The 229,083-nt window shown below is 62.6% G+C and carries 219 protein-coding genes and 4 tRNA genes (2 of these 223 running past the window's edge); 82 read left to right on the top strand and 141 right to left on the bottom strand.

Annotation, left to right across the window (positions count from 1 at the left end; all coding sequences use genetic code 11):
* Positions 1-520 carry the 5' portion of a hypothetical protein gene (locus tag J7347_RS03415; protein ID WP_209160823.1) on the bottom strand. The gene continues 116 nt to the left of window position 1, outside the view, so only the first 520 of its 636 coding nucleotides appear in the window; its start codon is at positions 518-520; its stop codon lies beyond the left edge, outside the window.
* A gap of 114 nt (positions 521-634) precedes the next feature.
* Here J7347_RS03415 and J7347_RS03410 point away from each other — a divergent pair, with 114 nt between their 5' ends.
* Genes J7347_RS03410 through J7347_RS03400 form a run of 3 tightly spaced genes read left to right on the top strand, consistent with a single transcriptional unit; the run spans position 635 to position 3,851 of the window.
* Positions 635-2,551 carry a VWA domain-containing protein gene (locus J7347_RS03410; protein WP_209160822.1) on the top strand — a complete coding sequence of 639 codons (1,917 nt, stop codon included), beginning with the start codon at positions 635-637 and terminating at the stop codon, positions 2,549-2,551.
* Positions 2,551-3,153, top strand: coding sequence for a TadE/TadG family type IV pilus assembly protein (locus tag J7347_RS03405; protein ID WP_280635673.1), 603 nt, complete (start codon positions 2,551-2,553; stop codon positions 3,151-3,153). The genes J7347_RS03410 and J7347_RS03405 overlap by 1 nt, the downstream gene beginning before the upstream one ends.
* On the top strand, positions 3,144-3,851 hold the full coding sequence (locus tag J7347_RS03400; RefSeq protein ID WP_067684499.1) for a TadE/TadG family type IV pilus assembly protein: 708 nt from the start codon (positions 3,144-3,146) through the stop codon (positions 3,849-3,851). The genes J7347_RS03405 and J7347_RS03400 overlap by 10 nt, the downstream gene beginning before the upstream one ends.
* Before the next feature lie 13 nt (positions 3,852-3,864).
* Here the strand turns inward: J7347_RS03400 and J7347_RS03395 are convergent, their stop codons facing one another.
* From J7347_RS03395 to J7347_RS03385, 3 genes are all read right to left on the bottom strand, one after another.
* Positions 3,865-5,256, bottom strand: coding sequence for a pyruvate dehydrogenase complex E1 component subunit beta (locus J7347_RS03395; protein WP_067684497.1), 1,392 nt, complete (start codon positions 5,254-5,256; stop codon positions 3,865-3,867).
* A gap of 3 nt (positions 5,257-5,259) precedes the next feature.
* On the bottom strand, positions 5,260-6,363 hold the full coding sequence (gene pdhA, locus J7347_RS03390; RefSeq protein ID WP_209161227.1) for a pyruvate dehydrogenase (acetyl-transferring) E1 component subunit alpha: 1,104 nt from the start codon (positions 6,361-6,363) through the stop codon (positions 5,260-5,262).
* A gap of 145 nt (positions 6,364-6,508) precedes the next feature.
* Positions 6,509-6,754, bottom strand: coding sequence for a septum formation initiator family protein (locus J7347_RS03385; protein WP_082851531.1), 246 nt, complete (start codon positions 6,752-6,754; stop codon positions 6,509-6,511).
* A gap of 237 nt (positions 6,755-6,991) precedes the next feature.
* On the opposite strand from J7347_RS03385, the gene hppD reads away from it, so the two are divergent.
* The 3 genes from hppD to J7347_RS03370 all read left to right on the top strand — a co-directional run bounded on the left by hppD (position 6,992) and on the right by J7347_RS03370 (position 9,715).
* Positions 6,992-8,113 carry a 4-hydroxyphenylpyruvate dioxygenase gene (gene hppD, locus J7347_RS03380; RefSeq protein ID WP_209160820.1) on the top strand — a complete coding sequence of 374 codons (1,122 nt, stop codon included), beginning with the start codon at positions 6,992-6,994 and terminating at the stop codon, positions 8,111-8,113.
* A complete protein-coding gene (locus J7347_RS03375) occupies positions 8,110-8,700 on the top strand; it encodes a VOC family protein (RefSeq protein ID WP_209160819.1) in 591 nt (196 codons plus the stop codon). The genes hppD and J7347_RS03375 overlap by 4 nt, the downstream gene beginning before the upstream one ends.
* A gap of 184 nt (positions 8,701-8,884) precedes the next feature.
* Positions 8,885-9,715 (top strand): mechanosensitive ion channel family protein, encoded by an 831-nt coding sequence (locus tag J7347_RS03370; RefSeq protein ID WP_245173843.1) that lies wholly within the window; start codon positions 8,885-8,887, stop codon positions 9,713-9,715.
* A 148-nt stretch (positions 9,716-9,863) separates the two neighbouring features.
* On the opposite strand, the gene J7347_RS03365 is transcribed toward J7347_RS03370, so the two are convergent.
* The 8 genes from J7347_RS03365 to J7347_RS03330 form a co-directional block, all read right to left on the bottom strand.
* Positions 9,864-11,468 carry a hypothetical protein gene (locus J7347_RS03365; RefSeq protein WP_209160817.1) on the bottom strand — a complete coding sequence of 535 codons (1,605 nt, stop codon included), beginning with the start codon at positions 11,466-11,468 and terminating at the stop codon, positions 9,864-9,866.
* A 78-nt stretch (positions 11,469-11,546) separates the two neighbouring features.
* Positions 11,547-11,771, bottom strand: a complete 225-nt coding sequence (locus tag J7347_RS03360) for a hypothetical protein (protein WP_209160816.1) — start codon at positions 11,769-11,771, stop codon at positions 11,547-11,549.
* Positions 11,768-12,421 carry a hypothetical protein gene (locus tag J7347_RS03355; RefSeq protein WP_209160815.1) on the bottom strand — a complete coding sequence of 218 codons (654 nt, stop codon included), beginning with the start codon at positions 12,419-12,421 and terminating at the stop codon, positions 11,768-11,770. The genes J7347_RS03360 and J7347_RS03355 overlap by 4 nt, the downstream gene beginning before the upstream one ends.
* Before the next feature lie 401 nt (positions 12,422-12,822).
* A complete protein-coding gene (locus tag J7347_RS03350) occupies positions 12,823-14,502 on the bottom strand; it encodes an EAL domain-containing protein (protein ID WP_245173778.1) in 1,680 nt (559 codons plus the stop codon).
* 477 nt (positions 14,503-14,979) lie between these two features.
* Complete coding sequence (locus J7347_RS03345) at positions 14,980-15,492, bottom strand: hypothetical protein (RefSeq protein WP_209160813.1); 513 nt, start codon at positions 15,490-15,492, stop codon at positions 14,980-14,982.
* Between the two features lie 341 nt (positions 15,493-15,833).
* Positions 15,834-16,481 (bottom strand): hypothetical protein, encoded by a 648-nt coding sequence (locus J7347_RS03340; protein ID WP_209160812.1) that lies wholly within the window; start codon positions 16,479-16,481, stop codon positions 15,834-15,836.
* On the bottom strand, positions 16,481-16,915 hold the full coding sequence (locus tag J7347_RS03335) for a hypothetical protein (RefSeq protein WP_209160811.1): 435 nt from the start codon (positions 16,913-16,915) through the stop codon (positions 16,481-16,483). The genes J7347_RS03340 and J7347_RS03335 overlap by 1 nt, the downstream gene beginning before the upstream one ends.
* 341 nt (positions 16,916-17,256) lie before the next feature.
* Entirely contained in the window at positions 17,257-19,284 is a 2,028-nt protein-coding gene (locus J7347_RS03330; protein WP_209160810.1) for a MobA/MobL family protein, read from the bottom strand.
* A gap of 661 nt (positions 19,285-19,945) precedes the next feature.
* On the opposite strand from J7347_RS03330, the gene J7347_RS03325 reads away from it, so the two are divergent.
* The gene (locus J7347_RS03325) at positions 19,946-20,608 is read left to right on the top strand and encodes a hypothetical protein (RefSeq protein WP_209160809.1); all 663 of its coding nucleotides are present in this window, start codon (positions 19,946-19,948) and stop codon (positions 20,606-20,608) included.
* The gene (locus J7347_RS03320) at positions 20,605-22,503 is read left to right on the top strand and encodes a caspase family protein (RefSeq protein WP_209160808.1); all 1,899 of its coding nucleotides are present in this window, start codon (positions 20,605-20,607) and stop codon (positions 22,501-22,503) included. The genes J7347_RS03325 and J7347_RS03320 overlap by 4 nt, the downstream gene beginning before the upstream one ends.
* Before the next feature lie 106 nt (positions 22,504-22,609).
* Here J7347_RS03320 and J7347_RS03315 read toward each other — a convergent pair whose 3' ends face one another.
* Both J7347_RS03315 and J7347_RS03310 read right to left on the bottom strand, forming a co-directional pair.
* Complete coding sequence (locus J7347_RS03315) at positions 22,610-23,587, bottom strand: calcium/sodium antiporter (protein ID WP_209160807.1); 978 nt, start codon at positions 23,585-23,587, stop codon at positions 22,610-22,612.
* Positions 23,584-23,835, bottom strand: a complete 252-nt coding sequence (locus J7347_RS03310) for a hypothetical protein (RefSeq protein WP_209160806.1) — start codon at positions 23,833-23,835, stop codon at positions 23,584-23,586. The genes J7347_RS03315 and J7347_RS03310 overlap by 4 nt, the downstream gene beginning before the upstream one ends.
* A 261-nt stretch (positions 23,836-24,096) precedes the next feature.
* Here J7347_RS03310 and J7347_RS03305 point away from each other — a divergent pair, with 261 nt between their 5' ends.
* From J7347_RS03305 to J7347_RS03295, 3 genes are all read left to right on the top strand, one after another.
* Entirely contained in the window at positions 24,097-24,918 is an 822-nt protein-coding gene (locus J7347_RS03305) for a mechanosensitive ion channel family protein (protein ID WP_209160805.1), read from the top strand.
* Between the two features lie 387 nt (positions 24,919-25,305).
* On the top strand, positions 25,306-25,518 hold the full coding sequence (locus J7347_RS03300; protein WP_209160804.1) for a hypothetical protein: 213 nt from the start codon (positions 25,306-25,308) through the stop codon (positions 25,516-25,518).
* A 164-nt stretch (positions 25,519-25,682) separates the two neighbouring features.
* Entirely contained in the window at positions 25,683-25,919 is a 237-nt protein-coding gene (locus J7347_RS03295) for a hypothetical protein (protein WP_209160803.1), read from the top strand.
* 469 nt (positions 25,920-26,388) lie between these two features.
* On the opposite strand, the gene J7347_RS03290 is transcribed toward J7347_RS03295, so the two are convergent.
* From J7347_RS03290 to grxC, 9 genes are all read right to left on the bottom strand, one after another.
* Positions 26,389-26,589, bottom strand: coding sequence for a hypothetical protein (locus J7347_RS03290; RefSeq protein WP_209160802.1), 201 nt, complete (start codon positions 26,587-26,589; stop codon positions 26,389-26,391).
* Positions 26,590-26,638: 49 nt separating this feature from the next.
* Entirely contained in the window at positions 26,639-26,818 is a 180-nt protein-coding gene (locus J7347_RS03285; RefSeq protein ID WP_209160801.1) for a hypothetical protein, read from the bottom strand.
* A gap of 158 nt (positions 26,819-26,976) precedes the next feature.
* On the bottom strand, positions 26,977-27,177 hold the full coding sequence (locus tag J7347_RS03280) for a hypothetical protein (RefSeq protein ID WP_245173777.1): 201 nt from the start codon (positions 27,175-27,177) through the stop codon (positions 26,977-26,979).
* Positions 27,178-27,242: 65 nt separating this feature from the next.
* The gene (locus tag J7347_RS03275) at positions 27,243-27,497 is read right to left on the bottom strand and encodes a cold-shock protein (protein ID WP_209160800.1); all 255 of its coding nucleotides are present in this window, start codon (positions 27,495-27,497) and stop codon (positions 27,243-27,245) included.
* Between the two features lie 1,005 nt (positions 27,498-28,502).
* Positions 28,503-28,832 (bottom strand): hypothetical protein, encoded by a 330-nt coding sequence (locus J7347_RS03265; protein ID WP_209161279.1) that lies wholly within the window; start codon positions 28,830-28,832, stop codon positions 28,503-28,505.
* Positions 28,833-29,747: 915 nt separating this feature from the next.
* Positions 29,748-29,824, bottom strand: a tRNA-Arg gene (locus J7347_RS03255).
* A gap of 48 nt (positions 29,825-29,872) precedes the next feature.
* Complete coding sequence (locus J7347_RS03250) at positions 29,873-30,379, bottom strand: DUF1178 family protein (protein WP_067678343.1); 507 nt, start codon at positions 30,377-30,379, stop codon at positions 29,873-29,875.
* Entirely contained in the window at positions 30,376-31,194 is an 819-nt protein-coding gene (locus J7347_RS03245; RefSeq protein ID WP_209160798.1) for a carbon-nitrogen hydrolase family protein, read from the bottom strand. The genes J7347_RS03250 and J7347_RS03245 overlap by 4 nt, the downstream gene beginning before the upstream one ends.
* Before the next feature lie 7 nt (positions 31,195-31,201).
* The gene (grxC, locus tag J7347_RS03240) at positions 31,202-31,465 is read right to left on the bottom strand and encodes a glutaredoxin 3 (protein WP_067678366.1); all 264 of its coding nucleotides are present in this window, start codon (positions 31,463-31,465) and stop codon (positions 31,202-31,204) included.
* A gap of 213 nt (positions 31,466-31,678) precedes the next feature.
* Here grxC and J7347_RS03235 point away from each other — a divergent pair, with 213 nt between their 5' ends.
* Entirely contained in the window at positions 31,679-32,170 is a 492-nt protein-coding gene (locus tag J7347_RS03235) for an Hsp20 family protein (protein WP_067683324.1), read from the top strand.
* Between the two features lie 404 nt (positions 32,171-32,574).
* Here J7347_RS03235 and J7347_RS03230 read toward each other — a convergent pair whose 3' ends face one another.
* From J7347_RS03230 to tpiA, 3 genes are all read right to left on the bottom strand, one after another.
* Complete coding sequence (locus J7347_RS03230) at positions 32,575-34,209, bottom strand: CTP synthase (RefSeq protein WP_209160797.1); 1,635 nt, start codon at positions 34,207-34,209, stop codon at positions 32,575-32,577.
* Positions 34,210-34,313: 104 nt separating this feature from the next.
* Positions 34,314-34,688 carry a preprotein translocase subunit SecG gene (gene secG / locus J7347_RS03225; protein ID WP_209160796.1) on the bottom strand — a complete coding sequence of 125 codons (375 nt, stop codon included), beginning with the start codon at positions 34,686-34,688 and terminating at the stop codon, positions 34,314-34,316.
* Positions 34,689-34,763: 75 nt separating this feature from the next.
* Positions 34,764-35,525: a triose-phosphate isomerase gene (gene tpiA, locus J7347_RS03220; protein ID WP_209160795.1), complete on the bottom strand. Its 762-nt coding sequence runs from the start codon at positions 35,523-35,525 to the stop codon at positions 34,764-34,766.
* A gap of 193 nt (positions 35,526-35,718) precedes the next feature.
* On the opposite strand from tpiA, the gene J7347_RS03215 reads away from it, so the two are divergent.
* The 11 genes from J7347_RS03215 (at position 35,719) to J7347_RS03165 (ending at position 46,224) form a co-directional block, all read left to right on the top strand.
* On the top strand, positions 35,719-37,656 hold the full coding sequence (locus J7347_RS03215; RefSeq protein WP_209160794.1) for a SurA N-terminal domain-containing protein: 1,938 nt from the start codon (positions 35,719-35,721) through the stop codon (positions 37,654-37,656).
* A gap of 31 nt (positions 37,657-37,687) precedes the next feature.
* Positions 37,688-39,202: an anthranilate synthase component I gene (gene trpE / locus J7347_RS03210; protein ID WP_209160793.1), complete on the top strand. Its 1,515-nt coding sequence runs from the start codon at positions 37,688-37,690 to the stop codon at positions 39,200-39,202.
* The gene (locus tag J7347_RS03205; RefSeq protein ID WP_348521549.1) at positions 39,199-40,044 is read left to right on the top strand and encodes a phosphodiester glycosidase family protein; all 846 of its coding nucleotides are present in this window, start codon (positions 39,199-39,201) and stop codon (positions 40,042-40,044) included. Before trpE ends, J7347_RS03205 begins: the two co-directional genes overlap by 4 nt.
* Positions 40,037-41,026, top strand: a complete 990-nt coding sequence (pip, locus tag J7347_RS03200; protein WP_209160792.1) for a prolyl aminopeptidase — start codon at positions 40,037-40,039, stop codon at positions 41,024-41,026. Before J7347_RS03205 ends, pip begins: the two co-directional genes overlap by 8 nt.
* Positions 41,023-41,622 (top strand): aminodeoxychorismate/anthranilate synthase component II, encoded by a 600-nt coding sequence (locus J7347_RS03195; RefSeq protein ID WP_209160791.1) that lies wholly within the window; start codon positions 41,023-41,025, stop codon positions 41,620-41,622. The genes pip and J7347_RS03195 overlap by 4 nt, the downstream gene beginning before the upstream one ends.
* Positions 41,619-42,611, top strand: coding sequence for an anthranilate phosphoribosyltransferase (gene trpD / locus J7347_RS03190; RefSeq protein ID WP_209160790.1), 993 nt, complete (start codon positions 41,619-41,621; stop codon positions 42,609-42,611). The genes J7347_RS03195 and trpD overlap by 4 nt, the downstream gene beginning before the upstream one ends.
* 2 nt (positions 42,612-42,613) lie before the next feature.
* Positions 42,614-43,399: an indole-3-glycerol phosphate synthase TrpC gene (gene trpC / locus J7347_RS03185; protein WP_209160789.1), complete on the top strand. Its 786-nt coding sequence runs from the start codon at positions 42,614-42,616 to the stop codon at positions 43,397-43,399.
* Positions 43,396-43,869, top strand: coding sequence for a cyclic pyranopterin monophosphate synthase MoaC (gene moaC / locus J7347_RS03180; RefSeq protein ID WP_209160788.1), 474 nt, complete (start codon positions 43,396-43,398; stop codon positions 43,867-43,869). The genes trpC and moaC overlap by 4 nt, the downstream gene beginning before the upstream one ends.
* The gene (locus J7347_RS03175) at positions 43,851-45,044 is read left to right on the top strand and encodes a molybdopterin molybdotransferase MoeA (RefSeq protein ID WP_209160787.1); all 1,194 of its coding nucleotides are present in this window, start codon (positions 43,851-43,853) and stop codon (positions 45,042-45,044) included. Before moaC ends, J7347_RS03175 begins: the two co-directional genes overlap by 19 nt.
* Before the next feature lie 90 nt (positions 45,045-45,134).
* On the top strand, positions 45,135-45,842 hold the full coding sequence (gene lexA, locus J7347_RS03170) for a transcriptional repressor LexA (RefSeq protein WP_209160786.1): 708 nt from the start codon (positions 45,135-45,137) through the stop codon (positions 45,840-45,842).
* Positions 45,843-45,864: 22 nt separating this feature from the next.
* Positions 45,865-46,224 (top strand): VOC family protein, encoded by a 360-nt coding sequence (locus J7347_RS03165; protein WP_348521548.1) that lies wholly within the window; start codon positions 45,865-45,867, stop codon positions 46,222-46,224.
* A gap of 134 nt (positions 46,225-46,358) precedes the next feature.
* Here the strand turns inward: J7347_RS03165 and J7347_RS03160 are convergent, their stop codons facing one another.
* Positions 46,359-48,563: a ComEC/Rec2 family competence protein gene (locus tag J7347_RS03160; protein WP_209160785.1), complete on the bottom strand. Its 2,205-nt coding sequence runs from the start codon at positions 48,561-48,563 to the stop codon at positions 46,359-46,361.
* A 28-nt stretch (positions 48,564-48,591) separates the two neighbouring features.
* Between J7347_RS03160 and gltX the strand changes: the two genes are divergently transcribed.
* Complete coding sequence (gene gltX, locus J7347_RS03155) at positions 48,592-50,037, top strand: glutamate--tRNA ligase (RefSeq protein ID WP_209160784.1); 1,446 nt, start codon at positions 48,592-48,594, stop codon at positions 50,035-50,037.
* 15 nt (positions 50,038-50,052) lie between these two features.
* Entirely contained in the window at positions 50,053-51,339 is a 1,287-nt protein-coding gene (locus tag J7347_RS03150; RefSeq protein ID WP_067683297.1) for a citrate synthase, read from the top strand.
* Positions 51,340-51,434: 95 nt separating this feature from the next.
* On the opposite strand, the gene J7347_RS03145 is transcribed toward J7347_RS03150, so the two are convergent.
* From J7347_RS03145 to J7347_RS03130, 4 genes are all read right to left on the bottom strand, one after another.
* Positions 51,435-52,859 (bottom strand): HAMP domain-containing sensor histidine kinase, encoded by a 1,425-nt coding sequence (locus tag J7347_RS03145; protein ID WP_209160783.1) that lies wholly within the window; start codon positions 52,857-52,859, stop codon positions 51,435-51,437.
* A 2-nt stretch (positions 52,860-52,861) separates the two neighbouring features.
* Entirely contained in the window at positions 52,862-53,773 is a 912-nt protein-coding gene (locus tag J7347_RS03140; RefSeq protein WP_209160782.1) for a hypothetical protein, read from the bottom strand.
* Between the two features lie 99 nt (positions 53,774-53,872).
* A complete protein-coding gene (locus J7347_RS03135; protein WP_209160781.1) occupies positions 53,873-55,051 on the bottom strand; it encodes a hypothetical protein in 1,179 nt (392 codons plus the stop codon).
* Positions 55,052-55,154: 103 nt separating this feature from the next.
* Positions 55,155-55,466 carry an Hpt domain-containing protein gene (locus tag J7347_RS03130; RefSeq protein ID WP_209160780.1) on the bottom strand — a complete coding sequence of 104 codons (312 nt, stop codon included), beginning with the start codon at positions 55,464-55,466 and terminating at the stop codon, positions 55,155-55,157.
* A gap of 68 nt (positions 55,467-55,534) precedes the next feature.
* Here J7347_RS03130 and J7347_RS03125 point away from each other — a divergent pair, with 68 nt between their 5' ends.
* Positions 55,535-58,159: an ATPase gene (locus J7347_RS03125; RefSeq protein ID WP_209160779.1), complete on the top strand. Its 2,625-nt coding sequence runs from the start codon at positions 55,535-55,537 to the stop codon at positions 58,157-58,159.
* Positions 58,160-58,183: 24 nt separating this feature from the next.
* Here the strand turns inward: J7347_RS03125 and J7347_RS03120 are convergent, their stop codons facing one another.
* From J7347_RS03120 to J7347_RS03005, 24 genes are all read right to left on the bottom strand, one after another.
* Positions 58,184-58,459 carry a DUF1467 family protein gene (locus J7347_RS03120; protein WP_209160778.1) on the bottom strand — a complete coding sequence of 92 codons (276 nt, stop codon included), beginning with the start codon at positions 58,457-58,459 and terminating at the stop codon, positions 58,184-58,186.
* A 10-nt stretch (positions 58,460-58,469) separates the two neighbouring features.
* A complete protein-coding gene (locus J7347_RS03115; RefSeq protein WP_348521547.1) occupies positions 58,470-60,122 on the bottom strand; it encodes a ribonuclease J in 1,653 nt (550 codons plus the stop codon).
* Positions 60,123-60,133: 11 nt separating this feature from the next.
* Positions 60,134-60,919: a type III pantothenate kinase gene (locus tag J7347_RS03110; RefSeq protein WP_067683281.1), complete on the bottom strand. Its 786-nt coding sequence runs from the start codon at positions 60,917-60,919 to the stop codon at positions 60,134-60,136.
* 10 nt (positions 60,920-60,929) lie between these two features.
* Entirely contained in the window at positions 60,930-61,640 is a 711-nt protein-coding gene (locus J7347_RS03105; RefSeq protein WP_209160777.1) for a biotin--[acetyl-CoA-carboxylase] ligase, read from the bottom strand.
* Complete coding sequence (nuoN, locus tag J7347_RS03100; protein ID WP_209160776.1) at positions 61,637-63,115, bottom strand: NADH-quinone oxidoreductase subunit NuoN; 1,479 nt, start codon at positions 63,113-63,115, stop codon at positions 61,637-61,639. Before nuoN ends, J7347_RS03105 begins: the two co-directional genes overlap by 4 nt.
* Positions 63,115-64,674, bottom strand: coding sequence for an NADH-quinone oxidoreductase subunit M (locus tag J7347_RS03095; protein WP_209160775.1), 1,560 nt, complete (start codon positions 64,672-64,674; stop codon positions 63,115-63,117). The genes nuoN and J7347_RS03095 overlap by 1 nt, the downstream gene beginning before the upstream one ends.
* 15 nt (positions 64,675-64,689) lie before the next feature.
* Positions 64,690-66,753 (bottom strand): NADH-quinone oxidoreductase subunit L, encoded by a 2,064-nt coding sequence (nuoL, locus tag J7347_RS03090; RefSeq protein WP_067684565.1) that lies wholly within the window; start codon positions 66,751-66,753, stop codon positions 64,690-64,692.
* Between the two features lie 7 nt (positions 66,754-66,760).
* Complete coding sequence (nuoK, locus tag J7347_RS03085) at positions 66,761-67,066, bottom strand: NADH-quinone oxidoreductase subunit NuoK (RefSeq protein WP_067684563.1); 306 nt, start codon at positions 67,064-67,066, stop codon at positions 66,761-66,763.
* Positions 67,063-67,686: an NADH-quinone oxidoreductase subunit J gene (locus J7347_RS03080; protein ID WP_209160774.1), complete on the bottom strand. Its 624-nt coding sequence runs from the start codon at positions 67,684-67,686 to the stop codon at positions 67,063-67,065. The genes nuoK and J7347_RS03080 overlap by 4 nt, the downstream gene beginning before the upstream one ends.
* A 27-nt stretch (positions 67,687-67,713) precedes the next feature.
* Complete coding sequence (gene nuoI, locus J7347_RS03075; RefSeq protein ID WP_067684559.1) at positions 67,714-68,199, bottom strand: NADH-quinone oxidoreductase subunit NuoI; 486 nt, start codon at positions 68,197-68,199, stop codon at positions 67,714-67,716.
* Positions 68,196-69,248 (bottom strand): NADH-quinone oxidoreductase subunit NuoH, encoded by a 1,053-nt coding sequence (gene nuoH / locus J7347_RS03070; protein WP_067684557.1) that lies wholly within the window; start codon positions 69,246-69,248, stop codon positions 68,196-68,198. Before nuoH ends, nuoI begins: the two co-directional genes overlap by 4 nt.
* On the bottom strand, positions 69,245-69,430 hold the full coding sequence (locus J7347_RS03065) for a hypothetical protein (RefSeq protein WP_209160773.1): 186 nt from the start codon (positions 69,428-69,430) through the stop codon (positions 69,245-69,247). The genes nuoH and J7347_RS03065 overlap by 4 nt, the downstream gene beginning before the upstream one ends.
* Positions 69,430-71,415 carry an NADH-quinone oxidoreductase subunit NuoG gene (gene nuoG / locus J7347_RS03060; RefSeq protein ID WP_209160772.1) on the bottom strand — a complete coding sequence of 662 codons (1,986 nt, stop codon included), beginning with the start codon at positions 71,413-71,415 and terminating at the stop codon, positions 69,430-69,432. The genes J7347_RS03065 and nuoG overlap by 1 nt, the downstream gene beginning before the upstream one ends.
* Positions 71,408-72,163, bottom strand: coding sequence for a hypothetical protein (locus tag J7347_RS03055; RefSeq protein WP_067684551.1), 756 nt, complete (start codon positions 72,161-72,163; stop codon positions 71,408-71,410). The genes nuoG and J7347_RS03055 overlap by 8 nt, the downstream gene beginning before the upstream one ends.
* Positions 72,160-73,464, bottom strand: coding sequence for an NADH-quinone oxidoreductase subunit NuoF (gene nuoF / locus J7347_RS03050; RefSeq protein WP_209160771.1), 1,305 nt, complete (start codon positions 73,462-73,464; stop codon positions 72,160-72,162). The genes J7347_RS03055 and nuoF overlap by 4 nt, the downstream gene beginning before the upstream one ends.
* Positions 73,464-73,604 (bottom strand): hypothetical protein, encoded by a 141-nt coding sequence (locus J7347_RS03045; RefSeq protein ID WP_197465625.1) that lies wholly within the window; start codon positions 73,602-73,604, stop codon positions 73,464-73,466. The genes nuoF and J7347_RS03045 overlap by 1 nt, the downstream gene beginning before the upstream one ends.
* A complete protein-coding gene (locus tag J7347_RS03040; RefSeq protein WP_156502158.1) occupies positions 73,604-73,777 on the bottom strand; it encodes a hypothetical protein in 174 nt (57 codons plus the stop codon). Before J7347_RS03040 ends, J7347_RS03045 begins: the two co-directional genes overlap by 1 nt.
* Complete coding sequence (gene nuoE / locus J7347_RS03035) at positions 73,774-74,442, bottom strand: NADH-quinone oxidoreductase subunit NuoE (protein WP_067684547.1); 669 nt, start codon at positions 74,440-74,442, stop codon at positions 73,774-73,776. Before nuoE ends, J7347_RS03040 begins: the two co-directional genes overlap by 4 nt.
* A 252-nt stretch (positions 74,443-74,694) precedes the next feature.
* Positions 74,695-75,906, bottom strand: a complete 1,212-nt coding sequence (locus tag J7347_RS03030) for an NADH-quinone oxidoreductase subunit D (protein WP_067684545.1) — start codon at positions 75,904-75,906, stop codon at positions 74,695-74,697.
* Positions 75,903-76,442 (bottom strand): hypothetical protein, encoded by a 540-nt coding sequence (locus J7347_RS03025; RefSeq protein ID WP_209160770.1) that lies wholly within the window; start codon positions 76,440-76,442, stop codon positions 75,903-75,905. The genes J7347_RS03030 and J7347_RS03025 overlap by 4 nt, the downstream gene beginning before the upstream one ends.
* Complete coding sequence (locus tag J7347_RS03020; protein WP_209160769.1) at positions 76,435-77,289, bottom strand: NADH-quinone oxidoreductase subunit C; 855 nt, start codon at positions 77,287-77,289, stop codon at positions 76,435-76,437. The genes J7347_RS03025 and J7347_RS03020 overlap by 8 nt, the downstream gene beginning before the upstream one ends.
* Before the next feature lie 9 nt (positions 77,290-77,298).
* Positions 77,299-77,877 carry an NADH-quinone oxidoreductase subunit B gene (locus J7347_RS03015; protein ID WP_245173776.1) on the bottom strand — a complete coding sequence of 193 codons (579 nt, stop codon included), beginning with the start codon at positions 77,875-77,877 and terminating at the stop codon, positions 77,299-77,301.
* On the bottom strand, positions 77,877-78,251 hold the full coding sequence (gene ndhC, locus J7347_RS03010; RefSeq protein ID WP_067684539.1) for an NADH-quinone oxidoreductase subunit A: 375 nt from the start codon (positions 78,249-78,251) through the stop codon (positions 77,877-77,879). The genes J7347_RS03015 and ndhC overlap by 1 nt, the downstream gene beginning before the upstream one ends.
* 162 nt (positions 78,252-78,413) lie before the next feature.
* The gene (locus tag J7347_RS03005; RefSeq protein ID WP_209160768.1) at positions 78,414-79,844 is read right to left on the bottom strand and encodes a coniferyl aldehyde dehydrogenase; all 1,431 of its coding nucleotides are present in this window, start codon (positions 79,842-79,844) and stop codon (positions 78,414-78,416) included.
* 118 nt (positions 79,845-79,962) lie between these two features.
* Here J7347_RS03005 and J7347_RS03000 point away from each other — a divergent pair, with 118 nt between their 5' ends.
* Both J7347_RS03000 and J7347_RS02995 read left to right on the top strand, forming a co-directional pair.
* Positions 79,963-81,159 carry an acetyl-CoA C-acyltransferase gene (locus J7347_RS03000; RefSeq protein WP_209160767.1) on the top strand — a complete coding sequence of 399 codons (1,197 nt, stop codon included), beginning with the start codon at positions 79,963-79,965 and terminating at the stop codon, positions 81,157-81,159.
* Positions 81,160-81,184: 25 nt separating this feature from the next.
* Positions 81,185-81,601 (top strand): hypothetical protein, encoded by a 417-nt coding sequence (locus J7347_RS02995; RefSeq protein WP_209160766.1) that lies wholly within the window; start codon positions 81,185-81,187, stop codon positions 81,599-81,601.
* A 38-nt stretch (positions 81,602-81,639) separates the two neighbouring features.
* On the opposite strand, the gene J7347_RS02990 is transcribed toward J7347_RS02995, so the two are convergent.
* Positions 81,640-82,122, bottom strand: coding sequence for an SH3 domain-containing protein (locus J7347_RS02990; RefSeq protein ID WP_245173775.1), 483 nt, complete (start codon positions 82,120-82,122; stop codon positions 81,640-81,642).
* Positions 82,123-82,211: 89 nt separating this feature from the next.
* On the opposite strand from J7347_RS02990, the gene J7347_RS02985 reads away from it, so the two are divergent.
* Positions 82,212-83,240, top strand: coding sequence for a D-glycerate dehydrogenase (locus J7347_RS02985; protein WP_209160765.1), 1,029 nt, complete (start codon positions 82,212-82,214; stop codon positions 83,238-83,240).
* 13 nt (positions 83,241-83,253) lie between these two features.
* The gene (locus J7347_RS02980; RefSeq protein ID WP_209160764.1) at positions 83,254-83,682 is read left to right on the top strand and encodes a nuclear transport factor 2 family protein; all 429 of its coding nucleotides are present in this window, start codon (positions 83,254-83,256) and stop codon (positions 83,680-83,682) included.
* Positions 83,683-83,691: 9 nt separating this feature from the next.
* Here the strand turns inward: J7347_RS02980 and J7347_RS02975 are convergent, their stop codons facing one another.
* The 5 genes from J7347_RS02975 to J7347_RS02955 form a co-directional block, all read right to left on the bottom strand.
* The gene (locus J7347_RS02975; RefSeq protein ID WP_209160763.1) at positions 83,692-85,098 is read right to left on the bottom strand and encodes a nitronate monooxygenase; all 1,407 of its coding nucleotides are present in this window, start codon (positions 85,096-85,098) and stop codon (positions 83,692-83,694) included.
* Positions 85,099-85,122: 24 nt separating this feature from the next.
* Entirely contained in the window at positions 85,123-85,869 is a 747-nt protein-coding gene (locus tag J7347_RS02970; protein WP_209161212.1) for a class I SAM-dependent methyltransferase, read from the bottom strand.
* A complete protein-coding gene (gene prfB / locus J7347_RS02965) occupies positions 85,869-86,996 on the bottom strand; it encodes a peptide chain release factor 2 (protein ID WP_209160762.1) in 1,128 nt (375 codons plus the stop codon). The genes J7347_RS02970 and prfB overlap by 1 nt, the downstream gene beginning before the upstream one ends.
* Positions 86,997-87,107: 111 nt before the next feature.
* On the bottom strand, positions 87,108-89,621 hold the full coding sequence (locus tag J7347_RS02960) for a transglycosylase domain-containing protein (protein WP_209160761.1): 2,514 nt from the start codon (positions 89,619-89,621) through the stop codon (positions 87,108-87,110).
* A gap of 81 nt (positions 89,622-89,702) precedes the next feature.
* A complete protein-coding gene (locus J7347_RS02955; protein ID WP_209160760.1) occupies positions 89,703-90,677 on the bottom strand; it encodes an N-acetylmuramoyl-L-alanine amidase in 975 nt (324 codons plus the stop codon).
* Positions 90,678-91,107: 430 nt separating this feature from the next.
* On the opposite strand from J7347_RS02955, the gene J7347_RS02950 reads away from it, so the two are divergent.
* Positions 91,108-93,906 (top strand): Rne/Rng family ribonuclease, encoded by a 2,799-nt coding sequence (locus J7347_RS02950; RefSeq protein WP_209160759.1) that lies wholly within the window; start codon positions 91,108-91,110, stop codon positions 93,904-93,906.
* A gap of 60 nt (positions 93,907-93,966) precedes the next feature.
* Here the strand turns inward: J7347_RS02950 and J7347_RS02945 are convergent, their stop codons facing one another.
* Entirely contained in the window at positions 93,967-94,728 is a 762-nt protein-coding gene (locus tag J7347_RS02945; RefSeq protein ID WP_348521546.1) for a nucleotidyltransferase family protein, read from the bottom strand.
* On the bottom strand, positions 94,725-96,059 hold the full coding sequence (locus tag J7347_RS02940) for a lipopolysaccharide biosynthesis protein (protein ID WP_209160758.1): 1,335 nt from the start codon (positions 96,057-96,059) through the stop codon (positions 94,725-94,727). Before J7347_RS02940 ends, J7347_RS02945 begins: the two co-directional genes overlap by 4 nt.
* A gap of 84 nt (positions 96,060-96,143) precedes the next feature.
* Here J7347_RS02940 and J7347_RS02935 point away from each other — a divergent pair, with 84 nt between their 5' ends.
* The gene (locus J7347_RS02935) at positions 96,144-97,316 is read left to right on the top strand and encodes a hypothetical protein (protein ID WP_209160757.1); all 1,173 of its coding nucleotides are present in this window, start codon (positions 96,144-96,146) and stop codon (positions 97,314-97,316) included.
* Here the strand turns inward: J7347_RS02935 and J7347_RS02930 are convergent.
* Both J7347_RS02930 and J7347_RS02925 read right to left on the bottom strand, forming a co-directional pair.
* A complete protein-coding gene (locus J7347_RS02930) occupies positions 97,294-97,935 on the bottom strand; it encodes a haloacid dehalogenase-like hydrolase (protein ID WP_209160756.1) in 642 nt (213 codons plus the stop codon). The genes J7347_RS02935 and J7347_RS02930 overlap by 23 nt on opposite strands.
* Before the next feature lie 61 nt (positions 97,936-97,996).
* The gene (locus tag J7347_RS02925; protein WP_209160755.1) at positions 97,997-98,725 is read right to left on the bottom strand and encodes an SDR family NAD(P)-dependent oxidoreductase; all 729 of its coding nucleotides are present in this window, start codon (positions 98,723-98,725) and stop codon (positions 97,997-97,999) included.
* Positions 98,726-98,827: 102 nt separating this feature from the next.
* Here J7347_RS02925 and J7347_RS02920 point away from each other — a divergent pair, with 102 nt between their 5' ends.
* The 4 genes from J7347_RS02920 to J7347_RS02905 all read left to right on the top strand — a co-directional run bounded on the left by J7347_RS02920 (position 98,828) and on the right by J7347_RS02905 (position 101,990).
* Entirely contained in the window at positions 98,828-99,610 is a 783-nt protein-coding gene (locus tag J7347_RS02920) for a succinate dehydrogenase iron-sulfur subunit (protein ID WP_067679369.1), read from the top strand.
* A 4-nt stretch (positions 99,611-99,614) separates the two neighbouring features.
* A complete protein-coding gene (locus tag J7347_RS02915; protein ID WP_209161211.1) occupies positions 99,615-100,091 on the top strand; it encodes a PaaI family thioesterase in 477 nt (158 codons plus the stop codon).
* Positions 100,088-101,206, top strand: coding sequence for a cell division protein ZapE (gene zapE, locus J7347_RS02910; protein ID WP_209160754.1), 1,119 nt, complete (start codon positions 100,088-100,090; stop codon positions 101,204-101,206). Before J7347_RS02915 ends, zapE begins: the two co-directional genes overlap by 4 nt.
* Before the next feature lie 85 nt (positions 101,207-101,291).
* On the top strand, positions 101,292-101,990 hold the full coding sequence (locus J7347_RS02905; protein WP_209160753.1) for a pirin family protein: 699 nt from the start codon (positions 101,292-101,294) through the stop codon (positions 101,988-101,990).
* A gap of 25 nt (positions 101,991-102,015) precedes the next feature.
* On the opposite strand, the gene J7347_RS02900 is transcribed toward J7347_RS02905, so the two are convergent.
* From J7347_RS02900 to J7347_RS02845, 12 genes are all read right to left on the bottom strand, one after another.
* Positions 102,016-103,911, bottom strand: coding sequence for an XrtA/PEP-CTERM system amidotransferase (locus J7347_RS02900; RefSeq protein WP_209160752.1), 1,896 nt, complete (start codon positions 103,909-103,911; stop codon positions 102,016-102,018).
* 9 nt (positions 103,912-103,920) lie between these two features.
* Positions 103,921-104,895: an exosortase A gene (xrtA, locus tag J7347_RS02895; RefSeq protein WP_209160751.1), complete on the bottom strand. Its 975-nt coding sequence runs from the start codon at positions 104,893-104,895 to the stop codon at positions 103,921-103,923.
* Between the two features lie 28 nt (positions 104,896-104,923).
* Positions 104,924-106,144, bottom strand: coding sequence for a TIGR03087 family PEP-CTERM/XrtA system glycosyltransferase (locus J7347_RS02890; RefSeq protein WP_209160750.1), 1,221 nt, complete (start codon positions 106,142-106,144; stop codon positions 104,924-104,926).
* Between the two features lie 6 nt (positions 106,145-106,150).
* Positions 106,151-107,227, bottom strand: coding sequence for a FemAB family XrtA/PEP-CTERM system-associated protein (locus J7347_RS02885; protein WP_209160749.1), 1,077 nt, complete (start codon positions 107,225-107,227; stop codon positions 106,151-106,153).
* Positions 107,224-108,081, bottom strand: coding sequence for an XrtA system polysaccharide deacetylase (locus tag J7347_RS02880; protein ID WP_348521572.1), 858 nt, complete (start codon positions 108,079-108,081; stop codon positions 107,224-107,226). The genes J7347_RS02885 and J7347_RS02880 overlap by 4 nt, the downstream gene beginning before the upstream one ends.
* 46 nt (positions 108,082-108,127) lie before the next feature.
* Positions 108,128-109,336, bottom strand: a complete 1,209-nt coding sequence (locus J7347_RS02875; protein WP_209160747.1) for an XrtA/PEP-CTERM system-associated ATPase — start codon at positions 109,334-109,336, stop codon at positions 108,128-108,130.
* A 13-nt stretch (positions 109,337-109,349) separates the two neighbouring features.
* Positions 109,350-111,044 (bottom strand): preprotein translocase subunit YajC, encoded by a 1,695-nt coding sequence (locus tag J7347_RS02870; protein WP_209160746.1) that lies wholly within the window; start codon positions 111,042-111,044, stop codon positions 109,350-109,352.
* A 4-nt stretch (positions 111,045-111,048) separates the two neighbouring features.
* Positions 111,049-112,125: an AAA family ATPase gene (locus tag J7347_RS02865; RefSeq protein ID WP_348521544.1), complete on the bottom strand. Its 1,077-nt coding sequence runs from the start codon at positions 112,123-112,125 to the stop codon at positions 111,049-111,051.
* Positions 112,126-112,135: 10 nt separating this feature from the next.
* Positions 112,136-113,656 carry an XrtA system polysaccharide chain length determinant gene (locus J7347_RS02860; RefSeq protein ID WP_209160745.1) on the bottom strand — a complete coding sequence of 507 codons (1,521 nt, stop codon included), beginning with the start codon at positions 113,654-113,656 and terminating at the stop codon, positions 112,136-112,138.
* Positions 113,657-113,669: 13 nt separating this feature from the next.
* A complete protein-coding gene (locus J7347_RS02855) occupies positions 113,670-114,317 on the bottom strand; it encodes an XrtA/PEP-CTERM system exopolysaccharide export protein (protein ID WP_209160744.1) in 648 nt (215 codons plus the stop codon).
* A gap of 176 nt (positions 114,318-114,493) precedes the next feature.
* Complete coding sequence (locus J7347_RS02850) at positions 114,494-115,732, bottom strand: pyridoxal-dependent decarboxylase, exosortase A system-associated (protein ID WP_209160743.1); 1,239 nt, start codon at positions 115,730-115,732, stop codon at positions 114,494-114,496.
* Entirely contained in the window at positions 115,729-117,255 is a 1,527-nt protein-coding gene (locus J7347_RS02845) for an acyl-CoA ligase (AMP-forming), exosortase A system-associated (RefSeq protein ID WP_209160742.1), read from the bottom strand. Before J7347_RS02845 ends, J7347_RS02850 begins: the two co-directional genes overlap by 4 nt.
* 119 nt (positions 117,256-117,374) lie before the next feature.
* On the opposite strand from J7347_RS02845, the gene J7347_RS13240 reads away from it, so the two are divergent.
* From J7347_RS13240 to J7347_RS02825, 4 genes are read left to right on the top strand one after another with little or no spacing between them, the layout of a single operon-like run.
* Positions 117,375-118,370, top strand: coding sequence for a GNAT family N-acetyltransferase (locus tag J7347_RS13240; RefSeq protein ID WP_348521543.1), 996 nt, complete (start codon positions 117,375-117,377; stop codon positions 118,368-118,370).
* A gap of 36 nt (positions 118,371-118,406) precedes the next feature.
* Positions 118,407-118,733: a phosphopantetheine-binding protein gene (locus J7347_RS02835; protein WP_082851350.1), complete on the top strand. Its 327-nt coding sequence runs from the start codon at positions 118,407-118,409 to the stop codon at positions 118,731-118,733.
* A gap of 11 nt (positions 118,734-118,744) precedes the next feature.
* Positions 118,745-119,422 (top strand): hypothetical protein, encoded by a 678-nt coding sequence (locus J7347_RS02830; protein WP_348521542.1) that lies wholly within the window; start codon positions 118,745-118,747, stop codon positions 119,420-119,422.
* Entirely contained in the window at positions 119,419-120,216 is a 798-nt protein-coding gene (locus J7347_RS02825) for a hydrolase 1, exosortase A system-associated (protein WP_209160741.1), read from the top strand. Before J7347_RS02830 ends, J7347_RS02825 begins: the two co-directional genes overlap by 4 nt.
* 58 nt (positions 120,217-120,274) lie before the next feature.
* Here the strand turns inward: J7347_RS02825 and J7347_RS02820 are convergent, their stop codons facing one another.
* The 7 genes from J7347_RS02820 to J7347_RS02790 form a co-directional block, all read right to left on the bottom strand.
* Positions 120,275-121,468: a class I SAM-dependent RNA methyltransferase gene (locus J7347_RS02820; RefSeq protein ID WP_348521541.1), complete on the bottom strand. Its 1,194-nt coding sequence runs from the start codon at positions 121,466-121,468 to the stop codon at positions 120,275-120,277.
* Positions 121,465-122,856 (bottom strand): NAD(P)H-hydrate dehydratase, encoded by a 1,392-nt coding sequence (locus J7347_RS02815; protein WP_209160740.1) that lies wholly within the window; start codon positions 122,854-122,856, stop codon positions 121,465-121,467. Before J7347_RS02815 ends, J7347_RS02820 begins: the two co-directional genes overlap by 4 nt.
* Complete coding sequence (locus J7347_RS02810) at positions 122,846-123,169, bottom strand: hypothetical protein (protein ID WP_209160739.1); 324 nt, start codon at positions 123,167-123,169, stop codon at positions 122,846-122,848. Before J7347_RS02810 ends, J7347_RS02815 begins: the two co-directional genes overlap by 11 nt.
* The gene (ilvD, locus tag J7347_RS02805; RefSeq protein WP_209160738.1) at positions 123,156-124,889 is read right to left on the bottom strand and encodes a dihydroxy-acid dehydratase; all 1,734 of its coding nucleotides are present in this window, start codon (positions 124,887-124,889) and stop codon (positions 123,156-123,158) included. Before ilvD ends, J7347_RS02810 begins: the two co-directional genes overlap by 14 nt.
* A gap of 87 nt (positions 124,890-124,976) precedes the next feature.
* Entirely contained in the window at positions 124,977-125,708 is a 732-nt protein-coding gene (locus tag J7347_RS02800) for an N-formylglutamate amidohydrolase (RefSeq protein ID WP_209161202.1), read from the bottom strand.
* A 4-nt stretch (positions 125,709-125,712) separates the two neighbouring features.
* On the bottom strand, positions 125,713-126,525 hold the full coding sequence (locus J7347_RS02795; RefSeq protein ID WP_209160737.1) for a 4-(cytidine 5'-diphospho)-2-C-methyl-D-erythritol kinase: 813 nt from the start codon (positions 126,523-126,525) through the stop codon (positions 125,713-125,715).
* A gap of 35 nt (positions 126,526-126,560) precedes the next feature.
* Entirely contained in the window at positions 126,561-128,207 is a 1,647-nt protein-coding gene (locus J7347_RS02790; protein ID WP_067680623.1) for an electron transfer flavoprotein-ubiquinone oxidoreductase, read from the bottom strand.
* Between the two features lie 80 nt (positions 128,208-128,287).
* Between J7347_RS02790 and J7347_RS02785 the strand changes: the two genes are divergently transcribed.
* The 4 genes from J7347_RS02785 (at position 128,288) to J7347_RS02770 (ending at position 132,452) form a co-directional block, all read left to right on the top strand.
* The gene (locus J7347_RS02785) at positions 128,288-129,061 is read left to right on the top strand and encodes a hypothetical protein (protein WP_209160736.1); all 774 of its coding nucleotides are present in this window, start codon (positions 128,288-128,290) and stop codon (positions 129,059-129,061) included.
* Positions 129,058-130,773 carry a lytic transglycosylase domain-containing protein gene (locus J7347_RS02780; protein ID WP_209160735.1) on the top strand — a complete coding sequence of 572 codons (1,716 nt, stop codon included), beginning with the start codon at positions 129,058-129,060 and terminating at the stop codon, positions 130,771-130,773. The genes J7347_RS02785 and J7347_RS02780 overlap by 4 nt, the downstream gene beginning before the upstream one ends.
* 1 nt (position 130,774) lies before the next feature.
* On the top strand, positions 130,775-131,302 hold the full coding sequence (gene moaB / locus J7347_RS02775; protein ID WP_209160734.1) for a molybdenum cofactor biosynthesis protein B: 528 nt from the start codon (positions 130,775-130,777) through the stop codon (positions 131,300-131,302).
* A 64-nt stretch (positions 131,303-131,366) separates the two neighbouring features.
* Positions 131,367-132,452: a PA0069 family radical SAM protein gene (locus J7347_RS02770; RefSeq protein ID WP_209160733.1), complete on the top strand. Its 1,086-nt coding sequence runs from the start codon at positions 131,367-131,369 to the stop codon at positions 132,450-132,452.
* 4 nt (positions 132,453-132,456) lie between these two features.
* On the opposite strand, the gene J7347_RS02765 is transcribed toward J7347_RS02770, so the two are convergent.
* The 3 genes from J7347_RS02765 to dnaE are packed head-to-tail and all read right to left on the bottom strand — an operon-like array spanning position 132,457 to position 138,106.
* Positions 132,457-132,888, bottom strand: a complete 432-nt coding sequence (locus J7347_RS02765; RefSeq protein WP_209160732.1) for a DUF1330 domain-containing protein — start codon at positions 132,886-132,888, stop codon at positions 132,457-132,459.
* A gap of 12 nt (positions 132,889-132,900) precedes the next feature.
* The gene (locus J7347_RS02760) at positions 132,901-134,514 is read right to left on the bottom strand and encodes a long-chain fatty acid--CoA ligase (protein ID WP_245173774.1); all 1,614 of its coding nucleotides are present in this window, start codon (positions 134,512-134,514) and stop codon (positions 132,901-132,903) included.
* A 22-nt stretch (positions 134,515-134,536) separates the two neighbouring features.
* Complete coding sequence (gene dnaE / locus J7347_RS02755; RefSeq protein WP_209161199.1) at positions 134,537-138,106, bottom strand: DNA polymerase III subunit alpha; 3,570 nt, start codon at positions 138,104-138,106, stop codon at positions 134,537-134,539.
* Between the two features lie 138 nt (positions 138,107-138,244).
* Between dnaE and ychF the strand changes: the two genes are divergently transcribed.
* Positions 138,245-139,345, top strand: coding sequence for a redox-regulated ATPase YchF (gene ychF / locus J7347_RS02750; RefSeq protein WP_209160731.1), 1,101 nt, complete (start codon positions 138,245-138,247; stop codon positions 139,343-139,345).
* Between the two features lie 70 nt (positions 139,346-139,415).
* Positions 139,416-140,234: a DUF1206 domain-containing protein gene (locus tag J7347_RS02745; RefSeq protein ID WP_209160730.1), complete on the top strand. Its 819-nt coding sequence runs from the start codon at positions 139,416-139,418 to the stop codon at positions 140,232-140,234.
* Here J7347_RS02745 and J7347_RS02740 read toward each other — a convergent pair.
* The 5 genes from J7347_RS02740 to J7347_RS02720 form a co-directional block, all read right to left on the bottom strand.
* Entirely contained in the window at positions 140,224-140,562 is a 339-nt protein-coding gene (locus J7347_RS02740) for a hypothetical protein (RefSeq protein ID WP_209160729.1), read from the bottom strand. The genes J7347_RS02745 and J7347_RS02740 overlap by 11 nt on opposite strands.
* A 61-nt stretch (positions 140,563-140,623) precedes the next feature.
* Positions 140,624-141,103: a glutathione peroxidase gene (locus J7347_RS02735; protein ID WP_209160728.1), complete on the bottom strand. Its 480-nt coding sequence runs from the start codon at positions 141,101-141,103 to the stop codon at positions 140,624-140,626.
* Between the two features lie 7 nt (positions 141,104-141,110).
* The gene (locus J7347_RS02730) at positions 141,111-141,392 is read right to left on the bottom strand and encodes a hypothetical protein (RefSeq protein ID WP_209160727.1); all 282 of its coding nucleotides are present in this window, start codon (positions 141,390-141,392) and stop codon (positions 141,111-141,113) included.
* A gap of 26 nt (positions 141,393-141,418) precedes the next feature.
* A complete protein-coding gene (locus J7347_RS02725; protein ID WP_209160726.1) occupies positions 141,419-142,120 on the bottom strand; it encodes an ABC transporter ATP-binding protein in 702 nt (233 codons plus the stop codon).
* A complete protein-coding gene (locus J7347_RS02720) occupies positions 142,113-143,354 on the bottom strand; it encodes a lipoprotein-releasing ABC transporter permease subunit (RefSeq protein WP_209160725.1) in 1,242 nt (413 codons plus the stop codon). The genes J7347_RS02725 and J7347_RS02720 overlap by 8 nt, the downstream gene beginning before the upstream one ends.
* A 197-nt stretch (positions 143,355-143,551) precedes the next feature.
* Between J7347_RS02720 and purF the strand changes: the two genes are divergently transcribed.
* The 3 genes from purF (at position 143,552) to J7347_RS02705 (ending at position 146,176) form a co-directional block, all read left to right on the top strand.
* Positions 143,552-145,039, top strand: coding sequence for an amidophosphoribosyltransferase (purF, locus tag J7347_RS02715; protein ID WP_209160724.1), 1,488 nt, complete (start codon positions 143,552-143,554; stop codon positions 145,037-145,039).
* A complete protein-coding gene (locus J7347_RS02710; protein WP_209160723.1) occupies positions 145,039-145,770 on the top strand; it encodes an SDR family NAD(P)-dependent oxidoreductase in 732 nt (243 codons plus the stop codon). Before purF ends, J7347_RS02710 begins: the two co-directional genes overlap by 1 nt.
* 73 nt (positions 145,771-145,843) lie before the next feature.
* Positions 145,844-146,176 carry a PilZ domain-containing protein gene (locus J7347_RS02705; RefSeq protein ID WP_209160722.1) on the top strand — a complete coding sequence of 111 codons (333 nt, stop codon included), beginning with the start codon at positions 145,844-145,846 and terminating at the stop codon, positions 146,174-146,176.
* On the opposite strand, the gene J7347_RS02700 is transcribed toward J7347_RS02705, so the two are convergent.
* From J7347_RS02700 to J7347_RS02685, 4 genes are read right to left on the bottom strand one after another with little or no spacing between them, the layout of a single operon-like run.
* The gene (locus tag J7347_RS02700; protein ID WP_245173773.1) at positions 146,158-147,351 is read right to left on the bottom strand and encodes a serine hydrolase domain-containing protein; all 1,194 of its coding nucleotides are present in this window, start codon (positions 147,349-147,351) and stop codon (positions 146,158-146,160) included. The genes J7347_RS02705 and J7347_RS02700 overlap by 19 nt on opposite strands.
* Complete coding sequence (locus tag J7347_RS02695) at positions 147,348-148,592, bottom strand: cyclopropane-fatty-acyl-phospholipid synthase family protein (RefSeq protein WP_209160721.1); 1,245 nt, start codon at positions 148,590-148,592, stop codon at positions 147,348-147,350. Before J7347_RS02695 ends, J7347_RS02700 begins: the two co-directional genes overlap by 4 nt.
* Before the next feature lie 40 nt (positions 148,593-148,632).
* Entirely contained in the window at positions 148,633-150,027 is a 1,395-nt protein-coding gene (locus J7347_RS02690) for a deoxyribodipyrimidine photo-lyase (protein WP_209161197.1), read from the bottom strand.
* 45 nt (positions 150,028-150,072) lie between these two features.
* Positions 150,073-151,062, bottom strand: a complete 990-nt coding sequence (locus tag J7347_RS02685; protein WP_348521540.1) for a metal-dependent hydrolase — start codon at positions 151,060-151,062, stop codon at positions 150,073-150,075.
* Here J7347_RS02685 and J7347_RS02680 point away from each other — a divergent pair.
* Complete coding sequence (locus J7347_RS02680) at positions 151,061-151,780, top strand: phosphatase PAP2 family protein (RefSeq protein WP_067678876.1); 720 nt, start codon at positions 151,061-151,063, stop codon at positions 151,778-151,780. The two genes, J7347_RS02685 and J7347_RS02680, sit on opposite strands and share 2 nt — an antisense overlap.
* Before the next feature lie 64 nt (positions 151,781-151,844).
* On the opposite strand, the gene J7347_RS02675 is transcribed toward J7347_RS02680, so the two are convergent.
* The 3 genes from J7347_RS02675 to J7347_RS02665 form a co-directional block, all read right to left on the bottom strand.
* Positions 151,845-152,513 carry a hypothetical protein gene (locus J7347_RS02675; RefSeq protein WP_245173771.1) on the bottom strand — a complete coding sequence of 223 codons (669 nt, stop codon included), beginning with the start codon at positions 152,511-152,513 and terminating at the stop codon, positions 151,845-151,847.
* Between the two features lie 111 nt (positions 152,514-152,624).
* A complete protein-coding gene (locus J7347_RS02670) occupies positions 152,625-153,659 on the bottom strand; it encodes a 2-oxoacid:ferredoxin oxidoreductase subunit beta (protein WP_209160719.1) in 1,035 nt (344 codons plus the stop codon).
* On the bottom strand, positions 153,656-155,686 hold the full coding sequence (locus tag J7347_RS02665) for a 2-oxoacid:acceptor oxidoreductase subunit alpha (RefSeq protein WP_209160718.1): 2,031 nt from the start codon (positions 155,684-155,686) through the stop codon (positions 153,656-153,658). Before J7347_RS02665 ends, J7347_RS02670 begins: the two co-directional genes overlap by 4 nt.
* Positions 155,687-155,917: 231 nt before the next feature.
* On the opposite strand from J7347_RS02665, the gene J7347_RS02660 reads away from it, so the two are divergent.
* Both J7347_RS02660 and J7347_RS02655 read left to right on the top strand, forming a co-directional pair.
* Positions 155,918-156,871, top strand: coding sequence for an alpha/beta hydrolase (locus J7347_RS02660; RefSeq protein ID WP_209160717.1), 954 nt, complete (start codon positions 155,918-155,920; stop codon positions 156,869-156,871).
* Entirely contained in the window at positions 156,868-157,350 is a 483-nt protein-coding gene (locus tag J7347_RS02655; protein WP_067678893.1) for an RNA pyrophosphohydrolase, read from the top strand. The genes J7347_RS02660 and J7347_RS02655 overlap by 4 nt, the downstream gene beginning before the upstream one ends.
* 69 nt (positions 157,351-157,419) lie before the next feature.
* On the opposite strand, the gene J7347_RS02650 is transcribed toward J7347_RS02655, so the two are convergent.
* From J7347_RS02650 to J7347_RS02635, 4 genes are all read right to left on the bottom strand, one after another.
* Positions 157,420-157,926 (bottom strand): tetratricopeptide repeat protein, encoded by a 507-nt coding sequence (locus J7347_RS02650; RefSeq protein WP_156501937.1) that lies wholly within the window; start codon positions 157,924-157,926, stop codon positions 157,420-157,422.
* An 81-nt stretch (positions 157,927-158,007) separates the two neighbouring features.
* A complete protein-coding gene (locus J7347_RS02645; protein ID WP_209160716.1) occupies positions 158,008-159,180 on the bottom strand; it encodes an RsmB/NOP family class I SAM-dependent RNA methyltransferase in 1,173 nt (390 codons plus the stop codon).
* 3 nt (positions 159,181-159,183) lie between these two features.
* On the bottom strand, positions 159,184-160,647 hold the full coding sequence (gene guaB, locus J7347_RS02640) for an IMP dehydrogenase (protein WP_067678902.1): 1,464 nt from the start codon (positions 160,645-160,647) through the stop codon (positions 159,184-159,186).
* 96 nt (positions 160,648-160,743) lie between these two features.
* Positions 160,744-161,511 carry a 3-hydroxybutyrate dehydrogenase gene (locus tag J7347_RS02635; RefSeq protein ID WP_209160715.1) on the bottom strand — a complete coding sequence of 256 codons (768 nt, stop codon included), beginning with the start codon at positions 161,509-161,511 and terminating at the stop codon, positions 160,744-160,746.
* 79 nt (positions 161,512-161,590) lie between these two features.
* On the opposite strand from J7347_RS02635, the gene J7347_RS02630 reads away from it, so the two are divergent.
* Positions 161,591-162,448 carry a neutral zinc metallopeptidase gene (locus tag J7347_RS02630; RefSeq protein WP_209161195.1) on the top strand — a complete coding sequence of 286 codons (858 nt, stop codon included), beginning with the start codon at positions 161,591-161,593 and terminating at the stop codon, positions 162,446-162,448.
* 28 nt (positions 162,449-162,476) lie between these two features.
* Here J7347_RS02630 and J7347_RS02625 read toward each other — a convergent pair whose 3' ends face one another.
* Both J7347_RS02625 and J7347_RS02620 read right to left on the bottom strand, forming a co-directional pair.
* Entirely contained in the window at positions 162,477-164,102 is a 1,626-nt protein-coding gene (locus J7347_RS02625) for a M56 family metallopeptidase (protein WP_209160714.1), read from the bottom strand.
* Positions 164,099-164,488: a BlaI/MecI/CopY family transcriptional regulator gene (locus J7347_RS02620; protein WP_067678911.1), complete on the bottom strand. Its 390-nt coding sequence runs from the start codon at positions 164,486-164,488 to the stop codon at positions 164,099-164,101. Before J7347_RS02620 ends, J7347_RS02625 begins: the two co-directional genes overlap by 4 nt.
* Positions 164,489-164,614: 126 nt before the next feature.
* Between J7347_RS02620 and J7347_RS02615 the strand changes: the two genes are divergently transcribed.
* Entirely contained in the window at positions 164,615-165,178 is a 564-nt protein-coding gene (locus J7347_RS02615; RefSeq protein WP_209160713.1) for an ATP-dependent Clp protease proteolytic subunit, read from the top strand.
* A gap of 24 nt (positions 165,179-165,202) precedes the next feature.
* Here the strand turns inward: J7347_RS02615 and J7347_RS02610 are convergent, their stop codons facing one another.
* On the bottom strand, positions 165,203-166,078 hold the full coding sequence (locus tag J7347_RS02610) for a glycoside hydrolase (protein ID WP_245173770.1): 876 nt from the start codon (positions 166,076-166,078) through the stop codon (positions 165,203-165,205).
* A gap of 25 nt (positions 166,079-166,103) precedes the next feature.
* Between J7347_RS02610 and J7347_RS02605 the strand changes: the two genes are divergently transcribed.
* Positions 166,104-166,346 (top strand): type II toxin-antitoxin system ParD family antitoxin, encoded by a 243-nt coding sequence (locus J7347_RS02605; RefSeq protein ID WP_067679049.1) that lies wholly within the window; start codon positions 166,104-166,106, stop codon positions 166,344-166,346.
* Positions 166,339-166,641, top strand: coding sequence for a type II toxin-antitoxin system RelE/ParE family toxin (locus J7347_RS02600; RefSeq protein ID WP_067678917.1), 303 nt, complete (start codon positions 166,339-166,341; stop codon positions 166,639-166,641). The genes J7347_RS02605 and J7347_RS02600 overlap by 8 nt, the downstream gene beginning before the upstream one ends.
* Positions 166,642-166,697: 56 nt before the next feature.
* On the opposite strand, the gene sdhA is transcribed toward J7347_RS02600, so the two are convergent.
* Genes sdhA through sdhC form a run of 3 tightly spaced genes read right to left on the bottom strand, consistent with a single transcriptional unit; the run spans position 166,698 to position 169,413 of the window.
* Positions 166,698-168,611, bottom strand: a complete 1,914-nt coding sequence (gene sdhA, locus J7347_RS02595; protein WP_209160712.1) for a succinate dehydrogenase flavoprotein subunit — start codon at positions 168,609-168,611, stop codon at positions 166,698-166,700.
* Complete coding sequence (gene sdhD, locus J7347_RS02590) at positions 168,611-169,024, bottom strand: succinate dehydrogenase, hydrophobic membrane anchor protein (RefSeq protein ID WP_067678920.1); 414 nt, start codon at positions 169,022-169,024, stop codon at positions 168,611-168,613. The genes sdhA and sdhD overlap by 1 nt, the downstream gene beginning before the upstream one ends.
* Positions 169,025-169,032: 8 nt before the next feature.
* Positions 169,033-169,413: a succinate dehydrogenase, cytochrome b556 subunit gene (sdhC, locus tag J7347_RS02585; protein WP_209160711.1), complete on the bottom strand. Its 381-nt coding sequence runs from the start codon at positions 169,411-169,413 to the stop codon at positions 169,033-169,035.
* Positions 169,414-169,526: 113 nt separating this feature from the next.
* Here sdhC and J7347_RS02580 point away from each other — a divergent pair, with 113 nt between their 5' ends.
* The 3 genes from J7347_RS02580 to J7347_RS02570 are packed head-to-tail and all read left to right on the top strand — an operon-like array spanning position 169,527 to position 171,815.
* Positions 169,527-170,237, top strand: a complete 711-nt coding sequence (locus tag J7347_RS02580) for an SDR family oxidoreductase (protein ID WP_209160710.1) — start codon at positions 169,527-169,529, stop codon at positions 170,235-170,237.
* The gene (locus J7347_RS02575) at positions 170,227-171,132 is read left to right on the top strand and encodes a 50S ribosomal protein L11 methyltransferase (protein ID WP_209160709.1); all 906 of its coding nucleotides are present in this window, start codon (positions 170,227-170,229) and stop codon (positions 171,130-171,132) included. The genes J7347_RS02580 and J7347_RS02575 overlap by 11 nt, the downstream gene beginning before the upstream one ends.
* On the top strand, positions 171,105-171,815 hold the full coding sequence (locus tag J7347_RS02570; RefSeq protein WP_209160708.1) for a DUF2459 domain-containing protein: 711 nt from the start codon (positions 171,105-171,107) through the stop codon (positions 171,813-171,815). The genes J7347_RS02575 and J7347_RS02570 overlap by 28 nt, the downstream gene beginning before the upstream one ends.
* Here the strand turns inward: J7347_RS02570 and bla are convergent, their stop codons facing one another.
* The 5 genes from bla to proB all read right to left on the bottom strand — a co-directional run bounded on the left by bla (position 171,816) and on the right by proB (position 178,919).
* Complete coding sequence (gene bla, locus J7347_RS02565; protein ID WP_209160707.1) at positions 171,816-172,934, bottom strand: class A beta-lactamase; 1,119 nt, start codon at positions 172,932-172,934, stop codon at positions 171,816-171,818. It lies immediately after the preceding gene.
* A gap of 40 nt (positions 172,935-172,974) precedes the next feature.
* Positions 172,975-175,041 carry an NAD-dependent DNA ligase LigA gene (gene ligA, locus J7347_RS02560; RefSeq protein WP_348521539.1) on the bottom strand — a complete coding sequence of 689 codons (2,067 nt, stop codon included), beginning with the start codon at positions 175,039-175,041 and terminating at the stop codon, positions 172,975-172,977.
* Positions 175,038-176,702, bottom strand: a complete 1,665-nt coding sequence (gene recN / locus J7347_RS02555; protein ID WP_209160706.1) for a DNA repair protein RecN — start codon at positions 176,700-176,702, stop codon at positions 175,038-175,040. The genes ligA and recN overlap by 4 nt, the downstream gene beginning before the upstream one ends.
* An 86-nt stretch (positions 176,703-176,788) precedes the next feature.
* Entirely contained in the window at positions 176,789-177,607 is an 819-nt protein-coding gene (locus tag J7347_RS02550) for an outer membrane protein assembly factor BamD (protein ID WP_209160705.1), read from the bottom strand.
* Positions 177,608-177,698: 91 nt separating this feature from the next.
* Entirely contained in the window at positions 177,699-178,919 is a 1,221-nt protein-coding gene (proB, locus tag J7347_RS02545; protein ID WP_082851276.1) for a glutamate 5-kinase, read from the bottom strand.
* A gap of 184 nt (positions 178,920-179,103) precedes the next feature.
* Here proB and J7347_RS13460 point away from each other — a divergent pair, with 184 nt between their 5' ends.
* From J7347_RS13460 to J7347_RS02520, 5 genes are all read left to right on the top strand, one after another.
* Positions 179,104-179,907, top strand: coding sequence for a pyrroline-5-carboxylate reductase (locus J7347_RS13460; RefSeq protein WP_348521571.1), 804 nt, complete (start codon positions 179,104-179,106; stop codon positions 179,905-179,907).
* A gap of 61 nt (positions 179,908-179,968) precedes the next feature.
* Complete coding sequence (locus tag J7347_RS02535; protein ID WP_209160704.1) at positions 179,969-181,234, top strand: glutamate-5-semialdehyde dehydrogenase; 1,266 nt, start codon at positions 179,969-179,971, stop codon at positions 181,232-181,234.
* Between the two features lie 221 nt (positions 181,235-181,455).
* Entirely contained in the window at positions 181,456-182,259 is an 804-nt protein-coding gene (locus tag J7347_RS13235; RefSeq protein WP_245173769.1) for a hypothetical protein, read from the top strand.
* Positions 182,260-182,520: 261 nt separating this feature from the next.
* A complete protein-coding gene (locus tag J7347_RS02525) occupies positions 182,521-183,750 on the top strand; it encodes a hypothetical protein (protein ID WP_209160703.1) in 1,230 nt (409 codons plus the stop codon).
* 9 nt (positions 183,751-183,759) lie between these two features.
* Positions 183,760-184,875: a hypothetical protein gene (locus tag J7347_RS02520; RefSeq protein ID WP_209160702.1), complete on the top strand. Its 1,116-nt coding sequence runs from the start codon at positions 183,760-183,762 to the stop codon at positions 184,873-184,875.
* Here J7347_RS02520 and lepA read toward each other — a convergent pair.
* Both lepA and J7347_RS02510 read right to left on the bottom strand, forming a co-directional pair.
* On the bottom strand, positions 184,844-186,679 hold the full coding sequence (gene lepA / locus J7347_RS02515; RefSeq protein ID WP_209160701.1) for a translation elongation factor 4: 1,836 nt from the start codon (positions 186,677-186,679) through the stop codon (positions 184,844-184,846). The two genes, J7347_RS02520 and lepA, sit on opposite strands and share 32 nt — an antisense overlap.
* 71 nt (positions 186,680-186,750) lie before the next feature.
* Positions 186,751-188,952, bottom strand: coding sequence for an EAL domain-containing protein (locus tag J7347_RS02510; RefSeq protein ID WP_209160700.1), 2,202 nt, complete (start codon positions 188,950-188,952; stop codon positions 186,751-186,753).
* A 168-nt stretch (positions 188,953-189,120) separates the two neighbouring features.
* On the opposite strand from J7347_RS02510, the gene J7347_RS02505 reads away from it, so the two are divergent.
* The 4 genes from J7347_RS02505 (at position 189,121) to J7347_RS02490 (ending at position 194,137) form a co-directional block, all read left to right on the top strand.
* On the top strand, positions 189,121-190,437 hold the full coding sequence (locus J7347_RS02505) for an FAD-dependent oxidoreductase (RefSeq protein ID WP_209160699.1): 1,317 nt from the start codon (positions 189,121-189,123) through the stop codon (positions 190,435-190,437).
* A 72-nt stretch (positions 190,438-190,509) separates the two neighbouring features.
* Positions 190,510-192,204 carry an alpha/beta fold hydrolase gene (locus tag J7347_RS02500; protein ID WP_209160698.1) on the top strand — a complete coding sequence of 565 codons (1,695 nt, stop codon included), beginning with the start codon at positions 190,510-190,512 and terminating at the stop codon, positions 192,202-192,204.
* A 19-nt stretch (positions 192,205-192,223) separates the two neighbouring features.
* On the top strand, positions 192,224-193,084 hold the full coding sequence (locus tag J7347_RS02495; RefSeq protein ID WP_245173768.1) for an alpha/beta fold hydrolase: 861 nt from the start codon (positions 192,224-192,226) through the stop codon (positions 193,082-193,084).
* 42 nt (positions 193,085-193,126) lie between these two features.
* Positions 193,127-194,137, top strand: coding sequence for an NAD(P)-dependent alcohol dehydrogenase (locus J7347_RS02490; RefSeq protein ID WP_209160697.1), 1,011 nt, complete (start codon positions 193,127-193,129; stop codon positions 194,135-194,137).
* Between the two features lie 34 nt (positions 194,138-194,171).
* On the opposite strand, the gene dnaN is transcribed toward J7347_RS02490, so the two are convergent.
* The 4 genes from dnaN to J7347_RS02470 form a co-directional block, all read right to left on the bottom strand.
* Positions 194,172-195,299, bottom strand: a complete 1,128-nt coding sequence (dnaN, locus tag J7347_RS02485) for a DNA polymerase III subunit beta (RefSeq protein ID WP_209160696.1) — start codon at positions 195,297-195,299, stop codon at positions 194,172-194,174.
* A 181-nt stretch (positions 195,300-195,480) separates the two neighbouring features.
* Entirely contained in the window at positions 195,481-196,233 is a 753-nt protein-coding gene (gene fabG, locus J7347_RS02480; RefSeq protein WP_067679068.1) for a 3-oxoacyl-[acyl-carrier-protein] reductase, read from the bottom strand.
* Positions 196,233-197,171, bottom strand: coding sequence for an ACP S-malonyltransferase (gene fabD / locus J7347_RS02475; protein ID WP_209160695.1), 939 nt, complete (start codon positions 197,169-197,171; stop codon positions 196,233-196,235). Before fabD ends, fabG begins: the two co-directional genes overlap by 1 nt.
* A gap of 28 nt (positions 197,172-197,199) precedes the next feature.
* The gene (locus tag J7347_RS02470; protein ID WP_209160694.1) at positions 197,200-198,045 is read right to left on the bottom strand and encodes an LD-carboxypeptidase; all 846 of its coding nucleotides are present in this window, start codon (positions 198,043-198,045) and stop codon (positions 197,200-197,202) included.
* 56 nt (positions 198,046-198,101) lie between these two features.
* Between J7347_RS02470 and J7347_RS02465 the strand changes: the two genes are divergently transcribed.
* The gene (locus J7347_RS02465) at positions 198,102-199,526 is read left to right on the top strand and encodes a Mur ligase family protein (protein WP_209160693.1); all 1,425 of its coding nucleotides are present in this window, start codon (positions 198,102-198,104) and stop codon (positions 199,524-199,526) included.
* A 6-nt stretch (positions 199,527-199,532) separates the two neighbouring features.
* Here J7347_RS02465 and J7347_RS02460 read toward each other — a convergent pair whose 3' ends face one another.
* Positions 199,533-201,185, bottom strand: coding sequence for a diguanylate cyclase (locus J7347_RS02460; protein WP_209160692.1), 1,653 nt, complete (start codon positions 201,183-201,185; stop codon positions 199,533-199,535).
* A gap of 245 nt (positions 201,186-201,430) precedes the next feature.
* A complete protein-coding gene (locus J7347_RS02455) occupies positions 201,431-202,378 on the bottom strand; it encodes a DUF808 domain-containing protein (protein WP_209160691.1) in 948 nt (315 codons plus the stop codon).
* A gap of 206 nt (positions 202,379-202,584) precedes the next feature.
* Here J7347_RS02455 and rpsF point away from each other — a divergent pair, with 206 nt between their 5' ends.
* The 4 genes from rpsF (at position 202,585) to J7347_RS02435 (ending at position 205,423) form a co-directional block, all read left to right on the top strand.
* Positions 202,585-202,956 (top strand): 30S ribosomal protein S6, encoded by a 372-nt coding sequence (rpsF, locus tag J7347_RS02450; protein ID WP_067678990.1) that lies wholly within the window; start codon positions 202,585-202,587, stop codon positions 202,954-202,956.
* Positions 202,956-203,180 carry a 30S ribosomal protein S18 gene (gene rpsR / locus J7347_RS02445; protein WP_067678994.1) on the top strand — a complete coding sequence of 75 codons (225 nt, stop codon included), beginning with the start codon at positions 202,956-202,958 and terminating at the stop codon, positions 203,178-203,180. The genes rpsF and rpsR overlap by 1 nt, the downstream gene beginning before the upstream one ends.
* 13 nt (positions 203,181-203,193) lie before the next feature.
* Complete coding sequence (gene rplI / locus J7347_RS02440) at positions 203,194-203,835, top strand: 50S ribosomal protein L9 (RefSeq protein ID WP_067678997.1); 642 nt, start codon at positions 203,194-203,196, stop codon at positions 203,833-203,835.
* A 94-nt stretch (positions 203,836-203,929) separates the two neighbouring features.
* Positions 203,930-205,423 carry an AMP nucleosidase gene (locus tag J7347_RS02435; RefSeq protein ID WP_209160690.1) on the top strand — a complete coding sequence of 498 codons (1,494 nt, stop codon included), beginning with the start codon at positions 203,930-203,932 and terminating at the stop codon, positions 205,421-205,423.
* Positions 205,424-205,432: 9 nt separating this feature from the next.
* On the opposite strand, the gene rimK is transcribed toward J7347_RS02435, so the two are convergent.
* The 9 genes from rimK to trmD all read right to left on the bottom strand — a co-directional run bounded on the left by rimK (position 205,433) and on the right by trmD (position 213,887).
* Positions 205,433-206,338 (bottom strand): 30S ribosomal protein S6--L-glutamate ligase, encoded by a 906-nt coding sequence (gene rimK, locus J7347_RS02430; RefSeq protein ID WP_067679003.1) that lies wholly within the window; start codon positions 206,336-206,338, stop codon positions 205,433-205,435.
* Positions 206,339-206,363: 25 nt separating this feature from the next.
* A complete protein-coding gene (locus J7347_RS02425; protein WP_209160689.1) occupies positions 206,364-206,822 on the bottom strand; it encodes a RimK/LysX family protein in 459 nt (152 codons plus the stop codon).
* Complete coding sequence (locus J7347_RS02420) at positions 206,819-207,850, bottom strand: YncE family protein (RefSeq protein ID WP_245173766.1); 1,032 nt, start codon at positions 207,848-207,850, stop codon at positions 206,819-206,821. Before J7347_RS02420 ends, J7347_RS02425 begins: the two co-directional genes overlap by 4 nt.
* A 52-nt stretch (positions 207,851-207,902) precedes the next feature.
* Entirely contained in the window at positions 207,903-208,667 is a 765-nt protein-coding gene (locus tag J7347_RS02415) for an alpha/beta fold hydrolase (protein WP_209160688.1), read from the bottom strand.
* A gap of 1 nt (position 208,668) precedes the next feature.
* Positions 208,669-209,250 (bottom strand): hypothetical protein, encoded by a 582-nt coding sequence (locus J7347_RS02410; RefSeq protein ID WP_209160687.1) that lies wholly within the window; start codon positions 209,248-209,250, stop codon positions 208,669-208,671.
* Positions 209,247-210,272 (bottom strand): aspartate-semialdehyde dehydrogenase, encoded by a 1,026-nt coding sequence (locus J7347_RS02405; protein ID WP_067679018.1) that lies wholly within the window; start codon positions 210,270-210,272, stop codon positions 209,247-209,249. The genes J7347_RS02410 and J7347_RS02405 overlap by 4 nt, the downstream gene beginning before the upstream one ends.
* 118 nt (positions 210,273-210,390) lie before the next feature.
* Entirely contained in the window at positions 210,391-212,631 is a 2,241-nt protein-coding gene (locus tag J7347_RS02400) for a S9 family peptidase (protein ID WP_209160686.1), read from the bottom strand.
* Between the two features lie 150 nt (positions 212,632-212,781).
* A complete protein-coding gene (gene rplS / locus J7347_RS02395; protein WP_067679024.1) occupies positions 212,782-213,150 on the bottom strand; it encodes a 50S ribosomal protein L19 in 369 nt (122 codons plus the stop codon).
* 11 nt (positions 213,151-213,161) lie between these two features.
* Positions 213,162-213,887, bottom strand: a complete 726-nt coding sequence (gene trmD, locus J7347_RS02390) for a tRNA (guanosine(37)-N1)-methyltransferase TrmD (RefSeq protein ID WP_209160685.1) — start codon at positions 213,885-213,887, stop codon at positions 213,162-213,164.
* A 56-nt stretch (positions 213,888-213,943) separates the two neighbouring features.
* Here trmD and J7347_RS02385 point away from each other — a divergent pair, with 56 nt between their 5' ends.
* The gene (locus tag J7347_RS02385; RefSeq protein WP_209160684.1) at positions 213,944-214,864 is read left to right on the top strand and encodes an NAD(P)/FAD-dependent oxidoreductase; all 921 of its coding nucleotides are present in this window, start codon (positions 213,944-213,946) and stop codon (positions 214,862-214,864) included.
* Positions 214,865-214,873: 9 nt separating this feature from the next.
* Here J7347_RS02385 and J7347_RS02380 read toward each other — a convergent pair whose 3' ends face one another.
* From J7347_RS02380 to J7347_RS02355, 6 genes are all read right to left on the bottom strand, one after another.
* The gene (locus J7347_RS02380) at positions 214,874-215,584 is read right to left on the bottom strand and encodes a DUF5818 domain-containing protein (protein WP_209160683.1); all 711 of its coding nucleotides are present in this window, start codon (positions 215,582-215,584) and stop codon (positions 214,874-214,876) included.
* 34 nt (positions 215,585-215,618) lie between these two features.
* On the bottom strand, positions 215,619-216,104 hold the full coding sequence (gene rimM, locus J7347_RS02375) for a ribosome maturation factor RimM (protein ID WP_209160682.1): 486 nt from the start codon (positions 216,102-216,104) through the stop codon (positions 215,619-215,621).
* Between the two features lie 74 nt (positions 216,105-216,178).
* Positions 216,179-216,652, bottom strand: coding sequence for a 30S ribosomal protein S16 (gene rpsP / locus J7347_RS02370; protein ID WP_209160681.1), 474 nt, complete (start codon positions 216,650-216,652; stop codon positions 216,179-216,181).
* 33 nt (positions 216,653-216,685) lie between these two features.
* The gene (ffh, locus tag J7347_RS02365; protein WP_209160680.1) at positions 216,686-218,170 is read right to left on the bottom strand and encodes a signal recognition particle protein; all 1,485 of its coding nucleotides are present in this window, start codon (positions 218,168-218,170) and stop codon (positions 216,686-216,688) included.
* Positions 218,171-218,310: 140 nt separating this feature from the next.
* Positions 218,311-218,386: transfer RNA gene (locus tag J7347_RS02360), tRNA-Ala, on the bottom strand.
* A 218-nt stretch (positions 218,387-218,604) separates the two neighbouring features.
* Positions 218,605-218,928: a TIGR02300 family protein gene (locus tag J7347_RS02355; RefSeq protein WP_067678430.1), complete on the bottom strand. Its 324-nt coding sequence runs from the start codon at positions 218,926-218,928 to the stop codon at positions 218,605-218,607.
* Positions 218,929-219,126: 198 nt separating this feature from the next.
* Between J7347_RS02355 and aroA the strand changes: the two genes are divergently transcribed.
* Genes aroA through J7347_RS02340 form a run of 3 tightly spaced genes read left to right on the top strand, consistent with a single transcriptional unit; the run spans position 219,127 to position 221,308 of the window.
* Entirely contained in the window at positions 219,127-220,413 is a 1,287-nt protein-coding gene (aroA, locus tag J7347_RS02350) for a 3-phosphoshikimate 1-carboxyvinyltransferase (RefSeq protein WP_209160679.1), read from the top strand.
* A complete protein-coding gene (locus tag J7347_RS02345; RefSeq protein ID WP_209160678.1) occupies positions 220,410-220,670 on the top strand; it encodes a permease in 261 nt (86 codons plus the stop codon). Before aroA ends, J7347_RS02345 begins: the two co-directional genes overlap by 4 nt.
* The gene (locus J7347_RS02340) at positions 220,667-221,308 is read left to right on the top strand and encodes a (d)CMP kinase (protein WP_209160677.1); all 642 of its coding nucleotides are present in this window, start codon (positions 220,667-220,669) and stop codon (positions 221,306-221,308) included. The genes J7347_RS02345 and J7347_RS02340 overlap by 4 nt, the downstream gene beginning before the upstream one ends.
* Here the strand turns inward: J7347_RS02340 and J7347_RS02335 are convergent.
* A complete protein-coding gene (locus J7347_RS02335) occupies positions 221,305-222,612 on the bottom strand; it encodes an HD-GYP domain-containing protein (RefSeq protein ID WP_067678391.1) in 1,308 nt (435 codons plus the stop codon). The genes J7347_RS02340 and J7347_RS02335 overlap by 4 nt on opposite strands.
* Positions 222,613-222,932: 320 nt before the next feature.
* Positions 222,933-223,397: an Lrp/AsnC family transcriptional regulator gene (locus J7347_RS02330; protein WP_067678394.1), complete on the bottom strand. Its 465-nt coding sequence runs from the start codon at positions 223,395-223,397 to the stop codon at positions 222,933-222,935.
* 241 nt (positions 223,398-223,638) lie between these two features.
* On the opposite strand from J7347_RS02330, the gene J7347_RS02325 reads away from it, so the two are divergent.
* The 5 genes from J7347_RS02325 to J7347_RS02305 all read left to right on the top strand — a co-directional run bounded on the left by J7347_RS02325 (position 223,639) and on the right by J7347_RS02305 (position 228,108).
* Positions 223,639-225,453 carry a histidine kinase dimerization/phospho-acceptor domain-containing protein gene (locus J7347_RS02325; RefSeq protein ID WP_209160676.1) on the top strand — a complete coding sequence of 605 codons (1,815 nt, stop codon included), beginning with the start codon at positions 223,639-223,641 and terminating at the stop codon, positions 225,451-225,453.
* A 97-nt stretch (positions 225,454-225,550) separates the two neighbouring features.
* The gene (locus J7347_RS02320) at positions 225,551-226,561 is read left to right on the top strand and encodes a polysaccharide deacetylase family protein (protein WP_209160675.1); all 1,011 of its coding nucleotides are present in this window, start codon (positions 225,551-225,553) and stop codon (positions 226,559-226,561) included.
* A 79-nt stretch (positions 226,562-226,640) separates the two neighbouring features.
* Positions 226,641-226,713, top strand: a tRNA-Ile gene (locus tag J7347_RS02315).
* A gap of 56 nt (positions 226,714-226,769) precedes the next feature.
* Positions 226,770-226,846 (top strand) — tRNA-Pro (locus J7347_RS02310).
* A gap of 260 nt (positions 226,847-227,106) precedes the next feature.
* On the top strand, positions 227,107-228,108 hold the full coding sequence (locus J7347_RS02305; protein WP_209160674.1) for a hypothetical protein: 1,002 nt from the start codon (positions 227,107-227,109) through the stop codon (positions 228,106-228,108).
* Between the two features lie 294 nt (positions 228,109-228,402).
* Here the strand turns inward: J7347_RS02305 and J7347_RS02300 are convergent, their stop codons facing one another.
* Positions 228,403-228,753: a hypothetical protein gene (locus J7347_RS02300; protein ID WP_209160673.1), complete on the bottom strand. Its 351-nt coding sequence runs from the start codon at positions 228,751-228,753 to the stop codon at positions 228,403-228,405.
* A gap of 255 nt (positions 228,754-229,008) precedes the next feature.
* Positions 229,009-229,083, bottom strand: partial view of a TetR/AcrR family transcriptional regulator gene (locus tag J7347_RS02295; protein ID WP_209160672.1) — the 3' portion only. It continues 513 nt past the right edge of the window; only the last 75 of its 588 coding nucleotides appear in the window; the start codon falls outside the window, past its right edge; the stop codon is at positions 229,009-229,011.

The raw sequence follows: 229,083 nt of genomic DNA, 5'->3' as shown, positions 1-229,083 counted from the left end.
GTAGAGCGCGCGGCAGGCGTGGTGGCTTGGCGAGCTTCCGCCCCTCCCGCAACGCCAAGTCCCGCGCTTCAGGATCGCCGAGGCTCGCCGCCGCATCCGCCATGCTCCAACGCTCGCTCGCCTGCGCGATAGCGGCTTCGTCGAAGCCGAGGCCAAGGTGGCGGGCGAGAACCTGCCATCCGGCCCCCCGCCCCCGTCGATAGGCTTCGAAGTCCGAAGCGTTCGGCGGCAAATTTGCCAATAGAGCCTCCCAGCCATCGACCACCTTACCAAGCTCCGATGTGTCCGTATTCCATTCGGCAAGCTGCGCCAGCAACGGATTGCCGACCGGCCATTCCTCGCGCAGCTGGGCAAAGCGATCGCGCCACCATGCCAGCCTCATCTGCGCCAGAATGGGTTCGCTCGCCGTGAACACGAATTTGGCGAACTGCGCCTCCAGGGAGAGCAGAGTGGCGATCGCCGGGCGGGCATAGGCCGGCGCATAGCTCGTCGCGATTCGATGAATGAGACTGCGGTCCACTTGTCCTCCGGTGAAAGATCGCGGTTTACACAACGTTAGGCATAAAGCCGTACCCAAGCTTAACCGCAATCGCCGCATAGGGCCCGTCATGGGCCATTTCGCTGAGACCAATCCATGACGGCACGTTCGAGTGACAGGTTTTCCCTGAGAGCGTTGCGCGCCCATACCGGCGGTAACGTGCTCGCGATAGCAGCCGCCAGCATATTCCCGATCCTCGCCATCGTCGGCGGGACGGTGGATATGAGCCGCGCCTACATGGCGCAGGCTCAGCTTCAATCGGCTTGCGATGCCGGCGTCCTGGCAGGCCGCCGCGCATCGGGCCGATCGGGCACGTACGGCGCGACGGAAAAGGCGAAAGCGAACAAGATGTTCAACGCCAATTTCGAGCCAGCCAAGCTTTCGGTCACGACTTCGAACTTCACCAGCAAGCAGGAGACGAACAAAAATATTTCTGGCGTTGCCACCGCAGTTTTGCCCACGATGATCATGGGCGTCTTCGCATATGACGATTTCGATCTGAAGGTCGACTGCACCGCCGAATTGCAGATCACCAACACCGATGTGATGTTCGTGCTCGACACGACCGGATCGATGGCCGGAGCTCCTCTCGAGGGACTGAAGAATGCTGTGCGCGATTTTCATGTCTCTATGGGGTCGGCATCCATCTCGCCCGACACGCGTGTCCGGTATGGTTTTGTGCCTTATTCCAGCACGGTCAACGCAAAGTATTTGATCCAGCAGAACCAGCTACCCGCAAGTTATTTCGGAACCTCGGCGACATTCACGACACGCGAATCGGAATTCAATACGCCGCGCGATATTGTTCAAAACGGGACGAAAACCTACGGAGCTATCGAAACCTATCCTTCCAATGTGGAAAGCAGCCAGTGCGACGGAGTAGGAAACGAATGGAGCAATGACTGGAATAACAAATCTACGACAGGTACTTCACCAAATTATGTAACGCATTCGTACGAATTTGTTTCTTACGCGCATCAGTCTTACGGCAAAGGTCTCGAGAAAAACATCTCTTATGGCATCTGCAAAAGACGAATGGTTTCCCAACCTTTTTCTGTAAAACGGGTTTATGAATTTACTCGATTCCTTTATCATGAGACGCCGATTAGCACGACGGGGCTATCCAGCTTCGGGAACGTAACCCTAGGAGTTCATGGTCCCTCGGCATGGGTATCGACCGCCGGAACATTCGACATGCGCGAACTGGCTGCGATGAATTCCACCAATTCATCGGGCATCAGCACCATTAACTCGTCGTGGAACGGTTGCGTCATGGAACGCGCCACCGTGCAGACGGCCAATTTCAACCCGGTCCCGGCTGGGGCGCGCGATCTCGATGTCGTGTCCGCCCCGCAAAATGGCGTCGCGGACTCGTACTGGGCACCGAATTGGACGGGCGTGATGTTCTTTCGGAACACGTACGGGCCGGAATACACTACCGCCGTAAACAACCAGCCTTCGGGCGGCTTTATCGCCTGTCCGCAAAGCATGAGAGCGTTCACCACTGCGGACGTTTCGAGCACAACGGTGCCGGCCTGGGTGGAAACCTATCTGTCGGGCCTGAACGCCGAAGGGGCCACCTATCACGACATTGGAATGATCTGGGGCGCGCGGATGGCGAGCAAGCGCGGTATCATGGCCGCGAACGTCAACGACCAGCCTTATCGCTCATCTTCCAGGCACCTCATCTTCATGACCGACGGCGCTCTTCAGCCAAACAGGTTCGTGGCCGGTAATTACGGGATCGAGGTATTTGCAAACCGAGTGGCCCCGCAAACTACGAGCGATCTCGATCTCATTCCGTATCATTCGGCGCGGTTCCGGGCAGCCTGCGATGCGGCCAAGAACGAAGACCTCGTCATATGGATGGTCGCCTTCGGCACGGCGATTACCGACGACATGCGATATTGCGCGACTGGGGACAGAGTTTACTTCGCCTCCGACACCACGCAATTGCGGGCGCAATTCCGGTCGATCGCCTCGCAGATTGCCAACTTGAGGCTCGGCCAGTGATGCGTGTGCGAACCAATTCCCCGGCTCGCGTCTTCGGCGACCAGCGCGGAACGACCATCATCGAATTCGCCGTGGTGGCGCCTGTTTTGCTGATGATCATCATCGGCGGCATGGAGATCGGCCATCTCGGATACGTGAAAGGCATCACGAGGGCCGCGCTCCAGGTGGCGGCACGGGATTCCGGCTTGGAATCCAACAGTTCGAGCCAAAACGCCGTCGATGCAGCGCTGCGCGATCGTATCAAAACCGTGATACCGAACGCCTCGATCTCTATCCAACGCCGCAGCTACACCGACTTTACCGACGTGAACACGCCGGAAGATTTCAACGACAGCAACGGAAACGGACTCTACGATCCGAACGAATGCTTCACCGACATGAACGGCAATGCGCGCTGGGATGCGGACCGCGGTCGTTCGAACAGCCAAGGCGGGGCTGACGATGTCGTTCTCTACACCGTAAGCGTTTCCTACAATAAGATTTTCCCGCTTTGGAAACTGATCGGGCAGCCTTCGACAAACGTGATCAGCGCCGAGACGACACTTCGGAATCAGCCTTTCGGTGTCCAGTCGCAGCAGATCGGGATGCGGATATGCCCGTAGGTTTTTTCAAGCGCATGCGGACCCGTCGGCTCTCCGCTTTCCGCTCCGACCAGAAGGGGCTTGCCCTTGTCGAATTCGCCTATGTCGCGCCGATCCTTCTCGTGCTCGGCATGGGAGGCGCCGAGTTGACGAATTATGCGCTGACACAGATGCGCATCAGCCAGCTTGCCATTTCGCTTGCCGACAACGCCTCCAGAGCTCGGCAATTCGTATCGGGAGCAGCCCCTCGATTTCGCGAACACGATGTTCGCCAGGTTTTTCAAGGGGCTCAATTGCAATCCGGTGGCCTCGACATCAAGGCCAATGGACGCATCGTGCTGTCGAGCCTTGAGCGAAATATCACCGGCGGCCAGTGGATTCACTGGCAACGCTGCTTTGGAGAGAAGACCAATTACGAGCCCCAGTATGGGCGGCAGGGGACCGGGGCGGTAGGAAACACTTATCCGGGGATGGGACCGAGCAGCAATCGGGTGACTGCCGAACAGAATTTCGCCGTGATGTATGTCGAAGTCGCCTACGAATACGAACCGCTGGTTTTCACGACGATCGTGCCTTCGCAGACCATACGCAAAAACGCCGCTATGTTCGTACGCGACGAACGCGACCTGACCGGCGATCTGCTGCGCGATCCGCGCTACGGCAATGTGTTCAATCCCTCACCCGCCGTTCCGGACGCAGACATCGACCTTTGCGCTTGAGCCGCCTATCGGCTCAATCCCGGTAGCACACCTTCTTTGCCGCCTCGACGATGCGCGGCGCATCGATGAGCGCGAGCTTTTCGAGATTGGCGGCATAGGGCAGCGGCACGTCTTCGTTGCAGACCCTGAGGACCGGCGCATCGAGATGGTCGAAGCCTTCCTCCATGCAGATCGCCGTCACTTCCGAGGCGATCGAGCACGTCGGCCAGCCCTCTTCCGCAATGACCAGGCGATTGGTCTTCGCCAGGCTATCGAGGATCGTCTGCTTGTCGAGCGGGCGCAGGGTGCGAAGGTCGATGACTTCCGCCTCGATCCCTTCTTCCGCCAGCTTTTCCGCCGCTTCGAGCGAGAAGCCGACCCCGATCGAATAGCTGACGATGGTGACGTCCGATCCCTCGCGGACGATGCGCGCCTTGCCGATCGGCAGGACATGGTCGTCCAGCTGCGGTAATTCGAAACTGCGACCGTAGACCAGCTCGTTTTCAAGGAAGACCACCGGGTCCTCGCTGCGGATGGCGGCCTTCATCAAACCCTTCGCATCCGAGCTGTCATACGGTGCGATAACGATCAGGCCGGGGACGCTGGCATACCAGGGGCCGTAATTCTGGCTGTGCTGCGCGCCGACGCGACTGGCCGCGCCATTAGGCCCGCGGAAAACAACCGGGCAGCGCATCTGGCCGCCCGACATGTAATTGGTCTTGGCCGCCGAATTGATGATGTGGTCGATCGCCTGCATGGCGAAATTGAAGGTCATGAATTCGACGATCGGCCGCAAACCGCCCATCGCGGCGCCGGTGCCGATACCGGCAAAGCCGTATTCGGTGATCGGCGTGTCGATCACGCGCTTGGGCCCGAATTCGTCGAGGAGCCCCTGCGTGACCTTGTATGCGCCCTGATATTCGGCGACTTCCTCGCCCATCACGAAGACGCGCTCGTCGCGACGCATTTCCTCGGCCATACCGTCGCGCAAGGCTTCGCGCACGCTGATGGTGAGCATGTTCGTGCCGGCGGGAATTTCAGGATCGGACTTGGGCTCCGATTTCGGTTTTTCCGGCGTGATCGATCCGTCGGCATCATCCTGGCCGACATCCTTGCCCTCGCCAGGCTTATCCTCGACCTTCGTGTCGTCGGGCGACGGCGCTTCGATGTCGGACGCGTCCTCGCCCTCGCCTGCGAGCATCGCGATCACTTCGCCGACCTTCACGCCCTCGGTCCCTTCGGCGACCATGATCTTGCCGAGCGTGCCTTCATCGACCGCTTCGAATTCCATCGTCGCCTTGTCGGTTTCGATCTCGGCGATGATGTCGCCGATCTCGATCGCGTCACCTTCCTGCTTCAGCCATTTGGCGAGCGTGCCTTCCTCCATCGTGGGGGAGAGGGCGGGCATCTTCAGTTCGATCGCCATGGCTCAATACTCCTCCACCAGGACATCGGTGAAGAGTTCGGCCGGATCTGGCTCGGGCGAATTCTCGGCGAAATCGGCGGCTTCGCTCACGATCTTGCGGATATCCTTGTCGATGGTCTTCAGCTCGTCCTCGCTCTTGCCCTGTTCGATCAGAAGCTTCTTGATCGCTTCGATCGGATCCTTGTGGTCGCGATAATCCTGCACTTCCTCGCGCGTCCGGTATTTCGCCGGATCGGACATGGAGTGGCCGCGATAGCGATAGGTGTTGCACTCCATCAGTACCGGGCCATTGCCGTCGCGCACATGCTTGAAGGCGATTTCGGCGGCCTGACGCACTTCGAGTACGTCCATTCCATTCACGTCCATGCCGGGGATGCGAAAGGCAGTGCCGCGGCGATAGAATTCGGTCTCGGCCGAGCTGCGCTTGACCGCAGTGCCCATCGCGTACTGGTTGTTTTCGACCACGAACACGATCGGGAGGTTCCACAGGCTCGCCATGTTCATGGTTTCGTAGACCTGGCCCTGATTTGCCGCCCCGTCGCCGAAATAGGCGAGGCACAGCCCGCCATCCTCATTATACTGATGCGCAAGCGCCAGCCCGCCGCCCAGCGCAACCTGAGCGCCGACGATGCCGTGCCCGCCGTAAAATTTATGCTCGGTGCTGAACATATGCATCGAGCCGCCCTTCCCCTTGGAAATGCCGGCCTGACGCCCGGTCAGCTCGGCCATGATGACCTTCGGATCGATCCCGTAGGCGAGCATGTGGCCGTGGTCGCGATAGCCGGTGATGACGCTGTCGCGATCGTTGTCGAGAGCGCTCTGGAGGCCGATGGCGACCGCTTCCTGGCCGATATAAAGGTGGCAGAAGCCGCCGATCAGGCCGAGGCCGTAAAGCTGGCCGGCACGCTCTTCGAAGCGGCGGATCAGAAGCATCTGCTCGTAGAAGTGAAGCATCTGCTCGTCGGACGCGGCGAAGCGTTTCTGCTTCTCCAGCTCCTGCTGCAGGCTGCGGAGCGCAAAATCTTCCGTGTCGGAATTCGCCTGCGCCGCGGGAGCGGACGTCTTTGCTTTACGGGGGGCCTTGGCCAAGGTGCTGTTCCCTCTCATCATCGTTCGAGGCGCCTGTCTGGCGCTTGTCCGCGTATAGGCACAGCCGCGCGGAGGGCGCAACGGCGCGAACGCGCTTTGCATACGAAAACGTTACGGAACCGCCGCGCTTCGACCGCCCGATTACGGTTCAAGCGACCGGGATCTAGCGGCGGGGCTCTTCCAGCTTGATCATCACTTCGTCCGGATGGACGACATTGAGTTGGCTGCGCAGCAACTCACCGACCATGTCGGGATCGGCGCTTTCCGGGTCGAGCAGTTCGACCTTGTTGCGCAGCATGTCCCGCTCTGCCGTCAATTCGGCAAGCTGTGTTTCGCGCTGGTCCAGCAGGCGCAGATTTTCGCTCCAGGCGAGCAGCCCGGAAGGACCGGCGATGGCGAAGCCGCCCATCAACAGCAAGGCCAAAAGCGCAAAGGATTGCACCCCACCCTGGCGAGTCCGCCCAAAAAGTCCGCGTTTGCGTTTCACGATGACGACAGAATCACGTTTACCATCTCCACGCAAGCCTCTTGTGCATTGAAACGTCTGCGGAACTTGCTGGCGGGACAGTCCGTTGCAACCTTGACACGCCCATGCCGCTTCGGTATTTAGTTTCCATTGAAACTAATAGCAGACAGAGGATCCCCAATGCCCGATCTTTTCGAAAACCCCATCGGCCTCGACGGCTTCGAATTCGTCGAATTCTGCGCCCCGGAAAAGGGCGTGGTGGAACCGGTCTTCGAAGCGATGGGGTTCAGCCATATCGCAAATCACCGTTCGAAGGACGTGCAATTGTGGCGCCAGGGCCGGATTAACCTGATCCTTAATTACGAACCGAAGAGCGCGGCTTGGTTCTTCGCGCGTGAACACGGCCCTTCCGCCTGCGGCATGGGCTTTCGCGTCAAGAACGCGGCCGAGGCCTATGACGAGCTGCTGGCGCGCGGCGCGGAGCCTGTGTCGGTCGAAACCGGGCCGATGGAACTACGCATCCCGGCGATCCGCGGGATCGGCGGCGCGATCGTCTATCTGATCGACCGCTACGAAAACGAAGAGGGCAACGGGCTCTCGATCTACGATATCGACTTCGAATATCGCGACGGTGTGGACCGTCATCCCGAAGGCGCCGGCTTCGACGTGATCGATCACCTGACGCACAATGTCTATAACGGGCGTATGAAATATTGGGCGGATTACTACGAGACCCTGTTCAATTTCCGCGAGATCCGCTTCTTCGACATCAAGGGCGAATATACCGGCCTGACGTCCAAGGCGCTGACTGCACCGGACGGCAAGATTCGCATCCCGCTTAACGAAGAGGGCGAAGGCGGCAAGGGCCAGATCGAGGAGTTCCTGAAGGAATTCAACGGCGAAGGCATTCAGCACATCGCACTGATCTGCGACGATCTCGTGAGGGCCTGGGACAGGCTCAAGGAATTCGGCGTGCCCTTCATGACCGCGCCGCCCGAAACCTATTACGAGATGCTGCCCGAACGCCTCCCCGATCATGGCGAGCCGGTGGATGAACTTAAGGCGCGCGGCATTCTGCTCGACGGGACGACCGAGGGCGGCCAACCGCGCCTGCTTCTCCAGATTTTCGCCGAGGCGCAGGTCGGCCCGGTGTTCTTCGAATTCATCCAGCGCAAGGGCGACGAAGGCTTCGGCGAAGGCAACTTCAAAGCCCTGTTCGAAAGCATGGAGCGCGACCAGATCAAGCGCGGCACGCTCAGCGTCGAAGAAGCTAAAACCGTCGAGACGGAGCCTGCGGAATGACCGATCAAGCCCCCCAATCCGGCAAACATGCTTTCTCGCTCGGCGGCGTCCACCACGTGGCCTATCGCTGCAAGGACGCCAAAGAGACCGTGGAATGGTATGGGAAAGTCCTCGGAATGGACTACACCACCGCTTTCGCGGAGGATCACGTACCGTCCACCGGCGAATACGATCCCTACATGCATGTATTCCTCGACGCAGGTAACGGCAACATTCTGGCCTTTTTCGAACTGCCCAATCAGAAGGATATGGGCCGCGACGAGAATACGCCGCAATGGGTCCAGCACCTCGCCTTCAAGGTCGATAGCGAGGACGATCTGCTGGCCGCGAAGGATCACGCCGAAAGCCTCGGCATCGATGTGCTCGGCCCCACGCATCACGGCATCTTCAAGTCGATCTATTTCTTCGATCCGAACGGCCACCGCGTCGAACTGGCGACCGATATCGGCACGGACGAGCAATATGCCGAGCTGAAGCGCGTTGCCCCCGTCATGCTCGAAGAGTGGAGCGAGACCAAGACGGCACCCAAGCATGCCGACTGGCTGCACGAGATCGCCCACAAGGAAAACGCGTCCAAGTCGAACTGAGCTTCCTGACGCTTCCCTTTTCGTTTTCGGAACCGAGGCGGGCTTCGGCCCGTTATCGGCCCTAAACGAGGGAAAATTCATGCAGGCCAGCCAGACGGCGTCCCAAGCGGTGGACGCCACAGCGAATTCCACGACCAATACGAGCGTCGACACAGTCGCCACTTTGCAGGACCAGCTGGTCGGCATGGGCGAAGGCTTCGTGCGCGCCCTTCCGGGGATCGCTATCGCGCTCGTCGTCCTGCTAGTCACCTGGATCGTGGCGCGCTTCGCGGCACGGATTGCCGATTTGCTGATCGGCAAGACCGACGTTCGCCCCAGCCTCAAGAACCTGATCGATACGCTTGTCCGGCTGGTGATCTGGATAATCGGCATCATGATCGCCGCTATCGTGGTCATGCCCGGCCTGACACCGGCCAGCCTGTTCGCCGGCCTCGGCATCGGGGCAGTGGCGATCGGTTTCGCCTTTCAGGATATCTTCGAGAATTTCATGGCCGGTGTGCTGATCATGCTGCGCGAAAAAATGCGGATCGGCGATATCATCGAATGCGATGGCATCGTGGGCAAGGTGGAGCATATCACGCTACGCGAAACGCATGTGCGCAAGCTCTCCGGCGAGGTGACGCTCGTTCCGAATTCCATGCTGTTCAAGAACCCGGTCGAAATCCTCACGGACGAAGTGAAGCGGCGGCATGAAGTGGTCGTCGGCGTGAGTTACGATACAAATCTCGATCACGCCGCCGATGTGATCCGCCGCGCGGTCCAGAGCGTCGATGAGGTCGAGAAGGACAAGACGCTCGACATTTTCGCGCAGGAATTCAATTCCAGCTCGGTCGATTTCCTCGTCCGTTGGTGGTCCGGCTCCACCCCGCGTGCAGGCTGGGAAAGCAAGGACAAGGTCGTGCGCGCGATCAAGGCCGCACTGGACGATGCGGGTATCGAGATCCCGTTCCCCTACGTTACTCACACGTTCAAGGAAAAGGTGCCGCTGGGTAAGAATCCCGGCGAAGAGGTCTGATCGTTCGGTTTTCAAATGCGCAGTCAGATGCGCTTTTGACCGGGAAATGGTGCACCCGACACGAATATGGTGGGCACTGTAAACAATGGGAAATTCTTGTCGATCGACGGAATATGGGGTTCAAATGAGCCGGACGAGCATAGTGGTGTCAGTATGCCAGCCGATGCTCGGGGATCACGTCGAGTAAGTAGTAAGCGCGCCCCGCATCGTCGAGCGACCCCTTATCCGCGCCCATTTCTCTCTGCCCCCATTCCTTCAAAACTTCGGCCGCTTTCTTGATAGGGGGCCTGCCTTCTCGATCGCTACGCTCCCACACGCTTTTTTCCTTCGCTGTGAAGTCCTTGTCGTGGAGAATGCTCTGCCTCAACATGAACAGAAGGTCTTGTGCCTCTCTTATGGTATTTGGCGCCTTGGTGCTGAGGTCGTAAGCTGGCATCGCAGTATGCTCACGAAGCGGCCGCACTGAACGAGGGTCACGCTCATCAACAAGCAGTTCAATCGTTTTTTCCGCTTGGAGATAACGTAGAATGGCTACTGAGACCGTTTGGGTAGCGCTCAATCTGGAAAACCAAAGCGCGTTGAAGCTTGTCGCCATTCCGTTTCTGCTGACCGGTTGGCCGACAATATCAAGGAATGTCTGACTTTTTGACAATGTGTTATTTCGCATGAACCTAACCAAATCGTCGACTTGCAATCGGTGACTGAGCAGGTCAGTGCCTCTGGTCTTCGCCTCGTATCTCACTTGGTTGGCCAAAAACTGAACCGATTCCCCGTCCGGAATTTCTTCGGGCGGTGGCTTTCCGCCAAGTTCTTCGCTCAAGGTTGTATACTGTGCCAAAAGTGAGTTCAGCGTGGCCGCTTGTCTCCGAGACTGGTTTGCCATGTTTTCGGGCTTCAGTTGGACCATCGTAGAGCTAGCGAGGCTTTCGAAAGGGTTAGCTTCCGCTGCGCGCGCTCTCGCTGCGATCAACTGCAGATCATGCAGGCAATAGATCAGCCCATGCTCCGCAATGACGGCGCGGACACGATGTGGTTTCAGCACTAATTGTGGCGTTTTTCGGCTTAGAAGGTTCAGCGCAGTTTTGTGTCGACCACATAAAATGGCCTCAAAAAGCTTTGGATGATCTGCTTCGATTTGCGCCAGTGCGCGGGCATGAGAATCAAGGTGCCTCGACGCATTCTGCTTCGCGGTGACCTGCACCTTGCGAAAAGCTGCCCGGTCCACCGAACACGTTTCCCAACCAGCCACGGCGTAGGCGATGTAGCTTTCGTCCCCCGATACGGAGATCATCCGCTGGCAATGGCGCAAAATTTCGGAAAATCTGGAAGGCAGCAATGCTCGAGGAAGCATACATTCCTTTTCGGTCAGCAGACCGATCGGCAAATCGGTGATCGTCTTCAGGGTGGGCGAGAAGATTGCTGACGCCTTGTCGCAGTCACTCACGCCAAACTTTTCGGATTGGACGAGCGTCTCGATATATTCGTTTAGGCCTGTCGGAAGCGAGATACTTCCTCCGAGCAAACTTAAATCCGTCCGCAGGATCGCAGATCTCGTTTTTGATTCCCGATTCTTTCTATTTTTGAGTTCTCTCGCAGTCTCCTTTCTAACCTTGTTCTGTCTTGGATCTTCGGTCGAGAAATCCTTGTGCATCCCGTGCTGGCGCTTGTGGTAATCTGCCTCCCTGGCGATCTCAGACGGAGACTTGTTTATTCTCTTCTCGCCCACGATGCTCTCCTTAGGAAGGAAGTTCATTCCGCACCAAACGCCGACCTGACTGGTTGGCGGCGCATACTCTTTGACTCTACGTTTTATTGGCCATCACAATCCGCCTTACTCGAGAAACGACGCGAGCTGCGTTTGAAGATGATCCGAAAGGAACTCTGCTATCTGCGCAAGTTCCGCTGCGATCTCGTTAAGCGTTTCGAGCTCAGATACTCCGGTCTGTCCATCTGCTAGAGCGGCCTCGACTGCGACCGACGCGTCCAGGAACTGCCGTTCCTTTTGGCTCAGAACAGCGGCTGCTTCGCCGATCGGATGGGAGATTTGATTGATCATGATCTCAACAGAGGCATGGGAGCAGGTCGCGCTAAAAACCTTGGATTACCGCCGCGCTCGCGAAGCCAATCGAAAGCTGGGCCTTTTCGTGTGAGCGTTGGATTTTCGATGCTATCGAGCTTGCAGATTTCACCGATCAAGTAATTTTGGGCGGCTGTGATCGGATCACGCCGCCATCTTGCTTTCGGTCCACATTTTTCGGACGAAATGAACGCATTGACCTCGGCCTCATACAGTAGGCGCATCCGACTCCACGCTAGGTGTTGGCCCCACTCTGCACATCTGGCAGCCCGTTCCTTATCATCTAAGATCAAACGGATGATGCTTGCCAAAGTCCCCGCTCCTGTCGATGCGCGTGCTTCGATTGCCCACAGAAGCAAATGGTCGGGATGCGCCAGCAATCTATAAAGCGCATGATAATCTAATGTATGGAGGTCCAAAGCGAACATAAGGCCGCCGAGCGTATATCGTTGTTCGTCTCGCGAGCGTCGTTTTGCTGCTGCGGCAGCCTGTCTCTTCAGCTCTACAAGCCTCCCGGACTCACGAGGCAGCACGAGTTGCCCTAGCGCGTCGATGGCAGTCAGCTTCTCCAGCAGTTTACGGAAAGGATCATTTTGCACATTGCCGATATCGGCATTGCGAAAAGGCAAATGTGCATCCTACCCCCAAAAAGTCTCGAAAGCTTCGAAATCGAACGATTGCGAGGCCCGATAGCTCAATCGAATGAGGAGCGAACCTTCTACGGGTAAGGCCATCGTGGCCAAGGAACTATGCTTGTCCCTAATCGCGGAGCAGTCATTTCTGAAGCCGAATTCACGCTTCCTACGGAACCAAGACACCGTCTAGTTCGCAGCGCAACTTCCGAAAATGGGCCAATTTCAGAACGTTGGCTTTCCGGCAGGTGGGAGGCAATAGCTGGCCGTAGGATTCAAAGCATGCAATCAATTGTGGGTGGGAGTAGCTGCCTACCGTCGTCAACCAGCATAAGCCAATGGCTGACCAATAGATGCTAGAACGTTGCCAACAGCGACGATATTGATATGACGCCGGATTAACGAGCAGCGGCCACGGTAGATTTTGACTGAGCCGATAGTTGCCAAAGCATATCAGCCGCAGACTCTGCACATATCGGCTTTGAAAAATAATAGCCTTGCAGGCGGTCGCAACCCATGGCTTCCAAAAGGGCTATTTGCTCGTCTGTTTCGACTCCTTCGGCCGTTACCGATTTACCGAGCTTATGAGCCAGCGTAATCAAGCTATGGACGATATTCTGATCACGTGTATCGCTGGTTAGATTGGTGATGAAGCTTTGATCAATCTTGATGCGATTGATCGGCAACTCCTTCAGATGTGTTAGCGATGCAAACCCTGTGCCAAAGTCGTCAAATGCGATTTCGACACCAGTATCGTTGAGCGCGCGCAATTCCCGTCGAATATTATCTGACTTATGTCCCAGAAACATGCCTTCAGTCACTTCGACGCCAATCCGCTCTACGCCGATTCCATATTCATCAAGCATCTTGAGCAATCGGTCAGCAAAGCCAGGCGCTTCGAAATCTGAAGCTGTGGTGTTCAACTTGATCTTCTCGAATGGCACAGCCGCTTCGATCCATGACCGAGCCTGCCGGATTGCCGCGTGCTGGACAAACTGGCCAATCGTTACAGACAGCCTGTGGGATTCGAACACGTCGAGGAACTGCCCCGGTGCAATCAAACCATGGATCGGATGATGCCAGCGTAACAATGCTTCGCATGAGGCAGCTTCATCGGAGCCTAATGATACAATCGGTTGATAATATAGTTCAAACTCACCCCTTTCCAGCCCGGCAAAGGCCTGTTCTTGGCGCAAAACGCGATTGCGGGTGCGCTTAAGCATTTCAGGATTAAACCGGACGCATCGGTTCTTCCCCGAGTGCTTTGCGGCGTAAAGCGCGATATCCGCCGAGTTGATTAACTCCGCTGCGGTGCAACCGTCGGCCGGGTATAGTGCAAGGCCTATGCTGGCCGTTGCTAGCAGGCTAGTCTGATGAATATCTATAGTATTGCTTAACGCATGCTGTAGCCGAGCAATTAATTGTTCTACAGCTTCCAAATTTGCGCGGGGAACCACGATCGCGATTTCGTCTCCGCCAAGTCTGGCAATCAAATCATCGCATTCAAGTATTTGGGAAAGCCTATTCGTGACAATCTTTAGAAAGAGGTCACCTGACTCATGACCGTTGACGTCGTTTATATCTTTGAAGTTGTCCATGTCGAGCATGAGCAATGCGAGATTTTCACCAAGGGTGCGAGCCTGATGCAACATATGATCAAACCGCAACCGAAAGCCGTGTCTGTTCTGAAGGCCGGTCAGGGCGTCCGTTACCGCCATCTCCCGCATTTGCTGCTCAGCATGTTTTTGCTCGGTTATATCAAATCGGCAGGAGACAAATCGACAAACCGCGCCGTTTTCATCCAGCTCCGGGATGATCGTGGTCGATACCCAGTATAGAGAACCGTCTTTAGCGCGGTTGCAAATCTCGCCGCGCCACGTTTGCCCATCGCAAATGGTGCGGAACATCTCTTTGAAGAATCCACGATCATGATGACCGCTGTTCAATATGCGATGGTTGGCTCCGACAAGTTCGTCGTGGGAATAGCCACTTATCTGGCAAAAGCGCTGATTGGCATATAAAATCCGGCCGGCGCGATCGGTTACGGCGACAATCAATACGTCATCGACCGCTTTCATCCAGAATGGCCCGGCTCTTTGGCCATGGTCTTGCAAACTGGCAATTGCGGACTTGTCCATGCACGTCAGACCCAAATTTTCTGCACCAAGACGACTTACAGTTAATAAGCTAAAAATTTGTGAAGAACCATCATCATTGTCAACTTAGTTTCGTTTCTGCGATATTATTTTTTTACCAATTCAGCCATCTGACGAACAGCGCATGAGGAGCCGTCTTAACTTGGTATCTAGCACCTGCTTAAGAAAGCTTGCAAAGTTCCAAACCCGGTCCTTGCGAACCCGTGATCGGTATCCGCAAACTTCCGATATAAGAAACGACGATCAGGCAATTGAACGGTGGGCAAGAAGCGCATTACCGACGCCATCCGTATCGTGAATGAGTGTCCGCTCTTGGGTTCGCCGGATGAGGGCCGCAATGACCGATTATGGGGCGCAATGCAGCCATAATGGTTTCAAGGGGTTGAGAGGCCGCCGCCGCTAGACTGTCGCGGCCCCGCCCCTCGTAGTCTCGCGATCGCCTAGCTGGCCCTTCGAGGTGTGGTCGACGCTGCGTAGCAGCGTCTGCAACCTCTCATCCGCTCGCTTTATCCCTTGATCTCTGTCCGAAGGCATTCGCCGCAAATGCACGATTTCATTATCTTTTACCCGGAAACTCCCTTTTTTCCCGATCGGCGGAAGGATCAATGCGCGACCATTCCTCTCACCGATATAGAGGCGGCAGCCTGAGAAGATGTGAGTTGCGCCGTCACGAGGCGCATAAAGTGTCAGTTCGACGAACCGATACTCGCCATCGATCCTTTCAAACCCGAGATGAACGATGTCTTCGTCGCTGTCTTTTGCAGCGATTGCCACCTGCAGTGGATTGTCCGGAGTGCGTCGATCTCCCGCGACCAGCGAAAGTCCTGGCTTCAGCGCTTTGCCTTTCAGCAACATCTGGTGAATGGCGTCGAGATAGCGCACCAAGATCTGGTTTTCGGTTTCGAGATTCATCCTCTTTTTCCTTGAATTTTCATCCCCCGATCCGGGGACATTTCCGCCTCCAAAATCTTTCTGCCGCACAGACGATATCCCGCAGGGCGAATGTCCTGCGGGATAATTGATCAGTCGGGCCAACCGCTGCGTCATCTGGTGTAAAAAATTACTGATGTCTCATGCGACAAGCTGCGAACGGACGTCGTCACATTCTCTCTTCAGAATCTGCGCCCTATCTCTGCCGCCCCTATTAGGAGTTTCGAGCTCTACGCACGCCGAGGTCCAGCGCTGATTTTCGAAGCATTTCTGGTCCGTGCAGATTGCGTCCAAGCAAGTCTACCTTGGCCAATCGGGGCACCTCACGTGCAGTTTTCAATGTGATCCTTCCACAGTTCGCGAAGGATATCCTGGCCTCCGTCGTGGAGCAGCTCCTGGTCATATGCACTGTGGGCGAGACCAAGTCCCGTGAGCACTTTCGGCACGATACAAAGATGAGCATGCAGCGGATACGGGGCGCCGATCGCTCCAGGGCTGTGTAGAATGACCACCGAAGCGACTTTGCGAGAGCTGGCTAACGATACGGCGTAAGATCGCGCTCGCTCCCAAGCCGTATGGAGGCGATCCATATCTCCCAAAGGCAAGGTTACGTATGTCAGGAGACCTGCTTCGGTGGGTGACACGAATTGATCGGCTTGCCGAAGGAGGACATCCGGATCACTCAGCAGATCGTCCGCTTTGGCCGGAAGAACGACCTCTACCTTCTCGACGTTGGGAGACCATACTGAACGATCATCGACAGTGATATGGGCACCCACATGGCATTTTCGCCAGCCAAACTCATGCGCGGAGTTCTCTCGCCCTCGAAATGTTTTGCGCAGAACACCGAAGGTGAAACCATCCGAAGACCCTTGTGGATTCGTATACAGCCAGGTCAAAGGGTTTTGCTCACTGACCTTTTGACGCGGTTTAACCGCTTTCGCTTGCGGGCTGCGTTTCTTGGCGGCCATCAGAACGACACCCCTTTGAGGAAGCGAGCGATTTCGGCATCCGCGCGCTGACATCCCTTCAAAAGCTCGGCTTCCGATGTCGGGGCTTGCCAATGAACCTCAAGGCCGTTCTCTCCGACGGACACATAATGACCACCCCGTTGCGGAACGAGCCAGAGGGATTGATCGAACCGGCATGGAAGCATGTGCGTCATGAGCATCGGCTCTACGGGAGACGAGAGCACGATGTCAGCTTCGCAGGGGCGGTCGCCAGCCAACAACCTAAGCAGCAGGACGTCGCGGTCCTGATCGACCGCTGTCTTCAGCATGGCGAGATCCCTTCGTTCAGCGTCTGCAGTGCCGGACATTACGAGACGGCATTCGGGCACATCGAGCGTGCCGTTTGGAAGGCCGGGTAGATTCCACGTGGCCACTGTGGAGGCGGTCAGTTCCATCAAGGGAATTGCGAGCAGCCGTTCGCATGGCGGTAATGGCCGTGAGGTTTGTTCAGACATGTAGTATTAGCTTTCACTGGAGGGTCACCGGCCATTGTTGACCAGATCAGGCTGACTCCGATTTTCATCTTCAAGCCAGCTTCGTATTCTCCAATTCAGCTATCCCGACCGCGAATATTGCGGTCGCCGTTCGCACCTTTCTTTTGTCTCGTCATTTTGGGCCTACGACGCCGCAAACCGTTTGATAACAGGCCCTGACGGCGAGCGATTAGCCGAGCCTCTTCTAACGATACTAGATCAGCGCTCCCGCACCGGTGCCAGAAAGCGATCGCTTCCAAACACTAGCGTTCGTGCCCTTTTTTAGAGATTTGCCAATCCTCCTCTGACGGCACGACTGGTCTTTTGCCGAAAACCTTCTCCGGCGGAGCGCCTTTCGCGACAGGTGCGGCCTTAGCCTCCCTGTGCGAAATTTCAGCCGGCTCAATGGCGCGCCTTCGATCAGGCAACCCGTTGCCGGATGCAGTCTCAGCGCTGACCAGCCCCTTCGGTTCGCCACTCGTTTGCAAAGCTCGCGTTGGCTGAGCGATGGCCTTATCTGGAGTTGTGGCTAATGCCGAACCGGATTTATTCGCCTCCTTCGGCGACCGATCGTCTCCAGGTTGGGCAATTTGTTTCTTGTTATCGTCTGAGACTGCGGCCCCCCGTTTTGCGATAGCTTGCCGCGCAAATTCGACGGCCAAGCTATTTTTCCGGCCCGCGCCAGCACGAGTTTCCGACTTTTGGCGCAGAATTTCAGGCAGCTGCTCTCTCGTCACCGGTTTTGCTGAGATCGTCTCGTATTCGTCATGCCGTGAAGGTGATTTGGCATCGCATGTTGTTTTCGCTTTCGTAGTGAATGAGGGCTCGTCTTTCCCGACGTTTGCGTCGGGGACCTTTCGTTGGTCATGCGACGATGCGTCATCTTTGAGGACACTGGTCCTCGGAAGGCCGGATCCTTCTCCAGCTAGGACCGACCGCTTTTCTTTCCCGGCTGCCACGGTGACGGTCGCAGCCTTTGATGCTGACCGCAAAACATCCTGCTCGGACAAGACATCATCACTTTTACGAACGAGAGCTTCCTGCCCTGGAGCGAAGCTCGCTGGCGGATGGCGTTCTGGCGTCCGGTCTCCTCCTTGAACGGATACCGAGCGAAGTCCCTCGTCTGTTTTTTCTGGTTGAGCACGAAAGTCCACCGCTTGATCACGGTTCGTCGGCTCGGTTCTGGGCTCCGTATTTTCGCTCTGGATATCTCGGGAAGCCACTGGCTGGGCGGTTGCCGGAATAGCCTCGGTAAAAGGCAATGGCGGCCTCTGCGTAGCTTTGGGAGAGACGTTGCTAACAATGCGCGCGTTCGTGGATTCCGAATTGCGCGGGATTTCGGCGATGGGAGCGACCGGCATCGTTTCCGCAAACAGTTCTTCGAAGGCGGCGGAAACCCGCGCTCTGTCCTCCCGCATTTGAAGGGCCTGTTTGGCTTGATCGACTTTCACGGCTATTTCGGACAGAACTGTTGCGCGCTGACCTTCGCGTTCGACGATCTCACGCGCTTTCCTGTGGAGTTCGGTAACGACGCGCAGCTTGGCTTTTTCCACTGCCTGTTGAACCCGTTCAACGCTCGCACGAAGGTCCGCCGCGATTGCGAGCAAACGGTGGATTTCATCGACCTTCTGTTCGGCAGCGAGCAGGCGCCGGTTCGCCCAAGTTTTCTTCTGGCCGACCTTCGTTTGCATCGAAGGCTCAAGCCCACGTGCACCATTCGACAAGGCGGTATAGCGCTTGCCTAGATGCGCGGCGTGCAAAGTCGCATTGATGTCGCGAACAACACAGCGCCGCCGCTCTCTTATGCCGTCCTTGGTGTTTATGTTCCCGAGCTTGCTGATCCCGAATTCCCAGTCGTAAGCAGCGAGCCGTTCGGATGGGCGCAGACTATACATCAGATGCAGGTGAAAGTTGCGCTGGTCACCGCCTCGGTCGGGCTTGTGGATCGCAGCAACGTAAGCCAGGCCCTTACTCTCGAGGCGCGCACCGATCCGCTTCACTATCTGACTACGAAGGCGCGGGGATGCCTCGCATGGAAGTTCAATGACCTCGGTGATATAGACATTGGCGTTGGCGCGATCATGCCTCTCTACGGCTTCGAGCACACGCCAAAAGTTCCGAAGCTCGCTGCGATCATCTGCGACGTTGCTGTGCCATCCGAGCTCGCCATCCTCCAAGCTCTCATGGGCTGTCATATACAGGCTCGCGCGCTCTGCTTCACCGGCCCGCCAAGAGCGACCCTTCTTCGACGCAAAGCCGCGTGGCACGAACTCAAAATGGATCGAGGACATTCCGTCGGCGCCGCGTCGAGAGCTGTTCCCCCAGCTCCCCGCATAGACCTCTTTGATACTCCTGTTAGTCAGTTTACGCGGCGTGCGGTTCAACCCGCGAGATCGATCTTCTGGAGCGGCACGCACTCGCACCCGTCGGCGCATGAAGGCCTCCGCCTCGCGATCCGAAATGCGCTTACGTCGCCGGCGGGCGCTTTCAGCGATACTCTCTTCACGTTCGTTTGCTTTTCGCGTCTTCAGGTTCTGAGCGCTACGAGCAGCCGCAGCTGCGGCCCGCAACTCGGGCGATCCACTCCTAATTTGATGCACCGACAATTGCACAGCGAGGCTCGGCTTCCTGATCCTTTTTTGGAGGGGGGTGGGCGCATTTGGGTTTCTCGACAGAAAAACCCTTTGTTGCGCACCACCCCCCTCTTCCTTCCTTTATTTAGGACCGCCTTACTCAGGGTGGTGCATCCTACCCCCGCGACGCTTGAGGTATCTCGTAGTGTTCGGACGATTATCTACGGCGGTGGGGCAGCCTTTATTCGGCTGTGACACCGTCAGCTTTGCGCCTAAATTTCAGACGTAGAGCGTGCGATCAGTGATTCCTGGGAGCGGACTTAGCGCGGTCGACGGGTGATAATTATTGGCCAATCTGCGACGCGTGCTAAAGTGTCGTATGGCCAACGCCAACCAACAGCCCCAGTTAAAACCAGACGATGCGGATCCCCGCATCCGTTGCTTCGAACGCCTCGTGGACGATGAAGCTTTTGACAGATCGCTAACCGCGCTAATGGGCAGGCTCCAGGAAAAGACACGCCAAACGTTCGTCAGCGAGCACAACGTGCTACGAATGAACCACGGAAGCAATTGGGTGCATTCGGCACGCGATCCGGAACCCGATACGACGATGCACTCCATTTCGGCTGAATGGACGATACCGTTTAAGGACATCGCCGACAACGACCTCAGTCTGATCGGTCGAACGATCTTCCCCATCAGCGAAGAGATGGACAGGCAGTTCGCGCAAAACATGTATGGTGTAGTGGGGGCGGCAGCGCAAAAGGTCGGCAACGTCGTCGATGCAAAGACCGCCGGATCGTTTGCCCAGTCAATGCTGGAGATGTTTCGCAAGCTCGAACTCGGGGTTGATCGCGATGGAAACGTCAGCATGCCCCAGATACACGTCGGTCCCGAACTCTACGCCCGGTTGTCCGAGGAGATGAGCAAGGTGCCACCCGAGCTGAGCGCCGAGATCGAGCGCGTGAAGGCCGAGAAAATCAAGGAAGCGCTGGACCGCGAAGCCGAGCGCAAGGGGAAGTTCAAGCGGGCTGTCGGATGAGTGGACGTGCCCTGCTAGCGATTGGATGCAACGCCTATGACCATCTCAATAGCCTGAGCTGCGCGGAAGCAGATGCCGACGCCCTTTTCGGACTTCTGATCGAACCGAGCATCGGCGACTACGATGGAGCGCGGTCGCGCCTGCTCCTGTCGCCGACGCTTCAAGACGTTCGTGCTGCACTTGCGACCATGCTTTTCGAAGGCGAGGCGTTGGACACGCTGACCATCACCTTCGCAGGCCATGGCGCGGCAAGCAGCGGCAGCTTCTACATGGCGTTGCGGGATGCGCGGCTGAATGCCCTTTCCGCCACCGCGCTATCACTCGCCGACCTGTTCCGGATGATTGCGGAAGCGGCTCCGAAGCAGACGTATCTGGTCATCGATGCATGCCAATCCGGCGGTCTCATCTCGGACCTCAACGTGATCCTCAAATCGGAGGTGATGGGCGAGTTCGGCACACCCGGCGTCACCTTACTGGCAACCGCGGCATCCAACGAGACCGCGATCGAGACCGGCGGCCATGGAATCGGCACCGCGGCGCTGCTCGATTGCATCCGAGGCGACGTGTTCCTGCAGGACGGCAACCCTGCACTCGACCTCGTCGAGATAGGACGCGCGGTGTCGGAACGCGTCGGGGCCACCGGCGCACAGATGCCCGTGGTCTGGGGCCTCAACCTCTATGGCCCGTCCAGCTTCTGCAAGAATCCGCATGCCGGCACGGGTGACGCCCCCTTGCGCAGCGTGTTGGCCGGGTGGCCGGACGCCGAGACCGCAGCCGCGATCCGCGAGGGGTTGCCGCGACTGTGGGAACCCTATGTCTCGGTCACGACGCGGTGGGATCCGCGCGAATTCCTCGATCGCCTCGCACCGATGAATGATGCGCTCAAGGACGAACCTGCCGTCCTGCTCAACCTCATCCAACGCGTATCAGAGACATTCGCCGCGCGCGCTCGGGCATCGCAGGACCGATTCCGCGAGATCGAAGTCAGAGCGGCGTGCGCCGTAGCACTCCTGCCGTTCTGCGACGAGAACACAGTCATTCGGACCCTCTCAGCCCAGTGTATCGAGATAGCCGAACTGGTTGAGTTGGCCATCAGCGATGTCGTCGATGCCGTGGACGCCTATCGATACGCGCTCGTCACCGGCGGCCTTGGCGATCTCTACCATCTGCCGATCAGGCTGTCGAAGCTGATCGGATGGGCGGGATTCGCGGTTCACACGGCTCGCGCCATGAGTCGGGACACGAATCTGGCAGCAGGCAAGCTCGCTGCGCTCTTCGATCGCATCTTTGACAACTATTCGCTCTCGCTTGTGGCGATGAGTGACTGCCAGGCACCCTACGTCATATCAGCGATGACGGCGTGCGCGGCGGCGGGGATGACCGATGCCGCCGAACGGGTTCTGGGACACATGTTCGCATCGACGGTCGCCTGCGCAGGACGGGTCGCGCGGTGCGATTTCGATGGCTCAAAGACACTGGCCTATCTGGTCGCGCGGGGAAACCAGCCGAAGCAGCTGACCGCCGAGATGGCCGCGCAACCGACCGAACTAGTCCTCGCGTTGCTGCGCCTCTCCAGCCTGTTCGATCTGGCCGAAGAGTTCGACGCCTCACTCAGTGATCTCGACCACCTCCCGCTGAACGCCTATCTCGCTCAAGACTACCGGCAGTTCGGCCAGGATCACATCATGGGCGGCACGAACGCAGTGTTCGTGATCGGCCACGACTTTTGGACGATCACCAAACTGGACTCGGCGTGGCCGAGCCTTCCGGGTCCCGATCAACCGGCGGTAGCGATGACGGCCCTGCTGGCAAGCCTGTTGCTCCCCGACAGATCGCCCTGGTTCCTTCTGTCAGCGCCGTCGCGGATCGAGGCTCAGACCCGCCAGGCTATCTGAACTCCGGGCCGCCGCCGCTCGACCCCTTGGGCGCCGCGTCATAGCTTTCGAATCGGTCTTCGTGGGGGAAAGCAGACATTTGTCGAATTGCAGCTGACGCGGTCGATCATATCAGGCCGGCAGTGACTGCGGTGTAACCTGCATAACCCACCACCAGCAACGCACCCTCGACACGCGACAGACGACCACCGGTATAGGCGAACGCCATCACAAGGGCGGAAACGCCAAGCAGCACCCACAGGTCAACCTGGAGAATACTCGCAGGGATCTGTGTGGGAGCCACAATTCCGGTTACCCCCCCGATGAAGAGAACGTTGTAAATGTTCGAGCCGAGGACGTTGCCTAGCGCGATTTCTCCCTGCCGCTTGATCGCCGCGATCGCAGACGTCACCAGTTCTGGCAGTGAAGTCCCAACGGCCACTACTGTCAATCCGATTACCTCATCTGAAACGCCAAGATTGGCGGAGATCGTAATGGCCGCATCGACGAGCAAGCTGCCTCCCGAAACGATGAGAACTATCCCTGCAAGTAAGGACACGGCCGCCAAGGTCATCGATCCATGGGGCTTGGCAGAAGGAACGAGAGTTGGATCGATCTCCTCGAGTGCCAAAGCCTTGTGGTAAGCTGCAGCATGGCCTGCCGTGGCCTTTTCTTGCCGAAACGCAAGATATACGTAGGCAAACATCCCTATAACCAGGAGGATACCGACACCACGGGTGAGGCCGAGCGTATAACCCGCCGCGATCAACACCGCTGCGCAAACCAGTCCTACCCCGCCATCGCGCCAAAGAACCCCGCGAGGAACCGCGAAGGGAGAGAGCGCAACTGCGAGACCGAGAATTAAGAGCAGGTTCGCAATGTTCGAGCCCACGATATTTCCAAGAGCGATACCCGGCGAACCGGCAAGGGCAGCTTGAACGCTCGCCGCGAGCTCTGGCATGGATGTGCCCATCCCGACGATGGTCAGGCCGATGAGCATCGGTGAAAGACCGAGATGTTCGGCAATACGAACAGCGCCCCGCACGAGGAGTTCGCCACCGGCGATCAGAAGAACGAGGCCAAGAACGAGCAGCAGGTATGTCATGGCAGAAGGTCCAATGCGATGCGAAGTCCGCCGAGCAGGGCAGCAATCGCTGTTGCCACTGCGGCGCGAGCATTCAAAATGCGAGCGCGATTGAGCGCGGTGACCAGGCGGTTCAGATCCGCATGGTTGAAATCCTCGAATTTGCTAACCCTACGCTGGGGCTTGCCCGCAGCTTGAAGCCAGAACCAAGCCGACATCACGGCTGCTACGACAATGGTCACGTCCAGCACGTAAAGCGCTAGTTCCATAGGACCGCTCCGAGGCAACCGGTTGTAGCATCACTGGTTATATTCGTATAATTCATTCCGAGCATCGTCCGATCAAATGATCCTGAAAAATCACTTGTTCCGACATCGCGATGCAATGAGAGAGCTATCGCCAGAGGGGCCCGGTAACCCGCGATAGATACGAAAGCCACCGAGGTTTACAAGCACCGGTGCGTCGACCAATTCACATTTTTCGAAAAGCCACGCGCAGGCGCGCGGCGACGCCGCCCCGATGGAGAGCAGATGAGTTTCGAGATTCCTCCAGCACTCTACACTTCCGACGTGTTTGCATCGGTTTCCCTTATCCTTGCCCTATTTCTCGCGAGGCTGATCGCAGGCCGAGCCCTGCGGCGCAGGGTCGATCTGACGCAGCAGGTCGCGCATCGCTGGACGGCGAATTTCCGCAATTTGCTGATCCTCGTCGCGGCGATTGGTCTGATCATGATTTGGGCGCCGCAGCTGCGGACCTTCGCTCTGTCGCTTACGGCGGTCGCAGTCGCCATCGTCGTGGCAACGAAGGAGTTGATCCTTTGTCTTTCAGGGGCGGCACTGCGCACCTTCACACGCGCGTTCTCGGTAGGAGACGTTATCGAGGTAGGCTCGACGAAAGGTGAGGTTCTCGATCTCAACCTGCTTGCGACCCGTGTCAGGGAATTCGAGAGCAGGGACGGGTCAATTGCGCCGACAGGCCGCATGATCACACTGCCCTACAGTCTGCTGTTCACTTTGCCTGCAAAAGTCCTGCCTCACGCGAACGGGACTATCGAGCACGCATTCGCGATGACCTTCGAGCCTGACGCCGACATTTTCGCGATGCACGACGATCTGCTGGAAGCTGCCGAAAGTGCGCTTTCTGAACTCGTCGGCGCCACGGGATTCGCACCGCCAATGGATGACGGCATGGGCCGTTGCCGGATCAATTTCGGGACGAGTGAAATCGGCAAATATCGTCTCGAAATCATTTTGACCGGTCGTCTCCCCGATCCGCAAGGCGCGGAGAATGCGGTCGCTCGCGCAATCGGCTCCTTGGTGCATTCGCTGCAACGAGTTACCGTGGGGGTCTAGTTTTCAATGCGTCCCCGACGGGATCGTAAGTCGAATGTCGGCTTTTTGCGCTGCCGCAGCAAAAACCGGACCGTCCGCTAACGGCCCAGTTTCGGAAGTTTCGCTAAGCGCCCTCATTTCAGTCATCGGGCTAGTTACGCGTCGCTCCCGAAAGCGGTCGTGGCCGATATGCTCTTTTGCTGTCGCCTTCAAACTTTTCGGTCAGGCCATGAATGTCCAAAGTGGGGTAGGAAGCCGCCCTGGAGCGTGATTTCATGACGAGGTTACTCTAGAGGCTTGTAACGGAGAAGGTTCGGCACCATCTAGAACCCATCGCAGTGGCTTCGTTTTCCGTGAGCGCCCGCGGCTGAGAGACTCTGGGCTCCCGCTTACAGCTGGGAGCATCTCATGCCTCAACCCACTATCAATAGCGCGACAGTCGCCCAGGATGACTCGGAAAGTGAAGGTGGCAGTCTGCCCACCAACGAACTGGCCGAGCGGCTCGGCGTCACTCGCCATATGACTGAGAGCTACTCCGTCGGCGGCTTTCGCTACACCAGTCTGACCGACGCGATCGCTCAGGCGCGCCGGATGGCCAAGATCGGGCACGAACTAAAATGAACGCGCACCTCAACCTAAAGCGGAAAAATCGAAGACTAACGCTTCGCAGCCCAGTCAGAAGCTAGGCGCCGTCGGCGGGTTAGAGACCATCCGCAACCCTTAAGTCTAGCGATACGAGCCAAAGTTCGGAAATACGAATGCCTATAAGGACGACCCGAACCCAAGTGACCTTTAAGGCGCCGTTCTCGCTTCCCGAACTCGACGGATTGCGGCCTGCGGGAACATATGACGTCGATATTGATGAAGAGTGCATCGAGGGCAACCGGCACACGGTTTACCTGCGCGTGGCGACGATTCTCCACGTTCATTCGCTCGGCTCTAAGCGCTTCGTGACAATCGACCCAGCAGGTCTCGAAGCGGCGTTGGAGCGTGACGCTGCAACCGTTCACCTTGGGCACTAAGCCCGCCCCTCGCCGGAGATCGCCTCATGCCGAACGTTAAAATTGTGCAAGGCAGCGCAGAGCAGTTTTCGATCATCTACAATGCAGATTGGCCTACGATCCCGCGGATCGGAGAATTTATCACATACCCAGGTGCCGGTGATGCGTTGGTCGAGTGGGAAGTGACTCGCGTTTCGTTTGTCGCCGACCGGGGGCAAAATCTCGCGGGGGCGTTGGTCTGGGTCGAACCATCAGTTGTGCGTCCGCCGCGACAGACCTTCCAAGCGATGGGGTTCGACATATCGTGAGGTCGATGGCACCAACAGTCTAGGGACTTCCTCGGACGCCTCCCGGAAACATCAACGATTTGCCGCAATCGTGTCGTCAACTGCCCGTCCACTCGTGGCTCATCGCTAGCACGGTGAAAGCGCCTTCGGATGAATGGCTATTGCCGAACGTCGGCTTCGGTCCAGCAGACCCAATTTGACGCTCACATTCCCCGAACAGGATATATCTCGCCAGAATTTGCGCGATCGCTCTTTGCCAAATGAAGTCCGGCTTCGGCTCCGCTTAAGTCATCATACTCAAGGATCACCATGCTTCTGCCGCAGTCGCGGATGCCGTCCGCCCTTAGTCGATCCCAAAGCCTCTTTGCCGTCATTTCCGGCATATGAATTTCGAATTGACGCATCGTTGCTATGCCTTCGGAAAGACTTGTTTAAAACCATTAGGTATTCGAGCTATTTTTTTGGCAGTGTTGCAAGATAAAATCCCTCGCGTTCGATCGAGGCGATAATCTCCGCTGGCTCAGCATTAAACCTCTGCCTTCTACCAATGACGACTTCAGTTAAGCCGTCAGCCTTCCATACCGAACCGATGTCGGGAAGTATTGCCCCGGAACGGTCATCGGTGATAGCCACAGCAGGTCCGTCCGATTGGTGAAACCGATAATACGGCATAACTCCTTTATCTCTTTAGAAGATGCGCTTGGAAGATCGGACTAGAGCGATCTGTCCCCTTTTTTGTATTCGTTTGCCTTAGTCTGAAGTCAGGCGCTGCGGCGATAAAAGTTAAAACCTTAACCGGCCTCGTCTGGCGGAAGACGTTCGTCATGAGGCCATCCCAGATCTGAAAGGCCATTCGCTTTTCGCCATTTCGAAATCCGATTTGCGCGCACTCCCATCGCTTCGAAAGCTTCCTTGCGCTCTTCAGCGGACCCAGAGCGGTCTACTTTCATGGCAGCAAGCTGGTGATCGACGAGAAATTGATTCATCGGCATCGCGGGATTCCTGGTAAGGCAGGGAGGAAGAGCCGGGGAGTTGATCCCCGGCTCTGCTGTCGGCGTTAGCCCTGTTGGGCGCTGGCCTGTTCCTTGTGGCTCTGGCCATCACCCTGCTGATGCTGGAGGTTCACGGCGCTTTTCTTGCCGCCGTCGACCTCGCTGGTGTCGTAGCTGAAACGCTGATCGACTTTCGGCATCTGACCTTCCTGCTGGAGGTCTGCCTTCTTGAAACGAAGCGCGTCGCCACCCTTCTCGGGGGTGATCGAGCCAGTGCCCACGCTGCTGTCGTAGCTCTTGATTTTGCCATAATGCGTCATGTGTCATTCCTTCGAACGAGTGTGCAGCGCGCCAGAATTGACACGGCTGCGACTAGGAGGCGAACTGAAGGAAAGAGCTTCCGGTTGTGGAAGCGGTGACCGTCGATTGCGACTGGTAGCTGAGTTATAGATGGCTACGATGACCCAAAATACAACCGCACTGGGTAGTAATTTGTCGCGTTAGACGAATGTCGACAACCGGTGCGTTGGCGGAATGTCGGCTTTGCCATGTCCCCGCGCTGAAAGCGGACTGTCAACAACCGGCCCAGCTTCTGCCACCCTTCAGAACCTGAATGATAGACCAGTGTCAGGATGCTGAGAAGTTACCGAAGACGTAAGCTGCTGGGTAATCTCGTATTCTTCCTGCGCACGGGATACTGGTTGGGCCCATCCCAATCGAAGGCGGCGGCTTTCGTATAGCCATTTGGGGGTAGAATGCACTTCGTCTTTCGTCGCCATCCTAACTCGGGTGTATGGCGGCACGACCAGAGAAAAACGAAACTTACACGCCGGGGCCGAATACGTCCCCGCGCGTAGTCGTTCGTTGGCTCCCGCCGCATATTCCGATAATTGAGAACGAGGTCCGCTTTCTCGATAATCTGATAGGATCGGAATTGGCGGCTCTGTTCGACGAGGAACTCTGACGATGGCTCATTACTCCCCCATACGCGTTTGCATTTATACGCGCGTGTCGACCTCGCGCCAGGCGGACAACGAGCTGTCGCTTACCGATCAGTTCGAACGAGCACAGCAGTGGTGTGATCAGAACGGCGCGGTGGTGGTCGATCAGTTTGTCGAACCGGGCGCGAGCGCGATGGACGACGACCGTCCGCAGTTCCAGCAAATGATGCACCGCGCGACGAGCGACCCTATGGCGTCATTCTGGTTCATTCCCTCTCACGGCTCTTCCGGAACGCTGAACATTTCATGGTCTACCGGGCCCGCCTCAAGCTCGCAAAAGTTAAAATCGTCAGCATCACGCAGCCGTTCGGAGATGATCCCGCATCAGAACTCGCAGTCGGAATTCTCGCGCTTTTCGACGAATATAATTCGAAAGAGACCGCCAAACACGTGCGTCGCACGATGATCAAGAATGCGGCCTTGGGGTTTTGGAACGGTCAAACTCCACCTCTGGGTTACAATACCTACGAAGCCGATCGCATCGGAGGCAAGAGCAAGAAGAAGCTGGAGATCAAGGATGAAGAAGCGCCGGTCGTGCGCAAGATCTTTGATCTCTACCTCGTCGGTCCGAAAGGAGGAACGCCGCTCGGAATTACCCGCGTTGCTGCCTGGCTGAACGAAAACGGCTTCAAATATCGCGGTCGTAAGTTCCACGTCTCCAACGTTCAAGCCGTGCTGCGGAACACCGCTTATGTCGGCGTGGCAATGTATAATAAGCGGGACTCCAAGAGCCGCGAACTGCGCCCGGAGTGCGAGTGGGTGCCCATTCCCGTGCCAGCTATCATCAACGAGGATGATTTCGCCGCGGCACAGATGAAGCTGAGCGCGAGTCGCGTGGTGAATACACCCGCGCGGGTGACGACCACCAACAACCTGCTCATCGGCGTCGCCGTATGTGGGTGCGGTGGAGACGGCTGCGGCGGCGGCATGGTTGCCGCAACCGGCAAGTCAGGAGCGTATCGGTATTACGCATGCTCCAACAGGATGCGCGCTGGGCGGACCGCCTGCACCGGACGCCGTATTCCGCGCGAACAATTAGACGATGTCGTCATGAAAGCACTCAGGAAGCGTTTGCTTACGTCAAGCCGGCTGGAGAACCTGCTGAACGATTGGCTCGACATGTCGGAAAAGGCAGTTACGAACCGGCGCGAAGAGTTGCGCCAACTACGCGCACGTAAGACGGACCTGGAGGCGGGTATCGACCGACTGCTCGATCTCGTCATTCATGGTCAGATGTCCCAGAGCGACGAACTTTTTTCGAAGAAGCTTCATCAACAGAAGCAGCAGTTGGTTCAGGTGAAAGCCGACATCGCCATGACCGAGCGTCAACTCGCCGGTAGCATTCGCAAGATTACGCCCAAAGTCATCGAGCGGTTCACCCTTCTTATGAGGGAGCGCCTAAGCGACGCAGACCCGGCGATGCGGCGCTTCTACGTCAACGCATTGGTGGGACGGGTCGAAGTCGGAAGCCAAGAGATACGGATATCAAGTAATGTTCGCGCTCTAGAGAACGCCGTCGCCGCGAATTTCGGCGCCCCCATATCCAAAGTTCGCAGCATCGAACGGAAATGGTGCGCCCGACAGGATTCGAACCTGTGGCCCCCAGATTAGGAATCTGATGCTCTATCCGACTGAGCTACGGGCGCCCGGCTCTCGTTTAGCAGCCTCGGCGCGAGGCGCAATCGGAGCCGGTGTCAATTCAGCTCGTCGGGTGGAGTGACCGGAACGAGAAGAGGCTGCACCGCGATGCCTTCTTCCATCAGATCGCGCGCCTGTTTCGCGCTCGTCTTGCCGTGGATCGGTTTCTCGTCCTTTTCGCCGTAATGCATGGAGCGTGCTTCGTCGGCGAATTTGTCGCCGACCCAGGCGCTTTGCTTCAACATCTCCGCCTGCACTTTCGCGATCTTGGCGAAGGCTTCGACAAGTTTCGGCGGAAGGGCTTGGTTCGCCACACTGTCGCCCTGTGACTGTGTTTGGGCTGACCTATTCTCCTGCTCGGCCTTCGCAGGTGCCACGTCTCGCGCCGCGCCGTCACCCTTTTTACCGATAGCGGGCGCCATGGGGGCCTTGATGACCTCCTGCGTTCCGCAGCTGGGACAGGCGAGCAGACCGCGCGCCTGCTGGTCCGCGAAATCGCGCGACGATCCGAACCAGCCTTCGAAGCGATGGCCGTTCTCGCAATCGAGGTCGAAAACGATCATGCCGGGATAGCCCGACGGTTTGCGAGGCTGGGTACTTGAGCGCGCACCTCCTCGATCCGCGCCGGATCGATATCCGCAAAACCGACGCCCGAACGCTCCCCGCCCATATCGAGCAGGACCTCGCCCCAGGGGTCCACCACCAGGCTGTGCCCATAGGTACGGCGGCCATCCTCATGCTCGCCCACCTGCGCGGCGGCGATCACGAACGCGCTCGCTTCGATCGCGCGGGCGCGCTGGAGGATGTGCCAATGCGCAGTACCGGTGGGAACGGTGAAGGCCGCCGGGATGGCGATCGCATCGCACTGCGCCCGTCCTAGCGCGTCGAACAGCGCCGGAAAGCGAATATCGTAACAGATGGAAAGGCCGAGGCGGCCAAGGGGAGTGTCATCCACCACACCGGGCTTGTCGCCTGCGCGATAGACATTTGATTCGCGCCAGCTTTCGCCGCTTGCCAGATCGACGTCGAACATATGCATCTTGTCGTAAGATGCGCGGATGTTACCCGCCGGGTCGATGACGAGCGCACGATTGGCGCGCGTCTCGTCGGGATTCACGAAGGCGAACGAACCGAGCGAGAGCCACAGACCGGTTCGCTTTGCTGCTTCGCGCATTTTCGCGAGCGTCTCGTCGTGTTGCTCGCTCCGCAGCATCTGACCGGAGCGCTCCCTGTCGCGATCGAGCAGATTGCTCATCTCGGGCGTGAACAGCATCGCCGCCCCGCCCTCTGCCGCTTCGTCCACAGCTCGGACCAGTGCATCGGCGTTGGCCACGGGATCGACGCCTGTGTTCGCCTGAAAAAGCGCGATGCGTGTCATCCGATCGTCACCCGGCGAGCAGCGGCTCGAGCTTGCCCTGCTTTTCCAGCGCCGCCAGATCGTCCGATCCGCCCACATGCGTGTCGCCGATGAAGATCTGCGGCACGGTGCGTGCCTCCGGCGCCCGCTCAAGCATCTCGGCGCGCTTCGGGCCGCCCATGGTGATATCGTGCTCGGTGTATTCCACGCCCTTTTCGTCGAGTAGGCGCTTCGCCCGGCTGCAGAAACCGCAACCGAATTTCGTGTAGATCGTGACTTCGGGCTTACTCATCGAAAAATGATCCTTCGTGTTTCGCCGGTGCGTCGCAGGCCTGTCCGGCAGCAACCCCATACCGCGCGATCGGGTTCTTGAACGTCATGCCGGTGCGCTTATCTTGGTGTCGTCCGAAGCGGCCACAAGGCGCGTCGGGCGCATCGTTGGGGGCGGCGCCGAATGCGGGCCGCATCCCTATCATGAAAATCGCTCAGAAGAGGATTTGTTTCGATGAACCGTACCGATTTTTCCCCTTATCGCCGCACCACGGTCGGGTTCGACCGTCTGTTCGACCTGCTGGAAAGCCAGGTCCGCAACAATGCGGGCGACAATTACCCCCCATTCAATATCGAGCGGCGCGACGAAGACAGCTATCGCATAACTCTGGCAGTGGCCGGTTTCCGCGAGCGCGATCTCGATATCACGGCGCAGCAGAACCTGCTGACCATTCAGGGCAAGAAGCGCGACGACAGCGTGGAGGGCGAGATGCTGCATGTCGGCATCGCCAATCGCGGTTTCGAACGCCGGTTCGAACTGGCCGATTTCGTCCGGGTCGCCAACGCTGATCTCGCCGATGGCCTCCTGACCATCGATCTCGTGCGCGAAGTGCCCGATGCGATGAAGCCCAAGAAGGTTATGATCGGCGGAGCCCGCAAGCTCGAAGTGGTCGAAGGCGACAAGGCCGAAGACGACGAGAGCGGCAAGGATCGCGACGTCGCCTGATCTTCGATCGAGGCAGTGTAACGAGGGGCGGAGCCGTAAGGCTTCGCCCTTCTCGTTTGCGTGGTGACGAAGGACCGCTGTCCAGGCCGGAACGGAAGGGGGCAATGCCGCAAAGCATTGCCCCCGCGACGCAGAGCGCCGCCTAGCCTCGGAATAAGCCGTCCGGGTCGCAGAAGACGACGAGTTTCGAGGCAAGCCTTTCAACTTGTTGCGCGAAAAAGGGCTGAAGCGTTCTAAAACCACCCCAAACCATCGCCCGCAGGCATGGTTTGCCTCACACCGGTTAAAAAATAAAGGCCTCGCGCTCACTAAGCATGCGGGCGCACAACCGCATTCAGCATGCAGTTCGGGCGTCGTCTCGCCGATTCAATCGCTTAGGATGTCTGCTGCACGCGCAAAAAAAATTACATCAAGCGCGCCTGCTCGAGCGCTGCCCCGATAAATCCTGCGAACAGCGGGTGGGGATCGAACGGGCGCGACTTCAATTCCGGGTGGAACTGAACGCCGATGAACCAGGGATGGTCCGGCCGTTCGACGATCTCGGGGAGCAAACCATCGGGCGACATGCCGGAGAATACGAGGCCTTCTTTTTCGAGCGTGTCGATATAGTGGCTATTGACCTCGTAACGATGGCGGTGGCGTTCCGAAATTTCGGTGACGCCGCCATAGACCCGCGAGACCTGACTGTCCGCAGCAAGCTTGGCGTCATAGGCGCCCAGACGCATCGTGCCGCCCAGATCTCCGCCCGCTTCGCGCTCCTGCAGGCCATCTTCGCTCATCCACTCGGTGATGATGCCGACGACCGGTTCTTCCGTATCGCCGAATTCCGTCGACGAAGCCGCGGCGACGCCTGCGGAGCGTGCACCTTCGATGCAAGCCATCTGCATCCCAAGGCAAATGCCGAGGAACGGCACCTTGTGTTCGCGAGCGAAGCGGACTGCAGCGATCTTGCCTTCCGACCCGCGCTCTCCAAAACCGCCGGGCACCAGAATGGCGTGCATGGGTTCGAGCTGAGCGGAGATGGCGTCGTCATCCTGCTCGAACACTTCGGCGTCGAGCCATTTGATCTTGACGCGCACGCGATGGGCCATGCCGCCATGGACGAGCGCCTCGTTGAGCGATTTGTACGCGTCCTGCAGTCCGACATATTTGCCGATCACGCCGATCACTACCTCGCCTTCGGGGTTCGAATGGCGATCGACCACGTCGTACCAGCGGGACAGGTCGGGTTCCGGCGCGTCGGTGATGCCGAAGGCGCGCAGCACTTCGCTGTCGAGCCCTTCGCCATGATATTGCAGCGGGACCGAATAGATCGACGGCGCATCGAGCGCGGGAATCACCGATTCCGCGCGGACGTTGCAGAATTGCGCGATCTTGCGCCGCTCGCTTTCGGGGATCGGATGTTCCGCGCGGCAGAGCAGCAGGTCGGGCTTGATCCCGAGGCTGGCGAGCTCGCGCACGCTGTGCTGGGTCGGCTTGGTCTTCAGCTCGCCCGCCGCCGCGATATAGGGAACCAGCGTGACATGGACGCTCAGCGTCCGATCGACGGGCAGTTCATTCCGGAGCTGGCGGATCGCCTCCATGAAGGGCAGGCCTTCGATATCGCCGACCGTTCCGCCGATTTCGCACAGGATGAAATCGTGATCGTCCTGATCGGCTAGCGCGAACTGCTTGATCGCGTCGGTCACATGGGGGACCACCTGGACCGTCGCGCCCAGATAATCGCCGCGCCTCTCCTTGGCGATGATCTGCTGGTAGATACGGCCCGAAGTGACATTGTCCGCCTGATGCGCGGAAACGCCCGTGAAACGTTCGTAATGTCCGAGATCGAGATCGGTCTCGGCCCCATCGTCGGTCACGAACACCTCGCCGTGCTGATACGGGCTCATCGTGCCCGGATCGACATTCAGATAGGGGTCGAATTTGCGAATGCGGACCTTGTAGCCGCGCGCCTGCAGCAGCGCTGCGAGCGATGCCGCCATAAGACCTTTGCCGAGCGAGGAGACCACGCCGCCGGTGATGAAAATGTACCGCGCCATGGGAGCCGGGCCTTAAGCCCCGGTCGTGATTCGGGGCAAGCGTAAACCGGACGAAGCGAGCGATCCTTCGCTCGCCCGTCCACAGATATGTCGATCGAAGGCGCTTACTGCGCGAGCGGATCGCCGTTGGCGGGCGTGGCCGGGTTCGGGGCCGGAGCAGCCTCGCCACCTGTCACCGGCGTGCCGCCGAGCGGATCCTGCTGTTCGATCGGCGTGACGTTGCGATCCAGAGTCGTCTCGAGCGAGGCGCCCTGCGTCGTTTCCACTGCCAACGCTGCCAGAGCGATCGACAGAACGACGAAGACCACCGCCAGCCACTTGGTCGACCGAGTGAGGAAATCCGCCGCACCGCGTGCGCTCAACATGCCCGACGGACTTCCGCCGATGCCCAGCCCGCCCCCTTCGGAACGCTGCATGAGGATGACACCCACAAGGGCAGCGGCCACGATGGCTTGGACGACAGTGAGGAAGAAGAACATCGGATATCCGTTCTGGATGGAAGTGATTTGAAACTAGGTCCGGTTGGCGGCGCGCACAAGGGCGCGCCTCAAACCTCAGCCCTCGTCCGCTTCGGACGCTGCGACCACGATACCGAGGAAGCTTTCCGCCGACAGGCTCGCCCCGCCGACCAGCGCACCACCCACATGGGGAAGCGAGAGGATCTCGCGCGCATTGTCCGGCTTGACCGAGCCTCCGTAAAGAATGCGAACGCCCGATGCTTGCTCCTCGCCATAGGTTTCGACCAAAAGATCGTGAATGGCGCGATGCATGGCGGCGATATCGTCGGCCTCGGCGGTGCGGCCCGTCCCGATCGCCCAGATCGGCTCGTAGGCGACGGTAACGCGATCCGCCGCGTCATCCAGTTTCGGCAGGCCCGCGCGCAGTTGATCGAGCACGAACTGTTCGGCCTCACCCGCGTCGCGCGTCGCTTCGCTCTCGCCGCAACACAGGATGATCCGCAGCCCGGCTTCGAGCGCGGCCGAAACCTTCGCCGCGATCAGCGCGTCGCTTTCGCCGTGATCGCCGCGCCGTTCGCTATGGCCCAGAACGACGAACTTCGCGCCCGAATCAGCGGCCATCGTAGCGCTGACATCTCCGGTATGCGCTCCATCCGGCTCCGCATGGCAATCCTGCGCGCCGACGCCGATCTGCTCGGCTTCGCGATGGACGGCGTGAATCAGAGTGAAGGGAGGCGCCAGGGCGACCTCGACCTTCATATAACGCTGCGCCGCACGGTCGATTGCGCGTGCTTCGGAAAGCATGGCGCGCGTGCCGTTCATCTTCCAGTTTCCAACGATGTAGGGCCGTTCGGCCATGATAAGGTCCTGTAGATTTGCGATGGGTTGCCGCCATATGGGCAGGCCGGGGCTGGTCCGCTAGCCGACAGCGGCCCCCGGGTCAAAACCTTCGACACCTGTTGCGGCAAGGTCGCAGCATGGATAAAGCGCGGCACTCCTCCCGGTCGCGCTGTGCCCGGACACCATTTCCGACAGGACGCTTTTCGCAGCCATGCTCACCTTCTTCCGCAGCTTCTTCAAGTCCAAGATCGGCCTCGGGCTCACCTTCGCCTTTCTGGGATTGATCGCCTTCGCCTTCGCCAGCGCCGACGTGTCGAGCACGGGCATGTTCGGCGGGGTTGCCGGGGGCAATCGCGTTGCGGTGGTGGGCGACGAGCGGATCGACAGCGCCGAACTCAGCCGCTCGACCTCGAACGCGTTGGACCGAGTGCGTCAGGAAGATCCGACGATTTCGATGCCCGAATTCATCGCGCAGGGTGGTTTCGACGAAGTGCTGAGCCAGCTGATCGATCGTTACGTGATCTCCGCCTTCGCCCGGGACAATGGCCTCAGAGCAGGAGACAACCTCATCAACAGCGAGATCCGGACTATCGGGGCCTTCCGCGGGGCGGACGGAAATTTCAGCGAAACAGCCTACCGTCAGGCGCTGGCCGCGCAGGGTCTTACCGATGCGCAGGTGCGCAACGACATCCGTTCGGGCCTTCTGGCTCAGCAGATTGCCGGGCCGTCCGCCTTCGGGGCAGTGATGCCGCAGGCCTTGGCGCGGCGCTATGCCGGCCTGTTCCGCGAGCGGCGCGAAGGCGCGATCGGCTTTCTTCCCTCTGCGGCCTTCGCGCCCGAAGGCGTGCCTAGCAGCGAGCAATTGCAAGCCTTTTACGAGGCTAACCGCGCCGATTTCATCCGGCCCGAACGCCGTATCGTGCGCTACGCCACATTCGATAACGACGCGATCGCCGACGAGATCGAGCCGACCGAGAACGAGATCGCCGCGCGCTATCAGCAGGACCGCGCGCAATACGCGGCGAGCGAAACGCGCAGCTACACCCAGCTGATCGTGCCGACCCAGCAGGCCGCCAATGCGCTGCGCGAGCGCGTTCAGGGCGGCGCTTCGCTGGATGCTGTGGCACGGGAAGCCGGTTTCAGCACAGTGCAGCAGGAAGCCGTGACGCGTGCCGAAGTCGCTTCCGACGCCTCTTCGGCGGTTGCCGACGCGATCTTCAGTGCGGCACGCGGGTCCATCGCGGTTCCGGCGCGCAGCGCGCTTGGCTGGCATGTCGTGCGGGTCGATGCCGTCAACAGCACGCCAGCCCGCCCACTCGCGCAGGTCCGCGGCGAGATCGCCGATACGGTGCGCGAAGAAAAGCGCACGCGCGCGCTCGCCAATGTCGCCGCCGAGATCGAAGAACGGATCGACGAAGGCGCCACACTGGCCGATGTCGCGCGCGAGCGCGGGATCGCGGTCGAAACGACGCAACCGCTGACTGCAAACGGCCAAGTTTACGGCACCGACGAGACGGCACCTGAAATTCTCGGCCCGGCGCTCGCGACCGCATTTCAAATGGAAGAGAGCGAACCGCAGGTCGCGGAGATCGAGCGAGGCGAGACCTATCTCGTCTTCGAAGTCACGCGCATCACCGGAGCCGCCACGCCCCCGCTCGCGGAAATCCGCGATCAGGTCACGGCCGCATGGCGCCTGACGCAAGGTTCGCAGGCGGCGCGCGCCGCCGCCGATCGCGTTATCAAGCGCCTGCGCGAAGGGACGAGCCTGGCAGCCGCCTTGCAGGCAGAGGATGTCGCTCTACCCGCAGTGGAAAACATCAACCTGACCCGTGAGGACCTGGCGCGCCAGCAGGACCGGCGCATTCCCCCACCCCTGGCTTTGATGTTCAGCATGGCACAGGGCACGGCGAAGAAGCTGGCCGCAGCGCGCGATCTCGGTTGGTTCGTGGTCGACCTCGAAGAGATTTCGGTGGGAACCATGGAAGCCGACGATCCGCTGATCGGTCAGGCGCGTGAACAACTCGCCTCGACTCTGGGGCAGGAATACACCGAACAGCTCGTCGCGGCGATGCGTGGCGAAGTCGGGATCGAGCGCAACGAGGACGCAATCGATGCGGTGCGCCGACAGTTGGTCGGGGAACGGCAGTAAGAGTTGGAAGGGATTAGGCAGGACCGACCGAATGCGCGGTGAAGAGCAGGCCTTGACGGCCTTGGCGGCGGGCGGCCCGGCCCTGGTCTGGCGCACGATCGTCGCCGATACCGAGACGCCGGTCGGCGCGGCGCTGAAACTCATGGAGCCGCAGCGCGGCGATTTTCTGCTCGAATCCGTCGAAGGGGGTGCGGTTCGGGGGCGCTACAGCCTGTTGGGTCTCGATCCGGATCTCGTCTTCCGCGCCGAACGGGGCGAAGCGTCGATCAACCGCCAGTGGCGCTCGGATCGCGCAGCGTTCGAGACCTATTCGGACAATCCCGTAACGGCCCTGCGCGCTCTGTCCGAGGAATGCCGCATCACCGTCCCCGAGGGCCTTCCGCCCGCTTTGGCGTGTCTGGTCGGCTATTTCGCCTATGAGACGATCGGTATGGTCGAGGCGGTTCCGCGCGCGGCGGAGCCGGGGCTGGGGCTACCCGACATGGTATTCGTGCGCCCGACCCTCCTTTTCGTCTTCGACAGCTTGGGCGACGAATTGCACTGCATCGCCCCGATCTGGCCGGATTCCGAAAGCGATCCGTCGAGCCAGATGGAAGCGGCGCGAAACCGCATTGCAACGGCCCTGCAACGGCTCGAAGGTGCTCGCACGCCTGCTCAATCCGCTCCGACCGGGGAGCTGCCGGAAGCGCGGCTCGATCCGGTCATGTCAGCTCACGATTACACCGCCATGGTGGAACGGGCGAAGGACTACATCGTGGCGGGCGACATCTTTCAGGTTGTCCTGTCGCAGCGGTATACCTGTCCCTTCCCCTTGCCGCCGGTCGAACTCTATCGCGCCTTGCGGCGGGTCAATCCGTCGCCCTTTCTCTATTTCCTCGACCTGCCCGATTTCGCGGTGGTCGGGTCGAGCCCGGAAATCCTCGTCCGCGTCCGACCCGATCGGGACGGCGCCAGCGAAGTGTCCGTGCGCCCCATCGCCGGAACCCGCCCGCGTGGGGCCGATGATCAGGCCGATCGGGCCGCCGAGGAATCCCTGCTATCCGACGCGAAAGAGCGCGCCGAGCACTTGATGTTGCTCGATCTCGGGCGCAACGATGTCGGCCGCGTCGCCGAGAGCGGCAGCGTCGAAGTCACGGACAGTTTCACAATCGAACGTTACAGCCATGTCATGCATATCGTGAGCAATGTCGTCGGGCGGCTCGATCCGAAGTTCGACGCCGTCGACGCGCTGTTCGCCGGATTTCCGGCGGGCACGGTCAGCGGCGCGCCCAAGCTGCGCGCCTGCCAAATCATCGCCGAGCTGGAGCGCGATGCGCGCGGGCCCTATGCCGGCGGCGTCGGCTATTTCGCGCCCGATGGGTCGCTCGACAGCTGCATCGTTCTGCGCACCGCCGTGGTGAAGGATGGGACGATGCACGTCCAGGCGGGGGCCGGCATCGTGGCCGACAGCGATCCCGAATACGAACGGCGCGAATGCGAAGCCAAGGCGGGCGCTCTGCGAGCGGCAGCGGCCGAAGCGTTCCGTCAGGCGGAGCAGCGCGCATGATGCGTTTCGTTGCCCCTCTCGCGCTCGCCGCGCTCGCTCTGGCAGGCTGCGATGCGCAGCCCGAAGGCAAGCCGGTGGCCCGCGCCAAGATCGACGGTAGCGTGGGCGCCCCCGCCCCGACGCCGAGCGAGGATGCCACCATTGCGAGCCAGGTCGAATCCGCCTGCCGCTCGGTCATCTTCGAGAACACCTCGCTGACCCATTGTCTCGCCATCCCCTCGCGCCATCGCATCACGACCGCGCTGGCGAACGGATCGGGCGAGAATTATCGCAGCCTTTCGAAGCTGTCCGAAGCGATGGACGGCGACAGAGTCGCCTTTGCCATGAATGCGGGCATGTATGACGACGATGGCGATCCGATCGGCTATTTTGTCGAGGATTCCGAACGCCTCAAAACGCTCAACACCGCCGATGGCGAAGGCAATTTCCACCTGAACCCCAATGGCGTGTTCTACGGATCGGGCGAGACATGGGAAATCCGCACAACGCAGGATTTCCTCGCCAACGTGTCCGACAGGCCCGAATTCGGAACGCAGTCGGGTCCGATGCTGCTGATCGACGGCAAGGTCCATCCCGAGATCACCGCAGACGGCCCTTCGCGCCTGATTCGCAACGCGGTAGGCGTGGACGAGAAGGGGCGCGCGCATTTCGTGATTGCGAACGCCCCGCTTTCGTTCGGAAAACTCGCCAGTTTCTTCCGTGACGAGCTGAAGACGCCCAACGCGCTCTATCTCGACGGGAGCGTGTCGGCGCTGTGGAACCCCGCCACCGGTCGCACCGATGGCGGGGCGGCGATCGGCCCGATGCTGGTCGTAATGAAGAAGGAAGCGCCCGATGAATGACGCGCCCACCAATCCAAACGGGGACCGCCGCACGCTCTATCCCGAAATCGAACCGTACGAGAGCGGTATGTTCGACGTCGGCGAAGGGCATTCGCTCTATTACGAGCGGGTCGGCACGCCCGGCGCAAAGCCTGCCGTGTTCCTGCATGGCGGGCCCGGCGGCGGGATGAGCCCAAACCATCGGCGCCAGTGGAATCCGGACCATTACGACGTCCTCCTTTTCGACCAGCGCGGCTGCGGCAAATCGACGCCGTTCGCGGAAATCGACAAAAACGACACCTGGCGCATCGTCGAGGATATCGAGCGGCTTCGCGAAATGTGCGGGCACGAGAAATGGCAGGCCTTCGGCGGCAGCTGGGGCTCGACCCTCGCGCTCGCCTATGCCCAGACCTATCCCGATCGCGTCAGCGAACTGGTCCTGCGCGGCGTGTTCCTCGCCCGGCAAAAGGAAAAAGACTGGCTCTACCGCTATGGCGCGAGCGAGATCATGGCCGAACAATGGGACGATTTCGCCGGTCTCATCCCCGAAGGCGAGCGCGACAATCTGGTCCAGGCCTATTACGATCGACTGACGAGCGAGGATGAGGAGACCCGCCTCGCCGCCGCGCGCGAATGGTCGCTCTGGGAAGGTAGCGTCGCTACGCTACTCCCCGACGAGGCGCTGATGGACAGTTTCGGCGATCCTTCCAAGGCAATCCCCTTCGCCCGCATCTGTGCGCGCTTCTTCCTCGAGGATTTCTTCCTCGAAGAAGCGCAGCTGCTCAAGAATCTGGACACGATGCGGCACATTCCCGGCATCATTGTCCAGGGCCGCCACGATATCTGCACGCCGCCGACCTCCGCGTGGGAGCTGAAGAAGGCCTGGCCCGAAGCCGAGCTCTGGATCGTGAACGATGCGGGCCACAGCGCGGGGGAGAAGGGCATCATCGACGGCCTCGTCCGCGCGACCGACAAATTGGCGGGCATCGACAGCGCCCCATGATTCTCGTCATCGACAATTACGACAGCTTCACGTTCAACCTCGTCCATTATCTGATGGAACTGGGCGCAGAGGTGCGGGTGGAGCGCAACGATGCGCTGAGCGCGTCGGAAGCGCTTGCCAGCGGAGCCAAGGGCATCCTGATTTCGCCCGGCCCCTGCACGCCCAACGAGGCGGGGATCAGCCTCGATTGCGTCGCAGCCTGCGCCGATGCGGGCCTGCCGCTGCTCGGCGTGTGTCTCGGACATCAGGCGATCGGCCAGCATTTCGGCGGGCGCGTGGTGCGCGGCGGCCTGATGCACGGCAAGACATCTCCGGTCGATCATGACGGCAGCGGCGTGTTCGCCGGTCTGCCCTCGCCCTTCACCGCCACGCGCTATCACTCGCTGGTGGTGGAGGAGATTCCGAACGTCCTCCACGTCAATGCGACGAGCGAGACGCCGGGCCTCGACGGGACGAGCGTGATGGGCTTTCGCCATCGCGAGCTGCCGATCCACGGCGTTCAGTTCCACCCCGAAAGCATCGCGACCGAGCATGGCCATGCCCTGCTCGCCAATTTCCTCGAAATCTGCGGTATGGAAGCGAAAATCCCGGCATGAAGCATCTGCCCCTCGCCGTCCCCCACATGACCGAGACCGAGGCCGAGGAAGTCTTCGGCTGGATCCTCGATGGCGAGGCGAGCGAGGAAGAGATCGCCCGCTTCCTCCTCGCCATGACCGAGCGGAGCGAGACGGCGGAAGAGATCGCCGGTGCGGCGCGCGCCTTGCGAGCGCGGCTGATCCCGGTCGCGGCACCCGAAGGCGCGGTCGATTGCTGCGGCACCGGCGGCGACGGGCACCACACGCTCAATGTCTCGACTGCGGTCAGCCTGGTGGTCGCGGCCTGCGGCGTGCCGGTGGCCAAGCACGGCAATCGCGCGGCGAGCAGCAAGTCGGGCGCGGCGGACACGCTGGAGGCGCTCGGCCTCGACATGGAAGCCGCGGGGCGCACGGCGGAAAAGACCTTGGCCGAACTCGGGATCTGTTTCCTCTTCGCCAAGAACCATCATCCGGCGATGGGCCGCATCCAGCCCATCCGCCAGAAACTGGGCCGCCGCACGATCTTCAACCTGATGGGCCCGCTCTCCAATCCCGCCGGGGTTGAGCGCCAGCTGATCGGGATCGCCCGACCCGCCTATGTGCCGATCTATGCCGAAGCCAAGGCGAGCCTCGGTACGAAACGCACCTTCATCGTGTCGGGCGACGAAGGGCTGGACGAATTGAGCCTTGCAGGTGGGAATGAACTGGCCGACGTCGCCGGATCGGACTTTGCGATGCAGCGCGTCGATGCGGATGCGGCAGGCCTACCCCACGCGCCGATCGAAGCGATCAGGGGCGGCGATGCAGCGCATAACGCAAAGGCTCTCGAAGCCCTGCTCCGCGGCACGCCCGGCCCCTATCGCGACGCAGTACTGCTGAATGCCGCCGCGACTCTGATCGTCGCAGGCCGGACCGAGGACTGGCGCGAAGGCGCGGCAATGGCGGCGGAAGCGCTCGACAGCGGCAAGGCGAGCGATCTGCTGGCGCGCTGGATAGACATGGCGAAGTGACGATGAACAAGCTCGACGAAATCTGCGCCACCAAGCGCGAGGAAGTGGCCGATCGCCGCACGCGCTCCACCATCGGCGATCTCGATGCCGCAGCGATGATGCAATCCGAACCGCGTGGCTTCGAAGCGGCGTTGCGAAAGGCGAGCCGCGACGGTTTCGGCCTGATCGCGGAAATCAAGAAGGCCTCTCCCTCGAAGGGGCTGATCCGCGCCGATTTCGATCCCGCCGATCACGCCCGCGCTTATGAGGACGGTGGCGCGACCTGCCTCTCCGTGCTGACCGATGCGCCGTATTTCCAGGGACACGAGGATTATCTGATGCAGGCCCGCGCTGCCTGCGCGCTGCCCGTCCTGCGCAAGGATTTCATGGTCGATCCCTGGCAGGTCGCCGAAGCGCGCGCGATCGGGGCGGATGCGATTCTGATCATCGTGGCCGCGTTGGACGACGGGGCCATGGCCGAAATCGAGGCCGCCGCGATCGAGCGCCGGATGGATGTGCTGGTCGAGGTTCACGACGAAGCCGAAATGGCGCGCGCGGCGAAGCTGAAATCGCGCCTGATCGGTGTCAACAATCGCGATCTGAAGACGTTCACCACCGATCTCGCCACGACCGAACGGCTCGCGGAATTGGCGCCCAAAGACGCGCTGCTGGTGGGCGAAAGCGGGATCGCCACGCACGAGGATTGCCAACGCCTCGCCCAATCGGGCGTGCGCAATTTCCTCGTCGGAGAGAGCCTGATGCGCCAGGCCGATGTCGGGGCGGCCACACGCGCACTGCTCGGCGCATGAGCGGCCTCACCCATCTCGACGAACACGGCGCGGCGCGCATGGTCGATGTCGGCGCGAAGCCGGAAAGCCAGCGCAGGGCCGTCGCCGAAGGGCGCATCCGCATGTCAGGCCAAGCGCTGGCCGCTTTGTGGGACGGCACCGGGCCGAAAGGCGATGCGCTCGCCACCGCGCGAATTGCGGGCATCATGGCGGCGAAGAAGACCGGCGAGCTGATTCCGCTCTGCCACCCCCTGGCGCTCGACGCCGTGACGGTCGCCTTCGAGCGCGAGAGCGACGCGATCCGCGTCACGGCCACGACGTCCTGCACGGGCCGCACCGGGGTTGAGATGGAGGCGATGACCGCGGCCAGCGTGGCGCTGCTGACGCTTTACGACATGGGTAAGGCGGTCGACCGCGCAATGACGATCGAAGGCGTGCGCCTGATCGAAAAGCTGGGTGGAAAGTCCGGCCATTGGCGCGCCGAGCCGTGATTACGCTCGAAGACGCGTGGGATCGCCTGCTCGGATCGATCGACGCTCTCGATGCGGAGCAAATTGCAGTCGATAAAGCGGGCGGCCGTTATCTGCGCGAACCGCTGATCGCCCGCAGGACGCAGCCCTATGCCGATCTGTCGGCCATGGATGGCTTTGCCGCTTGCGGTGAAGGGCCTTGGGATATGGTCGGGGAGGCTCGCGCGGGCCATGCCTTCGATGGGGCGCTTCGAACCGCTCAGGCGGTCGCGATATCGACCGGGGCCGCTCTTCCCGAAGGCGCGGACCGCATCGTGGTGAAAGAGGACGCGAGCGTCGCGCAAGGGCGTCTGAGTGCGGATCCTGCGCCGAAGCCGGGCCGCCATATTCGCCGCCGGGGCCTCGATTTTCGCGACGGCGACGCTCTGATCGCCGCAGGGGATCGCATGACAGCGTCGCATATCGCCCTCGCCCGGACCGCCGGCGTCGCCACCCTCAGCGTCGCGCGCGGCGCCGAAGTGGCTATCCTCGAATGCGGGGACGAGCTGCATGCCGATCCCACCAAATGTCCGCCGGATGGCCTGCCCGCCTCCAACGGCGCGATGATGGCCGAGATGGTGCAATCGGTGGGCGCACGGGTTTCACATCGCGCACTCGTGCCCGATAGCCTGGACGCTATGGTCGAGGCTCTCGACGCCGCACGCGGAGCCGATCTGCTGCTTACATCGGGGGGCGCGTCTGTGGGCGAACACGACCTGATCAAGCCTGCGCTCGAAAAGGCGGGTTTCTCGCTCGATTTCTGGCGCGTCGCCATCCGGCCCGGCAAGCCCATGATCGTGGCGCGGCGAGGGAGACAGCTCATGCTCGGGCTGCCCGGCAATCCGGTCTCCACCTTCGTGACCGCGCTTCTGTTCGCGCTTCCTGCGCTGCGCCGCATGGCTGGCGCTCGCGAGCAACTGCCGCGCTCTGTGCGCCTCCCTCTAGACGGCCAACTGCCCGCGGGCGGCGCCCGACGCGAATTTCTGCGCGCGAGCCTTGGCCCTGAAGGGGTGGTCCCGATCGAGGAGCGGGACAGCAGCGCACTGGCCGCTCTTTCCCGGGCCGACGTATTGATTGACCGACCAATCGATGCGCCTGACGAAACAAAAGGCGCCCTTGTCCCGTGCTACCTGCTCCAGAATGGCGCAATCGCTTGACTTGAAGGAAATGGTTGCCTAATTGTTCCGTATTCGTTCACGGCCTGCTTCGAAAATCGGGTCGGAATAGAGTTTTAGGAGCCAAGCACCATGCTGACTGCCAAGCAGCACGAACTGATCCGCTTCATCCAGACCCGGCTTGAAGAAACCGGTATCTCCCCCTCTTTCGAGGAGATGAAGGAAGCGCTCGATCTGAAGAGCAAGTCGGGCGTGCATCGTTTGATCTCCGCCTTGGAAGAGCGCGGCTTCATTCGCCGCCTGCCCAATCGTGCGCGTGCGCTCGAAGTGCTCAAGACGCCCGAAGAAGCCGTTTCGAGCCCGCGAGCGCGAACCGCTGCGGCAGCGAATGCGCCCAGCGCCGCGAACGACATGGTCGACGCAGCCGCCGCTGCCCGGGCGCCCGAACCGGCCAACGATGTTCTGGAAATTCCGCTGCACGGACGCATCGCCGCCGGCGCCCCGATCGAGGCGATCGAAGGGCAGTCTAGCCTTCCGGTGCCTGCCGCGCTGCTCGGCCCCGGCGATCATTATGCGCTGGAAGTATCGGGCGATTCGATGATCGAAGCAGGCATCTTTGACGGTGACTTCGCGCTGATCCGCCGCACCGATACGGCGCGCGACGGCGAAATCGTGGTCGCGCTCGTCGATAACGAGGAAGCGACGCTCAAATTCCTGCGCCGGGAAGGCGGCCGCGTGCGGCTCGATCCGGCGAACGCGTCCTACGAAGCGCAGATCTACAACCCCGCGCAGGTTCAGGTCCAGGGCAAGCTGGCTGGCCTCTTGCGGCGCTATCACTGATCGCGGCGGCGGCTCAGGCGCAGTGATCGAGGCGCTCGACCACGTTCAACTTGCCATGCCTTCCGGCGGCGAAGACCAGGCGCGTGCCTTTTACTCGGACCTGCTCGGTATTCCGGAAGTGCCCAAGCCGCCCCATCTCGCCAAGCGAGGCGGATGCTGGTTCGAGCGCGGTCCGCTCAAGGTGCATCTCGGCGTGGAAATGGACTTCCGTCCCGCACGGACGGCGCATCCGGCCTTCCGCGTGGCAGATCTCGCGTTTCTGACGAAGCGCCTGGCCGAGGCGGGTTTTTCAGTCACCGAGGACGAACCGCTCGCGGGATATGAGCGCTGTTATGTCGACGATCCGTTCGGGAACCGTATCGAACTGATGGAAGCGTTGTAGCATTACGCGCCTCGGCGAGTGCGACAAAGCCAAAGGCCGACGTGCAAGAGCGCTGGATACGCTAGTGCCGGTCGATTGGCGAATCCCGGACCTTTCTTCAGCGTGCTTCCCATCCTTGCCCGATCGCCCGCGGGTTAGCGCCTCGAACCACCCTTCCACCAGCCATGCTCGCCCTGCGATTGTGCCACTGTCCTTATCCGCTCCTCGGCCAGATAGACCGCCGTTCCACCCTCGCGCGTCAGAAAGCGGCGATCCGCCTTCAGCCAACGGGGCTGACATGAGCGCGGCAGGAAGCGGTCGGCGATGACGATATCGGCACGTTCGCAGGCGGCGGCGAGGGCGCGTTCCTCGACCATCTCGCGGCTGCGGGCCATCAGCAAGTGCCAATCGCGGTCCCCTCGCTCCAGCGTAAGTACACAGAAATCGGGGCTACAGCGCGCCCCCGGCCAGCGCTCGAACGGCAGGACCTCTCCCTCCGCACCCGCCAGTTCCATCAGATTGTCGCTTGCGAAGCTTGACCGGCTTTCGCGCAGCACGAGCAGGCGATCGCTTTCGCCGGTCACGCCGACATGGCGCCCGTCGCGCGTTATCAGGATGTCGGGAATCGGCGTCAGCGCGAAGACGAGTACCCCGCCTGCGACCGGCAATAACCCGCAGAGCCGCGCCCTTCCCTTCCAGAGAGCCAGCCAAAGCAGGCCGCCTACGATCGTCAGAACTGTGACGAGGTCCATTTGCGGCATCAGCTTCACCGCACCCGGCTGAGTGGCCGTGAAATGCGCCAGACCGAGCAGCGCATCGAGCGAAAGCTGCGCCGCCCACCACACCGGTGCGCCCGCACCCACCACATCCAGCAGCAGTGCCAGAGCGAGGAGCGGCATTGTCACGAACGTCACCAGTGGGATCGCGACGACATTGGCGAAAGCGCCGTAAACGCCCGCCCGATGGAAGTGGAACAGCACGATCGGCATTAGCGCGAATTCGATCAACAAGCCGGTCGCAAACAGCATGGCGACACGCCGCGCGGTTCGCGCAAATGCGCTTTCCTCACGCGGGGCCAGGAAGCGTTTGACCCACTCCGCGTTGTGCAGCGACACAATCGCGATCACGGCAGCGAAGCTCATCTGGAAACTTGGCCCCACCAGCGATTCCGGCCAGAGAGCCAGAACGACGATCGCGGCAACCGCCACCATCCGCAGCGACAGGGGTTCGCGGCCGAGCGCCAGCGCGATCAGGACCAGCACTGCGCCCACGCAGCTGCGGACTGTAGGAACCTCCGCTCCGGTCAGCAGCGTGTATCCGATCCCCGCCAGCGCGCCCACCATCGCAGCCGCCAGCGGCAGCCGCATGCGTAGCGCCAGCCACGGCCATAGCGCCAACAGCTTGATCGCCAGAAAATAGGCCGCTGCGATCACCGCGCTGACATGCAGGCCGCTGATCGAGAGCAAATGCGTGAGCCCGGAATCGCGCATCGCCGCTTCGTCGGCCTCGCTGATCGCGCCGCGATCGCCGCTCGCCAGCGCCGCCGCGATGCTGGCCGCCGATCCGTCCATATGCGCGCGGACATGGGCGGACAGAGTGCGCTGCGCGTCGGCGAGAGGGGCACTGCGATCTGCGGCATGGACCACATCGATCGCGCCCACCAGCGATCCCGTCGCCGCCAGTCCGTCGAACCAGGCGGTGCGCGCGAAATCGTAGGCGCCGGGCAGGATCGGCGGCGAAGGGGGCATAAGCCGGGCTTTCAGGCGCAGGCGCGCGCCCTCTTCCATCGCCGTCGTCGCGCGATCCAGCGGCACGTTGATCCGGACTTTCATCGCCCGGCGATGGTCCGGATCGCGCACGGCCAGCGTCAGTCGCACACGCTCTTCGGCGGGCTGATCCTCGCGTTCGAGCACGCGCCCGTCGAGCGAGAGGACGCGCGGATAGGCAATCGGTTCGGCGCCGACCATGGCAGAGCGCGCCCAGATCACGCTCGTCCCCAATGCCAGCACGCTCGCCAGGGCCATGGACGCGATCATCAGCTGCGTCCTGTCCTCCTTCCCCTTCCACACCGCCAGCGCACCGAGACCGCCAAGAGCGCACGCGGCTAGGAATGTCGCCCACTCCCATGGCGCATCGAACAGGAACCACGCCCCGATGCCGCTCGCGAAACCCACTGCGAGCCAAGGGCCGCGATCGAATCCGGCACGGTCGAGAAAGCGCTCCGCACGGTCGGCCAGAGCCGCCGGGACACTGGACAAGCGGCGGCGCTTGCGCCATTGGCGCTGCGCTGCACCATCATGTGGGGTATCGCCCCCGTGAAACGGCACGTCAGCCACCGGAGGCGCCGATCGCGTCGCCATCACGATATCAGAAGGGAAAGCGGGTATAATGGCAAGCGATAGCGACGCGGCACACGGAAAGGTCGTAACGCGCTTCGCCCCTTCGCCCACCGGTTTTCTGCATATCGGCGGCGCGCGTACCGCGCTTTTCAACTGGCTCTTCGCCCGGCACCACGGCGGCAAGGCGCTGCTTCGGATCGAGGATACCGATCGCAAGCGCTCCACCCAGGACGCGATCGACAAGATCATCGAAGGTCTCGACTGGCTCGGCCTCGATTACGACGATGCACCCGTGTTCCAGTCGGACCGAGCCGAGCGCCATGCCGAAGTCGCCCACCAGCTGCTCGATGCCGGCCATGCCTATAAATGCTACGCGACGCCGGAAGAACTCGAGGCGATGCGCGCCGAACAGCGCGCGAACAAGCTTCCGATGCGCTACGATGGCCGGTGGCGCGATCGCGATGCCTCGGAAGCCCCCGAGGGCGCGCCTTTCACGATCCGGTTGAAGACGCCGCAGGACGGCGAAACGGTGATCGAGGATGCGGTGCAGGGCCGCGTGACCGTCCGCAACGAAGAAATCGACGATTACATCCTGCTGCGCGCCGACGGAACGCCGACCTATATGCTGGCCGTGGTGGTCGACGACCATGACATGGGTGTCACCCACATCATTCGCGGCGACGATCATCTCAACAACGCCTTCCGCCAATTGCCGATCATCAAGGCGATGAATGAGATCGGGGGGGGCTGGCCCGAGCCGATCTACGCCCACATCCCGCTGATCCACGGGACGGACGGTGCAAAGCTCTCCAAACGCCACGGCGCGGTGGGTGTCGAAGCCTATCGCGACGAAGAAGGCGTACTGCCCGAAGCGCTGTTCAATTATCTTCTGCGCCTTGGCTGGGGCCATGGCGACCGCGAAGAGATTACGCGCGAGGAAGCGGTCGAACTGTTCGATCTGAAGGGCGTCGGCAAAAGCGCTTCGCGTTTCGATCTGAAGAAGCTTCAGAATCTCAACGGCCACTATATTCGCGAGGCGGACGACACGCGCCTCGCCGCGCTGGTTGCCAAGCGGATCGGTCCGGATGCCGATGAGAAGCTGCTCGCCGAAGCGATGCCGGTACTCAAGACGCGCGCCCGTTCGCTGAACGAGCTGGCCGAAGGCGCTGCCTTCCTGTTCGCTACCCGCCCCCTTGTCCTGACCGAGAAAGCGGCCGGTCTGCTCGACGATCAGGCGCGCATATATCTCGCCGAAGTTTCGACCGCGCTAGCAGCGGAAAACGACTGGACAACCGAGACGCTGGAAGCCACTACCAAAGCGCTCGCCGAACGGCTCGAACTGGGCCTCGGCAAGCTCGCGCAGCCGATGCGCGCGGCACTGACGGGGACGACGACGTCCCCTGGAATTTTCGACGTTCTGGTCCTGTTGGGACGGGAAGAGGCGCTCGCACGGATCGACGCGCAAGCCCTCCCGGCAGGCTCGGAAGACCAATAGCTTAAGGAGCAGATTATGGCCGACAAGCAGGCGAAACTGGACTTCGGCGACAGCTCGGTGGATTTCCCCGTGCTCGAAGGGACGTGCGGTCCCGACGTGGTCGACATCCGCAAGCTGTACGGATCGACGGGCAAGTTCACTTACGATCCCGGTTACAAGTCCACGGCGAGCTGCGAAAGCGCGCTCACCTTCATCGACGGTGAAGAAGGCGTCCTGCTCCACCGCGGCTACCCGATCGGGCAGCTTGCCGAACATTCCAATTTCATGGAAGTCTCGCACCTGCTGCTGAACGGCGAGTTGCCGACGCAGGACGAGCTGGACGATTTCACCTACACGATCACGCGCCACACCATGGTGCATGATCAGCTGCGCCAGTTCTATCAGGGTTTCCGCCGCGATGCGCACCCGATGGCGATCATGTGCGGCGTGGTCGGCGCGCTGTCGGCCTTCTATCACGACAGCACCGACATTTCGGACCCCGAGCACCGCAAGATTTCCAGCCACCGGCTGATCGCCAAGATGCCGACCATCGCGGCGATGGCGTATAAATATTCGATCGGCCAACCCTTCATGTCGCCGCAGAATTCGCTGAGCTATACGGGCAATTTCCTGCGCATGACGTTCGGCGTTCCGGCCGAGGAATATGAGATCCACCCTGCGATCGAGCGGGCGATGGACCGGATCTTCATCCTCCACGCCGATCACGAACAGAATGCTTCGACCTCGACCGTCCGGCTCGCCGGTTCGTCGGGCGCGAACCCGTTCGCCTGCATCGCGGCCGGCATCGCCTGTCTATGGGGCCCGGCGCATGGCGGAGCGAACGAGGCGGCGCTGAACATGCTTCAGGAAATCGGTACGCCCGACAAGATCCCGCATTATATCGAGCGGGCCAAGGACAAGAACGATCCGTTCCGCCTGATGGGCTTCGGCCACCGGGTCTATAAGAACTATGATCCGCGCGCGACCGTGATGCAGAAGACGGTTCGCGAAGTGTTCGATGCGCTGAACGTCAGCAACCCGGTGTTCGAGACCGCGTTGCAGCTCGAGGAAATGGCACTTAACGACGATTACTTCATCGAGAAGAAGCTGTTCCCGAACGTCGATTTCTATTCCGGCGCGATCCTTTCGGCGATCGGCTTCCCGACCACGATGTTCACCGCCCTGTTCGCGCTAGCGCGTACGGTCGGCTGGGTGGCGCAGTGGAACGAAATGATCTCCGATCCCGGCCAGGTCATCGGTCGCCCGCGCCAGCTCTACACCGGCCCGACGCATCGCGATTACGTGCCGATCGACAAGCGCTGAGCGCAAAATCGAATGTGAATTTAGGAAAAAGGGGGTGCTGCGGCGCCCCCTTTTTTCATATCGAAGCGTCGGAAATTCGCACTGGATGCGCGACCTTATTTTCCGAGATTTGGACCGTCGCGTGGTTCGCTGCGCAGATCTTCTGCGGCCGGAACCGACAGCGTGAAGCGAGCCCCCTGCCCTCTTGCGCTTTCGACCGTCAGATCGCCGTCCATCGCGCGCGCTATGCGGCGGGAGATGTAGAGCCCCAGGCCCGATCCCCCGTCCCCGCTCCGCCCGAGACGCTCGAACTTTTCGAATATCTTGGCCTGCTGATCCTCGTCGATGCCATGGCCCTGATCCGCCACGGTCACCATCGCCCTTTGGCCGATCCGATCGAGGCGGACCCAGACCTGGCTGCCCTCCGGCGAATAGCGGATGGCGTTGTTGATCAGATTGATGAGAACCTGCAGCACGCGCCGGAACTCGGCGATCGCGAGCTGGCTTTCTCCGTTCGGCGGTGCGCTCAGCTCGATACCCTTTTCGCGCGCACGCACACCCAGAATTCCGCATGCCTGCCGCGCGACATTGCCGAGATCGATGCGGTCGGGTGCGGTAACGAAATCATCCGATTCCACGATTTCGAGGTCGGACAGGTCGTCGATCAGCGCGAGCAGGTGCTGGCCTGCCGCCGCGATATCGGCGGCGTAATTGCTGTATTCTTCACCCAAGGGGCCAGCGAGCTTGGTGCGAATCGTTTCGGCATTGGCGATGATGCGATTGATCGGCTGCCGCAGCACGGGAGAAAGATCGCGCCCGAGCGAGGGCGGTTCGGATCCGGGCTCGCTCGGCTCGTCCAGAGCGCCTGCACCCAACGGTCGATCGGCGAGAAGATGCAGGACGAACCCCGCACTGCCGGGTTCGGGTTGCCCGAGCGGTTCGAGATGCGCGGTCCAGCGCCGCTTCGATCCCTCGATCAGACACTCGGCTCCGTCGAGCAGGCGCCAGTGCAGTAGCTGTTGGTGCAAATTTCCGGGAAAAGTGACGAAGTCGGTCCAAGGCCTGCCGATCCCGCCTTCCATCGCGATCTGGAGCCGCGTCAGATCGGGCGCTTCGACCGCCACTGAAAGCACGCGCTGCGAAGGATCGAGCCGCGCGGTCAGGTCCGAAAGATTGCGGCTCAGTTCGGCGCGTCGGCGCGCAGCCTCCAATTCGTCTTCCGGCGGCAATTCCTCGGCATGCCAGGATACCAATCCGAGCTCGGACCCTTGGGCCGAACCGTCGGAGCCGCTCTGAGGCTCGATCTCGATCCAGGCCGTTATCCGATCGCGCCCGTCGATTGCACGGAACTGGCGTGCGAGACGCAGGCCGAACCGCTGGGCCTTGTCCACCAGAGCGCGCAATTCGGGAATGGCGACCGGCCCGCCGATCTTTCCCCCGCACTCGGTCTGAAGGCTGGCGAGCGGTTCTTCCGCTTCGACAAGCATTCCGTCCGCATCGACGAAGGCGCGCGCGATGAATTTCGTTCCGATCGTCGCCATAGTCAATTTCCAGGCCAGCCCGCGCTGCGCGCAAGCAGATTGAGCGCTTCGCGCGTACCGATATCGGCAAGGCCGCTGGGCGGATCGCGGTCAGGGTGGAGGCGAAGGATCTGCGCTTCGACATCCTGCGGCTTCAGCCCCGCCGCTCTCAGTCCCAAGGCAAGGCGGGCGACCTGGCTTTCATGAGTCGATACGGCAACGATGTCGCGCGGCTGCCCGGTGCGCAGCGCCAGTGCGGATAAAAACAGGCCGATGCCCGCCTGATCGAAGATGAGAGCATTCGTCGCATCCTTGCCGACCAGCGTCGCAACCCGCTCCAGCAGCGACAGCCGCCCCGCAGCCTCGTCGTACTCTGCGCGCAAACGCCCCTCGGCCCGAACCAGGGCGTCGGAGAGATCGTCACCGTTATAGGCGCGCCAGGCGAGCAGGAGAGCGTGGAACAGATCTCCGGGCAGTTCGCTCAGCGGCAAGCTCATTCGTCGCTGGGTCTGTGCGTACCGCGCCTGCGCGGCAAGCGACGCCATGGCACCACTGGCAATACCGGCATCTTCGTGTCCGATGAGCGATTGGAGCAGGGGCGAAATGACGGGATCGAGGCCGAATTCCCCTTCCATCCGTGCCGACAATTGCCATTCCAAAGCCAGCGCGTGGCAATGGGCCACCAGCGGCAGCGAAGCGAAGAGCGTTTCGGACAGGGACTCGCCATGTTCGGCAGCGAACTCCTCGCGCCCTTTCACTCCTGTCGCCTCGGCCTGTACGCGCAGCACCTGCCAGGCCAGATGCGTCAGCATGCTGCGGATGCGTGCGACCAGCTCGTCGCTAAAAAGCGACTGGTCACGCGTCGACAGGAGATGACCGAGAATGGGGCCGATCCGCCCAAGCGCCTTGTCGCCCTGCGCCAGCGCCCTGCGCAACCCTTCGCCTTCCGGCCAGTGAGGATCGGCGCGTGGAGACGCGGTTGGAATTGGCCCGGATTTCGGCTCGATCATGAGGTCTCGCGTAGCATCGCGTGGTTAAGGCAGCGTTAGCCTATCGGACCGGATCGCACGCGATAGTGCGGCCAGTACGAATACCGCCAGCAATGCCATAACAGGCTGGAGAACGCCCAAATATCCGGCCGGAACCAGCACGGCAAGCAGGGCGATCCGATCGGACAGAACCGGGCGAATGGCAATGGGAGCCATTTTCGATCCGATCCGCAACAGGCCGAGCAGGACGACGGGAAAAAACAGATCGATCCAGGTGCCCGTCCCCCGACTCGCAAAAGCGAGAAGACTGATAAGCAGAACATCACCTGCTCCGCCGAGCAAAATGGCTGCGTCCCACACCTTGACCTCTTCACCCGGCGGCCGAGCCAGCTTGAGAACAATGTCCGCGATCGGAAGCGCGAACGCCATGACGCTGGACATCAGCAGCCCGGTCAGCGGTTTGCCGAACAGGGCCAGAACGGCTGCGAGGATCCCTGCCGCTACTGCCACGAGGAGAGGCATACGCTCGAACCGCGAACCAACCACATCCCGCGCCAGCCTGATACCGATCCTTTCGGCCAGCGCCCGCCCCGGCGCGGCGAAGGACACCGGTTGCGCCCGGCGAGCGATCCAGCGCCCCTCCCGCGCCTCGAGGCTCCCCTCGTCCTCGGACGGGCTCCAGGAGATATCTTCGATCAGCGCCGGATCGAGAGCTTCGGCGCGCACGCCCGATTGAAGCGCGATCCTGAGAAGCGATGATGCTGCATCCGCATCGGACGGCAGATCCGCCAATCGCTCGATCGCCTCGCCTCGGATCGAAAGAAGGCCCGCCCACGCCCGGTCGGCATCGATCCGCTCGAACCCGAGCGGTACGGCCAGTTCTGCTGGGAACGTCGCGACACCAGGCCTTTCGCCGATTGCTGCGCGTGCGGTTTCGATGTCCAGAGCAAGACCATCGGCAATCACGATCACCCGATCGCCGGCGCTGATGGCGCCCGAAAGACTGCGCAGATCCTCGATCGCGCGGAACCGCATACCCGATTTTTCGGCCCGATGCTGGCCCACGATTGCATCCGGCCCGAGGCCGCGGATCATGCACAACACGATGTCGCAATCGAGAGCCTTGGCGCAGTCGATTTGGTGCGACAGCACGCTACGCCCCACGAAAGTGCGGAACGCGGCCTTCTGCCCAGCCCTTGCGGGATCTTCGGCCAAAGCTGTCAACAGGGCGATACGCAAAAAAGCCGGTCCTCGAATGGCAATCGGTCTGTCCCACGCCTAGCGATGCGCGCTCCAATTGCCAAAACTTGTGGGCCAGAATTTGGCCCTAACGGGATCCGGCGCCGCGAATGACATCCAGCTGGTCCGAGATTTCGCGTATGGCATGCGGATCGCCCGGCACACCCATCGCCGCTTGATCCGCCAATCGCATGATCTCTTCGGCGTGAAAGCCGGCCGCAACCGCGTGGAGATGCTGGGCCGCCATGCGCCAATTCGCATCGCAGCGCGCCCGCCGCATCAGATCGATCTGGCGTTCCACGCTTTCCACGAAGCCGGTGCGCAATTGCGCTTCGAGCGCTCTGTCATTTCCGGCGGCGGCCGCAACTGCATGATCGAAGGGGCCGGGGTGGAATGCCATCGGGTCGGCCTAGCGAGGCAAAGTTAATCCGGGGTTTAAGGAAACGGGATTCGTGATACGTTCGGGTGATGAACAGGGATCACATCCGCGCCGTCGAACGCGAGGACAATTCGCCGGAAAATCTCACGACCGCGGACGATGGCGCTCCGATCGACCAGTCTGCTGATTCGATCGATGAGGAAGACGACGTCGAATGGATCGAGGAACCGCAGCGAGGCCGGGCCACGGCGTGGGCGATCCCTTCCCTCTTCGTTCTCGCCATCCTTGGCTGGACCGGGTTCTTCGGGTGGAGCTTTAAAGATTCGATCATCTCGGGAGGAACGCCCGAACAGTGGATCGACTGGATTGTCGCCTGGGCGATCCCCGTGCTCCTGATCCTAGCAATCTGGCTGCTTACGATGCGCCTCTCGACACGCGAGGCAGGCCGCTTCGGCGATGCCGCGCGGCTTCTCGCACTCGAGTCGGAGCGCTTGGAAGAGAGATTGCTGGCCATCAATCGCGAGCTGAGCCTGGCACGCGAATTTCTCGCCGAGCAGAATCGCGATCTCGACTATCTTGGCCGGACGGCGACCGAGCGCCTGTCGACCCATGCCGATCGCTTGCAGGAGCTCGTCCGCGAGAACGGCGATCAGGTGGATGCGATTGCCGGCGTCAGTGCCACCGCGCTCGACAATATGGAGAAATTGCGCGGCGACCTGCCCGTGATCGCCAATTCCGCGCGCGACGTTACCAATCGTATCGGTAGCGCAGGCCAGACCGCCCAGGAACAGCTCGAAGGATTGGTCGTAGGCTTCGAGAGGTTGAATACGTTCGGCGAGGCGAGCGAACGCCAGGTTACGTCGCTCAGCGAGCGCCTCGATAGTCTGCTCGGCGACATGGGCGAACGCCTCGATCAGATCGAGGGCTCTGCGGCTGCGCGTTTCGCGGCCATTCGCGACAACAGCGATAGCCTTCGCGAGACTCTCGATACGCAGGAAGTAACCGCCTTGGCGGCCATCCACAGCCGAGCCGATGCCCTCAAGGCTGAACTCGCCCGTATTGCCGAACTTCGCAACGAAGAGGACGAGGCAATTTTCACGGTGCTGTTGGACCGGATCGCGGTCCTGCGCGATGAAGCCGCCGTGACTTCGCAAAACGTCCGCGAGGCCGAGCAGGCCGCTTTGACCGCATGGTCCGGTCAGGTCGAAGCGCTACGCACTCGATTGCTGACGATCATCGAAGAAGTCACGCAGATCGACGCGCAATCCCTGGCCAATTCGCAAGCCAAGCTTCAGGCGCTGGTGGAAGAAGCCGAAACCGTCGATCGCCTGATTGGCGAGCGTCATCAGACCTTCGATGACGAAGTGGCGCGTCGCCGCACGCGGATTGCCGAGAGCGAGAACGAGGCGCTGAACGCGCTGGCGGAAAGGATGGCCACGTTCGACGATCGCCTGACTGAGCAGCGTGACGGCCAGATCGACCACCTGACCGCTTTGAGCGCGCGTGCCGAAGACGCGGAAGGATGGATCGATGCGCTCGGTCGGCTCATCGCATCCGCCGCCGAACAGGGCGAGGATACGGAGCGCTCCCTCGCGGCAGCTGTCGAGCGGCTGTCCGATAAGCTCGCCGATAGCCGCACTTCGCTGGATGGTACCCATGAGCAGATCGAGGAGCTGACGGTAAGGGCCGTGCGTCTGCTCGAGCTGATCAAGGCCAGCGCATCGCATAGCGAGGATGATTTGCCCCGCTCTATCGAAGCGTTCAACGCGACGCTTTCCGATCTGGAAAGCCGCACAGAGTCCCTGCGGGGCGCGCTCGCCGATGCCGATCGCAGCGGCACCGAACTGGGCGAGACGGTTTCCAACGCGGAACATCGCAGCCGCGAGGCGACCGCAGCGCTTGACTCCTTCAGCGAGGGGCTTTCCGGCACAATCGAAGAGCAGGCCGCCGCTCTCGACACTCTCACCGAGAAATTGGAGCGGATCGAGGCCGAGAACGCACGGGTTGCCGGGCAGGCGCGCGAGGAATTGAACGCTGCGATCGCTGCCCTGCGCGGAGAGGCCGCTCAAGCGCTCGCCTCCATAGAGGAAAATCAGGCGGACAGGATTCTCGCGCTCGCGGACCGCATTGGCGAGGCCAGTGCGAAAGCCATCGACGAAGCGTTGGAAGAGCGCACGGAAGCGGCAATCGGCTCGCTCGACGAAGCCAGCGCGCGTGCCAGCGCGTCGAGCCGGGAAGCGGCCCTGGAACTGCGCGATCAGCTCGCCAAGGTCAACGAGCTGGTCGGCAATATCGAATCCCGAGTGTCCCAGGCCCGCGCCCGAGCCGAAGAGCAGGTCGATAACGATTTTTCGCGCCGCGTCGCTCTCATCACCGAAAGCCTCAATTCCAATGCGATGGATATCGGAAAGGCGCTATCGACCGAAGTCACCGACACGGCCTGGACATCGTATCTGCGCGGCGATCGCGGGATTTTCACGCGCCGCGCTGTCAGACTGCTCGACAACACGCAAGCGCGCGAGATCGCGGAGCTGTTCGACCAGGACATGGACTTTCGCGAACATGTCAGCCGCTATATCCACGATTTCGAAGCGATGCTGCGCATGCTGCTCTCTACCCGCGACGGGCACGCGCTGGGCGTTACCGTGCTAAGCTCGGACATCGGCAAGCTCTACGTCACGCTCGCTCAGGCGATCGAACGATTGCGCGAATAGCGCAACCGGATCATTGGATGCGGTTCAGTAGGATGGGGCGCGGTTGAACAGGTCGAGCTGTTCGTATCCCACCCACCCATAAACATAATTGAGCACGTAAAGCGCCGTCAGCACGGCCGCGAGCAAGGTCGCGCGCACGAGCAACCGTTTGGGGCGAAAATTACCCGGCGCGCTGTCAGCCTGTCCCGGTATCTTTTCGAGCCCCATCTCGTCATGCGTCCGCACGCCGAACGGGAGGAGCACGAATGCGCTCATCACCCAGAACAAAACGTAGATCGCGATGATCGAGGTCCAGTGCATCGGGAAAACCCTATCCTTTGGAGGGCAGCATGACGCGCACTTGCGGGCGCTTGCCGGACCAGCGTTGCGCCGCACGGCGCGCGGCGAGGCGGGCGGCTTCGTGGATCGAGGCGGGGTCACGCCCATCCTTCCCCTTCAGTCGCGATATCGCTTTCGTCACGTCGGCGCTGGCTTCCGCGATAAACTCGTCCTGATCCTCGTCCAATGGCAGGCCGAGTGTTTCGATACGCGGTGCGAATTTGTCGTCCAGCACCACGAACACCACGCCGTCGCGCGACAGGCGGCGACGCATCACCACCGCGTCTCCATCGGCGGGCGAAATGATGTCCCCGTCGAGCACAAGGCGACCGGTATGCACCTCGCCGATCTTGCCGGGTTTTCCCGGCGCGAGGCGGATGATGTCGCCCGATTTCTGGACCACATTGTGCGGGATGCCGCATTCCTCGCCGAGCCGCGCCTGTTCGAACAGATGCCGAGTCTCGCCATGGACGGGCACGAGGATTTCCGGCTCCAGCCAGGAATAGAGCGCCTCGAGCTCCGGGCGCCCGGGATGGCCGGACACGTGGATGAGGTTCTGCTTGTCGGTGACCATCACGATCCCGCGTTCGGCAAGACGGTTCTGGATCGCCCCAATGGCGATTTCGTTGCCGGGGATCTGGCGGCTTGAGAAGAGGACGACATCGCCCTGCGTCAGTTCGAGCGGGTGATTTTCCTCCGAAATGCGCGACAGGGCGGCGCGCGGCTCGCCCTGCCCGCCGGTCGCGACGATGAGCAGTTCGCCGCGCGGCAGACCCATCGCGGTGTCGAAATCCACCGGCTCTGGAAAATCGAGCAGATAGCCATTGTCCTGCGCCACCGCGATGATGCGGTCGAGCGAGCGCCCGGCAACGCAGATCTGGCGCCCCGTCTCGCGCGCGACTTCGCCCAGCGTGTGCAAGCGCGCCACATTGCTGGCGAAGGTCGTCACGAGCACGCGCTTGCCCTTGTGACGCGAAATCTCATCCATCAAACCGCGATGGACGGCCCCCTCCGATCCGCTCGGATTGGGATTGAAGACGTTGGTGCTGTCGCAAACGAGAGCGAGGACGCCCTCTTCGCCAATGGCGCGCAAGTCTTCTTCGCTGGTCGGTTCGCCGATGATGGGGTCTTCGTCCAGCTTCCAGTCGCCGGTGTGGAAGACGCGGCCCTGCGGCGTCTCGATCAGGAGAGCGTTACCCTCGGCGATCGAATGGGAGAGAGGGATATAGGTAATGTCGAACGGGCCGACGGAAAATTCGCCGTGATCGTCCTCGATCACATTCACCTCGACTTCACCGGCGATGCCCGCTTCCTGCAATTTGCGGCGCACGAGTTCGGCAGTGAAGGGTGTGGCATAGATAGGGACGCCCAAATCGGCTGCGAAATAGGGGATCGCACCGATATGATCCTCGTGCCCGTGAGTAATCACCAAAGCTTCGAGGCTGTCCAACCGGTCCTCGATGAATTCAAGATCGGCGAAGACGAGATCGACGCCGGGATATTGCTCACCCGAAAAGGTCATGCCGAGATCGACCATGAGCCACCGCCCCTGGCAGCCATAGAGATTGACGTTCATCCCGATCTCGCCGGACCCGCCAAGCGAGAGAAACAACAATTCGTCTTCGGGCGTGTAATTCTTTTTCACAATGCCTCTTTTCAAGTCGCGCCGGTGAGAGCGCGTTCGGCCAGGATCGCCAGGCCTTCCAAAGTCAAATCGCTGTCCACGGCGTCGAACAGGTCGGTGTGTTCATCGAACAGCAGGGCGAGCCCGCCAGTCGCAACCGTTTTCGCGGGGCGGCCGATCTCGCTTTTGATACGAGCGACAAGCCCTTCCATCAGTGAGACATAGCCCCAGAAGACGCCGATCAGCATCTGGTCTTCGGTGTTGCGGCCGATCACACTGTCCGTGCGCGGCTTCTCGATTGCAATGCGCGGCAGCTTCGCCGTGTTCCCGACCAAAGCATCGAGCGACAGGTTTATACCTGGCGCGATGATGCCGCCTTTGTAGGCGCCGTTGAAATCGACCGCGTCGAAGGTGGTCGCGGTACCGAAATCGATAACGATCAGATCGCCGCCATATTTTGCATGGGCGGCAATCGTGTTGAGCGCGCGGTCCGCGCCAAGCGAACTTGGCTGTTCGATATCGGCATGGAAACCGTATTCCGCGCTGCCCTGCCCAGCGATCAACGGTTCGACGCCGAAATACTTCTGCGACAGCACCGTCAGATTGTGGATAGCGCGCGGGACCACCGATCCGATAATTATCGCCGAAACGTCCTGCTTCCCATATCCTTCGATCGTGAGCAGCTGAAGCAGCCAGACGGCATATTCGTCGCCCGTGCGGCGTGCGTCGGTGGCGATACGCCAGCGAGTCTTGATTTCCGTGCCTTCGAACAGGGCGAAGACGATATTGGTGTTCCCGACATCGACGGCGAGCAGCATCGGTCTCTCCTCAGGCGAGCATCACGTCGCCGGCGTGAATGGCACGGCAGGTCCCATCCGCCAAGCGCAGTAACAAGGAACCGTCCTCGGCAAGGCCGGCGAAGGCTCCTTCAATCCGGGTTCCGCCGGGCTCGTGGACGGAGAGCGGCGTTCCTTCAGGCGTTGCCAGATCGCTCCATCGGCGCAGGATCGGTTCGAGGCCGTAGATGCGCCAGCGCGCAAGGATTTCCGCGAAATTGTCGGCCAAATCGCGTGCGAAGATATCGCGGTCGGGCGCGGGGCCGAATGCAGTCAAGGCAATCGTAGCGCGGTCGGCGATAGCGGGCGCTTGCTTCAGATTGACGCCGATCCCGATCACGACAGCAGGGCCTGTGGATTCGAGCAGAATGCCCGACAATTTCGTTCCGCCGACCAGGAGATCGTTGGGCCATTTGAGAACCGGCATCCGTTCGGCCGGACAGAGCGGACGCACCGTTTCGCAAAGCGCGACGCCTGCGACCAGCGAGAGCGTGTGCGCGGGCGGATCGCCTGAGCCGGGCCGGACAATGGTCGAGCCCATCAAATTGCCACGCCCGTCAAACCAACCCCGCCCCTGGCGGCCCCTCCCCGCGGTCTGACGGTCGGCGATCAGCCAATCGCCTTCGGCTATAGGATCGCCCGCACGCAGGCTCTCCAGCAGATCGGCATTGGTCGAGCCGGTTTCGGCGACGGTCCGTATCAAACGACGGTGAAGAGCACGCTGGCGGCGCGGTCCGCCACGCCCTCAAGCCACGGCGTCGCGAGATAGCCGAGCGGCGACATCAGCAGGGCGCTGAGGCCGAGCACCACCCAATGGCCGGTCGGACTGTCGGCAATCACCGCCTCGCCTTCGGGCGCTGTGCTGAGCGGCTCGTCGAAGAACATCACCTTGACGAATTTCAGGTAATAGAACGCGCCGATCACGCTGGCGGCGATACCGATGGCGGCGAGCGCGATCAGATCGGCCTCGACCGCGGCCTGGAAGACCACGAATTTGCCCCAGAAGCCGAACAGCGGCGGAATTCCGGCAAGGCTGAACATCAGGATCAGCAGACACCAGGCGAGAGCCGGCTTGGTGGTCGAGAGGCCCGAGATGCCTGCAAAGGTCTCGATCTGCTCACCGGAACTGTCGCGTAGCATCAGCAGGGCGGCGAAAGAGCCGATGGTCATCGCCGCGTAGATCGCGAGATAGACCAACACCGAACTTGCCCCCTGCGGCGTCGCGGCGGCGAGACCGATCAGGATGAAGCCGACATTGTTGATCGAGCTGTAAGCCAGCAGGCGCTTAAGATTCTGCTGACCGATAGCGCCGAGCGCACCGACCACGATCGAGGCAAGGGCCGCGAAGATCACGATCTGGCGCCACGCATCGGTCTGCGCTCCGAACGCGTCGAGCGCGATGCGAGTGAGCATGACGACCGCTGCCACCTTCGGCGCACTGGCGAAGAAGGCGGTGACCGGCGTCGGCGCGCCTTCGTAGACGTCCGGCGTCCACATGTGGAACGGCACTGCCGCGATCTTGAACGCGAGGCCTGCGAGCACGAAGACGACGCCGAACAGCGCGCCGGTCGAGAAACCATCCGCAAAGGCTATGCTGATTCCGGAATAGGAGGTCGTGCCGGCGAAACCGTAAACGAGGCTCATCCCGTAAAGGATAATGCCCGAGGCAAGCGCGCCAAGGATGAAATATTTGAGGCCCGCTTCGTTCGAGCGCGCGTCATTGCGCAGGAAAGCGGCCAGCACGTAGCTCGCCAGGCTCGACAGTTCGAGGCCGACATACAGCGTCACCAGATCGACGGCGGAGACCATCATGCCCATGCCGACGGCTGCAAACAGCATCAGCACCGGATATTCGGGGCGATAGGCGCCACGCGCATCGAAGAAGCGCGGCGTAACCACGAGACAGGCGATCGTCGCGAGATAGATCACGATCTTCGCAAAGCTGCCGAAGCCGTCCGCGCTGTAAAGGCCGCCGAACGCTTCCCCGCTCATCGCGTAGGCGGGATCGAACAGGAGATGGACAGTCCAGGCGGTCGCGCCGAAAAGGACGGCGGCAGCCACGATCGTGACGGCGCGCGAGGCTTTCGGCATCCAGGCGGACACGAGGAGCAGGATCAACGCGGCGACCGAAAGCATTACTTCCGGTGCGGCGAGGTAGAAAGAGGCAGCGTAGGTCATCAGTGCGAACCCTCCGCCGCAGCCGATCCTTCGGCATGGTCGCCAGCGACGTAATTTGCAGCGTGCTCGCGCGGTTCACCCACGGCAAGCGCGCTGTCTCCCGCAGGCGCGGCGCGCGCGAGGCGCACTTCCAGCGCGGCAATGTCGGCGCGCATCGGAGCGAGGAAGCTCTCGGGATAGACACCCATCCACAAGACCGCCGCCGCGATCGGGCCTAGCATGGCCCATTCGCGCAGGGAGAGGTCGGGCATCGCAGCCGCATCTGCGTTCTTCTGAATGCCGAACACGACGCGGCGGTAGAGATAAAGCATGTAGGCAGCGCCCAGAATGATACCGGTGGTGAGGATGAGCGTGGCCCAGGTCGAGACTTCGTAGACCCCGGCCAGCGCCAGAAATTCGCCGACGAAATTGCTCGTACCGGGAAGGCCGATGCTCGCCATGGTGAACAGGAGGAAGAAGAAGGCATAGCGCGGCATGTTGATGGCGAGGCCGCCATACCGTCCGATCTCGCGTGTGTGCAGTCGATCGTAGATCACGCCGACGCACAGGAACAACGCACCCGAAACCAGCCCGTGGCCGAGCATGATCATCATCGCGCCCTCGATCCCCTGCACGTTGAAAGCGAACAGGCCCGCCGTCACGATCGCCATGTGGGCGACCGAGCTGTAGGCGATCAGTTTCTTCATGTCGTGCTGCACCAGCGCGACGAGCGATGTGTAGATCACCGCCACCATCGACAGGCCGAACACCAGCCAAAGGAATTGCGAACTCGCTTCGGGGAACATCGGCAGGCTGAAGCGGATGAAGCCATAACCGCCCAGCTTCAGGAGAACGCCTGCGAGGATGACCGAGCCCGCCGTCGGCGCCTGGACGTGCGCGTCGGGAAGCCAGGTGTGGACCGGCCACATCGGCATCTTCACTGCGAAGCTGGCGAAGAAGGCCAGCCACAACCAGGTCTGTGCACCGGGGGTGAAATCATACTGCATCAGCGTTGGGATGTCGCTGGTGCCCGCCTGGTTCACCATCCACATCATCGCGATCAGCATCACCACCGATCCGAGCAGGGTATACAGGAAGAATTTGTAGCTCGCGTAGATGCGATTGTCCCCGCCCCACACGCCGATGATCAGATACATCGGGATCAGGCCGGCTTCGAAGAAGATATAGAACAGGAACATGTCCTGCGCCGCGAACACGCCGATCATGAGCGTTTCCATGATCAGGAAAGCGGCCATATATTCGCCGACGCGCTTCTGAATCCCGTCCCAACTGGCGAGGATGCAGATCGGCATCAGGAAGACGCTGAGCATGATCAGCATCAGCGCGATCCCGTCGATCCCCAGCGCATAGTCGAACACCGCGAAGAGGTCCGCGCGTTCGGTGAATTGCCACTGGGCGCCGCCGATATCGTAATTCAGCCAGAGCGCGATGCCGAGCGCCAGATTGACCAGCGTGGCGACCAGCGCGGTCAGTCGTGCGGTTGCCGCAGGAAGAAACAGGCAGGCAATCCCCGCCGCCAGCGGCACGATCAGCATCGTCGAGAGGATGGGGAATTCCATCAGAACAGGACCGCCTTAAACCAGAACATATGTGACTGCGGCGACCAGGCCGAGAAGCATCACCAGCGCGTAGCTGTAGACGTACCCGCTCTGCACCCGCTTCGCGAGCATGCTGCCGCGCTCGACGACCCAGGCCGCACCATTGGGACCGAAGCGATCGATCGTTCCGACATCGCCAAGCTTCCAGAACTGTCGGCCGAGCCACAGCGAAGGCCGGATGAACACGCGCTCGTACAATTCGTCGAAATACCACTTGTTGTAGAAGAAGCGGTAGACCGGGCCGAGCTGCTCCGCCCCCTTCGCCGGCAGCGAGGTGTCGCGGATATAGGCCATCCACGCCGCGAGCAGGCCGAGCAGCATCACGATCGCAGCGGCATACTTCACCAGATAGGGCGTCGCATGCATCGCGTGGATCAGCGGCTCGTTGTAGAAGATGGAGCCGTTCCAGAACGCCGCGCTGTCGAGGAAGGTCGGCGCGAACAGCTGGCCTGCCAGCACCGCGCCGATCGACAGGATGCCAAGCGGGATGAGCATGGAGATCGGGCTTTCGTGCGGGTGATAGCCCGCCGTGCCCGCCTGATAATTCGGCGAAGGGACGTGATGCGTCGTGTCGTGCCCGGCATCTTCCTGAACCGGCGGATTGTGCTCTTCCGGCTCGTCATGCCCGGCATGGACGGCGTGCTGGATATGCTCGCTATCGGCCCAGCGTGGCTTGCCCCAGAAGGTGAGGAACATCAGGCGCCAGCTGTAGAAGCTGGTCAGCAACGCGGCGAAGGTGCCCATCCAGAAGGCGAACTGCCCCAGCTCGGTCCCGCGCGCATAGGCGACTTCGAGGATCGCATCCTTCGACCAGAAACCCGCGAAGCCGACGCCGAGATGATAAACCCCAACCCCGGTGATCGCCAGCGTGCCTGCCAGCATGGCGTAGAAGGTGAACGGGATCTCCTTACGCAGCGCCCCGTAATAGCGCATGTCCTGTTCGTGATGCATCGCATGGATGACCGAGCCTGCGCCCAGGAACAGCAGCGCCTTGAAGAAGGCGTGGGTGAAGAGGTGGAACATCGCCGCACCGTATGCACCGACGCCCGCGGCGAAGAACATGTAGCCGAGCTGCGAACAGGTCGAATAGGCGATGACGCGCTTGATGTCCCACTGCGTCGTGCCGACCGTGGCGGCGAAGATGCAGGTCGCCGCACCGATGAATGTGACGAGGCCGAGCGCGAACGGCGCAGCTTCGAACATCGGCGACAGGCGGCAGACCATGAACACGCCCGCGGTCACCATGGTGGCAGCGTGGATCAGCGCGGAAACGGGCGTCGGCCCCTCCATCGCGTCGGGCAACCAGGTATGGAGGCCGAGCTGTGCCGATTTGCCCATCGCACCGATGAACAGCAGCACGCACAGAACGTCCATCGTATTGGCGCGATAGCCCAGGAAACCGATGCTAGCTCCCGACATGCCCGGCGCGGCGGCCAAGATTTCGGGAATCGAGACGGTACCGAACACAAGGAACGTTCCGAAAATCCCGAGCATGAAGCCTAGATCGCCTACGCGATTGACCACAAACGCCTTCATCGCGGCGGCATTGGCGCTCGGCTTCTTGAACCAGAAGCCGATGAGAAGATAGCTGGCGAGCCCCACCCCTTCCCATCCGAAGAACATCTGGACGAGATTGTCGGCCGTCACCAGCATCAGCATGGCGAAGGTGAAAAGCGAGAGATAGGCGAAGAAGCGCGGCTGATCCGGATCCTCCTCCATATAGCCCCAGCTATAGAGGTGGACGAGGGCGGACACGGTCGTCACCACCACCAGCATCACGGCCGTCAGCGTATCGACGCGCAGCGCCCAGTCGAAGGTCAGATCGCCGGACTGCATCCATTGCAGCACCGGCACCACCGTCGCACTCGCATCGCCGGACACGAAGCTGAGGAAGATCGGCCAGCTCAGCGCGCAGGCGATGAACAGCGCGCCGGTCGTCACCGCCTTGGTGACGACGCTCGGCATCGTCTTGTTGACGATTCCGCCGATGATCGCGGCGAACAGCGGGAGGAAAACGATCAGGATGATGGAGGTCTGCACCGGGCGGTTATCCCTTCATCCGATTGACGTCGTCGACCGCGATCGTGCCGCGGCCACGGAAATAGATCACCAGGATCGCCAGCCCGATCGCCGCTTCCGACGCCGCGACGGCGAGAATGAACATGGCGAAGATCTGCCCCGTAAGATCGTTCAGGAAGGCGCTGAAGGCGACCATGTTGATATTTACCGCCAACAGGATCAGCTCGATCGCCATCAGGATCACGATGATGTTCTTGCGGTTCAGAAAAATGCCCAGGACGCCGAGCACGAACAGGATCGCGCTCACGACGATATAATGTTCGATGCCGATCACAGCTCGACCCCCTCACCCACGGTAGGACGCTTCATTACGGTCGCCTCGTTCGGATTGCGGCGGTTCTGCTTGGCGATATCCTGCTGACCGCGATGGTCGCCCGCGTTCTTGCGATGCGTCAGCACGATCGCGCCGATCATCGCAACGAGCAGCACCAAGCCGGTCGCTTCGAACAGGAAGATGTAATCGGAATAGAGCAGAGCGCCGAGCGCTTCGGTGTTGCTGACGCCAACGATCGGCGCAGCCATTCCGTCGGGCGTCCCGAGCGCGATTGCGCCAGCGCGATAGGCACCGATGCCCAGCACCAGTTCCGCCAGCAGCACCAGCGCGATCGCGATCCCGAGGGGAAAGTTCTTGATGAACCCGGCGCGCAGCTCCGCGAAATCGATGTCCAGCATCATAACGACGAACAGGAATAGCACCGCGACTGCGCCGACATAGACGATGACCAGCAGCATCGCGATGAATTCCGCGCCGACCAGTACCATGAGTCCCGCGGCGTTGAAGAAGGCGAGGATCAGCCACAGCACCGAATGGACCGGATTGCGCGACATGATGACCATGACCGCGGACGCAATCACCAGCACGGCGAACAGGTAGAAGGCGATAGTCTGAATCATGGGGCCCCAGTCTGGTTCGCGCGCCGGTTAGCGGTAGGGCGCGTCGGCTTCAAGGTTCGCGGCAATCGCCCGCTCCCACTTGTCCCCGTTCGCGAGCAGTTTCGCCTTGTCGTAGAGCAGCTCCTCGCGCGTTTCGGTCGAATATTCGAAATTCGGTCCCTCGACCACGGCATCCACCGGGCAGGCTTCCTGGCAGAAACCGCAATAGATGCACTTGGTCATGTCGATGTCGTAGCGCGTTGTGCGGCGCGAACCGTCGTCGCGCGGCTCGCTCTCGATCGTGATCGCCTGCGCCGGGCAAACCGCCTCGCAGAGCTTGCAGGCGATGCAGCGCTCTTCCCCGTTCGGATAGCGGCGCAGCGCGTGCTCGCCGCGGAAACGGGGCGACAGCGGGTTTTTCTCGAAAGGATAGTTGATCGTCACCTTGGGCTTGAAGAAATACTTCAGCGTGAGGGCGTGCGCCTTCACGAATTCCCACAGGGTGAACGATTTGACGAGTTGGGCGACGCTCATGCCGCACCTCCATAACGGGTTATCATCAGCCAGCCCGAGATCGCGACCACGAAGAGCAGGCTCATCGGCAGGAACACTTTCCAGCCCAGGCGCATCAGCTGGTCGTAGCGATAGCGCGGAACGGTCGCCATGACCCAGCTGAACATGAAGAAGAAGAAGAACGTCTTGAGCAGGAACCAGATGATCCCCGGCACGAAATACAGCGGCGCCCAGTCGATCGGCGGCAACCACCCGCCGAAGAAGAGCAGCGTGTTGAGGCTGCACATCAGCAGGATGTTGGCATATTCGCCGAGCCAGAACAGCGCGAAGCTCATGCTGGAATATTCGGTCTGGTAGCCTGCGACGAGCTCGCTCTCCGCTTCGGTCAGGTCGAAGGGAACGCGCTGGGTTTCGGCAAGACAGGAGATGAAAAACACCACCCAGATCGGGAACAGCAGCAGGTTGAAATAATAGCCGTTGACGATCCCGAAGCCGTGGCCGCGCTGCGAATTGACGATCTCGGTCAGGTTGAAGCTGCCCGCATAAAGCACCACGCAAACGAGGATGAAGCCGATCGAGACTTCGTAGCTGATCATTTGCGCAGCGGCGCGCATGGCGGAGAAGAACGGATATTTCGAGTTACTCGCCCACCCGCTCATCACTACGCCGTAAACCGACAGCGAACTGATAGCGAGGATGTAGAGCAGGCCGACATTGATATCCGCCAGCACCACGCCCGCATCGAAGGGGATTACCGCCCAAGCGGCCAGCGCCACGGTGAAAGTAACGATCGGGGCGAGGATGAAGATACCCTTGTTCGCCGCGCTGGGGATGATGGTTTCCTGCAGGAACACCTTCAACCCGTCGGCGAAGCTCTGCAACAGGCCGAACGGGCCGACCACATTGGGCCCGCGCCGCAGATTGATCGCGGCCCAGACCTTGCGATCGACATAGATGATCATGGCGACCGCCAGCATCAGCGGCAGCGCGATCAGCAGCACGCCCGCCACGGTCGCGACGCCCCACGCCCATTCGTAGGTCATGCCCAGCGATTGGAAGAATTCGGTCACTTGTCACCCTTCCCGGTCGGCGTCTTGCGGCCCCGGTTCTTCTCGGCGTCTTTGGCGGCAAAGGCCTCGTTGCGCCAGCCATTCTTGGCATTCGATTTGTGCGGACGGTTCTCCGAAAAAGCACGGTAAACCGCGTAGGCGCCCGCGCCCACCAGAGCCAGGGGGATGATCGGGACCGCCATTATTCCGCCGCCTCCGCGAGATCCGGGCCGAGCAATTCGGCCGAACATTGCTGCATCACCGCGCTCGCCCGGGCGATCGCATTGGTAAGGTAGAAATCCTTGACCGGATAGGCCGCGACTGCCCCTTCCGCCTTCGCCGCCTTATCCGGCTCGGGCAGCGCGCCGTAATCGGCCAGCCCTTCTTCGCCAAGAGCAGGCACATCGGCAATCATCGCGCCCTGCAATTCGGCAAAGCTGTCGAAGCCGACCTTCAGGTCCAGCGCATCGGCGAGCGCGCGCAGGATCGTCCAGTCCTCGCGCGCGTCTCCGGGCGCGAACACGGCTTTTTCAGCGAACTGCACGCGGCCTTCGGTGTTGACGTAGGTTCCGTCCTTTTCGGCATAGCTCGCGCCGGGCAGGACGATATCGGCATGATGCGCGCCCTTGTCGCCGTGATGGCCGATATAGACCTTCAGGCTCCCATCGAATGCGGCATAGTCCATCTCGTCCGCACCCAGCGAAAGCAGAACCTTTGGCTTCGCCTTCGCGATATCCGCAATCCCGCCCTTCTGCGCATAGCCGAGCATCAGCCCGCCCATCCGGCTGGCCGCCATATGCAGCACGTTGAACGCCGCGCCCCAGCCCGAGGCCAGCGCCAGCGCCTTCGCATGCGCACCCTTGAGGCCCGCGCCGCCGACGATCACTGCCGGGCGCTCCGCCGCATCGAACGCATCGCCGACATGGCCGGGCAGATCGTTGAGGACGCCGAGATCGTTGCCGAGGAATTCGCCGCCGAACGTGGTATCCCAGCGCGCACCGACCAAGAAGATCTTCGCGCCGCGCTTCGCCGCCTTCCGCAGGCGGACATTCACCAGAGGCGCTTCCCAGCGGACATGGCTGCCCACGATCAGGATCGCATCAGCGTTCTCGATGCCCGCCAGTGTCGAATTGAAATTCACCGCCGCGAGATTGGATACGTCGTAATCCATTCCCGTCTGGCGGCCTTCCATAAGGCTCGATCCGCTGGCCTTCAGAAGCGCCTTGGCCGCGAACATCGTCTCGCAATCGACGAGATCGCCGGCAATCGCCGCAATGCTCTTACCGGGCTTGGCCGCTGCAATCATCGCGAAGGCTTCGTTCCAGCTGGCCGCCTGCAGCTTGCCGTCGCGGCGCAAAAACACCTTGTCGAGCCTGCGGCGCATCAGGCCATCGACCTGATAGCGGGCCTTGTCGGAAATCCATTCCTCGTTGACGTCGTCATTGATGCGCGGAAGCGCGCGCATGACTTCGCGCCCGCGACTGTCGAGCCGGATGTTCGCGCCGACCGCATCGCTGACGTCGATCGAGAGCGTCTTCTTCAGCTCCCACGGACGGGCCTCGAACGCATAGGGACGCGATGTCAGTGCGCCGACCGGGCACAGGTCGATCACATTGGCCGAAAGCTCGTGTTCCGCGGCCTGTTCGAGATAGGTCGTGATCTGCATGTCCTCGCCGCGCCCGACCGCGCCGATCTCGTCCACGCCCGCGATTTCCTCGCTGAAGCGCACGCAGCGGGTGCAGTGGATGCAGCGGGTCATGATCGTCTTGATCAGCGGCCCCATATATTTCTCGGTCACCGCGCGCTTGTTCTCGTGATAGCGCGTGGCGCCGCGACCATAGGTCATCGACTGATCCTGAAGGTCGCATTCGCCGCCCTGGTCGCAGATCGGGCAATCGAGCGGATGGTTGATGAGCAGGAACTCCATCACCCCTTCGCGCGCGGTCTTGACCATCTGCGTGTCGGTGCGGATTTCCTGGCCTTCGGTGGCCGGAAGCGCGCACGACGCCTGCGGCTTCGGCGGTCCGGGCTTCACTTCGACCAGACACATGCGGCAATTGCCCGCGATGCTCAGCCGCTCGTGATAACAGAAGCGCGGGATTTCCTTACCCGCAAGCTCGCAGGCCTGGAGCACGGTGGCGCCGTCCGGAACCTCGATTTCCTGGCCGTCTACGGTGACTTTAGGCATCTTCTGATCCTGCTTGTTCGGCATTCTGCGGCTTCGACACCGCGTAATAGGTTACTTCGGCCAATTGATTGCGAAGCGTCGGTGCGCTCAGTTTGAGAACTTGGCCTTCCATGACGCATTCGCTGAAGCTTGGAGCCATTTCGACGATCGCCGATTTCTCTTCTGCACTGCCCGGCACGGTCTGGAAAAGCGCTTCCATCTTGTCCGGATTGAGTCCCATGACACAGCCCGCGAACCCCAAGGCGAACATGCGGCTCATTTCGTCCGACCTTGCCCCATGGAATCGCTCTGCCACATACATTCCATCATCGCCCAGAGAAAGCGCGGCGGGATCGATGGACACATCTTCTTCGCGCAGCATGCTCTCTGCCAACGCGCCACGCAGAGCGGAATGATCGAACCGCATGGTCATGACCCCACGCGCACTGCGCAGATTGCCGACCGAGGACATGTCCATGTCGGGCATGCAACGATCGAGCTTCTTCGCGAACACCGCGTAGGCTTCTTCCTCCATGGCTGAAGCCGGCACGGTTTCGAGATAAGCCCGGACCTGATCCGCCCGATCATCCGCGAGACATACGGCGGTGCGCATCATCGTGAGTTCAGGCGCCGCATTTGCCGTCGCGGCACGCGGATCCGACGGCTGCCTCTTGAGCTTGAAGCCCATCGGACTCGAATAAGGCTGCGCAAGCGCAGGCACGCCTGAACACACCAATCCCAGCGCGCCGAGAAGAACGGCAAGCTTCACTCCGCGGCCTCCAGAGCGCCGGGCGCAAACTGCGCATTATGCTCCTCGATCCGCCGTTCCAGCTCGGGACGGAAATGACGGATAAGGCCTTGGATCGGCCACGCCGCCGCGTCGCCAAGCGCGCAGATGGTGTGGCCTTCGACCTGTTTCGTCACCTGCTGGAGCATGTCGATCTCGTCGATCGCGGCGTCGCCCGTACGCAGGCGTTCCATCATGCGCCACATCCAGCCCGTGCCTTCGCGGCAGGGCGTGCACTGGCCGCAGCTTTCGTGCTTGTAGAAATAGCTGAGGCGGCTGATCGCGCGAACGATGTCGGTGGACTTGTCCATCACGATCACGCCTGCCGTGCCGAGGCCGGAGCCCAGTTCCTTGAGCCCGTCGAAATCCATCGGCGCGTCCCAGATCTGCTCGGCCGGGACCAGCGGGACCGACGATCCGCCGGGGATCACGGCGAGCAGATTGTCCTTGCCGCCGCGGATGCCGCCGCAATGCTTCTCGATCAGCTCGCTGAACGGGATCGAGAGCGCTTCTTCGACGACGCAGGGCTGGTTCACATGCCCGCTGATCTGGAAGAGCTTGGTGCCCTTGTTGTTCTCGCGACCGAAGCTCGCGAACCAGGATCCGCCACGCCGCAGGATCGTCGGCACAACTGCGATCGACTCGACATTGTTTACCGTCGTCGGGCAACCATAAAGGCCCGCGCCTGCCGGGAAAGGCGGCTTCAGACGGGGCTGGCCCTTCTTGCCTTCCAGGCTCTCGATCATCGCGGTTTCCTCGCCGCAGATATAGGCGCCCGCGCCCCGGTGCAGGAAGACATCGAAATCGTAGCCCGAGCCGCTGGCATTCTTGCCGATCAGCTTGGCGTCATAAGCCTCGTCGATCGCGGCCTGAAGCACTTCGGCTTCGCGGATATATTCGCCGCGAATGTAGATATAGGCCGCCCGCGCCCGCATCGCGAAACCCGCCACCAGCGCGCCTTCGACCAGCTTGTGCGGATCGTGACGGATGATCTCGCGGTCCTTGCAGGAACCGGGCTCGGATTCGTCGGCATTGATAACCAGAAAGCTCGGGCGGCCATCCTTCGATTCCTTCGGCATGAAGGACCATTTGAGGCCCGTCGGGAAGCCTGCGCCGCCACGCCCGCGCAGCCCGCTTGCCTTGATTTCCTCGATGATCGAATCTTGGCCGCGCGCGATCAGCGCCTTGGTATCGTCCCAATCGCCGCGCTTTTGCGCCGCCTTGAGGCCCCAATCCTGGAAGCCGTAGAGATTGGTGAAGATGCGGTCCTTGTCGGCGAGCATCAGAAAGCATTCCCTTGCGAAATAAACCAGATCGCCGCGACCGCGATGAGAGCGATCGCACCGAATTTGATGACGCCCATCAGCACCTTCCAGGCGATGAAAGCGAGCACCAAGGCCACGATGATGGTGACGATATCCATTATTTGCGCCGCAGACTTTGGTCGGACTTGGGCGAACGCCGTCCGGCGACGAGCGCGAGGATTGCGCCCGCGATGAGGATCGTCGTCCCGAAGATATCCTGATCGGTGAAGATGTCGATCGACACCCCCACGACGAACAGGATGATCCCGAGCCAGACGAGTGCGCGTCTCACCAAGCGTCTCTATAATCGTGATTGGCGTCGACCATTTCCTTGAGCGTGGTCGGACCCTCCGACGGCTCGCTCGTATGGCGCCCGGGTTCCTGCGTGCCGGGCTTGGGGCTCTCGCCCGCCGCCAGCGCATCGAGCACGGCGTCGAGGCGTTCGGAGGTCAGATCCTCGTAATTGTCGTCGTTGATCTGGACCATCGGCGCCGTGGCGCAATTGCCCATGCATTCGACTTCGGTGAGGGTCCAGAGGCCGTCTTCCGAGACATGGCCTTTCTTCATCCCCCGCTTCTTGCAGGTTTCGAACAAGGCGTCCGACCCGCGCAGCATGCAGGGCGTCGTTCCGCAGACCTGTACGTGGAATTTACCCACCGGCTTCATGTTGTACATGAAATAGAACGTCGCGACTTCGAGCACGCGGATCACCGGCATGTCGAGATAGTCGGCGACATATTCGATCACCGGCAGCGGCAACCAACCTTGGGTATCGGTTTCTTCGCCGACCTGCCGCTGGGCGAGGTCGAGAAGCGGCATCACTGCCGATTTCTGTCGACCCTCGGGATAGCGCGCAATCGCCTTGTCCGCCTTGGCGCGGTAGGCGTCGGTAAACTCGAAACCGCCCCAGCGCTCGCGCAGCTCGGGAGTGTCGGGTGCGGGGGAACGATCAGCCATTATATGCTAACCCACTAATGACTTTGTCATATTGAAAAGCTCGGCTTTCGGTTTTCAATCGGTGGAGACGGACGAGATATGCCAATCCCGCGAAACTCAAGACCGCGGGCACGCCACCCGCAACGACCGTAAGAGCAACTTCACCGTCAAAATTGCCCCACGCTTGGATAGCAAGACCACCGACCATAAGCGCTGCGGCGATGCCCAGTATCGAAAGCGCCCGTTCGGGCCATTTGGGAAATACGATTGGCCTCACCGGTCACACTCCCCGAACACCACGTCGATCGCACCCAGAATGGCAGTCGCGTCGGGCAGCATGTGGCCCTTGCACATGAAATCCATCGCCTGGAGGTGCGAAAACGCCGTCGGGCGGATCTTGCAGCGATAGGGTTTGTTCGACCCGTCGCTCACCAGATAGACGCCGAATTCCCCTTTGGGGCTCTCGGTCGCCACGTAGACTTCGCCCGCAGGCACGTGGAAGCCTTCCGTGTAGAGCTTGAAGTGATGGATCAGCGCTTCCATCGACTGCTTCATTTCGCCGCGCTTGGGCGGTGCGACCTTCCGGTCGTCGCTGGCGATCGGGCCTGACGGCATCTGCGCCAGGCACTGCTTGATGATCTTGGCGCTCTCGTAAACTTCCTTCACCCGGACGACGAAACGGTCGTAACAGTCCGAATTGGTGCCGACGGGAATGTCGAATTCCATCCGGTCGTAGACGTCGTAGGGCTGCGACTTGCGCAGATCCCACGGAATGCCCGCAGCGCGGATCATGGGGCCGGAAAAGCCCCAGGCGATCGCATCGTCGCGGCTGACATGCGCGATGTCGACATTGCGCTGCTTGAAGATGCGGTTGTCGAGCACCAGGCTCATCGCGTCGCCGAACAGTTCGGGCAAGCGCGTGTCGAGCCATTCGCCGATATCGACGAGAAGTTTTTCCGGCGCATCCTGATGCACGCCGCCGGGCCGGAAATAGGCGCTGTGCATGCGCGCGCCGCTAACCCGTTCGAAGAAGTTCATGCAGTCTTCGCGCAGTTCGAACACCCACAGGTTCGGCGTCATCGCGCCGACATCCATGACGTGTGCGCCGATGTTCAAGAAGTGATTGCAGATGCGCGTCAGCTCCGCGAACAGCACGCGCAGATATTGCGCCCGTTCCGGCACTTCGACATTCAAGAGCTTCTCGATCGCCAGCACGTAGCTATGCTCCATGCACAGCGGCGAACAGTAATCGAGCCGGTCGAAATAGGGCAGCGCCTGCAAATACGTCTTGTGCTCGATCAGTTTTTCGGTGCCGCGATGCAGCAGTCCGACATGCGGATCGACGCGTTCGATGATCTCGCCATCCAGCTCCATCACCATGCGCAGCACGCCGTGCGCCGCCGGGTGCTGAGGCCCGAAATTGATCGTGTAGTTGGAAATGACCTCGTCGCCGGTCGTCGGCGATTGTTCGAGTTGCATGCTCATGAGCAGACCCACCTTCCGTTGAAGGACTTCTGGCGTCCCTGGACGTCGGTTATCGTCATCTGGCCGGTGTCGCGACCGGTCGGCTGGACGAGGACGGAGAAGCCCTCCCCATTGAACGTCGTTCCCGCCTTGACCTGATCGTAACCGCCCGGAGGCGCATCGAGCAGGATCAGCTTGCCCCCGGCCCGCACGGTCGCCTTGCCGGGCAGAGCACGATCGTTCGGCCCCGCGGCGACGAGCATTTCCTGCCCATCGGCGCTGAACGTGCAGCCGCCCGCGCGCGGCCCCAGATCAACTCCGCCGATATTGCCGAGCCGCTCGAGCTGGGTCACGTCGGTGTTGGGCGGCGGGGCGATGCGCGCCGCAGTGGTTTCGACCGTCTGCGGCGCAGCCACGACTGCGGTTCCACCGGTAGTGCTGGTGCCCGGCGCGCCGACGCGGCTGGCGAAATCCTCCGCGCTGTCGGCAGGAGCGGGCTCCTGGCTGCTGCACGCCGCAATTGCGAGCGGCAGTAGAAGAAGAGCGAGCTTACGCATCCTTGCCATCCTTCGGCTCGGTCGCTTCTGCGGTGTCCGTGGTCTTGCCGTCACGAGCGGGGCGGCCTTCGCGATCTTCCGTCGGCTCTGGCGGAGGGGGAGCATCCTTGCCCGTCTCCTCTTCCGCAGGAGCGCCCGCGCTGACCTTTTCCGCCGCTTCCTTGTCCGCCTTGGCACCCGCGCCGGTATCGGACGGCTTTTCGGTAACCTTGGGATCGTCGACCGGAGGCGTGTCCGCTTTCTCGTCCCCCGGCAGCACGTAGTCCGCGCCTTCCCAGGGGCTCATGAAATCGAACTGGCGCAGATCCTGCGCGAGCTCGACCGGCTCGTACACCACGCGCTTTTCGTCTTCGGAATAGCGCAGCTCGGTATAGCCGGTAAGCGGGAAGTCCTTGCGGAAAGGGTGCCCTTCGAAACCGTAATCGGTGAGGATGCGGCGCAGATCGGTGTTCCCGTCGAACAGGACGCCGTAGAGGTCGAACACCTCACGTTCGAGCCAGCCCGCATTCGGCCACAGCGTGGTCACGGTCGGGACCGGCGTATCTTCGCTCGCCGTGCACTTGACCATGATGCGGCTGTTCTTCGTGAGGCTCAAAAGCATGTAGACCACCTCGAACCGCTCCTCGCGGCTGGGATAGTCGACCCCGGCGATCTCCATCAGCTGCTGATAGCCGTGCTCGTCGCGAAGGATGCGCAGGACGTCCTCAATCGCGTCGCGGCGCACGGTGAACAACAGCTCGCCATGCTCGTCATGCGCATCGAGGAGATGGCCACCAAGCGCGGTCGAGAGCGTTTCTTTCAACCCGTCGATCAAAGTGAAGCGCGGTGCGGAATGCAAAGTCGCCATAAAGCCGCCCTATCGCTCGATCGTGCCGCTGCGGCGGATTTTGCGCTGCAACTGCATCACGCCGTAAAGCAGCGCCTCCGCCGTGGGAGGACAGCCAGGCACATAGATATCGACCGGCACGATCCGGTCGCACCCACGCACCACACTATAGCTGTAATGATAATAGCCGCCGCCATTGGCGCAGCTACCCATGCTGATGACGTATTTCGGGTCCGACATCTGGTCGTAGACCTTGCGCAGAGCCGGTGCCATCTTGTTGCAGAGCGTTCCCGCCACGATCATCACGTCGGACTGGCGCGGGCTGGCACGCGGGGCGACGCCGAAGCGCTCCATGTCGTAACGCGGCATGTTAACGTGGATCATCTCGACCGCGCAGCAGGCGAGGCCGAAAGTCATCCACCACAGCGATCCCGTACGCGCCCACTGGAACAGGTCTTCGGTGCTGGCGACGAGGAAGCCCTTGTCGTTCACCTCGTTCTGGAGTGCGTTGAAATAGTCCTGGTCCGGCTGGCGGATCTCGCCGGGCTGGGCCGTCGGCTGGATATGCGGATCGCGGCCGTGGGGAGATATCGTTCGTTGAGCGCTCATTACTGCCAGTCCAATGCCCCCATCTTCCATTCGTATGCGAGGCCGATTGCAAGGATTCCGAGGAAAACCATCATTCCGATCCAGCCCGTCCACTGCGTGAATTCAAGGCTGACCGCCCACGGGAACAGGAAGGCCGCTTCGAGATCGAACAGCAGGAAGCTGATCGCGACGAGATAGAATTTCACGTCGAACTGGCTGCGCGGTTCCTCGAACGCGGGAAAGCCGCATTCATACTCGCTCAACTTCTCAGCATTGGGATTGTGCGAGCCGGTCAGCCGCGACACGCCCATGGGCAGGAAGACGAACGCCGACGACAGCGCGACGGCGATGAAGAGGAAGATGAGGATCGGCAGATATTGCCCGAGATCGACCACGTGTGTTTCCTATCGACTTTGGCACCGATACCGGCGCGCACGTTCGGTCCCGGCCCTAGGCCTCTCGCGCCTTACGCGCAAGGGCGGCTTCGGCGGATTTCCCGCATCACGGCTTGCGCAAAACGCGCAGGAGGATGACACCTCTCGCAGTTTAGGGCGGCTCTATTTCGTCAAGGCTCGCAAGGCCTTGCGAGTCGCTTCGCCATAAGGCGGCTTCAGGCCGGCCAGCTTGGCAACGTCGATCCTGCTCTGCGAAAAGACGCTGCGCGCATGGCTGAATTCGCGGAAACCTTCGATCCCGTGATAGCTGCCCATACCACTCGGGCCGATGCCTCCGAACGGCAGGTCTTCCATCGAAACGTGGAACACGACATCGTTGACAGTGACACCGCCCGAAATCGTACGCTCGAGCACGCGCCGCTCCTCGTCGCCATCGCTGCCGAAATAATAGAGGCCCAGCGGCCGGTCGTTCCGGTTCACGTAATCCACCGCCTCGTCGATCGAGCGATAGGTCTTGACCGGCAGGACGGGGCCGAAGATCTCCTCCTGCATCGCCTGCATGTCCTCGGTCACATTGCGCAGGATCGTGAGCGGCATCTTGCGGGCGTTGGTGTTGGAGAAATCCTCGTCGCCGGGATTGACCTCGATCACTTCGGCGCCCTTATCGCGCGCATCCTTCACCATATCCTGCAGGCGATCGAAATGCCGATCGGTCACGACGCTGGCGTAATCCTCGTTGTCGAGCAGCGTCGGATACATCTGAGCAGTGGCCTGCCACACGCCGTAGAGCGCTTCGTCGGCCTTGTCTTCGGGAACGTAGAGATAGTCGGGCGCGAGACAGATCTGGCCCGCATTCATCATTTTGCCCAATGCAACGCGCTCGCCAGCTTTGGCGAAATCCGTGCTTTCGCCCATGATCACCGGCGACTTTCCGCCGAGTTCCAGCGTAACGGGCACGAGGTTCTTGGCAGCCGCTTCCATCACCTTGCGGCCCGTGCCGGTCGACCCGGTGAAGACGAGATGGTCGAAAGGAAGCTCGCTGAACGCGGCGGCAACTTCGGGCCCGCCCGCGAACACCGCGCATTCCTCGGGAGCGAAATAGCGCTCGACGAGTTCGGCGGACAATTCGCTGGTGCGTTCGGTAAACTCGCTCGGCTTGATCATCGCCCGATTGCCCGCCGCGAACACCTGCATCAGCGGGCCGAAGCTCAGATTGACGGGGAAGTTCCAGGGGCTGAGAATGCCGATAACGCCCTTGGGTTCGTAGCGGACTTCCGCCTTTGCGCCCAACAGGCCAAGCGGAAATTGCATGTGGCGCTTGTTGGGCCGCGCCCATTTTTCGGCGTGCTTGAGGCAGTATTTGCCGAAATTGATCGTGCTGGCGATATCGGTCAGCATCGACTGACTGTAAGACCGATTGCCGAAATCGGCGCTCATCGCCGCACACAGCGCTTCCGAATTCTCCTTCAGAAGCGCGATCGCGCGTTGCACCCGATCCTTGCGCGCATTCATCGGCTCAGGCCGATCGGCCTCGTGAGCGGCGCGTTGCCGTTTCAGCACATCTTCCATCGCCTTCGTCCGATCGCCAGCCATCGTTCTCTCCGTTTGATTTCGCCGCCTGCCGGTCCTAGCTTGAGGGCGTAAGCAAGTCTCGTCTTGCAACCGATATTGCATATCCCGTCGAATTTAAAAACCGAAAGGCCATTTCCGCATGACCCAGTTCGCCGCCAACGATCCCGTCGTCATCCTCTCTTACGCCCGCACGCCGATGGGCGGCATGCAGGGCGCCCTTGCCGATGTGTCCGCGACCGATCTGGGCGCGACCGCGGTCAAGGCGGCGGTGGAACGCTCGGGCGTCGCTCCGGAAAGCTTCGACCGCACCTATATGGGCTGCGTCCTTCCCGCCGGGCTTGGCCAAGCGCCTGCGCGCCAAGCCAGCATCAAGGCGGGCCTGCCCAAATCCGTTCAGGCGACCACGGTCAACAAGGTGTGCGGATCGGGCATGCAGACCGTGATCATGGGCGCCGAAGCGCTCGCAAGCGGATCGGTGAATTATGTCGTCGCGGGCGGGATGGAGAGCATGACCAACGCGCCATATCTTTTGAAAAAGCACCGCAGCGGCGCGCGGCTGGGCCACGATACGGCTTACGATCACATGTTCCTAGACGGCCTTGAAGACGCATACGAGGAAGGCCGTGCTATGGGTACGTTCGCGCAGGAAACGGCGAACGATTACCAGCTCACGCGCGAGCAGATGGACGATTATTCGATCGAGAGCCTGCGCCGCGCCAATGCCGCGATCGAAAGCGGCGCGTTTTCGGGTGAGGTCGTTCCGGTGACCTTCACCACCCGTGCGGGCGAGCAGACCGTCGACACCGACGAAGCGCCCGGCAAGGGCAAGCCCGACAAGATCCCGCAGCTGCGCCCGGCGTTCGCCAAGGACGGCACGATCACCGCCGCGACGTCGAGCTCGATTTCGGACGGTGCCGCTGCCGTGGTGCTGTCGCGCGAGAGCGTGGCGAAAGGAAACGGTCAGGAGCCGGTCGCAAAGATCGTCGCCCTCGCCGCCCACGCCCAGGAGCCGAGCGAGTTCACCGTCGCCCCGGTCGGCGCGATCGAGAAGGTGCTCAAGAGCGCCGGATGGAGCGCGGACGAAGTCGATCTGTGGGAAGTCAATGAGGCCTTCGCCTGCGTCGCCATGTTCGCGATGCGCGACATCGGCATCCCCCACGACAAGATCAACGTGAACGGCGGTGGGACCGCGCTCGGCCATCCGATCGGCGCGAGCGGGACGCGCATCATCGTGACACTTCTCAACGCGCTCAAGCAGCAGGGCAAGAAGCGCGGCGTCGCCTCGCTCTGCATCGGCGGCGGTGAAGCCACCGCCGTCGCGGTCGAAATGGTCTAACGAAGCCGTCGAGGAGATTACCGCGATGAAGATCCATTCCGCCCTTGCCGCCTGCCTCCTTCTCGCTGCCTGCGGTTCGAACGAGGCGGAGGACACTGTGCCCGCTCCGGCAAACGTCGCTGCGCCCTCACCCACGACCGACACGGTTACGCCTGTCGCAATGGCCGGGACTTACGAAGTGACCTTGCCCGATGGGACGGTGACGATGCAGACCCTGTCCGCCGACGGAACCTATGTCGATCGGATGGACGGCGAAGTGACGGAACGCGGAACCTGGCGCCAGCAGGGCAATCAGCTCTGCTATGCGCCCGAAGGCGATACGGCGACCGAGCAATGCTTCGCTGGCGGCGACCCCGGCCCCGACGGCGCTTTCGAAATGCGCGACGACGCGGGCGATGTCACTGCGACGGTAAGAAAGGTGGACGCGCAGCCCACCGCCTGACGGAGAGAATCTACAGATAAATCGGGCGTCGGCGGGGATCAGTCCTCGTCGTCGCCCCACAGGCGATCCGCTTCGACCCATCCTTGCCGGTCGTCGAGCCGCAGTTCGCACCATCCCGAACTGCATTCGCCGAGCGTGCCGGTAACGCCCGCTTCGAGCCGCCATTTGAGTTCCGCGGAAGCGCTGGGCGCCGCGCGCATCGGGGCGGGTTCGCCTTCGGAGACGATGACAGTGCGATCCGGGCTCAGGAGCCGGGCCACAACCCAGCCTTTCTCGCCGTCGGGATCTTCGATCAGGCGCCACCCCTCCATCACGCGCACGACCCGCACGGGCAGACCCGCGCGCCTATAAACCCAGGCAATCTTGTAATCTGCGCTCGGCCCCACGCGCATATTGAGCTCGGTCGCACGAATGCTCGCCCAATAGGGCACTTCGCGATCCTGCGCGGTGGCTGGAGACGCGAGAGCCGACAAAACGGCGGAAAAGGCGAGTAAAGCGAGACGCATATCAGGCGGCGTCATACCCGACGCCCTACAGCCCTTCAAGCGGTCGCGAGATTGCGCTCGCTCGCCGCTTGACCGGAATCGTGCCGAGCGCCTAGCCCGAGAAGATGCCCGACACCGTACCTCCTTCTTCTCCGGCCCCGTCCCGCCGCCTCGATCATCCGCCGCGCGTCGTAGTGACGCGGCATCTTATGCCGACTGTCGAGGCGCGGCTGGGCGAATTGTTCGACGCGCGCTGCAATTCCGGCGACGAACCTATGTCGCGAGACGAGCTCGTTGCCGCCATGCGCGAGTGCGACGTGCTTGTCCCCACCGTCACCGACCGGATCGATGCGGAAATGCTCGCCGAAGCGGGGGATCGCCTCGGCCTCATCGCCAATTTCGGAGCGGGGACCGATCATATCGACCTCAAGGCGGCGGCCAAGCGCCGGATTCTGGTCACGAATACGCCCGGCGTCTTCACCGAGGATACCGCCGACCTGACGATGGCGGGAATCATCGGCGTCCCGCGCCGGGTGCGCGAAGGTGTGGAACTGATCCGCTCGGGCCAGTGGACCGGCTGGACGCCGACGGCGCTTCTCGGCCGCAAGCTGGCGGGCAAGGTGCTCGGCATCGTCGGCATGGGCCGCATCGGCCAGGCAGTGGCGCATCGCGCCCGCGCCTTCGGCCTGGAAATCGCCTATCACAATCGCAAACCCCTGCCCGAAGCGGTCGAGCGGATGTTCGGTGCGCGCTATGTCGAAACGCTCGACGGTCTCGTGCAGGAAGCGGACATTCTGACGCTCCATTGTCCGGCCAGCGAGAGCACGCGCGGGATGATCGATGCGCGGCGCATCGGGATGATGAAGGAGGGCGCGAGCCTCATCAACACGGCCCGCGGCGATCTCGTGGATCAGGAAGCTTTGATCGACGCGCTCGAGAGCGGGCACCTGGCCGGTGCGGGGCTCGACGTCTATCCGGACGAGCCGCATGTCGACGAGCGCCTGATCCGCCATCCCAATGTGATGACCCTGCCCCACATCGGCAGCGCCACGCGCGAAGGACGCGAGGAATCCGGCCATCGCGTCATCGCCAATATCCGCGTGTGGGCCGACGGCCATCGCCCACCCGATCAGGTCCTTACCGGACTGGCTTGAGGACATTCGAGACATGGACGATTTCGCCGCTCGCATCGAAGCGCTCGAACATCAGTGGATGCGCAGCTGGATGCAGCGCGACCGCAACGCGATGAAGAAGCTCGCCACGCGGGACTTCATCTTCCTGCTGGGCTCCAAGCGCGCCGCGCTGCTCGACCGGGCGAGCTGGCTGGAAGCGGCAACGACGCGCTTCAAATGCAACGGATACCGCTTCGGTGAAGTCTATGTCCGCCGCCACGGCTCGGTCGCGGTCTTCGCGACGCAGATGAACCTTGAAGCGCGCATGGGCGATCACGAATGGTCGGGCGAGACCTGGATGATGGACCTCTGGCAGAAGACCAGGGTCCGCCGCCAGTGGCGGATCGTCGAACGCACCCTGTCCCGCCCCGACGAGGACGCGACGATGAGCGATGCGGTCAGGGCGATGCAGTTGTGGCGCTGACCCGCTCGCTCAATCCCCCGCCAGAATCCGGTCTACCAGCTGCTTCACCGTGGGGGTGAAATTGTTCGAATAAAACGGGTCCTGCTTGAAGCGGTACGCCGCGTGGCCCGCGAACATCAAATTGTCGTCCACCGGCTCGCCATGGGCGATGTCCTGCAGGGTCTTCTGGATACAGAAGCTGCGCGGATCGGCAAGGCGGCCGGTCGTGTAGTCGTCGTGATCCTTCCAGCTGGAAAACTGGCAATGGCTGAGGCAGCCCATGCAGTCCTTCTGGTCCTTGCGGATCGTGTCGCGGCTTTCGGGCGTGACGAACACGATCGTATCGTCCGGCGTCTTGAGCGCTTCGGTCTGCCCTTCGGCGAACCAGGCCCGCGCGCGGTCGTAATCGTTCGGCGCGACCCAGAAGTTCTTGCCGCGCACGCCGATGTCGAGCTGCTTGGTGTGTTCGCCTGCCTCGACCTTGCTGTAAGGAATCTGGCGTTCCGAGCGGTGAATGAGATCCCACAGGAAATCGTTCTTCACCGCGCTCGAATAAAAGCCCGTCGGCGAGAATTTGTGCAGCAGCACGTCGCCTTCGTCGAGCGTGCGAAGACGGTTCTTCCATTCCTGAGGGATCGGACTTTCCTGCGTCAGCAGGGGCCGCGTGCCGAACTGGAACATGATCCGGCCGAGTTCGGGATTGTCGATCCAGTCGTTCCATTCGCGCAGGAACCACACCCCGCCCGCCATGACGATGGCGGTATCTTCCGACACGCCTTCGTTGCGCATCGTCTCGCGCAGCGCCTTGACGCGGGGATAGGGATCTTCCGGCTTGGTCGGATCCTCGGCGTTGGAAAGGCCGTTATGCCCGCCCGCCAGCCACGGATCTTCATAAACCACCGCGGCCATCAGGTCCGGAACCTTGGAATAGCTGCGCTTCCACAAAGCGCGGAAAGCGCGCGCGGAGCTGACGATGGGGAGATAGCTGACATTGTAACGCGCGGCGATCTCGGCCAGCTTGTAGGGCATGCCCGCCCCGCAGGTCACACCCGCGACGAGGCCCTTGGTGTTTTCCAGCACCGCTTCCAGGATCTGCTGCGCGCCGCCCATTTCCCAAAGCACGTTGATGTTGATCGCGCCCTTGCCGCCCGCGATGTCGTGGGCGCGCTTCACCTGCTCCGTGGCGCCGTCGATCGCATAGCGCATCAGCTGTTCGTGGCGCTCCTTGCGCGTCAGCTGGTCGTAGACCTGCGGAACGATCTTGCCTTCGGCGTCGTAGCTGTCGGCATTGACCGCGCTGACCGTGCCGATGCCGCCTGCCGCTGCCCAGGCGCCGGAACTCAGGTGATTGGTCGCCGAAACGCCCTTGCCGCCTTCGACCAGCGGCCACACTTCGCGGCCGCCATACTGAATGGGTTCGAGACCCTTGAATGCCATGATACGTCTTTCGTTCGCGTCTTGTCAGGTGGCCGCTTGCTTGATCGCAGCCCTTTTGCCGACCGCGTCTCCGCGGCACGGTTCGATACTCTCCGGTGCGGGTCTGTTAGCCGACCGTTCGAATTGTGCATAGTACCCGGCCAATTCCGGCGCATCCTTGAAAGCGACCAATTTGTAACCGACCCGCTCGAATTCGCAGGCGAGCAGCATCGGCGCAATGCCGTGCCGGTCGGTAGGGCGGTCCACATCGACTACGACGACCTGCCCCCCTTCGCGCAGGGAAGGCCATAGACGCCATAGCAGAGCATAGGGTTCGCCGATTTCGTGATACATGTGAACCATGAAGATCCGGTCGAAGCTCTTTTCCGGCAGATGCGGATCGTCGAGCGCGCCCGGCTGGATCGAGACATTGTCGATCCGCTGGCGCTCCACGCGCCGCCCCAGCCTTTCAAGCGCGCTGCGGTCGATATCCTGGGCGAGCACCCGCCCCTCTTCGCCGACCCGTTCGGCAAGGCGGACGGTGTAATACCCATTGCCGGCGCCGATGTCGGCAACCGTCATGCCAGGTTCGACACCGGCCAGCTCCATCACCGTCTCCGCCTCGCCGCGATTGTCGCGAGCGGTTTCTGTCGAGAACTGGTTCGATCCAAGGCCCGACACAGGGCGGTCGGGCCGAGGAAATTCAAGCGCGGATTCGGGCCGGTCGCCGGATGCCTGACCGCAGGCGGCAAGCACCACCAGAAGGCCCGAAGCGACGGCCCGCCGAAAGATCACTCGACATCCTCGATCTCGACCGTCTCACCCGTTACGCGCTGTGCCAAGGCGGCAGAAATGAACGGATCGAGCGCGCCGTCCAGTACGTCGTCCGGCGTCGGCGACGTGACGCCGGTGCGCAGATCCTTGACCATCTGATAGGGCTGGAGAACGTAGCTCCTGATCTGGTGGCCCCAACCGATATCGGTCTTGCTTTCGTATTCGGTGCCCGCTGCCGCCTCGCGCTCCGCCATCTCGCGTTCGTAGAGCCGGGCCTTCAGCATGTTCATCGCGGTGGCGCGGTTCTTGTGCTGGCTGCGGTCGTTCTGGCTGGCGACGACGATCCCGGTCGGCTGGTGCGTGATGCGGACGGCGGAATCGGTGGTGTTGACGTGCTGCCCGCCCGCACCGGACGCGCGATAGGTGTCGATTTTCAAGTCGCTTTCGTTGATCTCGATCTCGAAATCGTCGTCGATCACCGGATAGACCCAGACCGAGCTGAAGCTGGTATGGCGGCGCGCAGAGCTGTCATAGGGGCTGATCCGCACCAGACGATGCACGCCGCTTTCGGTTTTCGAGTACCCATAGGCGTTGTCGCCCTTGATCAGCAGCGTGGCAGACTTGATTCCAGCCTGATCGCCAGCCTGATATTCCACCGTTTCGACCTTGAAGCCGCGCTTTTCCGCCCAGCGGGCATACATGCGCAGCAGCATTTCGGCCCAGTCTTGGCTTTCAGTACCGCCTGCGCCAGCATGGATTTCCAGGTAGGTGTCGTTGCCGTCGGCCTCGCCCGACAGGAGCGCCTGCACCTTGTCGGCATCGGCACGCGCGGCGAGGCGTTCTAGACTGGTCAGGCCTTCCTTCACCACATCGTCATCGCCTTCGGCCTCGCCCAGTTCGACGAATTCGATCGCATCCGCCATTTCGGACGAGATTTCGTTGACCGTCCCGATCGCGGTTTCGAGCTGCTTCTGTTCGCGATTGATCGCCTGGGCTTCCTTGGGATTGTCCCACAGGCTCGGGTCCTGAACACGCGCGTTCAGCTCGTCGAGACGGCGCAGGGCGCGTTCCCAGTCGAGCGACTGGCGGACCAGCGCCAGCGCAGCTTCGATACGGTCGATATAGGCCTGCCCTTCGGCACGCATGCGATCAATTCCTTACAGCGAAGAATGGTCTGTCCGCCCGCGCTTAGCGGGCAGGCGCGGTTTGTAAAGTTCAGCGGACTGCCGGAACGAGTGGAACAGCGTGGAGCAGGGTCAATAGATCCCGCCCTGCTCCTCCACGAAATCGGTCTGCGGCTCGACGCGCGGCGCCGACCGGGCGACCGTGCGCTGCTGCGCCGCGCGCCCGCGCCGGATCTGTTCGAGGATCTCGTTGCGCTTGGCCGCGATCTGGTCCTGCCGGGTCGAACGGGGTGGTTCGGTGTCGGGCTTGAATGCCTCCCAAATCACCGCCGCCTTGGGATCGTCGGAGGGTGTGCCATCGAAGACGCGCTTACCGCTCCGGCGGTCCACGCGCACCATGCGGACTCCGGCGGGCGCGATGAACTCGTCACCCTCCCAGCGATCTTTCGACGCCTCGACGAAGCGCTTGAAGATCGGCGCCGCGGTGTTGCCGCCCTGAACCCAGCCACCCAGATTGCGCGGCTGGTCGAAGCCGACATACATACCCGCAACGATCTGCGGACTGCCGCCGACAAACCAGGCATTGGTCGGGCCGGTGGTGGTGCCGGTCTTGCCGAACAGCGGCATGTCGAGACTACGCAGGCGCACTGCCGTGCCGCGTGTCACCACGCCTTCGAGCATGTGGACGGTCTGGTAGGCTGTGCGCGGATCCATCGCCTGACGGCCCTTAGCGCCGAAGCGCGGCATCGGCTGGCCATCCCACTCTGCCATGTTGCAGCCGGTGCAATCGCGATTGTCCGCGCGCCAGATCACCTTGCCACGGCGATCCTGCACGTAATCGATGACGCTGGGCTGGTTGATGCGGCCCCAATTCACCAGCGCCGAATAAGCGTTGACCATCTTCTCGACAGTCGTGTCGCCCGCGCCCAGCGCGAAGGCGGGATAGGGTTCGTAGCTGCCGATATTCATGTTTTCGAACGTCTTGATGACGTTGGGCATGCCTGCATCCATGGCGATATGGACGGTCATAAGATTGCGGCTCTGTTCGAGGCCCCAGCGCATCGTATGTACACCGCCCCCGCCGCCACCGAAATTGCGGAAGCATTTTTCACCGAGGTTCGCGCCCTGATAGAAGCAATAGGTCTGGTCGGGTATCTCGCTGGCAGGCGTCAGTCCGTGGTCGAGTCCCGTTGCATAGACGAAGGGCTTGATGGTCGATCCCGGCTGACGCAGCGCCTGGGTGGCGCGGTTGAAGCTGCCGAGGCGGCTATCGAACCCGCCCTGCATGGCAAGGATGCGGCCGGTTTGCGGGTTCTGAGCTAGGAAAGCACCTGAAACTTCAGGCACGGCGCGAAGGCGATACCCGCCCGACGCCTCGACCGCCGCAACCACATCGCCAGAATTCAGAGAATTCGGCGCGCCGAGCAGCGAATGGGTCTCGCCATCGGTGAATGCGATCATGGGCGACGATCCGCCTTCCATCACCACGCCGACCCGCCAATCCTCGTAATTGACCGAAATATTGGAGGATCGCAGCTGACCGATCAGATCGCCATTGTCGGGATTGAGCGTCGCCACGGGACCAGAAAACCCGCGATTGCCCTGGTAACTCAACAACTGGGCCCGCAACGCATCGCGCGCCGCGTCCTGTAATTCCGTGTCGAGCGATGTGCGCACCCACAATCCGCCGGCATAGACGCTGTTCGCGCCGTCCTCCGCCGTCTCGCCGAATTTCTCGATCAACTGGCGGCGGACTTCCTCGAGGAAATAGCCGGCATCGGCCGAACGCTCGACACGCTGCTCGACGAGGCCGAGATCCTTTGCCTTGGCCGCGCTTGCCGCCGATGCGGTGATGAAATCGTTGGCCACCATCTGGTCGAGCACGAAATTGCGCCGTTCGATCGCCATGTCGCGAAACCGCTCACGCCCGTAGCGCTCGGGGGCTTTGGGGAGAATGGCGAGGAACGCCATCTCATTGAGATCGAGATCGCCCACATCCTTGTCGAAATAGGCACGCGCTGCCGCCTGCACGCCGAAGCTGCGACGGCCGAGAGGGATTTCGTTGAGATAGAGTTCGAGAATCTCGCGCTTGGTCAGCGCATCCTCGATCCGGCGGGCGAGGATCATTTCCTTCAGCTTGCGCGTGACCGAATATTCGTCGCTCAGCAACAGGTTTTTGGCGACCTGCTGGGTGATGGTCGATCCGCCGACCGCTCGCTCGCCCGACCCCATCTTGCTGGCGTAATCGAACACGGCGTTGGCCGTGCCGGTCAGATCGACGCCGCCGTGGCTGAAGAAGGTCCGGTCCTCGGCGGCCAGGTAGGCTTCGACCAGCTGGACCGGGAAATCGGCATATTGGAGCTGGACGCGGCGTTCGCGGGCATAGGAGTGCACGATCTCGCCATCGCCGCCGCGCACCACCGTGGGTAGCGGCGTTTCGTATTCGAGCAGGGTTTCGACATCCGGCAGGTCGCGCGCCAGCAGCGCCCACGCCGCGATGAGCCCGGCAAGCCCCAGGCCGACAAGGATGGTGCCGTATTTGAACCAGCGATGCTCACGCCAATTGGCGCCGAACCACGCGAGCGTTCCGCTCGTGTCACGGCGTATGCGGTAGCGGAAATAGTCTAGCGTAGAATGTTCGGCCATCTGGGTCCCATCGTCCGGTGTCGGCCCTCTAGCATGGCGATCCTGTCTCGCGCCATAACGAACCGGCGGAGCCGTCGCAGCTTATGGTGTAGACGTCTCGTCCTTGGCTTCGGCGGGCTCGTCCGGAGGGGTATCGGCTGCCGTATCTTCTCCCAATTGCGCCGGACGCTCTTCCAGCAGGTCTTCACGCTGGCGGACGAAATAGATGCGGATCGCGCGCGCCAGCGTCTCGGCGAAGCGGCGGCGGCCTTCGGGCGAGGCGAGGCGCGCGGCTTCTTCCTCATTCGTGATGAAGCCGCTTTCGAAGAGGACGCTGGGCACGTCGGGCGCACGCAAAACCTTCAGAGCGGCAGAGCGGCGCGGCTGCGGGTGGAACCGGATCCTGTCCTCGCCCTCGCGCTGGATCAGATCGGCGAATTCGCGCGATTCCTCCTGCGTCCGTCGCTGCGACAATTCGACCAATATGGTGTTCACCACATCGCTCTGTCCGGAAATCTCCTGTCCATTGATCCGGTCGGCGCGATTCTCCCTTTCGGCAAAGCGCGCCGCCGCCTCGCTGCTCGCCCTGGTCGAGAGCGTATAGATGCTGGCGCCTTCGACCTCGCTGGCCTCGCCCGCGGAATCGGCGTGGATCGACACGAATAGGTCCGCGCCGAGCCGCCGGGCGATCTCGTAGCGTTCGGCGTGAAGCAGATAGCGATCATCGCTCCGGGTCAGCGCCACGCGCACATCGCCCTGTTCAAGCAATGCATCCCGCAGGGCCAGAGCGAGGTCGAGGACGAGGTTTTTCTCCACTACATCGACGCCCGAGGCCCCCGGATCGTGCCCTCCATGGCCGGGATCGATCACCACCAGCGGTCGCTCGTCGCTGTCGTCGCCCTGAATTTCGGGCAGTTCGATTCCACCCCGATCATCAAGCGCGATCCGCTTGACGTAATCGCGGCCGAATTGCGGTGCAGGCAAGTTTTGGCCACTCGCTGCCGCTACGCCCATCACCAGCGCAAACAGCGCCACCGGCAAGGCCAGGATGAAATAGGGGGAGGGATTGCGCAGCATCGCGGCGTGAGCATTACGGGCTTAACGCACCACCGCGCAATATCCTGTTCACGCAATATGGTTGCCGCGGGATAGTCACAATGCTAGCGCTGATTTTGCAAGAGTCCGAAACCAATCGGACCCGGCGCGGGATCGCCTCTTACTTTCGCGATCCCTCGAAACAGGTTGATGCGACACATGATCAAGCCCTCCCCGCTCTTCCGCCCGCAGGCCGATGCCCGCGGCGTGGCCGATGCGGGCATGGTATCGCGCACTTTGCGCGGGCTCGGTGTGGCAGACACGCATTTCCGGAGCGGGCGCTGTTCGCGTTCCGTCCGGTTCCTATCGACCGCCCTCGCCCACCCAATGGTCGGCAGCGGCGGTTTTCATCAATATTCGCGCAAGGGCGAGGCCGGGTCGCACCCGCCCCCCTGCGCTTGGAGACATATCAATGGCAACGCGCATGCTAATCGATGCGCGCCACCAGGAAGAAACCCGGGTGGCGGTCCTCAAAGGCAATCGGATTGAGGAGTTCGACTTCGAATCTGCCGATCACAAGCAGATCAAAGGTAATATCTATCTAGCCAAGGTAACGCGCGTCGAACCGTCGCTGCAGGCGGCATTCGTCGATTTCGGCGGCAATCGCCACGGTTTCCTCGCTTTCGGCGAAATCCATCCCGACTATTACCAAATTCCCAAGGAAGATCGCGACGCCCTGCTCGCCGCCGAAGCCGAAGTGGCCGAGGAAGAGGCGCGGCTTCGCGACGATGAGGAAGAGCGCGGCCAGATGCCGGGCGAGGAATACGACGCCGAGGAGGAAAGCTCCGAAGCGCTGGCGGAAGAATTCGCCGAAGACGGCCTCGAAGAGGTCGATACTTCCGACAAGGACGACGTCGCGACGATCGAGGAAGGCCAGGTTGCCGGCGATTCCGACGAAGACGATGATGGCGAAGACAGCGACGACGACGATAACGGTCGCTCGCGCGGTCGCCGCCGCCAACGCGGCCGCAACGGCAAGGGTGGCAAGCAACGCACGCGCGCCAAGGAAGTCGACGATGCGCGTGCGCGCCGCATGGCGCTGCGTCGCAAATACAAAATCCAGGACGTCATTCAGCGCCGGCAGGTGCTGCTGGTCCAGGTCGTGAAGGAAGAGCGCGGCAACAAAGGCGCCGCGCTGACCACCTATCTCAGCCTCGCCGGGCGTTACACCGTGCTGATGCCCAACAGCAGCCACGGCGGCGGCATCAGCCGCAAGATCAATTCGGCGAGCGACCGCAAGCGTCTGAAGCAGATCGTCGGCGATCTCAGCCTGCCGCGTTCGATGGGCCTGATCGTCCGCACCGCCGGGCTCTCGCGCACCAAGACCGAGATCAAGCGCGACTTCGACTATCTCGCCCGGTTGTGGGACGAGATCCGCGAGAACACGCTGTCCTCCAGCGCACCAGCGCTGATCCATTCGGACAGCGACCTGATCAAGCGCGCCATCCGCGATATCTACAATCGCGAGATCGAAGAGGTCGTGGTCGAGGGCGAGCAGGGTTACAAATCGGCCAAGGCTTTCATGAAGCTGCTGATGCCCAGCCACGCCCGGCGGGTTAAGGCCTATTCCGATCCCGTCCCGTTGTTCCAGCGGTATGGCGCCGAAGATCAACTCAAGGCGATGTACGATCCGATGGTGCAGCTGAAATCCGGCGGCTATCTGATCATCAATCCGACCGAGGCGCTGGTTTCGATCGACATCAACTCGGGCCGTTCCACCAAGGAGCACGGGATCGAGCAGACCGCGCTTCACACCAATCTCGAAGCCGCCCGCGAAATCGCCCGCCAGCTTCGCCTGCGCGACATGGCGGGCCTCGTCGTGATTGACTTCATCGACATGGAGCAGCATTCGAACACCCGTAAGGTGGAGCGCGCGATGAAGGACGCGCTCAAGACCGACCGGGCGCGGATCCAGGTCGGGCGCATCTCCAGCTTCGGCCTGATGGAAATGAGCCGTCAGCGTCTGCGCACCGGCGTGCTCGAAGCGACCACGCGCGAATGTCCGCATTGCGACGGCACCGGCCTGGTTCGCACTGCGAGCTCCGCAGGCCTTTCCGCCCTGCGCCTGATCGAGGACGAAGCGGCGAAGGGCAAAGGCACCATCATCCGCCTTGCCGCCAGCACCGAAGCGGCGATCTATCTCCTCAACGAAAAGCGTTCGGACCTGATGGAGATCGAAGAGCGCTACGGCGTGACGGTCGAAGTCGTTCCGGAAGGCGAGGACGAAGGCGCCAAGATGGACGTCTCCAGCCACGGGCCCAAGCCCAAGGATGCGCCGAAGTTCGAACCGATCGCTTTCGACGAAGACGACGATTCGGACATCGAAGACGACAGCGATCTCGACGAGGACGACGAGCCCCGCCGTGATCGCACTTCGGATCGCGACGACGATAACGGCGATGGCAAGCGCAAGCGTCGCCGGGGCGGACGCAACCGCAATCGCAAGCGCGACCGTTCGGACGACCGAAACGACGACGAGCGTTCGAACGACGATGGCCAGTCGAATTCCGACGATAGCGACAATGATAACGGCGACCGCGGCAGCGAGCATGGCGAGGACGATGATCGTCCCAAGCGCAAGCGTCGCCGTGGCGGACGCGGCCGTCGCGGCGGTCGCAATCGGTCGCGTCAGGACGATGTGAACGAAAGCGGCGCAGAGAACCTCGAAGAGGTTTCCGAGCATGTCGTTGGCGATATGGCGGTCGTCGCCGGGCCCGACGATGCTCCGGAAACCGCCGAAGCCATGGCGGACGAAAGCGCCAAGGACGAAAAGCCGAAGCGCAAGCGTGCCCCTCGCAAGAAGGCTGCGCAAAGCGACGCAACTTCCGAGGCGACGGATACCGGCTCGAAAGAGGCCGAGCCGAGCGAAAAGCCGAAGCGCAAGCGCGCGCCGCGCAAGAAAGCGGTGACCGAGGACGCACCGGCCAGCGAAGCCCCGGTCGAGGCGGCCGAGGAAGAAAAGCCGAAGCCCAAGCGCGCCTCGCGCAGCAAGAAGGCAGCGACGGACTCCGACACCGCCGAAACGCCTAGCGAAGATGCGCCCAAGCCCGCGGCCAAGCGCACGCGCAAGCCGAAGGTCAAAGCGGAAGACGCGCCTGCACCCGAAGAGACGCCCGCAAACGAGGCTCCTTCGTCGAGCGAAGAGAGTGCCGGTACTGTGGAAACCGCGAAACCCAAGCGTGGCTGGTGGCAGCGCACTTTCGGCGACTGATCGCCAGTTATAGGTAGCATGATTGCGGGGGCGGGTCTTCGGATCCGCCCCCGTTTTCGTTCAGCGTCGCTCGCCGTCTTGGTCGAGCAGGCGTCGCACGTCATCGAGATCGCGCATCTTGTCGACATCGATCGCAGCGCGCCCATCGCTCGCCGCGACAAGACGCGCTTCGAGGCCGATCCGACGGCCGAGGCGCGCGAGTGCGTCGGCCAGAGTCAGCCTTCCAATGGCGTAGGAGAATAGATTGCGCAGGCCGAGACGCGCGACGAGCTTCCACGGTCGTTTGCGGTCGGCCTCGACGGCGCGCCAGGTCGCCAGCGCAGCCTCGGCGCGAGGACTTGCTAAGTAGAACAGATTGCAACCCGACCACTCGCCATCTGCAAAGCGCAGGTAAGTGCGTTGCGTTTCGGGCAGAGCACGCTCGATATCCGAGCGGCGCGCCATCATCACCGAAAGATCGGCATCGGACGGCGTTTTGGCGACCAGTTCGGAAACCCATCGGGCTTCGAGCAAAGCATGGTCGGCTGTCGTGACGATGAGGGGTGCGCCCGTGCGTTCGAAGGCTTCTGCAACGCTTTCGCTCGGTCCGGAGGCTGGCGGGCAAATTTCCGCGCCGTTTTGTCGGGCCAGATCGATCACCGCCGGTTCGTTCGCCGAAACGAGCACCCGCTCGATTCCAGCTTCACGCAAAGCGCGCACTACCCGAACCAAAATCGGCTGGCCGTCGATCTCGATCAGCGCCTTGTGCGCCACACCCAATTCGCGCGCGAGCGGATCGCCTTCCGGCCTGGTCCCCGCCAAAACGAGCGCGCTCGCGATCACGATGGTCCGCCCTGATGCCGCATGCGCCGCAGGATGATCCAGGCCGAAAGGCTCATGCCGAGATAGAACACGCCCATTGCCAGCGCCACCGCCCAGCCGATCTCCACCGGGCTACCGTCCGAATGCAGGGCCAGCACCGCTATGACGAGAGTTACGACCGCAGCTGCCCGCATCTGCAGGGCCCGGCCCGCATTGCCCGTCGAATACAGAAGCGGTTCGTAAGACACGCTCGCCAGTTCGAAGGCTGCGGCGAAAGCAAGCGGAATCAGGACGATTGCGGCGCGCGCGTAATCGTCACCACCGATCAGGACCAGCACCTCTTCGCCGAACAACACGGCGATCAGCAACACGACGATCCCCGCCAGCGCAGCAATCCGCGTGACGCTGCGGACAAGGCCGGCGAAGCGCGTCGCTTCGTCCGCGATACTCGATACGGCGAATTCGGGCAGGACCGCGCGCGCCACCAGAACCGCGAATTGCTTGACGCCCTGTGCCAATTGATCGGCGAGGCGATACAGACCTGCGGAACTCGTCGAGAAGAAATAGCCGACTGCCAGCAACGGCCCCTGCTTCACGACCGCGTCCAGCGTGGTCGCGCCGTAAGTGACGCCGAAGAAGCCCTTGATGCCCGGATTTTCGCGCAGCATCTGCCGCCAGCCGCCCGCATGGCGCAGCTGGAACGCATCGCTCGCCAGCCGGCGCGCCATGATCCAGTAGACCGCCGCCGCGATCAGATCGAACAGCGCCCAGGCGAACACGAATTTCGCCACGCTCGGCCCGGTCGCAAGGATGATGCCGCTGGCGATCAGGCGTCCGGTCGGCACGATCGCTTCCACATACGTGCCGACATCGAACCGATCGAGAACGCGCACGATACCGCTCGGCGTGGTCAGGCGCGCCCAAATCAGAGCGCAGGCGAACAGGAAGCCGAGGTCGATATATTGCGGGTTCAACTCGAGCAGCGAGCCGAAGCCGTAATAGACCAGCGCCGCGATGGCGCAGCCGGTAATCGCACCGCCGACATCGGCAAAAGTGCAAAACCAGATCAGCCGCCCGAACGCCGCCTCGTCCCCGTCCAGCCGATGCCGCGCGCCAAAGCGGACCAGAGTTTGCCAGGTCTGAAAGCCCGCGATCGCGACCAAAGCCTGCGCGGTGCCGAACAAAAGCGAGAAATGGCCGAAATCGCGCAGGCCCAGCGATCGTGCCAGCACGGCCAGATAGACCAGGCTGCAGATCGCGCCGAAAGTCTTGCCGCCGAGGATCCATGCGAGATTGCGCACGATGTTCAGAAGCCCGTTGCGTGCGGGCACAGGCGTGCTCTGACCATCCATCTTGATCGCCCTTTGAACGAAGCGCGGGCGGCTTGCAAATCCATGCTTTGCGGCAGTGGTCCGGATTGCCTAAAGCGTCGCGCGATGCGGGTGGTGTTCCTCTTCAATCACGATGCGGCCCATCAGGTCGCGCACCTTGCGGGGATTGCCGCCGCGATGACGCGCACGCATCCCGAGGTGGAAACCGTGATCGCCTATGCAGGCCCCATGATCAGGACGCGCATCGAAGGCCTGATCGATGAGAAATCGGCGGGCGCGATCCGCTGGCATGAGTTGACGCTCGGCCCGATCGCTCGCACCGCTGCCGGTGTTCTGGATAAAGTACTGCCCGCCAGCCGCCTGATGCGGCTCCGCAGCCATGTCCCCTTGTTCGCAAGCGCCGACATGATCGTTTCGACCGAGCGGACATGCCTGCGCCTGAAGAAGCGCATTCCCGCTGACGCCATGCCGCTATTCGCCAAGGTGCCCCATGGCGCCGGCGATCGCAGCGTCAGCTACCATCCCGATTACCGCCGCTTCGATCGCAGCTTCGTGGCCGGTCGCAAGGTCGTCGACCAATTGGTCGCGCACGGTGTCGAGCCGGAGAAGCTGGTGGTCATCGGCTATCCCAAATTCGAGAACATCGATCTGGCGGCGCGGCCCGACCTGTTCGACACCAAGCGTCCGACCGTCGTCTACAATCCCCATTTCGATCCGAATCTGTCGAGCTGGTACGATCACGGGCCGGACATCCTGCGCTGGTTCGCGAGCGAGGCGGGGCAATGCTTCAATCTGATCTTCGCACCCCATGTCATGCTGTTCCGCAAGGAGCTGCATGTCTCGCCAGAATACGGGATCGCGCGGCGGCGCTCGGACATTCCCGAAGAAGCGCGGACGGCAGCCAATATCCTGATCGATACCGACAGCCCGCGCCTGTTCGACATGACCTACACCCTCGCCGCCGACGCCTATCTCGGCGATGCGTCGAGCCAGATCTACGAATTCCTGGTGCGCCCCCGCCCCGCCTTCTTCTTCGATGCCCGCCGCGACGTGAAGGCCGAGGATGACGAATGGCATCTGTTCTGGGAATGCGGCCCGGTCGTTCGCCGCGTGGACGAACTGACAGGCCTGCTTCCCGAAATGCAGGCGATCGGCGAACGCTATCGCGCGCGCCAGGAGGAGCTGTTCGCCTACACGATCGACCTCGGGGATCGCCCGGCGAGCGAGCGGGCCGCCGATGCTATCGTGGCAGCGATCAAGGATCGCGCGGATCGATAACGCGCCAATTGCGCGCTGCGGCCTTCCTGGCCTTGCGGCGCGTGGTGGTTGCGAAAATCGGATCGCTGACCGCGTCGAGAAGCGGCGCATCGGCGAAGCTGTCGCTGACGAAGCGGGTGTGGGCCTGACCCAGCGCGGGCAGATGCTCCGAAACGCTGGCGAGCTTGGTATCGGCATAGCAATTGTCTGGCACGCGATCAAAGCCCTGCCACCGGGTGGCGACCACATCGTCGAAACCCAGTAGATCGGCGAAGCGAGCGGCGTAGATATCGAAGGCCGCCGTGGCGAGGACGAGGCGGGCACCGTCCGCGCGGTCCTCTTCCAGCAAGCGGATGGTCGCAGGCATCAGGCCCCTTCCCTCGATCACGCCTGCGGCGAATTGCGCTCCGAGTGTCTCAAGATCGCTGCGCGAACGACGACCGACGAGCAAGCGCATTCCGAACAGTTTCAACCGCGCGCGCGACATGGTGCCCATGCGATAGGCCAGCATGGCCAGTATCCAGACTGGCGCGAAAAGCAGCCGCCACGGCGCTGCTTTGCGCGCAGCGAACAGCAGGAAGGGCGTGAAGGTCGCCCGTCGGGTCAGCGTCCGGTCGAGGTCGTAAATCGCAATGCGCATCGCCGCCCCCGTTGGCATTGCCGTCGCGACCTGTCACCTCCCCCTTAAGGGAGCGGAAGGGTCAGGCCGGAATCGTCTCGCCCTGCCAGTCGAAGTGGCCGCCGCTGTCGGAGGGTGAGAGCCCGTCGATGACGGCAAGCAGATTCTGTGCCGCCTCCATCGGTTCGGTCAATTGCTGGTCGGGGACATTGCCCTGAAACGGCTCTGACAGAGCGGTGTCGACTGTGCCCGGATGGAGCGCGGCCACGACCGCTTCTTTGTGCGTCCGGCCCAGTTCGATGGCGAAATTGCGCACCAGCATATTCAGCGCCGCCTTGCTGGAGCGATAGCTGTGCCATCCGCCGAGGCGATTGTCCGAGATCGATCCGACGCGAGCGGACAGCGCTGCGAACACGCAACGTTTCTGGCGCGGCAACAGGGGCAGCATATGCTTCGCGATCAGCGCCGGGCCGATCGTGTTGAGCGCGAAGACCTCGCCCATCGCCGCGCCGTCCAGAGCCTTGTAGCTGCGCTCCGGCCCGGTCCCGTCCGCAAGGGTAAGAACGCCTGTCGCGACAAGCACGAGATCGGGAGGATCGTCCCGCATCGTTTCGGCCGCTGCGGCGATACTGGTTTCGTCGGTGAGATCGAAACGAAACCCTTGCGCCCCTTCGACGTGGGCGCCGCCCGAGCGGCTTCCCGCATGGACCTTTGCGCCCCTTTCCATAAGAGCGCTGCACAGGGCTTTACCGATCCCTCCGCTCGCTCCGAAGATGGCGGCATTGGTGAATTGCGGTGTCTGATGTTCCATATCTTGCAAGACTTGCGGCAGACATTGCGGGTTCCCGACCCTTGCGCCGCGCGCTCGAACCGCTAAACGAGTTTCACAAAGCAACAGGACGTATTTTCCGCCATGGCGACCTTCACTCTTCCGAAAAATTCGAAGATCAGCGGCAAGGGCCGCGCGCACAGCGCCGACGGTGCCGGCCGGGTGAAAAAGTTCAAGATCTATCGTTACGATCCCGATAGCGGCGAAAACCCACGCTACGACACGTTCGAGATCGATCTCGACGAATGCGGGCCGATGGTTCTCGACGCCCTGTTCAAGATCAAGAACGAAGTCGATCCCACGCTGACCTTCCGCCGTTCCTGCCGCGAAGGGATCTGCGGATCGTGCTCGATGAACATGAACGGCAAGAACGGCCTCGCCTGCACCACCGCGATCGAGGACATGAAGGGCGAGATTCGCATCACGCCGCTGCCGCACATGGAAGTCATCAAGGACCTCGTCCCCGATTTCACGCATTTCTACGCGCAATATGCCAGCATCCGGCCCTGGTTGCAGACCGTCTCCACCACGCCCAGCGGCAAGGAACGCCTGCAATCGCCCGATCAGCGCGAAAAGCTGGACGGTCTGTACGAGTGTATCCTGTGCGCCTGCTGCTCGACCGCCTGCCCGAGCTATTGGTGGAACAGCGACAAGTTCCTCGGCCCGGCGATCCTGCTTCAGGCCTATCGCTGGCTGGCCGACAGCCGTGACGAAATGACCGGCGAACGGCTCGACCAGCTCGAAGATCCGTTCCGGCTCTATCGCTGCCACACGATCATGAATTGCGCGAATGTCTGCCCCAAAGGCTTGAGCCCGGCCAAGGCTATCGCCGAAACCAAGAAGATGATCGCCGAGCGCGCAATCTAAGGTGCTGGCACAGGACCTTTTCGAGCACGGACCGGATCCGGACAATCCCGGCTGGAACCACTGGAACCTCAAGGACGAAACGCTGTTCAACGGCGCGGTGATGGGCAAGCTCATCACGCGCGTCGACGATGACGGGAAAGCGCGGCTGCGCATGTTTCCCGAGCGGCGGCACGAGAACCTTCAGGGCATCATCCATGGCGCGGTCACGCTCTCGCTGATCGACATTGCGCTGTTCACGACCATGCACACGCTCGGTAGCGGCAATGCCGGGCCCTCGGTCACGCTCGAGCTTTCGACTCAGTTCGTGGGCGGAGGCAAGGCGCGTACACCTCTCGATGCGGTCACAGAGATCGTGAAGGAAACCGGTAAACTGGTCTTCGTGCGCGGTCTGGTCGAACAGGGCGAACACCGCGTCGCGTCCTTCTCCGGCATCGTCCGCAAGATGCGCCCCAGTTCCGGCACCGGTCCCAACGCTTCGTGAGCGGATTGCTCTCGCGTTACGAAGACCTGATCGCGGCGGGGGAATTGCAGCCCGACCCCGATCAGCGCCGCGCCGCGGAACGGCTCGATCGGCTTCAGAAGGAGCTGGAAGCAGAGCGGCCCGGCGGCGGGCTCCTGTCGCGCCTGTTCGGTTCGAAAGACGAAGCGCCGCCGCAGGGTGTCTACATGTGGGGCGGTGTCGGCCGCGGCAAATCCATGCTGATGGATCTGTTCATCCAGACGCTCGGCATCCGCGAAAAGCGTCGCGCGCATTTCCACGAATTCATGCTCGAAGTCGATCGCCGGATGAAGGCGGCGCGCGATACCGGCCAGGGGCAACCCGTGCGCCACGTCGCGAAAGCCATCGCCGAGGACGTCCGCTGTCTTGCCTTCGACGAGATGGTGGTCACCAACACCGCCGACGCGGCCATCATGGGGCGACTGTTTACGGCGCTGATCTGCGATGAGGGCGTCAGCATCGTCACCACCAGCAATCGCCCGCCGAGCGATCTCTACAAGGACGGGCTCAATCGCTCGCTCTTCCTGCCCTTCATCGATCTGGTCGAGGCCGAACTCGACGTCGTGCCGCTGAACGGGCCGACCGATTACCGGCTCGACCGGCTGGGCGATATCGCCACCTGGCATACCCCGCTCGGCGAGGATGCGACCGCACAGGTGCGCGAAGCGTTCTTCCGGCTCACCGATTACGCGCCCGAGGATGCCGATCACGTTCCATCGGGCGATCTCGACCTTGGCGGAGGCCGCACGCTGCATGTGCCCAAAAGCTTCAAGGGTGTGGGCGTGTTCAGCTTCAAGCGCTTGTGCGGCGAAAATCGCGGCGCAGCGGATTATCTCGCAATCGCCCACGCCTTCCACACTGTGATCGTGGTCGGCATTCCGCGCCTGTCGCCGGACAATCGCAACGAGGCGATGCGCTTCACCAAGCTGGTCGATGCTCTCTACGAGAACGGCGTGAAGCTCTTCGCGACTGCCGCCGCCGAACCCGAAGACCTTTACACCTCGGGCGACGGCGCCTTCGAGTTCGAGCGCACGGTCAGCCGCCTCATGGAAATGCAAAGCGCGGACTATATGGCGCGCGGGCACGGAGCGGCCTGACCCGGTCTTGCAGACCGGGGAAAGCCACCCCAGCTAATCGTCATTGCCGGCGGCCAACCAATCCCGCCGATGTGGATTGTCAAAAATGATCGATATCCGACCCTTCGACACGCTCGGCCACGCGAACCACGGATGGCTCGACGCGCGGCATCATTTCTCCTTTGCCAGCTATCACGATCCCGACCGCATGGGCTGGGGCAATATCCGCGTCTGGAACGACGACACGATCGCGGCGCAGAGCGGTTTTCCGCCCCATCCGCATAATGACATGGAGATCGTCACCTTCGTGCGCAGCGGTGCGATCACGCATCAGGATTCGCTCGGCAACAAGGGCCGTACGGCGGCGGGCGACGTTCAGGTGATGAGCGCCGGGACCGGGATCACTCACGCCGAATATAATGTCGAGGACGAGGCGACGACGCTGTTCCAGATCTGGATCATTCCCGATCGGCGCGGCGAAGCGCCCGGCTGGGGCCAGCGCGAATTTCCCAAGGCCGGGCGCGAAGGCGGTTTCGCGATCCTCGCCAGCGGTACGCCGGAGGAGGACGATGCGCTTCCGATCCGCACCGACGCCAAGGTAGTGGCCGCGACGCTGAAGGCGGGTCAGAGCGCGACCTGGACCAGCGACGGATCGCGCCACCAATATCTCGTCGCTCCGACCGGGCGCATCCGCGTAAACGGCCAGGAAGCGCAGCCGCGCGATGGCGTCGCGATTACGGGCGAGACCGAGATCGTGGTCGAAGCGCTGGACGACGCGGAAATCGTGATGGTGGACGCGCGCTGAGCTACCCGCTCGTCCGGCTCAGGGATCAGCCGATCCCGAGCCGGGCGAGCGATTTTTCCAGCATGACGAGCTGATACAGCACACGCCCATTGTCGGACGCGCCGGAGATATGGCGCTCTGCAAGACGCGATAGCGCGGCGCGATCGAACCAGCCCGTGCCCACCAGCACTTCGCTCCGCGCCACGCCGCGCGCCATTCCGGCCAGCGGACCACGGAACCATGCGGCCAGCGGAGTCACGAAACCCTGTTTCGGGCGATAGAGGATCTCGTCCGGAAGATAGCGCTCCATCGCGTGCTTCATCAGCCACTTGCCCTGCCGCCCACGGATACGGCGGCTTTCCGGCAGAGTGGCGGCATATTCGATCAGGCGATGATCGAGCAGCGGTTCGCGCGCCTCGAGACCCACGGCCATGCTGGTCCGGTCCACCTTGGTCAGGATATCGCCAGGTAGCCAGGAGGTGAGATCGGCATATTGCGCCGCGTCCAATCCGCTGCGGGCAGGCGCGCGGTCCATCGTCTCGATGAGCCGATCCTCGGCGCGATACTCGCCGCGCTCGCGAAGCAGCGTGTCGCCATAAAGGTGCGCCCTCGCATCCGCGTCGAGGATCGCGAGCGCGCGCGCATAGCCCGCCGCGCCGTCTTCGGCGAGCGAGAGGAACGTCGTCTTCGCGCGCAAGGGGCGCGGTGCCCAATCGGCCTTGGGCCAGATTTTGCCGAGCGTGCCGAACACCGGGCCGCGCAGGGCTTGCGGGAGCACGGCCCTCGCCTGCTCTTCGCGGTGGTGGAAAACCTGGCGGCGATAGCCGGCCAGTGCCTCGTCCGCCCCATCGCCCGAAAGCGCCACCGTCACGCTCTCGCGCGCCAGCTCGCACACGCGCAGCGTCGGCAGTGCCGAAGCATCGGCGAAGGGTTCGTCGAAAATTCCGGCGATACGGTCCAGATCAGCGACGTCACCCGGCGAGACGATCCGTTCGCGATGGTCGGTCCCGAACCGTTCGGCGACGAGCCGGGCATGGCTGGTCTCGTCCACTTCCGCGACATCGAAGCCGATCGAGCAGCTCGTCACCGGATCGCGGCTCGCCTCCGACATCAGCGCGACCACGCTGGAACTGTCCACGCCGCCCGACAGAAACGCGCCCAACGGCACGTCCGCGACCATGCGGCTCGAGACACCTTCGCGCAAATGGTGAAGCAGTTCCGCCGACTGGTCGGCGACCGATCCCTTCGCGCGGGTTTCGAACGAGACATCCCACCACCGCCGCGGCGGTGCGGGCGGGCGATCGTGATCGAGCAGGCGGAAATGGCCTGCCGGGAGCTTTTCTACGCCCTTCAGGATCGATCGATGATCGGGCACATAGCCCCAGGTCATGTAATCCTCGATCGCGAGCGGATCGACTTGCGAGCGCATGAGAGGATGCGCCAGCAACCCCTTGAGCTCGGATGCGAAGATCAGGCTTCCATCGCTCAGCGTCGCGGTGAAGAGCGGCTTCACACCCAACCGGTCCCGCGCGAGGAAAAGCTGCCGCCGGTCGCAATCGTACAGCGCGAAGGCGAACATGCCTTCGAGGCGGCTCAGGCAATCCGGACCCCAGCGCTGCCATGCGGCGAGGATCGTTTCGCTATCGCCATCGGTACGAAACTTTGCGCCCTGCCCTTCAAGTTCGCGGCGCAACGCTCTGAAATTGTATATTTCTCCGTTGAAAACGAGCACCGCGCGCCCGTCCACCGAATGCATCGGCTGGGGCGATCCGGCGAGGTCGATGATCGAGAGGCGCCGATGGCCGAGCCCGACGCCGGGGCCCGTCCACACGCCCGCCCCGTCGGGTCCGCGATGGGCGATCGCGTCGCACATCCGGCCGACGCGATGGGGTTCGACCGGCTTGGGCGTGCCGCAATGAAAGATACCGGCGATCCCGCACATGGTTCGCGCCTAGCCGTTCGCGGGCGCAAGGCCAATCGCCAACGCGGCGGCGATGGCGCACGCTCCGAGCGCAAGACCGATGACGAGGGGCAGGCGCGCGTCGAAAGCTTCCAGACGCGCCAGTATCCGGCTCCGCTCCAGTTCGGCGAGCGACCATCCCGCTTCCTCCGGGGTCCGCTCGAACCAGCGCCAGGCGAGACCGAGCACGATGGCGACGACGACGGCGAAAAACACCCAGCCATAGATCAGATGATCGACCCCACCGGCGCGTTCGGGGCCGATATATTGAGCGAGATAGATCGTGCCCCAGGCCCGGACCGCATTGGCAAGGATAGGGACAACCACGCAAGCCAGCAGAAAAACGGCACGGCGCGACCAGCTGGAAAACCCGGTGAAGGCGGCGAGTACGCCGAGCGCGATCATCGCGATCAGGAACTTCACGCCCGAGCACGCCTCGGCGACGATGAAGAGGCCGACCGGCGTCGTGATATAGATCGTCTCGAGGGCCGCTTCCACCCCGCTCAAATGCGTAAGGGCGATGACGAGATGCGCGGTAAGGCGCTGCATCGGCCACACGATTTCCTCGCCGAAGGGAACGAGAAAGACCATGAAGCCGAGCGGAAGCGCCAGCAATGCAGCGGCGCGAGGGCCGAGTAGACTCGGCACGCTCGCCGAAAGGGCGGCAACGGCGCCCGCATGGGCGATCAGATTGATCCCGCTCGCGCGACCGGCGAGGCAAAAAGCCAACGCCGTGCCGAGCATCACAAGGCCGGGCCACCATGGCTTCGGGCGTATTGCCGCCAACTCGTCACGCCGCATCCAGGCAAGCCAGGCGATAATCGGCGGGATGAGCAGGATGTGGGCGTAGCTGTCGCTGTTCCACCACTGCCACGCCATTTCGCCCCATTCGCGCAGCGTCAGCGCAAACAGCGCCGCCCAGACGAAAGCGAGGCCCGCCAAAGCCTGCCGCCATGACGGAGACATAGCCGTAGGGACCGTACCGAAAGCGGGATCAGGCTGCATGATGGCAGGAGACATCGGACCGCCCTACTATCCGCGCAAGTCCCGCTTCGACCGCTGCCCAACTCATTTCCTCGATCACGAAGCTGCGGGCGGCCCGCCCCATCTCCTTGGCGCGATCCGGCTGGCCTGCCAATTCCAAAACTCGCTCTCTGAAAGCCTCGTCATCACGGCAGATATACCAATTCTCACCGTCGCTGGCATCGATGCCCGTGGCCGCTTCATCGCTGACGAGAACCGGGCGCGCCATCGCCATGGCCTCCAGCACCTTGTTCTGCACGCCGCGCGCCAACATCAGCGGAGCCACCACGGCCGTCGCGCCGCGCAGAAAGGGGCGAACGTCCGGAACCTCGCCCCAGACCGTCACGCCGTCCAACCGGCCGAGTTTCGAAACATCGGCGGTCGGCGCACGGCCGACGATGTGGAAATCCGCCGCAACACTCTCGCGGATACGAGGCAGGATCCGCTCCGCAAAGCGTTCGACCGCTGCAATATTGGGCGGATAATCCATCTGGCCGGTAAAAACCAATTGCGGCGTATCGCGCCTTAGCGCCGGATGCGGTTCGGTCGAGGCGGGATCGAAGAAGCCGGTATCGACTCCGTTCCCCAGCGCGCGGATATCGGCCCCCTGCGTGCCTTGGCGAGCGCGCAGAATATCCGCCTCCTTCTCCGTAATCAGCAGCGTGGTGTCCGCCGACTTGGCCAGGCGTATTTCTTCGCGACACAGCAACTCGGCCTCGCGCGCGTAGAGAAAAGAGCGCGGAAATCCGCTTTCCTGTGCGTAGGTTTCGAATTTCGCGCTGTCGACGTCGCAGAGATCGATGATCACTCGCCCGGCAAAATCCGCTGGCACATATTGACCCATCTGGCCCGAAAACACGAAAATCGCGTCGATCGGGTGCGAAGCGAGCGTCGCGGCGACCCAATCGGACAGGGTCTTGTCATGGAAGGCCGTCTGGCTGACCGCTCGCCGCTGGACCATCGCTTCGATCCCTGCCAGCGCCAGCGGCTTGGAACGCGTAGGCATGCAGTGGCTGGCAGCGATTTCGGCAAGGCTCGCCTCCTGCGCCCGGTCCTGTTCGGTTTCGGCAAAGGTACCGACATGCACGCGGCCGAGTTTCGCCAATCCCTTGAGCAGATGATGCGAACGGATCTTGTCGCCGCGATCGGGCGGAAAGGGCACCCGATGCGCGAGGAAGAGGATATCTCCCACCCTCGCCTATCCCAGTCCGCGCGCGATATGCGGGCCGATGGCGTTGGCGAGCCGGAGGGGCAGCCGTTTCCAGAGCGCGATCTTGCGCGCATAGCTTTCATCGGTCGGATCGATATTGCGCGCCGCGACGCCCGGAGCGCTCCATCTCGAATATGTCAGGGGTTCCGGTTCGAAGCCCCAGTTCTTCTTGAAGAAATACGGTCCGCTCTCGGTCTTGGAACGTCCGAAATCGAAGCGCGTGCATCCGCGTTTGCGGGCATGTAGCATCAATTCGTAATACATCCGCTCGTTCGCACGCAGCCCACGCGCCGCATAGGTACCGCCACCCCAATAGGGCATGACGGTGGGGCCCTTCCCGTCGTCATGATAAAGCGACAGCACGCTTGCGACCGGCGTGCCGTCGTGATGCACGGTCAGGATATCGGCCTCCGCACCGAACGCGTCGAGCACGGCGTCGAACAGGCGCCGCGGGAAGACCGGCGTGCCGAGATTATGAACGCTTTCGGCGTAGACGGCATAATGCGCCACGCGGTCCGCCTCGTCCGACCCGATGGTGATTTCGAAATCGGTCTTCAGACCCTTGCGCACTTCGGCGCGTGCCTTGCGCGGAATGGCGAGCAATTGCGCCTCGTCATCCTCGGCCAGATCGTTCACGAAATTACAATGGCTTGTCGTCGTAACCTGCCAGTCTGCGGGAGCATCCCCGCCACGTAATTCGACAGAGACGGCCTGATGGCGGAGCGCCAGTTCCTCAGCCGCACGGCACAAGGTTTCGGCATCGTGACGCCGTTGCGCAAGCACGCCACCGCCGACTCCGAAGCCGCTGGAAACGAGCGCCCGTCCGAATAGCGGGGAATGCACCAGAGTGAGCGGCAACCACCCGGTAAGCTGGCCCGCCTGCTCCAACACGAGCCCCATCGCCTGCTGGCCGGTCCCCCGTTCGATCGCACGCAGCCAAAGCGGGCGATGGAACACCGATCCGCCCTGCTGCGTGACGAAGCGTTCGATCCGCGCGGCTTCGTCGGGATCGGTCAGATGGGCCAGCGACACACTCGGCACGGCAAGGCGCGTCGGCGCGTTCACGATACGAAGGGCACGCAGCGTTGCGCTTCGATCCGGGCGATTTCGTCCATCCGGCCCCAGCTGAAATCGCCTGCCAATCGCCGCAGCTTGTCGGCCATGGTCGAAAGGTTGGTGTAATGACGCAACCGCGAACGCAGCGGAGCGTCCTTCATGCGCGGTTGATCGGGATCGATCTCCCACGGGTGGAAATAAAAGATGGCGGGCCGTTCATCGCGATCGTTTACGCGCGCGATTGCCCAGCGGGAGAACGCATAGGGCAGGACGCGGAAAAAACCGCCCCCACCTGCCGCCAGGCGCCGCTCGCCGATCTGCGCGGTCGTTACCGGAATCTCGACGAGCTCGCTGCCCTCCACTGGGCGGAAAGCGAAGCGCGGCGCATCGCGCCATCCGTAATGGTCGTGCACGATCGGAGCGACGCTGGAACTGTAGCGATAGCCCTGTTCCGCGAGGACCTCGTGCGCCCAGGGAGTGCGCGCATCGATGGAAAAGCTGGGCGCGCGATAGCCGGTGATGGCCGCGCCGCCCGCATCTTCCAGAATGGTGCGCGTCTTGGCCAGATCGGCGGCGAATTGTTCAGGCGTCAGGGTGAAGACACGGGCGTGATCGTAACCGTGGCTGGCCAATTCATGCCCCCGCTCCACGATGGATCGGATCGCGGCGGGTTCGCGTTCCGCCACCCATCCAAGCGTGAAGAAGGTCGCCTTGACCTCGCACGCATCGAACAGGTCGAGCACGAATTTGACGTTGTCCGCCACGCGCAGGGCCAAGCCGTCCCAATCGACGCGATCGATAGTGTTTTCGAACGCGCCGACCTGAAACCAATCCTCCACATCGACCGACAAGCCATTGAGAATTCGAGAGGATGCTATCCTGCGCTGTTCCAAGCCAAACCTCCTCGCCTCAGGCGGCCGCTCGCCGTCCATCGGATTCGAAGTGCTCGATCAGCAGTTCGAGAACGTGGCGGATCGATGCTTCCTGTTCGGCAAGGCGCGCTTCCATGGTTGCGAGACGCTCCTCGATGGCTTCGGAAACGCCTGCGTTCGATGCCTGATCCGCCTGCTGCAATTCGGAAACGTCGCGGCGCAATTTTGCGATCTGGTTCTCGTGCCCGCCGAAAGCGGCTTCGATCGCCGCGATCTGCGCTTCGGCGAGGCCCTGTTCGACACCGCGATCTTCCGCCGGAGCGGTGGATGCACGCGCACGATCCGATTCCTCGCGCTTCGCCTCGGCGACGGCCTGAGCCGCCTTTTTGCTGGGGTCGGGCCGGATGCGATCGTCGACCGGGGAATCTTCGGCGGAAGAATCGCCCGCCATTTCCTCGATCACCGCTTCCAGCATGGCGAGATCGATAGTCGACTGTTCTTCGACTGCCCCCAGAAGCAGCAACCGCGTCATGACCTGATTGATTTTGCGCGGAATGCCGCCGGTCGCCTTATGCATCCGAGTGAACAACCCTTGCTCGAAAGCTGGCTCGCCATCCCATCCGACATGGTTCAGCCGGTGGCGGACATAGGGTTCGATCTCGCCCGGTTGCATCGCGTCAAGATGATGCGCGGCGATAACGCGCTGGCGCAATTGTTCTAGTTCGTCGGAACCTGCGAGCAGGCGCTTGAATTCCGGCTGGCCAAGCAACAGCGTCTGCAACAGCGGATGCGCGCCGAGCTGGAAGTTCGAAAGCATGCGCAGCTCTTCCAGTGCGCCGATCGAGAGGTTCTGCGATTCATCGACGATCAGCAGGCAGCGTTTGCCGTTGCGTGCCTCTTCGTGAAGGAAGTGCTCGATCGCGGCCAGGGCAGCTGCCTTGTCGCGTCCTTCGACATCGAGCCCGAAGCTGCGCGCGGCGACGTGGATCATTTCCTCGCCGTCGAGCGCGCTGGTTACGACTTCGCCCACGCTCATCCGGTCGTCGAGCTTCTCCTTGAGGTGGGCGACCAGAGTGGACTTGCCCGAGCCGACCTCGCCGGTGATGACCACAAAGCCTTCGCCCTGGTTCAGGCCATAGCCGAGATAGGACAGCGCCTTCTTGTGCGTGATACTTTCGAAGAAATAGGCCGGATCGGGCGTAAGCTGGAAGGGCCGCTCGGAAAAACCGTAGAACTGTTCGTACATGTGAGGGGTCCTATCAGAAACCGTAGCGCAAGCCGACCAGGGCCGAAGCGGTCTTGAGATCTTCGGTCGTGAAATCGCTGTCGAGATAATTCAGCGCCACCGCCGCGCGGCCCGACAGGCTTTGCGTGAACGCATGCGAGTAGGAGGCGGACGAGCCGAGCCCGAACAGATCGTTCGCGCCGAACCCGCCTTCGAACCAGTTGGCGTAAGTCGCCACGGTAAAGGTACCGCGGCGGCCGATCTCGCCGCCGACCGTGCCGGAGACATAGTAATTTTCGTCCATCACGCCATTGGCAGCCGCCAGCACCGTGCCCGGGGCGCCGATGAATTCCCGCTGTTCGTAGCCTGCGCTGATCGCCGCGGTGTAGCGGCCGACGCGGCGGGAGTAATTGCCCGCAGCTCCGCGCGAGCGGAAGACGGAGGAGCGGATCGAGCCGAGCAGTCCGTCGAGGCAACTCCCCCCCGTGACCGCATTGACGCAGCCGACCACCGCCCCGGTGATCGGATCGCGCACGACGTCGAAATCGGTCGGCAGCGCGGACAGCGAATTGGTCAGGCGTCCGCCAAAGCCGCGGATGCCGTCGAAAGCGCCGATCGAAAGGTTGGTGTCGGGATTGGGCGAGAAGCTGAAGCTGCCGTAGAACGTGTCGCTGTCGTAGCGGCGTCCATATCCGGCCTGGAGCGAGGTCCGGCGGCTCGGGCGCCACAGCACGCCGACATCCCAGATCAGGCCGGTGGCTTCAAAAGCGATGGTGCGGGGGCTGCCTTCGTCGGTGACGAGGCGACCGCCGGGGCCGAGGATCGGATTGCCATTCGCATCGCGCACCGCATCGCGGCTGGACACTTCGACATCCTCATACCCCACTCCGCCGACCACGGCGAGCGTGGGCGTGATCGGAACGGTCACATCGGCGCGGACATTGGCGTCGATCACCCGCTGGTCGAGCGTGTTGACATCCTCGCGGTAATATCCCGCGCCCACGCCCACTCCGACGGGGAGATAGGTGCCGGGCGCGAACCCCGCGCGGGCCTGCGCCTGCTGGGACACGCTTTCATCGAACACATCGACAGGATCGCCATTCGCCGTGATGACATCCGGCGATTCCACTTTCGTGTACCCGATCAGATATTGTCCGGTGACTTCGACATCGTCCACGCGGGTCTGGACGCGCGGGCCGGCATAGACCGAATAGGTCTGCGTCGTGAAATCGGCATTGTTTTGGCCGGTGAAGACGTTGGCTCCGCTGCCGTCGATCGACGTCCGCGCGGCGAGCGCTCCGGCCTCCAGCGTTACCGTGCGAGGCACCACCTCTAGCGAGCCGCGCGCCACGCCGGTGATCGTGTCGCTGTCCGCCGCATCGCCCCAACCGAAATTGCGCTCGTAGCGCAGGGACACCGTGCCCGCGCTGCGGCGTCCGTTGAGCGAGGCGTCCACGCCTGCCGCAAGCTGGGTATAGGTGACGACATCGTTGCCGGGCGAAAGCTGCGCGGTAAGGATTTGCGAGGCCTCGATATAGGGTTCGACCGCGAGACGGCGACCGCCCCGGCGTTCGCCCACAGCTTCCTCGCCGTCGCCCTGTCCGGCGCCCTGCCCGGAAGCATTGGCGCCGCCGCCACCGTCGCGGCCCGGATAGGTTTGTGCGTGCGCTGGCAGGCCGCCCATCAGGGTCGCACCGGCAAGCAACACCGATAAAGTGCGTAATGACATGGGCTTACTCCCCATACCCATAATAGGATCCGAACTTGCGTCCGCTCGGGCTGAACGTCGCGTCGTTCAGGATAAGGCGAATATCGGGACAGGCGGAAAGAAGATCGACTGCGTCTTCCAGCGCCGCTCTTGCAGTCGCATCGGCGCGCGCTACCAGCAATGACTGGCCGACATGCTTGGCGAGTTCTGCCGCGGGCGATGCCGCCAGCGCGGGCGGGCTGTCGAAGATGAGAATGCGGTTTTTCGCGCCGCGAGTCAGGCGGTCCAGCACCTCGGCGGTGCGATCGCTTGCGAGATATTCGGCGTCCGATCCCGTCCGCTCTCCCGCCGGCATAAGGAACAGGCCTTCGACGTCGGTGGCCACGACCAATTCTTCGGGCCGGATGGAATCGTCCTTCAACGCATTCATGAAGCCCCGCTTGGCCTCCCCCACGTTACCGAGACCGAAGGTCGACATGATGGAAGGCTTTGCGAAATCGGCATCGATCAGCACGACTTCGATATCGCGCTCGCTCGCCATGGAGAGGGCGAGATTGACCGCGCAAAACGTTTTGCCCTCGCCGGTATGGGGCGAACAGATAAGAACGCGGCGCGATAGCGGGGAGCCATCGGCTTGCGCGGTGGCGAGCACCTGGCGCTTCACGATGCGAAATTCCTCGCGCAGGGCGCTGGCCCCGGCATCAGGATTGACGAAGCCCTGTTTACGCAGGTTTTTCCGGTCGATCGGCCTGGGATCGCGCGGCAGGCGCGCGGCAGGCACGTCGTCGTCGATCGGTTTTGCCGACACGGGCGCGGACGGAGCCGCAGCCGCCGCCGCCGGGGCGGTCGCTTGTACCGGATCTGTGGGAGCGGCTGCAGGCGGGCCCGCACTTTTCACGGGCTTGGGCATCCGCACCGATTTGCCTTCGGGCAGCTTAGCAGGCACGCGGGCCGGCATCAGCCGGTCCAAGCCGAAGGCGCCGCTCGCGCGCTCCAGCAGCGAACCGCGCTCGGGCTTGGCGGGCTTGGCGGGCTTGGCGGCCTTTTCGAGCTCCCGCTCATCACTCCCGTCGAGCGGCACGATCTTGGTTGGCTTGTTCACCACGCGCTCCTCACGCCACCGATCCGACCTGGATGAATTCGACGGCAAGCAGGATCACACAGACCCCGACCAGCCCCGCCAAACCTCCGGCGAATTGCTTGAATTGCTTGCGCTGCTGCGCCTGGCGCATTTCGGTCATCGAACGCGATATCGTCCCGACGACAGGAAGATCGAGCACGCGTTCCAGCTTCTCGGCCGTCGTGAAGCTCGCCTGCAACTGACTCATCACGAACGCAGTGCCTGCCCCGGCAGCAAGGCCGGCGAACAGCACGCCGAGCAGCAGGATTGGCCGGTTGGGCGCTGCGGGATTGCGCGGGACGGCGGGCGGATCGACCACCTGAAACTGCAGCGAGCTGCGCTCGGTCTGGACCTGGCCGCGCAGGCGCATTTCCTCTCGATCCTGCAAAAGCTCGTCGTATTTCGTTTTCAGAACCTCGTAATCGCGGCTGATGCGATTGGCCTCCGCCGCCACTTCGGGCTCCTGCGCCTGCGCGGCGATCAGCGAGGAGATATCCGACTGAAGCGCCGCCTTGCGAGCTTGCAGGGCCTGGAGATTGGCTTGACGCTCGACCCGGATGGCGACGAGCGACGAATAGGCGGGATTGGGTGCGCCCACCGATCCATCGCCTTCGCGCGACGCCTGACGGCGCAGCAGCTGGATCTGGCGTTCGGTCGCCTGAATGTCGGGATGGCTGTCGGTTAGGCCGCGCGAGCGCATCCCGGCAAGCTGGGCTTCGGCCTGCGCCAGCGCCGCACTCGCCCCGCCGCCCATGCCTGGCATGCTGATGGTACGCGGCGTGCCCGAAAGCTGGCCGCTGATTCCGGCAAGCGCGGATTGCGCAGCGGCAATATCCGCATCCACGCCGCGCATTTCGGTCTGCAGAGTCTGCAACCGGTTGCCGACCGATCCGCTTCCGCCGATCAGCTCGGGATATTGCGCTTCGAAGGCCAGACGGCGCTGTTCGGCAGCTTCCAGCTCGACCTTGCGATCTTCGAGCTGCTGGTCGAGGAACACGATCGTATCGGCCACTTCGCCGCGATTGCCTGCGATGTTTTCTTCGCGGAAGATGTCGATCAGGCTCTGGACGACTTCCTGCGAGAGCTTGGCGTTTTCCGCATCGCTAAGATCGCTCTTGCCGATGGTCGCGGCGATCTCGACCAGATTGTCCTGCTCGCTCTTGATCGTCACGGCCTTGGTCAGATCGTCGATCGCGCCCTGCATTTCGCCGTCGGTCGCGATATCCTCGCCAAGGCGCGTTCCACGAATGACCTTTTCGAGATTGACCTTGCTCGCCAGCGTCTGGCGCACACGGGTCATCTCCTGCCTGCCGTCGCCCGAGATATCGAGCTGTTCGGACAGCACATCGTCGAGCTGCACGTAAAGCCGCGCTTGGCTCATATAGCTGTTGGGAATCATCGCGACCACGAACCAGCCGAGGACGCAGACGCCCCAGGCCACCGCCAGCGCCAGCCAGCGGCGGTTCCACACCTGATGCAGCGCTGCGCGCAATTCCTCGAAGACTTCGTTCATCGCGGACGGATCCTCAGAAGACCGATTCGGGGATGATGATCACATCGCCCGGATTCAGCATGACGTTCGCGTCGCTATCGCCGCGCCGCAGCAGATCGGTCAGGCGCAGATCGTATTCGCGCTGGCGGCCCGACTGCTTGTCGAACCGGATCAGCTTTGCGCGATTGCCCGCCGCATATTCGTTGAGCCCGCCCACCGCGATCATCGCGTCGAGCACGGTCATATTCGCGCGATAGGGAAGCGAGGCAGGCTTTTCCGTGGCGCCGACGATGCGGACCTGCTGGCTGAACGTGCCCGCAAATTCGTTGACGATCACGCTGACCAGCGGATCCTCGATATACTGGCTGAGCTGGAGGCGGATGTCCTCTTCCAGCATGGACGGCGTCTTGCCGACGGCGGGCATATCCTTGACCAGCGGGATGGTGATGCGCCCGTCGGGCCGCACCTGGATCTTCTCCGCGCCCAGTTCCGGATTGCGCCAGACGTGAATGGTGAGATTGTCGAGCGGGCCGATCACGTAATCCTCGCCCGGCCCCTCCTGCAAGGCGACGAAAGTGGCAGGCGGAAGCTCGCCGCCCGCGCTCGACGAAGCGCAGCCCGATAGGCTCAGTATCGCCGCACAGCATGTCGCGATCACGGCAGACAAGCGATTGAAACGCATAAGGGTAAGTCCTGACAATAGCGTGAGCGGTGGCACGCGCGCTCAGAACGCGCCGCCACCCCTGTCGATTTCACCGCGCTTAATGCAGTAGAAAGGTGAACAGACGGTTATCCACACGCCAGAATGCCCGAGATTGCGGCGGTTGTGAAGCCATCGTCCCAGATCGGGACAATGATCTAGACCATGATTTCGGCAGCCGGTCCCTGCCCCAGAAACGCGCTCGGCGAAGCGCTGGCACCATAGGCTCCGGCGCAGAACACTGCGACGATATCGCCGACTTCGGCATGCGGCAGGTGGGCCTTGTCCGCCAACCGGTCGAGCGGCGTGCACAGGCAGCCGACGACATTGGCGATTTCGGCCTTCTCCTCGGCGAAGCGCGTGGCGATCGCGACCGGGTAATTGCGCCGCACGACGGTGCCGAAATTGCCCGAGGCGGCGAGCTGGTGATGGAGGCCGCCATCGGTCACCAGATAGGTCTCCCCATGGCTCGTCTTGCGATCGACGATCCGGGTCAGATAGACCCCGGCCTCTCCGACCAGATAGCGCCCGAGTTCGATGAAGAAGTCCGTATCGGCCATCGCATCGGGCAGAGCTGCGAAGCGCTCCTCCAGCGCGGCGCCGATACGGGCCGTATCGATCGGCGCATCGCCTGGGAAATAGGGGATCCCTAAACCTCCACCCATGTTGAGTTTGGGTAGGGAAACACCAGCTTTTTCAACGATCCGATGCGCCAGATCGAGGACATTGGCCTGCGCGTCCACGACCGCTTCGGCGTCGAGCGCCTGGCTGCCGGTGAAGATATGCAGGCCCCTCCATTCAGCCCCTGCGTCGAAGATATGGCGCGCAAGCGCAGGCACGCGTTCGGCATCGACACCGAACGGCTTGGCCCCGCCGCCCATCTTCATGCCCGATCCCTTGAGCTCGAAATCGGGATTGACCCGGACTGCGAGGCGCGGCGTCTTGCCCGTCCGCTCGGCAATGGCGAGAGCGCGCTCCGCCTCGCCTTCGCTTTCCAGATTGAGCGTCGCGCCATGCAGGATGGCGTTTTCCAACTCGCTGTCGCGCTTGCCGGGTCCGGCGAAGCTGACGCGCGCGCAGTCAATCCCGGCCGCCCGCACCATGTCCAGCTCGCCGCCCGACGCGATGTCGAGCCCGTCGACCAGACCGGCCATATGCGCCAACACGGGCGCGAAGCTGTTGGCCTTGATGGCGTAATTGATTTTCAGCCGCTCGGGCATGGCCGCGCGCAGATCGGCGACGCGGCGCGACATCATCGCGCTCGAATAGACGAAGAGCGGCGTTCGCCCCGCCCGCTCGACCAGTTGCGAGGCCGTTTCACCGTCCACGGCCAATTCGCCATCGCGCGTCTCGTACCCCGCCGGGATGGGTCCGACCGGTTTTCCCGTCTCGCTCATGCGCGGATCTCCGCCATTATCTGTTGTGAAATTAAAGTTCTATCGAGCTTTCCGTTCGGGTTCACCGGCAGCGTCTCGCGCCAGTGGATCCTCTGCGGTTGCATGAAATTCGGAAGCTCCTTCGCCAGCGCCGCTTTGAGGTCGGCGTCGCGCCCCGCATCGCCCCGCACCACCAGATGGACCGCCTGACCCAGCCGTTCGTCGGGCACGCCCAGAGCCACCGCTTCGCTAACGAGATCGGTGGCGCGCGCGGCGTCTTCCAGCTCCTGCGGGCTGATGCGATTGCCCGCGCTCTTGATCATCGCGTCGCGCCGTCCGACGAAATACAGCAATCCGTCCGCATCCCGGCGCACACGGTCGCCCGAATAGACCGCCATGCCGCCATATTCGCTGTCCTTCGGTGCCGGTCTGAAGCGCTCGGAAGTGCGCGCCTCGTCCTGCCAATAGCCTTGCGCCACCAGCGGCCCGCAATGGACGAGCTCGCCCTCCTCCTGCGGCGCGGCCAGCGCGCCTTCGTCGGTCACGACGAGAATTTCGGCAAAGGGAATCGCGCTGCCCATCGACGTGGGGTGGCTGTCCACGAGATTCGGATCGAGATAGGTCGAACGGAACGCTTCGGTCAGCCCGTACATGGGGAACAGCCGCGCCTGCGGGAACCGCGCTCTGAGATCGCCGACCAGTTCGCGGGTCAGCGCCCCGCCGCTATTGGTCAATCGCCGCAGCGTGTCCGCCGATCCGTCCGGCCATTCGATCTCGGTCAATTGAACCCATAATGGCGGCACGGCAGCCAGCGTCGTGACGCCGTGCCGGGCGCAGGCTTTCGCGACATCGCGCGGGAACAGGTAATCGAGCGGCACTACGGCTGCGCCGACAATCCAACTGGAAAACAATTGGTTCTGACCGTAATCGAAACTCAGTGGTAAGACCGCGAGCGTGACATCGTCCGCTTCCATGCCGAGATAATTGGCCACGCTGACCGCGCCCAGCCACATATTCGCATGGCTCAGCATCACGCCTTTGGGCTTGCCGGTCGAACCGCTGGTATAGAGGATCGCGGCCAGATCGAGCGGATCGCGCGAGGATGGGCCGAGATCGGCGCTCAGCGCATCGGCCTCGTGCCAGCATTCCTCCTCGTCCAGCAAGCGGCAGTCGCCCGGCGCATCACCCGGCTCCAGCGTGGCAAGCCGCGCGCGGGTTCCGATCAGCATTCCGGCACCGCTATCGGCCAGGATATGCGCGACCTGTGCCCGCTTCAGCAGCGGATTGATCGGCACATGCACCAACCCGGCGCGCGCCGCCGCCAGCGGAAGCAGGCAGGTGGTTTCTCCCTTTGCCGCCCAGCTCGCCACCCGAGCGCCTTGCGGCAATTGCTCCGTCAGCCACCCGGCAAGGCATGCTATACGCGCTCTTAACTCTCGATAGCTAAACCGCCGGTCACGCAGTATGAGCGCCGGTGCTTCGTCTTCGCCGCGCTCGACCAGATGGTCGAGCGGATACGGAACCGGGTCTGGCGCGATCGGCATGAGTGCTCCTGGAGGACGGTTTGACGGCAATGCATTCTTCAGTGGCGTCATGGGAAGAAACCGCCTCGGCGGCGCCCCATGCCAGCGTCTGCTATCACGAGAGTGTTAGCAAACTGCAAGTGCCCCACCTTCAAGCCCTGGATCAATTCGCGGTAAGCCCGTTCGATCGGACCGACTGGTATCGCCTGCTCGAAGACTATGGCGCCGCCCCCCTCTTCGCGATCGCGGCAGGGGATCTCGGCATGGCCGCTTTGCCGCTGACCTGGACAGGACGCAGGCTCGAAAGCCTGCATCATTTCTTCGCCTTCACCTGGCGTCCCCTCGCGCCCATGGGCCCCCTGGGTGACGCTTTGCTGACCAATATCGCCCGCGATCTCAAGACCCGCACGCATTGGGTGGCGCTGGAATGTCTGCCGGGCGAAGATGGCAGCGCCGATCGGCTCGCGCGCGCTTTTAGAAAAGCCGGTTGGATCGCACATCTTTCGGTCTGCGACACCAATCATGTGCTCGATGTGAAGGGGCGCAGCTTCACCGATTATTGGGCAGATCGGTCGGGCCAAATGCGCTCGACTCTGAAGCGCAAGGCCGGGAAAGTCGAAGTCTCGATCGCAACCGAATTCGTACCCGAAGACTGGGAAGCCTATCGCGCCATCTATGCGCGCAGCTGGAAGAGCGAGGAACGGGACGCCGCGCTTCTGGAAGCGTTCGCGCGGGCCGAAGGGGCGGCGGGCCGGCTCAGGATGGGGATTGCGCGCCATCAGGGCGAGCCGGTGGCCGCGCAATTCTGGAGCGTGGAGGGCGGCACCGCCTATATTCACAAGCTCGCCTACGATTCCGAGCGTAGACACCTGTCCGCCGGAACCACGCTGAGCGCGGCCCTGTTCGAACATGTCATCGATCGCGATGGCGTCGATCTGGTCGATTTCGGCACGGGCAGCGATAGTTACAAACGCGACTGGATGGATACCGAACGCCCGCGTTACGCCCTCACCTGCATCGACTGGCGTCAGCCGCGCGGGGCCGCACTTCTTGCCGCCAAGGCGGTGGAGAAGGGTTGGGGCCTGCTGACCAACACACTTGCGGGTCGGCTTGCTTCGCGCCGAACGCACGGTTAAGCGCGATGCCGCGTATTACCAGGGGATGATTTCGCCATGACCGCAAGCCGGACCCAAGCTGTCCAGACCGACGCGCTGCAGACCGATGCGACCGGTCCGAGCCGCAGCGAAGTGGATGCCACCCTGCGCGCAATCCTGCGCGACGTGCTCGGCCTCGACCAGGACCGGGTGGAGCGCTTCGATGCCGAAACGGGCCTGTTCGGCCACTTGCCCGAACTCGATTCCATGGCGGTTGCGGGTCTTCTCACCGAAATGGAAGATCGCCTCGACATCGTGATCGAGGACGACGACGTCGACGGGGAAATGCTCGAAACCTATGGCGGCCTCCTCGCCTTCGCCGAGGCGAAAGCCATCGAGAGCTGAGCCCGGCGCGCGTGTACGCCAGCTGGAACGCGCCGGATGGCGCAGGCGAGCACAGCCGGGAAATGGCGCTGAGCTTCGACATGGGGCGCACGGCGCGCCTGCTGATCCTGCCCCCGCTGTTCGACGAACATAACAAGCTGCGGCGACAGATCGTCGAGGTGATGCGACGGCTCTATCGGACGGGGATCGACAGCGTGCTGCCCGATCTGCCCGGCTGCAACGAAAGCCCGGCGCCACTCGAAAACCAATCGCTGACAGACTGGCGGGCCGCTGCCGCCGAAGCGGCGGATCGCTTCCAGGCGACGCATATCCTCGCCATTCGCGGCGGTGCGCTGATGGTGCCACCCGCATTGCCGGGCTTTCTCTACGCGCCGCCGAAAGGCCGCCAGATCCTGCGCGCGCTGTTGCGAGCGCGCACGATAGCCGCACGCGAAGCGGGCCGCGAGGAAAAGGTCGAAACCTTGCTGGAAACGGGGCGCAGCGAAGGGCTGGAGCTTGCCGGATGGCATTTGTCGCCCGCCATGATCTCGGAGCTCGAACAGGCCGAGATACCTGCCGATCCGCGCCTGCAAACCATCGACCAGGCCGCTTTGGGCGGGTCGCCTCTGTGGCTGCGCGCCGAACCCAGTGAAGACAGCGATCAGGCGGACGCTCTGGCTGCGATGCTCGCGAAGGAGCTGGCAGCATGACGCGCCGCCACCTCACGTTCCTGTGCGAAGGCGACCGGCTGGCCGCCACGCTCGACGAGGGCGCGAACGCAACCGGCCTCCTGCTCGTAACGGGCGGCAACGAGATCCGCAGCGGGGCGTTTTCGGGCCAGGCCGCGCTCGCGGCGTCGCTTGCCGGGCAAGGATATCCGGTCTTCCGGTTTGATCGCCGCGGGATCGGCGATAGCGAAGGTACGAACCGCAGTTTTCGTGACGAGGGGGCGGATATCGCCGCCGCCCTCACCGCGTTTCGCGACGCGGCACCGAACGTCGAGCGCGTGGTCGGTTTCGGCAATTGCGACGCGGCGAGCGCGCTGATGCTGGCAGGCGGCGGGGGCTGCGATGCGCTGGTCCTGTCCAACCCTTGGACGATCAAGGACGCGGAAGAAGATGGCGAATCCGACGCGACTCCGCCCGCCAGCGCGATCCGCGCGCGCTATCTCGCCAAACTCAAGAACCCGCGCGAAATCGCTCGCCTGCTGTCCGGCGGGGTCGATTACCGCAAGCTTTTGCGCGGTATCGCACGGGCCGCCGGGCCGAAAGCGGCACCCAGCACGCTCGCCGGGGAAATGCGCAGCGGTCTCTCCAGTTTCGAAGGGCCAGTCCGCATCCTCCTCGCAGAAGCCGACCGGACCGCGCAGGTCTTCATCGAGAATTGGGACACCGCCGATACCCGCATCGCACGCTGTCCGCGCGCCGGGCACGCTTATGTCGAGCCGCATGCCCGCGCCTGGCTAGAAGAGCGGCTGTTGGAAGCGTTGGCTCAGCCGCGCTGATTTCCGTATATTTTACAGTGTAAGAACACCCAAATCTCGACCTTGGTTGACGTTTAGATCAACGCGCAAACAGGCTGGTCAGCTCGACATGGGTCGACCAGCGGAACTGACCGACAGGCCGCAATTTCTCAAGGCGAAATCCCGCGTCGATCAGCGTCTTGGCATCCCGCGCCCAGCTGGCGGGATTACAGCTGATGTAAACCACCCGCTTCGCCTCGCTGTTCGCGACGGCCGCGATCTGCTCGCGGGCACCGGCGCGAGGAGGATCGAGAAGAATGGCGTCGAACCGGGAAATCTCCTCCGGCTGCAGCGGATTGCGGAAAAGATCGCGATGCAGGGCGTGGACCGGCAGTCGCTGCGCGTTTGCAGCGCTCTTGCAAGCCAGATGCGCATCCCGCGCCGCTTCGACTGCCAGGACCTTCGCCGCTCCCGATAGCGCAAAGGCGAACGTGCCGAGGCCCGAAAACAGATCGGCGATTGTACCGGCTCCATCCGTAAAAGCGCGCGCATCCGCCGCCAGAATTGCTTCTCCATCCTCTGTCGGCTGGAGAAAGCTCTGTTCCGGAAAACCGACCGCGACGCCGCCCAGCGTCACGGTGACCGGCTCAGGCTCCCACAGCGTCTCGCCTCCATACCCCTGATCGAGCGAAAGCCGCGCCAGCCCGTGATCCCGCGCGAAGTCGAGCAAGGCCTCGGTCGGCCCCAATCCGTCGAGCGTCACACCGCTCAGCGTACAATCCACGCCCTGATCCGTCAGCGTCAGCGCGACATCGACCGGCGCCTCGCTCGCGATCCGCGCAAGCATAGTCCGCAAGCGAGGCACGAGCGCGAACAGTTCGAGTCGCAGGATCGGGCACTCGGCAATATCGACGATGCGATGCGATCCTCCCTCCCGAAATCCGAGCAGGAATTTCCCCCCTGCCTTCAATCCGTGGAGCGTCGCACGGCGGCGGCTCTGCGGCGGCGAGAGATGCGTCTCCAGAAGCTCGCAGACCGAAATGTCCTGCGAAGCGGCGGCAGACGTCACACGATCGGTGACGAATTGGAGCAGCGCGGCATCGTCCGCATGCTGCAACTGGCAGCCCCCGCAGCGCGCGAAATGGCGGCAGGGCGGCGTCGCGCGGTGTGGACCGGGTTCCAGAGTACCATCCGGCAACATCGTGTCGCCAGGAACGGCGCCAGAGACATGACGCCCATCTTCTGCGACGCCATCGCCTTTGGCAGCGATGCGGATAATCGGCGAACCGGTCACGAAAGCGCCGCCAAGGCCAGATGCACCGTCTCGGCCAGATCGCCTGCCGTGAAGCCCGGTCCGGCTATGCGCGCCGCTTCATGATGCAACCAGACGCCCTCCTGCGCGGCCCGCATTCCATCACCGTGATGCGCCAACCGACTGGCGATCAGACCTGCCAGCACATCCCCGGTCCCCGCCGTCGAAAGCCAGCTCGAGCCGCGCGGGAAAAAGACTGTCCGCCCATCGGGGGAGGCGAGCACGGTGTCCGGCCCCTTGGCCAATACAAACGCGTTTGTGACCTCAGCAAGAGTTGAAGCTCTATCGAGCTTATTACTGGCTGAGATGTCGAAGCTGCTGCAAAGACTGGATAATTCCCCCTCATGGGGCGTCAGGATCAAGGTAGTGTTCGCCCGCTGTTCAAGTCGATAGGGCGTCAAGAGGTATAGCGCATCGGCATCGAGCACGCTCGGTTTGCCCGCGTTCAGAACCGCTGTCAGCTTTCGCGACGCGGCTTCTTCGCGCCCTAGCCCCGGTCCGATGAGAACGGTATCGATCCGGTCATCCGCCAAGGCCTGATCGAAAGCATCGCCCTCGATCACCAGCTCGGCTGGCGCGTCGGGGTGTGAGTGCTCGCTCAGCAGCTTGGTGTAACCGGCCCCGGCTCGCATCGCCGCCTTCGCGGCAAGCAGCGGCGCGCCCGGCATCGCCCCGGCCACCACAGCCAGAAGCCCGCGGCGGTATTTGTGGCTATCGGGCAGCGGCGCAGCGAGATTCGGTCGCTCTGAAGCCGAGGATAGCGCTGTCGCGATCTCCAATCCGATCGGCACAAGACGCTTCGCACCCATTTTCGCCATGGCGGGCATCAGAAAATGCGCGCGCTTCCAGGCGCCGAGGGCCAGCGTCAGATCGTATTGCGGCACCGGCCCCATCGCTTCTCCGCTGTCGCTGGCGACCGCGCTGGGAACATCGATGGCGATCTTGTAGGCGTCGCTGCAGCACAGCGCCTCGAGAAGCGCCGCGAACACTCCTTCGACAGGGCGGTCCAGCCCGTATCCGAACAGACAATCGACTATCACGGATCGATCCAGATCGCCCGATTCCGCGGTCGATCCAGCGAAATTCGTCCGCGCCTTCCGGGCCGTCGCCCCCTTCGGCTCGACAGGCGCAACAACCGTGACGTCATGACCTCGCAGTCGCAATTCCTCTGCGATAACATAGCCATCGCCGCCATTGTTGCCAGGACCACACAAGACTGCAACGGATCGTCCCGCAGCCATGCGAGCGACCCAATCGGCAACACCCCTGCCCGCGCGCTGCATGAGCTCCCATTCGTCGACGCCATCCCGCATCGCCGCCTGCTCGATCGCGCGCATCCGTTCGACCGAGAGAACTGCATTATCGCCCATCGAGCTGCCCCTTCTGCCAGCGATAGCGCGCGCCATCGACAGTGAATTCGATCCTGTCGTCTGCGCCTCCCATGACAGGCTCGGCAGCCCCGTCAGCCGAGGCGAAGCCATCGCCATCGCGGACCAGTCGCCGGAAACTCCCGTCGGGATGGCGGATCACAAGCGTGTCGCCGTCCAGCTCGACGAGGCAGTCCGGCGCGAAGTCGCTGCCGGGTGTCACCGCGCAGTCCACGCGAACCGCGCCCTCTTCCGCCTGTTCCTGTACTGGCCCGCCGGAACAGGCCGCCAGCAAGAGCAGGCTAGATATCGGCAAACATATGCGTTTCGCGCGCCGCACCGGGATGGGTGACGGCGCCTTCGTGCGCAGGGCCGACATTCTGGGCGTACCGCCACAAGGCTCCGGACTGATAATCATGCTCGCGCGGCTGCCACGCCAGACGGCGTTCGTCCAGCACGGCCTTGTCGACCAGAAGGTCGATCGTCCCCGCCTCGGCGTCGATTGCGATGGTATCGCCATCTTCTACCAGCGCGATCGGGCCGCCCTCGGCCGCTTCGGGCCCGACATGGCCGATACAGAAGCCCCTCGTCGCGCCGCTGAACCGTCCATCGGTGATCAGCGCGACCTTCTCGCCCATGCCCTGGCCGTACAGCGCAGCCGTGGTGGCGAGCATCTCGCGCATGCCCGGACCGCCCTTGGGCCCTTCGTAACGGATCACGATCACGCTGCCTTCGGCGATGTCGCGCGCCTCGACTGCGGCAAATGCTTCCTCCTCGCATTCGAAGACGCGGGCCGGGCCGGTAAATTGCAGGCGGGCCATCCCAGCGACCTTCACGATCGCTCCATCGGGCGCGAGCGAGCCCTTCAGGCCGACGACACCGCCGGTGGGAGTGAGTGGGTTGGAGACGTCGTAGAAGACCTTTTGATCGGGATTCCAGGTAACCTCTTCGATGTTTTCGCCCAGCGTCTTGCCGGTCACCGTCAGAGGCTCGGGATTGAGGAAGCCGCCATCGAGCAGCGTCTTCATCGCCATATAAACGCCGCCGGCCTCGTGCATGTCTTTGGCGACATATTTACCACCCGGCTTCAAGTCTGCGATGTAAGGCGTTGATTTGAATATCTCTGCCACATCGTGAAGATCGAATGCGATACCCGCCTCATGCGCCATTGCGGGCAAGTGAAGCGCTGCGTTGGTGGATCCCCCGGTTGCCGCGACGACGCGCGCGGCATTCTCGAATGCGGCGCGCGTGCAGATATCGCGCGGACGCAGATTGCGTTCGACCAGCGCCATCACCTGACGCCCCGCAGCGACCGCGATTTCCTCACGCGACCTGTAAGGAGCTGGCGTCATATTGCTGTTCGGAAGCGACAATCCGATCGCTTCCCCGACGCACGCCATGGTATTCGCCGTGAACTGTCCACCGCACGCGCCGTGGCCCGGGCAGGCGACCTTTTCGAGCGCAGTCAAATCCTTCAGCGGGCAATTGCCGGCGGCATGCTGTCCCACGGCTTCGAACACATCGACCACCGTGACGTCTCGCCCGGCATAGGTTCCCGGAAGGATCGACCCGCCATAGACGAAGATGCTCGGCACGTTCAGCCGCAGCATCGCCATCATCATGCCGGGCAGGCTCTTGTCGCATCCGGCGAAGCCGACCAGCGCGTCGTAACAATGGCCTCGTACCGACAATTCCACGCTGTCGGCGATCACTTCGCGGCTGACGAGCGAGCTCTTCATGCCCTGATGGCCCATCGCGATACCGTCGGTCACGGTTATCGTGTTAAAGCGGCGCGGCATACCGCCGCCCTCTTCCACGCCGCGACGGCAGACATCGGCCTGCGCATCGAGCGTGGTGTTGCACGGCGCGGAATCGTTGCCCGCGCTCACCACGCCAACGAAGGGCCGCGCGATCTCTTCCTCGCTGAGGCCCATCGCGTAGTAATAGGAGCGATGCGGCGCGCGCTCGGGGCCGACCGAGACGTGGCGGCTGGGGAGCCGGGATTTGTCGAATTGCGGCATGTCACTCTCCGTCATCCGGGATAGACCGGGTTTCATCCGTGCGAGGTTCAAGCTTTCGCCGGGAGAACGGCTTGTGGCAAGGGGCCGCGGCCCTAGCTTTCCTTATGCACTCTCAAGCGCGAGCAGCACCCGGCCCGCCACATCGGCGATCATCGTCGCCCAGCGCGCCTGACCTGCCTCGGTAACGATCTGATCCTGCCGGATCTCCAGGGTGAGGTAGGGTATCCCGCGCGCTTCGGCATGCCGGTCCATTGTGGCGTTAAGCTGCTTGCCCGAATAGGGTTCGTTATCGCCGACCGTCAGCCCCTGCTGCCCGAACAGTCGGATAGCGTGGCGCGCGGCGCGATCGTCCTGATTGTAGAGCAGGCCGATCTCCCAGGGTCGCTCCTGCGAGCTGGTGGCAAGTTCGGGCGTGAAGCTGTGGACCGCCAAGAGAAGTTTCGGGCGAACCCGGTCGATCATCTCGCCGAGCGCCTCGTGATAGGGGCGGTGATAAAGATCGAGCCGCCGGTCGATATTGGCGCCGATATTGCCAGGGATCAGATGCCCGTCGCTTTCCGAAGGGACGACTGCCGGCTCGTCCTCCTTGCGGTGGAGATCGCAGACCAGCCGGCTGACCGTCGCTATATGCGCCGGAATGCGGTGCCGCCGCGCCAACCGATCCGCGACGCCGTTCACACCGATATCGACCGCGATATGCTCATCGAGCAGTTTGGGATCGATCCCGAGCTCGATACCGTCCGGCACGAAATTCGACGCGTGATCCGCGACGCACATCAATTCGGCCGGTCCGGCCTCGCCCACCTGGCGATAGGGTCTGTCTTCGATCAGCATCACATTACCATCTCAACGCGCCTTGCATGCGCCACCACCCAGGATGGGCCTCGGCGATTTGCGCGGCTGCCTCTTCGCACGCCTGGGCGCTTTCATAAAGCGCGAAGCAGGTCGCGCCGGAACCGGACATACGTTGCAGGAGCGGGTTGGTTTCATCCAGCGCGGTGCAAACACCGGCGATCGCAGGACACAGAGATATTGCGGGCGCTTGGAGGTCGTTGCGCCCCGCCAGAGCGATGTCTCGCGCCGTGCCGGAAGGCAGCGGACCGCGATCCTCGCCGCCCCAGGCGCGAAACACCGGGCCGGTCGACAGGGGCACGCGCGGATTGACGAGCAGGCAGTAAAGCCCTTCGAGGCTGGTGTCGTCCAGCGGTTCGAGCTCGGTCCCCGTCCCACGCCCGATACAGGTGCGGCTTTCGACACAGGCTGGAACGTCCGCACCCAATTTAGCTGCGCGGGCGGACCAGTCATCGGGCAAGCCATGGCGATCGCGCACGATCCGGAAGACCGCTCCCGCATCGGCGGAGCCGCCTCCCAAACCAGCGGCGACGGGAAGGTTCTTTTCGAGCGTCATCGCCAGCCCTTCCGAGCGCGGCAATACGGAAAGCGCTTTGGCGACAAGGTTTTCGAACGGATTGTCGAGACCGTTTGCGAACTCTCCAACTACGGCGATCTCGTCGCGCCCGGCGGGCCGAGCAGTCAGAATGTCGCCCGCCTCGACGAAAGCGAACAGTGTTTCGAGCTCATGATAGCCATCCTCGCGCCGCGTGCGGACATGCAGCGCGAGGTTGATCTTGGCGTAAGCGGTTTCGCGCATGGGCGCCTTCCCCCGTCGCGGGTCGGAGTGAGGCGTCACATATTCGGATAATTAGGACCGCCGCCGCCTTCGGGCGTGGTCCATTCGATGTTCTGGTTCGGATCCTTAATGTCGCAGGTCTTGCAGTGGACGCAGTTCTGCGAATTGATCACGAATTTGGGCTCGCCCTCATCCTCGGTCACCCATTCGTAAACTCCGGCCGGGCAGTAGCGAGTTGACGGGCCGCCATAGACGCCCAGCTCGCTCTCGCGCTGCAATTCCATATCCTGCACCTGCAGGTGATTGCGCTGGTCCTCGGCGTGGTTGGTGAAGCTGAAGGCCACATTGGTCAGCCTGTCGAAACTCAACACACCGTCGGGCTTGGGATATTCGATCGGCTTGAACAGGTCCGCGCGCTGCAGATGCTCGTAATCGGGCTCGTGCTTCATGGTGATCGGCAGGCCGATCTTGAGCGTACGCATCCACATATCGATGCCCGCCAGCACGGTACCGATATCGGCACCATATTTCGAAACGGCGGGCTGCGCGTTCTTCACTTTCTTAAGCTCGACTGCGATCCAGCTTTCGCGCAAATTGCTATCGTAATCAGTGAGTTCGGTTTTCTCCTGGCCGGCGGCGATCGCATTTGCGATGCTTTCGGCGGCGAGCATACCGCTCTTCATCGCAGTGTGGCTGCCCTTGATCCGGGGCACATTGACGAAGCCCGCGGCGCAGCCGATCAGCGCCCCGCCCGGGAAGGCGAGCTTGGGCACTGACTGCCAGCCGCCTTCGTTGATCGCCCGCGCGCCATAGGCCACGCGCTTGCCGCCTTCGAGGATCTCGGCGATCGCCGGATGGTGCTTCCAGCGCTGGAATTCCTGATAGGGGCGGACATACGGGTTTTTGTAATCGAGCGCCGTGACGAAGCCCAAGGCGACCTGACCATTGGCTTGATGGTAGAGGAACCCCCCGCCCCAGCTCTCGCTTTCAGACAAAGGCCAGCCCTGGGTGTGGATCACCCGGCCAGGTTCATGCTTTTCGGGAGCAATGTCCCACAACTCTTTGATTCCAAGACCATAGATCTGCGGCTGGCAATCGGCCTCCAGATCGAATTTCGCCTTCATCTTCTTGGTAAGATTGCCACGCGCGCCTTCGGCGAACAGCGTGTACTTGGCGTGGATTTCCATGCCCGGCTGGTAATCGGGCTTGTGCGATCCATCGGCGGCGACGCCCATGTCCTGCGTGATCACGCCCGAAACCGCGCCGTTTTCGTCGAACATAACCTCGCTCGCCGGGAAGCCCGGGAACACCATCACACCGAGACCTTCGGCCTGCTCCGCCATCCAGCGGGTCAGATTACCGAGCGAGCAGGTGTAATTGCCCGTGTTCGTCAGGAAAGGCGGCATCAGCAGATGCGGCATTTCCCACTTCTTCGACGCGCTCATAACCCAATGCTGATTGTCGGTGACGGGCGTTTCGGCGAGCGGGCAGTCCATTTCGCGCCATTCGGGCAGCAATTCATCGAGCGCGCGCGGATCGACCACGGCACCGGACAGGATATGCGCCCCGATCTCGCTGCCCTTTTCGAGCACCACGACCTCAAGCTCTTCATTGAGCTGCTTCAGCCGGATCGCCGCCGCCATTCCCGCCACGCCGCCGCCGATAATGACGACATCGCAGGGCATCGATTCGCGTTCGCTCATATCTCTCTCTTTTCGTCGCAATATCGTTTGGGATTGCCTTGATTGCTGGGGCGTATGAGGTCAAGACCCCCGACGGACGGATGACGAAGCTCGATACCCCTCAAAATGCCGGTGCGCTATCTCAGCACGATCTTGCAGGCGTGCTCGATTGGTGGCGCGAAGCGGGTGTCGACTGCAGTTTCGCGGACGATGCCGAAGGCTGGCTCGAAATCCCCGAAGAGGCCGCCGAACCGGCGCCCCCGCCGCCGAAGGTGGACGTTCCGCGACGGGTCACGCCGCTGCAACGCGCGCTCGACGGGGCGGAAAAACCCGCGATCGGCGGCGCGCGTGACAACTGGCGAAGTGATCTTGCCGCATTCGAGAGCTTCTGGCTGACCGAGCCGAGCCTTGCGGAAGGCGCGCTGTCCATGCGCGTGCCGCCGCGCGGGACAAGCGGCGCTTCGCTCATGGTCCTGATCCCTCAGCCGGAGGAAGAAGATCGCGAAAGCCTGTTGAGCGGACGGCTCGGCGCGCTTGTCGGCTCCTTTCTGCGCGCGGCAGGACTGGACGAAAGCGCGGTGTATTTTGCCAGTGCCCTGCCGCGCACACTCCCCCTGCCCGATTGGGCCGAGCTCGCGCAGCGCGGGCTGGCGGATGTGACCCGGCATCATGTCGGCCTTGCGAAGCCGCAGCGTGTGCTTGCTTTCGGGCGCGGACTGATGCCGCTGCTGTCGCAGGGCGACACGCCTCCCCCTATGCTTTCCCTGCCCGGCGGCGAAGTTCCATTGATGATCGCCCCGCGGCTCGATCGGCTGGCGCGCGTGCCCGGCCACCGCAAACATTTCTGGACCCAATGGCTTGAATGGACCGCATGACCCGCCCCCTACTCCTCTGCGCCGCCGCCTTTTCGGCGCTGGCAGTGACTTCGCCCGCGCAGGCCAATCCCGAAAGCATCGCCTATTTCACGCAAGGCAAGAGCGGCGGCCTTCCCACTCTGCTGACGCAGGAAGACCGGTTCTATTACGCCTCGTTTTTCGAAGCGGTGGATGCGCGCAATTGGGACCGCGTAGAGATCCTGCTCGGCGAGCGGAGCGAAGGGCCGCTTCACGGGGCGGCGCTGGCCGAATATTATCTTCACCCCGAAAGCCCGCGCATCCCGCTCGAACGCCTGCAGGACTGGCTCGGCCTCTATCGCGATCTCCCGCAAGCCGAAGGCATCGCCCGCCTCGCAATGGCGCGCGGAGCGACGGAAACACCCAGCCTTCCCGCTGCGCGCAGCCTGCGCGGCCAGCCGGGCATCACGCGGCGCAATCGCCCTAGGGGCATCGAGGATGGCACAATGCCGTCCGATATCTCCAGCGCCATTCTCCAGCATATCAGCAATGACGATCCGGACGGTGCGCGCCTGTTGCTCGACGGGATCGACGCCACTCTGTCGCCCTATGCCCGCGCGGAATGGCGCCAGCGGGTATCGTGGAGCTACTACATCGAGAATCGCGATCCCGAGGCGTTGGCGCTGGCACGCACGGTGTCGGAAGGCAGCGGGCCCTGGGTTGCGGAAGGGGATTGGGTGGTCGGCCTTGCCGCGTGGAGGCTGGACGATTGCAGCAGCTCTGCACAAGGGTTCCAGAATTCGGCGGCGCAATCCACCGATCCGGAACTGACCGCAGCGGCACACTACTGGGCGCATCGCGCGCTGGTGCGCTGCCGCGAACCCGAGCAGGCGGACGAGCAATTGCGCGGCGCAGCGCGCTTTACCGAAACGCTCTACGGTATGCTGGCGCGCGAGCAATTGGGCCAGACCCTGCCCGGCGATCACACCCGCCCGGACCTGACCGCGCAGGACTGGCAGCTTCTATCGGACGAACCGGCGGCACGGCAGGCCGTCATGCTCAACGAACTGAACCGGCGCGAGGCTGCATCCGATGCGCTGGTCTATCAGGCGCGCTACGGTGATCCGGACGAATTTCATGCCCTTACACGGCTTGCCCGCGCACTCGGGCTGCCGGGCGCGCAGAATTTCATGGCCTACAATGCGCCCGCCGGGACTGCCCCGCCGCCGAGCCTGCGCTGGCCGGTAACGGACCAGACTCCGCGCGGGGGATGGACAGTCGACCCAGCGCTCGCCTTCGCCCACGCCTTGCAGGAATCGAACTTTCGCGAGACGGTGGTGAGCGGAGCCAATGCGATCGGCTTGATGCAGATCCGCCCTATCGCCGCGCGCGAATATGCCGCGTCGATCAACCTCTCGGCAGATGCGAACCTCAAGGAAGCTTCAACAAATTTAGCCTTTGGTCAGAGGGCCTTGGAGGCTCTCGCCCAGTCCGGATACTCGAGCGGACATCTTCCCAAGGTCATGGCGGCCTACAATGCCGGACCAACGCCGGTCGCCCGCTGGAACAGCGAGGTGCGCGACCAGGGCGATCCGCTGACTTGGATGGAATCGATCCCTTATTGGGAGACGCGGTCCTACGTGAATATCGTGATGCGCAATTACTGGATGTATCTGCGCCAGGCCGATGCGCCCGCGCCGAGCCGCGTGGCGCTGGCCCAGAACCAATGGCCCCAATTTCCGAGCGAGCGCTGACATGCCCATCGACGAAAGCCGCACTTTCAAACCGATCCGCATCGCGCTCCTGACGGTTTCGGACACGCGCGGGCTGGCGGAAGATACGTCTGGCGACATACTTGCCGAACGGATTTCGCAGGCGGGCCATGAACTGGCGACCCGCGAAATCCTGCGTGATGACGTGGACGCGCTGGTGAACCTTCTGGAAGCCTGGATCGACGACGAAACCATCGATTGCGTCATCACCACCGGCGGTACGGGTCTCACCGGCCGCGACGTGACCCCTGAAGCGCTCGATCGCGTGAAGGAGAAGGACATTCCCGGTTTCGGCGAGTTGTTTCGCTGGATCAGCTACGAGATGATCGGCACCAGCACCGTCCAGAGCCGCGCCTGTGCGGTGCTGGCCAAGGGCACCTATATCTTCGCCCTGCCCGGATCGAACGGCGCGGTGAAGGATGGCTGGGATAAAATCCTCGCCTCTCAACTCGATAGCCGTCATCGTCCCTGCAATTTCGTCGAATTGATGCCGAGACTGCGGGAACGCTGACAGCGCGGAGGCCGTCCATTCGGGTCTCGCAAATGCACTCCGTTCCATTTATGTTCCGCCCCATATGGAACGCCGAATCGATCCCGCCGTCGCCGGACGTGGCGCGCAATCCGCTGACGTGCCGACCCGCTTCGGTCTCGCAACGCGCGAGGCCGATAGCGATTGGCGCGATCATATGGAGGCACTGGACGGGCCGCCGGTAAAACTCCGGACCGAAGTGATCGAGGAGCGCTCGAAAACGATCCTGAGCTTCAATCGCTCGCCCGACATCTTTTTCGACCGTTCCATCAACGCCTATCGCGGATGCGAGCATGGCTGCGTCTATTGTTTCGCGCGCCCGACCCATGTCTATCAGGATCTCTCGCCGGGACTGGACTTCGAAACCAAGCTGTTCGCCAAACCCAATGCTGCCAATCTCTTACGCGAGACACTTGCCAAGCCGCGTTACAGTCCGAAACCGATCGCGATGGGGACCAATACGGATCCCTACCAGCCGATCGAAGGCCGCTACCGGATTACGCGGGAGGTGTTGAAGGTCTGCCTCGAAGCGCGCCATCCGGTCACGATCACGACCAAGTCGAATCGAGTTCTCGCAGATCTGGACCTGATAGAAGAACTGGCGCGACACCGATTGGTCGCGGTCGCAATATCCGTGACGAGCCTCGATCCGAAATTGTCAGGGAAACTCGAACCGCGCGCAGCATCGCCGCTCAAGCGATTGGCTGCACTAGGTAAACTGGCTGAGGCAGGCATTCCTACCCACTGCTCGATCGCGCCGGTTATCCCGGCCATCACCGACCAGTTCATGGAAGAGATCGTCGAGCGTGCCGCTGCGCTGAAAGTCGCGAGCGCGGGCTGGATACCGCTACGCCTCCCCCACGAAGTCGCGCCGCTGTTTCGCGAATGGCTCTCGGTCCACTTCCCCGAACGTGGCGACAAGGTCATGAGCATCGTCCGCTCGATACGAGACGGACGGGATAACGATCCGGGCTTCTTCAGTCGCCTCAACCCGACCGGCGTATGGGCCGACCTGTTCCGGGCACGGTTTCGCGTAGCCTGCAAGCGCGCCGGTATCGGGAAAGGCAAGTTCGAGCTCGACTGTACCCAGTTCCGCCCACCCGAAGTGGGCGGTCAGATGCGGCTTTTGTGAACCCTCAGAAGCCCTCGCCCTCCTCGCCCGGCCTGAAGCGCACGAGGCGGCTGTCCTGCAAAGCAGCCGTCCGATTGACCACTGCCGCCTGATAGTCGGCGTCCTTGATCATCTCGAAGAAAGCGGATGCATTCGGATAGGATGCGATAAAACCATCGTGCCAGCGCATCGCCTCCGGCCCCGTCACCACCGTTTCGTAAATTCCGCGCCAGACGATGCGGCCGCCGACCCGGCGAAAGATCGGTCCGCTGGTCTTGCCGTACTCCTGGTAGGCGCGGCGTCCCGACCAGCCCTCACCTGCATTCTCGTGCCCTTCTGGATACTCCGCCAGCTCGCGATACTGGAGCAGGTTGAGCATATGGATCGGCGTATCGCGCGGCAGGGTCTTGAAGGCCTCGAAATTCTCGCGGCTTGGATCGATATAGGTCTCTGTCATTATGATTTCCTGTCAGGCATCCAGCCGGTAATCGGCGAAGCGATCGCGCAGATCTTTCTTGCTGATCTTGCCGGTCGCGGTGTGAGGGATATCGTCGACGAATTCGACTGCATCGGGCAGCCACCATTTCGCGACCTTGTCGGACAGGAAGTTCACCACTTCCTCGCCCGAACAGTCGATGCCCTCCTTGCGGACCACGAACAGCACGGGTCGCTCGTCCCATTTGGGATGCGGCATGCCGATACAGGCCGCTTCGGCCACGGCAGGATGGCCCACCGCCGCGTTTTCCAGTTCCACCGAACTGATCCATTCGCCGCCGGATTTGATGACGTCCTTGGTGCGATCGGTCAGCTGGAGCGTCCCGTCGGGGTGCAGGATGCCGACATCGCCGGTATCGAACCAGCCATCGGCCGTCACCGCGGGCTCTTCCGCCTTGAAATAGCGCTGCACGACCCACGGACCGCGGATCTGCAACGCGCCCGACGTTTTGCCATCGCGGGGCAGAACCTTCGTAAAGTCGTCGAGATCCACCGTGCGCAGTTCCACTCCGAAGATCGGGCGCCCCTGCTTCATGGTCTTGAGAACCTTTTCCTCGAAGCTGAGCTCCTCCCAATTCGCCGTCGGCCCGCCGACCGTGCCGATCGGGCTCGTCTCGGTCATGCCCCAGGCGTGCTGGACGCGGGTGCCATTCTTCATCAACCGCTCGATCATGAATTTCGGCGCAGCCGATCCGCCGATCGTGGCGGCTTTCAGCGGCGGCAGGTCAAGGCCTTCCTTGTCGCAATACTGGAAATGCGCGAGCCATACTGTCGGCACGCCCGCGCTGTCGGTCACGCCTTCGCGCAGCATCAGATCGTGCAGGACCGCCGGATCGTTCACGGCGCTGAACACGAATTTGATCCCCGCCATCGCGCCGGCATAGGGCAGGCCCCAACTGGCGGCGTGGAACATCGGAACGACGGGCAGCATCACGCTGGAGCCGCTGAAATTGAACGCCGATGGCTGCAGCCCGGCCATGGCATGCATGATGGTCGAGCGGTGCTCGTACTGCACGCCTTTTGGATTGCCGGTGGTGCCGCTGGTGTAGCAGATCATGCATGGATCGCGTTCGCTGCCATCGACCCATTCGAAATCGCCGTCCTGTTCCGCGATCCAGCTCTCGAAATCGCGCGCATGGGATCCGGCGGGAGGATCGAAGCAGATATAGTGCTCCACCTGCAGCCAGCGATCACGCATCTTGTCCACGATCGGCTGGAACATGGCATCGTAGAGCAGCACGCGGTCGTCCGCGTGGTTGACGATATACTCGAGCTGGTCCTCGAACAGACGCGGATTGACGGTGTGGAGGACGCCGCCCATCCCGGCGACGCCGTACCAGCTGACCAGATGGCGCGAATGGTTCATCGCGAGGCTTGCGACCTTGTCGCCGGGTTTCAGGCCAAGCGCCTGGAGCGCCTGTGCCATTTTCAGCGCGTCACGGCGAATTCCGGCCCAGTCGGTCCGCGTCTCGCTGCCATCGGCCCAATGCGTGACGATTTCCCGCGTACCCGCCTCACGCGCGGCGTGGTCGATCACATGCGTCACGCGCATGGACCAATCCTGCATGGCTCCCAATCCCGTCGACATTTTTCGCCTCTCCTTGCGTTTATTACGCAACGAGGCGCAAATGCCCTCCGCTGCGTCTTGTCGTTAATTGCACCTTGGCAAGACCGGGCGCGCTTGCCAAGCGTTCGGCAAGCTCCCCGTCCAGAGCGAAGCTACGGCCAAGGCACAGCGTCGGTTCGATCGCGGTGCCTGTGCGCAGGGTCGCGACGACCTCCCCCGTGCCCTTCGCGCTGCCCAGCTCGGCCTGGAGCATCGCCAGCGCCCCTGCATCGAGAATGTCGAGCGTCAGCGTCATCCGCGCGTTCTGGGACACCGCCTCCAGCGGCGTTCCCCCGCGCACGGTAATCCGGGGCGGTTCGTCGGGGCTCGGGCTGTCGAGCTCGACCTGAAGCAAGATGCAGGTCTGGTCTTCCGCCCATTTGACGAAGCTGTCGACCATGGATTCCTCGAAGCAAGCGGCGCTGAACTGTCCGGATGCGTCGGAAAATTCGACGCGCACGAACGGTTTGCCGCGTCGCGTCGTGTTCTTGTGCGCCTTTTCCACCATGGCCGCCATTACGGCAGGCGCCCTTCCCCCCGCGGGCGCGCCACCGCCCATCAGCGAGGCATAGCTGCGCGCGCCATTGGCAGAGGCGACCTGTCGCCACGCCTGGACTGGGTGATCGGAGAAGTAGAAGCCGAAATTCTCACGCTCCCTCTCCATCATTTCGGCGCGCGGCCAGGGATCGGTTTCCTTCAAACGCAGGTCCGAATTCGCCTGCTCCTCGCCTCCGAAAAGACCCGCCTGCCCGCTCGACCGCTCGCGCGCCGCCGCATCGGCGACTGCGAGGAGGAGATCGCAATTGGCGAAAACCTTCGCGCGATTGGGCTCCAGATCATCGAGCGCTCCGGCCGAAGCGAGCGCTTCCAGTTGGCGGGAATTCATCGAACCCTTCGGAACTCTTTCGAACAAGTCCTTGAGACTTTCGAACTTTCCGGAAACCTCGCGTTCCGCCACGATGGTTTCCATCGCCCTCTCGCCCACATTGCGAATGCCCGCCAGAGCATATCGTACGGCATAGCCGTCATCCGTCTGCTCCACGGTGAACTCCGCTTCGGAGCGATTGATACACGGAGGGGCGATTTTGACGCCGCCTTCGCGCAAGGGAGAGCGCCGTGCATCGTCCACGAAGATCGCCAGCTTTTCCGACTGGTGCATGTCGAAGCACATGGCGGCTGCGAAAAATTCCTCCGGATAATGCGCTTTCAGCCATGCCGTCTGATAGGCGAGCAGCGCATAGGCCGCGGCGTGCGATTTGTTGAAGCCGTATCCTGCAAACTTATCGATCAAATCAAAAAGTTCATTGGCTTTCTTCGCATCGATTCCGCTCGTTTCGGCACAGCCATCGATGAAACGCTGGCGCTGGGCGTCCATTTCCGCCTGCACCTTCTTGCCCATCGCACGGCGCAAGAGATCGGCATCGCCAAGCGAGTATCCGGCAAGGATCTGCGCGGCCTGCATGACCTGTTCCTGATAGACGAAAATCCCGTAGGTTTCTGCGAGGATGCCTTCGAGTTTGGGATGCGGATAGGCGATCTCCACCTCGCCCGCCTTGCGCTGGCCGAACAGGGGAATATTATCCATCGGACCGGGTCGATAGAGCGAAACCAGCGCGATGATGTCGCCGAAATTGGTCGGTTTCACCGCCGTCAGCGTTCGGCGCATCCCTTCCGATTCCAGCTGGAACACGCCCACCGTATGACCGCTCTTCAAAAGCTCGTAGACCGTCGGATCGTCCAGCGCGAGTTGCGACAGGTCGATCGAAACGCCTCTTTTCTCAAGAAGATCGGTCGCCTTCTTGAGAACCGATAGAGTTTTCAGCCCGAGAAAGTCGAACTTTACGAGGCCGGAGCTTTCGACATGCTTCATGTCGTATTGCGTCACCGGCATGTCCGAACGCGGATCGCGATAGAGCGGCACCAGCTGGGCGAGCGGGCGGTCGCCGATCACCACGCCCGCCGCATGGGTAGAGGAATTGCGCGGAAAACCCTCCAGCTGCATCGCCAGATCGACCAGCCGCTTCACATCGTTGTCGTTATCGTATTCGCGCTTGAAATCGGCAGCGCCGTTGAGCGCGCGCGGCAGGGTCCAAGGGTCGGTCGGATGGTTGGGCACCATCTTGGTCAACCGGTCGACCTGACCATAGGGCATTTGCAGAATGCGTCCGGTATCGCGCAGCACGGCGCGCGCCTTCAACTTTCCGAAGGTGATGATCTGCGCGACATGATCGTGCCCGTATTTCTTCTGGACGTAACGGATCACTTCGCCGCGCCGGGTTTCGCAAAAGTCGATATCGAAGTCCGGCATCGAGACGCGCTCTGGATTGAGGAAGCGTTCGAACAGCAGGCCAAGCTTGATCGGATCGAGATCGGTAATCGTCAGCGCCCAGGCCACGAGCGATCCGGCACCCGAGCCGCGCCCCGGCCCCACCGGAATATCGTGATCCTTCGCCCATTTGATGAAGTCGGCAACGATCAGGAAGTAGCCGGGAAAGCCCATCTGATTGATGATCCCGACTTCGAAATCGAGCCGTTCGGCGTATTCGAGGAATTCCTGCCCCACGCCGCTCGGTTTGAGCCGGTCGATGGCGGGCTGCCGCGCTTCGCCTGTCGCTTCCAGGGCTTTTACAAGCTCGGCGGGACTGCAATCAGGATAGTACAGCGCCAGCCGCGCGGCGAGGCCTTTGCGCGCATCGTCGGCCAGCATCCGCGCTTCGCCTTCGAGATCGCCTGCGAGGCTCGGCAGGATGGGCGCGCGGTTCGGCGGCGCATAAGCACAGCGCTGGGCGATCACCAGGGTGTTGGCCGTCGCCTCGGGCAGGTCGGCGAAGGCCTCCTCCATCATGCTCGCCGTCTTGACGAAGCCTTCCGGATTGGAGCGCGCACGATCGTCCGCATCGACATGGGTCGAACCGGCGATGCACAGCATGGCGTCATGCGCCTTGTGCATGTGCGGTTCGGCGAAATTGGCCGGATTGGTGGCCACCAGTGGGAGGTCGCATGCAAAGGCAAGCTCGATCAGCGCCGGCTCGGCCCCCTCCTCTATCCGATCGCCGCGCCGGGCGAGCTCGACATAGAGCCGCTCCGGAAAAAGTGCCTGCAACCGGTCGCAATAATCCGCCGCATGGTTCGCCTGTCCCTCGGCCAACAGGCGCGTCACTGCACCCTCGCTCGCTCCGGTCAGCGCAATCAGCCCATCGCTATGCCCTTCGAGATCGCCAAGCCCGATATGCGGTTCGAACTCCAGCGGGCGGTCGAGATGCGCTTTCGAGACGAGGTGGCAGAGATTGTCGTACCCGGTCTCGTCCTGCGCATAGAGCGGCAGATAATCGACCTGCTTTCCCTCGCTGTCGCGCGCCACGCCGAGCAGGGTGCCGACGATCGGCTGAATACCCTCGTCGAAACATGCCTTCGCGAACATCACCGCGCCATAAAGGCCGTTGCGGTCCGCCAGCGCTATCGCCGGAAATCCACGCTCCTTCGCCAGTTTCGCCATCGCCTTCGGCTCGATCGCGCCTTCCAGCATCGAATAGGCTGACAGGACGCGCAAGGGTACGAAGGGCTTGAAGGGCATACGCTTCATATGCGGACTGCATTGGGATTCGCCAAGGCCGTCCGCCGCGATCTTCCCCCGTCCCGGCCTTACCGGGCTATGGCCTTTCGCGCGCACCGTCGCTAAGGGCGCGAGCCACACCATTTATCGGAGTTTACGATGGGTTTCCGCTGCGGGATCGTCGGCCTGCCGAATGTCGGCAAGTCCACCCTTTTCAATGCCCTGACCGAAACGCAGGCCGCACAGGCTGCGAATTATCCGTTCTGCACGATCGAGCCCAATGTCGGCCAGGTCGCGGTGCCGGACGAGCGGCTGGACAAGATCGCGGAAATCGCGAAATCGGCAAAAACCGTCCCCACCCAGCTTGCCTTCGTCGATATCGCAGGCCTGGTTAAGGGGGCGAGTAAGGGCGAAGGCCTCGGCAACCAGTTCCTGGGCAATATCCGCGAAGTCGACGCGATCGTCCACGTTCTGCGCTGCTTCGAGGATGACGACATCCAGCACGTGTCGAACAAGGTCGATCCGCTGGCCGATGCCGAAGTGGTCGAGACCGAATTGCTGCTCGCCGATATGGAAAGCCTGGAAAAGCGCGTTCCCAATGCTGAAAAGCGCGCCACGGCTGGCGACAAGGAAGCCAAGCTGATCGCCAGCGTGCTGGGCCAGGCGCTGGCACTGCTTCGCGAAGGTAAGCCCGCGCGCCTCGTCGAACCGAACGACGAGGAGGAGGCGCGCGTCTTCGCGCAGGCGCAATTGCTCACTGCAAAGCCTGTGCTCTACGTCTGCAACGTGGCCGAAGAGGATGCGGCAACCGGTAACGCGCTGTCGCAGGAAGTTTTCGCCAAGGCCGAGCGTGAGGGCGCGCAGGCGGTCGTCGTCTCGGCTGCCATCGAAGCGGAACTGGTGGCGATGGAAGCCGAAGAGCGGCGCGAATATCTGTCCGAACTGGGGCTGGAAGAAAGTGGCCTCTCGCGGATCATCCGTGCCGGCTACACGCTCCTGGGCCTTCAGACCTTCTTTACCGCCGGGCCGAAGGAAGCGCGCGCCTGGACTTTCCCGGCGGGCGCCAAGGCTCCGCAGGCGGCAGGCGAAATCCACACCGATTTCGAGCGTGGCTTCATCCGTGCAGAGACGATCGCATACGACGATTACGTCACGCTCGGCGGCGAGAGTCCGGCGCGCGAGGCGGGTAAGCTGCGCCAGGAAGGCAAGGAGTATCTGGTGCAGGACGGCGACGTGATGATGTTTAAATTCAACGTCTAATCCAGGCCGACCGGCACCATTATCGCTCTCGTCCGTTGGCGTGCCATACGACATTAACGGGGAGACAATAATGGTCGATAAATCGGAGAAATTCAGCTGGCTGGTGCGCGTGGGCTATTTCAGCCGCGCCATCCTGTATTCGGTTCTCGGCCTGATCGCGCTGACCAGTGCCGACCGAATTGCCGAAGGAACGAACGGTATTTTCCTGGCGATCGAGGATTACCCGGCCGGAAACGCGATCCTGTGGCTCATGGTCGTCGGCCTGACCGCCTACGCCTTGTTCCGGTTCGCTTCGACCTTCTTCGATATCGAAAACAACGGTTCGGACGCCAAAGGCTGGGGCAAGCGCCTCGGCCATGCGGGCAGCGGCATCGGCCACCTTGCGCTCGCCTTTTCGGCCTATAAGTTCGCCAGCGACAATAGCACCGGCGGCAGCGGCGGAGGCCAGAGCGGTGGCGGCGCGCAGGAAGCGGCATCCGGCATCCTGTCGATGGAGTTCGGCGGTATCGTGCTGGGCCTGCTCGGCCTCGCTTTCTTCGTGACGGCCATCTTCCAGGCGAAGAAGGGCATCACCGGCGAATTCATGCACCGCATCGCAGGCGACGCTCCCGATGCCACGCGCTGGATCGGCGGGGCGGGTTATCTGGCACGCGGCGTAGTATATGTCGTGATCGGCTGGTCGCTGTTCAAGGCCGGTTTCCTGTCCGCAGGCAGCGGTCAGGTCAAAACACTGGGCGATGCAGTCGCCTCCCTTGCCGGTCAGGGGATCGTCTTCACGCTGGTAGCGGTTGGACTGCTGCTGTTCGGGCTCTTCAGCCTGGTGCTGTCGCGCTATCGGATCATTCCAGAGCTGGATTCGAGCAAGGGCATTCCGAAGTTCAGAGTGTAGGCGGAGTATCCTTCGCCGCGATCTTGCGGCGCGTATCTCGCACAGTCGAATACGCGCCGTAGATCACCAGAACGGCGAGGAATATCCACACCCAGACCGGGATGTTTCGCCCCGCAATCGCCAGATAGAGATAGGCGGATACGAAGAAGAACCCGGCGAGCAGCGTCGGCACCACGGTCGATCGCCCTTCCCGCGCACGCTTCACCAGCCACGCAATCGAGGCGAGGAAGAACGGGATCGCTCCCACATAGATCGCGCCGAAGATATAAGGATTCACGCCGTATTCGGCGCCGAGGGCGAGAAACCACTGGTTGATATCGGATAGCATTGGCAGCGCTTAGAGGGCCGCCGCCTCCGATACAATCGCGCCGAAGCCAGCGCGATGCCAATCAGAGCAGCGCTTCGATGTCCGCCGCGATGCTTTCGGGCCGATCGGTCGGGGCATAGCGTTTGACCACCTGCCCGTCCCGATCGATCAGGAACTTGGTGAAGTTCCACTTGATGGCTTTCGAGCCGAGAAGGCCCTTGGCCTCCCCCTTCATCCAGTCGAAAACTGGGCTCGCATCGGGGCCATTGACGTCCACCTTCTCCATCAAGGGGAAGGTGACGCCGAAATTGACCTTGCAGAACTGCGCGATCTCGTCCGCATCGCCCGGCTCCTGCGCGCCGAACTGGTTGCAGGGAAAGCCGAGCACTTCGAAGCCGCGCTCGGCAAAGCGCTGATACAGCGCTTCGAGGCCGTCAAATTGCGGCGTGAAACCGCATTTGCTCGCCGTGTTCACCACCAGCAGGACCGTGCCGAGCTTGTCGACGAGGTCGAGCGGTTCGCCGCGATTGGTCGTGACGGTGAAATCGGCGATGCTTGTCATCGCCGCATCAGGCCTTGTGCGGATAATCGTCGAGCTGGGCCAGCGCGGTCACTTCCTTGGCCTGGAATTTCCGGTCACCCGCCTTGTCGATATAGTATTTGCTCCGCTCGTCTTCGGGCAGCAGCATCATGTGCTTGACCAGATCGGCGAAGGTGCCGTCGCGAAGGCCCTTGCCCTGATCGAGCAGGCCGCCGCCATCGTCCACACGGTGCAGCGAGGCGCGGTCGTCCCACTGGATGCCCTCACGATAGGTGTCTTCGGCGTTGTAAGTGCTGGGGTGGTCGGTCATGTCGGTAAAACTCCCTCGTTTTCGCTCTAACGAGCGGAATGCGATCCGGGTCCGTCGACCAGCACACCTTCGTGCAGGCGCACGACGCGGTCCATCCGGGCTGCCAGCCGCTCGTTATGCGTGGCGACGAGCGCGGCGCTGCCCTCGCCCCGAACCAGTTCGAGAAACTGGGCCAGAACCTTGTCGCTGGTCGCTTCGTCGAGATTGCCCGTGGGCTCGTCCGCCAGCACCAGCTTGGGTCGGTTGGCAAGCCCGCGAGCGACGGCAACGCGTTGCTGTTCGCCGCCGGAAAGCTGGCTGGGCCGATGCTCCAAACGATGGCCGAGACCCAGCGCGGTCAGAAGCTCGTCGGCGCGCGCTTCGGACGCATCGCGCGGCACATCGGCCACGAGCTGGGGCAGCACCACATTCTCGCGCGCATTGAAATCGGGCAGTAGGTGATGGAACTGGTAGACGAAGCCGAGGTGGTCGCGGCGCAGCAGCGTGCGGGCATGTGCGTCGCTTTTCTGGGCCGCCTGGCCGGCAATCGCGATCTCGCCGCCGAAACCGCCTTCCAGCAGCCCGACCGCCTGAAGCAGCGTGGACTTGCCCGAACCGGAGGGCCCCAGCAGCGCCACGATCTCGCCCGGCATGACCGACAGATCGACGCCGCGCAGCACGTCGATCCGGACCCCGCCCTGTTCGAAGCTGCGGGTCAGGCCGCGCAGATGGAGGACCGGATTACTCATAGCGCAACACCTGAACCGGATCGGTGCTCGACGCCTTCAAGGCCGGATAAAGCGTGGCAAGGAAGCTGAGGCCGAGCGCGAGCAGGACGATCATCGCAATCTCGACCGGATCGGCGCGCGCGGGGAGCGTGGAAAGGAAGCGGACCTGCGGATCCCACAGATCCTGCCCCGTCACCGCGCCGATGAATTCGACGATCGGCTGGCGGAAGAAGAGCACCACGGCGCCGAGCACCAGGCCCGCCACCGTTCCGATCGCGCCTACGGTAAAGCCGGTGGTGACGAAGATCTTGAGCAGGCTCTGCCGCGTGGCACCCATCGTGCGCATGATGGCGATGTCGCGCGTCTTGGCGCGCACCAGCATGACGAGGCTCGACAGGATGTTGAACGCGGCCACCAGCACCATGAAGCTGAGCGCGAAGGCCATGGCCACGCGCTCCACCTGAAGCGCTTCGAACAGCGACGCGTTGATGGTTTTCCAATCGGACACGATCGCACGGCCCGCCAGGCTTTCCTGCACCGGCGCAAGAATTTTCTCGACCTCGTCGGGATCGGTCACCGTGACTTCGATCATGCCGACCGTATCGCCGATGAGAAGCAAGGTCTGTGCGTCGGCCATCGGCATCACCACGAAGGATCCGTCATAATCGTAAATGCCGACTTCGAAGATCGCCCCGATCTCGTAGCCGACCTGTCGCGGCACCGTTCCGAACGGAGTCGAGCGGCCTTGCGGGTTAATGATCGTGATCGTGTCGCCCACCGTGGCACCGATATTCTGCGCCAGTCGCGATCCGATCGCCACCGTGTTGCTGCCCGCCTGCAAGCGCGCGATATCGCCCGCGACGACCTTGCTGCCGAGTTCGGTAATGTCCTGCTCGGTGTTGCCGCGCACCAGCACTGCCTCGACCCGGCCGTTGAAGCTGGTCAGCAGCGGTTGTTCGATCAGCGGCGAGGCATCGACGACGCCCGGCGTCGCGCGGACTTCCTCCAGCACGTTTTCCCAATCGTCCAGCCGCCCGCCATAGGCCTGAACGATGGCATGGCCGTTCAGCCCCACGATCTTGTCGAGCAATTCGGCGCGAAAGCCGTTCATCACGCTCATCACGATCACCAGCATGGCGACCGACAGCATCACCACGCCGATCGAGATGCCCGCGACCAGCGCGATGAATGCCTCGCCCTTGCCCGGAAGCAGATAGCGTTTGGCGATGGTCCATTCGAAGGGGGAAAGTAGCAAGGCGGCTCTGGTCTTGGCTGGTCAGGTCAAAGGCCTCTAGGGTGGGAAAGCTGGCGAGGCAATGAATAGCGTGGACGACACGCCACGGATCGTCCCGCAGCGCGCCGACATACCCTTGTAATCGGGCCGCAACATCGCCATTGGCAGCGGCGAGCCGCACCCCCCCATCGGCCCGACGGCAGGCCTGCGAGGCATCCATGAACATCACCCACCCCTTCCATCCCTCGGCGCATCAGGGGGAGGACGACGATCACCTGCGCGAGGAATGCGGCGTTTTCGGCGCCGTGAACGCAACCGATGCCTCCGCGGCGACCGCCCTGGGCCTGCACGCGCTGCAGCATCGCGGGCAGGAAGCGGCGGGCATCTGCAGCTTCGACGGGCGGGAATTCTATTCGCGCCGGGGCCTCGGCCATGTGGCGGAGAACTTCTCTGGCTCGGATGCGATCGCCGAACTGCCCGGCTTCATGGCGGCGGGCCATGTCCGGTATTCGACCACCGGGGGCGCGGGCCTGCGCAATGTCCAGCCGCTCTATGCGGATCTCGCGGGCGGCGGATTCGCCGTGGCGCATAACGGCAATATCTCGAACGCGATGAGCCTGCGCGCCGACCTGGTGCAGCGGGGCGCCATCTTTCAGTCGACGTCCGATACCGAGGTGATCATCCACCTCGTCGCCACCAGCCGCTATCCCACGATGATGGACAAGCTGATCGACGCGCTGCGCCTGCTGGAAGGAGCCTACGCGCTGATCGTGATGACGCCCGAGGGTATGATCGCCTGCCGCGATCCGCTCGGCATACGGCCGCTGGTGATGGGCAAGATCGGCGACGCGACTCTGTTCGCCAGCGAAAGCGTCGCCTTCGACGTGGTCGGCGCGGAAATGGTTCGCGAAGTCGAACCGGGCGAGCTGATCAAGGTGGATTTCGACGGCAATGTCGATTCGCTCCATCCCTTCGGCAATCACCGCCCGCGCCCGTGCATTTTCGAACACGTTTATTTCAGCCGTCCCGACAGCTTCTTCGCAGGCCGCAGCGTCTATGAAGCGCGAAAAGCGATCGGCGCCGAACTGGCCAAGGAAAAGCCGGTCGAGGCCGATCTGGTCGTGCCCGTGCCCGACAGCGGCGTGCCTGCAGCGATCGGCTATGCGCAGGCATCCGGCATTCCCTTCGAACTCGGCATCATCCGCTCGCACTATGTCGGGCGCACCTTCATCCAGCCGAGCGACGGCGCGCGCCATGCGGGCGTCAAGCGCAAGCACAACGCCAATCGGGAGTTGGTTCGCGGCAAGCGCATCGTCCTCATCGACGATTCGATCGTGCGCGGCACGACCAGCCTCTCCATCGTCGAGATGATGCGCGATGCGGGCGCGACCGAAGTCCACTTCCGCGTTGCCAGCCCGCCCACGGCGCATAGCTGCTTCTACGGCGTCGACACGCCGGAACGATCCAAGCTGCTCGCCGCGCGCATGGAGCTGGAGCCGATGCGCCAGTTCATCAAGGCGGACAGCCTGGCCTTCGTTTCGATCGACGGTTTGTATCGCGCAGTCGGGGAAGGACCGCGCAAATCCGCCTGCCCGCAATTCTGCGATGCCTGCTTCACCGGCGAATATCCCACCGCGCTGACCGATCTTTCCAAGCGCGACGAAGATCAGCGCCAATTATCCCTCCCCGTCGGAAAGGTGGCCTGATGGCGGCGATCGAAAACGAAAGGCCGCTCGAAGGCCGCACCGCGCTCGTCACCGGATCGAGCAAGGGGATCGGCGCGGCCACTGCCAAGGCTCTGGCTGCCGCAGGCGCGCATGTGATCCTGACCGGGCGCGACGTGCGCGCGCTCGAAGCGGTCGAGGACGCGATCCACGAACTGGGCGGCGCCTCCACGATAGCGCCGGTCGATCTGGCGGAGCCGGACGGTATCGCCCGTCTCGCCAGCGCGATTGCGGGCCGCTGGGATACGCTCGACGTGATGGTGATCGCGGCCGCTTATCTCCCCACGCTGACGCCGGTAACCCAGATCGATGCCAAGCAGTTCGGCCAGGCAATTACGACCAACATCCTCGCCACGCAGGCGCTGCTCGCGGCCTTCGACCCGCTGCTGAAGCGCGCGGATGCGGGCAAGGTCATCGGCCTCACCAGCAGCGTCGGCGAAACGCCGCGCGCCTATTGGTCGGCCTATGCCTCGACCAAGGCGGCGTTCGACAATCTGCTCGAAAGCTATGCGCAGGAGGTCGAAAAGGTCAGCAAGCTGCGCGTCGCAATCGTCGATCCCGGCGCCACGCGAACGTCCATGCGGGCCAAGGCCTATCCGGGCGAAGACCCCAAGACAGTCAAGGAACCGGCAGTCGTGGCCCAGCGGATCTTGGAGCTGGTGGTTAACGGCTATGAGAGCGGCCACCGAGAGCGCGTGGCGGAGCCCGGTTAACTCAATCCGTCAAAGCGGGATTAGGCGCGCCGAACGATAGTGATGGTGTTCCACCTATCGAGATCCAACGGCCATGTACCTGATTTCTCCCGATCGCTACGCAATCGCCGCCCAGGAAGACCGCTGCGCTCCGCGGACGCGCCTCACGATACCGGTACGCCTGCGTTTGTCCGGCGCGGGCGCGGTCGAGACCGTGGTGCACGATCTTTCGATTTCCGGATTTTCCGCCGCTACGCTGAACCGCATGCACGAAGGTCAATTGTGCTGGCTGACCCTACCCGGATTGGAAGCGCGCCAAGCCCAGGTCGTATGGTGGGATGCCTGCAAGGTCGGATGCGCATTCAGCGAAATGCTCAGCCCGATCGTCCATGAGAGGCTCCTGGCGCGTTATTCGCGCGATGGCTGATCCGCTGCCAATCGCGCGATCAGCGCTCTGAAAGCGTTGCGATTGGCATTGCTGGTCGCGGTCGGCCAATTGCTGACGACGGCGACCACCAGATTCTCCTCCGGCACCAGCGTGATCGCCTGGCCGAAAATGCCCTGCGCTCCGTACGCGCCCGGATAGGTCCACCACTGGTATCCGTATCCGAAGCCGGGCGCGTTCTCGAACGGGACCAAAGGCGCGGTCGCTTGCGCGAACCAATCCTGCGGGACGACGCCCTCTCCGCCTTCGAGCACGAACTGGCCAAAGCGCGCATAGTCCGACAGTCTTAAGGACAGACAGCATCCGCCGATATTCCCGCCCGTCAGATCCTGCATCCAGAACAAGTTGCCGGCGAAGCCTGCCGGGCGCGCGATCTTTTCGCCCGCATAATCGGCGAGACTGCGGCCCGTCGCCTCCTCCACGATCAGGCCGAGAAGGTTGGTCTCCAGCGTCTTGTAGACCCACTTCTCCCCAGCCGGCGCTTCGCGTGTCAGCGTGCGGGCATAGGTGATCGCCTGCGATTCCCCCGCCACCGGCGCGACTGCGAGCATCTTCGCCACGTCGCTGTTCGGATCAGTGTAATCCTCGTTCCAGGCGACGCCCGAAGTCATGGTGGCGATCTGGCCGACAGTGACACCGTCATAGGCCGTGCCTGCCAGCGCCGGCAGGATTTCGACGACCGGCTGATCGACGCTTTCGATCGCGCCGTCCGCGATCGCCGCGCCGAGCAGCGTCGACGTGAAGCTCTTGGCGACCGAGAAGCTGGTCCAGCGCCCTTCCGGCCCGAAGCCGAGCGCGTAATCCTCGAACACGACTCTGCCATCGCGCAGCACCATCAACCCGGCAGCATCGGTTTCGGCCACGAAGGCGCGCAAGGCGGCCTGCGTATCGGAACCGAGCGCAGTGCCGCGCGGCAGAGCGCGAACCGGGCCGGTCTGCGCCACTTCGAGACCGGGGAACAATCCCTCCATATCGCGGAAGGCGGCGGAGCGGCGCTCGTCGCTCCAGAAGAGGATCGAATCGCTCGGATCCATGCTCGCCATAGTCTCGGGCATGGATTGCGTGACGATGGCCGCCGGTTCCGGCGCCTGCATCGCCGTGGTGCTGCATCCGGCCAGCGCCAGCGCTGCCACCCCTGCAAGAAATCCGCGCATCATGTCCTCCCCTCCTTCACCAAGGTCACCTGGTGGACGTCGATCCCGCCCCCGCGAAACCCGCCCTCGCAATACATCAGGTAATAGCGCCACAGATCGCAGAACCGGGCGTCGAACCCGGTTGGCAGACTTCCGTCCGCCTCGGCCCGGTCGAAATTCTCGCGCCACACCTTCAGCGTTTCCGCATAGTCGATTCCGAAATCGATCTGGTCGCGCCAGGCGAGCCCGCGCGCTTCGGCGAGCGCGCGGAATTCGCTGGTGCGGATCAGCAGTCCGCCGGGAAAGATATAGGCCTGGATGAAATCGGCGCTCTGGGCGTAGGCCTCGAACAGATCGTCGCGCATGGAAATATACTGGATCGCCGCGCGCCCGCCCGGTTTCAGATTGCGAGCGATGCAATCCATGTAATTCGGCCAGTATTCGCGACCCAAAGCCTCGACCATTTCGACGCTGACGATCGCGTCGAACGTGCCGCTTGCGTCGCGGTAATCCTGCCTGCGAAAATCCGGCCCCGGATGATGCGCGCGTGCCCAGGCGAGCTGTTCGTCCGAAAGGCTGATCGCGGTCACTTCGCTGCCCCGATCCGCCAAATGCCCGGCGAGCGCGCCCCACCCGCACCCGATTTCGAGCACGCGCGATGCCGCGCCGATCCGATCCGACAATTCATTCCATTTGCGTTTCTGCGCCGCTTCGAGCGCGTCCGACCCGACGGCCAGCGCGGACGAATAGCTTATCGTCGGATCGAGCCAGGCGGTGTAGAAATCGTTTCCGAGATCGTAATGCGCCGCAATGTTGCGCTGCGCGCCCTGTTGCGTGTTGCGATTCCAGAAATGCGCCAGCTTCAGCGCATGGCGGAACGGGCCCTTGGCACGTGCCGTATCGCCCAGCCGCGCGGCGTGCTGCATGAACAGGGCGAACAGCGGTACCGGATCGGGGCTCGCCCATTCGCCCGCTTCCCACGCTTGATACCAGCCGACCGAGCCATTGCTGGCCAGCCGGACGAGCGCGTTCCAGCTCCTGAGATCGACCTCGCACTCGAAACCCGCAGCCCGTCCACCGAGGGTCCGCTTCGATCCATCGGGAAGCGTGGCATGCAGCGCCCCGCTCGTCAGCGCCGCATCGATCCGGTCGAGCACCTTGGCAAAACCCGGCGCGACCAATCGCGCCACCAGCCCCGGCTGGCGCGAAAAGCGCCGCGCCCCGTCGGTAAGACTATGGCCCCGCTGGCTGGTCGGCATATCCATCGCAGCGCCTATGACGCGCCGCGCCATGATCGACAAGCGGTCAGTCCTTGCTGGCCCTGTACGCCTCCAGCGCCCGTTCGCGCGCTTCCTTGTGAGCGATCATCTTCACCGGATAATCTCCACGCCTGTCGTCGGGCGGATCGTGGATGCAATAGTTATCCAAATCCGCCAGTTCGGGGACATATTCGCGGATATAATCGCCCGCATCGAACTTCTCGCTCTGCGTCAGCGGGGCCATGATCCGGCTGAACATATTGCTGTCCACGCCCGTGCCCGAAATCCACTGCCAGTTGACGCCGTTATTGCCGTAATCGGCATCGACCAAGCAATCCCAATACCAGCGTTCGCCATATCGCCAGTCGATCAGCAGGTGCTTCACCAGGAAGCTGGCGCAGATCATTCGGACGCGGTTGTGCATCCAGCCGGTCTTCCAGAGCTGACGCATGCCCGCATCGACCACGGGATAGCCGGTCATCCCCTTCTGCCAGCATTCCAGATCCTCGCGGATCAAGTGCCCCGCCTCGGGATTGCGCCACAAGGTCCGCTCGTCATAATCGCGATAGCTCTCGCGCGGATAGTCGGGAAACTGGTCGATCACGTTCTGCGTGTAATCGCGCCAGATCACTTCCTTGGCGAAGGTCTTCCAGCCATCCGACCGCTTGTCCTTGAGCCGGTGCCAGACGGTTGCGGGGCTGATCTCGCCCCAGTGCAGATGGGGGGAAAGGCGGCTGGTGCGATCGACCGAGGGAAGGTTGCGCCCATCGTCGTATTTGGCCACCTCGTCCGCCCACCAGTCGAGCCGGTCATGCGCCGCATCTTCCCCGACCTGCCAAAAATCGCGGATACCTCCGGCCCAGTTCGGCGATGTCGGGAGCAGCTTCCAGTCCGAAAGATCGTCGCTTTCGGGCCACGCGTCCGGGGAATGGATCGTCTCGGGTTCGGGCAGAGGATCGCGCGGTGGCATCTGCTCCAGCATCGCGTTGGAAAACGGCGTGTAGATCTTGTAGGGGTCGCCCGCATTGGTCGTCACGCTGCCGGGCGGAAGCAGGTAGTTTCCGTCATAAAGGCATAGCTGGCACTCGTCTCCGAGCGCGTCGCGAAGCTCGTCCTCGGCTTCCTTCCACCAGGGTTCGTAATGCCGCATCGCATGGATGCAGGCGGCCCCGGTCTGATCGGCGATCGCGGCGAGAACCTGGGCGGCATCCCCCTTGCGCAGCACGATCTGAGAACGCCGCTTTCCCAGCGATTTGCCAAAACTCTCCAGCGAGTGGTGAAGCCACCATTTCGAAGCCGCGCCATAGGCATGATCTCCGCCCCGATCCTCGTCGTAAACGAAGACCGGCAGGACCTGCCCGGCCTCGGCCGCCGCATGCAAAGCCGGCTGATCCTTCATGCGCAGATCGCGCCGTAGCCATACTATCTGTGTTCCGGAGATATCCGCCCCCTGCCCTCGATGATCGGTTCAGAAGCGAAAACCGTGCTAACCCTCCCGAGGTTCCGCGCAAACTCCATCCTCGAGCGGCACGGAGAAGCGCCCTCGACTGCGCGGATCATAGAAGCGCGCATCGTAGAGCGTATAGGAACCGTCCTCCTCGGGCACTACGAATGGCGTTCTTGCCCAGAACAGGAATGCATCGACATTCGGATCCTGCGCCCGAGCTGCGGCGAGGTCGCAGGAAACGAGAGGGACGCCGGGCAAAGCCTCTCCATCGATAGCGTAAAGGCCCTTGCCGCCCGTGATGATCTCGCGCTCCCACGACCTCAGTGGCGGTGGGCTGGCGATGACCAGTTCATTCCCGGTCGGGCCTTCGGCAGCGCCGTTCTCGGCCGCGTAAGTAAGCGCTCCGTTCACACCGATATAGCCGAGACCGAGTGCCACCGCGGTCCGCGCAGGTTTGCGCCAATTTCCGCCGCGTTTCTCGCGCCGCAGCGAAATCCATGTCGCCGATCCAAGCACCAGCCAGAGAAACGGATCGATGATGAACAAGGTGTCGCCGTAAAACCATCGGCTCGAAAACGGTTCGAGCAGCCGGATACCGTACACATTCAGCCAATCGAGAGCGGGATGAGTGAGGCATCCGAGCAAGCCCAGCAGGTAAAGCCATCCGAAGCTCATCGGCAGGCGCGCGGCAGGCCTCGTCCCGCGTTTCGCCTGCCAGCGATCGAACCCGTAAAGCAGCCCGGCCAGCACAAACGGCAAGAGCAGCCATGCGGGCGGGCCATGCGTAATCCCGCGCCGGAAGGCGAGATGTTGGGTACCGTCGAGCCAGAAAAAGCAGGCTGCATCGATGTCGGGCAAGTTCGCCCCGATAATGAGGGCAGGCATGGCGAGACCGGTCTTGCGCTTCAGCCCCGCCTGCCCGATCAACGCGCCGACCAGCGAATGGGTAAGATTGTCCAGCGTCCGTCTCCCTGGCGGCCCGTCGAGAAAGGATGCATCGCCGCGCCCGATCGGTATAGCCGCGCCCATGCGGCTTTCCACCCTCAAGACCTATCTCCACCGCGAACAGCGCCTTCTGATCGGTCTCGCGATCGGCGGTGCACTCGCCACCCTATTCATCAAGCTGGCGGGCGAGATGAGCGAGGGCGAGACCGCGGCTGTCGATATCGCGATCCTGAAGGCGCTCCGCCTGCCGGGCGATCCTGCGGTGCCTGTCGGACCGTCATGGCTACTCGGTTCGATGCGCGACCTGACCGCGCTGGGCGGTGTAACCGTGCTGACCCTCGTTTCGCTGCTGGCCGTCACCTTCCTGTTGGTTCGCGGACGCTGGCACCAGGCGCTCTACACAGCGGTGGCGACCGGCGGCGGCGCGGTGATGGGCAAGCTCCTCAAATCCCTCTTCGCGCGCGAGCGGCCGGAAATCGTGCCGCATCTGGTCGAGGTCCATTCGCTGAGTTTTCCCAGCGGCCATTCGACCAACAGCGCGATCGTCTATCTGACGCTCGCCGTCCTGATCGCGCGCAGTTACGAATCGCGCCGTACGCGCGGTTTCGTGATCGGTGTCGCCGCGTTGCTGGTTCTCATGATCGGGATGACGCGGGTCTATCTGGGAGTGCATTTTCCGAGCGACGTGCTCGCCGGATGGACGGTGGGCGCGGCGTGGGCCCTGTTCATGGGCCTGATCGCGACAAAGCTTCAGCAGCGAAACCGCATCGAGGCTCCAGAAGGCAATTCAGGGCCTGCTTGACCGCACGAAAAAAGGGGCGCCGGATCGCTCCGACGCCCCTTCCTGGGGTCTATCGCACCAGTCGCTACATGGACGATCCGCCCGGCGTGCGGGCGCTGTTGCGAGCGGCCGTGAATTCGCCGTCACTCAGATAGGTGTTACCGTCCTCGTCGAAATAGAAGAAGGTCTTGCCCGCTTCATTGATCTGGTCGGTCGAGATGTAAGGCTTGGTCTGATCGTTCTCGACCGGCGTGTTCGGATTGGCAGGGACTGCCCAGATCGCATATTCGGCGACCGAAAGCTGCCCGTCCGAATTACGGTCGAGATAGGCGAAATCCATTTGCGAGCGCGCGGGCAAGGCGGCAACGTTCGAGCTGTCGGGACTATCCCCCATCGAGGCGTCCGAATTCGAGCCGCCGGACGTCGACGTGGTATTTGCGCTGGACGCACCGGTCATGCTGCCACTGTTCGACCCCATCGCATCCGAGTTGCTGGGGGCCGAAGAGTTTTCGGCCATCATCGCATCGCGGTTCGTGTCGTATTCGTCACTGACAGCCTGGCGGTCCATCGCATCGTAGGATGCCTGCTGCGTTTCGTTCAGCTCGCCGCCGACCGGCATCGCATCGTCATCCATGACGGCCACGTCCATATCGTCCGCGGCTTCCTGAGTGATCGGGGTCTCGTCCTGCTGATCGGAACAGGCGGCAAGTGCGAGCGCGGCGGTCGATACGGCGAGAATGGTGAATTTTTTCAAGGGTAAGCTCCTGTTGCAACGCGCGCTCTCGGTCATGGGCGCGCTTGCCCCCTCTACGGACGAGACGCCCGATGGTTCATTTTCAGGAAAGGATTGCAGCCAAACAGTCGATCAGACCGGATCCTGCGCCGTGCCGCTGACCGTCCAGGTCTGCCCCTTGGCGAGAAGTTTGGCGAGGTTGGCTTCCTTGCCCGCGCTGGCCTGCTCTCGCTCCGCAATCACGGCGCTTTCGAAAGTCGGGCGCGGATCGTCGTAAAGCACGCCGAGCGCCATCGGGAACGGCCCGAACGGCATATCGACCAGCATGTGCGCGACCTGACGCTTGGTGACATCGTGAACCAGCACGCCCGCCGCTTCCCAGTTCCCGTCCGCGACATCGACGACCTTCAGTTCGAGCGCATCGCGGTCGAGCGCGATGCCCTTTTTGTCGCCCGCGAACAGCATCGGCTTGCCGTCCTCCAGCCAGAGCTGGCGATCTTCCGCCCCCTTCGGCGCGGCGAAATCGTCGAACACGTCCTTGTTGTAGACGATGCAGTTCTGGAAAATTTCGATGAAGGCAGCCCCCTGATGGGCATGCGCGGCCTTGAGCACGTCGGGCAGGTGCTTCGACACGTCGAACCCTCGCCCGACGAAGCGCGCGCCCGCGCCCAATGCGAAGGCGGCGGGCTTGGCCGGATGGTCCACACTGCCGAGCGGGCTGGACGGCGAGCGCGTTCCTTCGCGGCTCGTCGGCGAGGCCTGGCCCTTGGTGAGGCCGTAAATCTCGTTGTTGAACAGCATGATCTGCATGTTCACGTTGCGGCGCAGGACATGCATCAGGTGATTGCCCCCGATGCTCAGGCCGTCGCCGTCGCCGGTCACCAGCCAGATATCGAGCTCCGGATTGGCGAGCTTCACGCCCGTCGCCAATGCGGGCGCACGGCCATGGATCGTGTGGAAGCCGTAGCTTTCCATGTAATAGGGGAAGCGGCTGGAACACCCGATACCGGAGATGAACACCGTCTTCGCAGGGTCCGCCCCCAATTGCGGCAGCGTGCGCTGGACGGCTTTCAGGATCGCATAATCCCCGCAGCCGGGGCACCAGCGGACCTCCTGGTCGGTTTCCCAGTCCTTGAGCGTGGTTTCGAATTTAGCGGGTGCGTTCACGAGCGCGTTTCCTTGGATTGGGGGGAGACGTCGTCGCGGAACGACCCGTCATCGTGGCCCGATTCGAGATTGGGCAGCTGATCTTCGTTGACGGCGACCTGACCACCTTCATTGCCGTCGATCCCGTCGAAATATTTCGCGATCGCGGCTTCCAGTTCCGCGATTTGGAAGGGCTGGCCGCTGGTCTTGGTGAGCGGGGTTGCATCGACCAGGAACTGGTCGCGCAGCACGGTCTTGAACTGGCCGGTGTTCATTTCCGGTACCAGCACATGGTCGAAACCCTTGAGCAATTCGCCGAGATTGCCGGGCAACGGCCAGATGTGACGCACATGGATGTGGCTGACCGAACACCCCTTCGCGATGCTGCGGCGCACCGCCTGATGGATCGGGCCGTAGGTGCTGCCCCAGCCGACCACGGCGAGCGCTCCGGTCTTCTCGCCCAGCGCCACTTCCTGATCAGGCACGGCGATATTCTCGACCTTGGCCTTGCGCAGATCGGTCATGCGCTGGTGGTTGTCGGGCGAATAGTCGATATTGCCGGTGGTCTCGTGCTTCTCGATCCCGCCGATGCGATGGAGCAGGCCGGGCGTGCCCGGCTTGACCCAAGGCCGCGCGCCCTTCTCGTCACGCTGGTAGGGCAGGAAGGTGTCGCCGCCGTCTGCATCCTTGGCGTTCGGCGTATCGAGAAATTTCGCCGGGAACGGCGCGAAATCGGCCGGGTCGGGCACTTTCCACGGTTCGGCGGCATTGCCGATGTAGCCATCGGTCAGCAGCATCACCGGCGTCATGTATTCGACCGCGATGCGGCAGGCTTCGATGGCGACTTCGAACGCGTCGGACGGGCTGCGCGCGGCGATCACCGGCATGGGCGCATCGCCGTTGCGGCCATAGACCGCCTGATAGAGATCGCTTTGCTCGGTCTTTGTCGGCAGACCCGTGCTCGGTCCGCCGCGCTGCGAATTGACGATGACGAGCGGCAGTTCGGTCATGATGCCGAGCCCGATCGCTTCGGTCTTCAAGGCGATGCCGGGGCCGGACGAGCTGGTGACGCCCAGCTGCCCGGCATAGCTCGCACCGATGGCGGCGCAGACTGCGGCGATCTCGTCTTCCGCCTGGAAGGTAGTGACGCCGAATTCCTTGAGGCGCGCCAGATGGTGCAGGATCGCGCTCGCCGGCGTGATCGGATAGCCCCCGAAGAACATCGGCAGTTCGGCCAGCTGCGCACCAGCGACGAGCCCGAGCGATACCGCTTCGGCCCCGGTCACGGTGCGATAGAGGCCCGGCTCGCTCTCGACCGGATCGACATGCAATTGGCGGAACACATTGCCCTGCGGCCCCGACAGTTCCGCCGTTTCGCCATAAGCGTGGCCCGCATCGAGAGCGGCGATATTCGCATCCGCGATGTCCGGCGCCTTGGCAAATTTCGACTTCAGCCAGTCATGGATCGGTTCGCGCGGGCGATCGAACATCCACAGCGCGAGGCCGAGCGTCCACATGTTCTTGGACCGCAGCGCATCCTTGTTGCCGAGGCCGAAGGGCTTGACCGCTTCGATCGTCTTTTCGCTGATGTCGAAGGCGAGCAGGTCGAATTTCGCCAGGCTGCCGTCTTCCAGCGGATTGCTGTCGTATTTAGCCTTGTCGAGATTGCGCTTGGTGAAGGCACCGGTGTCCGCGATCACCAGCCCGCCGGGCTTCAAGGCCGCCAGATTGGTCTTCAGCGCGGCCGGGTTCATCGCCACCAGCACGTCGGGCGCATCGCCCGCAGTGTGGATCGCGCGGCTGCCGAAATTGATCTGGAAAGCCGACACGCCGAACAGCGTGCCCTGCGGCGCGCGGATTTCCGCCGGGAAATCGGGGAAGGTGGCGAGATCGTTGCCTGCCAGCGCGGTCGACAGCGTGAACTGTCCGCCGGTCAGCTGCATCCCGTCTCCGGAATCGCCTGCGAACCGGACGACGACGGAATCGAGTCCCGTATCCGCTGCTGTCTGATCGAGGCCGTCTTGCGGCGCGGCGGCGGCGTTGGCCATCCGGGGCATCCTTGCGTCAGGGGTGCCGGGTGCGGCACCTTTGTTCGGGGTGCCGAGTGCGGCACCGTGTATCTCGGGCGCCCAGCCGGACGCCCTTCGTGTGGAAGGCGACCTAAGTGTCGCCCCACCCTCCCGCAATCAATATTCTCTGCTAGCCGACAAATGGCGGCTGGAAAACCGGGGGGCAGTCGCTACATCCCTTCGCCTACGGCAGAGACAGGAGAGGGAACAATGGCCGATAAAGAACCTTTCGTGCGCGAGGATGTGCGCGGTTTCCTGACCATGCTCGAACAAATCGGCGGCAAGGGTGTGGAGGAAGTCGGCGCCGAAATGGGGCGCCAGCAGATGCGCGCTATGGGCAGCCTCGCCGAAGCACCCGCGCGCGGCATGGCGGTCAAGCGCGACCTCGCCTGCCCCGGCCCGGCAGGCGACATCCCGCTGCGGTTCTACGATACGAAGGAAACGCGCGAAGCCGGGCCCTGCGTCGTCTTCTTCCACGGTGGCGGTTTCGTGATCGGCGATCTCGAAGTCTACGATTCGCTTTGCACCGAAATCGCGCATCGGCTCGATCTGCCGGTCGTCTCGGTCGATTACCGGCTCGCGCCCGAACACCCTTTCCCCGCCGCGCCCGACGATTGCGAAGCCGCGGCACGCTGGGTCGCATCTTCTCCCGAAGAGCTGGGCCGCGAAATCACCGGCCTCGTCCTGACGGGCGACAGCGCGGGCGGCAATCTGACGATCGTGACGACCAATGCGCTTACGAACGATCCGGCAGACGTGCCGGTGCTGGTTCAGGCCCCGATCTATCCGGTGGCGAGCGACATAACGAAGCATGAAAGCTTCGCCAAATTCGCCGACGGCTACCTGCTCACCGGATCGGCCATGGCCTGGTTCACCAAGCAGTATGTCGGCGATCCGGACGATCCGCGCAACACGCCGATGGTCGGCGATTGTTCTAACACCCCGCCGACGGTGCTGTGCACCGCAGGGCTCGATCCCTTGCGCGATTCGGGGCGCGAATACGCCGCCCATCTGATCCAGCAGGGGACCGAAGTGGCCTATTTCGAATTCCCCGGCATCATTCACGGCTTCACCACGCTTCGCAAAGCGATTCCGAGCGGTCAGAAGGATGTCGAAGCGTTTCTCGCAGCGATCCGCAACAAACTCGATCGGATCAAGGCATGAGCGGGACGAGCGAACTCGGCTATCGCCCCTGTGTCGGCGTCATGCTGGTCAACGCGAAGGGACAGGCCTTCGTCGGGCGCCGGATCGATACCAAGGAAGGCGATTGGTGGCAGATGCCCCAGGGCGGCGTCGACGAGGGCGAGGATCTGAGAGATGCGGCCTTGCGCGAATTGCACGAGGAAACCGGCGTTACGGAGGAAAACGTCACCATCCTCAAGGCGACCGAAGAACCGATCCGTTACGACCTGCCCGAGGAGTTGATCGGGAAATTGTGGAACGGCCGGTATCGCGGTCAGGAACAGGTCTGGTATCTCGCCCGCTTCACCGGCAGCGACGAGGACGTGAATCTCAACGCCCACGATCCGGCGGAGTTCTGCGACTGGAAGTGGGTCGAGGTGGACGAGCTTCCCGACCTGATCATTCCGTTCAAGAAGCGCGTCTATCGCACAGTGGTGGAAGCGTTTCGCGAGCTGGTCTGACGATTCACCGCCACGCGAGATATCTCATCGCAGGGAAATCGGAGATCAGGAGAGGTAGCCTCTCCGCCTTCAATTGTCCTGCGTCACCTGGGCGTCCGGCATCACCGCTTCGGCGGTCAGCACGCGCTCTTGCGGCCCAGCGGCGATCGAGGCGGCGAGGCTCGTCGTTTCCGAGCAGCCCCCGCCGCACAGCGATTCCAGCTTGGCGAGATTGAGCCGCGCCTTTTCCAACGCGCCCTTTTCCACCAGCGCTTCGCCCTCGCCAGCGATGGCGGCGATATTGCCGGGATCGCGGGTCAGCGCCTCGCGGTAATAGCGGATGGCCTTGCCCTGCAATTGCTCTTGCCGCGCGGCTTCGGCCAGACGGATCAGCACTGGCGTATAGGCGGGATCGACGGTCAGCGCGGCTTCGTACGCGTCGATCGCGGCCTGCGTATCGCCCGCATCGAGCGAGGCCTGGCCCTGCGCAATCAGCACCGCAGCGCGCGGCGACGGATCACGCTGCGCGCCCCAACTCACGCTCGCAGTCAGAGCGAGGGCCAGCGAAAGGGCGGCGGCAGCAGGGGCAAAACGCATGATCGTCTCCAGAACGTCGTGACGGTGATGGACCGTTTGGGGCTTGACCGGAAATGGCATCACGAACGCCGAATACCACGCTCAACCTGCACAGGCGATGAAAAACCCGTCGGTCCCGTCATGGAACGGGGATAGGCGCCACCCCTGCCCGCGACTGCGTCCGAGCGGCAGGGCAAGCGTTTGCGCCGTCAGCGCCGGATGCCGACCGAGGAAGGCATCGAAGCGTTCCGCACCTTCTTCGTCGAGCAGCGAGCAGGTGATGTAGACGATCCTGCCGCCCGGCTTCACCAGCTGGGCCGCGATGTCGAGAACGTGGTTCTGCAAATCGCGCAGCCGGGCCAGTTCCGCTTCGTCCAGCCGCCAGCGCGCTTCGGGATTGCGGCGCCAGGTGCCGGTGCCCGAACACGGCGCGTCGACCAGCACCGCATCGGCCTGACCGGCACAATCGGCCAGCGCCTCCATCTCGCGCTTCGGGTCGAGCAGGCGGGTCTCGATCATGTCCGCCCCGGCGCGTTCGGCGCGCGGTTTCAGGCGGGACAGGCGGCTGCGATCGGTGTCGGTGGCGACCAGCCGGCCCAAGCCGTCCATGGCGCCAGCGAGCGCGAGCGTTTTGCCCCCGCCCCCGGCGCACAAATCGATCACGGTCTCGCCCGGCTGCGCGGCCAGCGCGAGGCAGGCGAGTTGCGAGCCCGTATCCTGCACCTCGATCTTGCCGTCGCGAAATTCAGGCCATTGTTCGACCTGCGTGCCGGTCGGCAGACGCAGCCCGTGCGGCGTGGCGGTCGGCTCGGCTTCGACCGGAAGCACCAGAGTGGCGCGCGCGGCCTTGAGAGCGTTGACGCGAATATCCAGCGGCGCGCGATCCAGCAGAGCCTCGGCCTCGCGCCCCTCGACACCGGATTTGGCCAACCGGTCGGCCAACCAGTCGGGCGCCACGCCGCCCTTGGCGGGCTGCTCGCTCTCGCCGATCGGCGCCGGGCCGTATTGCGACCCGTCGAACAGAGGGAGGATCGACGGATCGACCTCGGCCAGACGCAGCATCGCTGCGCGGCCCGTATCCGGCACCGGTCCGCAGGCGCGAATGGCGGCATAGACCAGCTCGCGGATCGCACGGCGGTCCTTCGATCCGGCGAAGCGGTTCTGCTTGAACCAGTCGCCCAGGATCCGGTCGGCAGGCGCGCCTTTCGAGCGCGCCGCCAGAATGACCGCATCGAGCAATTCGATCGCGGTCTGAACGCGCGCGGCAGGTGTCATGATCTAGCGCGTCGGATAATTCGGCGCTTCGCGCGTGATCGCCACATCGTGGACATGGCTTTCGGTGAGGCCTGCATTGGTGATGCGTACGAATTGCGCGCGCTTGCGCAGATCCTCGATCGTGCCGCTGCCGGTATAGCCCATCGCCGCCTTGATGCCGCCGACGAGCTGGTGGACTACGGCTGCCGCCGGGCCCTTGAACGGCACCTGCCCTTCGATCCCTTCGGGCACCAGCTTCTGCTGCGACACGTCCTGCTGGAAATAGCGATCCGCGCTGCCGCGCGCCATCGCCCCCACGCTGCCCATGCCGCGATACGCCTTGTAGCTGCGGCCCTGATAGATAAAGGTTTCGCCCGGCGCCTCTTCGGTCCCGGCCAGCATCGATCCGATCATGATGCTGCTCGCGCCCGCCGCAAGGGCCTTGGCCGCATCGCCGCTGGTGCGAAGGCCGCCATCGCCGATCACGGGCACGCCTTCCTTTTCCGCCGCTTCGGCGCAATCCATGATCGCGGTCAGCTGCGGTACGCCCACACCCGCGACGACGCGGGTGGTGCAGATCGAGCCGGGACCGATGCCGACCTTGATGGCGTCCGCGCCCGCGCCGATAAGAGCGCGGGTCGCTTCTGCGGTCGCAACATTGCCGGCGATGATCTGGACGCTGTTCGAAAGCTTCTTCACCCGCTCCACCGCGCGGGCCACGTCCTTGTTATGGCCGTGTGCGGTGTCGATCACGACCACGTCCAGTTCGGCGTCGATCAGCGCCTCGGTCCGCTCGAACCCCTTGTCGCCCACCGTGGTCGCCGCCGCGACGCGCAGGCGGCCCTTCGCGTCCTTGGTGGCTTCGGGATAGGCGACCGCCTTCTCGATATCCTTGACCGTGATCAGGCCGACGCACTTGCCCTCGTCGTCCACCACCAGCAGCTTCTCGATCCGGCGCTGGTGCAGGAGACGGCGCGCCTCTTCCTGATTGGTGCCGAGCGGCACGGTGGCGAGATTGTCCACCGTCATCAGCTCGCGCACCGGCTGGCCGGGGTTTTCCGCAAAGCGCACGTCGCGATTGGTGAGGATGCCGACGAGCTTGCCGCTGCGATCGGTCACTGGGATGCCGCTGATGCGGTTCTGGGCCATGATTGCCTGCGCTTCGCCCAGAGTGGCGTCGGGATGGATGGTGATGGGATTCACCACCATGCCGCTTTCGTACCGCTTGACCGCGCGCACGGCGGCGACCTGATCCTCGACTTCGAAATTGCGGTGAAGCACGCCGATCCCGCCCAATTGCGCCATCGCGATCGCCATGTCGGCTTCCGTCACGGTGTCCATCGCGCTGGAGATGACGGGGATGTTCAGCCCGATTTCGCGCGTCAGCCGCGTCGCGGTTTTCGCCAGGGACGGAACGATGTCGCTTTCCGCCGGGCGCAGCAACACGTCGTCGAATGTAAGACCGAGGGGGATGTCGAGATGTGCCACTATGAGAATCGCCTGCCGGGGGGAGAAATGTGGCGGCCCATGTAACGACGGATTGCCTCTCTCGCTAGTGCCATCCTGTCCGGCGCGGGGGACGGATCACTCCGCCGTCCAGCCGCCATCCACGCTCCAGTTCGCTCCGTTGACGTTGCGCCCGGCGTCCGAACACAGGAACACGGCCAGCGCGCCGATCTCTTCGGGCTGGACGAACTGCTTTGTAGGCTGCTTGGCAAGCAGCACGTCGTTCATCACCTGCTCGCGCGTCATATTGCGGGCCTTCATCGTGTCGGGGATCTGGTTTTCGACCAGTGGCGTCCAGACATAGCCGGGGCTGATGCAGTTCGCCGTTACCCCGTCCTGCGCCAGTTCGAGCGCGAGAGTCTTGGTGAGCCCCGCGATCGCGTGCTTGGCAGCGACATAGGCGCTCTTGAAGGGGCTGGCAGTCAGCGAATGCGCGCTCGCCGTGTTGATGATCCGGCCCCAGCCCCGCTCCTTCATATGCGGCACGGCGAGCCGCGAGGTATGGAAGGCGGCGCTGAGATTGAGGGCGATGATCTGGTCCCATTTCGCGACCGGAAATTCCTCGACTGGGCTGACGAACTGCATTCCGGCATTGTTGACGAGGATGTCGATACCGCCCGCCTCCGCCATCATCTTTTCGATCTGCGACACATCGGTGAGGTCCGCGCCCGAATGGGTCGCGCCGAGCTCCTCGCACAAACTGGCGATCTCGTCCGCGTCGCCGAATCCATTCAGGACGATATCGGCCCCTTGCCCATGCAAGGCCCGTGCGATGGCTAGGCCGATGCCGCTGGTCGACCCCGTTACAAGCGCGCGCTTGCCTTTGAGGAAATCGGGTTGAAACATTTTGGTCTCCAAGCGTTTGAAGCAGATATTCCGCGCCTTCGCCGAGGAGGGCGGCGCGGTCAATGATGGGGGAATAGCAATGCGGCTCAATCCGTTCGATACAAGCAAGATCGATGTCCGCTCGAGTGGCGGCGGCGGAGTGGGGAAAGCCGGTGGACTCGGATGCGGCACCATCATTCTCGCCGCGATAGGGTACTTCGTGTTCGGCCTTGATCCGATGCAAACCGCTGCAACTGTCGAGGGCATCCAACAGCAGTCGAGTTCGAATTCTGGCGACGTCATTACCGACGAGCAGGCGATCTGTACGAGCAGCGAATATGCCAACGAGGCTTGCAACGTCCTCACATCGCTGAACGAAACTTGGTCGCAAGAATTTCAACGCCAAGGCTACGGCGAGCAGTTTCGGGGACCGGGACTAGACCTTTTTCGCGATGGTCGGGTTAGCACAGAGGGCTGTGGCAATGCGACTTCGGCCGTGGGGCCATTCTACTGCCCCGCCGATCAGCGCATCTACATCGATACGAGTTTTTACGACACGCTCGAACGGCAGCTCGATGCAGGCGGAGATTTCGCTCGGTATTACGTGATGGCGCATGAATACGGGCATCACATCCAGACCCTCACCGGCGTCGCAAACTCGATCCGCAGCGCGCAGCAGCAAAATCCGCGCCGCGCGAACCAATTGCAGGTTTTGATGGAATTGCAGGCGGATTGCTATGCCGGCGTATGGGCGGGCAAGAACCGCAATCTGATCGAGCCCGGCGATATCGAGGAAGGGATGCAGGCCGCCGCCGCGATCGGGGACGACCGCCTGACCGGTGGCCGCGTGTCGAGCGAGAACTTCACCCACGGCACCAGCCAGCAGCGCAGCGATGCCCTAAGGCTAGGCCTGCGCGGTGATGATCGCGCCTGCGACGCGATCACCAATATCGGCTGAGTTAACGCCGGAGCCGGATCGCGCGGCCCTATCCCTCCGCCGGTTGAAGGCGCGAAGCTTCCACCTCGGCCAGAGCTTCATCCATCGATCGCAGAGCTTCGGCCTTGGCTTCTGCGGGCAGCGTACGGTCTTTCGCGATTGCGCTACGAGCAGCCAGAATGCTTTGCCTCGCCATCGATAGCGCGTTGGTACGGCACACGATGGTTGTCGTCTTTCCGTCTGCATCGACGCGGGTCGCAACCGTATCGCGTTGGCCGTCCAGACAGCCGAACACCACGCGCGGCGCTGCCTCTACAGTCGCTTCGACGCGCGCGCGGATTGCCTCGGCCTCTTCGCTCCGCGCCGCGAATGCGCGGCGGGCCTTTTCCATCGAGGCCTCGAACTTCTCACGATCCTCGATGATCACCTTTGATACGGGCAAGGAAGAGCGATCGATGTGGTGCTCGATTGCGCCCGGACCGGTGCGGCGTACGCGCAGTACCGTGCGCTGGCCGTCTTCGACGATCTCGCGTTCCACTTCCGCGACCTCGTCCTCAATTTCGTCAAGCTCCTGCTCCATCTCCGCGATTTCCTCGCGGGTCTCGTCGTCGAGTTCGCCCGGCTCAGGCGGCGTCGGCGGAAGCGGCGCATCCGGAGCTAACGGCGGAGCCGGGGGCGATGGCGGCGTCGGGGCTTCGATCTCCTGCCCGATCGTCTCGGCATACGTGATCGTTGCGGTCAGCGGCAGCGCAAGCGCGCCACCCACCAAAAGCGCGCGGCTGGCCATCCGGCGGCGGGGCGTAATCTCGGTCATGGTCAGGCTCCTCAAACGGTGGATGATCGATTTGTCGCCGAGCACCGGGCAGGCCATCGGCGCGGCCAGCGCAGGGCGGCCGCCGGTTCCTGCTTGTGTGGCGAAACTGGCGATGACGGCGGCGTAGGTCGCCCGCTCCTCGGCATCGCTATGAGCGACGACACGGGCATCGCAGGCCGCTTCCTGGTCGCGGCGCATCGCGGTCCAGCCCATCCAGCCCAGCGGATTGAACCAATGCAAAGCGAAGAGCGGCTGGACGAGCATGTTAACCAGCAGATCGCGTCCACGATGATGCGCCAATTCGTGCGCAATCGCGAGATCACGCGTCCTGCGATCGCGCGTGGTCATGAAACCCGTCGGCAAAGCGACCACCCGGTCGATGACGCCGAAAGCCAACGGACCTTCGACCGCATCGGTTTCGACAAGCCGCACGCCGCCCGCCTCGCCGACCGGGCGCGATGTGGCGAGCAGTTCCCCGCGCATGCGACGATAAAGCGCGAAACGGCGCACTAGAAATACGGTTGTGCCGATCAGCCAGAGGCCGAGCAGGATTGTGGCGAAATCGATGTCGGCGGCGGGCTTGTAAATCGGCACTGGGGGCAAGGCCGCAGCCTCGATCGTTGCAGTGCTCTGGTCCGCTAGGCTCGGGGGCGTATCGTGAAGCAGCGCAGAGGGATCGGCAGCCGGGGCCAGCCAGCTTGGCAGGACGAGCGGCGGCATCGCCAACCGGAGAGCGGGCAAGGCCCACAGCGCATAGGCCGCGCGAGGTCCGAAATGGCGCGCGACCGGGCGGCGCAGCACCAGAACGAGCGCGATCAGCGCGCCGGTCCATACCAGGGTCTGGATCAGGAAATCGCTCATTTGCGCAGCTCCTTCAGCAGGGTCTCGATCTCGGCAAGGTCTTGGTCGGTCAGCGCCTCGTTCTCCGCGAGGTGGGCGAACAGAGGCGCCGCGCGTCCGCCGAACAGGCGATCGACCAGACGCCGCGACTCGCCGCCGACATAGTCCGCGCGCTCAAGCAGCGGGCTGTAGAGAAATTTGCGCCCTTCCGGCTCCGTCGCCACCGCGCCCTTTGCAACCAGGCGCGACAGCAAGGTCTTCACCGTGGGCATCGACCATCCGCGCGCCTCGCACACCGCATCGCAAACATCGGCGGCGCTGCGCGGGCTGGTATCCCACAATACCTCCATCACGGCATGTTCAGCCTCGCTGATCCGTTCGGGAAATTGGGGCTGGTCCTTGGGCATCGACAGGCTCTCGTCTACATCTGTAGCCGATACCTATTACATTCGACTACGCGTGTAAACGCCTTTCTTCGAAGGAACGTCCAGCCCTGCCGCGCGCTCTGGTATCGGACACGAAAGGGCTTTCACTTGACCGAAACGATAGACCGCGACGCCGTTCTGGGTGCGCCGCAATTGCGGCTCGTCGGGAGTGTGGACGAAGCGATGTACCAGGAATTTCGCAGCCAGCTCGCCGCCGCGCCCGAGGATGGACCGCTGGTCGTCGCGCTGACGACGCTGGGCGGCAATCCGGAAATCGCGCGCGCCATGGGGGACGATGTCCGGCTGCTGCGCGACACCGGGCGAGAAGTCATCTTTCTGGGCAAAGCGGCAGTCTATTCGGCCGGAGCGACTTTCATGGCGAGCTTCCCGGTTCATGCCCGCTTCCTGACAAAAGGCGCCACGCTGATGGTGCACGAACGCCAGATCACGCGCACGATCAACCTGTCCGGCCCGCTGAAGAGCTGCACCGCGCAGTTGAAAGCCGCGCTTAACGAAATCGAACAGTCGATTACGATCGAGGAAGCGGGCTTCGCGCGCTTCGTCGAAGGATCGGATGTCGATTTCGACGAATTGCGCGATCGCGCGCCGAACAATTGGTACATCCCCTGCGACGAGGCAAAGGAGCGCGGGCTGATCGCCGACGTGATCTGACCTGATCTGACGGGATAAGTCGGGTCAGCAGACTTCCGCCGTATTGGTGGGCACAGGCCCCGGCGGCACTCGCGCCGGGCTGCGATAGAACGGGTCCGACGCGAGGCTATAGGTATCGCCGTAAACCTCGCCCAACAGGGCGTGAAGACGCGGATCGTAAGCCGCGAGGTCTTCACGGTTCAGGATCCGGCGCCCGTCGAATGCTTGCAGGCGATTGGATTCGAACCAGAATTGCGTCCCTTCCGCCCAATATTCCTGCACCGTGGTGGAGCCGTATTCATCCTTCCACAGTCCCTCGGCGAGCGCTGCGGCATAGGCCGCCTCCACCCGCGCATAGAGCGCCGGATCGACCGCCTGCACCGCGAACAGGAGCTGGTGAGCGAATTCGTGGACGAAGATCGTCTCTCCGTAATAGCGGCTGGACGGCAGGCCCAGCACGTCTTCCGCGCCGTCCGCCATGTATTGCCCACCCGTCGCCCGAGCCCGCGCGTTCCAGTATTCGCGCGCGGAAAAGCGCCCGATCCGCTCGTCGTAATGCTTGCGCTCGCAGCGGGTCAGGCGTGGATCGTCGGCAGTGGGCTTCTCCCAATGCGCGTTTTCGGGAAGGTCGAGCAGCGCCTCTTCTTCCGCGATGATGGCGATGCGCCAGCCATTCGTCGCCAGCCAATGGGCGAGATCGGGGCGGTGCGCGGTCATTCCCGTCGCCATGTCCCGCGCGGCGAGAAGCGCTTCGTCCGACACGCCCGCGGAAGACAGGATGGGGATGCCGCGCGCGCTTACATATTTGTCGTAGAACCAGGGCGCGCCGATTTCAGGCGGCGGCGAGCGCGGCACGGTCGCGCAACCGGTCAAGGCGAGCGCCATCATCGGAAGACCGGCGGAGCGAAGAATTGTGTGCATTACCAATATTTGCTATATGCGCGTAATGGCCGTCAAGACAACCTCCGTCGCTCTGGGTGCGAAGCTCACCGAATATACGCGCCGCAAGGTCGAATCGGGCGAGTTCGGATCGGCGAGCGAAGTCATCCGCGACGCTCTGCGGCGGGCGGAAGAACGGGACCGGAAGATCGAACGCCTTCGACAGCTGATCCAGGAGGGCGAAGAAAGCGGCGCCCCGCAGACCTTCGATTGGGATCAGTTCATGGAAAGCAAATTTCCGGATGCTTGATATCGTCTACCGCCCCAAAGTTTTGGAGCAGATCGACGCCATTTCGAATTATACGATCGCTGAATGGGGGCACACGCAAGCCAAGCACTATGTTGCGAATTTGCGTCGCCAGATCCAATTCGCGGCGGAATTTCCGGGGATCGGCAGTGAGGTTATTGGCCTGCCAGTTCAGTACAGGAAAGTGCGCAGCGGGACTCATCGAATTATATATCGCTTCGACGATTCCCAATTACTCGTCGTAGCGATCATTCACGAGCGAGAAGACATGCCCGAAGATTTCGACGACGTGCGCTGACAAGCGACCACGACGAGGCGCTCGACTGATCGGCGCCCCGCCCTGAACATCCCGACTTAGTAAACCCGCTTCTTCGGCTCGATATACTTCACATCGTCGGTCAGCGTGTATTCGTGGACCGGGCGATAATCGATACGGACATCGCCGCCCTTGCCGCCCCATCCGTCGAACCATGCGATGGTGTGCTTCATCCAGTTGGCATCGTCGCGATCGGGGAAATCCTCGTGCGCGTGGGCGCCGCGGCTTTCCTTGCGGTTCTCGGCGCTCGCCATGGTGACATTCGCCTGCGCCATCAGATTGTCGAGTTCGAGCGTCTCGATCAGATCGCTGTTCCAGATCATCGAGCGGTCGGAAACGTTCACGTCCTCGAGCCGCTTGTTCACCGCCTTCAGCACGTCGACGCCTTCGGACAGCAATTTGCTGTCGCGGAACACGGCGGCATGGCGCTGCATTCCCTTCTGCATTTCCGCGCGGATATCCGCCGTCGGCGAACCGCCGCTGGCGTGGCGGAAATGGTCGAGACGGGTGAGCGCGAAATCGGCGCTGTCCGCAGGCAGTTCGTCGTGGCTCGAATGCGGCGTGATCAGATCGCGCAGGCGATGGCCGGTCGCGCGGCCGAACACGACGAGATCGATCAGCGAATTCGAGCCCAGGCGGTTCGCGCCGTGGACCGAAACGCAGGCCGCCTCGCCCACAGCGAACAGGCCGGGCACGATCTTTTCCGGATCGGTCTTGTCGCCCGCGATGACTTCGCCGTGATAGTTACACGGGATGCCGCCCATATTGTAATGGACCGTGGGAGTGACGGGCAGGGGCTGCTTCGTCAGGTCGACGCCTGCGAAGATCTTGCCGCTTTCGGTGATGCCCGGCAGGCGCTCTGCCAGAATGGCAGGGTCGATGTGGTCGAGATGGAGGAAGATGTGGTCTCCATCGGGCCCCACGCCGCGCCCTTCGCGCATTTCGAGCGCCATCGAACGGCTGACGACATCGCGGCTGGCGAGGTCCTTTGCGCTGGGCGCATAACGCTCCATGAAGCGCTCGCCCTCGCTATTGGTCAGATAGCCGCCCTCGCCGCGCGCGCCTTCGGTGATGAGCACGCCCGCGCCGTAAATGCCGGTCGGGTGGAACTGGACGAATTCCATGTCCTGCAAGGGCAGGCCTGCGCGCAGGACCATGCCGCCGCCATCGCCGGTGCAGGTGTGCGCGCTGGTCGCCGTGTAATAGCAGCGGCCATAGCCGCCGGTGGCCAGCACCACGGCATGGGCGCGGAAGCGGTGGATGGTGCCATCGTCCAGGCACATCGCGATCACGCCGACGCACTTGTCGCCATTCATGATCAGGTCGAGCGCGAAATATTCGATGAAGAAATCCGCGTCGTATTTCAGGCTCTGCTGATAGAGCGCGTGCAGCATGGCGTGGCCGGTACGGTCGGCTGCGGCACAGGTGCGCTGCACGGGCGGGCCTTCGCCCATGTTCTGCATGTGGCCGCCGAAGGGGCGCTGATAGATGGTCCCGTTCTCGTTGCGGCTAAACGGCACGCCCGCGTGCTCCAGCTCGTAGACCGCGGCGGGCGCTTCGCGCACCATGTATTCGATCGCGTCCTGATCGCCGAGCCAGTCGGAACCCTTGACGGTGTCGTACATGTGCCACGACCAGTGGTCAGGCGTATTGTTGCCGAGGCTGGCGGCGATCCCGCCCTGCGCGGCGACGGTGTGCGAACGCGTGGGGAAAACCTTCGAGATATTCGCGGTCTTCAACCCGGCTTCGGCAGCGCCCATCGTGGCGCGCAGGCCCGATCCGCCGGCGCCCACGACGACCACGTCATAGGTGTGGTCGATGATCTCGTAGCCCTTGATCCGTTCCTGGTTCGGGCCGGTGCCGCGATCCTTGGTCTCTTCGGGCGGCGCCTCGGGCGGCGCGACATCGCGATCGTTGGGGTCGATATCGGTGGGGGAAGGTGTCGAAACCATCAGGCGGCTCCTGAAAAGACGAGGCGTGCGATGGCGAACAGGCCGAACGCGGCCCCGCCGATCGTCGCGAGATTGAGCAGCGCGATCGCCGCGAACTTGTTACCCGGCGTGTGAACGTAATCCTCGATGAGGACCTGCAGGCCCATGCGGGCATGCCAGAACACGCTCACGATCATCAGCGCCAGCGCGGTGGCGGGAATGACGCCCGAAGCCCATTCGCGCATGGTCGCGTAATCGTAGCCCGGCAGCAGAGCGAGGCTGATCGCGAGGAACAGCACGGTCACCAGATTGCCGATGGCGGTGAAGCGCTGCTGCAACCAGTGATGCGCGCCTTCATGCGAGGAACCGAGCCCGCGCACCTGGCCGATGGCCGTGCCTTTGGAACCGTAGCGGTTGAGAGTGGATCTGCTCATGTTCAGTCCTAGACGAGAAGAACCATGGCCCAGAAGACCACAGTGAGAACGATGCCGGATACGACCGATACGATGGAGAAGGTCCTGTTGACCTCCAATTCGTAGCCCGCGCCGATATCCAGCACGAAGTGGCGGATGCCGCTCGACAAGTGGTTGAAGAAGGCCCAGCTGATCCCGACAAGGACGATCAGCCCGATGGGCGATCCCATGACGGAAGCGAAGGTGTCGTAAGCTTCCGGCCCGGACGCCAGCGCGCCCAGCCACCAGAGGAAAACGGCCAGCCCCACCGTCGCCATCCCGTCACCGCTGACGCGGTGCAGGATCGAAACCAGCATGTGCGGGCCCCATTTCCAGATGGAGAGATGCGGAGAAAGCGGGCGTTCGGCCATGGCGGGATATTTCCGTTGCGTATCGATACTCGGCTCCTCCCTTAGCGAACCATGCGCGCGAGGCAAGGCGGCTCCCCTCGACAAGGCGCGCAAATTTGCGAATAGGGTGTTGCATGACATGCATTCTCCTTACCGGCTCGTCGCGCGGGATCGGCGCGGCGGCGAAATCGGCGCTCGAGGCGCGCGGCGCGAAAGTCATCGGCCAGGCCACCAGCAGCGACCGAACCGACACCGTACCGGCGGATTTTTCCGAACCCTTCGCTGCGCGCGAATTGTGGGATGCCGCCCTCGCCCGCGCCGGCGGCACGATCGACGTACTGGTCAACAATGCCGGGCGCTTCGTCGCCAGCCCGCTCGATGCGTCGGACATGCAATGGCTCGATGCGTGGGAAGATACGCTGCGCATCAATCTGACCGCTGCGGCACAGTTGAGCCGTTTCGTCGTACAGCACTGGCAGGAGCGCAAGGTTTCCGGCCGGATCGTCCACGTCGCCAGCCGCGCAGGCCATCGCGGCGATTCGCCCGCACACTGGCATTATGCCGCCAGCAAGGGCGGAATGCTGGCGATGCACAAATCGATCGCGCGCGCCTATGCGGGCGAGAATATCCTTAGCTTCGCGATCACGCCCGGCTTCACAGATACGGCGATGGCGGGCGATTATCTGGAAAGCCGTGGCGGACCGGGCCTCCTCGCCGATATTCCGCTCGGCCGCGTGGCGGAGCCTGAAGAGATCGCAAAGCTGATCGAATTCTGCGCGCTCGATGCGCCCGCCAGCATGACCGGCGCCACGCTCGACGCGAACGGGGCGAGCTATGTCCGCTAGCTGGAAGCTGTCGGTCGAAGTCGCGAAACCGGTCGCTGAGGCCGCGCTGGCGGCGCAGGAACTGGCGCCCGACTGGGACGCGGACATCGTCCTCACCGCCTGCGAGATCGACGAGCAGCATCCCGACGACTGGCTGTTCGAAGCCTGGCTGCCGCGCAAACCCAAGGCTGCCGATCGCCGCGCGGTCGCCGCATTGTTCGATGGCGGCGCGCCCGATCTTGTGGCCGAGCAAGTGCCCGAGACCGACTGGGTAACCGAAAGCCAGCAACGCGTGCCGCCGATCCGGGCCGGGCGTTTCCACGTCCATACGCCCGATTATCCGGCGGATCCGGACGCGGTCGATCTCGTCATCCCCGCCAGCCAGGCTTTCGGGACCGGACAGCACGCGACCACGGCGGGCTGCCTCGCCATGCTCGACCTGATGAAGCGCGAGGGCCTCGCCACGCGCAACCACGCCGATATCGGCACGGGCACCGGCCTGCTTGCCTTCGCCGCCATGCGGTTGTGGCCGCATGCGCTGGCGACGGCATCGGATATCGATCCGGTCTGCACCGGCGTGCTGGTCGAGAATGCGCGCAACAATGGTGTGCCGCTGGGCGGGAAACGCGGCGAATTGCTGTTCACCGTGGCGGACGGGATGGACGATCCGCTTTTGAAGGCGCGCGCGCCGTTCGATCTTCTGGTCGCGAATATCCTCGCCGGGCCGCTGGCCGAAATGGCGCAGGAGTTCGCCGCAGCGGTGACGCCCGGCGGCAGCATCGTGCTCGCCGGATTGCTGGAGACGCAGGAGGCCCGCGTCCGCGCAGCCTATCGCCGCCATGGCTGTCGCCTGGCGCGGCGGCTCGTCAAGGGCGACTGGTCGATCCTGTGGCTGCGCAAATCCCGCATCCGCTGAAACGCTGGCGCGTCTGGCTGGCGGGTGCGGCTTGTGCCCCGCTTTTGCTGCTTGCCGCCTTCCTCCTTGCCGCATGGATCGGCTCCTCGCTTCCCCGCAATGCGGACCGGAGCGAGCCGGCAGACGGCATCACCATCATGGTGGAGACCAACGGCATCCACACCGGCATCGTCATGCCCGTTTCGAGTCAGGTGAAGGACTGGCGCGCAACCTTTCCCACTGCCGGCCTGCCCCGCGCCGACGGGCAATATCCCACGCATATCGCAGTCGGCTGGGGCGAGAAGGAGGTCTTCCTCAATACCCCGACCTGGAACGATCTGTCGATCTCGACCGCGCTCCGGATCGTTTTCCGAGGCGGTGACGGCCTGCTGCGCGTCGCACACTACGTCCGCCCCGCCCCATCGCCCCACCATCGCCCGATCCGGTTGAGCGAAGGGGAATACGCGCGCCTCGTCGCGCGGATCGGGGAGGCGCTGCCCCCTGCTCCCGCCGGAGCCGCGCGCACCGTCTATACGAGCTACGAGCCGAACGCCGTCCATTACGACGCGACGGGGCACTACACGCTCGGCAACACCTGCAACCAATGGGTCGGCGATACGCTGGCCTTTGCCGGGATCGAGATGGGCCGCTGGACGCCGCTGGCGGGCGGCGTGATGAAGTGGATCCCTGAACCGCCGCGCTGATCAGCCCACCGGCTGCGCGACCACTTCGGGCGGGTCTTCGTTCGCGCGCTCCAGATCGAACTGCGCCGTCGCCCGCGTGACTTCCTGCATCATCCGCATCCGTGCCAGCGTCGGCTCGCGCGTGCGGGCGATCAGCACGGCGAGCGTATAGCGATGTCCCTCCGGCGAGGTCAGAATGCCGATATCGTTATAGCCCGATTGCTCGCCGTCGAAGAACTGGCCGGTCCCGGTCTTGTGGCCGATCGACCAGCCCGGCGGCACGCCGCCCTTCAATCGCTGCGGTCCGCTGCGGGTCTTTTGCAGCGTGGCGAGGATCAGCGCTGTCGAAGATGGCGACAGCAATTCCCCGCGCGCCAGCCGCGCCAGAGCCTCCGTAATGCCCACCGGAGTCGCTCCGTCCATGGGATCGGCGAGATACCCTTCGAACGCCGCGCGTCGTGCGGCGTCGGGCACCCTGTCGCGCGCGTCGAAAAACGCATTGCCGACCGAAAAGGCCTGATTCCAGCGCAGGCCCGCAATGGCGCTCTGCTTGGTGCGCTCGTCCGCGCCGAAGCGTACGCCGGTAATCTTTTTCGCCGCGAGGAAATCCTCGACCGCTTCCGCTCCGCCCACCCGGCGCAGAATGCGATCGTTGGCCGTGTTGTCGCTACCGGTAAGCGCGCGCTGCATCAAATCGGCGTAATCGGTCCGGAATGCGCCCCGCGCCCGCACGAGATCGCGGATCGGCTGATGGAACAGCGTCAGATCCTTCGGACCGATCGCGACCCCTTCGTCCAGCGCCAGCCGCCCCTCGTCCACTTCGTCCAGCGCGGTCAGCGCGACCCATAATTTGCTGACGCTCTGCTGGGGAAACCAATCGTCGCCCCGGATCGCATAGCTGCGCCCGGTTTCCACATCGGTGACGGCGATGCCGACCGTACCGTCTAGCGAGGCGGCGATCTCTTCCAGCTCCTGTTCGAAGGCCCGTTCGGCCTCGGTCGGGATGTGGACCAGCTCCGGAGTCGGACGCGCTTCGGGCGCGGTCTCGGGCGCAGGCGCCGTGCGCGGAAGCGAGACGACGATCACTGCGAGCGCGAGCACGGGCAGAAGGATAAAGAGAAAACGATAGGGTGCGGCCACATGCCTGCAACGAGGCGCCGCGCGCTTGTTTCCGAAAAGTCTATCCCGCCGCCGCGACGATTGCGGCCCATCCGGCCTCGTCGATCACTTCGATGCCCAATTCGGCGGCCTTCTTCATCTTCGATCCCGCACCCGGTCCGGCGACGAGCAGGTCGGTCTTGGCGCTGACCGACCCGCTGGCCTTGGCACCCAGACGCTCGGCCTGCGCCTTGGCTTCGTCACGGCTCATGGTTTCGAGCTTGCCGGTGAAGACCACGGTTTTGCCCGCGACCGCGCTGTCTTTCGTTTCCACCTCGAAGCGCGGAGGAGAAACCTGGCGCAGGATATCGTCCCACACCGCGCGATTATGCTCTTCGTGGAAGAAATCGCCCAGCGCCTCGACTACGGCGCTGCCGATCCCATCGATGGAGGTCAATTCTGCGATGGCCTCTTCGTCACCGCTCCGGGCCCGTTCCGCCACCTCGCGTAAGGCGGGCAGCGTGTGGAAATATTTGAGCAGGTCGCGCGCCGTCACGGTGCCGACATGGCGGATGCCGAGCCCGAACAGCAGCCGCGCCGCATCGGGCTCGCGCCGCGCCTCGATACTGGCGAGGAGGTTGTCGACCGACTTCTCCTTCCAGCCATCCAGCGCGAGGATATCCGCGCGCCGATCCTTCAGGCGAAAGATATCGGCCGGGCTCTCCAGCCAGCCCAGCGCAAAGAACTGGTCGATGGTCTTCTCGCCCAGCCCGTCGATATCGAGCGCGCCGCGGCTGACGAAATGCTTCAGCCTCTCGGTGCGCTGCGCCGGGCAGATGAGGCCGCCGGTGCAGCGGACATCGACCTCACCCTCTTCCGCGACGGCTTCGCTGCCGCATTCGGGGCATTCATCGGGGAAGACATAGGGTTCGCGCTCAGCATCGGGCGTCAGGTTTTCGACCAGCTGCGGGATAACATCGCCTGCCCGCTGCACCACCACCCGGTCGCCCGGCCTGACGCCGAGGCGCGCGATCTCGTCGCGATTGTGGAGCGTGACGTTGGTGACGGTCACACCGCCCACCAGCACGGGCGCGAGCCTTCCTACGGGCGTCAGCTTTCCCGTGCGCCCGACCTGAATGTCGATGCTCTCCAGCGTGGTTTCGGCCCGTTCGGCGGGAAATTTATGCGCAAGCGCCCAGCGTGGCGCCTTGCCGACCGAGCCCAGCCGCGCCTGCCAGTCCAGCCGGTCCACCTTGTAGACCACGCCGTCGATTTCATAGGGCATGTCGGGCCGCGCGGTGCCGATCGTCTCGTAATGGGCGAGCAGCGCGTCGAGACCCCCTTCTCCGTCCAGCCGCACGAAATGGGGCGAGACCGGGAAGCCCCAGCTCTCGATCGCGCGCACCACCTCTTCCTGCGTCTCGCCCGGAACCTCGGATGCGGCGCCCCAGCCATGCGCCCAGAATTTGAGCGGGCGCGACGCGGTGACGCTCGCATCTTTCTGCCGCAGCGATCCGGCGGCGGCGTTGCGGGGGTTGGCGAACAGCTTCTGCCCCGCCTCATGCTGCGCAGCATTGAGCGCGGTAAAGTCCTGTTTCGCCATGTAAACTTCGCCGCGCACTTCGAAGATTTCGGGCACGTCGCCGGTCAGATTTTCGGGGATGTCGGGAATATGTCGGACGTTCGGCGTAACGTCCTCACCGACCTGCCCGTCGCCCCGCGTGGCGGCCTGCACCAGCACGCCCTTCTCGTAACGCAGCGAACAGGACAGACCGTCGATCTTGTCCTCCGCTGTGACCGCGATCGGCTCGCCCTCGCCCAGCGACAGGAAACGCCGGACCCGCGCCAGCCACTCGCCGACCTCCTCGCCGGAAAACCCATTGTCGAGGCTCATCATCCGGACGCTGTGCGTCACCTTGCTCAGAGGCGAAGCAGCGGCGCTGTGCCCGACCTTCCGGCTCGGCGAATCCGCGCGCACCAGATGCGGAAACGCCGCCTCCAGCTCCGCATTGCGGCGGACCAGCGCGTCGTATTCCTGATCGGTAATCTCGGGCGCATCCTCGGCGTGATAGAGCCGGTCGTGATGCGCGATCTGCTTTGCGAGCCGCATCAATTCATTGGCGGCGTCGGCTTCGGACAACTCGCTCACACCCCCTCCAGCAACCGATCCGCCTGCGCTCTTGCTTCAGGCGTTACTTCCGCGCCGCTGAGCATCCGGGCGATTTCTTCCTGGCGGCCTGCCGCGTCGAGCAGGACCACGCCGGTCCGCGTCACCGTGCCCTCCGACGATTTCGCGATCATGTAATGCGTGCGCCCACGCGCCGCGACTTGGGGGCTGTGCGTGACGGCGAGCAATTGGCCGTTATCGGCGAGGCGCGCCAGACGTTCGCCGATCGCGCTCGCCACTGCGCCGCCGACACCGCGATCGATCTCGTCGAAAATCACCGTCGCCGCGCCGCCTTTCTCGGCGAGCGCCACTTTCAGCGCCAGAATGAAACGCGACAATTCGCCGCCGCTGGCGATCTTGTTGAGCGGGGCGAAGGGCGCGCCGGGATTGGTGGCGATAAGGAATTCGACCGCATCCATTCCCGCTGCGGTCCAGCGATCCTCGGACAGTTCTTCGACCGACGTCTGGAAACGGGCCGCGTCGAGCTTCAGCGGCGCAAGCTCCCCCGCGACCGCCGCGTCCAACCGCTCCGCAGACTGTGTGCGTTGCCGATGCAGCGCGGTTGCAACGTCGCGATAGCGCGCTTCGGCCTTGCCCGCCGCATCCTCCAGCGCGTCGAGCTCGGCCTCCCCGCCTTCGATCGCGTCGAGCCGGGCGCGCATGTCGCGCATTACGGTGGGCAGCTCGTCGACCTCGCAGCGGTGCTTGCGGGCGATGGCTCTCAGTTCGAAAAGCCGCCGCTCCGCCGCGTCGAGAGCGACGGGATCGTGTTCCAGAACCTCGGCAGCGGCGCGCAGTTTTTCCTCCGCCTCGCCCGCTTCGATCACTGCGCGATCGAGCGCGTCAAGCGCTTCGGCGAGCATCGGATGTTCGGGCGCAATCCGGTCGAGCCGTCGCGCCGCCACGCGCAGCGAAGCGAGCGGCGAATCCGACCCTTCCCAGATGTGGCGCAATTCTTCCAGATCGCCGGACAGCTTCTCGCCCTTCTGCATCGAAGCGCGCGTTTCGGCGAGGCGCGCTTCCTCGCCCGCCTGCGGTTCGATGGCCGTGAGTTCGGAAAGATGCGCGAGAAGCAAATCCTGATCGGCGCGCGACTGTTCGAGCGCGTCGCGAGCCTCGTCCAGCCGGGCCTGAGCTGTGCGCCAGTCGGCCCAGGCCTTTGCCACCGCGGCCGTATCCGCGCCCGCGAACCGATCGAGCAGAGCGCGATGCCCACGCGGATTGACGAGGCCGCGATCGTCGTGCTGGCCGTGCAGTTCGACCAGCGATCCGGCGAGGTCGCGCAGCAGCGCCACGCCCACCGGCTGATCGTTGACCCAGGCCTTGCTGCCCCCATCGGCCTTCACCTGGCGGCGGATCACCAGAGCTTCGCCCGCTTCCAGTTCCACGCCTGCATCGTCGAGCGCTTCGGCGAGCGGAGCCGGCAGGGTGGCGAATTCGAAGCTGGCGGTGACGCTGGCCTTGTCCGCCCCGGCGCGCACCAGCGCGGTTTCCGCACGGTTGCCGAGCACCAGACCCAAGGCGTCGAGCAGGATCGACTTGCCCGCCCCGGTCTCTCCGGTGAGCACGCCCAGCCCGCGCCCGAAATCGAGATCGAGCGCTTCGATCAGCACGATATTGCGTATGGATAAACGGGTCAGCATCGCCAAATCCGTCTAGCGCAGGCTTTGCCCCGTGTCAGCGTATCCGATGCAATATTAGCCGCAGTAATTTCGAGGTCGTGCTCCGCTCAGCTCGCGGCGGCGAGGCCGGGGGCCTTGTCCTGCACCAGATCGTAGGCCCGCTCGTACCATTCATTGCCCGGATAATTCGCGCCGAGGACGGCGGCATATTTCTTCGCTTCGGTGGGAATACCCAGCGCCAGGCTGCTTTCGACCAAGCGATAGAGAGCTTCGGGCGCATGGCTGGTGGTCTGGAAATTATCGACCACGTTCTGGAAGCGGATCTGCGCCGCGATCCACTTGCCGCTGTTCTGGTAATAGCGGCCGATCTCCATTTCCTTGCCCGCGAGGTGATCCTCGACGAGGTCCAGCTTCAGGCGCGCGTCGGTTGCGTATTCGGTCGCCGGGAAGCGGCGGTCCACTTCGCGAAGCGCCGTGCGCGCCTGCTCGGTGATCTTCTGGTCGCGCTGCACGTCGCTGATCTGCTCGTAATAGCTGAGCGCGATCAGGTAATAGGCGTAGGGCGCATCCTTGTTACCCGGATGGATCGAGAGGAAGCGCTGCGCGCTCTGGATCGCCTTGTTGTAATCGGCGGCAACGTAATAGCTGAAGGCGCTCATCAATTGGGCGCGGCGGGCCCAGGGGGAATAAGGATGCTGGCGCTCCACCTCGTCGAAGAGCGCGGCAGCCATCGGCGCATTGCCGCGATTGAGGCGATCGCGCGCTTCGACATAAAGCGATTCCACATCGCGAGCGACATAGGCGGTATCCGCCGGTTCGCCCCCACTCCCCGCGCAACCCGAAAGGACGAGCGTGGAGGCGACAGCCGCGCCGAGAAGGATCGAAGGATTGCGGCGGCGGCCCGGTGCGTTGGAATAGCTGGTCATGGCCGAGGCCTATAGCCAGCGCGGCCGTGAACGCCAAGTGAAGGATCGGATCGCAAGACGGGAAATCGCCGCCGGTGTCCGCACCGAAGCTTCAGGTGGCCGAAGCTTCGGTCGGCGTCGGCGCATCCCACAGCAGATGGCGTCCTTCCAGAAGCACGAGGTTCTTGGCCCGGATCACTTCGCCCTTGGTGCGATAGCCCAGCAATTGTTCGGCATCGAGATGCGGGTTCACCGCCAGAACGCGCAATTCCTCGGAGGTGAAATCGCACAGTCCGCGCGCGCGCTCGGTGCCGTTCTCGTCATAAATATGGAGCACGTCGCCACGCTGGAAATCGCCATCGATCGAACGGATATCCTCGCGCCGGATCGGCCGCTCGCCCGACTTGAGAGAGTCGGCCAGATCGTCGGAGATGCCGAGGCTGCCCGCCATCTGGAGCCGGTTGGCGATCCAGCGCTCCCACCCAGAAGCGCGCGCTTCATGCGGCGGGAAGTGAGTGCAGGTGCGCTCCCCATCGATCACGCTCGACAGCGGACGCTCGGCTTCGCCGTGCGCGATATAGGTGGAACAGCCCGCTTCCTGCGCCATATTGGCGGCCATAAGCTTGGTGGTCATGCCCCCAGTGCCCAGCGTGCTCTTGCCGGTGGTGGCGGCCATGTATTCCGAGACGTCGTCGACTTCCTCGATCAGCTGCGCCCCGTCTTCGTCCGGATGGCGATCGTACAGGCCGTCGACTTCGGTGAGGATGATGAAATCCTTGGCATCCACCATCTGCGCGACCTTGGCGGCCAGCCGGTCGTTATCGCCCACGCGGATTTCCTCGGTGGTGATCGAATCGTTCTCGTTCACGATCGGGATCACATCCGCTTCGAGCAGGCGGAACACGGTGTTGCGCGTGTTGAGGAAGCGGCGATGGTCTTCGAAATCGCCCAGCGTCAGCAGGACCTGCGCAATATCCATCCCATATTCGTGGCCGAGCTGCTTATAGACGTTGAGCAGCAGGGGCATACCGCAGGCGGCGGCGGCCTGCTTGTCGCTGACGCCCGCATTTTCCGGCGTTTCGCCCACCATCTTGAGCCCCAAGGCAACAGCTCCCGAACTGCACAGGATGACCTTGTGCCCCCGCTGGCGCAGCCGATAGATATCCTCCATCAATCGCTGCAAAAACCCGAAGCGCGGCGTCAGAAGGTCCGAATTGGCGATCAGGGTGGAGCCGATCTTGACGACGATGGTGCTCTTTTCAGCGCCGTCGGACGCGTCGCTGCCATTGGCGCTGGCGGAAGGTTCGAACTGGGGTGCGAGGGAATCTGTCACGGGCAATCTCTCGTATTGTCTGGTATGTCTGCTATATCATTTGAAATATCTGTGAAGATACCTAGGTAGGAATGGTGCAGCGCACAACCGGATTTACCGGATTATTTTCCGAGGGCCGTAACCGATCGCGCCGAGCGGTGCTTTATGAGAACGGACCTCAACCAAAAACAAAGACTATTTATTTATACAGGGAGATTTTGTTATCTCTAGAAAAATACTACTCATTGGCTGCGGAAAGATGGGCGGAGCCTTGCTCGAACACTGGATGTCGGGTGGCGAAGAATTTACCATTGTCGATCCTATGCTTGAAACCGCGCCTGAAGGGGTTCGCCTCGTCAGGGATCGTTCGGAAATTGCCGAAGAACGCTTCGATACGATCATTGTCGCAATCAAACCGCAAATGATCGATGACGTGCTGCCGGACTATGCAGCTAACCTGGCAGAGGGCGGCTACGTGCTGTCCATCGCCGCCGGGGCGAGCGCGGCTCGCCTGGCGAAGGCCATGGACGGCGCGCCCGTCGTTCGCGTCATGCCGAACCTGCCCGCTGCGGTGGGCAAGGGAACCAGCGGCGTGCTCGCAGGGCCGGACGTGTCCGATGCGCAGGCCGATCATGCGATGGAGATGATGCGCCGCACCGGCACCGCCGTCGCGGTCGAAAACGAAGACATGCTTGACCGCGCCACCGCCGTCGCAGGGTCCGGTCCTGGCTATGTCTTCGAAATCGCCCGCAGCTATGTCGCGGCTGCGGAAAAGCTCGGCTTCGATCCCGATCAGGCTCGCGCGCTCGTGCTGGGGACGATGGAAGGCACGATCGCCATGGCGCTCGCCAATCCGGACACCCCCCTTGAGGAGCTGCGCAATTCGGTCACGAGCAAGGGCGGCACCACCGCCGCCGGGCTCGATGCGCTGAACGGCGATGGCGGCCTTTCCGACAAGCTCGATGCCACGCTCACATCCGCCTACAACCGCGCGGTCGAGCTGCGCTGAACCGATTTTCGGAACACGCGCGCCCGCGAGGCGTCGGTATGACAGACATTACGAGGTACTCATGAACGACCAGACATTCGATCCGCAAATCCACATCCACGAGCTCGGCAGCAAGGCGCGCGCCGCGGCCAAGGGCCTGCTTTCCGCCTCCACCGAAGCGAAGAACACCGCCCTTCGCGAGGCCGCGAAGGCGTTGCGGGCGAATATGGCCGATCTGATCGCCGCGAACGACAAGGATGTCGAAAGCGTCGCCGGCAAAAAGCCCGACAGCTTCGTGGACCGCCTGCGGCTCGACGAAGACCGGATCGAAGGGATGGCCAGCGCGCTCGAAGAAATCGCCGAGCTGCCCGACCCGGTCAATCGCCAGCTCGCCACCATGGACCGTCCCAACGGCCTCAAGATCGAGCGCGTCGCGGTTCCGATCGGCGTGATCGGCATGATCTACGAATCGCGCCCCAATGTCGGCGCGGATGCCAGCGCGCTGTGCCTCAAGAGCGGCAATGCGGTGATCCTGCGCGGCGGGAGCGAAAGCCGCCATTCGACCAAGGTGATCGTGGATTGCATGCGCAAGGGGCTGGCGGCCGCGGGCCTTCCCGAAGATGCCGTCCAGACCGTCGGCACGACCGACCGCGCCGCCGTCGCTGCGCTGCTGAAGGCGGATGAGTTCGTCGATCTCGTGATCCCGCGCGGTGGGCGTGGTCTCGTCGAACTGGTGCGCGACCAGGCGAGCGTCCCCACCCTTCTCCACCTCGACGGCAATTGCCACAGCTACGTCCACGAGGCCGCCGATCTCGACAAGGCGGCCGAAGTCATCCGCAATGCCAAGCTGCGCCGCACCGGCGTGTGCGGGGCGACCGAGAGCATCGTGGTCGACCGTGCGGTGGCGAACGACTTCGTCCCCCGCCTCACCGCCATCATGGGCTCCGATTGCGAGCTGCGCGGTGACCAGGAAGCGGTCGCGATCGACAACTCGATCAAGCCTGCCGAAGACGCGGACTGGAACACCGAATATCTCGACACCATCGCGTCCGTGAAGGTCGTCGACGGGCTCGACGAAGCGATCGCCTGGGTGGACGAGCATTCCAGCCACCACACCGACGCGATCATGACCGAGGACGATGACGCCGCCCGCCGTTTCATGACCGCCATCGACAGCGCGATCGTGATGCGGAACGCCAGCACTCAGTTTGCCGATGGCGGCGAATTCGGCATGGGTGCGGAAATCGGCATCGCCACCGGCAAGATGCACGCGCGCGGGCCGGTCGGCCTCGAACAGCTTTGCAGCTTCAAATACCTCGTCCACGGCGACGGCCAGACGAGACCGTAATTTCGTTCAGCCTCAAGCGCCGGCGGGCCCCTCCGGGCCCTTAGGCTTTCGCGCCATAAGGCGCGGCGGCCTTGCAGGTGGCCGTTGGCCAGCTGCGTCTTCGACTACGCTTCCGGCCTTGCGGACCTGCGGTCCGTCTATTCATTTTCCTACACGGCGGTTTTTTGCTCCACCCTGTCCGGTTCGCCCCTTTTCCGGGCGGACCCGACAGGAGAGCTTTCATGACCCGCCGCAAGGACCCCACCGAAATCCGCATCCCCGTCGCGCCGGAGGATCTTCCCGCGTTCGAGCCGGTGCCCCGCAAAGCGCAGCGCCACGACGGCTGGACGCCCGAGCGCCAGCGCGCCTTTATCGGAGCGCTGGCCGACACCGGCAGCGTCAGCCGCGCCTGCCGCCACGTCAATATGAGCACGAACGGCGCCTACTGGTTGCGCCGCCAGCCCGGCTCGGAAGGGTTTCGCCGCGCGTGGGAGGCCGCGCTCGACCTCGGCGTGCAGCGGCTGAAGGACGTGGCGTATGAGCGCGCGATCGACGGCCAGCTCGTCCCCGTCTTCGTCGCGGGCAAGCTCAAGGGGTTTCGCCGCGTGCGCAACGACCGGCTGCTGATGTTCTGCCTCAGGATGAACATGCGCGGGGAGGACGGCAAGCGCCTCGCCGCCAGCTATTTCGACCCGACTGCGGCGAGATTGTCGGGCAGCGCAATCTCAGGAAGCATCACCACCCCCGCCCTCTCCCGCGCGGAGAAGGACGACATGAACGCCGCGATCGTGGAGCATTTCGACCCCGTGGACATGACCCTGTCCGAAATCGAGGCGATGCAGACCATGCTCGCCGAGACCGCCCGCCGCAAACGCGCCGAGGAAGACGGTCCGCCCGACCACGACACCGACCCCGCCTTCGTCCAGCTCACCAGCAGCGACTGGAAGGAAGCGGGCACCCTCGAAGGGCTGGAACAGGTAGAGGACGAACTCGAACGGTGGAACGAGGACGAGGATCACTGGAGGGATTTGGGCGAAGGCGACTAGCGCCAGAGCTTGCCAAGCAAGCGCCAAGCTAGGATTCGTTGCGCGCCAGCGCATCGCCCAGCCCGGCCGACGGGTCCGCGCGAAAGGCGCGGAGCCCGTTCGACTACGCGGGCCGTGTACCCGACAGCGTCGCTCATCGGACGCAGCAGCGCCGACGTTCCTGAACAACAACAATTCAAAGCTTTGGAAAACTTGCTCGGAAACCTGGTCAGTGCCCTAAAATGAGATATTGTTGGTACTTCAGTCAGCCTAGGAGGCGAAATGCGCTTTTCATCCCACCTGATCGACAAAAAAATTATGGGGATCAACGTCGGGGTTGAAATGACCGTCGAAGAATATCTTCAATTAGCCCCAAGTGTAATTGCTAAAAACGAGTATCAGAGAAAGAAGGTCAAAAGCGCGGGAAAGACTTACGACTTGCTCCGTAAAGACCTTTTGAACGGGTGTATAATGCCGCCCATTATTCTCGCAGTAACGGATGCATATGGAACTGTTTTAGATCAACTCGTAAACGATATCATCGCAAAAAATGACCCCAAAACAGATTGGGGTCAGATCGATGATTTCGTTTCGAAAGCGATTTCTGAAAAAGAAATTTTGATTCTTGATGGACTCCAAAGGTCGCTCACGCTTCTCGGAATATCTGAAAATGAAGACCTTCTGTCCGAAAACCTCAGCGATTTCTACGGCCACACAATTCGCGCGGAAGTTTATGTTGGGCTCTCGAAAACGGGCATTCTTTACAGAATGCTGACCTTAAACACTGGGCAAACACCGATGTCGTTTAGACATCAACTTGAAATTCTTTATTTCGATTATATAGACAATTCCGATCTTCCTGATGGCATAGAGGTACTTAAAGAGGTCGAAGAAAAAAGAGCTCGAGGCTCCGGCAGGTATAAATATACCGATGTCATCGACATGTTCTACGCTTATTCTACCGGATCAGCGATGCCATATGATAAACAGGCCTTAGTAGGCCAACTAAGGGAAATGGATTTCCTGGATAGTTACTCGTACCACGAAGGCTCGGACGAGATGAAAAGTCTTTTGAGAAATTACCATTCGCTGGCCACCAAGATACAAGATCTTAGCGGCGACTGGAATTACAATCCAGATGATGATGACCCCGATAGACTGCCGAGACCTTTCGGCAGCAACGTTGTCTCCATCTTCGCAAGGACTCAACCAATGTCAGGGTTTGGCGCGGAGATAAAGCGGTTACAAAAAACGCAAATTATTGGCAAAAATCAAGACTTGAATAATATTCTCGCAAAGATGCATTTCAGTGGCGAGCCATCAAGCTCGTTGGAGCAACTGTTATTGATCTTAGATAATATTGCCAAAACAGCAAAACGAATTGGCGATGCGCAGCGTGCTTATTTCCAATTCGCTCTGAGGGCTCTGCTTCATCCTGAAAGTGAGGCTTTCGGAGATCTCTCAAGCTGCTGGCTGAAGGGCCAAGAAGATTTCGAAATGATGTACGGTTAGGATCGGCAATTGGAAGGGGGCATTCAATCGGCGTGGAGCGTAACCAAACGAGAAGATAATGAATCTTGGGCCCTTCATGACGGCAGTTTAGAATTTGGGCTTTGCCACGGATTACCCCAAACCGATTTACCCGATCCTAAAAAGTACCAAATGTTTCCTTGCTTTAGCCGTCAGTATGGCGAATCCCAAACTTCCACTATTCGCATGAGCGGTTCACACGAAACTATCGGCTATCTTCTCCCAATCACTTCCTTTCGCAGTGAGGAAGGTTTCGCGGACGACTGGTCACTTCGTTATGCACGAGTAGCCCTAGAGAAACTTATAACGCCTTCAAATCTCTCGTTTTTTGCAAGAAAGCGAACCACAACACCTCAAAGTAGCGAAGAATTGTACCCAGACGAGGTATTCGATGACCGACTATCAATCGCGATATTTGGAAATTGGAACTTGTCCCAAGTGTCGATCCCTGTTGAACAACTCAATGCAATTATGCTTGAACATCGCGTCATTCCTGCAGACATATCCCAGACTCTCAGGATGTCTCCCGAATACCACAAACACCTCAATGTTCGGCGACCATCTGCCGATTTACTTGACGTTCTCCCGATTCTGACAGGTCTTATTATTGACGCTGATTTCGATAACTCTTCACTTGGTAGATTTCTTAAATACTATCAAACTTTCGAAATTTGTTTTGAAAAGATATACAGTGCTGGAGTTGACGCTCTTGTCGCCTTAAAGCTAAGACCATATGCAGCCAAAAAAAAATTGGATTCCCTTACTTCAGATCGATCCCGATTGGGAATATTGGCCTCGGACTGCCTATCCCCCGCCCGAATAAACGAACGGTTCGAAACCTTAGGCTCGTGTTGCTTAGGGTTGCTTACAGAGGCTTGCGCGGACACTCAGCCTCAAGACTGGGCTCAGCGACTATATCTCGTAAGAAATCTTATGGTGCACGAACATATTCGAATACTGAAAGTATCGCGTGAGAAAGTGGATTCGGTCAACGATGCGCTGCGCTCTGCGTGTTGTGAAATCATAGCGAATTTCGCGGAACCTAATCTGGGAGAAACTTGGAAGCCCCGCGACTTCACTCCTCCCCCATCCGCAGAGCCGCAATAAACGCCTCCTGCGGAATGCTCACATTGCCATACTCCCGCATCCGCGCCTTGCCCTTCTTCTGCTTTTCCAGCAGCTTCTTCTTGCGGCTGATGTCGCCGCCATAGCACTTGGCGGTTACGTCCTTGCGCAGGGCGGCGATGGTTTCGCGGGCGATCACCTTGCCGCCGATCGCGGCCTGGATCGGGATCTTGAACAGGTGGCGCGGGATGAGGTCCTTCAGGCGCTCGCACATGCCGCGCCCGCGTTCTTCCGCCACGTTGCGGTGGACGATCAGGGAGAGGGCGTCCACCGGCTCGTTGTTGACGAGGATGTTCATCTTCACGAGGTCGCCTTCGCGCAGGCCGATCTGTTCGTAATCGAAGCTGGCATAGCCGCGGCTGATCGATTTCAGCCGGTCGTAGAAATCGAACACCACTTCGTTCAGCGGCAGCTCGTAACTCACCTGTGCGCGCCCGCCGACATAGGTCAGATTGGTCTGGATGCCGCGCCGGTCCTGGCACAGTTTGAGGATCGGGCCGAGATATTCGTCGGGCGTGTAGATCACCGCCTTGATCCACGGCTCCTCGATCATGTCGATGCGGCTGGGATCGGGATAATCGGCCGGATTGTGCAGCTCGATCACCTTCGCATCCTCGTTCTTCGTATGGCCGAGGTGGATGCGATAGACGACCGAGGGCGCAGTGGTGATGAGGTCGAGATCGTATTCGCGGCTGAGGCGCTCCTGAATGATCTCGAGATGCAGCAGGCCGAGGAAGCCCGCGCGAAAGCCGAAGCCCAGCGCGGCGGAGCTTTCCATCTCGTAGGTGAAGCTCGCATCGTTGAGGCGCAGTTTGCCGATACTGTCGCGCAGCTTCTCGAAATCGGCGGCGTCGACGGGGAAGAGCCCGCAGAAGACGACCGGCTGCGGCTCGCGATAGCCGGGCAGCGCCTCGCTCGCCCCGCCCTTCACGGTGGTGATGGTATCGCCGACGCGGGCCTGCTCCACCTCCTTGATCTGGGCGGTGATGAAGCCGATCTCGCCCGGCCCGATCTCGTCGAGGTCGGTGCGCTTGGGGCGGAAACAGCCGACCCGGTCGACCAGATGCTGCGTGCCGCCCTGCATGAAGCGGACGTTGAGGCCCTTGTGCAGGAAGCCGTCGATCACACGCACGAGGATGACGACGCCGAGATAGGGGTCGTACCAGCTGTCGACGAGGCTGGCTTTGAGCGGCGCGGAGCGGTCGCCGGTGGGCGGGGGGATGCGCTTGACCAGCGCTTCCAGCACGTCCTCGATCCCGATGCCGGACTTGGCGCTGGAGAGGACGGCGCCGCCTTCCTGCCACGGGCCGGTGGCCTGGATGCCGACGATCTCCTCGATCTCTTCGGCGACCTTCTGGGGCTCGGCGGCTGGGAGGTCGATCTTGTTGATGACGGGGACGATCTCGTGGTCGTGCTCGATCGACTGGTAGACATTGGCGAGCGTCTGCGCCTCCACCCCTTGCGCCGCGTCGACCACCAGCAGCGCGCCCTCGCACGCGGCGAGGCTGCGGCTGACTTCATACGCGAAGTCGACATGGCCGGGCGTGTCCATAAGGTTGAGCTCGTAGGTCTCGCCATCCTTCGCGGTATAGGAGAGGCGCACGGTCTGCGCCTTGATGGTGATCCCGCGCTCTTTCTCGATGTCCATGTTGTCGAGCACCTGCTCGGACATCTCGCGGTCGGTCAGCCCCCCGCAATGCTGGATCAAGCGATCGGCGAGCGTGGACTTGCCGTGGTCGATGTGGGCAATGATGCTGAAATTGCGGATTTTGGAAAGGTCGGTCATCGTGCCCCGCCCTTAGCCGCGCCTCCCCGCGCTGTCAGCAGGCAAACGCGCAAGAGACCGCCATCGCATCATCAGGCCGGGGCGCGCGTCTCGACTTCCCTGAAGGCACGCTTCGCATCCGGCTCCTCGCTTCGGGGGAAGAGGATCGATAGCGCATCGTCCGGGAGTGCGCTCAAACTGCGACCGACCGCTTCCAGCTCGTAGGGCGAGACCCGATGGCGCGTACATAGACCATCGGCTCCATCGTCGATCAGCGGGCTTTCGAACTCGATACCTTGGATCGGACCGCGCGATCGCCGCACGGTGGCGACCGTCAACTGCCCGCCCCCCATATCGACCACGAATTGCGTGCCGACCGGAACGTCCTCGAGCCCCTCGATCATGGCGCCGGTTTTGGACAGGTTGCGTACGAATGCGCGGTATCGCTGGTCTTCGTGGATTACGCCGATGCGGCGGAACACGGTGCGGCGGTCGGCACGATAACGCGCCGGGCCTTGCGCCTCGAAGGTGAGCTCCCCTTTCTCCGCCCGTTCGAGAATATCCGCCTGCGGCATGGCCGGCGAGTAGATATAACCCTGAATATGGGTGGCGCCGCGGCCGACGACCAGCTCCAGCTCGTCCTTGGTCTCCACCCCTTCGGCCACGGTCCGCATGTCGAGCGCATTCGCAAGACTGACGATCGCACTCATGATCGCAGGATTGTTGTTGCCCGGTTCGGTGCAACCGCGCACGAAGCTCTGGTCGATCTTGATCTTGTTGAACGGCGCAGTGCGCAGATAGCTGAGAGAAGAATATCCGGTGCCGAAATCGTCGAGCGCCAGATGAACGCCGATCTTCCTTAACTGCTCAAACTTACGCTGCGTACGGTCCGAGCCTCCCAGGAAGACCGATTCGGTGATTTCAAGAACCAGCCGCGAGGGCGCGAGCCCGGTTTCGGCCAGCACCTTCTTTACGACGCTAGGAAAATCGTCGCACTCGAATTGAAGGGCCGAGATATTCACCGCCACGCCGATATCGTTCGGCCATGCGGTCGCATCGCGGCACGCCACTTCGAGTGCCCATTCCCCCAGCGGTTTGATCATGTCGATATCTTCGGCGACCGGGATGAACTCGCCCGGCGAGATTCGGCCACGCTCGGGATGATGCCAGCGGATCAGCGATTCAAAGCATGCAACCGCTTCGGTCTTGGCATCGACGATAGGCTGGTAGTGCATGGCGAGCTGATCGGTATCGAGCACGCTTCGCAAATCTTCCTCGATCTGGCGGCGCCTTTTGGCACCTTCCTTCATCTCACCGGAATAAAAGCGATATTGCGCCCGACCGCCGCCCTTGGCGGCATAAAGCGCGAGATCTGCCGCTTTTACCAAATCGGCCGCCTCGAACCCGTCGTAAGGTGCCACAGCCACCCCGATCGACACGCCGATCACCAGGCGCGATCCGTTGATGGGGTAAGGCTGCGAAATCATCTGGATCAATCGCTGGGCCAGTTCGCCCAGCTGACCGCGATCGTCCAGGTCGGGCAGGATGACCTGGAATTCATCGCCGCCGAAACGGCCTACTTCGCCCTTGCTGCCGATAATTTTCGTGATGCGCGCTGCAACCTGTCGCAGCAATTCGTCGCCTACCGGGTGGCCATAGGTGTCGTTCACCGGTTTGAACCGATCCAGATCGAGCATCAGCAAGGCGCAAGAGCGTTTGGAATTGCGATAGCTGGCAAGCGTGTTGCCAAGCATCATGTCCATCCGCCGCCGATTGGCGAGGCCGGTCAGATCGTCATACTGCGCCATGCGTTCGCTATCCCGCTGGCGATCGCGGCTTTCGGTCACGTCGCGCGCGCTTCCGCGATAGCCGAGGAAATTGCCCTCTTCATCGAAGGAAGCCTTGCCGGATATCTCCCAAAGCATGGGGTCGGCGCTTCCTGCGACGCGGACCGGCAGGAAAGTGATGGTGTTGCGCGCGCCGAGCAGGAAGGCCAGCGGGCGGTTGGTCCGCTCGCTTTCCTCTTCCGCAGCCAGGGAAAACAGATCGGTCAGAGGACGACCGATCAGTTCGGGCTTCGACCAGCCATAACGCTCGAAAGCCGTATCGGTCAGATAGATAAGCCGATTTTCGCTATCCGTCGCCCAAAACCATCCGAGACCTGCCGCTTCGAACGTGTCGAGCAGCCCGATGCGATCCACCGGCACCGGCTGATCGGCAGCCGTCTCGTCGGCGGGCTTGGCGGTGTCGGATTGCGCCTGAAGTCCACGCGAAAACAGTTTGCCCAACGGCATGCGACGTACTCCGAGAATGTCATGTGCTCCGGCTCTAAGGCCGGGTTGAATCACGCATTGTGCGTAGTGTGTAATGCTCAACCATTGGTTAATTCGCGCCGACGCCGCACGCTCGGTCGGCTTGCCAGAACTGTAGGAGCGGGGCATGACTGTTAGCGGGAGACTGCCATGCGTCATATCGCCATCGTCGGATCGGGGCCCGCGGGATATTACACCGCGGAAGCGGCGCAGAAGATGTGGTCCGACGATGTGCGGGTCGATGTGTTCGACGCCCTTCCGGTTCCGTTCGGACTGATCCGAACAGGCGTTGCGCCGGACCATCAATCGATCAAGGGGGTTTCGCGCCGCTACGAGAAAGTGGCGACCAGCGACAATGTCCGCTTCGTCGGCAATGTGACGATCGGAAGCGATGTGACGATCGCAGAGTTGCAGGAATTGTACGACGCGGTCGTCTTGGCGACCGGCGCGCCCAACGATCGGACACTCGCGATCGCAGGCGCAGATCTCGACAATGTCTTCGGCAGCGCGGAATTCGTCGGCTGGTACAACGGGCATCCCAAATTCGCCGCCCTCGACCCCGATCTTTCCTGCAAGACTGCCGTCGTGGTCGGAGCGGGGAATGTCGCGCTCGACGTCGCGCGCATTCTCGCCAAGACCGAGGAAGAGTTCGCCGGATCGGACATCGTGGGCCATGCGCTCGACGCCCTGCGTGACAGCGCGATCGAACGGATCGTGATCCTGTCGCGGCGCGGACCGCACGATATCCAGATGACCCCGAAGGAATTGGGCGAGCTTGGTTCCTTGCAGGACGCAATGCCCATCGTCGAGCAGGGCGATCTGCCACCTGTCGAGACCGACGAAACGCTGGACCCCGGAAGCCGCAAATCGGTTCAGCTGCTGCGCGATTATTCGCAAAACGCGCCCGACGAAGTATCACCGAAACGGGTGCGGATCGAATTCGACTTTTTCGCCAGTCCGGCCGGTTTCAGCGGAGATGGCAAGGTGTCGGGCGTCACAGTCGAAAGAACGCGGGTCGAAGAAGGGCGCGCGGTCGGCACGGGAGAGACCTACGATATCCCCGCCGGATTGGTCGTGAGCTGTATCGGCTATCGCACCTCGCCCATTCCGGGCGTTCCCTTCGACGAGCGCGCGGGCCGTTTCGCCAACGAGGAGGGCCGCATTCTGCCCGTTCTCTATTGCGTCGGCTGGGCCCGGCGCGGCCCGTCCGGCACGATCGGCACCAACCGGCCGGACGGCTATGCGATCATCGAAAGGATCGCTGCCGATATCGAGGGTGGAAGCGGCAAAATGGGCCGCGAGGGGTTCGATGCTTTGGCCGAACAGCGCGAGCTCGACATCGTGACCTTTCGCGACTGGCAGCGGATCGAGGAAGCCGAGATCGCCGCTGCCCGCGTCGGGGCCCCACGTGAGAAATTCGTCGATGTCGCCAGCATGATCGCCGCCGGGGGAGCTGCACAGGATTGAGATGGTCGCGGAACAGCAGGACTAGGATCGGCGTTCGGCAAGAAACATAAGTTAAGAGAGGATCCGAAATCGATGGCGAGACTGGAAGACGAAGCCGCTCAGCACACCAGCGCTCTGGGCCCGCTGGTCGGTTTGACGCGAGAGGACATCTTCGGCGCGGTTGCCGTGCTGCTGCGCGAGACGGCGTCCGACCCTCAACGATTGATGAAGCATTCGCAGGCGATGGGCGGCGACATGATCAAGATCATGACGGGCAAGTCCGAACTCGCTCCCGACCCCCGCGACAAGCGCTTCATGGATCCCGCCTGGCAGTACAACCCGTTCATGCGCGCAGGGATGCAGTACTATCTCGCCGTGCAGAAAGGCATGGCAGGCTGGCTCGAAGATCTGGAACTGGACGAATTGGAAAAGGATCGCGCGCGGTTCGTTTCGACCATCATTATCGACAGCCTTTCGCCCACCAACACGCTGATCGGTAATCCGTCCGCCCAGAAGATGGCGATCACCAGCGGCGGGCTGAGCCTGATCAAGGGCCTCAAGAACGCCTATGACGACATGGTCCATAACAAGGGCATGGTCAGCCAGGTCGACAAGAAGCCCTTCAAGCTGGGCGAAAACGTCGCCACGTCCAAGGGATCGGTCGTGCTGCGCACCGAGATGATGGAGCTGATCCATTACGCACCGACCACGGACGAAGTTCACAAGGTTCCCCAGCTCACCATCCCGCCGCAGATCAACAAGATGTATATCAACGATCTCAGCCCCGAAAAATCGGTGGTGAAATTCCAGGTCGATAACGGCATCCAGACCTTCGTGATCAGCTGGAAGAACCCCAGCAAGGATCAGGGCCACTGGGACATGGCCGATTACGTGAATTCCTGCCGCGAGGCCATGGAGGCGGTCGCGGCGATCACGAAGAGTGACAAGGTCAACGTCTCGGCCGGATGTTCGGGCGGACAGACCGCCGCGATGCTGGCGAGCAAGCTGGCCGCCGATGCCAAGGATGGCGAAAGCCTGCTCGGCACGCTCACTCTGATGGTCTGTGTGCTGCATCCAAAGCAGAACGATATCGAAGCGGGCTCGCTCATCAGTGACAACGGCCTAGCTCTCGCCCGGCGCCGTGCCGACAAGGCGGGCGTGATCAAGGGTGACGATTTGGCGCGCGGCTTCGCGTGGCTGAGGCCCAACGACCTGATCTGGAACTACGTCATCAACAATTACCTGCTCGGCCAGGATCCGCCCGCTTTCGATGTCCTGTTCTGGAATGCGGATGCGACCAATCTTTCGGCCAGCCTGATGGGCGACTTCCTGACCATTTTCGAAACCCTTGCCTTCACCAAGAAGGGCGAAGTCGAAATGGTGGACCACAAGATCGACCTGTCGAAGGTGACGAGCGATCTCTTTATCCTCGGCGGCGTGACCGACCACATTACCCCGTGGAAAGCGACCTATCGCTCGACCCAATTGTTCGGTTCAAAGGATGTGACCTACGTGCTCTCGCAGTCGGGCCATATGCAGGCGATCCTCAATCCGCCCGGCAATCCCAAGGCGAAATATTACGTCCAGAAACAGGACGGTGCCTTGCCCGCCACTGCGGATGAGTGGCTTAAGGGGACAGAAGAAGTCGCGGGCAGCTGGTGGCCGTTCTGGATGGACTGGTTGCAACAGCGCTCCGGCGCTAAGGTGAAAGCGCCGACAAAGCTCGGCAACACGAAATACAAACCCCTGGACCCTGCGCCCGGTCTCTACGTTATGGACCCGTGCTGATATCGAGAAGGACCGACGTTTGACCGAGACCACGGAAGAGACATCCACCGCCACCTACGAAATGATCGACGCCGGAGGCCGCACTCTGCGCGTGGCGCATTGGCGGCTGGATCAGGCGTCGGATCATCCGCCCATCCTGTTCTTCAACGGGATCGGCGCGAATATCGAAGCGGTCGCGCCCCTGGCGGAAAAGCTGACGGAGCGAGCGTTCGTGATGTTCGACATGCCCGGTATCGGCGACAGTCCGGAGCCGAGCCTTCCCTATAATCCCTTCACGATGTGCTGGACCGCGACACACGTGCTCGACCGGCTCGGACTGAATGTCGTGGACGTAATGGGAGTCAGCTGGGGCGGTGCCATGGCGCAGCATTTCGCGCTCCAGCATCCCAAGCGCACGCGCCGCGTCGTGCTTGCCGCTACCACGGCGGGAATGCTGATGGTGCCGGGCAAGCCCGCCGCGCTCACGAAGATGATCGACCCGCGCCGTTACGTCGATCCTGAATTCATGAACGAACATTTCATGACGCTCTATGGCGGGATGACCAAGCGGCCCGGCAGCAAGGCGCAGCATATCGGGCGTCTGAAACCGCCCAGCCCGCGCGGTTATCTCTATCAGCTGATCGCCATGCTCGGCTGGACCAGCCTGCCAGCCCTGCCCTTCCTCGACAAGGAAGTGCTGATCATGATGGGCGGCGAAGACAGCATCGTGCCGCCCGTCAACGGCAAGATTCTCGCCGCTGCGATCCGCCATTCGCGGCTCGAAATGTTCGAGGATGGCGGACACCTGTTCCTGCTGACCCATGCGGACGAAAGCGTGGCGATGCTGCGCGACTTCCTCGATGCGCCCGACACCGCAGCGGAACTGAAACGCGCTGCCTGAGCGCATTCTCCGCTGTGATCCATCATTCGACGGAGAATAGATTTGAAAGCCATCCGTACCGGGGCGAAGCCCTCATCGCTTGAAACACTGGCCTGGACGGATATCCCCGACGCGCCCACGCCCGGGCCGGGCGAGATCACGGTCCGGTTGAAGGCCAGTTCACTGAACTTTCACGATTACGCCGTGGTCAAGGGCATGATCGAGGCCGACGAAGGCCGGATCCCGATGTCGGATGGCGCCGGCGAAGTCGTCGCGGTGGGCGACGAAGTCGAGGACTTTGCGGTGGGGGACGCGGTGGTAAGCACCTTTTTCCCCTATTGGCTGAACGGCGCCACGGCGCCCGGCGCGTTCACCCGTGTACCGGGCGATGGTATCGACGGCTATGCGCGCGAGGCGGTGACGATGCCCGCCCACGCCTTCACGCGCCAGCCCAAGGGCCTTTCGCATTCGGAAGCAGCGACGCTCACCTGCGCGGGTGTGACCGCATGGCGCGCGCTGTTCGTGGATGACGACATCAAACCGGGCGACACCGTTCTGGTGCAGGGGACTGGCGGCGTGTCCATCTTTGCACTGCAACTGGCGAAGGCCGCCGGCGCGCGTGTCATCGCGACAAGCTCGTCCGACGCCAAGCTCGAACGCGTGCGCGCTATGGGTGCGGACGAAACGATCAATTACAAATCGTGCGAGGAATGGGGCAAGCGCGTCCTGGACATGACCGATGGGCGCGGTGTCGATTGCACGGTGGAGGTGGGTGGCCCCGGCACGCTCAATCGCTCGATCCAGGCGACGCGCTTAGGTGGCCATATCGCTCTGATCGGCGTCCTGACCGGCCGTGCGGGCGAAGTGCAGACCGCCATGCTGATGGGCAAAAACCAGCGCCTCCAAGGCCTGACCGTCGGCAGTCGCCAGCACCAGCTCGACCTCGTCGCCGCGATCGAAGCCAACGGGATCAAGCCGCAGATCAGCGACAGCTTCGCACTAGAAAATCTCGCCGACGCCTTCCGCCATCAGGAAAGCGGCGATCATTTCGGTAAAATTGCGGTCGAGATTTAGCGGATCACGCGGCTCATTCCGAGCCGCGCATCCGTCACACCCGCATCGGCATCAGGACGTAGAGCGCAGGGCTCTTGTCGTCCTTGCGGATCAGCGTGGGCGCGCCCGCATCGGCCAGATGCAGTTCCACCGTATCGCTGTCTATCTGGCCGAGAATGTCCTTCAGATAACCCGCGTTGAAGCCGATTTCGAATCCGTCGGCGCTGTATTCGGCGGGCAGTTCTTCGGCGGCGGTGCCGTTGTCCGGGCTGGTCACGGTCAGCGTCACGCGATCCTTGTCGAGCCCCATCTTGACCGCACGGGTCTTCTCGGTGGCGATGGTCGCCACGCGGTCCACGCCTTCGAAGAAGCTGCGCGGATCGAGCCTGAGGAGCTTGTCGTTTGCCGTCGGGATAACCCGGCTGTAATCCGGGAACGTTCCGTCGATCAGCTTGCTGGTGAGCACGACGCCGCCCTCACCACCCAACGTGAAGCGAATCTTGCTGGCCGAAAGGTCGATCTGGACCGCGCCTTCCCCCTTTTCTTCCAGCAGCTTGCGCAGCTCCGCCACCGCCTTGCGCGGCACGATCACGTCGGGCATCCCTTCCGCCCCGTCTGGACGCGGCAGCGTGAAGCGCGCCAGCCTGTGCCCGTCTGTCGCCGCGGCCTTGAGGACTGGCTGGTCCTCGTCCGACACGTGCAGGAAAATACCGTTCAGATAATAGCGCGTCTCTTCGGTCGAGATCGCGAAGCGCGTGCGGTCGATCAGTTCGGCCAGCGTCTTGGACGGCAGTTCGAAGCTCGTCGGCAGATCGCCTTCGACGATCACCGGAAAGTCGTCGCGCGGCAGGGTGGGCAGCTTGAAGCGGCTGCGCCCGGCCTTCACGTCCATCCGGTTTTCGGCGGTTTCCAGGCTCACCTGGCTGCCATCGGGCAACTTGCGCGCGATATCGAACAGAAGGTGCGCCGAAACCGTCACTGCGCCTGCGCTTTCCACGCTGGCTGCGCTCATATGCTCTACCACCTGAAGGTCGAGATCGGTGGCGGTCACTTTCACCGTTCCGCCCTCGCTCGCTTCGATCAGGACGTTGGAGAGGATCGGAATGGTGTTGCGCCGCTCCACCACGGATTGCACGTGGGATAGGCAGCGCAGCAGCGTCGCGCGTTCGATGGTGGCCTTCATGGTCCTACTTTCATCCCGCTCAGATCAAGGGTCGCGCGGCAGGCCGGAATCGCCCCACCAGCACCGGAATACGGATGGCGACCTTAGCGGGGCGCGCATGTGGAGCAAGCGGATAGCCCGAATGCTGGGGATTCCCTTGGGGATAAACGGCGATCCTCCCCGCCATGGGGGAGGATCCCCATCATCCCATCATCGCCATCCCGCCATTCACATGCAGCGTCTGTCCGGTGACATAGGCTGCCTCGTCGCTGGCGAGATAGGTCACTGCAGCAGCGACTTCCTCGCCCTCGCCCATGCGGGCCATCGGGATGCGGCCGTTGATCGCATCCTTCTGCTTATCGTCCAGCGCATCGGTCATCGCGGTGCGGATGAAGCCGGGGGCGACGCAATTGACGGTGATGTTCCGGCTCGCAAGCTCCTGCGCCAGGCTCTTGGTCATGCCGGTCAGCCCGGCCTTGGCAGCGACGTAGTTCATCTGGCCGGGATTGCCCGTATGGCCGACGACGCTGGTGATCGACACGATGCGGCCACCGCGCGCCTTCATCATCGGGCGGGCGGCGGCGCGCATCAGGCGGAAGCTCGCCTCCAGATTGATGCGGATCACCTGATCCCACTCTTCGTCCTTCATCCGCATGGCGAGATTGTCGCGCGTGATGCCCGCATTGTTGACGAGGATGTCCATTGTGCCGAGCGTCTCGATCGTGGCGGGGATCAATTCCTCGACCTGCTCGGCGTTGGACAGGTCGCAGGTGATCTCGACATGATCGCCGCCAACGTCCGCAATCAACTGCTCGCGAAAGGCGCGCAATTTGTCTCCGTTGGAGCCGGACAGCGCCAGCCGCGCGCCCTGTTTTGCAAGCGCATAAGCGATGGAGGAGCCGATGCCTCCGCTGGCACCGGTGACGAGCGCGGTCTTACCTTCGAGGCTGAACATCATCCATTCTCCTTCGCGAAGGATTCCAGATCCTCCATCGTGACCAGGCTTACCGTCTCGGCGTCGCCATCCGTGCGGGTGACCATGGGGGACAGGACCTTGCCGCCGATTTCGACGAATTTCTCCACCCCGTCCGCGCGCATCGCGAGGACGCTTTCGCGCCAGCGGACGCGCCCGGTGATCTGCTGGACCAGGAGCTCCCGCTCCTCCGCCAGATCGGTGACCTTGGCGGCAGTGACATTGGCGAAGATCGGCACGGCGAGATCGCCTGGAGGCGTGCGTTCGAGCGCGTTCTTCATGCGCAGCGCCGCTGGCTGCATCAGCGAGCAATGGAACGGCGCGCTGACCGGCAGGCGCACGCCGCGCTTGATGCCGTGCTCCTTCGCCATGTCGATGGCGCGCTGGATCGCTTCGGCGTGGCCGGAAAGAACCACCTGGCCCGGATCGTTATCGTTGGCGACTTCGCAGACCTGCCCTTGGGCAGCAGCTTCCGCCAGCGCAGTGGCCTTGTCGATATCGGCACCCAGCAGCGCAGCCATCGCGCCTTCACCGATCGGCACGGCATCCTGCATGGCGATCCCGCGCAGGCGCAGCAGCTTGGCCGTGTCGGTGAGGCTGAAAGCGCCCGCCGCACATAACGCGGTGTATTCGCCTAGCGAATGGCCCGCGACGCAGGCGGCGTGGTTCGCCAGCTCTATGCCGAATTCCTTCGCCAGCACGCGCTGGGTGGCGATGGCATTGGCCATGATCGCGGGCTGCGCGTTGGCGGTCAGCGTCAGCTCGCTTTCCGGCCCGTCGCGCATCAGCTCGCTCAGTTTCTGCGAAAGCGCCTCGTCCACTTCCTCGAAGACCTCGCGCGCGATCGCGCTGGCTTCGGCGAGGTCGGCGCCCATGCCGATCTTCTGGCTCCCCTGACCGGGGAAGATTAAGGCTTTCATCGCGTGTCTCCTCTAGGAGTCAGCGCGCTTATGCGGGCGGAACCGCTTCCACAACCCCGAAGGGCACAACGCGGTTGGCGCTCGTATGGCCGATTTCGGCGCGTCCCAGATAAGCGATGCCCGCTCGCCCGCACCAGTCGCGCACGATGGTTTGCGCATCGGCTCCGAACGGGCGATCGTTCTCGGGCACATGCGTGACCGCGCCGAGGCGGATGCCTGCGATAGTGCGACAGTGCTGGGTGACATGGAACATCAGCCGATCGATCGCATAGAGATGCTCCGCCACCTCTTCGATCATCACAACATGGCCGGTCAGATCGGGCATGAACTCCGTTCCCACCAACATGGCGAGAGTCATGAGATTGAAAGCGACGACCGGCGTGCCATTCGGCTCGATACTGGGCTCGATCCCCGATCGGTCCCCCACCAGCCAGGCGAGCGAGCGCCGCACTGCGTCCGTCCCGTCCTGGCGCTTGATGTCGATCGCCATCGGCGCGTGGACCGGTTTCCCGATGCCCGCCCGATACAGCGCCCCCAGCAGGGTTCCGCAGTCGGAATAGCCGAGATAGCTCTTCTTTTGGGCAGCCGCGTCCATGCGTTCGAGCGCCGCACCTGCGATGCGATTGGAACCGTATCCCCCCTTGGCGAACCAGACCGCGTCTGCGTCCGGATCGTTCGCGCAGTCGATCAGCGCCTCCAATCGGACCGCGTCCGATCCGGCGAAGTGGCCGTCCTCAAGAAAACATTGGCTGTGGAAGCGCAGCTCAACGCCCGGAAATTCCGCTTTCGCCAGCGCTTCGACACGGTCCGCCAGCTCGCGATGCAGCGGCGCAGCCGGGGCGCAGATGGCGATCCGTTTGGTAGTCCCTTTCATCCCATCTGTCCTAGCGCGCTTGTAATGCCCGGCACAACGCCATAGCGCGGGCTGTCATGAGCGAATTTCCATCTCCCGAAGACCTCCTGGCCCGCCCGTTCTTTTTCGTCGGCGTTGGGGGATCCGGCATGCTGCCGCTGGCCCAGATCCTGCGCGGAAGAGGCGCGCGGGTCGAAGGCTCGGACCGCAGTCTCGATCAGGGCCGCACGCCGGAAAAGTTCACGGCGCTGGAAGCCCAGGGCGTCACTCTCCACCCCCAGGACGGCAGCGGCATCGTCTCGCAGGATCAGATCGTGGTCGCTTCCGCCGCAGTGGAAGCCAGCGTGCCCGATATCGCGCGTGCCGAGGATCTGGGATGCCTGCGCCTGACCCGCGCCGAGCTCAATTCGATCCTGTTCAACACCAGCGGCGCCGGACTTGCCGTGGCGGGGACGAGCGGGAAATCCACCGTCACCGGGATGCTCGGCTGGATCATGCATCATCTGGGCCGCGAACCGACCATCATGAACGGCGCGGTGATGAAGAATTTCGCCAATGCGGAGCGTCCGTTCGCGAGCGCCGTCGCCGGCGGTCAGAGCCTCTATGTCAGCGAGGTGGACGAAAGCGACGGATCGATCGCGCTCTACCGTCCCGCCGTCGGGATCCTTCTGAATGTCAGCCTCGATCACAAAAGCTTGGAAGAATTGCGGCAATTGTTCGGCGATTACCTGTCGCGCAGCCGCATCGCAGTGGTGAATGCCGATGACGCGGAAGCGCTTGCACATCTCCCGCGCGCGGAGGAAGTCATCACTTTCGGCGTGGATCAGCTAAAGGCGCAGATCGGGATCGTGCCGGGCAGCGTGGCCGAGGGGCCAATGCGGCAGGCCGCGTTGGTCGTCGATCGCCATGATGGGAGCGAGCACCCGCTACGCCTGAATCTGCCCGGCCGCCATAATCTGTCGAATGCTCTCGCCGCCATCGCAGGCGCTGCGGCAGCGGGCATTCCCGTGGCCGCCGCCGTCGAGGCGCTGGCCGGTTTCGACGGGCTTTCGCGCCGTTTCGAGCTGGTCGGCGTGTCGGCCAGCGGCATCACTGTGATCGACGATTTCGGCCACAATCCCGAAAAGTGCGCGGCGACCCTGCGCACGCTGCGTGCGCACGAAGGACGCATCCTCGCCTTCTTCCAGCCGCACGGCTACGGCCCTTTGCGCCAGATGGGCGCCGAACTGGCGCAGGTTTTCGCGGCGGAGCTTACGGAGGGCGATCGTACGATACTATGCGATCCGGTCTATTTCGGCGGCACCACCGATCGCAGCGAGGGGAGCGAGCGGATCGTTCGCCTGATCGAGGATGCCGGTGGCCATGCCGAATACATCCCCAATCGCAAGGCCGTGGGCGATCGACTGGCCAGCGTGGCGCGCCCCGGCGACCGGATCGTGATCATGGGCGCGCGCGACGACACTCTGTCGCAATTCGCGCGCGACCTGTTCGCCCGATTCTGAACCCGATTACGCCCCAGCCCGTCCGAAGTTCGTCGAACCCTGCGACACCCTTGCGTCGGCGTTGCAATCGTCCGCATCGCCGATGCGTACGCAATTGCGCCCTTCGCGCTTGGCACGATAAAGGGCCCGGTCCGCGGCCCCGAAAGCCTCGTGCATCATCTGCCCACGGCCAAGCACGACGCCTAGACTGATCGTGACCTGCGGCAGACCTGCCGTCCCCTCTTCGACTCCGCTTCGACCCACGATCTCGCGCAGGCGATCGGCAAGCGCGATCAGCTGGTGATCTTCCATGACCTCGACGATGGCCGCAAATTCCTCGCCCCCAAGGCGATAGACGCAGCCCGGCGAACCGTCATCTTCCCGACCATCCATCGCGGGCAAATGGCCCTTCAAAAGCCCCGCGACGTTGCACAGCACTGCATCGCCCACCTGATGGCCCTCGCGATCGTTGACCTGTTTGAAGTGGTCGATATCGGCGACCAGCAGACCCTGACCTGTCTTCAGCGTGCGGACCATGTCGAACGCCCGGCGATTGGCGAGCCCGGTCAGCCCATCGGTGTTCGCCATCTGACCCATCCTGATCGCGCGCATCTGGGCTTCGTCGTGTTCGTGTTTCAGCCCTGTGAAGCGATCGCCAACGGCGATCGCCGTGACCAGCGACAGAAGGACGAAGCCGGCAAACACCATGTCGTTTATCGGAAACGGCAAAGACGACCCGCTGAAGGCGACGACGGTCCGCCATGCGACCACCAGCATCAGGCCCGACATGGCCGCCAGCGCCCAACGCGCCCCCCGGCTCCCTCGCGACAGCGCGACAGCGACGACGATCGATATGAGGATCACGACCGGAGCGAAACTGAAGACGAACCAATTGTTGATCGTAATGCGCGTCAATTCCCCACCGAAGGTGGCGATGAACTTCACAATCAACGGCAGCAGAGCCGAGACCATCATCGCCATGGTGAGGCGGGGTGGCAGGAAACGCTTCTCGATCAGGCCGGCGATTACCATCGCGCCGCATCCCGCAGACAGCGCCTGGAAAAGGCTCGTCAGCCGCCATCGCAGGTCGAGAGGGATGTCCGGCAGAATTTCGTTCACCAGCCCCGACGAAAACAGCATGAACAGGGATGTCGTCGCCACCATCAGAAAATGCCACAGGACGAAGCCCTGCCGCAGGACGCGGTAGAACAGCCCATCGTATAGCAGCGGCAGGATCAGCAGGCCGAACATGAACATGTAAGCGAGCGAGCGGCTGTAAAGCTCACGCTCACTATCGGCGAGGGAAGTCAGCCGCGCCGCGCCCGCAACGCTTCGAGTAAAAGGTCTTTCCACCACCGCATCGATCGCCACCAGATCTGCCTGCGACGAAGGCACGGGGACGGAGAACCGGTTGCCCGGAAACCAGTTGCGAGCCGTCATCTGCGGATCGACATCGACCAGGCGGGACCGACCGTCGGCATAGGTGAAGCGCACCAGCATCGATCGAAAATTCGCCGCGTTGGTCTGCCACGCAAGACCGGAATCGAGCGGAGTCTTCAGCTGCGTCGAAGAGCGTACGAAAGGCCCGCGCACGTCGAAGCGATCGGGCGCGCAGGAAAGCTGTTCCCGCGTAAGGGCGAAGGCTTCTTCCATGCTTCCGGCCTCGCCGGCGCATGTCATGGGTTTGAGATCCAGCGTGTATGCGCGCGCCGGCGCAGAGGCTGAAAGACCCCACGCAACCAGCGCCGCAACGAGAATGCGTAGCAACCCCATCATTTCCCCCACCATGGAACCGGTGGAGCGGGCGACCGCCGCTTGTCGTTGACCGGGCCTTTACGGTAACAGAAAAACGTTTTTACGCAAAAACCGAATTTGCGGGCTCGCCCAAACAGGCCGATCGTCGGCGCAATGTCTTGCGCCAGAGATCAATGCGCGGAACGGCCACCCATGGCCGGAAGGCGATGGACGATCTGAGCGATCACGAACCCTACGACCAATCCGACCAAAGCCGAAATCGCTGCATAGGTCGCCCAGCCGAGCAAGCCGCCAAGCCCGCCCGTGGCGACTTCCACCGCATGTTCTAGAGAGTGCGCCACATCCGACGGGCCGTAGAGACCAAGCTCGTGCAGGCCGTGCAGGATGATCCCGCCGCCGACCCACAGCATCGCCACCGTGCCGATCAGCGACAACGCCTTCAACAGCCAAGGCATCGCCTTCAACAGGAACCGCCCTGTGGCCTGCGCCACAGAGCTGCTCTTTTCCGCCAGATACAGGCCGACATCGTCCATCTTCACGATCAGCGCCACCGCCCCGTACACCACGAAGGTGATCGCGATCCCGACAGCCGCCAGCACGCCCGCACGGGTCAGCAGCGTTTCCGCCGCCACCTCGTTCAGCGTGATCGCCATGATTTCGGCAGACAGGATCAAGTCGGTGCGGATGGCCCCGCTGGTGCGTGCCTTTTCAAAGGCGACCGGATCCTCGATCTCGTCTTCCAGAGTCTTGCCGTGCTTTTCCCCACCCAGCTTTTCCATCACCTTTTCCGCGCCTTCGAACGAGAGGTAGCAGCCGCCCGCCATCAGCACGAAAACGATCGCCTGGGGCAGCAGCCAGCTCAGCAGCAAGGCGCCTGGCAACAGAATCAGCAGCTTGTTCTTCAAACTGCCCTTGGTGATCTTCCAGATGATCGGAAGCTCGCGCGCCGGCTTCAGTCCGGTGACGTATCCCGGCGTCACTGCCGCATCGTCGATCACGACGCCTGCCGCCTTCGATCCCGCGCGGCTGGCGGCGATGCCGATATCGTCCACCGAGGCCGCCGCCGTGCGTGCGATCACCGAGATATCGTCGAGAAGGGCAACCAGGCCGCCGGGCATATCCGTACTCCGAGATGAACAGGCCACCGCCCTGCCCGCACGGTTCGCTCGCGACAAGTCCGATCTTGTGTTGCAAATCGCGCCGATCGCGCTATGTGCGCGGCTTCCCGAGCGGCATCGCCCTTGCGGGATACGAAGAAGGCCGGAGGGGCCCCGTCATCCGGACGGACCAGCCAGCGATCGGCATGAACTGAAAGGACCAAGGCATGGCTCTGTACGAGCATGTATTCTTGGCGCGCCAGGATCTGAGCCAGTCTCAGGTCGATCAACTGGCCGCCACCGCCACCGAGATCGTCGAGAACAACGAAGGCAAGGTCACCAAGACGGAGACCTGGGGCCTCAAGAACCTCGCCTACAAGATCGACCGCAACCGCAAGGCGCATTTCGTGCTGCTCAACATCGAAGGCCCGGGTTCCGTGGTCGCCGAGCTGGAGCGCCAGACGCGCATCAACGAAGACGTCATCCGTTACATGACGATCCGCGTCGACGAGCACGAGGAAGGCCCGTCCGCCATGATGCGCAAGAACGAGCGCGACAGCAAGAAGCGCCGTGAGCGCTCCGACCGGGGAGACAATTGATGGCCCGCCCGTTTTTCCGCCGCCGCAAGACCTGCCCGTTCTCGGGCAAGAACGCTCCGACGATCGACTACAAGGACGTGCGCCTGCTGCAGGGCTTCATGTCCGAGCGTGGCAAGATCGTGCCCAGCCGCATCACCGCCGTGAGCGCGAAGAAGCAGCGCGAACTCGCCAAGGCGATCAAGCGCGCCCGCCATATCGGCCTTTTGCCGTACATCGTGCGCTGAGGAGACTGACACCATGGATATCATTCTCCTCGAACGCATCGGCAATCTTGGCAATATCGGTGACGTCGTCACCGTGAAGGACGGGTACGCCCGCAACTTCCTGCTGCCGCAGAAGAAGGCCCTGCGCGCCAACGATTCGAACAAGAAGGTGTTCGAAGCCAATCGCGAGCGCCTCGAAAAGGAAAACGCGGAACGCCGCGGCGAAGCCGAAAAGCAGGGCGAAAAGGTCGACGGGACCGAGATCGTTCTGATCCGCGCCTCGTCGAATGCCGGCCAGCTTTACGGTTCGGTCAACGTTCGCGACATCATCGCCGGCCTCACCGAAAAGGGCCACGAGATCGACAAGAAGCAGGTCATCATGGGCAGCCCGATCAAGTCGATCGGCATGCACGACGTGACCGTCGCTCTCCACCCCGAAGTGCACGTCACCGTGAAGGCCAATGTCGCCCGTTCTGACGACGAAGCCGAGTTGCAGAGCCAGGGCGTGGACGTTCTTGCGCAGATGTTCGAAGACGAACAGCGCGAGATCGAGGAAATGGCCGATGCCAACCGCATCGATCCCAACCTCGAGCCGGGCGAAATCCCCGCGGACATGCTCGACGAGCCGACCCCGGTCGATATGGACGGCAATCCGATCGAGCAGGACGGCGAGTAATCCGCCTTCCGCTCCGGCGGAACTGCTACAGAAAGGGGCGCGACGGCTTAGGCTTGTCGCGCCCTTTTCGTAAACGGCGCATAGCGATGCGCCCATGCGTGACAGGGCCTGTCACGAAACCGATAGGAAAAGGCCGGAGGACGCCACGATGGATTCGATCGACACCATTCTCGATAAGCTGGAAAGCGTCTACGATGCCGCCGTAGCGCGGTTGCGCGCGGATGTGATCGCCTTCGGTCGCGATCGGACGATCCCGGCCCCGGAACGCCGCTCCGACGGATCCTACACCTATCCCGAGCTGCGCCTGCGCTATCGCGGTGGCGAACAGCCTGAAGGCCGCCGCCGCGCCTTCGGACGCCTCAATGCCGCGGGTCTCTACACCACGACCGTCACCCGCCCGGCCCTGTTCCGCGATTACCTCGCCGAACAGCTCACGCTCATCTCGAGCAATTATGAAATCGAGGTCGAGGTCGGCTCCTCGCGCCAGGAAATCCCTTTCCCCTACGTGCTCGACGGTGCGGCGGGCGCGGAGCTCGCAGGCGTCGATCCCAACGAAATCGCGCGCCATTTTCCGTCCACCGACCTTGCCGATATCGGTGACGAGCTGGCCGACGGGATCGAGCTGGACAATCCCGACGATCCGATTCCGCTTTCGCTGTTCGACGGTCTGCGCACCGATTTCAGCCTCGCGCGCCTGGCGCATTATACCGGCACCGATCCAGAGCATTTCCAGCGCTTCATCCTGTTCACCAACTATCACCGCTATGTCGATGAATTCGTCGACTGGGCGGGCGAGCAGCTCGGCAGCAATGGCTGTTCCGCGCTGGCGGGTGCGGGCGGCATGCTGCTGATCGAAAAAACCGAGAATGCGCGTGAGCAGCTCTCGGACACGGCCTGGCGCCGCCATCAGATGCCCGCTTATCACCTGGTCGGCGAGAACCGCAGCGGGATCACGCTGGTCAATATCGGTGTCGGCCCGAGCAACGCCAAGACGATCTGCGATCACCTCGCCGTGTTGCGGCCTGAAGCGTGGCTGATGATCGGCCATTGCGGCGGCCTGCGCCCCAGCCAGAAGATCGGCGATTATGTGCTCGCCCACGCCTATCTGCGCGACGATCATGTGCTCGATCCGGTCCTGCCGCCCGAAATTCCCCTGCCCGCCATCGCCGAGGTCCAGCAGGCGCTTGCCGGCGCGGCGGAGCAGGTTTCGGGCGAACATGGCAGCGACCTCAAGCACCGCATGCGCACCGGCACCGTCGTCACGACGGACGATCGCAATTGGGAATTGCGCTTCACCAGCTCGGCGCGGCGCATGTCGCTGTCCCGCGCGGTCGGCGTCGATATGGAAAGCGCCACGATCGCAGGCCAGGGATACCGCTTCCGCGTGCCCTACGGGACGCTGCTCTGCGTCTCGGACAAGCCTTTGCACGGCGAGATCAAGCTGCCCGGCCAGGCCAACCGCTTCTACGAACAGGCGATCGCCGCCCACCTCCAGATCGGCATCAGCGCATGCCACATGCTGCGGGAAGAAGGCCCAAGGCTGCACAGCCGCAAGCTGCGCGCCTTCAACGAGCCGCCGTTCAGGTAGGTTGGCGGCTCAACCCGTCCCCTTCGTCTTGGTCTTACCCTCTTTGGCCTTCGAGGCCATGAAATCGATGATCATGCCCGCAATGTCCTTGCCGGTCGCGTTCTCGATGCCTTCGAGGCCGGGCGAGGAATTGACTTCCATAATCACCGGGCCGTGATTGCTGCGCAGCATGTCCACGCCGCAGACATTCAGCCCCATGCGCTTGGCAGCGCTTACGGCGGTGGAGCGTTCGGCGGGCGTGATCTTGATCAGTTCGGCGCTGCCGCCGCGATGCAAATTTGACCGAAAATCGTCCGCCGCGCCGGTGCGCTTCATGGTGGCGACCACTTTGCCGCCGACCACCAGCGCGCGGATATCCGTGCCGCCCGCTTCCTTGATGAATTCCTGCACCAGGATGTTGACGTTGGCGCCGCGAAACGCCTCGATCACGGACTTCGCGCTCGACATCGTTTCGGCAAGAACGACCCCGATGCCCTGCGTCCCTTCGAGGAGCTTGATGACCACCGGCGGGCCCTTCACCGCCTTGATGATCTCTTCGGCCTGCTTGGGATCGTTGGCATAGGCCGTGAGCGGCAGGCCGAGCCCGTGCTTGGCGAGGATCTGCATCGAGCGCAATTTGTCCCGGCTGCGGCCGATCGCGACGCTTTCGTTCAAAGGCCAACAGCCGCGCATTTCGAACTGGCGCAGGATGGCGAGGCCGTAATTGGTGATCGAGGCGCCGATGCGCGGGATCACCGCGTCGTAGCCGATGCAAGGTTCGCCATTATAGTACACTTCCGGCCGATGGCTGGCGATATGGACGGTGCAGCGCGTCGTGTTGAGAATGTCGAGCGAATGCCCGCGCTCCTCAGCCGCCTGCTTCAACCGTTTGTGCGAATACAGATTGGCGTTGCGTGCCAGCATCGCGATTTTCATTGGGCGATCCTCATAGCCGGAATACTCATGGCTTATGGCCCTCGGTCGTCTTCCTGTTGGGCGTCTGCATCCAGGAATGGCCCGAATCGACCACGAATCGGCGTCTAAGCGAAGATCGCCCGATCAGCATGGGAAATCGCATGTCGGCCCGGTTGGCCAAGCTGATTTCGGCGCGAAATTCGACATCGCCGATCTTGAGGGGGGTCTTGATGATGCGGCGGCGCTGCGTCTTGCCGTTGGAACTGGTGATGCCGCGCCAGTCGATATGCACCGCCTCGCACACTTGCCGGACATGCTGCTGCGGAAAATCGACTGCGAAACGCACGAATTGCTCGCCGTCGCGCTCATACTCGTCGAGCACGGTCGCGTGGAGCGAAGACGTACGCGCGCCGGTGTCGATCTTGGCGGGAAGATTGTGGAGGCCGAGTTCGGGCAGATGGACCAGCTCGCGCCAGCCGACGATTGGAAGAGCCGGTCTGGTCATCGCGCACCTCCCAATATCGCCAGCCCATCGCCACCATCTCCGCCCGACAGGCGGCGCAGGACCTTTCCGGTCGCGAAATCGACTTCGGCGATGGTGTCGGTGCCGGTCTCCGCGACATAGATACGCTCGCCATCGGGCGACCAGAGGATTGTGACCTGGAACCGCTCCTGCGCTTCTTCGGCGCTCGAGACCGCGATGCTGCGCACGAACGCGCCGCGCGCCAGATCGATCACGGTCAGAGCGCCGTCTTCCAGATCGGACGTCACGGCAAAATCGCCCTGAGGCCGCACGGCGATCCGCAGCGGGAATTGGCCGACCGGAATCGTCTTGCGCACATCCATCGTCGCGGCCGAAATGGCATAGACCTCGTCCGATCCGCGCGCGGAAACGTACAGAGTCCGTCCATCGGGGGCGAGCGCGATGCCTTCCGGCTCCACGCCGACTTCCACCGACTGCGGCGCTCGCCGCGTGACGAGATCGATGCGAGTCACCGTCTTGGAGCCAAGATCGGTCGTCCAGGCATGGCGCGCATCGGGCGAGACCACGAGCATGTGCGTGCCCTGCTGCCCGCTGCCATATTCGAACAGCTGGGCCGTATCGAGCGGGTCCTTCACCCAAAAGATCGACTGCCGCCCCTCTGCCGTCGCGTAAAGATCGCCATTGGCATGCCAGACGATCCCGTGCGGCCGCGCATTGTCGCCGAGCTCGATACTGCGCACCTTGGCAAGGTCGGCGGTGCGAAAGATATCGAGCGTGGTGCCGCCATAGCAGGCGAGCGCGACATGCTCCCCGTCCGGTGCGGTCGCCAGTTCGTGCGGATTTGCGCAGCTGTCGACGCGCGCAGTCTCCCGCCCCGTCGCCAGATCGATCCGGGCCAGCGTATTGCCGAACTTGCCGGCCACGAACAGAGCCCCAGGCGTGTCACTGGCCGATCGGGCGGGCCCGGCAGTACGGTCCATGGCGTTGGGCGCGCACGCGGCCAGAAGGGCCGTTGCCATCGCCACCCCGATCATGCGTTTCGCTTTCATGCCTGCCCCCTTGCCTTGTCCATTCACCGTCTGACCGCGCCATGGCGGTAAATCAAGCGGGCGGCGGCCCGAGCCAGTCCGCCATCGCCCGGCCGAGATCGGGCTTCGTGACGCTGCCCATATGCGTCCCCGGCACTTCGACGAAATCGGCATTGGGGAGCAGCGACGCCAGCTCTCCCGCCGATCCATTGTCGCGATCCTCGTCCCCGCAGACGACCAGCGTCGGCATGGTGATGCGTTCGATCAGCGCCAGATCGAGATCGGGCATGGTCCCCAGAAGGTGGCGCGCGGCGACTCTGTCCACGCCTTGCGACTTGAGGAACTGCATAGAGAAATAGGCCGGATCGCCCTTGGGAATGGCGTCGAATTCGTCGATCACGCGCCGGAAGAAGGCGGCGCGCTTTTCCCATTCGCCAAGACCCGCCGTGCCCATCCCGCCGATAATCAGCCGCGCCGGATCGAGAACGCCGTGCGCGACTGCATGCAGGGATGTCCGCGCGCCGAGCGAGAAGCCGCCGAGATCGTAATCTGCAAGACCGAGATGATCGACCAGCGCCGCCGCATCGCGTACCAGCACGTTTTGCGGATACGCCTCTGCCTCGCGCGGGGATGCGCTGTCACCGTGGACGCGGAAATCCAGCATCAGGACCTCATAGCCGAGGCGCCCGATGCGTTCGGCATGACCGAAGCGGATCCAGTTCATCTGCGCGCTGGAAAACAGCCCGTGAAGCAGCACCAGCGGCCTGCCCTCGCCCATGCGATGCAGGGCGAGCTGCGTGCCGTCGAAACTGGCGAAATGGTCGGTCTGCGGTGTCATCTCAGCGGAAGAAACAGGTCGTTCCGGAATAAAGCGCCTCCACTTTTCGCGATCCCTCCTGACCGGTCAGGAAACCGGAAATACCTTGGTCGGTGACGAATTCGTCGCCCAGCGTGCTGTCCACCGATTCCACGGAATAGGCCTTGTCGAGCGCACCTTCATCGCTGCCAAGTCCGATCCCTTTATCGGTAGTAATTTCGTTCGTGCTGCCGCCCGGATCTTTCAGAACCCAGCCCTTCAGCCGGCCCGCCTGGAAATTGACGGTAAACCCTCCTGGGAAGCTGGTGGAATCCACCGTGCCCGCGCCACATTCCGCGTTGCGGCTGCGGTCGGCGATCGGGCCGAGGACACGGGCGAGCTCGCGCTCCACCGTTTCGCGCGGGCTGTCGAATGCGAGGTAGATGCCTTCGGCTCTCGTCACTTCGAGACCGTCGGCCCGAAGGCGAAGCTGCGAAGCCGGATCAGCGGACCCGTCCTCAGAATTGGCCGCGCCCTGCCCGCCCGGATCGTCTCCGGTCGCCTGCTGGCAGCTGATAAGAAGCAGCGCGCAAGCGAGGCCGGAGAGAATACGGGGGGATATCACCCCTTCTTAAGGCATTCGCGACCAAGGAGTTCCGCGATCTGCACCGCATTCAACGCCGCGCCCTTGCGCAGGTTGTCGGAAACGCACCACAGATTGAGGCCGTTTTCCACCGTCGGGTCCTCCCGCACGCGGCTGATATAGGTCGCGCTGTCGCCTGCGGCCTCTACCGGCGTGATGTATCCCTCGTCCTCGCGCTTGTCGACGAGCATGCAGCCGGGCGCCTCGCGCAGGATGTCATGCGCCTGTTCTGCGCTGATCTCGTTTTCGAATTCGATGCTGACCGCTTCGGAATGGCCCACGAAGACGGGCACGCGCACGCAGGTGGCCGTGAGCTTGATCTTGGGATCGAGGATCTTCTTCGTCTCGACCACCATCTTCCATTCCTCTTTGGTCGAACCATCGTCGAGGAAGACGTCGATGTGCGGGATCACGTTGAAGGCGATCTGCTTCGTGAATTTCACCGGCTCGACCGAGTCGCCCACGAAGATCGCACGGCTCTGTTCGAACAATTCGTCCATCCCCGCCTTACCCGCGCCGGAAACCGACTGATAGGTCGAGACGACGACGCGCTTGATCGTGGCGGCATCGTGCAGCGGCTTCAGCGCGACGACGAGCTGCGCGGTCGAGCAGTTCGGATTGGCGATGATATTGCGCTTCTTGTAATCGTGGATCGCATCCGGGTTCACTTCCGGCACGATCAGCGGCACGTCCGGGTCCATGCGATAGAGCGAGCTGTTGTCGATGACGACGCAGCCCGCCGCGGCCGCCTTGGGCGCGTATTCCTTGGCCGGGCCGCTGCCCGCGGCGAACAGGGCGATGTCCCAGCCGTTCCAGTCGAAATATTCGATGTTCTGGCATTTCAGCATCTTGCCGGTGTCGCCGAACTCGACCTCCGAGCCATGGCTGCGGCTCGACGCGACTGCGGCCACCTCGTCGCATGGGAAGCCCCGCTCCGCCAGCACCATCATGATTTCGCGCCCGACATTTCCCGTCGCGCCGACCACGGCTACCCGATAACCCAAAGCAAATCTCCAATTCTTGTACGGGGCCGAGATAGCGGCTGAGAATGGACCCGCAAGGGCACAATGGCTGGGGTGCCGCCAATGCGGGCTATCAGAGCGGCCCCCGGCCTGCGAAAGTTCACTCGGGCGGCGTCACGCCGTTGCTTTCGAGGAAGCGGAACACAGTGTTGTAGCGGTGCGGCGAGATATTCTCGCCCGACACGCGGTGGGTGTAGCCGGGATAAAGCATCATTTCGAACGGCACATTGGCTTCCTGCATCGCCGCGATGATCTCGGTCGCGTTCTCGAACACGACGTTGTCGTCCGCCATGCCGTGGATGATCAGCAGCGGATCGCTGATCTTAGCCGCGTTCGGAATAGCCGATGCCGCTTCGTAAGCCGCACCGTCCGCCTGCGGCGTTCCCATGTAGCGTTCGGTGTAGTGCGTATCGTAGAGCTCCCACTTGGTCACCGGCGCACCGCTGATCCCGGCGGCATAGAGGCCCGGATCGGCCTGGAGCTGTTTCAGCGTCATGTATCCGCCATAGCTCCACCCATCGATGGCGATCTTGTCGGGATCGACGAAATCGAGCGTCTTCAGATATTCCGCGCCCGCCTTCTGGTCTCGCACTTCGACGCCGCCCATCGCGCGGTAGATCGGCTGTTCGAACGCGACGCCGCGATTGTTCGATCCGCGATTGTCGAGCTCGAACCAGATATAGCCCCTGTCCACGATCGCCTGTTCCAGCGGGCCGCTCCAGTCCTTCTGCACCGTCTGCGGCCCCGGACCGCCGTAGTGATAGAAATAAACCGGATAGCGTTTGCCCGGCTCCATGTCGGGCTTGATCATCTTCCAGTAGAGTTCGGTTCCGTCCTCGGCCCGGATCGTACCGAATTCGGGTGCGCGATGGCTGGCCAGATACGGCGCGTAGGGATGACCGGCGTCGAGCGCGTTCTCTTCGATCCAGGTCAGGCGATTGCCTTGCGCATCCGCGATATAGCTTTGCGGCGGCTGCGTGGGGGAAGAGCGAGAGATCAGCAGGGTCTGCGCTTTGCCGTCCATCGAGGCGTCGTAGGTGTAGCCCGGCTCGGTCAGCCGCTCAATCGATCCCGGCCGGTCGAGATCGACCGCATAGACGTGCGTTTCCAGCACCCCGTCGCGCTTACCGGTAAACCAGGCCCGGCGGCGCGCCTCGTCCACGCCGATCAGCTTCTGGACCACCCAGTCGCCTTCGGTCAGCTGGATCGGCCCCTTGGTCGTTCGCAGATAGAGATGGCCGAACCCATCGCTTTCGGACCACCACAGCAGCGTGCGATCTTTCAGGAAGCGGTAATTGTCCGATAGATTGATCCAGTAATCGTCCGTTGCGGCTTCCTCGGTAAGGATCACCGTGCTCTCGCCGGTCGCCGGATCGACCCGCAAGACGTCGAGCACGGTCTGCTCACGATTCTGGCGCTGGACGAAGAGGACGCTACCATCGGGCGCCCAATCGACGCGGGGAATGTAGATGTCGGTCTCTTCGCCCAGATCCACTTTCACTCGATTGCCGCCATCGGGATCCATCACGAACAGTTCGACCAGGGCGTTGGCACTGCCCGCGACGGGATAGCGCTGGTCGAAAACCTTCGTGCCGGTCGCGCCGATGGCGGCCCGTGTGACGACGCCGACCATGCTCTCGTCGAAGCGTTCGACCGCGATCCGCTTGTCGTCGGGGCTCCACCAATAGCCGGTGAGACGACCCATTTCCTCCTGCGCCACGAATTCCGCTTCGCCCCAGCGGACGTTTTCGTTCGCTTCGACGGGCGTGATCGGCGCGGACTCCTCGCCCACTTCGCCGACCCAGAGCCTGCGATCGCGCACGAAGGAGACGAAGGCGCCCGTTTCGCTGAGCGCGGGGTTGAGCTCGCTTTCTTCCGTATCGGTCAGGCGCACCACGTCGCCGTCCAGACGCGCGAGGTAGAGATCGCCGTCGAGCGGGACGAGCACGCCCTTGCCATCGCTCGCCCATTGATACGCGATGATCCCCTTGAGGCTGCCGACGCGCGCACGTTCGCGCTGCATCTTCTCGTCCTCGGACAATTCGCGGCCCGAACCGAGCTTCTCGCTGTCGACCAGCATGGACCATTCCCCGCTCTCGCGGTCATAGGCCCACAGATCGTAGCGCTCGCGGTCGGTTTCGCGATTGCGCAGCAGGGTGAGATAGCGCCCATCGGGCGACAGCTTCGCCTGGCGCGGGCTCGGCCCGTCGAGGCTGGGCGACGCGAAAACGCGCTCGAAGGTGAGGTCCGCGCTCTGGCTCATCGCGCTGTCCTGCGCGAAAACGGGCGCGGCGAGCGGCGCGGCGGCGAGGAGGATGGCGGCGGTAATGACATGGCGCATGGCAAGAAAGGCGTCCCGTGATTGCGAAATGGTGCGCAGCCTAGCCGGGTTGTCATTTGCCGCAAGCGTTGTCGCACGAGTTCTCGCCCGCAACGAAAAAGGGCCCGGCGGTCGCCCGCCGAGCCCTCCAATTCTCTGATCGCGAAAAGCTTACGCCTTGGGCGAAACCGTCTTGCGCTCGGCAATACGCGCGCTCTTGCCGGTGCGGCCGCGCAGGTAATACAGCTTGGCGCGACGCACCACGCCGCGGCGGACCACGGTGATGCTGTCGACGATCGGCGAATAGAGCGGGAAGACGCGTTCCACGCCCTCGCCGAAGCTCATCTTGCGCACGGTGAAGTTGGAACCCATGCCGCGGTTCGAACGCGCGATCACCACGCCTTCGAAGTTCTGCACGCGCTCGCGCTGGCCTTCGACGACCTTCACGCCGACGCGCACGGTGTCACCCGCGCGGAATTCCGGAATATCCTTGCCGAGATTTTCAATCGCTTCGGCTTCGAGCGTCTGAATCAGGTTCATTGCCTGGTCCCTTAATCGTTTCGCCGCGCGCCAGAGGCAGGCTGGTCCCGAGCGCCACTGTAGCGCTCCCAAAGGTCCGGCCTGCGTAACCGTGTGTCTTCCTCCGCGCGGGCTTTCCTCCACGCGGCGATCTTCGCATGATCCCCCGATCGCAGCACTTCGGGGATCGTGCGCCCTTCCCAGTCTTGAGGTCGGGTGTATTGCGGGTATTCGAGCAGGCCGTCCTCGAACGACTCCTCGACCCCGCTAAGAGCCGCGCCCATTACTCCCGGAACGAGGCGAATGCAAGCATCGAGTATGGCGATCGCGGCGGTCTCTCCGCCCGACAGGACGATGTCCGCCAGGCTGACCTCTTCGACCTGAGGATAGGCTTCGAACAGCCGCTCGTCGAAGCCTTCGAACCGGCCGCACAGGATGGTGACGCCCGGCCCCGCCGCGATTTCGCGGATGCGGTCCTGCGCGATCGGCTTTCCGCGCGGCGTCATGGCGAGTACGGGGCGCTCGTCGCTCACGCTGTCGAGCGCACGGCCGAGCACGTCGGGCTTCAGCACCATGCCCGCCCCGCCCCCTGCGGGCGTGTCGTCCACCGTGCGGTGCCGGTCGGTCGCGAAGTCGCGGATCTGCACCGCCTCGCACGACCAGTCCCCGCGCTCCAAAGCGCGCCCGGCCAGCGACACGCCGAGTGGGCCGGGAAACATTTCGGGATACAGCGTCAGGACGGTGGCGGCGAAGGTCATGCCGCGCGCTTTAGGCGGCGCGGCAACGCTTTGCCATCCCGCGCGTTCGGACCGCCATGAGCGAGCATATCGACGATTGCATCATCGTGGGCGCTGGTCCCGCCGGGCTGACGGCGGCGATCTATCTGGCGCGGTTCCATCTCTCGATCCGCCTGTTCGATTGCGGCACCAGCCGTGCGAGCTGGATTCCGACCAGCCACAATCATGCGGGCTTTCCGGACGGAATCAACGGCGACGAATTGCTGGGCCGGATGCGCGATCAGGCGGCGAAATACGGCGCGCTGCGCGAACCGAAGCGCGTGACCCGGCTGACGAAAACGGGCGAGCTTTTCGAAGTCCACTGCGACGATCAAACCTATCGCGCCCGCACCGTCCTGCTCGCGACCGGTGTCGTCAACAATCAGCCCGTTGGGATGGACGAGGCGCTCCATTCCGAAGCGCTCTCACGAGGACTGCTCCGATATTGCCCGATCTGCGACGGTTACGAAGTGACCGACAAGCGCGTCGGCGTGATCGGGACGGGCGATCACGGCACTGCCGAAGCGCAGTTCCTGCGCGGCTATACCGCTGATATCACGCTGATCAGCCCGCATGGCGACCACGATCTGGACGAAAAATGCTCGCGCGCGCTCGACGATGCGGGGATCGCGCGGGTCGCGGGGCCGTGCGGCAATTTCGCGATCGAGCAGGGTAAACTGGCGGTCGATACCGCAGAGGGCCGCTTGGCGTTCGACAGCATCTATCCCGCGCTGGGTTCGAAAATCCGCTCCGGCCTCGCAGTGGATTGCGGCGCCGATGTCAGCGATGAAGGCTGCATCCTCGTCGGCGATCACTTGGAAACCAGCGTGCCCGGCCTGTTTGCCGCAGGAGACGTGGTGGTCGGCCTCGACCAGATCAGCCACGCCATGGGCCAGGCCGGCGTCGCGGCGACGACGATCCGCAACCACCTGGCGGAAGAACGCCCGCTGCGGCGCTAGGTCGCGCCATTACCCGCATTTGACGAACACCGCTCCGTCGCCGGCGATGGTGGCCGAACCGATCGTCACCGGCTCGTAGGCTGCGTCGGTTGCGGGGCGCAGGATTGCCAACCCCTCCGGGCCGCGGCTCTCGAGAGGCAGATCGGCCCTTGGCGCATCAAGATCGAGGCGCGGATAATCGCCCAGTACCAGGCGAGCATCATCGTCATGGTCCGATATAGCACCTTCGAGTACCAAGGCGCCGGGAGTCTCGCGGATCGAGAAATCGGGTTCTGCGCAATCCGCCGACGCACCCTTGGCTACCCAATCTCCGACAAGATAGCGCGCTGTCAGCGCTACTCCCCCGGAACGCGCCGGATCGCGATCGCGGGCGGGAGGTTCGGCAGCTTCGATGGTGTTCGCCACGAGCGTCTTCTCCCCCGCCATGCAGAAGCTTGCATCCGCCAGCTCGCCCGTGATCCTGACATAATCACCGGGGCCGAAGGTGTCTTCCGCAAGATCGACGGCCAATCGGCGTCCGTCGGGCGTTACGAGCAGGCTGCATTCCGCGCCACTTTCCAACCGGCCTTCGTAGCTCGCCGACGAGGAGCGATCTGTAGATCTGGTGTCGGCGATGGTGTCCGCATCGGACTGTTCGGGCGAGGAGGTGTCCGGATCGGAGGAACAGGCCGCGAGTGCCAGAACTGCGATTGGAGTGAAGAGAGAAGGCTTGGCAATCATGCAAAACCAATGGCTTGCAGGACGGAACGGTTCCTCAGTCCAGAAAGTCCGCGCTCATCACCAGCCGCTCGGCGTTCCATTCGGGAACGGCCTGCTCGGTCAGCGGGATCATGAAGCTCTTGCCGTCGGGCTTTTCGATCTCGACGATATCGGTGGCGCCGAAATTCTCGATCGCTCGCACCTCGCCCACCGGCTCGCCGCTATCGGTAACGACCGCGAGACCGATCAGGTCGGAGTGATAGAATTCGCCGTCTTCCAACGGCGGCAGATCGTTTCGCGAAACACTCAGCGTGGTGCCGCGCAGCTTTTCGGCAGCGGTGCGATTGTCGATACCCGCGAACCGGGCGATCGCCCCGCCCTTATTGTCGCTGCGGATCTTTTGCAGCGTCAATGCACCGTCATTGTAGTGCTTGTGCGATTTCAGGCTTTCCAGCCCATCGCCTAGCAATTTCAGGCGCACCTCTCCGGCAACGCCATGCGCTCCGGTAATGGCGGCAAGGGTAATCGGTTCGTGTGACATGCCTGCCGCCGGGATTGTTCCCGACTTCGCTCAACGGCCATCGGCGTCGAGCGAAGTCGGAAAGGTATCCGTAATCAGCCCTCGGCCTTGTCTTCGGTCTCGCCCGCGGTTTCGGCGGTTTCCGCAGCAGCGCCTTCATCGGCGGCGGCAGTTTCTTCCTCGGCCGGAGCACTGGCTTCGGCTTCGGCGGCCTTCTTGGCTTCTTCGGCTTCAGCGGCCTTGGCAGCATTTTCCTCGGCGCGTTCCTTGGCGGCTTCGCCCGGCTCGCCCTTCTTGGGGTTGTTGCGGGCGGCACGCTCGACGATGCCCGCCTTGTCGAGGAAACGGGCGACACGGTCCGAAGGAACGGCGCCGACGCCGATCCAGTGGCGCGCACGATCTTCGTCGATCTTCACGCGGCCTTCGTCGTCCTTGGGCAGCATCGGGTTGTAAGTGCCGATCTGCTCCAAATACTTGCCGTCGCGCGGGGCGCGGCTGTCGGAGACGACGATGCGATAATACGGACGCTTCTTGGCGCCACCGCGCGAGAGACGGATTGCAACTGCCATGTTAATTCACCTTTCGAGTGTAAGTTTTTGAAATCACTTCTTGTTCAATAAACGGGCAAGATCGGGCGGAAGCGTGCTGGGATCGACGCCGGGGCCCTTCCCACCGGCACCGCCCCCACCGGCGCCGGGAAGGCCGGGCATTCCGCCACCCATTCCCCCGCCACCGCCGCCGAACAGCGCGCCGAGGCCTTTCAATCCGCCCATCTTTTTGATCTGCTTCATGGCGCGGCCCATCTCCTGATGCATCTTCAGCACCTTGTTGACGTCCTGCACCTGCGTGCCCGAACCTGCCGCCACGCGCTTCTTGCGCTTGGCGTTCATCAGTTCGGGCCGTTTTCTTTCCTTGGCGGTCATGGAGCCGATGATGGCATCCATGTGGACGAGCACCTTGTCGTCCATCCCGCTCTGCGCCATCGCGGCTTTGGCCTTCTTCATGCCCGGCATCATGCCTGCCAGCATGCCCAGCCCGCCCATGTTCTGCATCTGCTTCAATTGCATGCGCAGATCGTCGAGGTCGAACTGGCCCTTCGCCATCTTCTTGGCGAGCGCTTCGGCGTCTTCCTGCTTGACGCTGGCCGCCGCCTTTTCGACGAGGCTGACGACATCGCCCATGCCGAGAATGCGGCCCGCGACGCGCTTGGGGTCGAAGGCCTCGATCGCGTCCAGTTTCTCGCCCGTACCCGCGAACTTGATCGGCTTCCCGGTAACGAAGCGCATGGAGAGCGCCGCGCCGCCGCGCGCATCGCCGTCCATCCGGGTGAGCACGACGCCGGTCAGCGGCACTTCGTCGGTGAAGCTCTTGGCGACGTTGACCGCGTCCTGACCGGTCAGGCTGTCGACGACGAGCAGCACTTCGGTGGGCGTCGAGACCGAGGCGACAGCCTTCATCTCGGCCATCAGCGCCTCGTCGACATGCAGGCGGCCCGCCGTATCGAGCAGGAGAACGTCGGCGTTCTGAAGCTTCGCACTTTCGAGCGCGCGGCGCGCGATATCGACCGGCTGCTGGCCCTGAATGATCGGCAGGGTCGCGACATCGACCTGGGTGCCCAGCACCTGAAGCTGTTCCTGCGCCGCCGGACGATTGACGTCGAGCGAGGCCATCAGCGCCTTCTTGCCATGCTTTTCGCGGATAAGGCGGCCGAGCTTGGCGGTGGTCGTCGTCTTACCCGAGCCTTGCAGGCCGACCATCATGATCACGACCGGCGGCTTTGCCTCGAGCTTCAGCTTGCCCGCATCCGCATCCGCGTCATCGCCCCCGCCGAGCATCGCGGTCAGCTCGTCATCGACGATCTTGATGACCTGCTGTCCAGGCGTGACGGAACGCAATACATCCTGACCGATGGCGCGTTCGGTGACAGCATCGATGAAGCGGCGCACAACGGGCAAAGCCACGTCCGCTTCGAGCAGAGCGATCCGCACTTCGCGCATCGCGTCGCGCACGTCCTGTTCGGACAGCGCACCGCGGCCCTTCAAGCGATCGAAGACGGAGCCGAGACGGTCGGACAGAGTGTCGAACATGGTCTTTCAACTCCTTGTGCGCAGAAGGCGCCGGATCAAACGCGAAAAACGCCGGCGGACGAGAACTCGTCGACCAGCGTTGCGAATTCGAGCGAATTCGGCTTTGTACTGTGGGCTGTTACAACCCGGAATTCTTCGAATGGTGGAGCCTAGCGGGATCGAACCGCTGACCTCTACAATGCCATTGTAGCGCTCTCCCAGCTGAGCTAAGGCCCCGCGCCATTCGTCGCCCGCCGAGTATCCCCGGTGGGCAGGACGCGCCCTCTATAATCAGGGCGCGTCCGTTGCAAGTCAAAATTCAGAATGCGAGAATTTATCTCTCGCTCGGCTCGCGACCATCGAGCCACAAGGGTGACGAGCCGCCCGCAGGCGCCCGGAGCGCAGCGAAGGAACTGCGCCGAGGACGTGCCCGCGAAAAGCGGGCACGCCAGAAATCAGCTTTCTTCCTCGTCGTCGTCGCCCTTGCCCTTCGAGACGCCGAGATCGTCGTCTCCGCCAAGATCAACCTCGTTGTCGGGCGAATCCTCGTCGTCGTCGATATCGTCCAGATCGTCATCGGCCAGATCGCTATCGGCTTCGCCGTCCTTGTCCTTCTTCTCTTCCTCGAAGGGAATCGGCTGCTTGGACTTGAGCACGGGCTCCGGCGTCCACTCCTCACCGCATTCGATGCAGGTGACGGGATCGTCCTTGTTCAGATCGTAGAAGCGAGTGCCGCATTTCGGGCAGGTCCGCTTGGTGCCCCATTCCGGTTTGACCATGTGTAATCCTTGGCTTGGCGCCCCGGCACACTGCCGCAGGCGATGAAATCGTTCTGTCTTGATGGGAACCTGCGTTGCGTTCGACAAGGCAGGAATCAACAGCGCGCGCGCCTTGCCAGAACGGCCCACCACTGTCAAAGCGCCGGGCCTCCCCTCTTTCCAGCCTCACCGGACTCTATCGTGACCGCCCATTGCTTCATGCCCGCCGGCCCCCTGAAGGGGCGCATCCGCGTGCCGGGTGACAAATCGATCAGTCACCGCTCGCTCATGTTTTCGGCGCTGGCGGTCGGGCGCAGCCGGATCGAGGGCCTGCTGGAGGGCGAGGACGTTCTCGCCACCGCCGCTGCCCTTCGTATGATGGGCGCTACGATCGTGCAGGACGGCGGCGCCTGGATCGTCGATGGTGTCGGCGTCGGCGGCCTTCTCGAACCGGATATGCCGCTCGACATGGGCAATAGCGGTACGTCCGCGCGGCTTTTGATGGGCTTGCTCGCAAGCCATGGATTTCGCGCCAGCATGATCGGCGATGCCAGCCTGTCGAAGCGTCCGATGGGCCGGGTCACCGAGCCGCTCTCACAGATGGGCGCCAGCTTCCAGTCCGCCGACTGGCGGCTCCCCATGATCATAGAGGGTGCCCATCCCGCCGTTCCGATCGAATACCGGCTTCCAGTGGCGAGCGCCCAGGTCAAGAGCGCCATTCTGCTCGCCGCGCTCAACACGCCGGGCACGACCACCGTCATCGAACCGATCCCGACTCGCGACCATACCGAACGCATGTTGCGGGGTTTCGGCGTTGACGTGGAGGTGGAGGAGAGCGCCGGCGAGCGCAGGATCGCCATCACCGGCCCCTGCGATCTCAAGCCTTGCGATGTCATGGTGCCGGGCGACCCCTCCTCCGCCGCATTCTTCGCGGTTGCGGCCAGCCTGGTGCCGGAAAGCGATCTCGTGATCGAGAATGTCGGCCTCAATCCCACGCGCGACGGAATCTATCGCGTTCTCGAACAGATGGGCGCGAACATCGACTATCTCGACCGGCGCGAGGTCGGCGGCGAGCCGGTTGCCGACCTGCGGGTGCGGCATGCGAAACTGACCGGCGTCACGGTCGATCCGGCGATCGCACCGAGCATGATCGACGAATTTCCGGTGCTGTTCGTCGCCGCCGCATTGGCCGAAGGCACAACCGTCACGTCGGGTCTTGAGGAATTGCGCGTGAAGGAAAGCGATCGCCTTTCCGCCATGGCCGCCGCGCTTGGCGCCGCGGGCGCGACGGTCGAGGAAAACGATGACGGCCTGACCATTCACGGCAGCGGCGGCGTAGCTCTGGCTGGGGGCGGCCCTGTCGCCACGCATCTCGACCATCGCATAGCAATGAGCATGGCGGTCGCAGGGCTGGCCAGCCGCGACGGCGTGGCGGTCGACAGCATCGATCCGATTGCGACGAGCTTCCCGAACTTCACCGCTCTGCTCGACACGGCGACCCGATGAGCGAGGCACTGGACCTTGCCACTCTCGTCGGCTTCGTCGGCATGGCCTGCATCATCGCGGCCTATGCCTATCTGACATGGAAGGACGATCCGAATCCCTTCGTCCTTCACGGCACCAATCTGATCGGTGCGGCGCTTCTGACGGTGTCGCTGCTGGTCCACACCAATTGGCCCAGCCTTGTGCTGGAAGGGTTCTGGGCCGCGATCGCCTTGTGGGGTCTGGCCAAGGCCGTACGCGAACGCAGGAGCAAATCATGATCATCGCCGTCGACGGACCCACCGCTTCCGGCAAAGGGACAATCGCAAAGGCGCTATCTGCGCATTTCGATCTGCCGCATCTCGATACCGGCCTTCTTTACCGCGCAGTCGGTCGGCAGGTCTTCCTCGACGGCGGAGATCCCGACGATGCGGGCGATGCGCTGGCGGCCTGCAGCTTCCCCGATGCGCTGCTGGACGATCCGCGCCTGCGCAACGAGGAAACCGGCGGCCTTGCCAGCCGCGTCTCGATCCATCCCAACGTGCGCAAGGCGCTGTTCGAACGCCAGCGCAGTTTCGCCACGCAGGCAAAAGGCGCCGTACTGGACGGCCGCGATATTGGTACGGTGATCGCGCCGGAAGCGGATGCAAAGCTCTTCGTCATCGCCAGCGTGGAAGCACGCGCGCAGCGTCGCTTCCTCGAAATGCGCGAACGCGGCGTAAAGGTGACCTTGCTGGAGATCGCCGACGATCTGAGACGGCGTGACGAGCGGGACCGCAACCGCGCCGTTGCGCCTTTGGTCGCGGCGGATGATGCAATCACACTCGACACGAGCGGGCTGGATCGGGACGAGGCGATCGCTGCCTCTGTCGCAGCGGTCGAGCGCCTGGTCGCGCAAAAACGCGGTGGCGGCTCCTAGCCGGAGGCCTGTTTCACGTCCAACCCGCCCCATTCGTTCCAGATGGCGTCCGGGCGGCATTCCTCGATTGTCAGGCCGAACTTTTCGGGGTCCGCGATTGCGACGATGGCGTCGTTCGCGAAATCGTCGTCCAGCTCTATCTCCACAGGAGGAACCCGCTTCGCCCGGCCCAGGGCATGGAATATCAGGATGCGAGGACGCGAATTGCGCTTGCCGTTCTCCAGCACGACGCCCAATTGCCGGCTGCGCAATTCGACCAGAATCCCGGTCGGGAAAATGCCCATCGCTTGCATGAAGGCGAAGAGCAGATCACGATCGAACTGGCCGTGCCAACGCCACATCGCCGTCACGGTTTCGACCGGGGTCCATGCGCTTTTATAGGTACGATCGGATGTGAGGGCGTCATAGACGTCACAGATCGCTCCAAGCCGCGCCGCCTCGCTCAGATCGTCGCCGGAAAGCTTGTGAGGATAACCCTTGCCGTCGACGCGTTCGTGATGGTGCAGACAGACGTCGAGCGCCAATTCGGGAATATTGGCGGTCTTCAGCAGCAGTTCGTGGCCGTATTTGGGGTGCTGGCGTACCCGTTCGTATTCAGCTTCGCTGAGGCTGCCGGGCTTGTTCAGGATTTCTTCGTCGACACCCATCTTACCGATGTCGTGAAGCAGGCCAGCCATGCCGTAATCGCGCACCTCGGCCTCGCTCCTGCCCAGATGGCGCGCGACGTTCACCATCAGCGAACAGACCGCGACGGAGTGGAGATAGGTGTATTCGTCCTTCTTCTTGAGACGAAGGATCTCGAGAAGAGTTCGCGGGCTCCGTTCGACCATGCCGACGATCCCGTCGACAAGCTCCGTGACCTCTACCAGCCGCACCGCGCGACCCAGCCGAACATCGCTGAGCGTACGCTTCATCGTCGCGAGCGATCCGTCCACGATATTGCGGGCCCGCTCGCGATCATTCTCGCGCCGCGCCGGTTCGAAGACCGGACCGCGCCGGACCGGTTTCGCGATCTGAAAACCGGATGATGGTTTGGGGCGAACTTTTACGGCTTCCGGATTTTCGGAGGCGGTGGCTGAATCCGCGACAGGTCCGGTCTGCTCTTCGACAGCGGGTGATTCGGGCCTGACGCCCCGCTCGTCGTCGATCACGACATAGGGGATACTGGCCTCATTGATCCGCATCACGTCCTTGGGTTTGACGACGAACCGCGAAAACCAGAAAGGGTGATCGAGCCAAGTCCCACCAAATTTCGTTACATACATGCCGACTTTGACGCTGGAAGGAGGAATCGAGTGCAGCAAGTTTGACCTCCCATTTTATGTAAGCGCCTGAAGATCGACCTGTTCGATCTTACCTCGATCCGAGTTAATCGAGTCTTTCATAAAAATGGGTAAAATTTGTAATCGGGAATTCGCTTCAGGTCATATTTGGATCGGGAAGTCCGCAACAGCTGACAAAAATATGGCGGCAATGGCGCACCAGTTTGCGCCCGGCGAAGCGTCGAACGCCACGCTCCTACGGCAGCGAGAGCAGCTTTGATTATTTGGTAAGGTGGGTGGATCGCTCGCGCGATGACCGCTGTCCGCAAACTGGCAATTCGCTTACGGCGGGCCGTCCGCGCTCATTCGAGCGGAACGCCCGGCTCGTTCTTGCTGTTGCGGATGGTGAGCGAGGTCTTGACGCTCGCAACATTGGGTGCAGGCGTCAGCTTGCTCGTCAGGAATTCCTGAAAGCTCTGCAGATCGCGGCTGACGATCTTGAGGATGAAATCGATCTCGCCATTGAGCATGTGCACTTCGCGCACTTCGGGCAGATCGTTCATCGCCGCTTCGAATTCGCGCAAGGCGCTTTCGGCCTGGCTCTTCAGGCTGACCATCGCGAAAACCGTAATCGAGAACCCCAAAGACGCCGGGTCGAGCTCCGCATGATAGCCCCGGATCACACCCTCTTCCTCCAGAGCGCGCACGCGGCGCAGACAGGGAGGCGCGGTCAGTCCCACACGGTGGGCGAGCTCAACATTCGTCACGCGCCCTTCGCGCTGCAGTTCGGTAAGCAATTTGCGATCGATCGCATCAAGATTTGCCATGTCGTTCCTGCCCCCAAGCAGTACGGCACCTACAGGACACTGTGCCAAAAATTGGAATGTAACCTGCGTTGAAATGCGCGCAAGGCTAATAATATTATGCTTGGCAGCAATCGACCCGCTTTGCAACGCAGGCGCAACTTTTCGGTAAGTCTGTTCGTTCACGCTATATGAGGGACGCGGATGGCAGGGTCGACCGGTCTGGCGCTCATGCTGCCGCCCCGTCCCGTTTTCCGGAGTTTCGATGCTTTTCGACGATCGCCTTGCCACAGTGCTGCGCCATCGCGCCACAGGCGAGCGAGCCGCGCGCACGCAGTATCGGCAATTGCTCGATCTGCTAGGCAGCGCGCAAGGCAGTCCGAACGGGAACGGCAAAGCGGATACCAGCATCGCGAGCGCGGCCTTTTTGCGGCTGAACGCGCTGGCCGAGCTTATCCCCGTCGCCGAGCGGGCCAGAATCGTGGCGGAAAGCGGCAAGCGCATCCGCAATCCAGAGCTCGTCAAATGGTTCGCGCAGGCCGAGCCTGGGATAGCCTCCACCGCGCTTGCCCGCTCCGCTCTCAGCGAGCGGGAATGGGCGAGCCTCATTCCCGAGCTTCCGATCCGCGCCCGCGGGTTCCTGAGGCATCGCGACGATCTTCCCGCTGGTGCTCTCGCGGTTCTGGATCGCCTCGGAGTGAGCGATCGCGGCCTGCCCGAGCCTGAGAAGGCCCTCCCTGCCCTCGAGGTGCCAGACGAACAGTCCGATGCTGCTATCCCGGCCGATGCAATCCTCGCCGAGCGGATCGAAGATTCTTCGAGCGATCCCGCCTCCTCTTCCGGAATCGGCGATATCAGGCGGCGCATCGAAGCCTTCCAGAAAGCACGCGACCACACCGAGGCCGTCACGACGCCGAGGCAGAAGGCGCCCCCATCCCTCCGACCTTCCGATCCAGCGCTTCCGCTCGAACACGCATCGAGCACGCGCATCGGCGGAGGCTTCGGCGCGACCAGCCGTCCGCCCCTCGTCAATTTCGCCTTCAGCACCGATGTCGATGGGCGTGTCGACTGGGCCGATGCGCCCGTCGCCCCGATGGTGGTGGGTACGGATCTCATCGCGCCGCACGCCTTGCAGGGCGCCTCGGACAGCGGCTTCGCCTCCGCTTTCTTCGATCGCAGGCCTATGCGCGAAGCTACGTTGGTTCTTGCCGGAGCGGAGCGCGTGGCGGGTGAGTGGCTGGTCGATGCCTCTCCGAGGTTCACGCGCAGTGGGGGGCGCTTTTACGGCTATCTCGGACGGTTCCGCCGCCCGACCGAGAATACGGCGCAGGACCGGGCCGCAGCCCAAGCCGACCGGATCCGGCAATTGCTGCACGAATTGCGCACGCCGGTTAACGCCATCCAGGGCTTTGCCGAAGTCATCCAACAACAGATATTCGGCCCCACGCCGCACGAATATCGCGCTTTGGCCGCCGCGATCGCCGGCGACAGCGCGCGCATGCTGGCCGGTTTCGACGAGTTGGACCGGCTTGCGAAGCTGGAAGGCGGAATCAGCGAGATGGATTCCGGCCAAAGCGATATCGCAGCAATTCTGCGTCGTCAGAGCCAGCAATTGCAAACCGTCCTGTCTCCGCGCGTTGCCCGGCTCGCGACGGAATGGGCTCTCCAGCGCGCGATAGTGGGAATCGCTCCCAATGAAGCGGAACTGCTTGCCTGGCGCATCCTCGCGACGATCGCCTCCGCAACCGGTGCTGGCGAAACCGTCATGATCCGTTTGGTCGGAGAAGATCATTCCATGCGATTACGGTGCGCGCTTCCCAACACGCTCTCTGCTGCGAAGGACGTCTTTTCCACCGATACACGCCCGGCCATGGGCGCGCTGAGCTCAGGTATATTCGGTGCCGGTTTCGCGCTCAGGCTGGCGCGTGCGGAAGCCCGCGCAATCGGAGGCGACCTTTTCCGCGAGGAGGATGACATCGTCCTGTCCTTGCCGACCTTAATGGCTGGCGATGCCGACCGTCCTTCCTTCGATGCGCACGATGCGCTCGGCGGCGATCTTCGCAAGCCGACGGCGAGATGATATGGGGATCCACGGTTTGAATTTTGCAACGGATTTCTCAGGGTTTCGCGGCGTGCCGAGCACACGCGACAGCATTTCGTCGGGGGGCGAAACGGGCATGGCCACGACTGCTTCACCTTCGCTGCGCAGCGTACCGGCGCCTCGACAAACAGCGCGGTTCGCGCCCGGTTTCGGACAGCGTTCGCTCCTAACGGTGGATACCGAGGAAGAATTCGACTGGGACGGCGAATTCAGCACCAGCGATCACGGCCTCAAACATCTGAAATCCATCGCGCAATTTCAGCAATTCGCCGAAAATATCGGTGTCGTGCCGACCTATCTGATCGACTGGCCGATCGCCACCTCTGCTCGGGCGCAGGAAATGCTGGGCGATTACGTCAGGCGCGGCAAGGCGGAAATCGGCATCCAGCTCCATCCGTGGGTCAATCCTCCGTTCGAAGAGAAGGTGAACGCTTACAACAGCTATGCGGGCAACCTTCCCCACGCGCTCGAGCGCGAGAAATTCCTGCGCTTGCAGGAGCGGATCGTGGAATGTTTCGCCTGCACGCCGCAAATCTATCGCGCTGGCCGCTACGGTCTTGGGGCGCAATCGGCGCAGATGCTGAAGGATCGGCGGGTCGCGATCGATAGCTCGGTGCGCTCACTCTACGATTACAGCCCCAGCAACGGTCCCGATTATTCGCAACATCCTCTGGAGCCCTATTGGGTGGATGAGGAACGCCAATTGCTGGAATTGCCGCTGACGACGGTCTTTTGGGGGATGCTGCGCCATCAGGGCCGCTGGCTTTTCCCGCGGCTGGCAAAATTGCCTAAGGCCAACGGTATCATGGCGCGCGCTGGCCTGCTGGAACGCATTGCGCTGACGCCGGAAGGCGTACCGAAAGAGGCCGCGCTGCGCGGCATCGACATGGCAATCGACGACGGGCTGCCGGTGCTGGTGCTCAGCTTCCACAGCCCTTCCCTCATGCCGGGCATGACGCCATATGTCCGAAACGAAGACGACCTTGACGAATTGTACGACTGGCTTCGCAGCATATACGCCTATCTCGAACAGCGCGGCGTTGCGCCGACCACGGTCGAGGAGATCAAGGCGAGCGTGGAGGTCTAGGCATGTCCGGCATGAGCAATCGCACGCTTGTGCTGCGAGGGCCGCCGGGCTAGGCGGCCTGTCGCCGATGCATCGGGACGGGCCTGTAGCTCAGCGGTTAGAGCTGGCCGCTCATAACGGCTAGGTCGCGGGTTCGAATCCTGCCGGGCCCACCGGATGCATGCAGGACCATGACGCCGGCCCGCCCGGCACTTTCGGCGGCCCCGGTCGGGGAGTAGCGCAGCCTGGTAGCGCATCTGCTTTGGGAGCAGAGGGTCGCAGGTTCGAATCCTGTCTCCCCGACCATTTGCATCTAAGTCATTGAAAATAGGAGACCCGCTCAGCGGTCGGGTAGAGTTGTCCCCAACCCTGGTCCCATTGCTGTTCCGAAAGCGCGGCATCGCAGCGAATCGAACGATGACGCACGCGCTTATAGACAAGCGTTGGGCCGATCACGGACTGTCCGGTCTGAGGTAAGTCAGCGATGTAAGCAGCCCATCTGCAACCGACCCTATTGCAGACACTAGCGACCTCTTTAAGATGACGACTGATCTGCCGGAGGCTAAATGCTAGTTCGCTTGTCCCATCACATGTCCTCTATCTCAGGTTTGCTGTCTCTTTTGGCGTTTATCCTCCTCAGTGCCCCAGCATCTGCAGAGACTAACGGTGCTCAGAAAAGGCAAGAGGACTTCGTTCGTCGTATATTTGCCGAAGCGGGTTTTCCGCCCATGCCTTATGAAGAGGTGCGCGGGCATGAAGTGCGGCATATCGTTTTAAACGACCCATACGGAATGTATATGTTGCCGGGGATCGCGCTAGAGAGGAGAGCAGATGGCGTGGTGCTGATGACGCTGCAATACCGCGATTGGCAAGAGACGCCAGTTCCCGTTGACGCCGGGCTTTGGACAGAATTGGTGGAAATCGAGAACGAGTTGTATGCCCCTCCACCGGCCGCACCTCCGCGAGTTCGAAATCCGGATACAAAGCCGCCCCCTCCGCCACCAATCTGTCATGGCTGGTCAGCGCGGTTCGCGGCGCCTAGGGGGCGGACTGCGAGCTGGAGCGCGTGTGGCAGCGGTCGCGGCAGACCGGGGTTTGAATATGCTGAGCGGGTCGCGCGGCTGGCCATCGACAGCCGTGCAGGATGTCGCGGTGAAACCGACGACGTTCTGAGGGCTTTTATGCAGTGCTTTTCAGGTCTGGAGTTCGCTAATCCGGCCCTGGCCGAGCGCTTCGAAGCAATTGAGAAGGATTGGAACTCACTGGCCTATGGGCCGGCTCAGTTAATGGCCGCGCGACAGGCTTTGCAAAGTCCAGGACTGCGACCCGGCACACAGCAATGGGATTTAGCTCGCGAGGAGGTTGCGAAGGTTTCGGAACTTCAGAACCGGCGGTTGGAGATAATTCAGCGTTTGGGTCAACTCCTGAATGATCCGGCCACGAATTCGAGTCTCCCCGATCGAGAGAAGTTACGTCGCGTCTTGGAGAGCTGGACATCGTTCCGACAAGGTCAGCAGGACAACTATATTAGGCTACTCGAGGATCTGCTTTATCCTGCAAATTTATAACAATCCGAAAATAAAACTGTGAGGTGAAGATCCATATTATTGGAAAATGCGTCCAATTAAATGATCAAATGCCTGCTCCGCTCCTTCCCTCGAAAAAGCCAGTTCGCTACCAACCCCGCCTCAGCCTTCAGCGCTGCAATAAGCAGCATAAATGGATCAAATCAGAGGATCCATCTTTTTGCTTTCTATAGTAGCTAGCAGCGCTGCGATCGGTGCGCCTATATCTGTTTGGGCTGAACAGGAGGCTCGCAAACTATGTCTGAGATCCTATTCCTTCACTGGATGAGGCGCGATTTACTTGAAGATCGAAAATTGTTCGGTTTTGATCCATAAATCTGGATTGGGCCAAACACCTTTGCCATGCCTAGCTGCTTCGAATAATTCTTCGTCTTCGATCATTTCATCATCTAAACGTAGTTCGACACTAATTCCATTCAGTTTTGATCGCATCGAAACCTCAACTATGCCATCACCGCTGAGCGTCAACCATGGCTCGTCGAAGCTACGTTTGAATGAAAGCCAAGAACCGATTGATTGAGCGACTTCACCATTTATTAGCAAGCGCTCTTGTGCCCATCCAAACCAACTAAACGCATTATCTACAAAAATCTCTGTGTTTGCGAGTTGATAACGCCGCACTGCCATGAAGTTTCATTCGCGAACTTCCGCAAACCTCGATCGCAGACGCAACATCCTGTCCATCAAATTACGGCAAGACAAGCTGTCCGCTTTCCACCCCAAAGGCGGTCACTAAGGGTCCGCTCGGGCAGTCCCGAAATCGGATATCGCCGCAGGCTCGCGGTTTCGACCGCTTTCAAGTTCGTCTAGCGAAGGTCGGAATGACCGACGTCGGGGCGATTCCGGACATCGCTTCGCCCTTACGGTAGATCGGTAGCTATTTTAGCCGCGTTGCGCCGCGATACACTCGCGCACCCTGGCGAGCGCGTTGCCGACCGGGTCGGGCTCGTCGAGAAG

The sequence above is a fragment of the Erythrobacter sp. A6_0 genome (assembly GCF_017744235.1).
Taxonomy (GTDB): domain Bacteria; phylum Pseudomonadota; class Alphaproteobacteria; order Sphingomonadales; family Sphingomonadaceae; genus Qipengyuania.
Note: the sequence above shows the minus strand (reverse complement) of the source record. Positions and strands in the feature narration are given on the sequence as shown.

Coding starts and splice junctions, on each gene's coding strand:
- lepA (WP_209160701.1), bottom strand. CDS start 186,679: ATGACCGACCTTTCCAAAATCCGCAATTTCAGCATCATTGCCCACATC.
- J7347_RS03405 (WP_280635673.1), top strand. CDS start 2,551: ATGCGTGTGCGAACCAATTCCCCGGCTCGCGTCTTCGGCGACCAGCGC.
- J7347_RS02730 (WP_209160727.1), bottom strand. CDS start 141,392: ATGACCGACCACCCCAGCACTTACAACGCCGAAGACACCTATCGTGAG.
- nuoG (WP_209160772.1), bottom strand. CDS start 71,415: ATGCCTAAAGTCACCGTAGACGGCCAGGAAATCGAGGTTCCGGACGGC.
- J7347_RS02860 (WP_209160745.1), bottom strand. CDS start 113,656: ATGAACGAAGTCTTCGAGGAATTGCGCGCAGCGCTGCATCAGGTGTGG.
- secG (WP_209160796.1), bottom strand. CDS start 34,688: ATGTTCTTCTTCCTCACTGTCGTCCAAGCCATCGTGGCCGCTGCCCTT.
- J7347_RS02600 (WP_067678917.1), top strand. CDS start 166,339: ATGCTTGATATCGTCTACCGCCCCAAAGTTTTGGAGCAGATCGACGCC.
- J7347_RS02960 (WP_209160761.1), bottom strand. CDS start 89,621: ATGGCCGAACATTCTACGCTAGACTATTTCCGCTACCGCATACGCCGT.
- J7347_RS03315 (WP_209160807.1), bottom strand. CDS start 23,587: ATGACATACCTGCTGCTCGTTCTTGGCCTCGTTCTTCTGATCGCCGGT.
- J7347_RS02380 (WP_209160683.1), bottom strand. CDS start 215,584: ATGATTGCCAAGCCTTCTCTCTTCACTCCAATCGCAGTTCTGGCACTC.
- J7347_RS02300 (WP_209160673.1), bottom strand. CDS start 228,753: ATGGCAGTGCGGCGTTATCAACTCGCAAACACAGAGATTTTTGTAGAT.
- rimM (WP_209160682.1), bottom strand. CDS start 216,104: ATGTCACACGAACCGATTACCCTTGCCGCCATTACCGGAGCGCATGGC.
- J7347_RS03330 (WP_209160810.1), bottom strand. CDS start 19,284: ATGTCCTCGATCCATTTTGAGTTCGTGCCACGCGGCTTTGCGTCGAAG.
- J7347_RS03205 (WP_348521549.1), top strand. CDS start 39,199: ATGATGCGTTTCGTTGCCCCTCTCGCGCTCGCCGCGCTCGCTCTGGCA.
- J7347_RS02900 (WP_209160752.1), bottom strand. CDS start 103,911: ATGTGCGGGATCGCCGGTATCTTTCATTGCGGCACGCCCAAGCCGGTC.
- ilvD (WP_209160738.1), bottom strand. CDS start 124,889: ATGACGGAGAGTGACATGCCGCAATTCGACAAATCCCGGCTCCCCAGC.
- J7347_RS02825 (WP_209160741.1), top strand. CDS start 119,419: ATGACGCGCCGCCACCTCACGTTCCTGTGCGAAGGCGACCGGCTGGCC.
- J7347_RS02580 (WP_209160710.1), top strand. CDS start 169,527: ATGACATGCATTCTCCTTACCGGCTCGTCGCGCGGGATCGGCGCGGCG.
- trpC (WP_209160789.1), top strand. CDS start 42,614: ATGAACAAGCTCGACGAAATCTGCGCCACCAAGCGCGAGGAAGTGGCC.
- J7347_RS02525 (WP_209160703.1), top strand. CDS start 182,521: ATGCGCTTTTCATCCCACCTGATCGACAAAAAAATTATGGGGATCAAC.
- J7347_RS03250 (WP_067678343.1), bottom strand. CDS start 30,379: ATGATCGTTTTCGACCTCGATTGCGAGAACGGCCATCGCTTCGAAGGC.
- J7347_RS02815 (WP_209160740.1), bottom strand. CDS start 122,856: ATGGGCGATAATGCAGTTCTCTCGGTCGAACGGATGCGCGCGATCGAG.
- prfB (WP_209160762.1), bottom strand. CDS start 86,996: ATGCGTGCCGAAGGGCAGGCCTATATCGACCGTATCGAAGCTGCGCTG.
- J7347_RS03120 (WP_209160778.1), bottom strand. CDS start 58,459: ATGCACTGGACCTCGATCATCGCGATCTACGTTTTGTTCTGGGTGATG.
- nuoI (WP_067684559.1), bottom strand. CDS start 68,199: ATGAGCGTCGCCCAACTCGTCAAATCGTTCACCCTGTGGGAATTCGTG.
- J7347_RS03245 (WP_209160798.1), bottom strand. CDS start 31,194: ATGACACGCATCGCGCTTTTTCAGGCGAACACAGGCGTCGATCCCGTG.
- J7347_RS03235 (WP_067683324.1), top strand. CDS start 31,679: ATGAACCGTACCGATTTTTCCCCTTATCGCCGCACCACGGTCGGGTTC.
- J7347_RS02455 (WP_209160691.1), bottom strand. CDS start 202,378: ATGCCCGGCGGCCTGGTTGCCCTTCTCGACGATATCTCGGTGATCGCA.
- nuoE (WP_067684547.1), bottom strand. CDS start 74,442: ATGGCTGATCGTTCCCCCGCACCCGACACTCCCGAGCTGCGCGAGCGC.
- xrtA (WP_209160751.1), bottom strand. CDS start 104,895: ATGTCTCCGTCATGGCGGCAGGCTTTGGCGGGCCTCGCTTTCGTCTGG.
- J7347_RS03230 (WP_209160797.1), bottom strand. CDS start 34,209: ATGGCGCGGTACATTTTCATCACCGGCGGCGTGGTCTCCTCGCTCGGC.
- tpiA (WP_209160795.1), bottom strand. CDS start 35,525: ATGGCCGAACGGCCCTACATCGTTGGAAACTGGAAGATGAACGGCACG.
- ffh (WP_209160680.1), bottom strand. CDS start 218,170: ATGTTCGACACTCTGTCCGACCGTCTCGGCTCCGTCTTCGATCGCTTG.
- J7347_RS03110 (WP_067683281.1), bottom strand. CDS start 60,919: ATGCTGCTCGCCGTCGATGTCGGGAACACCAATATCGTCTTCGCCCTG.
- ychF (WP_209160731.1), top strand. CDS start 138,245: ATGGGTTTCCGCTGCGGGATCGTCGGCCTGCCGAATGTCGGCAAGTCC.
- J7347_RS02645 (WP_209160716.1), bottom strand. CDS start 159,180: ATGACACCTGCCGCGCGCGTTCAGACCGCGATCGAATTGCTCGATGCG.
- gltX (WP_209160784.1), top strand. CDS start 48,592: ATGGCAAGCGATAGCGACGCGGCACACGGAAAGGTCGTAACGCGCTTC.
- pip (WP_209160792.1), top strand. CDS start 40,037: ATGAATGACGCGCCCACCAATCCAAACGGGGACCGCCGCACGCTCTAT.
- dnaN (WP_209160696.1), bottom strand. CDS start 195,299: ATGAAGGCCACCATCGAACGCGCGACGCTGCTGCGCTGCCTATCCCAC.
- J7347_RS02355 (WP_067678430.1), bottom strand. CDS start 218,928: ATGGTCAAACCGGAATGGGGCACCAAGCGGACCTGCCCGAAATGCGGC.
- J7347_RS02575 (WP_209160709.1), top strand. CDS start 170,227: ATGTCCGCTAGCTGGAAGCTGTCGGTCGAAGTCGCGAAACCGGTCGCT.
- J7347_RS02305 (WP_209160674.1), top strand. CDS start 227,107: ATGCTAGTTCGCTTGTCCCATCACATGTCCTCTATCTCAGGTTTGCTG.
- J7347_RS02510 (WP_209160700.1), bottom strand. CDS start 188,952: ATGCCGTTGGGCAAACTGTTTTCGCGTGGACTTCAGGCGCAATCCGAC.
- rpsR (WP_067678994.1), top strand. CDS start 202,956: ATGGCCCGCCCGTTTTTCCGCCGCCGCAAGACCTGCCCGTTCTCGGGC.
- J7347_RS02770 (WP_209160733.1), top strand. CDS start 131,367: ATGGAACGCCGAATCGATCCCGCCGTCGCCGGACGTGGCGCGCAATCC.
- J7347_RS02685 (WP_348521540.1), bottom strand. CDS start 151,062: ATGGGCGCGGCTATACCGATCGGGCGCGGCGATGCATCCTTTCTCGAC.
- J7347_RS02655 (WP_067678893.1), top strand. CDS start 156,868: ATGAGCGGGACGAGCGAACTCGGCTATCGCCCCTGTGTCGGCGTCATG.
- hppD (WP_209160820.1), top strand. CDS start 6,992: ATGCCCGATCTTTTCGAAAACCCCATCGGCCTCGACGGCTTCGAATTC.
- J7347_RS03145 (WP_209160783.1), bottom strand. CDS start 52,859: ATGGCGACGATCGGAACGAAATTCATCGCGCGCGCCTTCGTCGATGCG.
- J7347_RS03375 (WP_209160819.1), top strand. CDS start 8,110: ATGACCGATCAAGCCCCCCAATCCGGCAAACATGCTTTCTCGCTCGGC.
- J7347_RS02465 (WP_209160693.1), top strand. CDS start 198,102: ATGAGCGAATTTCCATCTCCCGAAGACCTCCTGGCCCGCCCGTTCTTT.
- J7347_RS03000 (WP_209160767.1), top strand. CDS start 79,963: ATGACCCAGTTCGCCGCCAACGATCCCGTCGTCATCCTCTCTTACGCC.
- sdhC (WP_209160711.1), bottom strand. CDS start 169,413: ATGGCCGAACGCCCGCTTTCTCCGCATCTCTCCATCTGGAAATGGGGC.
- J7347_RS02535 (WP_209160704.1), top strand. CDS start 179,969: ATGAACGACCAGACATTCGATCCGCAAATCCACATCCACGAGCTCGGC.
- J7347_RS13235 (WP_245173769.1), top strand. CDS start 181,456: ATGACCCGCCGCAAGGACCCCACCGAAATCCGCATCCCCGTCGCGCCG.
- trpD (WP_209160790.1), top strand. CDS start 41,619: ATGAAGCATCTGCCCCTCGCCGTCCCCCACATGACCGAGACCGAGGCC.
- J7347_RS02920 (WP_067679369.1), top strand. CDS start 98,828: ATGGCGACCTTCACTCTTCCGAAAAATTCGAAGATCAGCGGCAAGGGC.
- J7347_RS03395 (WP_067684497.1), bottom strand. CDS start 5,256: ATGGCGATCGAACTGAAGATGCCCGCCCTCTCCCCCACGATGGAGGAA.
- J7347_RS02705 (WP_209160722.1), top strand. CDS start 145,844: ATGTACCTGATTTCTCCCGATCGCTACGCAATCGCCGCCCAGGAAGAC.
- J7347_RS03080 (WP_209160774.1), bottom strand. CDS start 67,686: ATGATTCAGACTATCGCCTTCTACCTGTTCGCCGTGCTGGTGATTGCG.
- J7347_RS02385 (WP_209160684.1), top strand. CDS start 213,944: ATGAGCGAGCATATCGACGATTGCATCATCGTGGGCGCTGGTCCCGCC.
- J7347_RS02620 (WP_067678911.1), bottom strand. CDS start 164,488: ATGCCCAAGGACCAGCCCCAATTTCCCGAACGGATCAGCGAGGCTGAA.
- J7347_RS02605 (WP_067679049.1), top strand. CDS start 166,104: ATGGCCGTCAAGACAACCTCCGTCGCTCTGGGTGCGAAGCTCACCGAA.
- J7347_RS02695 (WP_209160721.1), bottom strand. CDS start 148,592: ATGGATATGCCGACCAGCCAGCGGGGCCATAGTCTTACCGACGGGGCG.
- J7347_RS03020 (WP_209160769.1), bottom strand. CDS start 77,289: ATGGCGACTTTGCATTCCGCACCGCGCTTCACTTTGATCGACGGGTTG.
- J7347_RS02925 (WP_209160755.1), bottom strand. CDS start 98,725: ATGGAACATCAGACACCGCAATTCACCAATGCCGCCATCTTCGGAGCG.
- rpsP (WP_209160681.1), bottom strand. CDS start 216,652: ATGGCAGTTGCAATCCGTCTCTCGCGCGGTGGCGCCAAGAAGCGTCCG.
- J7347_RS02995 (WP_209160766.1), top strand. CDS start 81,185: ATGAAGATCCATTCCGCCCTTGCCGCCTGCCTCCTTCTCGCTGCCTGC.
- J7347_RS02950 (WP_209160759.1), top strand. CDS start 91,108: ATGGCAACGCGCATGCTAATCGATGCGCGCCACCAGGAAGAAACCCGG.
- J7347_RS03065 (WP_209160773.1), bottom strand. CDS start 69,430: ATGGCGGTCCCGATCATCCCCCTGGCTCTGGTGGGCGCGGGCGCCTAC.
- J7347_RS03015 (WP_245173776.1), bottom strand. CDS start 77,877: ATGAGCGCTCAACGAACGATATCTCCCCACGGCCGCGATCCGCATATC.
- J7347_RS02875 (WP_209160747.1), bottom strand. CDS start 109,336: ATGTACGAACAGTTCTACGGTTTTTCCGAGCGGCCCTTCCAGCTTACG.
- J7347_RS02340 (WP_209160677.1), top strand. CDS start 220,667: ATGATCATCGCCGTCGACGGACCCACCGCTTCCGGCAAAGGGACAATC.
- fabD (WP_209160695.1), bottom strand. CDS start 197,171: ATGAAAGCCTTAATCTTCCCCGGTCAGGGGAGCCAGAAGATCGGCATG.
- J7347_RS02780 (WP_209160735.1), top strand. CDS start 129,058: ATGACCCGCCCCCTACTCCTCTGCGCCGCCGCCTTTTCGGCGCTGGCA.
- J7347_RS02795 (WP_209160737.1), bottom strand. CDS start 126,525: ATGCGCGAAACCGCTTACGCCAAGATCAACCTCGCGCTGCATGTCCGC.
- J7347_RS02765 (WP_209160732.1), bottom strand. CDS start 132,888: ATGACAGAGACCTATATCGATCCAAGCCGCGAGAATTTCGAGGCCTTC.
- J7347_RS02800 (WP_209161202.1), bottom strand. CDS start 125,708: ATGCTGATCGAAGACAGACCCTATCGCCAGGTGGGCGAGGCCGGACCG.
- J7347_RS03125 (WP_209160779.1), top strand. CDS start 55,535: ATGAACAGGGATCACATCCGCGCCGTCGAACGCGAGGACAATTCGCCG.
- rplS (WP_067679024.1), bottom strand. CDS start 213,150: ATGAACCTGATTCAGACGCTCGAAGCCGAAGCGATTGAAAATCTCGGC.
- J7347_RS03400 (WP_067684499.1), top strand. CDS start 3,144: ATGCCCGTAGGTTTTTTCAAGCGCATGCGGACCCGTCGGCTCTCCGCT.
- rplI (WP_067678997.1), top strand. CDS start 203,194: ATGGATATCATTCTCCTCGAACGCATCGGCAATCTTGGCAATATCGGT.
- J7347_RS03160 (WP_209160785.1), bottom strand. CDS start 48,563: ATGGCGACGCGATCGGCGCCTCCGGTGGCTGACGTGCCGTTTCACGGG.
- J7347_RS03030 (WP_067684545.1), bottom strand. CDS start 75,906: ATGAGCATGCAACTCGAACAATCGCCGACGACCGGCGACGAGGTCATT.
- sdhA (WP_209160712.1), bottom strand. CDS start 168,611: ATGGTTTCGACACCTTCCCCCACCGATATCGACCCCAACGATCGCGAT.
- J7347_RS02505 (WP_209160699.1), top strand. CDS start 189,121: ATGCGTCATATCGCCATCGTCGGATCGGGGCCCGCGGGATATTACACC.
- moaC (WP_209160788.1), top strand. CDS start 43,396: ATGAGCGGCCTCACCCATCTCGACGAACACGGCGCGGCGCGCATGGTC.
- J7347_RS03280 (WP_245173777.1), bottom strand. CDS start 27,177: ATGCCGATGAATCAATTTCTCGTCGATCACCAGCTTGCTGCCATGAAA.
- J7347_RS03005 (WP_209160768.1), bottom strand. CDS start 79,844: ATGGCTGGCGATCGGACGAAGGCGATGGAAGATGTGCTGAAACGGCAA.
- J7347_RS02905 (WP_209160753.1), top strand. CDS start 101,292: ATGATCGATATCCGACCCTTCGACACGCTCGGCCACGCGAACCACGGA.
- J7347_RS02850 (WP_209160743.1), bottom strand. CDS start 115,732: ATGAGCGAGACGGGAAAACCGGTCGGACCCATCCCGGCGGGGTACGAG.
- J7347_RS02660 (WP_209160717.1), top strand. CDS start 155,918: ATGGCCGATAAAGAACCTTTCGTGCGCGAGGATGTGCGCGGTTTCCTG.
- J7347_RS02345 (WP_209160678.1), top strand. CDS start 220,410: ATGAGCGAGGCACTGGACCTTGCCACTCTCGTCGGCTTCGTCGGCATG.
- J7347_RS02635 (WP_209160715.1), bottom strand. CDS start 161,511: ATGTTTCAACCCGATTTCCTCAAAGGCAAGCGCGCGCTTGTAACGGGG.
- J7347_RS02835 (WP_082851350.1), top strand. CDS start 118,407: ATGACCGCAAGCCGGACCCAAGCTGTCCAGACCGACGCGCTGCAGACC.
- J7347_RS02610 (WP_245173770.1), bottom strand. CDS start 166,078: ATGCACACAATTCTTCGCTCCGCCGGTCTTCCGATGATGGCGCTCGCC.
- J7347_RS02460 (WP_209160692.1), bottom strand. CDS start 201,185: ATGACATGCGCCGGCGAGGCCGGAAGCATGGAAGAAGCCTTCGCCCTT.
- J7347_RS03025 (WP_209160770.1), bottom strand. CDS start 76,442: ATGCGTAAGCTCGCTCTTCTTCTACTGCCGCTCGCAATTGCGGCGTGC.
- nuoF (WP_209160771.1), bottom strand. CDS start 73,464: ATGCTCGCCGACAAGGACCGCATCTTCACCAATCTCTACGGCTTCCAG.
- J7347_RS02680 (WP_067678876.1), top strand. CDS start 151,061: ATGCGGCTTTCCACCCTCAAGACCTATCTCCACCGCGAACAGCGCCTT.
- J7347_RS02990 (WP_245173775.1), bottom strand. CDS start 82,122: ATGACGCCGCCTGATATGCGTCTCGCTTTACTCGCCTTTTCCGCCGTT.
- lexA (WP_209160786.1), top strand. CDS start 45,135: ATGCTGACTGCCAAGCAGCACGAACTGATCCGCTTCATCCAGACCCGG.
- J7347_RS03275 (WP_209160800.1), bottom strand. CDS start 27,497: ATGACGCATTATGGCAAAATCAAGAGCTACGACAGCAGCGTGGGCACT.
- J7347_RS03365 (WP_209160817.1), bottom strand. CDS start 11,468: ATGAACTTCCTTCCTAAGGAGAGCATCGTGGGCGAGAAGAGAATAAAC.
- J7347_RS03300 (WP_209160804.1), top strand. CDS start 25,306: ATGCCTCAACCCACTATCAATAGCGCGACAGTCGCCCAGGATGACTCG.
- J7347_RS02980 (WP_209160764.1), top strand. CDS start 83,254: ATGGACGATTTCGCCGCTCGCATCGAAGCGCTCGAACATCAGTGGATG.
- J7347_RS02760 (WP_245173774.1), bottom strand. CDS start 134,514: ATGTCGACGGGATTGGGAGCCATGCAGGATTGGTCCATGCGCGTGACG.
- J7347_RS02735 (WP_209160728.1), bottom strand. CDS start 141,103: ATGACAAGCATCGCCGATTTCACCGTCACGACCAATCGCGGCGAACCG.
- J7347_RS03350 (WP_245173778.1), bottom strand. CDS start 14,502: ATGAAAGCGGTCGATGACGTATTGATTGTCGCCGTAACCGATCGCGCC.
- J7347_RS02740 (WP_209160729.1), bottom strand. CDS start 140,562: ATGCTATCCGATATCAACCAGTGGTTTCTCGCCCTCGGCGCCGAATAC.
- trpE (WP_209160793.1), top strand. CDS start 37,688: ATGCGCGGTGAAGAGCAGGCCTTGACGGCCTTGGCGGCGGGCGGCCCG.
- J7347_RS02665 (WP_209160718.1), bottom strand. CDS start 155,686: ATGGCCAACGCCGCCGCCGCGCCGCAAGACGGCCTCGATCAGACAGCA.
- J7347_RS03215 (WP_209160794.1), top strand. CDS start 35,719: ATGCTCACCTTCTTCCGCAGCTTCTTCAAGTCCAAGATCGGCCTCGGG.
- J7347_RS03340 (WP_209160812.1), bottom strand. CDS start 16,481: ATGGCCGCCAAGAAACGCAGCCCGCAAGCGAAAGCGGTTAAACCGCGT.
- J7347_RS02415 (WP_209160688.1), bottom strand. CDS start 208,667: ATGACACCGCAGACCGACCATTTCGCCAGTTTCGACGGCACGCAGCTC.
- J7347_RS02985 (WP_209160765.1), top strand. CDS start 82,212: ATGCCCGACACCGTACCTCCTTCTTCTCCGGCCCCGTCCCGCCGCCTC.
- grxC (WP_067678366.1), bottom strand. CDS start 31,465: ATGAGTAAGCCCGAAGTCACGATCTACACGAAATTCGGTTGCGGTTTC.
- moaB (WP_209160734.1), top strand. CDS start 130,775: ATGCCCATCGACGAAAGCCGCACTTTCAAACCGATCCGCATCGCGCTC.
- J7347_RS02400 (WP_209160686.1), bottom strand. CDS start 212,631: ATGCGCCATGTCATTACCGCCGCCATCCTCCTCGCCGCCGCGCCGCTC.
- J7347_RS03045 (WP_197465625.1), bottom strand. CDS start 73,604: ATGGATATCGTCACCATCATCGTGGCCTTGGTGCTCGCTTTCATCGCC.
- J7347_RS02425 (WP_209160689.1), bottom strand. CDS start 206,822: ATGACCAGACCGGCTCTTCCAATCGTCGGCTGGCGCGAGCTGGTCCAT.
- J7347_RS03325 (WP_209160809.1), top strand. CDS start 19,946: ATGGCCAACGCCAACCAACAGCCCCAGTTAAAACCAGACGATGCGGAT.
- J7347_RS03335 (WP_209160811.1), bottom strand. CDS start 16,915: ATGGAACTGACCGCCTCCACAGTGGCCACGTGGAATCTACCCGGCCTT.
- J7347_RS02710 (WP_209160723.1), top strand. CDS start 145,039: ATGGCGGCGATCGAAAACGAAAGGCCGCTCGAAGGCCGCACCGCGCTC.
- J7347_RS02625 (WP_209160714.1), bottom strand. CDS start 164,102: ATGAGCGATTTCCTGATCCAGACCCTGGTATGGACCGGCGCGCTGATC.
- J7347_RS02975 (WP_209160763.1), bottom strand. CDS start 85,098: ATGGCATTCAAGGGTCTCGAACCCATTCAGTATGGCGGCCGCGAAGTG.
- J7347_RS02870 (WP_209160746.1), bottom strand. CDS start 111,044: ATGTCATTACGCACTTTATCGGTGTTGCTTGCCGGTGCGACCCTGATG.
- J7347_RS03130 (WP_209160780.1), bottom strand. CDS start 55,466: ATGGCATTCCACCCCGGCCCCTTCGATCATGCAGTTGCGGCCGCCGCC.
- J7347_RS02935 (WP_209160757.1), top strand. CDS start 96,144: ATGCGGGTGGTGTTCCTCTTCAATCACGATGCGGCCCATCAGGTCGCG.
- J7347_RS02630 (WP_209161195.1), top strand. CDS start 161,591: ATGCGGCTCAATCCGTTCGATACAAGCAAGATCGATGTCCGCTCGAGT.
- dnaE (WP_209161199.1), bottom strand. CDS start 138,106: ATGCCCTTCAAGCCCTTCGTACCCTTGCGCGTCCTGTCAGCCTATTCG.
- fabG (WP_067679068.1), bottom strand. CDS start 196,233: ATGTTCAGCCTCGAAGGTAAGACCGCGCTCGTCACCGGTGCCAGCGGA.
- J7347_RS03305 (WP_209160805.1), top strand. CDS start 24,097: ATGAGTTTCGAGATTCCTCCAGCACTCTACACTTCCGACGTGTTTGCA.
- J7347_RS02940 (WP_209160758.1), bottom strand. CDS start 96,059: ATGGATGGTCAGAGCACGCCTGTGCCCGCACGCAACGGGCTTCTGAAC.
- J7347_RS02955 (WP_209160760.1), bottom strand. CDS start 90,677: ATGCTGCGCAATCCCTCCCCCTATTTCATCCTGGCCTTGCCGGTGGCG.
- J7347_RS03385 (WP_082851531.1), bottom strand. CDS start 6,754: ATGGGCGGCTTCGCCATCGCCGGTCCTTCCGGGCTGCTCGCCTGGAGC.
- rimK (WP_067679003.1), bottom strand. CDS start 206,338: ATGAAAATCGCGATGCTGGCACGCAACGCCAATCTGTATTCGCACAAA.
- rpsF (WP_067678990.1), top strand. CDS start 202,585: ATGGCTCTGTACGAGCATGTATTCTTGGCGCGCCAGGATCTGAGCCAG.
- J7347_RS02930 (WP_209160756.1), bottom strand. CDS start 97,935: ATGCGCATTGCGATTTACGACCTCGACCGGACGCTGACCCGACGGGCG.
- J7347_RS02700 (WP_245173773.1), bottom strand. CDS start 147,351: ATGATGCGCGGATTTCTTGCAGGGGTGGCAGCGCTGGCGCTGGCCGGA.
- pdhA (WP_209161227.1), bottom strand. CDS start 6,363: ATGAGAGGGAACAGCACCTTGGCCAAGGCCCCCCGTAAAGCAAAGACG.
- J7347_RS02500 (WP_209160698.1), top strand. CDS start 190,510: ATGGCGAGACTGGAAGACGAAGCCGCTCAGCACACCAGCGCTCTGGGC.
- J7347_RS02725 (WP_209160726.1), bottom strand. CDS start 142,120: ATGAGTAATCCGGTCCTCCATCTGCGCGGCCTGACCCGCAGCTTCGAA.
- J7347_RS03345 (WP_209160813.1), bottom strand. CDS start 15,492: ATGAATCTCGAAACCGAAAACCAGATCTTGGTGCGCTATCTCGACGCC.
- J7347_RS02320 (WP_209160675.1), top strand. CDS start 225,551: ATGGCCACGACTGCTTCACCTTCGCTGCGCAGCGTACCGGCGCCTCGA.
- J7347_RS02845 (WP_209160742.1), bottom strand. CDS start 117,255: ATGCCGATCGCGCCAGACCCGGTTCCGTATCCGCTCGACCATCTGGTC.
- J7347_RS02435 (WP_209160690.1), top strand. CDS start 203,930: ATGCGTGACAGGGCCTGTCACGAAACCGATAGGAAAAGGCCGGAGGAC.
- J7347_RS02785 (WP_209160736.1), top strand. CDS start 128,288: ATGACGAAGCTCGATACCCCTCAAAATGCCGGTGCGCTATCTCAGCAC.
- J7347_RS03095 (WP_209160775.1), bottom strand. CDS start 64,674: ATGGAATTCCCCATCCTCTCGACGATGCTGATCGTGCCGCTGGCGGCG.
- nuoN (WP_209160776.1), bottom strand. CDS start 63,115: ATGACCTACGCTGCCTCTTTCTACCTCGCCGCACCGGAAGTAATGCTT.
- J7347_RS02470 (WP_209160694.1), bottom strand. CDS start 198,045: ATGAAAGGGACTACCAAACGGATCGCCATCTGCGCCCCGGCTGCGCCG.
- trmD (WP_209160685.1), bottom strand. CDS start 213,887: ATGACCTTCGCCGCCACCGTCCTGACGCTGTATCCCGAAATGTTTCCC.
- sdhD (WP_067678920.1), bottom strand. CDS start 169,024: ATGAGCAGATCCACTCTCAACCGCTACGGTTCCAAAGGCACGGCCATC.
- J7347_RS03410 (WP_209160822.1), top strand. CDS start 635: ATGACGGCACGTTCGAGTGACAGGTTTTCCCTGAGAGCGTTGCGCGCC.
- J7347_RS02855 (WP_209160744.1), bottom strand. CDS start 114,317: ATGCGTTTCAATCGCTTGTCTGCCGTGATCGCGACATGCTGTGCGGCG.
- J7347_RS02650 (WP_156501937.1), bottom strand. CDS start 157,926: ATGCGTTTTGCCCCTGCTGCCGCCGCCCTTTCGCTGGCCCTCGCTCTG.
- J7347_RS02745 (WP_209160730.1), top strand. CDS start 139,416: ATGGTCGATAAATCGGAGAAATTCAGCTGGCTGGTGCGCGTGGGCTAT.
- J7347_RS02550 (WP_209160705.1), bottom strand. CDS start 177,607: ATGACCAGCTATTCCAACGCACCGGGCCGCCGCCGCAATCCTTCGATC.
- J7347_RS03310 (WP_209160806.1), bottom strand. CDS start 23,835: ATGGAACTAGCGCTTTACGTGCTGGACGTGACCATTGTCGTAGCAGCC.
- J7347_RS02420 (WP_245173766.1), bottom strand. CDS start 207,850: ATGAAAGCGAAACGCATGATCGGGGTGGCGATGGCAACGGCCCTTCTG.
- purF (WP_209160724.1), top strand. CDS start 143,552: ATGAACATCACCCACCCCTTCCATCCCTCGGCGCATCAGGGGGAGGAC.
- J7347_RS02325 (WP_209160676.1), top strand. CDS start 223,639: ATGCTTTTCGACGATCGCCTTGCCACAGTGCTGCGCCATCGCGCCACA.
- J7347_RS03290 (WP_209160802.1), bottom strand. CDS start 26,589: ATGCGTCAATTCGAAATTCATATGCCGGAAATGACGGCAAAGAGGCTT.
- aroA (WP_209160679.1), top strand. CDS start 219,127: ATGCCCGCCGGCCCCCTGAAGGGGCGCATCCGCGTGCCGGGTGACAAA.
- J7347_RS03195 (WP_209160791.1), top strand. CDS start 41,023: ATGATTCTCGTCATCGACAATTACGACAGCTTCACGTTCAACCTCGTC.
- J7347_RS03150 (WP_067683297.1), top strand. CDS start 50,053: ATGGCCGACAAGCAGGCGAAACTGGACTTCGGCGACAGCTCGGTGGAT.
- J7347_RS03370 (WP_245173843.1), top strand. CDS start 8,885: ATGGGCGAAGGCTTCGTGCGCGCCCTTCCGGGGATCGCTATCGCGCTC.
- J7347_RS02330 (WP_067678394.1), bottom strand. CDS start 223,397: ATGGCAAATCTTGATGCGATCGATCGCAAATTGCTTACCGAACTGCAG.
- J7347_RS03320 (WP_209160808.1), top strand. CDS start 20,605: ATGAGTGGACGTGCCCTGCTAGCGATTGGATGCAACGCCTATGACCAT.
- J7347_RS03360 (WP_209160816.1), bottom strand. CDS start 11,771: ATGATCAATCAAATCTCCCATCCGATCGGCGAAGCAGCCGCTGTTCTG.
- J7347_RS02790 (WP_067680623.1), bottom strand. CDS start 128,207: ATGAGCGAACGCGAATCGATGCCCTGCGATGTCGTCATTATCGGCGGC.
- recN (WP_209160706.1), bottom strand. CDS start 176,702: ATGCTGACCCGTTTATCCATACGCAATATCGTGCTGATCGAAGCGCTC.